This is a genomic window from Pseudoalteromonas sp. SIMBA_162, assembly GCF_046535955.1.
Taxonomy (GTDB): domain Bacteria; phylum Pseudomonadota; class Gammaproteobacteria; order Enterobacterales; family Alteromonadaceae; genus Pseudoalteromonas; species Pseudoalteromonas marina.
Map to the genome: position 1 here is coordinate 1 of NZ_JAWJBQ010000005.1, position 212,743 is coordinate 212,743.

At 39.2% G+C, this 212,743-nt stretch carries 168 protein-coding genes and 2 pseudogenes; 56 read left to right on the forward strand and 114 right to left on the reverse strand.

Going from position 1 to position 212,743, the window contains the following annotated elements; all coding sequences use genetic code 11:
* Positions 1 to 255: 255 nt before the first annotated feature.
* Both R0J88_RS04940 and R0J88_RS04945 read right to left on the reverse strand, forming a co-directional pair.
* Positions 256 to 1,857 carry a glycoside hydrolase family 9 protein gene (locus R0J88_RS04940; RefSeq protein WP_410899371.1) on the reverse strand — a complete coding sequence of 534 codons (1,602 nt, stop codon included), beginning with the start codon at positions 1,855 to 1,857 and terminating at the stop codon, positions 256 to 258.
* Between the two features lie 192 nt (positions 1,858 to 2,049).
* A complete protein-coding gene (locus tag R0J88_RS04945; protein WP_410899273.1) occupies positions 2,050 to 4,563 on the reverse strand; it encodes a glycoside hydrolase family 3 N-terminal domain-containing protein in 2,514 nt (837 codons plus the stop codon).
* Between the two features lie 217 nt (positions 4,564 to 4,780).
* Between R0J88_RS04945 and R0J88_RS04950 the strand changes: the two genes are divergently transcribed.
* The gene (locus tag R0J88_RS04950) at positions 4,781 to 5,962 is read left to right on the forward strand and encodes a helix-turn-helix domain-containing protein (RefSeq protein WP_410899274.1); all 1,182 of its coding nucleotides are present in this window, start codon (positions 4,781 to 4,783) and stop codon (positions 5,960 to 5,962) included.
* A 10-nt stretch (positions 5,963 to 5,972) separates the two neighbouring features.
* Here R0J88_RS04950 and R0J88_RS04955 read toward each other — a convergent pair whose 3' ends face one another.
* Together R0J88_RS04955 and R0J88_RS04960 are read right to left on the reverse strand one after the other, a co-directional pair.
* Positions 5,973 to 7,478: a tryptophan halogenase family protein gene (locus R0J88_RS04955; RefSeq protein WP_410899275.1), complete on the reverse strand. Its 1,506-nt coding sequence runs from the start codon at positions 7,476 to 7,478 to the stop codon at positions 5,973 to 5,975.
* 64 nt (positions 7,479 to 7,542) lie between these two features.
* Positions 7,543 to 10,548 (reverse strand): TonB-dependent receptor, encoded by a 3,006-nt coding sequence (locus tag R0J88_RS04960; protein WP_410899276.1) that lies wholly within the window; start codon positions 10,546 to 10,548, stop codon positions 7,543 to 7,545.
* A 416-nt stretch (positions 10,549 to 10,964) separates the two neighbouring features.
* On the opposite strand from R0J88_RS04960, the gene R0J88_RS04965 reads away from it, so the two are divergent.
* Together R0J88_RS04965 and R0J88_RS04970 are read left to right on the forward strand one after the other, a co-directional pair.
* Positions 10,965 to 13,577 (forward strand): glycoside hydrolase family 3 C-terminal domain-containing protein, encoded by a 2,613-nt coding sequence (locus R0J88_RS04965; RefSeq protein ID WP_410899277.1) that lies wholly within the window; start codon positions 10,965 to 10,967, stop codon positions 13,575 to 13,577.
* A gap of 27 nt (positions 13,578 to 13,604) precedes the next feature.
* Positions 13,605 to 15,047 carry a sugar porter family MFS transporter gene (locus tag R0J88_RS04970; RefSeq protein ID WP_410899278.1) on the forward strand — a complete coding sequence of 481 codons (1,443 nt, stop codon included), beginning with the start codon at positions 13,605 to 13,607 and terminating at the stop codon, positions 15,045 to 15,047.
* A gap of 166 nt (positions 15,048 to 15,213) precedes the next feature.
* Here R0J88_RS04970 and R0J88_RS04975 read toward each other — a convergent pair whose 3' ends face one another.
* Positions 15,214 to 16,254, reverse strand: coding sequence for a LacI family DNA-binding transcriptional regulator (locus R0J88_RS04975; RefSeq protein WP_410899279.1), 1,041 nt, complete (start codon positions 16,252 to 16,254; stop codon positions 15,214 to 15,216).
* Between the two features lie 470 nt (positions 16,255 to 16,724).
* On the opposite strand from R0J88_RS04975, the gene xylB reads away from it, so the two are divergent.
* Entirely contained in the window at positions 16,725 to 18,182 is a 1,458-nt protein-coding gene (xylB, locus tag R0J88_RS04980; protein ID WP_410899372.1) for a xylulokinase, read from the forward strand.
* A 30-nt stretch (positions 18,183 to 18,212) separates the two neighbouring features.
* Positions 18,213 to 19,532 (forward strand): xylose isomerase, encoded by a 1,320-nt coding sequence (xylA, locus tag R0J88_RS04985; RefSeq protein WP_410899280.1) that lies wholly within the window; start codon positions 18,213 to 18,215, stop codon positions 19,530 to 19,532.
* A 474-nt stretch (positions 19,533 to 20,006) separates the two neighbouring features.
* Here xylA and R0J88_RS04990 read toward each other — a convergent pair whose 3' ends face one another.
* Together R0J88_RS04990 and R0J88_RS04995 are read right to left on the reverse strand one after the other, a co-directional pair.
* Positions 20,007 to 20,819 (reverse strand): ThuA domain-containing protein, encoded by an 813-nt coding sequence (locus R0J88_RS04990; protein ID WP_410899281.1) that lies wholly within the window; start codon positions 20,817 to 20,819, stop codon positions 20,007 to 20,009.
* 150 nt (positions 20,820 to 20,969) lie between these two features.
* On the reverse strand, positions 20,970 to 22,985 hold the full coding sequence (locus R0J88_RS04995) for a response regulator (protein WP_410899283.1): 2,016 nt from the start codon (positions 22,983 to 22,985) through the stop codon (positions 20,970 to 20,972).
* Between the two features lie 176 nt (positions 22,986 to 23,161).
* Between R0J88_RS04995 and R0J88_RS05000 the strand changes: the two genes are divergently transcribed.
* Positions 23,162 to 24,034, forward strand: a complete 873-nt coding sequence (locus tag R0J88_RS05000; RefSeq protein WP_305472841.1) for a uridine diphosphate-N-acetylglucosamine-binding protein YvcK — start codon at positions 23,162 to 23,164, stop codon at positions 24,032 to 24,034.
* On the opposite strand, the gene R0J88_RS05005 is transcribed toward R0J88_RS05000, so the two are convergent.
* A complete protein-coding gene (locus R0J88_RS05005) occupies positions 24,031 to 24,363 on the reverse strand; it encodes an Hpt domain-containing protein (protein WP_010556352.1) in 333 nt (110 codons plus the stop codon). The genes R0J88_RS05000 and R0J88_RS05005 overlap by 4 nt on opposite strands.
* A gap of 21 nt (positions 24,364 to 24,384) precedes the next feature.
* Between R0J88_RS05005 and R0J88_RS05010 the strand changes: the two genes are divergently transcribed.
* A complete protein-coding gene (locus R0J88_RS05010; protein WP_410899284.1) occupies positions 24,385 to 25,401 on the forward strand; it encodes a glycosyltransferase family 4 protein in 1,017 nt (338 codons plus the stop codon).
* A gap of 2 nt (positions 25,402 to 25,403) precedes the next feature.
* On the opposite strand, the gene R0J88_RS05015 is transcribed toward R0J88_RS05010, so the two are convergent.
* The 14 genes from R0J88_RS05015 to R0J88_RS05080 form a co-directional block, all read right to left on the reverse strand.
* A complete protein-coding gene (locus R0J88_RS05015) occupies positions 25,404 to 26,807 on the reverse strand; it encodes a sigma-54-dependent transcriptional regulator (protein ID WP_305472839.1) in 1,404 nt (467 codons plus the stop codon).
* 89 nt (positions 26,808 to 26,896) lie between these two features.
* Entirely contained in the window at positions 26,897 to 28,357 is a 1,461-nt protein-coding gene (locus tag R0J88_RS05020) for a SpoIIE family protein phosphatase (RefSeq protein ID WP_410899373.1), read from the reverse strand.
* Positions 28,358 to 28,364: 7 nt separating this feature from the next.
* Positions 28,365 to 29,069, reverse strand: a complete 705-nt coding sequence (locus tag R0J88_RS05025) for an AAA family ATPase (protein WP_058428779.1) — start codon at positions 29,067 to 29,069, stop codon at positions 28,365 to 28,367.
* Positions 29,066 to 31,147, reverse strand: a complete 2,082-nt coding sequence (locus tag R0J88_RS05030) for an SLBB domain-containing protein (RefSeq protein WP_410899285.1) — start codon at positions 31,145 to 31,147, stop codon at positions 29,066 to 29,068. The genes R0J88_RS05025 and R0J88_RS05030 overlap by 4 nt, the downstream gene beginning before the upstream one ends.
* A 3-nt stretch (positions 31,148 to 31,150) precedes the next feature.
* The gene (locus R0J88_RS05035; RefSeq protein WP_410899286.1) at positions 31,151 to 32,005 is read right to left on the reverse strand and encodes an OmpA family protein; all 855 of its coding nucleotides are present in this window, start codon (positions 32,003 to 32,005) and stop codon (positions 31,151 to 31,153) included.
* An 18-nt stretch (positions 32,006 to 32,023) separates the two neighbouring features.
* Positions 32,024 to 32,332 carry an STAS domain-containing protein gene (locus tag R0J88_RS05040; RefSeq protein ID WP_006792900.1) on the reverse strand — a complete coding sequence of 103 codons (309 nt, stop codon included), beginning with the start codon at positions 32,330 to 32,332 and terminating at the stop codon, positions 32,024 to 32,026.
* Positions 32,333 to 32,500: 168 nt separating this feature from the next.
* Positions 32,501 to 34,306 (reverse strand): sugar transferase, encoded by a 1,806-nt coding sequence (locus tag R0J88_RS05045; RefSeq protein ID WP_410899287.1) that lies wholly within the window; start codon positions 34,304 to 34,306, stop codon positions 32,501 to 32,503.
* 10 nt (positions 34,307 to 34,316) lie between these two features.
* Entirely contained in the window at positions 34,317 to 35,393 is a 1,077-nt protein-coding gene (locus tag R0J88_RS05050) for a glycosyltransferase (protein WP_410899288.1), read from the reverse strand.
* 1 nt (position 35,394) lies between these two features.
* On the reverse strand, positions 35,395 to 36,888 hold the full coding sequence (locus R0J88_RS05055; protein WP_410899289.1) for a GumC family protein: 1,494 nt from the start codon (positions 36,886 to 36,888) through the stop codon (positions 35,395 to 35,397).
* 231 nt (positions 36,889 to 37,119) lie between these two features.
* Entirely contained in the window at positions 37,120 to 38,253 is a 1,134-nt protein-coding gene (locus R0J88_RS05060; RefSeq protein ID WP_410899290.1) for a glycosyltransferase, read from the reverse strand.
* Between the two features lies 1 nt (position 38,254).
* Positions 38,255 to 38,962: an acyltransferase gene (locus tag R0J88_RS05065; RefSeq protein WP_410899291.1), complete on the reverse strand. Its 708-nt coding sequence runs from the start codon at positions 38,960 to 38,962 to the stop codon at positions 38,255 to 38,257.
* 4 nt (positions 38,963 to 38,966) lie between these two features.
* Positions 38,967 to 40,319, reverse strand: coding sequence for an O-antigen ligase family protein (locus tag R0J88_RS05070; protein ID WP_248519716.1), 1,353 nt, complete (start codon positions 40,317 to 40,319; stop codon positions 38,967 to 38,969).
* The gene (locus R0J88_RS05075; RefSeq protein WP_410899292.1) at positions 40,312 to 41,724 is read right to left on the reverse strand and encodes a lipopolysaccharide biosynthesis protein; all 1,413 of its coding nucleotides are present in this window, start codon (positions 41,722 to 41,724) and stop codon (positions 40,312 to 40,314) included. The genes R0J88_RS05070 and R0J88_RS05075 overlap by 8 nt, the downstream gene beginning before the upstream one ends.
* Positions 41,725 to 41,732: 8 nt before the next feature.
* Complete coding sequence (locus R0J88_RS05080; protein WP_410899293.1) at positions 41,733 to 42,884, reverse strand: glycosyltransferase; 1,152 nt, start codon at positions 42,882 to 42,884, stop codon at positions 41,733 to 41,735.
* A 206-nt stretch (positions 42,885 to 43,090) separates the two neighbouring features.
* Here R0J88_RS05080 and R0J88_RS05085 point away from each other — a divergent pair, with 206 nt between their 5' ends.
* Positions 43,091 to 44,005 (forward strand): glycosyltransferase family 2 protein, encoded by a 915-nt coding sequence (locus R0J88_RS05085; RefSeq protein ID WP_410899294.1) that lies wholly within the window; start codon positions 43,091 to 43,093, stop codon positions 44,003 to 44,005.
* Positions 44,006 to 44,063: 58 nt separating this feature from the next.
* Here R0J88_RS05085 and R0J88_RS05090 read toward each other — a convergent pair whose 3' ends face one another.
* The 3 genes from R0J88_RS05090 to R0J88_RS05100 all read right to left on the reverse strand — a co-directional run bounded on the left by R0J88_RS05090 (position 44,064) and on the right by R0J88_RS05100 (position 47,693).
* On the reverse strand, positions 44,064 to 44,759 hold the full coding sequence (locus tag R0J88_RS05090; RefSeq protein ID WP_410899295.1) for an endonuclease/exonuclease/phosphatase family protein: 696 nt from the start codon (positions 44,757 to 44,759) through the stop codon (positions 44,064 to 44,066).
* Positions 44,760 to 45,042: 283 nt separating this feature from the next.
* The gene (locus R0J88_RS05095; RefSeq protein WP_410899296.1) at positions 45,043 to 45,498 is read right to left on the reverse strand and encodes a hypothetical protein; all 456 of its coding nucleotides are present in this window, start codon (positions 45,496 to 45,498) and stop codon (positions 45,043 to 45,045) included.
* Positions 45,498 to 47,693: an LruC domain-containing protein gene (locus R0J88_RS05100; RefSeq protein WP_410899297.1), complete on the reverse strand. Its 2,196-nt coding sequence runs from the start codon at positions 47,691 to 47,693 to the stop codon at positions 45,498 to 45,500. Before R0J88_RS05100 ends, R0J88_RS05095 begins: the two co-directional genes overlap by 1 nt.
* A 258-nt stretch (positions 47,694 to 47,951) precedes the next feature.
* Here R0J88_RS05100 and R0J88_RS05105 point away from each other — a divergent pair, with 258 nt between their 5' ends.
* The 5 genes from R0J88_RS05105 (at position 47,952) to R0J88_RS05125 (ending at position 53,904) form a co-directional block, all read left to right on the forward strand.
* Positions 47,952 to 48,188 carry a hypothetical protein gene (locus R0J88_RS05105; RefSeq protein ID WP_410899298.1) on the forward strand — a complete coding sequence of 79 codons (237 nt, stop codon included), beginning with the start codon at positions 47,952 to 47,954 and terminating at the stop codon, positions 48,186 to 48,188.
* 410 nt (positions 48,189 to 48,598) lie between these two features.
* Positions 48,599 to 51,172: a nitrite reductase large subunit NirB gene (gene nirB / locus R0J88_RS05110; protein ID WP_410899299.1), complete on the forward strand. Its 2,574-nt coding sequence runs from the start codon at positions 48,599 to 48,601 to the stop codon at positions 51,170 to 51,172.
* Positions 51,159 to 51,512, forward strand: coding sequence for a nitrite reductase small subunit NirD (gene nirD / locus R0J88_RS05115; RefSeq protein WP_305398424.1), 354 nt, complete (start codon positions 51,159 to 51,161; stop codon positions 51,510 to 51,512). Before nirB ends, nirD begins: the two co-directional genes overlap by 14 nt.
* A 10-nt stretch (positions 51,513 to 51,522) precedes the next feature.
* Positions 51,523 to 52,392, forward strand: coding sequence for a uroporphyrinogen-III C-methyltransferase (gene cobA / locus R0J88_RS05120; RefSeq protein ID WP_276755261.1), 870 nt, complete (start codon positions 51,523 to 51,525; stop codon positions 52,390 to 52,392).
* A 252-nt stretch (positions 52,393 to 52,644) separates the two neighbouring features.
* A complete protein-coding gene (locus tag R0J88_RS05125; RefSeq protein ID WP_006792920.1) occupies positions 52,645 to 53,904 on the forward strand; it encodes a nitrate- and nitrite sensing domain-containing protein in 1,260 nt (419 codons plus the stop codon).
* A 68-nt stretch (positions 53,905 to 53,972) separates the two neighbouring features.
* Here the strand turns inward: R0J88_RS05125 and R0J88_RS05130 are convergent, their stop codons facing one another.
* From R0J88_RS05130 to R0J88_RS05185, 12 genes are all read right to left on the reverse strand, one after another.
* Positions 53,973 to 54,617 carry an MOSC domain-containing protein gene (locus R0J88_RS05130; protein ID WP_410899300.1) on the reverse strand — a complete coding sequence of 215 codons (645 nt, stop codon included), beginning with the start codon at positions 54,615 to 54,617 and terminating at the stop codon, positions 53,973 to 53,975.
* 3 nt (positions 54,618 to 54,620) lie between these two features.
* On the reverse strand, positions 54,621 to 55,097 hold the full coding sequence (moaE, locus tag R0J88_RS05135) for a molybdopterin synthase catalytic subunit MoaE (RefSeq protein ID WP_410899301.1): 477 nt from the start codon (positions 55,095 to 55,097) through the stop codon (positions 54,621 to 54,623).
* Entirely contained in the window at positions 55,097 to 55,396 is a 300-nt protein-coding gene (locus R0J88_RS05140) for a MoaD/ThiS family protein (RefSeq protein WP_006794370.1), read from the reverse strand. Before R0J88_RS05140 ends, moaE begins: the two co-directional genes overlap by 1 nt.
* On the reverse strand, positions 55,374 to 55,844 hold the full coding sequence (moaC, locus tag R0J88_RS05145; protein WP_006794371.1) for a cyclic pyranopterin monophosphate synthase MoaC: 471 nt from the start codon (positions 55,842 to 55,844) through the stop codon (positions 55,374 to 55,376). Before moaC ends, R0J88_RS05140 begins: the two co-directional genes overlap by 23 nt.
* 1 nt (position 55,845) lies before the next feature.
* Complete coding sequence (gene moaB, locus R0J88_RS05150) at positions 55,846 to 56,385, reverse strand: molybdenum cofactor biosynthesis protein B (RefSeq protein ID WP_004587753.1); 540 nt, start codon at positions 56,383 to 56,385, stop codon at positions 55,846 to 55,848.
* Positions 56,382 to 57,008, reverse strand: a complete 627-nt coding sequence (locus R0J88_RS05155) for a molybdenum cofactor guanylyltransferase (protein WP_410899302.1) — start codon at positions 57,006 to 57,008, stop codon at positions 56,382 to 56,384. Before R0J88_RS05155 ends, moaB begins: the two co-directional genes overlap by 4 nt.
* Before the next feature lies 1 nt (position 57,009).
* Positions 57,010 to 57,981 carry a GTP 3',8-cyclase MoaA gene (gene moaA, locus R0J88_RS05160; RefSeq protein WP_410899303.1) on the reverse strand — a complete coding sequence of 324 codons (972 nt, stop codon included), beginning with the start codon at positions 57,979 to 57,981 and terminating at the stop codon, positions 57,010 to 57,012.
* Positions 57,982 to 57,997: 16 nt separating this feature from the next.
* Positions 57,998 to 60,688: a molybdopterin-dependent oxidoreductase gene (locus tag R0J88_RS05165; RefSeq protein WP_410899304.1), complete on the reverse strand. Its 2,691-nt coding sequence runs from the start codon at positions 60,686 to 60,688 to the stop codon at positions 57,998 to 58,000.
* Between the two features lie 21 nt (positions 60,689 to 60,709).
* Positions 60,710 to 62,236 carry an FAD-dependent oxidoreductase gene (locus R0J88_RS05170; RefSeq protein WP_410899305.1) on the reverse strand — a complete coding sequence of 509 codons (1,527 nt, stop codon included), beginning with the start codon at positions 62,234 to 62,236 and terminating at the stop codon, positions 60,710 to 60,712.
* 227 nt (positions 62,237 to 62,463) lie between these two features.
* Positions 62,464 to 63,657 (reverse strand): alginate export family protein, encoded by a 1,194-nt coding sequence (locus R0J88_RS05175; RefSeq protein WP_410899306.1) that lies wholly within the window; start codon positions 63,655 to 63,657, stop codon positions 62,464 to 62,466.
* 9 nt (positions 63,658 to 63,666) lie between these two features.
* A complete protein-coding gene (locus R0J88_RS05180) occupies positions 63,667 to 65,406 on the reverse strand; it encodes a protein kinase domain-containing protein (RefSeq protein ID WP_410899307.1) in 1,740 nt (579 codons plus the stop codon).
* A gap of 9 nt (positions 65,407 to 65,415) precedes the next feature.
* Positions 65,416 to 66,885, reverse strand: coding sequence for a NarK family nitrate/nitrite MFS transporter (locus tag R0J88_RS05185; RefSeq protein ID WP_010556319.1), 1,470 nt, complete (start codon positions 66,883 to 66,885; stop codon positions 65,416 to 65,418).
* A 288-nt stretch (positions 66,886 to 67,173) separates the two neighbouring features.
* Between R0J88_RS05185 and R0J88_RS05190 the strand changes: the two genes are divergently transcribed.
* Entirely contained in the window at positions 67,174 to 67,929 is a 756-nt protein-coding gene (locus R0J88_RS05190; RefSeq protein ID WP_410899308.1) for a HesA/MoeB/ThiF family protein, read from the forward strand.
* A gap of 13 nt (positions 67,930 to 67,942) precedes the next feature.
* Here the strand turns inward: R0J88_RS05190 and R0J88_RS05195 are convergent, their stop codons facing one another.
* The 3 genes from R0J88_RS05195 to modA are packed head-to-tail and all read right to left on the reverse strand — an operon-like array spanning position 67,943 to position 70,389.
* Positions 67,943 to 68,971: an ATP-binding cassette domain-containing protein gene (locus R0J88_RS05195; RefSeq protein ID WP_410899309.1), complete on the reverse strand. Its 1,029-nt coding sequence runs from the start codon at positions 68,969 to 68,971 to the stop codon at positions 67,943 to 67,945.
* A 1-nt stretch (position 68,972) separates the two neighbouring features.
* Entirely contained in the window at positions 68,973 to 69,650 is a 678-nt protein-coding gene (modB, locus tag R0J88_RS05200) for a molybdate ABC transporter permease subunit (RefSeq protein ID WP_410899310.1), read from the reverse strand.
* Positions 69,637 to 70,389 (reverse strand): molybdate ABC transporter substrate-binding protein, encoded by a 753-nt coding sequence (gene modA, locus R0J88_RS05205; RefSeq protein ID WP_410899311.1) that lies wholly within the window; start codon positions 70,387 to 70,389, stop codon positions 69,637 to 69,639. Before modA ends, modB begins: the two co-directional genes overlap by 14 nt.
* Before the next feature lie 42 nt (positions 70,390 to 70,431).
* On the opposite strand from modA, the gene glp reads away from it, so the two are divergent.
* Positions 70,432 to 71,646 carry a gephyrin-like molybdotransferase Glp gene (glp, locus tag R0J88_RS05210; protein ID WP_410899312.1) on the forward strand — a complete coding sequence of 405 codons (1,215 nt, stop codon included), beginning with the start codon at positions 70,432 to 70,434 and terminating at the stop codon, positions 71,644 to 71,646.
* Positions 71,647 to 71,729: 83 nt separating this feature from the next.
* Here glp and R0J88_RS05215 read toward each other — a convergent pair whose 3' ends face one another.
* The 8 genes from R0J88_RS05215 to R0J88_RS05250 form a co-directional block, all read right to left on the reverse strand.
* Positions 71,730 to 73,613, reverse strand: a complete 1,884-nt coding sequence (locus tag R0J88_RS05215; protein ID WP_410899313.1) for a hypothetical protein — start codon at positions 73,611 to 73,613, stop codon at positions 71,730 to 71,732.
* A gap of 9 nt (positions 73,614 to 73,622) precedes the next feature.
* The gene (locus R0J88_RS05220) at positions 73,623 to 74,714 is read right to left on the reverse strand and encodes a hypothetical protein (RefSeq protein ID WP_410899314.1); all 1,092 of its coding nucleotides are present in this window, start codon (positions 74,712 to 74,714) and stop codon (positions 73,623 to 73,625) included.
* 64 nt (positions 74,715 to 74,778) lie between these two features.
* On the reverse strand, positions 74,779 to 77,832 hold the full coding sequence (locus R0J88_RS05225; RefSeq protein WP_410899315.1) for a hypothetical protein: 3,054 nt from the start codon (positions 77,830 to 77,832) through the stop codon (positions 74,779 to 74,781).
* 567 nt (positions 77,833 to 78,399) lie between these two features.
* Positions 78,400 to 79,566, reverse strand: a complete 1,167-nt coding sequence (gene prpF / locus R0J88_RS05230) for a 2-methylaconitate cis-trans isomerase PrpF (RefSeq protein ID WP_410899316.1) — start codon at positions 79,564 to 79,566, stop codon at positions 78,400 to 78,402.
* A gap of 15 nt (positions 79,567 to 79,581) precedes the next feature.
* Positions 79,582 to 82,188, reverse strand: coding sequence for a Fe/S-dependent 2-methylisocitrate dehydratase AcnD (gene acnD / locus R0J88_RS05235; protein WP_039037182.1), 2,607 nt, complete (start codon positions 82,186 to 82,188; stop codon positions 79,582 to 79,584).
* 76 nt (positions 82,189 to 82,264) lie between these two features.
* Positions 82,265 to 83,392, reverse strand: coding sequence for a 2-methylcitrate synthase (gene prpC / locus R0J88_RS05240; protein ID WP_410899317.1), 1,128 nt, complete (start codon positions 83,390 to 83,392; stop codon positions 82,265 to 82,267).
* A 46-nt stretch (positions 83,393 to 83,438) separates the two neighbouring features.
* Positions 83,439 to 84,317 carry a methylisocitrate lyase gene (gene prpB, locus R0J88_RS05245; protein ID WP_006794390.1) on the reverse strand — a complete coding sequence of 293 codons (879 nt, stop codon included), beginning with the start codon at positions 84,315 to 84,317 and terminating at the stop codon, positions 83,439 to 83,441.
* A 129-nt stretch (positions 84,318 to 84,446) separates the two neighbouring features.
* Positions 84,447 to 85,133, reverse strand: a complete 687-nt coding sequence (locus tag R0J88_RS05250; protein ID WP_010556308.1) for a GntR family transcriptional regulator — start codon at positions 85,131 to 85,133, stop codon at positions 84,447 to 84,449.
* A gap of 265 nt (positions 85,134 to 85,398) precedes the next feature.
* On the opposite strand from R0J88_RS05250, the gene rsmF reads away from it, so the two are divergent.
* A complete protein-coding gene (gene rsmF, locus R0J88_RS05255) occupies positions 85,399 to 86,838 on the forward strand; it encodes a 16S rRNA (cytosine(1407)-C(5))-methyltransferase RsmF (protein ID WP_410899318.1) in 1,440 nt (479 codons plus the stop codon).
* Positions 86,839 to 88,192: 1,354 nt separating this feature from the next.
* On the opposite strand, the gene R0J88_RS05260 is transcribed toward rsmF, so the two are convergent.
* From R0J88_RS05260 to galU, 13 genes are all read right to left on the reverse strand, one after another.
* A complete protein-coding gene (locus R0J88_RS05260) occupies positions 88,193 to 88,900 on the reverse strand; it encodes a VpsP family polysaccharide biosynthesis protein (RefSeq protein ID WP_410899319.1) in 708 nt (235 codons plus the stop codon).
* Positions 88,893 to 89,621 carry a tyrosine-protein phosphatase gene (locus tag R0J88_RS05265; protein ID WP_410899320.1) on the reverse strand — a complete coding sequence of 243 codons (729 nt, stop codon included), beginning with the start codon at positions 89,619 to 89,621 and terminating at the stop codon, positions 88,893 to 88,895. The genes R0J88_RS05260 and R0J88_RS05265 overlap by 8 nt, the downstream gene beginning before the upstream one ends.
* 12 nt (positions 89,622 to 89,633) lie before the next feature.
* Entirely contained in the window at positions 89,634 to 91,832 is a 2,199-nt protein-coding gene (locus R0J88_RS05270; protein ID WP_410899321.1) for a GumC family protein, read from the reverse strand.
* A 22-nt stretch (positions 91,833 to 91,854) separates the two neighbouring features.
* Positions 91,855 to 92,379 carry a polysaccharide biosynthesis/export family protein gene (locus tag R0J88_RS05275; RefSeq protein ID WP_410899322.1) on the reverse strand — a complete coding sequence of 175 codons (525 nt, stop codon included), beginning with the start codon at positions 92,377 to 92,379 and terminating at the stop codon, positions 91,855 to 91,857.
* A complete protein-coding gene (locus tag R0J88_RS05280) occupies positions 92,379 to 93,593 on the reverse strand; it encodes an outer membrane beta-barrel protein (RefSeq protein WP_410899323.1) in 1,215 nt (404 codons plus the stop codon). The genes R0J88_RS05275 and R0J88_RS05280 overlap by 1 nt, the downstream gene beginning before the upstream one ends.
* The gene (locus R0J88_RS05285) at positions 93,577 to 94,980 is read right to left on the reverse strand and encodes an undecaprenyl-phosphate glucose phosphotransferase (RefSeq protein ID WP_410899324.1); all 1,404 of its coding nucleotides are present in this window, start codon (positions 94,978 to 94,980) and stop codon (positions 93,577 to 93,579) included. Before R0J88_RS05285 ends, R0J88_RS05280 begins: the two co-directional genes overlap by 17 nt.
* Before the next feature lie 144 nt (positions 94,981 to 95,124).
* Positions 95,125 to 95,880 carry a WecB/TagA/CpsF family glycosyltransferase gene (locus R0J88_RS05290; RefSeq protein WP_410899325.1) on the reverse strand — a complete coding sequence of 252 codons (756 nt, stop codon included), beginning with the start codon at positions 95,878 to 95,880 and terminating at the stop codon, positions 95,125 to 95,127.
* The gene (locus tag R0J88_RS05295; RefSeq protein WP_410899326.1) at positions 95,880 to 97,073 is read right to left on the reverse strand and encodes a glycosyltransferase family 4 protein; all 1,194 of its coding nucleotides are present in this window, start codon (positions 97,071 to 97,073) and stop codon (positions 95,880 to 95,882) included. The genes R0J88_RS05290 and R0J88_RS05295 overlap by 1 nt, the downstream gene beginning before the upstream one ends.
* Before the next feature lie 8 nt (positions 97,074 to 97,081).
* Positions 97,082 to 98,218 carry a DUF6369 family protein gene (locus tag R0J88_RS05300; protein WP_410899327.1) on the reverse strand — a complete coding sequence of 379 codons (1,137 nt, stop codon included), beginning with the start codon at positions 98,216 to 98,218 and terminating at the stop codon, positions 97,082 to 97,084.
* Between the two features lie 134 nt (positions 98,219 to 98,352).
* A complete protein-coding gene (locus tag R0J88_RS05305; protein WP_410899328.1) occupies positions 98,353 to 99,570 on the reverse strand; it encodes a hypothetical protein in 1,218 nt (405 codons plus the stop codon).
* A gap of 7 nt (positions 99,571 to 99,577) precedes the next feature.
* Entirely contained in the window at positions 99,578 to 100,828 is a 1,251-nt protein-coding gene (gene wecC, locus R0J88_RS05310) for a UDP-N-acetyl-D-mannosamine dehydrogenase (protein ID WP_410899329.1), read from the reverse strand.
* A gap of 33 nt (positions 100,829 to 100,861) precedes the next feature.
* Entirely contained in the window at positions 100,862 to 101,995 is a 1,134-nt protein-coding gene (wecB, locus tag R0J88_RS05315; protein WP_410899330.1) for a non-hydrolyzing UDP-N-acetylglucosamine 2-epimerase, read from the reverse strand.
* 46 nt (positions 101,996 to 102,041) lie between these two features.
* Positions 102,042 to 102,932 (reverse strand): UTP--glucose-1-phosphate uridylyltransferase GalU, encoded by an 891-nt coding sequence (gene galU / locus R0J88_RS05320; protein WP_410899331.1) that lies wholly within the window; start codon positions 102,930 to 102,932, stop codon positions 102,042 to 102,044.
* Positions 102,933 to 103,241: 309 nt separating this feature from the next.
* Here galU and R0J88_RS05325 point away from each other — a divergent pair, with 309 nt between their 5' ends.
* The 4 genes from R0J88_RS05325 to R0J88_RS05340 all read left to right on the forward strand — a co-directional run bounded on the left by R0J88_RS05325 (position 103,242) and on the right by R0J88_RS05340 (position 108,058).
* Positions 103,242 to 103,940 carry a transglutaminase-like cysteine peptidase gene (locus R0J88_RS05325; RefSeq protein ID WP_010557323.1) on the forward strand — a complete coding sequence of 233 codons (699 nt, stop codon included), beginning with the start codon at positions 103,242 to 103,244 and terminating at the stop codon, positions 103,938 to 103,940.
* The gene (locus R0J88_RS05330; protein ID WP_410899332.1) at positions 103,924 to 105,930 is read left to right on the forward strand and encodes an EAL domain-containing protein; all 2,007 of its coding nucleotides are present in this window, start codon (positions 103,924 to 103,926) and stop codon (positions 105,928 to 105,930) included. The genes R0J88_RS05325 and R0J88_RS05330 overlap by 17 nt, the downstream gene beginning before the upstream one ends.
* 22 nt (positions 105,931 to 105,952) lie before the next feature.
* A complete protein-coding gene (locus tag R0J88_RS05335; protein WP_039037195.1) occupies positions 105,953 to 106,501 on the forward strand; it encodes a hypothetical protein in 549 nt (182 codons plus the stop codon).
* Between the two features lie 246 nt (positions 106,502 to 106,747).
* The gene (locus R0J88_RS05340; RefSeq protein WP_410899333.1) at positions 106,748 to 108,058 is read left to right on the forward strand and encodes an O-antigen ligase family protein; all 1,311 of its coding nucleotides are present in this window, start codon (positions 106,748 to 106,750) and stop codon (positions 108,056 to 108,058) included.
* Positions 108,059 to 108,557: 499 nt separating this feature from the next.
* Here the strand turns inward: R0J88_RS05340 and R0J88_RS05345 are convergent.
* The 4 genes and pseudogenes from R0J88_RS05345 to R0J88_RS05360 form a co-directional block, all read right to left on the reverse strand.
* Positions 108,558 to 108,923 (reverse strand): annotated as a pseudogene (locus tag R0J88_RS05345) (integrase core domain-containing protein); the annotation flags it as partial.
* A gap of 117 nt (positions 108,924 to 109,040) precedes the next feature.
* A pseudogene (locus R0J88_RS05350) lies at positions 109,041 to 109,369 on the reverse strand (transposase).
* A gap of 363 nt (positions 109,370 to 109,732) precedes the next feature.
* The gene (locus R0J88_RS05355) at positions 109,733 to 109,957 is read right to left on the reverse strand and encodes a transposase (RefSeq protein WP_052242877.1); all 225 of its coding nucleotides are present in this window, start codon (positions 109,955 to 109,957) and stop codon (positions 109,733 to 109,735) included.
* Between the two features lie 645 nt (positions 109,958 to 110,602).
* Positions 110,603 to 110,866 carry a YkgJ family cysteine cluster protein gene (locus R0J88_RS05360; RefSeq protein WP_033035838.1) on the reverse strand — a complete coding sequence of 88 codons (264 nt, stop codon included), beginning with the start codon at positions 110,864 to 110,866 and terminating at the stop codon, positions 110,603 to 110,605.
* Between the two features lie 168 nt (positions 110,867 to 111,034).
* Between R0J88_RS05360 and R0J88_RS05365 the strand changes: the two genes are divergently transcribed.
* From R0J88_RS05365 to R0J88_RS05380, 4 genes are all read left to right on the forward strand, one after another.
* On the forward strand, positions 111,035 to 112,216 hold the full coding sequence (locus R0J88_RS05365) for an efflux RND transporter periplasmic adaptor subunit (RefSeq protein ID WP_410899334.1): 1,182 nt from the start codon (positions 111,035 to 111,037) through the stop codon (positions 112,214 to 112,216).
* Positions 112,213 to 115,362 carry an efflux RND transporter permease subunit gene (locus tag R0J88_RS05370; RefSeq protein WP_410899335.1) on the forward strand — a complete coding sequence of 1,050 codons (3,150 nt, stop codon included), beginning with the start codon at positions 112,213 to 112,215 and terminating at the stop codon, positions 115,360 to 115,362. The genes R0J88_RS05365 and R0J88_RS05370 overlap by 4 nt, the downstream gene beginning before the upstream one ends.
* A gap of 139 nt (positions 115,363 to 115,501) precedes the next feature.
* A complete protein-coding gene (locus R0J88_RS05375) occupies positions 115,502 to 115,669 on the forward strand; it encodes a hypothetical protein (RefSeq protein ID WP_006792439.1) in 168 nt (55 codons plus the stop codon).
* Positions 115,670 to 115,773: 104 nt separating this feature from the next.
* Positions 115,774 to 116,664 carry a dienelactone hydrolase family protein gene (locus tag R0J88_RS05380; protein ID WP_410899336.1) on the forward strand — a complete coding sequence of 297 codons (891 nt, stop codon included), beginning with the start codon at positions 115,774 to 115,776 and terminating at the stop codon, positions 116,662 to 116,664.
* Between the two features lie 80 nt (positions 116,665 to 116,744).
* Here the strand turns inward: R0J88_RS05380 and rhlP are convergent, their stop codons facing one another.
* Both rhlP and R0J88_RS05390 read right to left on the reverse strand, forming a co-directional pair.
* On the reverse strand, positions 116,745 to 117,575 hold the full coding sequence (gene rhlP, locus R0J88_RS05385; protein ID WP_410899337.1) for a rhombotarget lipoprotein: 831 nt from the start codon (positions 117,573 to 117,575) through the stop codon (positions 116,745 to 116,747).
* 12 nt (positions 117,576 to 117,587) lie between these two features.
* The gene (locus R0J88_RS05390; RefSeq protein ID WP_006792436.1) at positions 117,588 to 117,932 is read right to left on the reverse strand and encodes a hypothetical protein; all 345 of its coding nucleotides are present in this window, start codon (positions 117,930 to 117,932) and stop codon (positions 117,588 to 117,590) included.
* A gap of 267 nt (positions 117,933 to 118,199) precedes the next feature.
* Between R0J88_RS05390 and R0J88_RS05395 the strand changes: the two genes are divergently transcribed.
* The gene (locus tag R0J88_RS05395; protein WP_410899338.1) at positions 118,200 to 119,708 is read left to right on the forward strand and encodes an OmpA family protein; all 1,509 of its coding nucleotides are present in this window, start codon (positions 118,200 to 118,202) and stop codon (positions 119,706 to 119,708) included.
* A 61-nt stretch (positions 119,709 to 119,769) separates the two neighbouring features.
* Here the strand turns inward: R0J88_RS05395 and R0J88_RS05400 are convergent, their stop codons facing one another.
* The 6 genes from R0J88_RS05400 to dapB all read right to left on the reverse strand — a co-directional run bounded on the left by R0J88_RS05400 (position 119,770) and on the right by dapB (position 127,902).
* Positions 119,770 to 120,354 carry a class I SAM-dependent methyltransferase gene (locus tag R0J88_RS05400; protein ID WP_410899339.1) on the reverse strand — a complete coding sequence of 195 codons (585 nt, stop codon included), beginning with the start codon at positions 120,352 to 120,354 and terminating at the stop codon, positions 119,770 to 119,772.
* Between the two features lie 316 nt (positions 120,355 to 120,670).
* Positions 120,671 to 121,714 carry a S66 peptidase family protein gene (locus tag R0J88_RS05405; RefSeq protein ID WP_410899340.1) on the reverse strand — a complete coding sequence of 348 codons (1,044 nt, stop codon included), beginning with the start codon at positions 121,712 to 121,714 and terminating at the stop codon, positions 120,671 to 120,673.
* Positions 121,715 to 121,846: 132 nt separating this feature from the next.
* Entirely contained in the window at positions 121,847 to 122,323 is a 477-nt protein-coding gene (gene greA, locus R0J88_RS05410; protein ID WP_006792433.1) for a transcription elongation factor GreA, read from the reverse strand.
* Positions 122,324 to 122,370: 47 nt separating this feature from the next.
* Positions 122,371 to 125,589, reverse strand: a complete 3,219-nt coding sequence (gene carB / locus R0J88_RS05415) for a carbamoyl-phosphate synthase large subunit (protein ID WP_410899341.1) — start codon at positions 125,587 to 125,589, stop codon at positions 122,371 to 122,373.
* Positions 125,590 to 125,605: 16 nt separating this feature from the next.
* Positions 125,606 to 126,742, reverse strand: coding sequence for a glutamine-hydrolyzing carbamoyl-phosphate synthase small subunit (gene carA, locus R0J88_RS05420; protein WP_006792431.1), 1,137 nt, complete (start codon positions 126,740 to 126,742; stop codon positions 125,606 to 125,608).
* A 362-nt stretch (positions 126,743 to 127,104) separates the two neighbouring features.
* Positions 127,105 to 127,902: a 4-hydroxy-tetrahydrodipicolinate reductase gene (gene dapB, locus R0J88_RS05425; RefSeq protein WP_271480301.1), complete on the reverse strand. Its 798-nt coding sequence runs from the start codon at positions 127,900 to 127,902 to the stop codon at positions 127,105 to 127,107.
* 348 nt (positions 127,903 to 128,250) lie between these two features.
* Here dapB and R0J88_RS05430 point away from each other — a divergent pair, with 348 nt between their 5' ends.
* The 3 genes from R0J88_RS05430 (at position 128,251) to R0J88_RS05440 (ending at position 131,641) form a co-directional block, all read left to right on the forward strand.
* A complete protein-coding gene (locus R0J88_RS05430; protein WP_021032455.1) occupies positions 128,251 to 129,564 on the forward strand; it encodes a Na+/H+ antiporter NhaC family protein in 1,314 nt (437 codons plus the stop codon).
* 119 nt (positions 129,565 to 129,683) lie between these two features.
* Complete coding sequence (locus R0J88_RS05435) at positions 129,684 to 130,472, forward strand: nucleoside-binding protein (protein ID WP_410899342.1); 789 nt, start codon at positions 129,684 to 129,686, stop codon at positions 130,470 to 130,472.
* Positions 130,473 to 130,624: 152 nt separating this feature from the next.
* Positions 130,625 to 131,641 (forward strand): alpha/beta fold hydrolase, encoded by a 1,017-nt coding sequence (locus R0J88_RS05440; RefSeq protein WP_410899343.1) that lies wholly within the window; start codon positions 130,625 to 130,627, stop codon positions 131,639 to 131,641.
* Between the two features lie 118 nt (positions 131,642 to 131,759).
* Here the strand turns inward: R0J88_RS05440 and R0J88_RS05445 are convergent, their stop codons facing one another.
* A complete protein-coding gene (locus tag R0J88_RS05445; RefSeq protein WP_277054313.1) occupies positions 131,760 to 132,557 on the reverse strand; it encodes a M48 family metallopeptidase in 798 nt (265 codons plus the stop codon).
* 180 nt (positions 132,558 to 132,737) lie between these two features.
* Here R0J88_RS05445 and R0J88_RS05450 point away from each other — a divergent pair, with 180 nt between their 5' ends.
* Positions 132,738 to 133,940, forward strand: a complete 1,203-nt coding sequence (locus R0J88_RS05450) for a Bcr/CflA family efflux MFS transporter (protein ID WP_410899344.1) — start codon at positions 132,738 to 132,740, stop codon at positions 133,938 to 133,940.
* 28 nt (positions 133,941 to 133,968) lie between these two features.
* Here the strand turns inward: R0J88_RS05450 and grpE are convergent, their stop codons facing one another.
* Together grpE and R0J88_RS05460 are read right to left on the reverse strand one after the other, a co-directional pair.
* On the reverse strand, positions 133,969 to 134,577 hold the full coding sequence (grpE, locus tag R0J88_RS05455; protein ID WP_008132071.1) for a nucleotide exchange factor GrpE: 609 nt from the start codon (positions 134,575 to 134,577) through the stop codon (positions 133,969 to 133,971).
* A 58-nt stretch (positions 134,578 to 134,635) separates the two neighbouring features.
* A complete protein-coding gene (locus R0J88_RS05460; RefSeq protein ID WP_410899345.1) occupies positions 134,636 to 135,601 on the reverse strand; it encodes an HrcA family transcriptional regulator in 966 nt (321 codons plus the stop codon).
* Positions 135,602 to 135,776: 175 nt separating this feature from the next.
* On the opposite strand from R0J88_RS05460, the gene nadK reads away from it, so the two are divergent.
* The 3 genes from nadK (at position 135,777) to recN (ending at position 139,052) form a co-directional block, all read left to right on the forward strand.
* Positions 135,777 to 136,661, forward strand: coding sequence for an NAD(+) kinase (gene nadK, locus R0J88_RS05465; RefSeq protein ID WP_010557611.1), 885 nt, complete (start codon positions 135,777 to 135,779; stop codon positions 136,659 to 136,661).
* Between the two features lie 78 nt (positions 136,662 to 136,739).
* Entirely contained in the window at positions 136,740 to 137,297 is a 558-nt protein-coding gene (locus tag R0J88_RS05470; RefSeq protein WP_375276849.1) for a hypothetical protein, read from the forward strand.
* 75 nt (positions 137,298 to 137,372) lie between these two features.
* Entirely contained in the window at positions 137,373 to 139,052 is a 1,680-nt protein-coding gene (recN, locus tag R0J88_RS05475; RefSeq protein ID WP_410899346.1) for a DNA repair protein RecN, read from the forward strand.
* 377 nt (positions 139,053 to 139,429) lie between these two features.
* On the opposite strand, the gene R0J88_RS05480 is transcribed toward recN, so the two are convergent.
* From R0J88_RS05480 to gltB, 3 genes are all read right to left on the reverse strand, one after another.
* Complete coding sequence (locus R0J88_RS05480) at positions 139,430 to 140,452, reverse strand: GGDEF domain-containing protein (RefSeq protein WP_410899347.1); 1,023 nt, start codon at positions 140,450 to 140,452, stop codon at positions 139,430 to 139,432.
* A gap of 322 nt (positions 140,453 to 140,774) precedes the next feature.
* Positions 140,775 to 142,190: an FAD-dependent oxidoreductase gene (locus tag R0J88_RS05485; protein ID WP_006792417.1), complete on the reverse strand. Its 1,416-nt coding sequence runs from the start codon at positions 142,188 to 142,190 to the stop codon at positions 140,775 to 140,777.
* 9 nt (positions 142,191 to 142,199) lie between these two features.
* Positions 142,200 to 146,657, reverse strand: a complete 4,458-nt coding sequence (gene gltB / locus R0J88_RS05490; RefSeq protein ID WP_039036759.1) for a glutamate synthase large subunit — start codon at positions 146,655 to 146,657, stop codon at positions 142,200 to 142,202.
* An 875-nt stretch (positions 146,658 to 147,532) separates the two neighbouring features.
* Here gltB and R0J88_RS05495 point away from each other — a divergent pair.
* The 6 genes from R0J88_RS05495 to R0J88_RS05520 all read left to right on the forward strand — a co-directional run bounded on the left by R0J88_RS05495 (position 147,533) and on the right by R0J88_RS05520 (position 154,797).
* Positions 147,533 to 148,789: an efflux RND transporter periplasmic adaptor subunit gene (locus R0J88_RS05495; RefSeq protein WP_410899348.1), complete on the forward strand. Its 1,257-nt coding sequence runs from the start codon at positions 147,533 to 147,535 to the stop codon at positions 148,787 to 148,789.
* 36 nt (positions 148,790 to 148,825) lie between these two features.
* Positions 148,826 to 149,536: an ABC transporter ATP-binding protein gene (locus R0J88_RS05500; RefSeq protein ID WP_006792414.1), complete on the forward strand. Its 711-nt coding sequence runs from the start codon at positions 148,826 to 148,828 to the stop codon at positions 149,534 to 149,536.
* Positions 149,537 to 149,539: 3 nt separating this feature from the next.
* Complete coding sequence (locus R0J88_RS05505) at positions 149,540 to 150,853, forward strand: ABC transporter permease (protein ID WP_058428711.1); 1,314 nt, start codon at positions 149,540 to 149,542, stop codon at positions 150,851 to 150,853.
* An 11-nt stretch (positions 150,854 to 150,864) separates the two neighbouring features.
* Positions 150,865 to 152,073 (forward strand): ABC transporter permease, encoded by a 1,209-nt coding sequence (locus tag R0J88_RS05510; RefSeq protein ID WP_410899349.1) that lies wholly within the window; start codon positions 150,865 to 150,867, stop codon positions 152,071 to 152,073.
* Between the two features lie 79 nt (positions 152,074 to 152,152).
* Positions 152,153 to 153,484, forward strand: coding sequence for a sigma-54-dependent transcriptional regulator (locus tag R0J88_RS05515; protein WP_410899350.1), 1,332 nt, complete (start codon positions 152,153 to 152,155; stop codon positions 153,482 to 153,484).
* Complete coding sequence (locus tag R0J88_RS05520; RefSeq protein ID WP_410899351.1) at positions 153,484 to 154,797, forward strand: sensor histidine kinase; 1,314 nt, start codon at positions 153,484 to 153,486, stop codon at positions 154,795 to 154,797. Before R0J88_RS05515 ends, R0J88_RS05520 begins: the two co-directional genes overlap by 1 nt.
* Before the next feature lie 90 nt (positions 154,798 to 154,887).
* Here the strand turns inward: R0J88_RS05520 and R0J88_RS05525 are convergent, their stop codons facing one another.
* Positions 154,888 to 155,226: a Grx4 family monothiol glutaredoxin gene (locus R0J88_RS05525; RefSeq protein WP_006792409.1), complete on the reverse strand. Its 339-nt coding sequence runs from the start codon at positions 155,224 to 155,226 to the stop codon at positions 154,888 to 154,890.
* 265 nt (positions 155,227 to 155,491) lie between these two features.
* Here R0J88_RS05525 and R0J88_RS05530 point away from each other — a divergent pair, with 265 nt between their 5' ends.
* From R0J88_RS05530 to R0J88_RS05545, 4 genes are all read left to right on the forward strand, one after another.
* On the forward strand, positions 155,492 to 156,073 hold the full coding sequence (locus R0J88_RS05530) for a superoxide dismutase (RefSeq protein ID WP_006792408.1): 582 nt from the start codon (positions 155,492 to 155,494) through the stop codon (positions 156,071 to 156,073).
* 208 nt (positions 156,074 to 156,281) lie between these two features.
* On the forward strand, positions 156,282 to 158,204 hold the full coding sequence (locus R0J88_RS05535; RefSeq protein ID WP_006792407.1) for a PrkA family serine protein kinase: 1,923 nt from the start codon (positions 156,282 to 156,284) through the stop codon (positions 158,202 to 158,204).
* A gap of 30 nt (positions 158,205 to 158,234) precedes the next feature.
* Positions 158,235 to 159,512 carry a YeaH/YhbH family protein gene (locus R0J88_RS05540; protein ID WP_410899352.1) on the forward strand — a complete coding sequence of 426 codons (1,278 nt, stop codon included), beginning with the start codon at positions 158,235 to 158,237 and terminating at the stop codon, positions 159,510 to 159,512.
* Positions 159,513 to 159,529: 17 nt separating this feature from the next.
* On the forward strand, positions 159,530 to 161,044 hold the full coding sequence (locus tag R0J88_RS05545) for a SpoVR family protein (protein WP_375276865.1): 1,515 nt from the start codon (positions 159,530 to 159,532) through the stop codon (positions 161,042 to 161,044).
* A 46-nt stretch (positions 161,045 to 161,090) separates the two neighbouring features.
* On the opposite strand, the gene R0J88_RS05550 is transcribed toward R0J88_RS05545, so the two are convergent.
* Both R0J88_RS05550 and R0J88_RS05555 read right to left on the reverse strand, forming a co-directional pair.
* Positions 161,091 to 162,062: a diguanylate cyclase gene (locus tag R0J88_RS05550; protein ID WP_006792404.1), complete on the reverse strand. Its 972-nt coding sequence runs from the start codon at positions 162,060 to 162,062 to the stop codon at positions 161,091 to 161,093.
* 3 nt (positions 162,063 to 162,065) lie between these two features.
* Complete coding sequence (locus R0J88_RS05555) at positions 162,066 to 163,070, reverse strand: response regulator (protein WP_138740614.1); 1,005 nt, start codon at positions 163,068 to 163,070, stop codon at positions 162,066 to 162,068.
* 229 nt (positions 163,071 to 163,299) lie between these two features.
* Here R0J88_RS05555 and tpx point away from each other — a divergent pair, with 229 nt between their 5' ends.
* Positions 163,300 to 163,881: a thiol peroxidase gene (gene tpx, locus R0J88_RS05560; protein WP_039036751.1), complete on the forward strand. Its 582-nt coding sequence runs from the start codon at positions 163,300 to 163,302 to the stop codon at positions 163,879 to 163,881.
* Positions 163,882 to 163,936: 55 nt separating this feature from the next.
* Here the strand turns inward: tpx and adk are convergent, their stop codons facing one another.
* The 12 genes from adk to R0J88_RS05620 all read right to left on the reverse strand — a co-directional run bounded on the left by adk (position 163,937) and on the right by R0J88_RS05620 (position 176,219).
* Positions 163,937 to 164,581 (reverse strand): adenylate kinase, encoded by a 645-nt coding sequence (gene adk, locus R0J88_RS05565; RefSeq protein WP_006792401.1) that lies wholly within the window; start codon positions 164,579 to 164,581, stop codon positions 163,937 to 163,939.
* Between the two features lie 174 nt (positions 164,582 to 164,755).
* Complete coding sequence (htpG, locus tag R0J88_RS05570; protein ID WP_410899353.1) at positions 164,756 to 166,669, reverse strand: molecular chaperone HtpG; 1,914 nt, start codon at positions 166,667 to 166,669, stop codon at positions 164,756 to 164,758.
* 103 nt (positions 166,670 to 166,772) lie between these two features.
* Entirely contained in the window at positions 166,773 to 167,480 is a 708-nt protein-coding gene (locus R0J88_RS05575; protein WP_410899354.1) for an RluA family pseudouridine synthase, read from the reverse strand.
* A gap of 5 nt (positions 167,481 to 167,485) precedes the next feature.
* Positions 167,486 to 169,387 carry an MFS transporter gene (locus R0J88_RS05580; protein WP_410899355.1) on the reverse strand — a complete coding sequence of 634 codons (1,902 nt, stop codon included), beginning with the start codon at positions 169,385 to 169,387 and terminating at the stop codon, positions 167,486 to 167,488.
* Positions 169,388 to 169,560: 173 nt separating this feature from the next.
* Positions 169,561 to 170,169 (reverse strand): recombination mediator RecR, encoded by a 609-nt coding sequence (recR, locus tag R0J88_RS05585; RefSeq protein ID WP_008132248.1) that lies wholly within the window; start codon positions 170,167 to 170,169, stop codon positions 169,561 to 169,563.
* A gap of 6 nt (positions 170,170 to 170,175) precedes the next feature.
* Entirely contained in the window at positions 170,176 to 170,502 is a 327-nt protein-coding gene (locus R0J88_RS05590; protein WP_006792396.1) for a YbaB/EbfC family nucleoid-associated protein, read from the reverse strand.
* Positions 170,503 to 170,561: 59 nt separating this feature from the next.
* On the reverse strand, positions 170,562 to 173,057 hold the full coding sequence (dnaX, locus tag R0J88_RS05595; protein ID WP_410899356.1) for a DNA polymerase III subunit gamma/tau: 2,496 nt from the start codon (positions 173,055 to 173,057) through the stop codon (positions 170,562 to 170,564).
* 3 nt (positions 173,058 to 173,060) lie between these two features.
* Complete coding sequence (gene apt, locus R0J88_RS05600; protein WP_006792394.1) at positions 173,061 to 173,606, reverse strand: adenine phosphoribosyltransferase; 546 nt, start codon at positions 173,604 to 173,606, stop codon at positions 173,061 to 173,063.
* A gap of 169 nt (positions 173,607 to 173,775) precedes the next feature.
* Positions 173,776 to 173,898 (reverse strand): hypothetical protein, encoded by a 123-nt coding sequence (locus R0J88_RS05605; protein ID WP_008132255.1) that lies wholly within the window; start codon positions 173,896 to 173,898, stop codon positions 173,776 to 173,778.
* A 71-nt stretch (positions 173,899 to 173,969) separates the two neighbouring features.
* Positions 173,970 to 174,722 (reverse strand): DUF2063 domain-containing protein, encoded by a 753-nt coding sequence (locus R0J88_RS05610; RefSeq protein ID WP_410899357.1) that lies wholly within the window; start codon positions 174,720 to 174,722, stop codon positions 173,970 to 173,972.
* Positions 174,723 to 174,758: 36 nt separating this feature from the next.
* Positions 174,759 to 175,586 carry a DUF692 domain-containing protein gene (locus R0J88_RS05615; protein ID WP_410899374.1) on the reverse strand — a complete coding sequence of 276 codons (828 nt, stop codon included), beginning with the start codon at positions 175,584 to 175,586 and terminating at the stop codon, positions 174,759 to 174,761.
* Between the two features lie 96 nt (positions 175,587 to 175,682).
* Entirely contained in the window at positions 175,683 to 176,219 is a 537-nt protein-coding gene (locus R0J88_RS05620; protein ID WP_410899358.1) for a hypothetical protein, read from the reverse strand.
* 232 nt (positions 176,220 to 176,451) lie between these two features.
* Between R0J88_RS05620 and R0J88_RS05625 the strand changes: the two genes are divergently transcribed.
* Together R0J88_RS05625 and R0J88_RS05630 are read left to right on the forward strand one after the other, a co-directional pair.
* On the forward strand, positions 176,452 to 177,432 hold the full coding sequence (locus tag R0J88_RS05625) for a tRNA-dihydrouridine synthase (RefSeq protein ID WP_410899359.1): 981 nt from the start codon (positions 176,452 to 176,454) through the stop codon (positions 177,430 to 177,432).
* A gap of 61 nt (positions 177,433 to 177,493) precedes the next feature.
* On the forward strand, positions 177,494 to 177,835 hold the full coding sequence (locus R0J88_RS05630) for a TraR/DksA C4-type zinc finger protein (RefSeq protein ID WP_008131363.1): 342 nt from the start codon (positions 177,494 to 177,496) through the stop codon (positions 177,833 to 177,835).
* 317 nt (positions 177,836 to 178,152) lie between these two features.
* Here R0J88_RS05630 and R0J88_RS05635 read toward each other — a convergent pair whose 3' ends face one another.
* From R0J88_RS05635 to pyrC, 9 genes are all read right to left on the reverse strand, one after another.
* A complete protein-coding gene (locus R0J88_RS05635) occupies positions 178,153 to 179,199 on the reverse strand; it encodes a hypothetical protein (protein WP_410899360.1) in 1,047 nt (348 codons plus the stop codon).
* A 61-nt stretch (positions 179,200 to 179,260) separates the two neighbouring features.
* Positions 179,261 to 180,520, reverse strand: a complete 1,260-nt coding sequence (locus R0J88_RS05640; protein WP_138740345.1) for a tetratricopeptide repeat protein — start codon at positions 180,518 to 180,520, stop codon at positions 179,261 to 179,263.
* 11 nt (positions 180,521 to 180,531) lie between these two features.
* Positions 180,532 to 181,143, reverse strand: a complete 612-nt coding sequence (locus R0J88_RS05645; RefSeq protein WP_010557583.1) for an energy transducer TonB — start codon at positions 181,141 to 181,143, stop codon at positions 180,532 to 180,534.
* Positions 181,143 to 181,547 carry an ExbD/TolR family protein gene (locus R0J88_RS05650; RefSeq protein WP_006792384.1) on the reverse strand — a complete coding sequence of 135 codons (405 nt, stop codon included), beginning with the start codon at positions 181,545 to 181,547 and terminating at the stop codon, positions 181,143 to 181,145. Before R0J88_RS05650 ends, R0J88_RS05645 begins: the two co-directional genes overlap by 1 nt.
* A gap of 14 nt (positions 181,548 to 181,561) precedes the next feature.
* Positions 181,562 to 182,086, reverse strand: a complete 525-nt coding sequence (locus R0J88_RS05655) for a MotA/TolQ/ExbB proton channel family protein (protein ID WP_004588135.1) — start codon at positions 182,084 to 182,086, stop codon at positions 181,562 to 181,564.
* Positions 182,086 to 183,450 (reverse strand): MotA/TolQ/ExbB proton channel family protein, encoded by a 1,365-nt coding sequence (locus R0J88_RS05660; protein WP_006792382.1) that lies wholly within the window; start codon positions 183,448 to 183,450, stop codon positions 182,086 to 182,088. Before R0J88_RS05660 ends, R0J88_RS05655 begins: the two co-directional genes overlap by 1 nt.
* Before the next feature lie 6 nt (positions 183,451 to 183,456).
* Positions 183,457 to 184,227: a DUF3450 domain-containing protein gene (locus tag R0J88_RS05665; RefSeq protein WP_010557582.1), complete on the reverse strand. Its 771-nt coding sequence runs from the start codon at positions 184,225 to 184,227 to the stop codon at positions 183,457 to 183,459.
* 1,022 nt (positions 184,228 to 185,249) lie between these two features.
* Complete coding sequence (locus R0J88_RS05670) at positions 185,250 to 185,453, reverse strand: cold-shock protein (protein ID WP_410899361.1); 204 nt, start codon at positions 185,451 to 185,453, stop codon at positions 185,250 to 185,252.
* Between the two features lie 498 nt (positions 185,454 to 185,951).
* Entirely contained in the window at positions 185,952 to 187,007 is a 1,056-nt protein-coding gene (pyrC, locus tag R0J88_RS05675; RefSeq protein ID WP_039036737.1) for a dihydroorotase, read from the reverse strand.
* 200 nt (positions 187,008 to 187,207) lie between these two features.
* Here pyrC and R0J88_RS05680 point away from each other — a divergent pair, with 200 nt between their 5' ends.
* From R0J88_RS05680 to R0J88_RS05690, 3 genes are all read left to right on the forward strand, one after another.
* The gene (locus R0J88_RS05680; protein ID WP_010557579.1) at positions 187,208 to 189,577 is read left to right on the forward strand and encodes an EAL domain-containing protein; all 2,370 of its coding nucleotides are present in this window, start codon (positions 187,208 to 187,210) and stop codon (positions 189,575 to 189,577) included.
* 549 nt (positions 189,578 to 190,126) lie between these two features.
* Positions 190,127 to 191,014, forward strand: coding sequence for a LysR family transcriptional regulator (locus tag R0J88_RS05685; RefSeq protein ID WP_006792376.1), 888 nt, complete (start codon positions 190,127 to 190,129; stop codon positions 191,012 to 191,014).
* 41 nt (positions 191,015 to 191,055) lie between these two features.
* Positions 191,056 to 191,832 (forward strand): YdcF family protein, encoded by a 777-nt coding sequence (locus R0J88_RS05690; protein ID WP_008127994.1) that lies wholly within the window; start codon positions 191,056 to 191,058, stop codon positions 191,830 to 191,832.
* Between the two features lie 144 nt (positions 191,833 to 191,976).
* Here the strand turns inward: R0J88_RS05690 and R0J88_RS05695 are convergent, their stop codons facing one another.
* Positions 191,977 to 192,549: a DedA family protein gene (locus tag R0J88_RS05695; RefSeq protein WP_410899362.1), complete on the reverse strand. Its 573-nt coding sequence runs from the start codon at positions 192,547 to 192,549 to the stop codon at positions 191,977 to 191,979.
* A gap of 371 nt (positions 192,550 to 192,920) precedes the next feature.
* Positions 192,921 to 193,673, reverse strand: a complete 753-nt coding sequence (locus tag R0J88_RS05700; RefSeq protein ID WP_410899363.1) for a Nif3-like dinuclear metal center hexameric protein — start codon at positions 193,671 to 193,673, stop codon at positions 192,921 to 192,923.
* 150 nt (positions 193,674 to 193,823) lie between these two features.
* Here R0J88_RS05700 and R0J88_RS05705 point away from each other — a divergent pair, with 150 nt between their 5' ends.
* Complete coding sequence (locus tag R0J88_RS05705) at positions 193,824 to 194,192, forward strand: hypothetical protein (RefSeq protein ID WP_008127699.1); 369 nt, start codon at positions 193,824 to 193,826, stop codon at positions 194,190 to 194,192.
* A gap of 119 nt (positions 194,193 to 194,311) precedes the next feature.
* Here R0J88_RS05705 and R0J88_RS05710 read toward each other — a convergent pair whose 3' ends face one another.
* The 5 genes from R0J88_RS05710 to R0J88_RS05730 all read right to left on the reverse strand — a co-directional run bounded on the left by R0J88_RS05710 (position 194,312) and on the right by R0J88_RS05730 (position 202,288).
* Complete coding sequence (locus R0J88_RS05710; RefSeq protein ID WP_410899364.1) at positions 194,312 to 197,497, reverse strand: amidohydrolase family protein; 3,186 nt, start codon at positions 197,495 to 197,497, stop codon at positions 194,312 to 194,314.
* A 99-nt stretch (positions 197,498 to 197,596) separates the two neighbouring features.
* Positions 197,597 to 198,421 carry a M90 family metallopeptidase gene (locus tag R0J88_RS05715; protein ID WP_410899365.1) on the reverse strand — a complete coding sequence of 275 codons (825 nt, stop codon included), beginning with the start codon at positions 198,419 to 198,421 and terminating at the stop codon, positions 197,597 to 197,599.
* Between the two features lie 104 nt (positions 198,422 to 198,525).
* Complete coding sequence (locus R0J88_RS05720; RefSeq protein WP_410899375.1) at positions 198,526 to 199,164, reverse strand: chloramphenicol acetyltransferase; 639 nt, start codon at positions 199,162 to 199,164, stop codon at positions 198,526 to 198,528.
* A gap of 132 nt (positions 199,165 to 199,296) precedes the next feature.
* The gene (locus R0J88_RS05725) at positions 199,297 to 200,337 is read right to left on the reverse strand and encodes a Leu/Phe/Val dehydrogenase (protein ID WP_410899366.1); all 1,041 of its coding nucleotides are present in this window, start codon (positions 200,335 to 200,337) and stop codon (positions 199,297 to 199,299) included.
* Between the two features lie 424 nt (positions 200,338 to 200,761).
* Complete coding sequence (locus R0J88_RS05730) at positions 200,762 to 202,288, reverse strand: fumarate hydratase (RefSeq protein WP_039036729.1); 1,527 nt, start codon at positions 202,286 to 202,288, stop codon at positions 200,762 to 200,764.
* Positions 202,289 to 202,457: 169 nt separating this feature from the next.
* Here R0J88_RS05730 and pabB point away from each other — a divergent pair, with 169 nt between their 5' ends.
* The 3 genes from pabB to R0J88_RS05745 all read left to right on the forward strand — a co-directional run bounded on the left by pabB (position 202,458) and on the right by R0J88_RS05745 (position 205,863).
* Positions 202,458 to 203,807 carry an aminodeoxychorismate synthase component I gene (gene pabB / locus R0J88_RS05735; RefSeq protein WP_410899367.1) on the forward strand — a complete coding sequence of 450 codons (1,350 nt, stop codon included), beginning with the start codon at positions 202,458 to 202,460 and terminating at the stop codon, positions 203,805 to 203,807.
* Between the two features lie 2 nt (positions 203,808 to 203,809).
* A complete protein-coding gene (locus tag R0J88_RS05740) occupies positions 203,810 to 204,385 on the forward strand; it encodes an NUDIX hydrolase (protein WP_243533273.1) in 576 nt (191 codons plus the stop codon).
* A 101-nt stretch (positions 204,386 to 204,486) separates the two neighbouring features.
* On the forward strand, positions 204,487 to 205,863 hold the full coding sequence (locus tag R0J88_RS05745) for an L-serine ammonia-lyase (RefSeq protein ID WP_010557570.1): 1,377 nt from the start codon (positions 204,487 to 204,489) through the stop codon (positions 205,861 to 205,863).
* A gap of 65 nt (positions 205,864 to 205,928) precedes the next feature.
* On the opposite strand, the gene cysB is transcribed toward R0J88_RS05745, so the two are convergent.
* Complete coding sequence (gene cysB / locus R0J88_RS05750; RefSeq protein WP_006792362.1) at positions 205,929 to 206,906, reverse strand: HTH-type transcriptional regulator CysB; 978 nt, start codon at positions 206,904 to 206,906, stop codon at positions 205,929 to 205,931.
* A gap of 291 nt (positions 206,907 to 207,197) precedes the next feature.
* On the opposite strand from cysB, the gene R0J88_RS05755 reads away from it, so the two are divergent.
* Positions 207,198 to 207,956, forward strand: a complete 759-nt coding sequence (locus tag R0J88_RS05755) for a hypothetical protein (protein WP_006792361.1) — start codon at positions 207,198 to 207,200, stop codon at positions 207,954 to 207,956.
* Between the two features lie 149 nt (positions 207,957 to 208,105).
* On the opposite strand, the gene R0J88_RS05760 is transcribed toward R0J88_RS05755, so the two are convergent.
* The gene (locus R0J88_RS05760; RefSeq protein ID WP_410899368.1) at positions 208,106 to 209,398 is read right to left on the reverse strand and encodes an NCS2 family permease; all 1,293 of its coding nucleotides are present in this window, start codon (positions 209,396 to 209,398) and stop codon (positions 208,106 to 208,108) included.
* A gap of 119 nt (positions 209,399 to 209,517) precedes the next feature.
* Here R0J88_RS05760 and R0J88_RS05765 point away from each other — a divergent pair, with 119 nt between their 5' ends.
* From R0J88_RS05765 to R0J88_RS05775, 3 genes are all read left to right on the forward strand, one after another.
* Positions 209,518 to 209,973, forward strand: coding sequence for a tetratricopeptide repeat protein (locus R0J88_RS05765; protein ID WP_410899369.1), 456 nt, complete (start codon positions 209,518 to 209,520; stop codon positions 209,971 to 209,973).
* 288 nt (positions 209,974 to 210,261) lie between these two features.
* A complete protein-coding gene (locus R0J88_RS05770; protein ID WP_006792358.1) occupies positions 210,262 to 210,705 on the forward strand; it encodes a SulA-like leucine-rich domain-containing protein in 444 nt (147 codons plus the stop codon).
* Between the two features lie 29 nt (positions 210,706 to 210,734).
* Positions 210,735 to 211,214: a YchJ family protein gene (locus tag R0J88_RS05775; RefSeq protein WP_410899370.1), complete on the forward strand. Its 480-nt coding sequence runs from the start codon at positions 210,735 to 210,737 to the stop codon at positions 211,212 to 211,214.
* 315 nt (positions 211,215 to 211,529) lie between these two features.
* On the opposite strand, the gene R0J88_RS05780 is transcribed toward R0J88_RS05775, so the two are convergent.
* Entirely contained in the window at positions 211,530 to 211,832 is a 303-nt protein-coding gene (locus tag R0J88_RS05780) for a DUF6172 family protein (protein WP_006792356.1), read from the reverse strand.
* 195 nt (positions 211,833 to 212,027) lie between these two features.
* Complete coding sequence (locus R0J88_RS05785) at positions 212,028 to 212,555, reverse strand: VC2046/SO_2500 family protein (protein ID WP_039036723.1); 528 nt, start codon at positions 212,553 to 212,555, stop codon at positions 212,028 to 212,030.
* Between the last annotated feature and the right edge of the window lie 188 nt (positions 212,556 to 212,743).

The following is a 212,743-nucleotide window of genomic DNA, read 5'->3' on the forward strand; positions in this document are numbered from 1 at the left end:
ACTACCCACTCTTAATAACCCGGTCCAAGGGTCGGTGGTTCGAATCCACTCAGTCGTACCAATTCAAAAAATATAAACTCAAAAAAAGCACTACCCACTCTGAATAACCCGGCCCAAGGGTCGGTGGTTCGAATCCACTCAGTCGTACCAATTCAAAAATATAAATGCAAAAAACTTCTCCCTACTTTTATAACGCTTTACTTGGGTGAATAAATAGAATCAATTGAGTTGTGCAAATTAAAACTTATAAAGTTGCTATTCAGAGAGCGAACCAAGTACATAGACAAGTGGCGCATTCCAATTAATTGCAACCTCGTTTGTTGAAAAACTGCACCAATCGTCAATATATGATTTTGCGGGCTCATTGGATGAGTAGTTACAGCTATCTTGCTGGCCTGAATGAGGACCACCTACAAGCATTCCTGGAATAGGAGCAACCACACCATCACTGTGTGAAATTCGGTGATGTGGATACAAAGGTGTTTTAGTGCCAAACCCAGTAACAAAAGAGTAACCCGTAGGGTTTCGCCCTAATACATAATCGACAAGTCCATGAGCTGCATTTTTATAATCGTTATTTTTATTTATCTGAGCGGCTTGTAGCAAAACCATCGCTTTATTTAACGCGACTGAGTTGCTTCCCCATACAAAGTCAGATTTTTGCATAGCAACATTGTAGGGACTACTTTTATGTTGGTTTAAATATTTATCAGCTAAGTGCTTTTGCTTTATTTGTAGGGCTGCGTATTCTTTTTCAGATAATAAATCCTTTGCTTTAAACAGCAAACTACTTAAAGAAAGGTACGATACATTTCGCCATGCTGGAGCCGTGTAATTGATGTTTATCTCTTTATAGATAGTGTAAAAGTGTTTATTTTTAGTTGTTATAAATAACTCTGCAGCGGCCCAAGCAAACTCATCCTTTAAGTACTGATCTCCATACTCACCGCTTTTAATATCAATTGGTTGCACATAATATTGCGTTTGGTTTAAAAGCGCCCAACGCCATGCTTTTATAGCTGCCTTTAAATATTGCTTACTCTTATTGGGGTAGTAAGGTTCAATCACCCGGCTGGCCATGGAAAGCGTAGCTGCAAAGTTCAAACTTGCTGCTGTTGATTTGCCTATCATTAAGCGTAGGCGTTTATCCTCATGTGGCATTTCATAACCAGGCCAATCGCGTGTTGTTAATTTGTGGTATACACCGCCATCATTGCTTTGCATAGAGATTAGCCATTCAAGATTCCATAGGGCTTCATTTATAATATCAGGAACGCTATCTTCAGATTCAGGTATGTTTAAATTTTGTTTTTTATAAATATCAGGGTAATGTTCAAACGCTGCAAGTAATGTGTAAGTGCTAATGCCTGAGTTAACAACATACTTGCCATAGTCACCTGCATCATACCAACCTTTTTGTGAGTCTATTCGTTTGCCTTTGTACCTTGGCTCAGCAGAAGGATGATAACCAATAATGTCATCTTTATGACCCATTGGTCTTGCATAAATTCCCGCGAACTTCTCTTCAATAGGAGTACTAGAGCGATTCAAATAATAATATCTTAAAGCGGCTTTACTAAGTGAATCATAAACATCATCACTAATTCGAAATAATGAAGAATCTGCAACACCCTTTACACGCAAAAAATAGTGACCCGAAGTGACAACTTCAGAAAAATCGGCAAGCTTGTGACCATCATTGCCAGAAAGAGTCCATATTTTAGCTGCGCTCAACTGAGCGGTATAAACCACCTTGTTCGTTTTCGCATTAATTACATTAAATTGCGAAGCTGTTACGTTCGGTATTGCAGCAATTTTTTCACTTTTATTTAAGTAGCCTAATTGATTAATTGCAATTTGCTGATTTGAGGATAACTTACTTAATTTACTAGGATTTTTTTTTTACTAATACCGAGCAAGAGGTCAGAGCAAGCACATTCAGTAGCAGTAACGATAAAATAATATGTTTCATATGACCCTTTCGTATAAATAATGTCGAAGCAAAAAATAGAGCACTTGCTATTGAGTTATAATAAGTGCTCTTGTTTATTATTCACTGCACTTTAAAGTGGCCATTTTTTGCGCATTGGGTTCAAATTGAACATTAGCAATTCGTATTTTAGCTGCGCCTTCGCTTGTTAACACAAAGGGGGCACTCGAGCGTTCAAACTCCACTCCACTTTTAGCAAAGCATAATAAATCTATAGAAACGGTATTCCAGGTGTTCAATTTAAACTCTTTTAGCATGGGCGAAATATTCAGCTCTGCGCATTTACCTTTTGCGCATCCCATTTGAACATAAAGTTCATTTCTAGGAGGGGTTTCGACTCTCACATCAAACGTTAGCGCGCTTTTATTGATCAAATATTGAGATAGATCTTCTCGGTACCAGGATGAGCTAATCAGTACAGAAGCATTATTAGCACCACTCCACGTAAATTCTTTTGCATCACCTTGAATATTTTTATCGGCTTCAATCATCGTTAAGCCTTTAATATTTCCTGATGGCGTGTGGATGTCTTTTGTTTGTCCACCCGACTGCAATTGATAATTCCAGTCCCCTTTCGCTCTTCCTTGCATTATTTGATAAGGGGTGTTGACAGGTGTTTCAAAAATAAAGTCATTCTTTGTACTTAATTTATTAAGCATCACATTATCTTTATAGGTTAACCCAAATCCATATGCAAAAAGTGGATCATAGTTTTCATCGTAACGATTTAATACAACTTGTGATGCATATTTAGGCCATGAAAAGGAAAGCTTACCTTTAAAATCAAATTGAATATTGCCCTCATTATCTTTAAACAAAACATCAGCTACACCAACACCTTCACTACCAGGTAGCCAAGCTGCTACAAACGAATCTGATGCATTGATTTCTCTGTTTACCCATAAAGGTCTGCCCGATAAAAACACCGATACAACTTTTATACCTTGTGATTTTAATGACTCGATTAATTTGGCGTCACGGTGAGAATGAGCCTGATAAGCAATTGATTTTAGATCGCCAATCCACTCTGCATACGGATTTTCACCAAACACAACAATGGCAACATCTGGTTTTACATCAAAACTACCATCAGGGCTTAGCACTGCATTGCCGCCCGCTTTGTTTACCGCTTGCTTTATACCATCAAAAATTGACGTTCCCCCTGGAAAATCAGATTTAACATTACCTTCGCCTGTCCAGTTAATTGTCCAACCACCCGTTTGCTTACTCATATTTTCAGCACCATCACCCGCAATTAATACCTCACTATTTGGGTTAAGTGGTAAAAGGTTATTATTATTTTTCAACAACACTAACGATTCTCTAACTGCTTGCCTAGCAATTGCTTTGTGCTCAGGAGCACCTAATAACTGTTTTTGGTTAGCATATTTACGTGTTGATGGAAGCCCTTTATCGAATAGCCCCGAACGTATTTTAACGCGTAAAATACGCCTAACTGCATCGTCTATACGTTCAACAGGGATAATTCCATCTTTAACCTGCTCTACTGTATTACCTATAAAAGCCTTCCAATCTTCTACAACCATAAACATGTCTAGTCCGGCATTAACAGCCTGCGGACAGCTATCATTGCTACATCCGGGTATTTTACTGTGCGAATTCCAATCACCCACTATAAAACCATCAAAACCAAGTCGCGTTTTCAAAACATCGGTAAGGAGATATTTGCTGCCGTGTAAGCGCAAGCCATTCCACATATTATGAGAGGCCATTATACTTTGCACACCTGCTTTAAGAGCTGGCAAATATGCCGCCGCATGATTTTTAATTAAATCACTTTCACTTTCTTGGTTGTCACCTTGATCAATGCCTTGATAAGTGCCTCCGTCACCGACCCAATGCTTTGCGGTAGAGTAAATATGATCGTCATCTAAAAAGTTAGCTGTGTTTACTTTCCCCTGAAGGCCTTCAATCATCTCTTTTGCATAGCTGGCAACTATTTCAGGGTCTTCAGAATAACTTTCGTAGGTTCTCCCCCATCGATCATCCCTTGCAACGGCAAGTGTTGGGGCAAATGTCCAGTCTATACCTGCAAGTAATACTTCTTTCGCTGTTGCTTCTCCAATTTTATAAATTAAATCTGGGTTACGTGTTGCACCTAAACCAATGTTATGTGGATATAAAGTAGCACCAATAAATTTGTTATTGCCGTGTACTGCATCAATGCCATATGTAACGGGAATAGCTAAACCGCCTTGTGATGTATCCATTGAGGCTAAATAAAGCTCGTCCATAAAAGACACCCAATCAGATACACTCGCATTACGGTTATTGTGTAAAAATGTTCCACCACCATTCAAAACCGATCCTAAATGATATTTTTTTACATCTTGAGGCGTTACCCAGGTTATTTCTGCTTGTACCATTTGTCCCACTTTTTGTTCTAGTGACATTTGGCTTATTAAATGAGTAATACGTGTTTCCAACTCTGCATTTTTTTTTATTGCTGGTTCAAGAGTTGGCCAAAGTGTTATATCGTTTTTAGCAACTGTGTTAACAGACGCAAAGCTCATAAAAGAGCCAAGTAAAAATGAAGAATAAGTTAATTTCATTAATCTAATAACCTGATACTTTGTTAGTGTGGCAAACAGTTTTATAACAAATGCAGCATAATGTCGTTCAAATAGAGGTTTTAAGCGTATAAATGCACGCAATTTACTCTATTTGAACGCCCGGCTATTTCAAATATTAAAGATTATTAGATAACATACAACGACAATGAGAACACACGTGTACCAAACAAAAATTTTAATAAAGGTGTATTAAATTGTGAAAGAAGTACTTTTTAACACTCACGATCTCGCTTTAATTTTTACCATTTTTATATGCTTATCATTTAGTGTATTTTTAGTAACATTAAAAAAGGGTAATAAACTTAGTAACTATTTACTTGCCTGCTTTTTATTAACTCAAGCTGCAATTCCTACGGATAACCTTATTAACTTTGGTGAGGCATTTCGAGCGTTTGCGTTGAGTCTATCCCCAAATCTATTTTACACATTTGGATTAGCTTTTTGGTTGGAAGTCCCTTTGCTTCTGCTTTATATCAAATCGTTAGTTAACAAAAATTATCAGCTAAAAAAACACGATTCGCTATTATTCATACCATTCATTTTTTATGCCGCTTATTTCACTGTTGATTGGCTTATGATAGAAAATAGCATCAAATTAAATGTACTTAAAAATGACACAATTGAAACCACAGCATTTATTGACCGAGCTATTTATTTTTTTCGGGAGTGCTTTCGATTTTCAATTAGCGTTTTATGTTTTTTAGAGTTACAAAAATACCAAAAAAACATTAAAAATGAGTTTGCAGAGCTTGAGAGTGTCGACCTAACTTGGCTTAAATTCCTTGTGATTGGTTTTTTAGTTGTGCACCTAAATTCAATATTTGTCTCTTTGGGTATTATTATGTCTTACGAGATAGGTATTCTAGTTGACCATGAATTACTTGGGCTTACAGCTAATTATGCAATTCTTTTATTAATCACAAGTTTAATCTACTTTAGTGCAGGTCATTCAAGAATATTTCAGGGTATTGACGATGAACTAACAGCTGAACAACATAAAGCTCCAGATTCCTTTGAACCCGAAAAAATACAAAAAATTGAAACCTATTTGCTGCAAAATAAGCCTTATTTAAACCATTTACTCACACTTGATAACCTAGCAAGTCAGTTAAGTATGGGATCGAGAAATCTGTCATCTATAATTAATAGGCACTTTGGTAAAAACTTTTTTGAGTTTATAAATTATTACAGAGTTGAAGAAAGTAAACGGCTGTTACTTTTAGAAGAAAATAAAACAGTGACCATGTTAGACATTATGGATAAAGCAGGATTTAACAGCAAAGCAACTTTCAATACATTTTTTAAAAAACTTGTGGGCGTAACACCCACTCAATTTAGAAAAGAATACTGGGAAAGCCAAAACAAAAATTCGAGTTAAACCCCTAAAGCTAGCGCGTGTAGTTTTTTAAAATATACGCCTCATGATCAGGCATAACATCAGCAGAGCGGCTAATAACCGACTCTATATTTTTAAGCCTACGCTTTATTTCATCTCGGGATAGCCTATCAACCAATGGATGATAGCTTTTAGGTTTAATCCCTTGACCATGCATGACTGCAAGCCAAGATGTTTCGTTAAACAGCTCATTATCATGTCTAAAAATACGCCCGTTTTCACTAAACATCTCTATTTTTTGCTTCAACGAATCAGGCATTTCTATGTTTTTGCAATAACGCCAAAACTCACTGTCATCTCTATTTGTTAGTTTATAATGTAAAATAATAAAATCACGTATACGATGATATTCCGTCTCAGTTTGCTGATTAAATAAATCAATATCACACTGTGTAAAGTCTTTACTAGGGAATAATGTCATTAATTTTGCTATCGCCGATTGAATCAAATGCAGACCGGTTGATTCTAACGGTTCTACAAAACCTGCTGATAAACCAATAGCGATACAGTTTTTATTCCAACTCTTTTTGCGCATACCCGTTACCCATTGCAGCTGGTTAATATCTGCTAAAGCTTCAGATTCAATTGTATTTAAAAGTAAAGCGTGTGCTTTATCATCGCTCATAAATTCACTTGAATATACATACCCATTACCTACTCGGTTTTGCAGTGGTATTCGCCACGTCCAACCTGCACTTTGTGCTGTAGACTGAGTATAAGGGTTAAGTGCCTTTTTTGATAAACACGGCGTTGCAATAGCTTTATTACACGGTAATAAATGAGTCCAATCCTCGTATCCAGTTTTCAGAGCCTGCTCAATTAATAAGCCCTTGAAACCAGAGCAATCGATAAATAAATCACCATCTAATACCGTATTATCATTAAGAACTAACGATTCAATTTCCCCTGAAACTGGGTTTAGGTTTACCTCGTCAACCTTGCCCTCAATACGACACACTCCTCTGCTTGTGGCATAATTTCTTAAAAATTTAGCATAAAGAGTTGCGTCAAAATGGTAGGCATAATTAATACCTGCCAATGGGCTATTTTGCTGAGTTGACGGATGCATAAATTTATTTGCGTACGCACCAACCGATGCAAGTGAGTAGTTAGATAAGTTTGAAAACGCTGGCTCATTTTGCATTTTCAACCAAAAATGATGAAAAGGCAGTGCCTCCATATTAGTGCCATAATTTCCAAATGGGTGAAAATAACGGTGTCCTTTTTCTTTCCAATCTATAAATTCTATACCTAATTTAAACGTCGCATTAGTAAAACGTATAAACTCAGATTCATCTATATCAAGTATGGTATTAAATAATTGAATTTGTGGAATTGTAGCCTCACCTACTGACACGGTACCTATGTCTGCAGACTCCACTAAAGTGATTTGACAATTATCGCAGCCAATTACCTTCGCTAACGCAGAGGCGGTCATCCAACCTGCTGAACCACCACCTACAATAACAATCGATTTTATATTATTTGCATCATTCATAATGTTTACCTAAAAAAAATAAAGCACGCGAAATAAAAAATAACGCGTGCTTTTATTAAGAGGGTTAAAAATTACCTTTCAAAATAATGCTAAACCTTCGCTCATTGGCAAACCAAGAGCGAGAAGCTCGATTGCCATCATTGTCTATTTGCATTGAAGTTCTGGCAACCTCGTTAGTTAAATTAGTGGCTTGCAGACCTAATTGAAACGATTCAGTGATATTATAAAAGACAGACCCATCAAGTTGGCCTCCAGCCTCATTATAAATGGGAAGCTGCGTTATAACGTCTTTACTTGTTAATAAATATTCAGAACGCCAATTGTATGCCAAACGCGCATTAACACCGTACTTTTCATACATAGCGACTAAATTGATATTATCCTTAGAAAGCCCTTCAAGAGGTAATCCTTCAAATGCCACATTATCGCCTTCTGTTGAGTCAGGTTTATCTGGCGATAGCCCTGCATTTGGCGATCCTTCTTCCTCGATATAGGTATAGTTAAATTGCATACCAATGCCACTAAAGGCACCAGGTAAAAAGTCGTAAAACTGCTGGTAAGCCAGTTCAAACCCTTGCACAGAACCTTCATCACCATTGGTAGCACCGTTTACTTGTACCACCTGTGTTGCGCCATTATTAGTAAATTCTCTATCCACTGAACCATTGATAAAGTAGTTACTCATGTCTTTATAGAAAAATGATGTTGTAAGTGACCCCACTCCCTCAGAAAAATACCATTCAAGCGCTAAGTCGTAGTTATACGACTCCATTGGTTTTAAGAATGGATTGCCTGAATTTGCCGTATAACGAGAATAACGAGCGTCTGTAATTTGTCTATCACTTGAGCTTTCATCATAAGTAATCACCAAATCTTCCGGTGTTATGCTTACAAAGTTTCTTAAGTTTCCTAAATCAGGTAATGCAATGGCTTCTGAAAAACCAAATCGCAAAATTAAATCGTCTTTTAAATTAAGTTTAACGTTTAAGCTTGGCAAAATATTAGTATATTCACTGCTTGCTGTTTGCTCAGTAAATCCAGCATTACCAAAGGCGGCTTGTTCAGATGGTAAAAAGTTATCGGGGTCTGATGGGTCATTAACGTCACCCACTGTATCTGGAAATGTTAAAAAACCATCAGTTTCATTTTTAATTTTTACATAACGAAGTCCTACATTACCGCTGTAAAACATGCTGCCTAATTCACCTTCAAAATTACCCTTGATGTAAAAAGCATTATTTATTTCAGAGGTTTCATTAATCTCGTTATTTAAGAAGTTACCTATTGCGTCCCCACGACTTGATAAACGCTGCCAATTTGGCGACAGAGATGCAAACGCTGATTCAGCATTAGCGTAATCTCTAACTAATGATTCGCTAGGAAATAAAAAAGCGCCCTCAGATGCAACATTGAGTACCCCCCCTCTAGCAAAATTATCAAATGTAAATTGCTCATAGCTATTGTTTAAGCTTGCACCTAGCTCATCACCTTCTGCATCAAACCATGCATTACCATTGCCAGCCCATGCTTCAGATAACCAACCCCAATTATAAGTAGATTGGCGTGTTGTTTGGTCGCGTTTAGCATACCGAGCGCCTACTTTAACACTGGTAAAAAAGCCACTATCAAATGTATATTGTGTGTCAGCAGCAAAAGCAACTTCATCACCTTCATTATCAGAGATATGATCCATAGCACTGCGCCAAAAATAATTATTTGGATCAGTGAAAAAACCAGTGTCGCCGCTATTGGCTGGGTCTAATAATGTAATATCGGGTAAATCATCACCGTTTTGCTCTATACCGACTACAGCTCTTGTTGCTCCCATAATCGAAAAATCAAAAATTTCAGAGGTAGATTCAACGTATTGGGCGTCAAAATTGAACGACCATGAATCGTTTGGTCGATATTTAAGATTAAAGCCATAATCGTCAACTAAATTATCTTGCTCTCTAAAGCGAGTAACCATGGCATGCTGTGCACCAAACTCTCCAGATGGTTGTCGCTGCGCATCGTTTCCGCGCCAACCCGCATTTGATGTAATGAAACCTGATTCAAATAAGCCTTGATCTGTTACTTCAAACTCAGTGCCTTCTAAGGCAACTAAGTCATTAATTACAGCATCATCCGCCATCTCAATCGCATGCTCAGTCCATGCTAATGACGAATCAGAACGTATAAATTGAGCAGTGGCCAAAAGGGTTTTGCTTTCGTTTTCAAACTGAAGCGCACCAGCAAAACCTTCCCTTTTTCTATCATCTTCTTTTCGTGTCAAACGCGTTGTACGAGGAGCAAAAATTGCTTGCCCATTAACTAACTCGTTTTGTGGCTCGTACCGACCTATTTGGGCGCCATCCGATCGCGCTTTTAACTCGGAGTTCGAGTAATTAACGAGTACACCGAATCTGCCAGCATCTAAATCAAATATATCGCTGTATAAGCCAGAAAATGACGGCGTTGTTTCGTCTGCAAATTCGCTGTAACTAGCATCTAGTGTAAAAGCAACTACACGCCCTTCTGCATCAAAAGGTTTTCGCGTCACTAGATTCACCGTGCCTGCAATGCCGCCCTCTATCATATCTGCCGACTGATTTTTAAACAGCTCAACAGAACCCATTAATTCAGGTGGAACATCCTGGAAACTTAACCCTCGCCCTGAATCGGCAGTAAACGTATCACGACCGTTAAACTCGCTTCGTGTGTGCGTTAATCCTCTAACAACAACACCGCTTCCCTCAACGCCGTAGTGATCAGGATCGTTTGCAGCAGCAAATCGTTCAATAGAAACACCCGGTAAACGGGTTATTGCCTCAAGGACGCTTCTATCCGGTAGAGACCCAATATCTTTTGCAGATATAGCATCAAGAACGGTTTCAGCTTCACGTTTCATATTCTGTGCATTGATTAAATTTGAACGTGTTCCTTGAACTATTACTACTTCAATATCTTCGTCTTGTTGTTTTTTTTTGTCATCTTCTTGAGCTGCATATAGGTTGCCGGATAAAGACGTTGCAATAATCGCAGATGCAATTACGGACAGCTTAAATGTACTGTTCTGTTTTTTTATCATTCTAATTTCCCTCATTGAAGTTCAAAAAGTACTGATCGTATTTTTTAAATTTCAACCCTTTTAGTGTGTGTGGTTATCATGCAAAGCTAGAATCAGATAAATAGCGGGTAAAATCGCCTAACTAACCACAAATACATCTATTTGAACGCCAAAATTAGTTTTTATTTGAACATGACGCTGAGTTTAAATACTGTCATCTTGATATATTAACCATGAGAATCAAAAGCTTATAAAATAAAACTTAAAATAAACAATATATTAACAAAATTAACTATTTTTATCTTTAAGAGATGTATAAATTTACGTTAATACGTGTATCTATACGTTCAAATTCATATTTAACTTACACTTAGACGACGTTAATAATTTCCTTTGTTAATTTATTTTTATCACACACAAATAAAGAGTTGATAACAATGGTTAATAAAAATATAAAAAGTCTTTTTGTACTTACAGCATTTGCTGTATTAGTAGGCTGCGCTAAAGATGAACAATCAACACAGACCCCTCCACTGTATTTAAACGAATCAGCCTCTATTGATGAGCGCGTAAACGATTTAGTAACAAGGCTTACATTAGAGGAGAAAGTTGCTCAACTATTTGATAAATCCCCAGCAATTGAGCGATTAAACATACCAGAATACAATTGGTGGAACGAGGCGCTGCATGGTGTTGCAAGAGCGGGGAAAGCAACAGTTTTCCCGCAAGCAATTGGTCTTGCTGCTACATTTGATGAAGACTTGATGTTAAGAGTTGGTACCGCAATTTCTGATGAAGGCAGAGCTAAACATCATGCTTTTTTAGAAGAAAATAACCGTTCTATGTACACAGGCCTTACCTATTGGTCGCCAAATATTAATATATTTAGAGATCCACGATGGGGACGCGGACAAGAAACTTACGGTGAAGATCCATACTTAACAACGCGAATTGCAGTTAATTTTATAAATGGTTTGCAAGGCGACAATGCTGAATATTTAAAATCAGTTGCAACACTTAAGCACTATGCAGTACATAGTGGCCCAGAAGTTTCAAGGCATAGCGACGACTATACAGCATCCGAGAAAGACTTAGCTGAAACCTACCTCCCTGCATTCAAAGATGTCATTGCACAAACAAAAGTTGCATCTGTAATGTGTGCTTACAATAGCGTAAATGGCACGCCGGCTTGTGGAAACGACGAACTTATTCAAAATAAACTAAGGGATGAATTTAATTTTGATGGCTATATTGTATCGGACTGTGGTGCTATTGCAGATTTTTACGATGTAAAGTCACATAACATCGTAAATACTGAGGCAAAAGCAGCGGCGATGGCGCTTAAAACCGGTACTGACTTAAATTGCGGTGACCACCATGGCAATACATACAGTTATTTAACGCAAGCAGTAAAAGAAGGTTTAGTAGAAGAAAAAGATGTTGATAAAGCCTTAAAACGGTTGATGTATGCCCGCTTTAAACTTGGCATGTTTGATAACCCCGAAAATGTACCATATTCAGACACTTCTATAGATGTTGTAGGCTCTAATAAACATTTAGCTTTAACACAAGAAGCAGCTCAAAAATCATTAGTACTTTTAAAAAATGAGCAAGTACTACCATTAAAGGGAAATGAAAAAATAGCCCTTATAGGTCCAAATGCTGATAACGAAGCTATTTTGTTAGGCAACTACAATGGCATGCCAATAGTTCCAATAACACCTAAACTAGCACTTGAACAACGTTTAGGCAAAAATAACCTTACGTATACTGCAGGCTCAAGTATTACCGGTGAAGTTTATACACATTACCAGCCTATTGAAGCAAAGCACTTTTTTCATCTAGATCATAATAATCAAATGCAACCAGGATTAATTGCACAATACTATCCTTCAAGTAATTTTGACCGCCAACCTGTAAAGCGTCAAATAGAAAAAAACCTAGATTTTAGCTGGGAGCGCTCTCCTATTGACAACTCTATAGAACAAGAATTTGCCGTAAAATGGACAGGAATCATTAAACCCCAAGAAACTGCTGAGTATCATTTTAAATCAAACAACGTTGATTTCACACTTAATGGCCAGAGCGTAAATGGCGCTATAACACTTGAAAAAAATCAAAGTTACGAGCTAAACGCTGAATCTAAATTTAACCACTATTGGCATAGTAACGTTATTAATCCAACGGCTAGTCTTACTTGGTTGAAAAACCCTCAAGGGCTTACACAACAAGCACTCAGTAATGCTAATGAAGCGGATGTAATTGTATTTGTAGGAGGCATTAGTGCTAATCTTGAAGGTGAAGAAATGCCACTGCAAATAGACGGGTTCTCTCATGGTGATCGCACCAATATTAATTTACCTAAAAGCCAACTTAATTTGCTCAAAAAGCTAAAGCAGACAGGAAAACCTATCGTACTTGTAAATATGAGCGGTAGTGCAATGGCATTAAATTGGGAAAACGAAAATATTGACGCAATTATCCAAGGTTTCTATCCAGGTGAAGCGGCCGGAAGTGCCCTAGTAAACCTACTTTACGGCGACTATAGCCCATCAGGTAAATTACCCATTACATTTTACAAGTCTGTATCTGATCTACCTGACTTCAAAGATTATTCAATGAAAAACCGTACCTATAAGTACTATGAAGGTGAGGTACTTTACCCGTTTGGTTTTGGCTTAAGTTATGCTGACTTGAAATACAAAAACACACGTCATTCAATAAGCGCAGACTCAGGAGATTTAAACCTAACAACAACAATTACTAACCAAAGTAGTTTTTCAGCTGACGATGTTGTTCAAGTTTATGTCTCTATGCCTGATGCGCCGATAAAAACACCAAATAAGCAATTAGTGGGCTTTAAACACATTACCCTAAAAAACGAATCGAAAAACGATATTAAATTTACTATTCCTAAAAATAAACTCTCTTATATTAATGAGCAAGGCATTGCCGTTGCCTACAAAGGACGCTTAATTATAACAGTAGGCTCTGGACAGGGTATTAAAATACCAAAAGATAAATTTACAGTGACTAACATTGTTTTATAAAAATAATAAAAATTTAGGAAATATAAAATGGAAAATACAGCAACAGATCCCACACTCAGTGGTGCATCTATTAAATTAGCAAATAATGAAAATGAGAATTTGCTACGTATATTTTTTATTGCGTGCGTAGCTGCGATTGGTGGTTTTTTATTTGGCTTTGATAGCGGTGTAATTAATGGCACAGTTGATGGGCTTATAGGTGCTTTTAACTCAGACAATGTAGTAACAGGATTTAATGTAGCAAGTATGCTTTTAGGCTGTGCTATTGGTGCATTAATAGCAGGTAAAAGTGCCGACCATTTTGGTCGTAAAAAGGTATTACTTGCGACCGCTGTTCTTTTTATTATCAGTGCATGGGGTTCAGGCATTGCAGGGGCGTCGGGAGAGTTTATAATTTATCGCTTAATTGGTGGGTTAGCAGTAGGTGCAGCCTCTATAATAACACCTGCTTATATAAGCGAAATTGCCCCAGCACGTTTACGTGGCACGCTTACTTCTATTCAGCAAATTGCTATTATTCTAGGACTATTTTTCTCTTTTTTAAGTAACTATTCATTAGTACAAATATCTGGTAACTCCACCGACGTACTTTGGTTTGGCTTTGATACGTGGCGATGGATGTTTTGGATAGAGCTAGTTCCTGCAACTATGTTCTTAGTCACTTTACTTTTTATTCCAGAAAGCCCGCGTTTTTTAGCAATGAAAAACAAACAACAAGCAGGCTTGAAAACTTTATCACAGTTATTTGGTGCTAAAAACGCCAAGTCAATGTGGGAAGAAATTAGGCAGTCATTAGGTAACAGCGAAAGAACAAAAATAACTAACTTATTTCAGACAGGTACTTTTAGCCTAAAACCTGTAGTTTATATTTCAATTGGGCTTGCCATACTACAGCAACTAGTCGGTATTAATGTGGTGTTTTATTACGGAGCAGTACTCTGGCAAGCAGTTGGCTTTTCAGAATCAGATGCGCTTTTTATCAATATTATTAGTGGCGTAATCAGCTTGGTAGCCTGTTTCATTACCTTATCGCTTATAGATAAAATAGGCAGAAAGCCATTTTTACTAATTGGATCAATAGGCATGACCTTCTCACTTGTCGGTTTAGTCCTTGCATTTTCTAACGGCACTATAGACCCTCAAGGACAATTACAACTTGGCGACTGGGGCTTTACCGCACTTGTACAGGCCAACTTATATGTATTCTTTTTTAATCTTTCATGGGGTCCAGTAATGTGGGTAATGCTCGGCGAGATATTTCCAAATAACATAAGGGGATTAGGCTTAGGGGTTGCAGGACTTGCTCAATGGCTCGCTAACTTTTTAGTCACCATGACCTTTCCGATACTGCTAGCTGGCGGAGGGCTTGCACTTGCGTATTCGCTCTATGCTTTTTTTGCTTTTATATCAGTACTTTTTGTTATTTATTTAGTAACTGAAACCAAAGGAACGAAACTAGAAAACGTATAATTTTACCGTCATGAATTATTTAACTTAGAACTACAACCCTTTGCGTCTATTCTGTTAATTGATTAGACGCATTGCCTTCTTTTTGATTGAACCTCATAAAAAAGTATTAACACTAACTTTAAGCAAATTTTCTAAATCGTCTACATAATACTAAATAATCGCTTATTTAGTTGTTTTTATTGGCTGAGCTTGATTCTCTTTCTATTAGTTCAAAATCTAAAATATGCCTTAAGTCTACGCTTTTTACATTGCTTAAATCGTTATACTGACCCGATGCAAGTAAAGTAATCGCAAGCTCAGCCATTTCATTAATGGGCTGTTTTACCGTAGAAATATTTGGCCACACTATGGTTGCAAGTTGCGTGTCATCAAAACCAACAACCGACAGTTCGCTTGGAATATTAATGCCTTGTTTTTGAGCTATTGAGATCACGGCGGCTGCCATATCATCGTTTGCAGCAAAAATAGCTGTAGGTTTATCATCAAGCGAAAGTAAATTCATTGCCGCTTCCATACCCGATTGATAGGTAAAACTGCCCTGCTCTATATACTCAGGTGGCGTTATTATTTTATTAGAGCGCAATGCATCTAAATAGCCCTGGTAACGTAAACGGCTTACACCTTGTTTAGTGTCACCAATAATATGTGCAATTTTGCTATGCCCTTGATTTATTAAATGCTCTGTAACATCAAACGCCGCTTGGTAATCGTCCATGCATATATAAGGGGAGCGATTTAATTTTGTATCTGGCGTTATTCTTACAAATGGAACATTTGCTTTAGTTAGTACATCTAAAACCTGTTCGTTGTCACACATTGGAGGCAGTAAAATCATGCCATCAACCTGTGTAACATCAATAAGTTGCTTTACCGATTCAATTGTTTTGTCAATATCGGTATGCGCTTCGTCAACAACAAGGTGATAGCCCAATGCGCGGCATTTTTTAAGTGCTGCCAATAAAAACTGGCTTATGTAAGAGTCACTTGGATTATCGTACAGCAGTCCTAGAAAGAATGACTTAGTACTAGCTAGGCGCCTAGCTGACACATTAGGTCTGTAGTTTAATTGCTCGACAATCGTCATTACTTTTTCGCGGGTTTTGTCGCTTACTTTTTTGTCTTGGTTGAGCACGCGCGAAACCGTCATCATTGATACGCCCGCCTTTTCGGCTACATCTTGTATTCTTGCTCTTTTAAGGTCGGCCATTTCTTATTACCTACTCACAATCAATCGGTTATTATAATTAACTTTAATTTTTTATTATACATAATGGCGAAGTCTAATATTGTTTGCATTGTGTTTTAAATAATTACTATTAATACAGAATCAAAATAATAATATCAGATGTTAGCGACAACAAAGTCAGTAAAAATACAACAAATACCTTTTCATTAACACACTTAAAAATAAACCCGAACAGCATATTACATTTAATTTTGAATAAATTAATGGCCTTTTGCTCTAGCCCTTGAAAATATAATGAATTTAGATTGTCTTTCGCCAATAATTTAAAATTTATTCCCTTAATTTATTTTTTGACTTCTGAAATTCATCACTAACTATGTAACAAACTTAAATGTTAATTATAAAGCATACTTTAAAAACTAGCTTGACTTAACAATATTAAATCAATTATGTTAGCGCTAACACTAAAGCAACATTTAAGTACATCAATTATGTATCTTGGTATAGATTTAGGCACTTCAGGTGTAAAAGTAATTATTTTAGACGAGCAAGATCAATTGCTTGCTCAAGCAAGTCGATCTTTAAGCGTTTCACGCCCTGCACCACTTTTTTCTGAGCAAAACCCTACAGATTGGTGGCTTGCAACATGTAGTGCAATTGAGGAGCTTAAAAATACTCACTCTGCATTACTAAAATCAGTAAAGGCAGTAGGCCTTTCTGGGCAAATGCATGGCGCTACGCTGCTTGATAAAAACAATAATATTATTCGCCCCGCCATTTTATGGAACGACGGGCGCAGCGCAGCGCAATGTGTAGAGCTTGAGAAACGCGAACCAAATTCTCGTAATATTACCGGCAACATAGCAATGCCTGGTTTTACTGCACCTAAATTGGTGTGGTTAAAAGAGTTTGAGCCAGAAAACTTTGCAAAAGTAGCCAAAGTATTATTACCAAAAGACTACCTACGCTTTTTAATGACCGGTGATTTTGCATCAGATATGTCTGACTCTGCAGGCACATTATGGCTAGACGTAGAAAAAAGAGCATGGTCTCAAAAAATGCTTAGTGCTTGCGACTTAACAGCGCAACACATGCCTACCCTATATGAAGGCACACAGATTACAGGCAAATTAACAGCCCAAGTTGCTGAAGAATGGGGAATGGAGCAAGTCCCCGTTGTTGCAGGGGGTGGCGATAATGCCGCAGGCGCTGCCGGTGTTGGCGTAGTAAAACCTAAACAAGCATTTTTATCGTTAGGCACGTCGGGCGTTTACTTTGTTGCCAACGAAAAATACCTCCCTAACCCTGAAGGTGCTGTACATACTTTTTGTCATTGTATTGAAAACACCTGGCACCAAATGTCAGTGGTATTAAGCGCAGCAAGCTGTTTAACCTGGGTTACTCAATTAACCGGTTTTGAAAACGAAGGCGCACTTCTTGAACAAGTGAGTAAATGCGACTTTAGCAAACCAAGTTCAGTGATATTTTTACCCTATTTAACTGGCGAACGTACACCGCATAATAACCCCGATGCCAAAGGCGTGTTTTTTGGTTTAGACAGTGATACCGATGCAGCTGCCCTTGGACGTGCAGTACTGGAGGGCGTTGCTTTTGCCTTTGCCGATGGCCAACAAGTACTGCTTGATGCCGGCGCACAAATTGACGATGTAACCGTTATTGGTGGTGGCGCTAAAAGCCCACTGTGGGGAAAAATCATCGCAAGCGTACTTAACCGCCCCCTAATTTACCGAGAAGGCTCAGAAGTTGGTCCCGCATTTGGCGCAGCAAGACTTGCCCGAATAGCAGTAACACAACTCTCTGCACAACAAGTGTGTGTTAACGGCAAAGTAACGCAAACCATTGAGCCAGACCCAATCATGCAAGACTTTTACGCACAGCAATACACCGCATACAAAGCACTTTACCAGAGTCTAAAAAAACACTTTTAATACACGATTATAAAATTAATGGAGCACATCATGAATGAGCAATTTTTTAAAAACGTAGAAAAAATTAAATTTGAGGGTGAAAACTCTAAAAACCCATTTGCATTTCGTTACTACGACGAAAATAAAGTCGTTCTTGGTAAAACAATGAAAGAGCACCTTCGTTTTGCAGCGTGTTACTGGCATAACTTTTGTTCTACAGGGTTTGATATTTTTGGTGAAGGTACATTCGACCGTCCTTGGATCCAACCTGTCGGCAACCAATTAGAACTTGCGGAACAAAAAGTAAAAGTAGCTTTTGAGTTTTTCGAAAAGCTAGGCGTTCCTTACTTTTGTTTTCATGATGTTGATATTGCCCCTGAAGGTAAAACACTTCAAGAAAGTCACGATAACGTAACGCACATAGCAAACATTATCGAAAAAGAAATGCAGCGTACAGGTGTAAAATTACTTTGGGGTACTGCTAACTTATTCTCAAACAAACGTTTTTGTGCAGGGGGTGCAACAAACCCTAATCCTAATACGTATGCATATGCAGCAGCGCAAGTTAAACATGCAATGGAAATTACACATCGTTTAGGCGGTGAAAACTACGTACTTTGGGGCGGCCGTGAAGGTTACGATACACTACTAAATACAGACCTTGCACAAGAAAGCGAACAGTACGCACGCTTTTTAAAAATGGTGGTAGAGCATAAGAAAAAAATTGGCTTTAAAGGCACATTATTAATTGAGCCAAAACCACAAGAGCCAACTAAACACCAGTACGATTACGATACAGCAACAGTGGCAGGCTTTTTACATAAGCATGGCTTACAAAACGAAATTAAAGTAAACATTGAAGCGAACCACGCAACACTTGCGGGTCATAGCTTTCATCACGAAATTGCGGTTGCTTGTGCAGAAGGCATTATGGGTAGTATTGATGCTAACCGTGGCGATATGCAAAACGGATGGGATACAGACCAATTCCCTAACGATGTAGCCGAGTGCACACTTATCGTTTATGAAATCTTAAAGAACGGTGGTTTTACAACAGGTGGCTTTAACTTTGATACTAAGCTTCGTCGTCAATCATGTGAACGCGATGACTTATTCATTGGTCACATTGGCGGTATGGATACAATGGCTAAAGCATTACTCAATGCAGCAGCAATGATTGAAGGTGGCGAGCTGTCTGACTTTGTTGAAAAACGTTACGCTGGCTGGAAAGAAGAGCTAGGTCAAAGCATTCTAAATGGTGAGCAATCACTTGAGAGCCTTTCAGCCTTAGTACATGGACAAAATATAAACCCAGAGCAGGTATCAGGACGCCAAGAACTGCTTGAGAATATTGTTAACCGTTACCTATAATGACATAGCCTCGGTTTTAAAACCGAGGCAAACTTTATTAAGAACCAATCACACAGATCAGAAATGTTCACAATAGTTATTGAGACGGGCGTTTTTCAGCCTCAAAAAACCCTAACCTGTTGATAAAAATTAAATTTTGGTTGTTCATATAATCTAAAAAATTACGTTATTATAAATGCACAATTACAAAATCACCAAAATACACACAGTAACGTTGAGGTTTTTTGCTATAGATTACTTTAGATTTTAACAAGGAGCTTTGGTTATAAAATACTGAAAATAGCCCATGAACAGATATGTACGTTATCAGGCGGCAGCAAAGCATTGAGTGAGAGCATAAATCATCGTTTAATGTTTATAAGCTAATAAATAAAAACCGCATAGACATTTAACTTCACCAAACTAAAGCAATAATCAAACTGCTGTAAGGATAAACAGCCAAAGAAGCTCATCAAACTTTCAAACGTGAGATAATTACTTCTTATTTAAGCCTTTCCCAGTTGCAGCCCAGTATATGCCACCAAAAATATGTTCGGTCAAAAACTCACTGTTATAAACCGCGCTTGTATGCCCAAGAGCCGTATAAAATGAGCGGCCACCGTCATAGTTTTGGTACCACGAAATTGGATGAAACGCCCCCATACCTTTACCTATTTTATTATTGCCCCAGTCAACATGTGGATTATAACTTTGCTCATCTACCGTTAGTAAATAGTTTAATTTACTCAGCTCTGGACCAAATTCGTACCATTCGTCAGTCCATAACATTTGCTGTGGCATATGATTTAAACCAATAAAGCTAGTATTAGCCACTTTACTTAAAACTGCAGTTTGAATAACTGGGTGAATACTAAAAGAGCGCCCTACTAACCTTTGATACCACGGCCAATCGTACTCAGTATCAGACGCACTATGAACTCCAACAAACCCCTTTCCAGATTTTATAAATCGCTCAAATGCTTTTTGCTCTTGAGTGTTTAAAATATCTCCCGTGGTTAGTAAAAAGATCACGACATCAACATTAGCTAAATATTTGTCATTAAAATAATGACTTTCTTCGTGCCAAACTAAATTAAAATGATGTTTGTTAGCTAAACCTTCAATTGCTTTAACGGCGTTAGTTTTAGACTTATGATGCCACCCTTCGTTTTTGGTGAATAAAAGGACATTAAATTGTTTTTTAGGCAACGTTTCAAATCCTACCCCATAGCTTTTGGTTGTAGTTAAGATGAGTATAACTGGTATAACAAGGGCTGAAATAAAAACTCTGAAAAAGGCAAAAAACATAATATTCCTTATAAATTTATTAGCAAACAGCAAGTTAATAATTAAATAGTGGGTTGGGCTAAAGCTAAAAATACAAATCATCTTAAACTATAAAATTTAACTTATCCTAAGTTCTATTTTTTATAGTGTCTACACATCAATTACGTTATTTCAACGTGGAAAGACCCCTTTTAAAGCAGCTTCGAGTTCTTGAAATTTAATTGGTTTAGTAAGCACCTTATTCATTCCCACCTTAAAACAGGATGCTTTATTATCTTTTTCTGCATTAGCGGTTAATGCGTAAATTGGTACATCGCTGACTAATTCATCTCTTATATATTCTGCTGCTGTTAAACCATCCATTTCAGGCATCATGATATCCATTAATACTAAATCAAACTTTTTACGCGAAAATAAGTCAATCGCTTCACGCCCATGATTAGCAAGCGTAACTTTATGATTTAGCTTTTCTAAATACGCCTTAATAAGGACTTGATTTGTTTTGTTATCCTCAGCGACTAAAATAACCAGTGCCGATTGTGTATAAATTACATTATCAACAATATCGCTTGTGTGGGCCTCTTCAAATGGAATAGAAATAGTAAACGTACTACCTAAGCCAAGCTGGGTATCTACTGTTATTTCTCCTCCCATTATGCCCAATAAATTTTTTGAAATACTTAACCCTAAGCCAACCCCTTCACTTTTGCGGTTTATACTGTCATTCACTTGGCTAAATGGCTTAAAAATTAAATCTAAATGCTTTTTAGCTATACCAATACCCGAGTCTTTCACTTCAAAAACGAGCTGCTCATTTTGTAAAACTACATTTAAATTTATTTGACCATGTGTTGTGTACTTAAACGCGTTACTCATTATGTTAAATAATACTTGTCCTAATCGGTACTGATCTCCAACAACGTATTGTGGGATGCTTTCGTCAATGTGCGTTGTAAAAAGAATATCATCTGACTTTTCAATAATATTAAACTGCCCTACTATATTTTCAGTTAGTAGCTTTATATCAAATGGTTTTTTTAGACATGAAACCGTGCCTGATTCGATTTTTGAAAAATCGAGCACATCAGTTATCAGACCGTATAAGATCTCAGTGCTAGAGTTAGCATAATTAACAAGTTGCTGTTGCTCGGGGCTAAGCTCTGTATCAAGTAGTAACTCAATCATACCCATAACGGCATGAATAGGTGTTCTAATTTCATGAGACATCACACTCAAAAATTTAGATTTTGTTTGGCTTGCTTCTTCTGCCCTTAAGGTTTGTGCCTGAAGTTCAAACTCGCGCTGTTTAGAAATATTAATATTTTTTGCAAGCCCCATGTAACCCAAAAAGTGTCCTAACTTATTATAAAGAGGTTTACCGCTTAATATGACCCAAAAATTTTTATCGGCTTCAATCTCAAATTCAAAATTATGAAAATCGTTACGGTCATCAATTAGCTGGTTAAATTGCTGCCATTTTTCTGTATTTTGCTTTTCATTATCTGTAATGATGTGTTCAATTTTATGACCAATAAAAAGCTGATCGTACACATTCCCTATAGTTTCAATATTATTAATACTTTCAAATACCATTAGCGGGTTTAATCGCCAAAACCACTCTGACCCATACTCTTTAAATAGGCTAGAGAGTGTCGTAAATTTATGTATAAGCGATAAAGCTTTGTTCGTTTGTTTAGCTAACTTAATTTGACTTATTGACGTAAAAAACGCCTGCTGCAACAATATTTTTATTGTGTCTGAATTAACAAGTTGTTCGCACTGCTGTGCATCTACATTTGTAAAAATAAATATGCCTTTATCAAATTGTGTGTTCACACTAAACAATAAAGAATTTTTTAGTTTTAATGTTTGAATTGAATATAAAATCGAAAATTCAAGCTCTTCAATTTGTTGAGGGTATTGGCATATAACATAACCGTGCTCAGCTGTTTGTGTAAACAAAGAACACTCAGACCACATTTTATTACTAAACTGGTCATTAGTGGTCGCTATTGTCTCGTAATACCTATATTTGTACCTATTGATGATTATACAGTCAGTATATTTAAGCCTTGACTCAAATACCGATCTCAACAGATTCAACAAATCAGCGCCGTACTCACAATTAGCTAAATCTATTAAATGTTTTTGTAATTCAGATACACACAGATGTTCTGTTTTATTCACACTCATTTTCCTCATCAATATGCATCGCGTTTTGCAAAAGAGAAATTTTAAACGGGCTTTGCTCAATTAAATATAGATTAAAAAACAATATAAATCATCATGTTAATTGCTATAAAACTTTTGGAATAATAAATGCAGCTTACATTTGAAATAAATAAAAATACAAAGGCTCAAAAATGAAAATAGTGTGTATTGGTGGCGGACACGGATTAGCTCAGGTTTTAAGCGCAATTAAGCCAATGAGTAGTAATATAACCGCTATTGTCGCAACCACAGACAATGGTGGTAGCACAGGTAAAATTAGAGCTTCACAAGAAACCATTGCGCTTGGAGATATACGCCGTTGCTGTTTGCAGCTTGCAGGTAAAAAATCTACGTTCAACGCAATTTATGAACATAGATTTACACAAGGGCAACTTGCTGATCATTGTTTAGGTAATTTAACACTACTTGGTTTAATGGAGCTGACCGGATCTGCAACCAAAGCCATTGCGCATTTTAATATTATGCTTGGCAATACAGAAACCGTTTTACCCATGACAGAAGTACCCACTGACCTTGTTGCTGAATTAAATAACAATGAAAAAATAATGGGCGAATGTGAAATTGATTCACTGACTTCTTTACCTAAAAGTGTATCACTATCAAAAAATGTTCCTGCAGGTCCGGGCTGTGTAAACGCCATTTTAGAAGCCGACTTAATTATTATTGGCCCAGGCAGCATTATCACAAGTATTTTACCCGCATTTTTAGTTAATGATATAGCAGCAGCTATTCAAAAAACATCGGCGTGTCGTATTTTTATTGAAAACTCAATAGAAGAAAAAAGCGTAATGAAAAACACCCAAATCGCTGGTGTGGATTGGCTTGCAGAGCAACTAGGATTTAAGTTGTACGACTTGAGCATTCCGCCTTCTGCAATTGAAGAAATATTACAGGGCAGCAAAAACATCATTAAGAACAGAGCTCATTTGCATGACACAGATGAGCTAAACAATGTGTTTTCTGGATTACTAAAAATGCCCATTCAATTGAGTAATCATTTTTAAATATTTTGGATAATGGATTCTAGCTGTTTAAACGTCTCTGCGCTTTGCTCATCAGCTATTTTTAACAAACTGTTGAGCTCCTCAGCGCTATGCTCAATTTTTACAATGGACTCGATTGAATTACACGTGTCTCCAAGACCCGAAGCGCCAAAACTGTACGCGCTGCTTTTAAGACTATGCGCGCTAATTTCAATTTCACTGAGGTTTTGTGTATTGATCAAAATATCAATTGTTTTTTTAGATTCGTTTATAAACGTTTTTAGCAGCTCTACTGCTAACTCGTTGCCTACATCACTTTTGAGCTGTTCAATTGTTGAGTAATTAATCATATATATCTTTTGGGGTCAGTTATGGATTACAACGTTGTTTTATTTGTCGACTCTTCGATGCTCGGTGGTATAGAAACACACCTCGTTGAACTGTCAAAGCTTCTTACTCAAAACCGCATTAGTAATAACATTATGTTTTATGAGGATCATAAAAATCAAGCATTTTATGCTCTGCTTAATAAAGAAAATATAAGGTATGAATTTTTAAAAGGAAACTTAAGCAGCTTACTTAAAAAGTTAAAAACGTTTGACTCAAAAACGGTTGTTCACACCCACGGCTACAAAGCAGGAATATTTGGCCGTTTAGCATGTATAGTAACAAAGCATCGCTGCATTAGTACCTATCATGCTGGCGAAGCGGGTACCGGTAAGTTAAAAATTTACAATAAGCTAGATAAATTACTTTCTCCATTATCGACCAATTTTGCCGTATCAGAGCAAATAAAAGCATCATTAAAAAACGCCACTTTGCTCGAAAACTTCATCGCAATAAACTCTTCTAGCATTCACTTTAATCGGTGTGATAATAAAACCTTAAATATTGGTTTTGTGGGGCGACTATCTTTTGAAAAAGGACCAGATATATTTTGTAGATTAGCTGAAAACATGCAGCAAGATTTAGACATTAAGTTTCATATTTTTGGAGATGGCCCACTAAAAGGTGAGGTACCGAACTTACACAATCTGCAGTATCATGGCCTTGTTGAACGTAATGATATATGGAGCAAAATTGATGTGTTGCTCATTTGCTCTAGGGAAGAAGGACTTCCCATGGCATTGCTTGAGGCTATTTCTGAGCAAAAGTTTATAATTAGCAGTGCTGTTGGTGCCATTCCTAGCATTATCAAACACGATGAAACAGGTTTTTTAATGTTGGAGGCAAATGCACAGCACTGCCAATATCAGGTCGAAAAGCTGCTTTTACTTCCTGAAGAACAGACTAAAAACATTATCAATAACGCGTATAAAATCCTTGAGGAGCGATTTTCGGGAAAACAACAATTTTTGATCTTGCAAAAAGCTTACACAGGTACATAAAGTTACTCGAGCTCTTCCCAGCTTTTAATTTTTCTGTAAAGTGTCGATGGGCTTACATCGAGCAGTGATGCGGCTTTAGGCACATTCGAAACACATATTTTTATAACGTGCTCAATGTATTCTTTTTCTGCAAGCCATAGGGGTTTAACTTCGCTTTGTGATGTTGCCATATCAAAGGCGGGGGTTTCAGTACTTACTGGCTGCTCAGTAATAATTGGCGTGTGTTGCGCCTGCGTTTTTGTACTGACCGGTAATGCGGGGATCATATCCGTATCAATATATTGTTCAGGATGAAGTACCAATACATTACGGATCACATTTTCGAGCTGCCTTACATTGCCTGGCCAACTGTACTGCATAAGCAACTGTTTTACGCCTTCTGAAATACTTTTATAAGGATGATTTTCTTCTAAAGCTAATTTTACAAATAAGGCTTCGGCAATTTCAATAATATCTGTTCCGCGCGCTCTTAGAGGTGGCAGCTCGATAGGAATAACATGGAGTCGGTAATATAAATCTTCTCTAAAACGGCCGTTTTCAACTTCAATAAGCGGGTCTTTATTAGTTGCACAAACAAATCTAACATCAACTTTTACTTCTTTTTCACTACCCACTTGCTGGTAGCTCCCTGTTTGAATAAATCGCAGAAGTTTACTTTGCAAATTTATGTCCATCTCACACAATTCATCTAAAAACAGCGTCCCGCCGTTAGCCTGCCCTGCAGCACCGACTCTATTAGCAATGGCGCCAGTAAACGCCCCTTTTAAATGCCCAAAAATTTCACTTTCAATTAAATCCTTTGGTATTGCTGCACAATTTAAGGCGACAAAGGGCTTATTCGCTCTATTAGACGCTTGATGCACAGCCCGTGCGCACAACTCTTTACCCGTGCCACTTTCACCTGTTATAAAAACAGTGGCCTTACTGGCAGACGCCGAACTTATAATTTGATAAACAGACTGCATTTGCTTTGAGCTGCCAATCAAATCAAAGTATTTTCCGTTTTCGTATTTATTTTTATATTGTGTAACGGTTTGCTTTAAATTTTTAATTTTAAGCGCGTTGTTAACCGTTATTCTGAAGCGGTCTGCTTCTATTGGCTTTTCTAAAAAGTCACTTGCACCTAGCTTTATTGCCTGAATAGCCATTTCTTTTGTTGCATGACCAGTTAATACAACCACTTGAGGCGAGTTATCGGGTTCTAATGTCGCTAAAATATCAAGCCCATTCATATCAGGCAGCATAACATCAAGTACAATTAAATCGGGGTGAACCTTATTTATTATATCCATGGCCGTTTGGCCATCACTTGCCACAAGTGTATTAACACCCGTTGGTAATAAGTAGGATTGGTACATCATTGCTAAAGACTGCGTATCTTCAACGATTAGAACTGTAGGTGGCATAAAGTCGTCTCAGTTGGCAAGTTGCCATGAATTCAAACAGATAGAATATATGCCTTTAATATAGCTATAAAGTGTCAAGTAATGCAAACTCAGTTAATTATAATTAATGAGGCGTCGTCAATTTCTTTAGAAAGGGTAACTTGTGAGTTTTTCCACAAGCAATGTGCAAACTCTTCAGACGTTTTACAATCTTGAGGAATAATTTTAGTTAGTTCACCTATCTCATCTTTATCGGTGAAACGATTTTCAGTCCAGCCATCGGTGTACAACAAAATATGTTCAACATCGTCAAGCCCTGCTTCGTATAGTGTGTAGTTATGCTCTTTTGACAGGCCCAACAGTGGTCCTGTGCCTGTTAATTGGTGTACTTTGCCATTATTGAGTATTACAACTGGCGGCGGGTGCCCGGCATTTAACCAAAATAATTTATTGTCTTCAATAAAACAAATAACAAGCGTGACTAAACTAGACTTACAAAGTTGCTGCTTATACAAAGCGTTATTAAGCGCCGCTAACATATTTTGATAAGGCAAACCGGTGGCCAAAAAACCACTTATGAACCCTTTAATTGCAAAACTTTCTTTAAGCGCTTGCAAACCATGCCCCATCATATCGCCAAGCACAAATGCACTGCACTCATCGTTAATGGGCATAAAAAAGTCACCACCGTTTCCCAAGCTAATAGACCCAAAAAGGTGCGCGCTTTTATCATTTTGTAAATGAATTTTAGACGGTGTAGATTCAAATGTTGTTTGATACGATAAGTAAGCAAAACGGTGTGTTACTCGTTCAATGCTTTGCAGCAATTTATTTTTTTTAACTGGCTTAATTAAATAGTCATCTACACCTAACCGATTAATTTTACTTATTACTTCTTCGCTATCGTCACCTGTTAGCATAACAACCGATAACTGTGACTTTAAATTTGACTGGTTGAGCTTTTCTAAAAGTGGCTCACACGTTCCATTTTTTAGCTTGTGGTCAAGCAGCAATATTCGTGCATCGGCAGTTAAAATTGCTTGCCAGCCGGCTTCAATACTTTCGCAAGGAACAACTTGAAAGTGATCTTTTAAATAGGCGCTCATAAGTGCGAGCTGGGTAACATCATCGTCAACGTATATAACGGTGGGTCGTTTATCTATGTGCTCTAGTGGGAAAGTAAAATAGTTTTTACCTTTATCTGATACGTACTCTGCCTCTTTGAAGTAGTGGCGAATTAGTTCAACTCCCATACCACCTTCAACCAGAGTACCTGAGCCTAGATTCCACTGAGAGTTATTTTTTTCAAATAAATTGTAAGGCGTAAGCTCATCAATAAATGTGAGTGTATAACCATCGTTATCCGCTTGGCTTATGCGCAAAAAAATATGCTGTTCTGATCCCTCGTTGTGCCTTATCAAATTAGTTAAATATTCAGTTGCAACTAAACCCGCAGCATCTACTTCATCTTTTTTTACGTTAAGTGCTCTTAAAACATGTTTAAGAACCAATCTGATCTCGCTAAGCGTTGGCCAAAGCAATTCAAAACGTCTTTCAAATAAAATATCCATATTGCCCTTAGTGGTGCTCAAACAACCACCTTTGTTTATTAATTTTCGACTTAAGGTTGTTACATAATTTAGGCCATTTGTTTTTATGCTTATTTAAAACACTAATAATACGTTCCCCCAGCGGAGCAAAGTTATGTTGGCTTATTAGTAATTTAATATTGCTATGACCAGCTTGCTTTAGCTCTTTTATACCTTTGCATAATGACTCCTCGTCATTTACACCAAGTGCCACGGCTACAAAGGTTAATTCACTGCACAAACTTAGTGAATGAAGCGGTACATTGTTTCTGTTTAGTTTTAATGCCGGCGACATATCTATTAAAATATAGTCATACTCTTGTTTTAAGCGAGCAATCGCGTCATTTAATACATGCTTGTTTTTAGCAGGCTCAATAGCCGCTAAATGCTTAATTGTAAGCAAATTTACCTCTTGGTAATTTGTAACACCTAATTGGCACGAAATATCATCAAAGCGCCACGGGCTGCACGTATCGGGTAACTTATCGTCTGAGTTAAATGTATTAATTGGGTTTAAATCAATGATAAGCACCGACTTATTTTGGCTTTGTAAGCGTTTTGCAACGCTCACACATGCGGTAGATGCCCCCTCAGCCCCACATAAAGATATAAATGTAACGCATCGCGCATCGTTATCAATCATGGTATTACATATCACTTCTAACTCATGATATTGACTTGGTATTAATTTCATAAGCCCACCACTAACGCAAGTATGGTAATTACATCCAGGAAATTTTCTTTAAACTGGCTTAGTAAATCTTGCCCTTTATCAGGAACATATAAGGTATCCCCTGCTCTTAGGACTGGAATATTTGCTGAGTTTGGCGATTTAATAAAGGCTTCTAAATCAAACACTCTTGATTGCTCTTTACAACAAGAATGATTAACCACAACTATTTTATCAATGAGTGCAGAGTTTGAAGGGCCGCCGGCCTCAGCTAATACATCTAAAATGCTCATTGTGTCGTCAAAGTTATATCTACCGGGCTTTTGCACCGCCCCCATAATGCGTACTACGCGTTCTTTAGGTGTGCGTAGCCAGTCTTTATTTTTTTCTGGAACAAAAATAGTGTCTCCTGGTAATACATCAGGAAATAATGTTTCGTCACCGGTTTCAAAGTACATCGCTAAATCTAACTTACTCACTTTAGCTCTATTACCGTTTCTGTGAGTTACTCTAATATTACGAATATCTGCAGTCCCTGTTGGGCCATCAGCAGCCGCTAAAATATCGATAAAATGCATGTTTTCGTTGAACGAATAGCGACCAGGTGAACCAACCTGCCCCATAATATAAATAGACTTACTTGACTCTTGGCGTATCCACTGCGACTTATTATCAGCAGGGTCAACTGGGAGTTCCTCTACAATGACAGTGTCTCCGGCCACTAGGTTTGGCAATGGTGTTTCACCGTCTGTTATGGTGTATTTTTCAAGGTCGAAACGCTGGGTTACATCACCGTTTCTAAGTATTTTTATATCGTTGATATTAGCGCCTTTGGTAGGTCCGCCTGCGTGTGCTAATAAATCGGTAAAGTCCATTTCATTACTCCACTCATACCTGCCCGGAGAAGTAATGGCACCAATTATTTTAATGGCGCGTTTGGTCGGAATTTTAAGCCAGCTTTTTTCATTGACGTCTGTTTTTTCTGGAACAAAAATAACATCGCCCGGGTTTAAGTCGGGCACTTTTGTGGTTACCATGCCTTCACTGTAGCCTTGTAAATCAAATAAAATGCTTTCCCCTTCTGGTGTTAATATTTTTATATGGCGGGTTTCAGCAAATCGAGTTGGGCCACCAGCATTCGCTAAAATATCCAAAAAGTTGGTACTGTCTGCCGCTTCATAAGCACCTGGTTTTTGAACCTCACCCATAATATAAACGGTACGAGAAGTCGTGTTTACATCATCAACCATAATAGGCACATATACTGTCGAACCCGGCTGCAATAACTGCATAGTGCTACCTGATGGTTTATCTAAATACGCTTTTAAATCAAAAATAACCGGCGATTTATCTACAATCACCCTAATTTTAGTAACATCTGCATAACGCGTAACCCCTTCAGCGCGCATAAGCGCATCTAAAATAGTCATTTCTTCTTTGTATGAAAAACTTCCCGGGTTATGTACTTCGCCTAAAATAGTGACCGCATTACCGTCGTTGGCATCTCCAGTTGCACTGAGTGTTTGGGCATCAAAGTCTATTTGTACATTACCCAGTAACGGTGAAACGGGCACAAATACGGTATCTTGGCTTTTAAGCGCAGGTAATAAGCTAATATTGCCAGAATCTAGATACGCTTTGTAATCAAACTCAATAATTTCTTCGCCACGTCTTATTTGCAATCTATCTAACTGAGCACCTGGCCTTAAACCGTCTGCTTTCGAAATCACCATTTGGATATTACCATCTGCAGGAATACTCACTTGCGATGGCGTATTAACGTACCCCATAACATTAATAAAAATATCTCTGCTACGTATCTCTACATAAAAGTCATCCATTGCTACAAATAAGCCACCTAACACTGGAGTAAGCTCTAGCTCAACTTGTGATATAGTTTTGTTAGCTACAACAAATTGCCCAACCTCGGGCAAATTAATTTGCCCTTTATTGTCAACTTCAAAGGTTTTATCAAAATCGACTTCTCCAGGAATATACAAAAATAATTTATTGCCTACCTGCACCGTATCGTCATCAGCGTTAGTAGCTGAGAAAGCATGAAACGAAAAAAGTAATAATGCGATTGTTAATAAATATCTCATAACTTACTCCTGCTTACTTTTAATAATTTTGGTCCAACTCACTAACGATTTAGCTTTATTGTCCTGTAAATTATTGGTGTTAGCGTCAAGTACTATGGCCTCTACACGGCGGTCTGAATGACGCACTGAGTCGGTTTGTGGCTCATCGCTGTAAGGTTTTAAGCTGCCCTGAGTAAGCGTTGTAATACTTTGCACTGGCACACCATAAACCACTAACCAATGCTTAACCGTTTCAGCGCGTTTTAAAGCAAGTTCATAGTTGCTGGCCATTTCTCCCATCGAGTCGGTATGACCGACTAGCAATATAGAAATACTTTCAAGCTCTTTTACTAAATCAGCTGCTTGTGCAAGCCTGACTGCGTATTTAGGTGTGATCTCAAACGCCTTGAACGCAAATTGATTATCACTATTGAGTAAATCGGTAATTTGCTTTTTAACGCTAAATAAAGCAGGTTTATCTTCTTTAACCACCGCACATTGAGTTAACTGCTGTACAGTATCAAAATGCTGCGTTAACTGGTTAAGCCCATGATAATGAATAAGTAAGTCGTGTTCTGCATCTTCCCACATTTGAGCTGCAATAAGTCTGCGAATACGGTTTTCGTATATTTGTGCTTTTAACAATTGTGCAGGCATACAGGCTTTAATGTCTTGAGACTTTAACAGCTCAAGCTTTAGCACTAAATGCTCAAATTCACTACGAACCACCTCTTCGGGCTGTGTATAATTTAAATCTTTTTGCTCATCATCTAACGGGTAGCTTTGGTACTTTTCTGCCCAACCTCCTTGTCCTTCATCAGGCCAAGAAGCACACCCACTTAAAAATAAAGTAATGATAATAAAAATGTGTGCTTTCATATCCCTCTCCTTAAACTGTTAGATTGAATCAATAAATGGAATTGTTTTATCTACTCTTAACAAGTTCATTAACTTGAAAGGCTGACCCGTCACATTAAGTAAAGAAAGTTGATGGTTTTTCTTTTCAATTCGTTTGTATAAAAATACAATTGCGCCAATACCAGACGAATCTATAAACTCTGTTTTTGAAAAGTCTAAAATAATAAAATTAGTGTCTGTTCCCACCAACCCTTCAAATTCATCTTTAAATCCGTCAACGGTAAAGCCTGAAAAATCAGCAGGAAGCGAAATTACGGTTTGTTCTTGTGAATTGGCTAAATTAGTCATGGTAGTTACCTATTAATGAGTAAAGTTCTCTATTACTAATACAAGAAACGAACCAACTTTAAGCTACTGATAATTAATAGGTTTTAATGAAGGGTACATAGTTGAAAGGGAAGTTAGAGCATAATGCAATTAAGACTGAAACATCCTATTGCATTATGCAATGCATGATTACTGGCCTTTACCAGTAAAAATAACAACAAGGGTTTTAAATAGTATGGTCAATTCCATGTAACACCAGCTGCGAGGTGATGACGTACTTAGCATATAGGCATAATCCCAGCCTATTTTGTTTCTTGCATCATCAATGCTTTCATCGTAACCATTCATTACTTGTGCAAGCCCTGAAATGCCGGGTTTTATGCCATAAGTGCGTTGTGAAAAATAAGGAATATCTTTTTCTAGTTTTGAATAAAATACGGGGCGTTCTGGGCGCGGCCCAATCAGTGACATATCCCCTACTAACACATTCCACAGCTGCGGTAATTCATCTAGCCGTGTTTTACGAATAAACCTACCCACTGGCGTTATTCTAGGATCGTCCTTTGATGCCCATACTGCACCGCTTTTTACTTCAGCATCGACAACCATAGATCGAAATTTAAGCACATTAAACAGTGCAACAAAACTGTCGCTGCTCTCACCCACTCTTAGCTGATTAAATAACACCGGCCCGCGTGAAGTTAGTTTTATTGTTAGTGCAACCAATAACATAACAGGCGACAACACAATTAAACCTAAAGCGGAACCAATTATATCAATACCGCGTTTAACACACTTAATGGTACCGTTTTGTTGGCTCTTGCCTGTATGCACCCGCTGCCAGTGGCTTTTGTAATCGCCTTTTTCATATTTAATAATGCCCCATAACGCTAAAAAATAGGCATTAAGAATATAGTTAACCTTATCTACAACGGGTATTTTCGTCGTGATATTAAAAACCTTTTTAGTCAGTTCAATACCATGAAGTAACACAATAGCCCCACAGCCTAACTTTGCCAGCATAACATTTGAAAACAGCGCCATTGAAAAAACCAAAACATAAATTAAAGCCAGCAACAACGGCATAATACCCCGTAGTACTTTGTGCGAAATAAAGTTAAAACTCACCCAGCCCAACTTAGGGTTAAAAAGCGTTAACAGCACCTTTATTTGCTGCCAATTACCCGCGCCTAACCTTACGCGTCTTGCATAGTCGTGACTTTGTTCATCACACTCTCTTTCAACAATATTAATGTTTTTATCTACAATTGCTTTACCGCCATTTTTTAATGCGTTCATTGATAAAATAAAGTCATCGTTAATGGCACTTTCATCCAGCAAATCTGTGTACTGTGAACGAATAGCAAACATCGCACCTGGCACACCAATTACCGCCCCTAAAGATGACTCCATACTTTTAACGTTGTTTTGATATTGCCAGTAGTGCTTTTGCTCTTGTGTGGCTTGCTCGTCTAAAACATACACCCCGGTAATAACATTAATTTTTTTATCTTTAAAATCAGCATCAATATTAGTCAGTACATCAATACTTAATAACGCGCTTACATCAGTAAACAATAAAACATCGTAATTCGTTTTGGTTAGCTTAATTAATTCGTTAATACCATGTGCTTTGCCACAATTATGCTTATTAAAGTGCAAATGGCACTCAACGTGTTGTGTTGCTAAATGAGCCTGGGCAAGCATCGCCTCTTCGTATGTTTTGTCTGTACAACCATCAAGGTATACATGAATCGCATACATATCTGTGCTGTAAAGCATGGCGCCCAAATTATGTAACTTTTCTTTAATGTGATCTTGCTCATTGTAGGCACAAATCAAAATACCAAAATGGGTGGTTGCTTTGGTATTCTTTGCACTAATTAATCGCTTACGCTTACCATGACTAAATAACTTTAAAAGTGCTACATAGCCCACGTGGTGGTATATAACTAACGCAATTAACACCGCTAATATTATTAATAAATAAGTCATTATATTTTCCTCACGATGTAATACCTTTGTAAAAGTGGTCGTACTCTGCACTCATTTTTGTAGCACTTGCGATTGAAAATACGTGCTGACGAATACACTCTCCATGTTTTATATAAATGGCTTCAATCAGCGCTTTTTTGAGCCCAACCTCATCGCCAGGCTTTACGAGTACACCTTGCTCGCTGGTTAGTACCTCCTTAATTCCGCCTACATCGGTGGCAACAATGCTTTTTCCGCACGCCATTGATTCCAAAATAGATAGCGGTAACCCTTCACGCTGCGAATACAGACACATCACATTAATTGCTGAATAAAATAGCGGCATATTTTTTACATTACCTAAAAAATGAACGCGATCTTTAATGCCAAGCTTAGTGGCATAATCCAGCAATTCAGTATGTAAACTACCGCTACCAGCAAATACAAGTTCTGTATAAATGGGCAATGAATTAAGAATTCTTAATAATGCAAAGTGCCCTTTACCTGGCTCTAGCCGTGCTGAACAGCCAATTAAGTTAATATCTTGCGGTAAGTGCAGTTCTTTACGGGCGTTTGGTTCATCCCCGCAAACAAATTGTTTAAAATCGATACCATTGAGTATTGTTTTATCGGTTTTAATAGCTGTTTCGTTATAAAAATCGTTAGCGACTACCTGTGCATCAGCAACCCAACTAATTTTTGTCAATTTGTTAAGCACTTTAGTAATTAAACGCTGCTTAAAACTTTTTAAATACCAGGCGTCATGAATAGTCGATACATGCTTAACTCGTCTATTGCGTATACATGCCATACTTGCATAAAGCATTGGCCCTATGTGATGGCTGTGTATTACATCAATATTGAACTTTTTAATAACCTCGGTAAGTTTGCTTACCGTATTCATATCAAACTTTGCAGGCTTATTTAGACAAATTATCCGCCCTTCAAACGATGCTAATTGTGGCCAACCTTCAACAGCCTCGCCCAACGTTCCTTCAAGTGATACAACCACACTTGAGTCTGCAAATTGGCTTTTTTGCATTAGCGTGACGGCCATTTTTTCAAGGCCACCTATTTTAAAGTGCTGAACTAGATGTAAAACGTTCATATTATTTCCCCTGTTCAATAGAGTTAATCGCTGAGCTAAACACCAAATCTACAGGTGTATTTTTAACAATTGGTAAAATGGTAACTACCTCTAAAGAAGATAGTTTTTCTATGGTTTGAATATCTTTTAAGTGGCTGTCAAATAAGGTCGCTACAAACACAATTGTGCTACTTGTAAACACACCTAAAACAAGACCCACAATAATGGATGCGACTAACGACGTGTTAATTGGCTGCGTTGGACTGTATGCGCGTTCAATGGTTTTTACTTTATCTGGCCCTTCGTACTTAACCAATTTGCCTGTCACTTTTGCCATTTCATAACGGCTTAACATATCTTTATAAAGCGATTGTTTAACATCGTAATCTCGCTCTAGTTTTCTTAACTGCTTTTCTACATCACTGGTTACTAATAGCCTTTCACCAACGAGTTTTACTTGTTGCTCTAGCATGTCGTACTCTTGTTGGTGTTGAGCTACTTCATTTTTGGCCTCTTCTAATTTTAGAATTTGCGAAACCAAAACACTGCTTTCATTGTCTTTACCACTAGGCAGTGTGTTTGCCATTTGCCATAGCTGTTCAATATTGGTGGGGTCTAAGTCTTCTGCGCTCTCTAATAGTGATTGCTGGCGATTACGTATACTTTGTAGCTCTCGTTTTTTTGAAATAACCTTACTGTGTTTTTCGGTATATCGTGTTTTTAAAAAGCTTAACTCTGACTCCGCAACAATAATTTTTTCTTCAATGCGCCCTAAAATTGGGTTTGCTTGGCCCATTTTAGTAGCCAGTGCTTTTAATTTTGCTTGCGTACCCGACAGTACAATTGTTTTTTGTTGTTGATCGCTCAGTAATTTATCAAACGTTTGACGGTTACTGTGCAGCACAGCCGGCAAGGTATTGCTGTTTGTTGATTTAAAGGCAGCAAGTGCCTCTTCAGATAATTCAAGCTCATCACGAATGCTGTTCAGCTGCTGATAAAAAAACTGCTCAGAGCTATCAAGCGATGCTCGGGTGGGCGCAAGTAAACGTTCTATAAACTTCTCGACTACTTTTTCAAGCACCAGTTTCATTTTACTTTGCTCATGCCATATAAAATTAACCCGTACCAGCTCATCCCCTACCAACGACAAAGACAATGCCTGAGATAACTCTTGGTGAATTTTTTCTATTTGCGCAGGCGTCGCATTTTCTGGCACTAATTGCGTTTCTTTTGCTACTGCAATAAGTACCTTCCTGCTTATAACGAGTGTACGAAGTGCTGCCATCCGATTAGATAAATCAAATGAAAAAGATAAATCATCAAGATACGGGTTAAGTAATGCTGACTCCTCTATTAAAATAGTGGCATGATTTATATATTTTTTTTGTGCAGTCACTGTGAGCAATATAATGACAAAAGGCACCACTAAAAGTGGGATCACAAATAATTTTGCACGTGTGTATACAGCGTACAAGGTTAAGTAAAGTAATCGTTTTATTTGCTCTCTAACTAACATAATCCCTACCTATCAATTTGCATATTGCTATGCGAAATGTGGCGTTTGTTTGCAAATTAATAATTTAAACTGCAAATATCGCGCTATACATAAGGTGTTGCACAGGGTGCGCCAACTGTTGTGAATTTAATAAAAATAATCAGTTTATTAGCGGGGATCACGCTTTTGAGACTCAGCTCTCAAAGACCTAATTAAATGACATGTTAGAGGGTTTTGGTTTAAAAAATCACGCTACACAGCGTGATTTAAAATAGATAAGTCTTGTTGCACTTTTAGCGCTTTTGACTCCCAACTGTGGCTCTTTGCTAATTGTTGTTGCGATAATTTTAGGGTGTTGCGCTCAATGGTGTTTAAACTAACGGCTTCATCAATTTTATTAATAAATTGATCATGCGTTTTGCCAATAAAAATTTCAGTTTTATATTGTTTTACTGCGGGAAAATCGGTAGCAACAATAGGCTTACCTGCCGCTAAATATTCTTTAAGCTTTAATGGGTCACATGCTCTAATTTGCTCGTTATTAACAAACGGTAAAACAGACACGTTCCAATGTGTGGAAAAACTCGCTAACCGAGCATGCTCAATTGCAGGAATGTGCGTTACATTTTTAAATTGCAGCAACTGCGCTGTAGGCCCCACAATATCGCCAACAAGCACTAACTGATAACTGGGTCGCTGCGCGACTAACGCAGTGAGTAATGCAATATCTAACCAGGCATTAATACTGCCATAGAAACCAATAATCGGACCATTTAAGTGGCTTATCTCTGGTGCAATTTCACTTTTTGAGGTGAACAAATCGTAACTAACACCATGGCTTAACATTTTTGTTTTGTGGTTAGGCATTTTGTTCATTAAAAACGCGCTAATGACATAAATTAAATCGGCGTTTCGTATCAAGCTATTTTCACAAGGGGCAACAAGTGACGCATCAACGCCGGCCAATGCACTAAAATCGTCACCGCAGTAATAAATTAACCTATCGCGTTTTTGTTTTGTAATTAAATATTCGGCTGTGGGCACGCTTAACCAGTAAGTAACAGGCTCATCATCAATATTTTTAAAGTATTGAGAATACACCCACTTATTGAAACGTTTTACTAATGCGTTGTCATGCCAAGGCAATACGGGGAGCTTGTAAACATGCAATGCTTCTGGCGTTTCAATCGTTGCGCTAGTTGATTCGCTAAATAATTGTTTTAATTTATTAAACACACGTTTTAAATCGTTTAATTTAAGGCTTGGCTTTCGCATACCAATTGAATTAACCCAATGTACTTCATGATTTTTAGCCAGTTCAGCAAATAAGTGCTGTGTGCTGCTCGGGTGGCTTGCCCAATCCTCTGCAAAAACAACAAATCTCATATTATGATTCCTTTATGTATTTAACTACTTTTGCTGGATTGCCCGCAGCAATACTAAAGGCGGGTATGTTTTTAGTCACAACACTACCTGCGCCAATAATCGCCCCTTCACCTATGGTAACGCCACCAAGCACGGTTACTCCGGTGCCAAGCCATGCCCCGCGCTTTATAATAATATCGCCAATTTGGTTTTCATCATCACTTTGACCCTGGGCTCTGCGCTCAGAATCAATCGGGTGCCCTGGAAAACCCGCTAAAAATACACGCCCTGCTAACCTAACGTCGTCTTCAAGGGTTATAGTACGTCCTACCGAAAACGCATTTTGCCAACCAATATCAACATTGTTACCAATGGTTAAAGTGGGTGTTGTTTGCCCTCCTACCCGCCCGCAAAAGGTAGAAATACCCGACATTCTCACGTTGTCTTTACACACAACATTAAGCTCACCCAGCACTTGCGGCATACCTGAATATAAATAAAGCTGCTTTTTACTGCCTTTAATTTGGCTTTTGAAAAGGGGCGTAAAATAAGTGATACGTAAAAATTCGTGTATAAATTGTTTTAAAAATTGATGAACAAAATAAAGCGATGAATGAAAAAACGGGATAACAATCATTTGTGGATTGCGAATCGTTTTTGCAAATTGAAAAAGTGATTTTGCAAAAGGATGAGGGCTACATTTAAGCCAATGTTTAACGTGTATGATCATAGTTTTATTCCTTATTGCTCTCAACAGTGATTTTTTCGAGTGCGATTGTTAGCGCTAAAATAATGTAAAGCGGCCAAGTAAAAGCTTGTGTTAGGAAAGTACCTGCAACCATAAAGCCTATTAAACCTGCTTTTAATGCATTTGCATTAACTGCAACTTGGTCGTTATGGTTAAGCGCATTGATGCAATACACGCGTGATAAGCTGCGATATATACTGGCAATTAATAATACAAATATACCTATACCTACAAAGCCTGTTTCGCCTAATACCTGAAACCATGTACTGTGTACTGCATGATTCTTGCCATCCCAATGCGGACTGTAAAAATAATAATTTACGTAAAAGTTATCGACTCCCACACCCGTTAGCGGATTAGAAAGCGCCATATTAATTGCCGCTTGCCATGCATATATTCGACCCATTGCAGACGCATCAACCCCGTCTTCTGCTGCGCCTCCACTTTGCCTATCACCAATGCCTGCAAACACCATCATTGCAAGCATGGCAACAGCTGCACACAGCCCGACTACTAAAGGATTTTTTACTTTTTGATATAAAAAGAAACTTAAAATAGCAGCAATACCCAATAAGCCGCCTCGGCTTTGTGTGGCTATCACACCAGAAATAGCTAACAACAACCCTACGGCTGCAAATAAACGACGATATTTATTCGCACCTTTATCAAACAGCTCTGCTGCCAAAAAAGACACCGGAAACATCAACACTAACGATAGATCGTTAGGGTCTCCTAATTGCGAGCGGTACTCTCGAGAAATAGTGACTCGCGTGCCCTCAACCAAGCCAATACCATTCATTTTGTTACTTAGTGCAACCAACGCCACCGAAATACCCGAAATCATTATGCCCATTCGTACTAAACTAAAATGCGAAAATCGGGTTAACCACCAGCTAATGGCAAATACCATAATGAAAACCTTCACTAGCACACCAGTCCAATACTCTATGGCCATACCTTTATTGGAGGCACTAAATACGCAAACGGTGAGCCAAACAAACCAAATTACAAACACTAAGTGTGTTGAGCTCCAGTGAGGTTTTAACGATTTTGAAATGAATAAATGCCATGCAATAGCCAGTAATGAAGCTAAGGCCAACATTTTAGGAATTTTAAGGGGCATTAATACAACAAAGACTTCATGTAGCCTAAAGTAGCTAAACAGTATAAAAAGAATAATAAATACCGTGCTTATTTTAACGGCTAAAAACCCTGCAAAAGGTAATAATAATAAAGCAAAGGCTGCAATGGGACCAAAGCGCATGTAAAGCATTAATGTTAATGTCATTACAAATAACCCGTTGATCATCAAACAATATTTTTTATACCAACTAATCATACACTTTACCCCGCATTGTTTGCTGGGTCAGTGCTAAAATTGCGGGTTTGTATTTATAAAACAAAGCAATTAAAAAGCAGATAAAAACAATGCATTGAATAAGCTCAAAATAGGCAGTTTGTGTAATGCTTAAAAAGTATATTAAAGAAAAACACACCCAGCTGGGCAGCAAACGCGTAACACTAAACGTTAAACTTTCTAATTGTTGGCTAATAACAATAAGTAAACTGGTTTTAATTAACTGCGCAATGCAAAGTGCAACCACTACGCCGTATACGTTATACCGAGGAACTAAAACGGCTAACAAAGCCAGCACAGCGAATGCGCTAACTGCATTAACCACAGTAACAAACGCACCATTGTAATGGATGTAACACCCTATATTGAGTAAATCACTATGGTGCTTAATAACCACAATAAAAATAAGGCTTGGTAACAACCAAGTATGCAACTGATAATTTTGTGGTAACACTAAACTAAAAATAGACGGGGTGATGATAAGCATAAACGCGCATAGTAAAATGGCCGAATCTAAACACAGCGTGCACAGCTCGACATAACGTTCTCGGTTTTTAGCCAATTCATCAAAACGACGTGAGAACCACCACATTCTAATAGGTTCAAAAGCGAACGAGGTCATAACGGCAAACTGTAAAGCGACATAATATTGAGCCAGTTTTTCTTTGCCCTCAGTGGCAACTATAAACCAGTTTTCGGCCCCATTATTTGCATACACAAATAAAGACGAGGTAACAATACTGATTAAAAAAAGTCCGTTTTTATAACTTATTTTCCATGAAACACGTTTAAAGCTGATACCCAGCGGCTTCAATACCAAAACGATAGCAATACATAATACTAAAGCGCTCGACACCACACCCGATGCCATTACCCCAGTAACACCATGGCCTGAGTAAAGTAAAACAACGGTTAGAAGTGTTTGCCCCATACCTTGAAGCACAGCCAAAATACAAAATTGTTTTGCCATTTCGTAATATCTAAAATAACAAAATAAAATAGAAAGTAGAGATGAAAGCGCTAAGTTAATAGCTAACAGTTTAATATCTAGTGCATTTAGCGTTACCGGTAATAACGCGCTTAAATAATCAATACAGTAAAAAACCAAGCACACAAATACACTACTAACAATGGCACACACTAATAATGCATCTCTGAATAATGCACGTTTATGTTGTGGGTTGTTCATTTGTTGCTTAAACAATAAATCGGGTAAACCTAAGCACAATAACAACGACATAACCGCCGAAATAGACACCAAAAAATTTAGCTCACCAAATTCTGCCTGGCTTAAAATACGCGTAGTTATAGGTAATAAAGCAAACCCTAATACTTTAAGAAATAAAGTGGATATACCAAAGTATGCAATTTGCTTAATCCCATTCATAGCAACACCTATATCCCTTGAACCCAATGAGATAACTTTTTGGCTTGCGAATTTGCATTAAAGCGTTTTGTCGCTAACCTTTTTGCATTTAGCCCTTTTTCGTAGCGCTGGTAAGGCGTTAGTGCACAAAAGTCATTAAGCATTTGCTCAATACCAGTAATGCTTGAAGGCGCACATTTAGCGCCAACATCGTCATTTACAATTTCTTTTGCACCCATTAGCTCAGTAGTTAAAACAGGGATACCGCTAGCCATGGCTTCTTTAAGTACAACCGGCCCCGTGTCGCGATCGCCATTTTTAGACACGCAAAACGGCGCAATTAAAGCCGAATAATTGCTGGTGTTTATTGCTAACCACTGTGGACTTTTTGAGCCTAAAAAGTTGACCTCATTCATAATTCCTAGCTGTTCGCAAAAATATTTTAGGTCATTTAGTAGAGGACCATCGCCTACTATATCCAATGTAATTGAATGTTTTTTGCTAATTTTTTTGATTGCCGGAAGTAAAAATTGCAATCCCTTTTTTTCAATTAACCGACCAACAAAAATAAGGTTAACCGATTCTGTTAATCGACTTGGTTTATTATTAAACAAGCTCAAATCAATACCACAATGCAGTAGCTGTATTTTTCCTTCGCTGTATTTACTCAGTTTTACAGCCATGTCTTTACATACAGCAACCGAAAAATCGCACAGCGATAATTTAAGCTTTAAATCATCATCGTTCACATAAACATCGTGACCGTGGCCAATAGATGACACACTCACGCCTGCTATTTTGCTAGCAATAATGGAGTAAGCCAGTGGTGCATGCATAAAATGACAATGAATATGAGAGATTTTTTTTGTACGAATAATTTCAGCAATATTTAACCCATAGCCCATTAAAGACATGACCGAAATAGACTTAAAACGACTTGCAATAACACCGCCTTTTACTGCCATTAGTGGGCTTTTGAGTAGTGTGTTAACTGCCGATGGTGTTGATTTTTTAATAACAATCACCTGCACATTTTTATTTAAATGAACACAGTAATTTAAATTTTCAAACGTCAGTACGGTCACTCTATGCCCTGCATTCACCAGCGCGTTAATTTCAGTTACAACAAACGTTTCTGAAGGTATGTGAAAGCTAGGTACAACGATACCAATATGTTTCATAGTTAAAACTCCTAATAAACTTACTGGTTACATCGCAAAATCTGTGCCCGACAAAAAACGCTAAAAACCCCCTATAAAAAGTCAATTTGCGAAGGCTTATCGCAATTTGCAAATCATAAAACAAAAAACAGCCCGCAAATGCCTATTAATGGTTGGCGCTTATCTTGCGTAGTTAACGTTAATGAAAAACACAAAAGGTGAGTACTATGAGTATTCAGGTAAGCGTTATTATTCCTAACTTTAACTGTAAGCAGTATTTGGCTAAGGCTATTTCAAGTGTTGTTAGGCAGCATAATATTGAGTGTGAAATACTTATTATTGATGATGGGTCAACTGATGGAAGCGTTGAATGGTTAAATAAATTACAACAATCACTTCCTAATATGCGTGTTATAAAGCAGCAAAACTGCGGGGTTGTTAGTGTCAGAAATAAAGCCATTGAACTTGCCAAAGGCGACTACATTGCTTTTTTAGATGCTGACGATTACTGGACTGAAGATAAATTATTTAACCAGGTTACCTACATGCAAAATAATCGTGATTGTGTGCTGAGCTTTACCAATTACATGCATGTTAATGAGCAGTACGAACCCATTATTGATTGTTTTTCCTATTGGCCTGAGTTTACAAAATTTATTAATTGGAACACTGAGGGTTACCAAAACCTTAAATCACCAATGGATTTACTGCTGTTTGCAAACGTTATAGGTACCTCGTCTGTTGTGGTGAAAAAATCAGCCATTTGTTATGTAGGTAAGTTTGATAAATCACTCAATAGCGCAAGCGATTGGGATTGTTGGCTTAAGCTTGCACGTATTGGTAATGTGGCTTTTTCTAACCAGGTATCAATGGGCTATTTAATGAGAGCAGGCTCTATTACTGCCAACAGACAAAACCGTTTAACTGCGATGCAAATAATAATAGATCGCTGTAAAAACGATATTGGCGTGGTTTCTCGGTTTAAAGCCAAAGCCAGAATGCTCGAATGTTATAGCGAATACTACCGAGAAATAGGTTATAAGTTTAAAGCTTTTTGCTTAGCCACTGCTGCATTTTTATTGTTTCCCCATAGGCGAAATCTTCAACACTTAATGCACGATATAAAACAATCTATTAAATAAATTTAAAATACATGTAAAACACTAAGGTTAAAAAGGCGCTTATTATATTGAGCGCCTTTTATTTTAGACTTATTTTATAGCTTAACATTTTGTGATCACTGCCTTTAAAGTCCGTGACCACTAGGCTTTGTAATAAAACTTGTTCGCTCATTACACAGTGATCTATAGGTAAGCCAGTCAAAATAGAGTGCCCTTTTTTAAAAGGCATAAAGCTTGAGTATCGATGTTGCCCAAAGCAGGTTTGAGCTTGCTGCCACTCAAAATATGAAGACCAAGGTACTACATTTAAATCCCCTGCGACGAGCCATGCGCCCTTTTCATTTTGTGTTGAAAGCTTTAATGCCGCCAATAGCGTATTTCTATTTTGCCAATGACGTTTAGAGCGTGGTGAAGGCGGGTGCGCAATAAACGTAGTCAACACCGTATTACCCACCATAAACTTAAGTTTTAAATACCCTAACTTGTCGCCATCTAATTTAACTTGTTGCTTATAAACCATAGGTATTCGCGATAAAACAACCATACCATAGGGTATTCCTTCAACCTCCTCATAGCCAAACATGTCGGTAGTGGTTATAAATTGAGTTAACAGGTGGCGATTTTTGTCACTAAACTCTTGTAAAATCAGTACATCCCAACTTTCATCACGCAAACTTAGTAAATGTGTTGAAAGGTATTTATTACTATAATTAACATTAATTTGCTTGATTGATAAAGCCTCTGAATTAACAGACGATGTTACGGGAAAAGACACCAAAATAGGGCCTAGCCCCAGCGCGCAAAGTATGATTATCACTGCAGCTAATTTGTACAGTTTTAACAACACAAGTGCGCACCCACATATCAACGCCGCAATTAACATCTGTATTCGTAAAGATGAAAACACATCGGCATAAAAGCTAGTGAAGGGATTAAACGCGAGTAAGATAAATACGGCTGCTGCACATATAAAAATAATCCGCAAAACTAAATAGTGCGGATTATTACTTTCTGGGATATTTGACATTACTTTTTAAACCTAACCTTTTTAATAACTATTATCGGATAACAAACTGTTGTTGCGCTTGAGCAGGTTCGTACTGCCAAGTGAATAAAAGCGGTTCGGTCGACTCATCGTAAAACCAAATTTCAGCAATCAGTTCAATATCTTGATTGCTTAACACTAATTGCGTATCGAGAGCGGTATTACTAAGAGGCCCTCTGTAAATACAGTTGTTATAATCTGCTCGTTGAGATGCCACCTTTTTTTGGCACACATTTAAGTAGGCTCTTACATCGCCCATCCCTAGGTCAACATCAACATCAAGTGAATATTTAGTAGATAAATTAAATTCGTTATCAACAGTGATTGCGTTAATCCCTGTTGGATTATTTGCTGGTGTAGAGGTAGAAGATACCGTCGCGACTGCTGGTGCTTTTGTCTCTTCTGAACCACCGCCGCCACATGCTGTTAACCCTATTGATAGTGATAAAATTAATAGTGATTTTTTCATTACTGTTCCCCTCTTACAACAACATTACTAATACTGTAATCGTTAAACCACGTTGGCTTTTGTTTACCCGATGATTGAGCAAAGTCAGCAAAACTACCGTAAGCGTCGGTTATGTCTACCCCTTCAAGGGGATGCAGCCATTGCATACCGACCTCCATTGCCCACGGTAAACCGTTTTCGTTAAGAAAATACAAACCATTACTTTGTACGCTGGCATCATCTGCGTTTGTAACGCTGTAGAGTGATGTATCAAACGCTTCAGTTGGTGCCTGGTTTTTAATGTGTACTTCCCATCCTCGGGCGTTTTTACCGACTAAAAAATCACCGTGGTAAAAGCCATTAGTTGCAAAAATAAACGGGTCAAGTAGCGTACCGGGAGATGCACTTTTCGCTTTTGGTTCTTTTAGAGGAATGCTCATGCTAAAGGTAACTTTAACGTTTTCATCGCAATTATCTTCTGTTCTAAAGTAACTACAGCCCGACTCTTTTGAAACGTGAGCCCAGGTATCTTGCATGAAAATGAGGATAGCTTCGTTTCTACCTGCCTCCAAAGGACTCGCTGTTTGCGGTTGCCCGTCAATAATAAAGCTAATTGCATCTTCATCGACTTCGTCTCGTAAAATAGTGTGAGTGGTATTATTGACAGTTTCTTTTAATCTCACAGCAAAGCCATTATGGTATGTGGCTCCAATACCAATTAGTTGACCATCAATTTTATAGCCAACCACATTACTGCCTTCCATAAGCTGTGTGGTTCTGTAATTGAGTACTAAATCATTAAAGTCGTAATCACCCGCAAACGGCCATCTATCCTCAAATGCAAGGGTTACCCAATCATTTTCGCCAGGGTATACGGCACTTGCATAAGTGGTAATTTCGTAATCTTCTACTTCGCCGCCCAGCACACCGCCTGTTGCCGTGATCAGCGACGCCTCTGTGCCATCGGTGACTCTGAATCGAGCCCATGTTTGGCCCGCTTTAGTGTTACTTGGCACCGTGATTAAAATGCTGTTATCGCCTTCATTTATGGCACGTTTAGTTACCATTCTTTCGTCTTCAGTAAAACGGCCATTTTGGTCCCAATCAAACCACGCATATAAAAAGCCAGAAGCAGACGCGTTAACAATAATTTGCGAGTCTTGCCCTGCCGAAATCGCCGTTACAAAACTTACGCCATCGTCTGAATCGTCAATAGGAGACAATAGTAAATCGGCATTGGTATTAACGTTTTCACCATCCACCGAGCTTCCTAAATAAATTAAATCTGAACCGGTACTATCAGGGTCAAATAAATGCCTTGCGCCACTTTGCTCAAGGCTTGTGTTGTATGGCGCTGGCGCGTCACCAAAATCAATTGAGCTGTCAGTGACTTTTACTTCCGCAATGGCACAGCGCGCACCGTCGTTTTGACTTGATTTAGGCCCCGATGTAAACACATTTGCCACCGGGGTGTAGCCAACGACTGGGCTAACACTTAAATCAACTTTATGGATTTTACCGCTTTTATTGTTACTAAAATAAAATTGCCCCTTCACATCAAAATAAGCCGCGCCAAATGCACCAGTATCATCGCCTACATCAACTTGAGTAATTAACGTATGGGTATTTCCTGCAATATCTATTTCGTATAAATTACCATTTGGCTCAACCGCATATAAAAGGTTACTAGCTGGGTGAAAAGCAAAGTCATAAATAGACAATTTCCAAGTGTTTGTATTGGGTAACAAACTTGCCGTAATAGATGCATTTAAATCACCATCTAAATTAATACCATACAGGCCAAAGTTAGGATGATAAACATAATAGGTAGCCCGTTGGTCATTGCCCTCACCTACAACTTGTATATCACCGACGTAAAAATTAGTGGCGGGTAAACCTTGTACATTTAGTCGGTTCATTTGAAAGTCACTACCAAGTTGAACCACACTGCCTGGTGATTGCTTACTGTAACCGTACATGTATTGATCTTTATAATTAAAACCGACTGCATTAACGCTGTTAGTATTTAATTCGTTAGCGAACGTTAGCTGCGATGCTAAAACGGTAGGTTTAGCTGAAACTAAATCTATTCCGTATAGTTGCGCGTTAGCATCTTGCATTAAAAATGCCTGGCTAGGGCAGGACTCGAATGGTTGACTGAGCACAGCGCATGGAAATATAACTAAGCATGCTGTTGCAAGTTTATTTAGTTTCATAATTTAGCCCTTAAAAAGTTAAGTAATTAAACTGTTGCAGGGTCTATTCCAAAACTTAACCATATGAATTTATTAAAAATAAAATCAATTCAGCATAATCCTAATGCAGTTTGCAATTGACAAGTTTGCATTTTGCAAAATGTGAGAGAATACACTCGCACGTTTACTTACAATTTAAGTACTATTTTTTACCAATAACTATGCTTTACTATTATTGGTTTACGCTAATTAGCTGAGCTTTTTGATTAAGGGGGAAAAATGAGCATTGTTACAGATATATTTTTATGGCTTTTAATTGAAACAGCCTTCGGTTTCTTGTTTTATACAACAGGTTGTATGCTGTTAAAAGTTATAACGTTTGGAAGCTATAGAATGGAATTTAAAGATTATGCTAGTTTTAAACAAGGAAAATCCAAAAAAGTAGTGCCGGTTATTGCGCTAGGCGTTGGCTTCTATATAACTATGATTACCCTGCTCGCTTTCATTAATAGTTAACTACATAGCTAAAAAACACGTTAGCGCTTATCACTGGTTAAATGGATGTTGCACGCAACATACCCATATGAGTATCTCCCACAATTTAACAAAACAATGGGGATAACTCTCACTCATTTTAAAACCATTAAATATATTTTTTACTGCACTAATTAGTACTAACCTTGCACCTAAAGTGTTCGTTTTTAAATCTCTAAACCCTAAAAGAACATTAATATCACTATTAATCAACAACTTAAACTTATGGCTAGGTTATTGCTTTATTGAACACTAAGCACGTTAATTAACGGCATACATATTGGTTGAAAAAGCAACCAGAGGCAAAGAGGCCCGTACACAATTGTATTTAATTACAATCGTGACGGGCTTTTTTGTGTGTAAAATTTAAACCGTCACTGAAGGAATGCCTAATGCAAACCGCGCAAAAAATACTAATAATTGGCAATGGTATGGTCGGACATCATTTTGTAGAAAAAATGCGCCAAAGCGATGCTAACGCAAACATCACCGTTTTGTGTGGTGAAGCAAATCTAGCTTACGACCGTGTTTATTTATCAAGCGTATTTGATGGTAAAACAGCAAACGATTTAGCGCTAACAACTTTAGAAAATTATCAACAACTCAATATTAATGTATTCACTAACCAATGGGTTGAAGGCATAGATAGAGTAAACAAAGTTGTTAATACTCAAACAGGCGATCAATACCCGTACGATAAGCTTGTACTTGCTACGGGCTCGTTCCCGTTTGTCCCGCCGATTAAGGGAAACGATCAACCACATTGTTTAGTTTATCGCACCCTAGAAGATTTAGAGCAAATAAAAGCCAGTGCCGCAGCCAGTAAAAGTGGTGTAGTTATTGGTGGTGGTTTATTAGGACTTGAAGCCGCGAACGCCATTAAACAATTAGGACTTGATACACATGTTGTTGAATTTGCGCCGCAGCTTATGGCTGTCCAGCTAGACGAGCAAGGCGGCACGCTATTAAAAAATAAAATAGAAAAACTGGGTGTGACTGTTCATACATCAAAAGCGACCAGCGAAATAGTTAAAGGTGAAACTAGCCGCTTTAGATTAAACTTTTCAGACGACACTTATTTAGAAACCGACTTAATTTTATTCTCTGCCGGTATTCGTCCTTATGATCAGCTAGGTAAAGTGGCTGATCTAGAGCTTGGGGAGCGTGGCGGTATAGTCATCAATAACCAGTGCCAAACATCAGACCCTGATATTTTGGCTATTGGCGAATGTGCCCTATGGGACAAAAAGTTATTTGGCTTAGTGGCTCCGGGTTACAACATGGCTCGCGTTGCAGCAAGCCAGCTAAGTGGCGGCGAGCTTGAGTTTTTAGGTGCAGATATGAGCACTAAATTAAAACTACTAGGTGTAGAAGTCGGATCTATTGGTGATGCACATGCAAAAACGCCCAACTGCAAAGAGCTCATTTATCAAGATCCAATTAGAGATTGCTACAAAAAAATTATATTAAATGAAACTGGCGATAAGCTTTTAGGCGCTGTCCTTGTTGGCGATACCAGTGATTACGATACGCTACTTCAATACATGTTAAACGACATGGACTTACCAGAGCACCCTGAATGTTTAATTTTACCAGATAGCACCGGCGCCCCTTCTCTTGCGGGCAGCGCCCTACCCGATACAGCCACTATTTGTTCGTGTCATAACGTGAGTAAAGGCGACATTGTGGGAGCTATTGATGGTGGCTCTTGCGATTTAGCCTCAGTTAAATCATGCACCAAAGCTGCCAGCGGTTGCGGTGGTTGTGCAGCGTTACTTAAATCGGTAGTTGACGACGAACTAGCGAGTCGAGGCGTTGAAGTAAATAATCACCTCTGTGAGCACTTCGCGTATTCGCGTCAAGAATTACTCCATGTGGTTAAAGTAGAAAGCATCAAAACCTTTGATGATTTAATAGCTAAACATGGCAGCGGCCATGGCTGTGAAATATGTAAACCCGCAGTGGCCTCTATTTTAGCCTCAACATGGAACGATTTTATCCTAGAGCCAACACATGTAGGTCTTCAAGATACAAACGACACCTTCCTTGCCAATATGCAAAAAGACGGCTCTTACTCTGTTGTACCGCGTATTGCTGGTGGTGAAATTACACCCGACAAACTCATTGTCATCGGTCAAGTAGCTAAAGACTTTAATCTTTATTGTAAAGTGACTGGCGGACAACGCATCGATTTATTTGGTGCACGATTAGAAGAGCTGCCTGTTATTTGGGAAAGACTGATTGAAGCTGGCTTTGAGACAGGTCACGCTTATGGTAAGTCTCTGAGAACGGTTAAGTCGTGCGTAGGAAGTACATGGTGTCGTTATGGCGTACAAGACAGTGTAGGTCATGCCATCGATATCGAAAACCGCTATAAAGGATTGCGCTCTCCTCATAAAATTAAAATGGCAGTGTCAGGTTGTACCCGCGAATGTGCTGAAGCACAAAGTAAAGACATTGGTATCATAGCAACTGAAAATGGCTGGAACTTATACGTGTGTGGTAACGGTGGTATGCGCCCTCGCCATGCAGACTTATTTGCTACCGACTTAGATACAACCACGCTTATAAAATACATTGACCGTGTATTGATGTTTTACATAAAAACCGCCGACAAGTTACAGCGTACTTCAGTATGGATGGAGAACTTAGAGGGCGGCCTTGATTACCTCAAAAGTGTAGTGATTGACGACAGTTTAGGTATTTGTCGAGAGCTTGAAGAACAAATGGATTTGGTAGCGAATACATACGCATGTGAGTGGAAAAAAACAGTAGACAATCCAGAAGCAACAAAACGCTTTCGCCAATTTGTTAATAGCCCACAAACCGATGACAACATTTTGTTTGTGCAAGAACGTAATCAAATTCGCCCAGCTACAGACGCTGAAAAACGCGAACAACAGATAAATCAAAACCGTATTGCGGTAACAGAAATACAAGAGGAGCAAGCTGATGTCTTGGCATAATATTGGAACAACCGATTGCCTTGTTGCTAACAGCGGCGTATGCGCACTAGTTAAAAACCAACAAGTGGCTATTTTTTACCTACCACAAAATGAATGCCCTTTATTCGCAGTCGGTAACTATGATCCTATCGGTAAAGCGAATGTGTTATCGCGCGGAATTATAGGCTCTTTCAGTAATAAATTTGTTGTGGCTTCACCTTTATATAAACAGCATTTCTGTTTAGAAACAGGCCAATGTTTTGAAGATGAGTCAATTCAAGTCCCCGTGTTTGATATTAAAATTGAAGACGGCAACGTATTTATAAACGCTGAGCCTAAAGCAATAGCAGCTGTAGCTTAGAGGAATAATTATGAGTGTGCTCTCTTATTTTTCAGGTGTTGAAAACATCTGGTTAAACAAAGTAATTAACAAGCTAACCAATGGGGTTAAGTTTACCGACAAAAAAGCTAAAAATGGCCATGTTTATATTATTGGTGCAGGCCCAGGCGATGCCGAGCTAATTACAGTTAAAGCTCAGCGATTAATTCAATCTGCCGATATTATTTTGTATGACTGGCTAGTAAGTGAAGATTTACTAAACACACTACCTAAAAAAGCACAGCGAGTATTCGTAGGCAAACGCGCTGGTAAACACTCTATGTCGCAAGCGAATATTTGTGATCTTTTAGTTAAGTATGCTCAACAAGGGTTAAATGTAGTGCGCTTAAAAGGCGGCGACCCGAGCATTTTTGCTCGTATAAATGAAGAAGCTGACGCGCTAACACAAAATAATATTAGTTTTGCAATTGTTCCTGGTGTGACAACCGCTTGCGCTGCATCGGCATATACGGGTATTCCCTTAACTGCTCGTGATGTAGCTCGCAGTGTAACTTTTTTAACCGCTCAATTTGCCGATCCTAAAAAGTTACCTAATTGGCAAAATTACACATTTATGCAAGGTAAAAACAACCCAACACTTGTTGTTTACATGGGGCTGAGTAGGCTTAACGAATTATGTGAAGGCTTAAAATCAGTAGGTTGGCCCGACAACACTTCTATTGCCTTAATAGAAAATGCAACAACAACTAACCAAAAAATAATAACAGGGTCTATTAACGATATATCGAATAATGAATCAGTAGCTACGTTAATGGGGCCAACGCTCATTATCATTGGTGAAGTAGTTAATCATACAATGAATATTGACCCAGCGCTTTTAGTGCAACATGTTAACGCTTAACGCACTATCCGTGCTTATTCTTCCCCAGGAATAAGCGCGTTTTTTAATACCGGTACACCGTGTGGCAAAACTCTTTTTTAATGCACCAAAAAGGGGCTTTTCGTGTTACTAAAATAAATCTGTTTTTACTTTATTAGTTTAAAGTAATACACAAGCAGCTGTTTTAAATTGATTTTAATTTGAATAATAAAATCTTTACATATATGGAATAGAGGTTGCACTTCATAAACAAAAAAGTGCGGAAATAACTCCATGCAAACAGCAAACCCTCTCACAAAACAATTTTTACTTGCGGCTAAATATCAAGAAATAGACGCGCTAAAACAATTACAAAATAGCTGTGCGTCGTTAACAAAATTAGGCGACTTTGTTCATCAATTGCAGAAAGAACGTGCTATGAGCAATATATTTTTAGCGTCTAAAAGCCTACAATTTAATTGCGAACTTAAAGAGCAAATAACGGTAACTCAAACGACTCAACGTTATTTTTATAATTCTTTAAAAACAACTTTTATTACCGACACCTCCTTAAATGGTCATTCGCGGCTGTATAATTTAATTTCTCATAGCTTGCAATCACTCGACGCATTACCCTCGCTTCGTTATCAAATAGCGAATCAAAACATTACACCCGTTCATGCTACCCAGTCATTTACAAACCTAATTGCCGGCTTGTTAAATATAATTTTAGAAGCAGCCGATGGTGCAAACGATCCGCAAGTTATTCGCCTTTTAGTGGCTTATTTTAACTTTATGCAAGGCAAAGAGTATGCTGGACAAGAGCGTGCCTGTGGCGCTCAAGCCTTTGCCGAAAGTAAGTTTTCATGCGAACAAAAACAGCAACTTGCTCATTTTATGCAAGAACAAGAAAACCGTTTTTCCTTCTTTAGTGAATACGCCGACAATCATTTATTAAAATGTTACTCATCACTTATAGAGCACCCGGTTAATAAACAAGTTGATCAACTAAGAAGCCTGCTACAAAAACTAGACGACCAAAATGCACAACCTTTATCTCAGTTAAGTGAAGTGTGGTATGAGGTAACGACTACTCGCATCGATATAATGCATAAAATTGAGCAAAATATTAGCGACCATTTAATTGATAGCGCAGCGATGCGGATTGCTGGCGCTCAACGAAAGCTTAACTCAAACAAGCAAATATTAAGCTCACTAGAACAAGAGTATATTCCAGTTTCAGATGGACAACTCGCTCTTAAAATAGGTGAGCCTTCAAATTCGGCGGTAAGTAAGCTGAGTAGTAATAAAACAATGTACGATTTAATACTTGAACAAGCACAACATATAAAACAAATAAACCAAGCTTTATTAGATGCCAAACAGCTAATAAGCGAACAAAAAGTCATTCATCAAGCTAAATATATTTTAATCGAGCAGTTAAAAATAAGTGAAGAGCACGCTCATAAACAGCTTCAAAAACAGGCTATGGAATCGCATAGCTCGCTGTATGCAGTGGCTAAAAAAATAATTGAACTGAGTGAGTGTGAATAAAAATAAAAGGCTAATGAGCCCAAACACGCATAGTCACCTTTTAATTTTAAAATAAATTATTTGTGAAGTTATAATAAAAGCTTCTTTTTAATTTTAGTTTGCCACTCAAGTGCAAGCTCGGGGAGTTCAAGTGCTGCTAATAATACGCTTTCATAATCTGGGTATTGTTTATCAAAAAACGCCTGAAACAACGTTTTAACCGAAATGTTGTGTTTGGCTTTATGTTCAATAGTCACGGCATCGCCCGTTTTAGCCATCCCTTGCTCAAGCACTCTAAAATAAACACCCGTGTGGTAATACTGAGTAAACAGTTTTAGGCTTTGTTTATTATTAAGTGCAATGGCAAGCTTAAAGCACGGCACTCGCGGCTGGCTTACTTCAAGTAGTGCTGTACCTACACGAATACGATCGCCTATATGAATATTTTTCTCATCAAGCTCTAAAATTGTAAAGTTTTCCCCAAAGGAACCGACTGCTAAATCATCATTTTTAAGGGTGCGTTTCCAGTAATCATAATGATTGTGCGAAAACGCATAAACCGCTTTATCAATACCGCCGTGATTAACTATATCGGCTTGTTCATCACCTATTATATTTAGTTTTTCAATAATAACCGGCTCATTGGTTGGCGTTTTAAATATACCGGTTTTGACCTCTTTGCCGTTATGCACGACCGTTTTTATTTTAGAGATATTGGTAGAGATTATATGCATTTACTAAATTGCATCCTGTTCGATACTTTGCCATTTATTTAGTGCTTGCTTGTCGCTTTGTTTAAACTCGACCCAGTTTGAGGAGTCTTTAAAATGCTCTTTTTTCCAAAATGTGGCGTGGTTTTTTAAGTAATCCATTATAAATTGTGCGCCTTCAAACGCGGCTTGGCGGTGGCGGCTGGTTACGCCAACAAATACAATTTGCTCACCAAGGGCTAAATAACCTACTCGATGAATAATACTTATGCGAGCAAGTTGCCAGCGTGTTTGTGCTTGTTCGGCTATCGATTGCAGTAGTTGCTCCGTCATCCCTGGGTAGTGTTCAAGTTCAAGGGCGATTACGTTATCGCCGCTGCTAAATTCTCGCACCAGCCCTGTAAAAGTAACTACGGCACCATCACTTTTGTTATTACTACAAAGTGCGCCATGTTGCTCGCCTACTGAAAAATCGTGCGTTTGTACGTTAATACTTATACTCATTAGCCACCTGTCACTGGTGGGAAAAAAGCAAGTTCATCCCCTGCTTTTACAAGCTCATCGCTTGATGACATAGTTTGATTAAGCGCACACAATACATCACGCTCTTCAAGCCATGCCTGCCAATGTGGGTTTTGCTCAACCAGCATGTGTTTAAACGCTTTAATGCTAAGGGTATGCGCTATATCAACGGTTAACTTGTCGCACTTTAGCCGCTCTTTTAGTTGGCCAAAAAACAGTACGATAACATGCCCTGCAGCTGCATTCGTATTATTTAAATTAGTCTCGCTGCCAGCTGCCATGCTTGCCTCCTGCTTTTTGCGTTACACGCATACCGTGTATTTCCATAAGCGGATCGGCGGCTTTACACATATCAAATAGTGTAAGGGTCGCCACAGACACAGCGGTGAGTGCTTCCATTTCAACGCCCGTTTTGCCCGCCAATTTACAGTAGCTGGTGACTTTAATTTGGCTATGAGCTTCATCAAGCTCAAAATCAACGGCTACTTTACTCAGTGCAAGCGGATGACAAAGCGGAATTAAATCGGCGCACTTTTTAGCGCCCTGAATACCCGCGATTCGGGCTACGCCTAGCACGTCACCTTTTTTATTTTGATTAAGCAACACTTGCTCAAAAGCCTGTTTGCTCATTTTAATGTAGGCCTCGGCAGATGCATCGCGTAGAGTGACCTCTTTTAGCGATACATCAACCATGTTTGCTTGGCCGTTTTCATCTACGTGGCTCAGCATATTATTGCTCTCGCGATTCGCACTTCTTACCAATAGTAATATGCGGGGCAAAGTTACATGGCTTGTGCATTGAGTCTAATTGATCTTTTATAATACCTGTCCAGGCTGTTTTACATGCACCCGTAGAGCCTGGCATACAAAAAATAACGGTGTTATTGGCAAGGCCCGCCAACGCACGTGATTGAATAGTTGAGTTACCAATTTCGCCGTACGAAATATGTCTAAATAGCTCTCCAAATCCATCTACGCTTTTATCAAACAACGGGGCAAATGCCTCTGGTGTTGAGTCGCGCTCGGTAAAGCCCGTACCACCGGTTACTAAAATAGCGTGAATGGTGTCATCGGCAATCCATTGCGATGCAACTGCTCGCATTTGGTAAACATCATCTTTAACTATGTCTTTATCCGCTAAGTGATGGCCTGCTTCAGTAAGGGCTTTAATTAAATAATGGCCTGAAGTATCCGTAATTTCATCGCGTGTATCGCTTACTGTCATAACGGCAATGTTTAATGCGATTTGTGACTCAGTTGTGTGGCTCATAGGGTTCTTCTCAATAGATTAGGTTTGTGTTGGTCAAATTGTTCGTTAACAGCATTAAATTGCGCCGGTGTGTTGGTATTAATAAGTGCGTGCGCTTTATTACATTTTAGCGTTTGCACACCAATACTACGGGTAAACTGTTTAATTGATTTATGACTATTTGCGTTTATGAGTAATTGTTTTAAATGACGTTTAACGCTTTGGGTGTTACGAATATACAGGGGTAACGGTTCATTTTCAAAGTGCCACGCATGTATTTGTGGCTGATTTGTTTGAAAATGGGGGTTATCGCTTGCTGCAGATACAATTTGCGATAATAACGTGCAAGTAAGTAATGGCATATCAACAGCGGTTACAAGTATATCCTGCTCTGTTGCCATTAAGGTTGAATAAATCCCGCCAAGCGGGCCAGAACTTGGGTATATATCTGCTATGTATTGCGCAGTAGCACTTTGTACATTACGGCTTATAAGTACATCACTTGCTCCTGCTGCTGTTAATAACTCACGTGCATTTTGCAGTAATGTTTTATTTTTTAAAATGAGGTTTGCTTTATCGCTGCCCATTCTGGATGATTGCCCACCAGCGAGTACAACGCCCATGAATACAGCCTTATCACTCATTTTAGCCGCCTAACATTGCTAAATGGGTTGTGGCGCCCGTTAAGCGCTTATCAAGCTCATGGCTAATGGTTTTATTGCCCATTGCTGCTTGAATTGCATTTACAGTGGCTGGCATATCTTGCGCATTTAAATGCGGGCGTAAATCTATCCCTTGCTCGGCAAACAAGCACAAATGCAATTTGCCTAATGACGATACTCTTAATCGGTTACAGCTTTTACAAAAGTCTTTACTGTAGGGCATAATTAAGCCAATGCGCCCCTCAAAATCGGGGTGACAAAACTCCTCTGCAGGGCCGTTTAATTTACCTCTTACTACCTGTAACCAACCTTGTGCTAAAAGCTGCGTTTTAACACTTTGCCCGCTTAAATGGTTTTGTTCAAAGAAGGTGGCACCATTGCCTGTTTCCATTAATTCAATAAAGCGTACCGTTACTTTTTTATGTTTTACCCAGTCTAAAAAATCATTCAATTGGTTTTTATTAAATTGCTTAGCCAGCACTGCATTTATTTTTATATCTTTTATGCCCAGCTCAATTGCCCGGTCTATCCCTTTTAAAATATGGGTTAGCTTGTCGTGTCCTGTAATTAATTTAAACATACTCGGGTTTAAGCTATCTATACTAATGTTTAGCGCATCTAAGCCAGCGCTGTAAAACTCATCAATTTTATTAAATAAGTTAAATCCATTGGTTGTTATGGCGACTTTTTCTATGCCTGGGGTGTTTTTACACTGCTTTATAATGTCGGTTACGTCACTGCGTAAACACGGCTCACCGCCCGTAATACGCACTTTTTTTGTGCCTAATTGCGCAAACGCATTCACTAAGGTGTATATTTCGTTTTTATTTAAAAAGTTACGCGGGGTATCGCACTGATACCCGTTAGGTAAACAATAGGTGCAACTAAAATTGCACACATCGGTAATTGAGAGGCGCAAATAGTTAAACTGCCGACCAAATTGATCATTAAGCATATGCTTCCTTGTTAATTTACATTTCAACTGCAACATCAATACTGTTAGCGTTTTGCGTAGTATGCTGCTTTATTAATTGGCTTAACTGGGTTTTACACGACCCACAGTTAGTGCCGCATTTTAATTTAGACCCCAATTGTTCCACTGTATTTGCACCATTTTTAATGGCATTTATAATGGGCTGCTCACGTACTTTAAAGCAACTACATACTTGCGCGCCTTGGGTAAATTCTTCATCGGGCGTGGCATACAGCAATGACTGTAATTGGCTAAAGGTTATTAAAGGCTCTGCAAATAAATGATTTATCCACTCAAGTGATATGTCTTTTTGAGCTAACGAAACAACCGCAACAAACACTAACTGCTCGTTTTGAATACATTGAATATGCATGGCTTTTGCACTGCCCATTGCCGACCACTGCCCTTGTAACTCTGTCAGTGCTTGGCAATAATAAAGCAAATCATTTTGCGGCTCATTGAGCGCTAACTGGTAGTTAACACAATTACTTGCGTTAACTTTAAGCCAAAAATCACTGGTTATTTTAAGCTCTGTTTTGCTAAAAATTTGCATGTACTGAGCAAACTGCGCTTTAGATAAATCAACAGCACCATGCTTACACTCAGGCTGGCCCGATATAGGGTCAACAACCGATTGATAAAGCCCACTTACCGTAGCGGATGAGGCAAATTGCTTGTTCCAGTGAATAGGCATAAAACATTCGCCTTTACGCACAGCATCCGTCACTTTTGCATGAGCTGTAACCTGCCCAGTTTTAGCATTGGCAGTTATTAAATCGTTTGCTTTTATGTTTAATTTGCTGGCATCTATGGGGTTTATTTCAATATATGGGCGCGTTATATGAGTAGAAAGGGCTGTACTTTTTCCGGTGCGACTCATTGTATGCCACTGATCGCGTATTCGCCCTGAGTTCATTACAAACGGGTAATCGCTTGACGTTTGTTGCACAGGAAGTTTGGGCGTTATAGGAATAAAGCGGGCTTTTTTATCTGCGGTGCTAAATTGATTATTAACAAAAACCTGCCCGTTTTTATATGGCTCATTTTTTAGTACCGGCCACATAACTGGTTTTAAGTTATCGTACTGCTGCTGCGAAAGCCCTACCAAGGCTGATAAATTTAATAGCCTATCACCATTATTTTCGAAATCAGTAAGTTGTGCCCATTCTTCAAAAATGCCACTGGGGTCTGTAAAATCAAATCCTTCAAAGCCCATTTTTTTGGCAACTAAGCACATTATTTGCCAATCGTTTTTAGCTCCTGAGAAAGGCTCAACTAGCGGGCGTTGCCTTGATATTCTGCGCTCTGAGTTAGTTACTGTGCCGTTTTTTTCGCCCCATCCTGTTGAGGGAAACGCCACATTAGCAAATTTTAGCGTATCACTTTTGGCAATACAGTCAGACACAACCACCAGCTCACATTGCTCAAGTGCATGTTGTATTGCTGCGTTATTAGGTAAGCTTACCATTGGATTGGTTGCCATTACCCAAATAGCTTTTATTTTCCCTTTGGCCATTTCATCAAACATATCAATCGCATTACACCCTGCTTTTTTAGCTATTGTTGGTGATTGCCAAAAACGCTGCACTAACTGTTGGTGCGCGTCGTTTTCAATGTCTAAATGTGCTGCTAATTGATTTGCCAAGCCACCTACTTCACGCCCACCCATTGCATTAGGTTGCCCAGTTATTGAAAACGGGCCACAGCCAGGTTTTAACAATTTACCCGACGCTAAATGCGCATTTATAATGGCATTACACTTATCAACCCCTGAGCTTGATTGGTTAATACCCATTGAATAAAAACTAATGGCGGTTGGACTTTTTGCAAATAAGGCGTAAAAGTCACTGACTAGCTGCGCATCGATATCACAAAAGTCACTTACCGCTTTTACACTCCACTTTTTCGCCTCTACAAGCGCTGTTTCAAAGCCGTTTGTATGCGCGTTAATAAATTGCGTATCTAAATAGTTATGTTCACTTAAATAAGTAAGTAAGCCGTTATAAAGAGCCCCGTCGCTGCCTGGTTTTATATTTAAAAAGGTATCGGCAAGTTCGGCTGTATCAGTTTTTCGCGGGTCGATAACCACTACTTTCATGTTTGGATTAAGCTTTTTTGCGCGCTCCATACGCTGGTATAGTACCGGGTGAGTCCAAGCTGCATTTGAGCCAATTAAAATAAGTAGCTCAGTTTGCTCTAAATCGTCATAGGTACATGGTACTACGTCCTCACCAAATGCACGTTTATAACCGGCAACCGCCGATGACATACACAGCCTTGAGTTTGTATCTATATTGCCTGAACCTATGTAGCCTTTCATTAATTTATTGGCAACGTAGTAATCTTCAGTAAGTAACTGCCCCGATACATAAAACGCAACCGATTCAGGCCCATGCTCTTTAATAATGGCGTTAAATTTATTTGCAACGTAATCAGTTGCCATATCCCAGCTAGCGGGTTCGTTATCAATAAGGGGCGATGTTAAGCGGTTATCACCGCCGGTGGTGTCAAGCAAATGCGTGCCTTTAACACATAAACGGCCAAAATTAGCGGGGTGCTCGCGCGTGCCTTCAAGTTTGGTTGGGGTATTATTTAATAATGAAATATCAACCCCACAGCCTACACCACAATAAGCGCAGGTAGTTTGTTTAAGCAAAGGCGTGTTTGAACAAGTGTTTAAAGTTTCCATACTGCTCTCTTATTGTGAGTGTTAAGCGCTCTGTGATACAGGTTCATCTACTGGGGTTAGCGTGGCTACTTTATTATTAAGTGCACTGCTAATAACGCTTTGCACTAGTTTTTCACAGCCTCCACACCCCGTACTTGCTTTAGTGGCTTGCTGCACTTTATTTAAATCGCTACAACCTTGTATAACCGCTTGTTCAATAGTGTGTTTTGTAACCTTGTGACACGCACAAATAATGGCATCTTGTGGCAAATCATCAGCGTTTAGCTCGCCCGCGTCACCTGCAAGCGGCATTATTAAAGACTCTGCGGGCACACTAAGCTCTATACTATTTAAGTGATACTGCAATAAGTTATCGTAATCACTTGTATCGCCAACCAGTACAGCACCTATGAGCTTATTGCCTTGCTCATTAGTGACTACTTTTTTGTAAATACCGTTTGGCTGATCTTCAAAGTAATAGCTAATTGCGCCTTCACTGCGTGCATGGGCATCACCAATTGAGCCCACTTCAACACCCATTAATTTAAGCTTGGTGCTCATATCGGCGCCGCTAAATTCATCAGTATTGTTTGAATAGTTGCTTAAAGGTGTGTTTGAAGCTGTACTTGAAGAAAGCTGCTTTAAAACATGCCCCGCCGCTACTTTTGCCATAGCGTAGCCCGGTGCTACAAGGCCAAAAATAAAGTTATTCCAAAGGGCGCATTCGCCTATTGCGTATATGTTTTTATCACTCGTTTGGCAATGGTTGTTTATTACAATGCCGCCGCGCTCACCTAATTCTAAATTAAACTCGCGAGCTAAATTGTCGTATGGGCGAATACCGGCCGAAAATACTATCATGTCGGTTTCTAGGGTTTGACCACCTTTAAAGCACATTTTATAACGGCTGTTTTCACCCTCAATAATTTGCTCTGTAGCCACTGAGGTATGCACTTTAACGCCAAGTTCAGTAATTTTATTTTTTAGTAACCGCCCACCAGCACCATCTATTTGTACACCCATAAGTTGTGGCGCAAATTCTATTACATGGGTTTGCAAGCCAAGCTGCTTTAACGCGTTGGCTGCTTCTAGTCCTAATAAACCGCCACCAATAACAACGCCGACTTTACTATCTTGTGCTGATTTTTTTATAGCATGTAAATCGTTAATGGTTCTGTAAACTAGGCAATGATCACGATCTTTACCTGGAATGGGTGGCACAAATGCAAACGAACCCGTTGCCAGTATTAGCTTGTCGTATTCAAATGTTTTGCCTTTTGCAGTAGTAACCTTTTTTGCATCTCGGTTTATATCAACCACTTTAGAATGAGTATGAAAACACACTTGCCAATCTTGATAGGTTTTACTGCAGGTAAGTGCTAAATCGTCTTCGGTTTTGCCGTTAAAAAATGACGAGAGCTGAACGCGGTCATAAGCGAGGCGGTCTTCACCACTGAGCACGGTAATATCAACATTTTTGTTATCACCTTGCTGCGATACTAGCTGCTGTACAAAATGATGCCCAACCATCCCGTTTCCTACGACGACAACACGCTGCTTGCTTGGCATTAAAATCACCTATTTTGTTCAAAGTACTCAATGCATAAATGAGTACTTTAAACGTATAATTTGTTATGTAGTTGTTATAGCAATATGCAAGCCAGATATATAATCAATATATTACAGTGACTTAACCAAATTAGTGCAGTAAAAAAGAAGTGGAAGCACCACAAGCTGGCGCTACTGCACCAACTTGTAACGCTTTAAATTAAATAACCAGAGTTCTGGTTAAATACTTAAAATTTAGCGCTCACCCACACCCATAGTTTTTGGGTATCAACTTTGCCTGCAGCGCTATCGCCTGCTGAATAATCGGCATATTTAGCGCCAACGGCATAGGTTTTATTAATAGGCTTAACGTATTGCACGTTTAGCTCTGAGCCTAAATCATCAACGCTATTGGCGCTATCGTTGGCATCAAAGCTGTGATAAGCCACTAACCATTTACCGTCAAAGGCTTTACCATTTAAGCTTACATAAGTGTCATCAAGCCCTTGTGCAGGCGTTGCTAAAAACGTATCAGCCCAGCCATTAAATTTATGCATAGTGGCAAGCGGCGTGGCAAAACCATAATCACCATCATCAGAGCCCAGTGACTCAATACCGGCTTTTAGTGTCACGTTTTTAATACCTAAACCGGCTAAATCAACGCCGCCTTCAAATGCATAATAATCAGCATCAAAATCACTCATGCTCGTTGATGCAGATTGCGTGGCGTACTCTGCTTTATAGTAAACCTTAGTATTGCTGAGTGTTTTATTCCCACTAAAAGAAACGCCATAAGTATCTAAGCTGTCATCATCTACTGCGTCGTTACTCAATAAATAACTGTATAAAACCACTTTACCCAAGCTTGTTTTAAAACTTGCATTGATAAGGTGATCGGATGAATCAATATCTTTGCTTTCGGCAAATATACGGTTGCGCTTGCTTATGTAGCTATAGTGTAAATTAATATCATTAAACGTGTAATTGACTGTTGCCGCATCAAAAGTTTGCCTGTCTTGTCTAAAGCCAACGTGGCCCACAAACCGCTGTCCATCAAGCGCTATTATTTGCCTACCCACTTTAATTGATAACGAATCTTTCGCGTATTTTATAAAACCTTGATCTACTTCTGTAATTTCTGGGTCGGCTATTACTGAGTAATTAGTATTTTTACCCAGTGTATTGTTGTAATCGTCTACACCTAACAGGCTTCGGCTGTCTTCAACTTCAATAAGTGCAGAAAAACCATTCACTTCATCTGTTTTATGGGTAAGGCGTGTGCGCAGCGTTAAGCTACTTGCATCTTTTAACGCGTTATCTTGCTCTGCGCTTTCAAAGCGCAGTCTAAAGTTAAGATCGGTCTGCGCTGCAACACTAATTGAAGGCGCAGTTAAGCTACCCAGTATAAAAATAATAGGTAAGTTTTTTTTATGATTTAACATGTTTATCTCTTAGTTTTTAATTATGAGTACACACACCAAGGCTATAAATAAACACAACGAAATACTTTTCCAGACTAAAACCGGATCGCGTTTCATTATTGAGTCTTTCGGGGCGGTACTTTTTAAATGTGGATTAGGTTTATTGATATCGCTTATAAATTCAGAAAATGCGTGGTATCTAAATTCGGGTTTGGGAGCCAATGCTTTCATTAAAGCCTGATCTAACCAAAACGGGATATCTGCTCTGTGTTTACGAATACTAGTGTATTGCCAGTGACTATAATCTTTTGGTACATGATTATGCGCGAGTGGCTGATACGGCAATTTTGAACATAATAATTCGTACGCAACAACGCCTAGCGAAAATAAATCACTCTTAAAATCGGCGTGCATAGTGATAAGCGTCTCTGGTGCGGTGTAATCTACCGTACCTTGCGGGCAATCATCAGCAATTTGCTTTACCGACTCATCCATAGCCGCAACACTTACCGTGCCGTAATCGATTAATGTTACTTTACCGTGAGCGTCTATCATCACGTTATCGAGTTTTAAATCGCGATGCACCATATCCAAACGCTGAAACGCTCTAAGTGCTTGTACTATTTGTTCAATAATACTGCGCACTTGGGTAATTTCTGGATGCGGCACATCATGCTTCCAATCACTCAGTGTTTGCCCGTCCATGTATTCGCAAATATGATATAAAAACAGGCTTTGAGATTGCGTATTTAAAACCTTCATTACATTGGGATGATTAATACGTTGCCCTACCCAACCTTCTCTTATAAAGCCTTGAAGGTAGTGCACATCGTCTTCAAAATTTACCGAAGGCGCTTTTAATACAACCGGCGGCGTATCGGGTGTTTGTTGCACTAAATAAATGTGCGAGCGGCTACTAGCGTGTAATTCACGGATAACAGTAAAGTCATCAATTTTTTGGCCAACTTTTAACGGTGGCGGAATCTTCCGCCTTGTTAAAGAGTGATATAACTCGTCTAAATTTTGTTTTGCAATACTATTCACTTTTACAAATAAGCAGCTTACGTTGTCGTCACTGCCTCTTGCTATGGCAAGCTCTGTCACTGCTTTTGCTGCGTGCTCTAAATTAGTATGCTCATCAATTAGCTTTTGTATATCACTGTTTGGCAACACATCGTGTACACCATCGCAGGTAAGTATATAAATATCATCAGCTTTTAAATCAACTTCGTATACATCAATTTCTTGATGAAGCTGCGCGCCTAAAGCTCGCGTTAGGGTATCGTTTACTTTATGGTCGCGTGTTATCGCCTCCATACTTTTTCCACGTAAACGCGTAATTCGGGTATCACCTAAATGAAAAATATAACCCGTGGCCGATTTTAAAATAAGCGCTGTAAACGTGGTCATCCAATCTGCTTGGCGTTGGCCGAGGTGATTATAGTTAACCGATTGCGAATACAGCCACTGATTTAAACTGGCCAATACCTTAGATACCGACTTTTTAACGGCCCAACTTGGCGGTGTATTTAAATACTCATTTATAAAGTGCGTTACCGATAACTGTGACGCTTGTTTAGCATTTTTTGCTGATGAACACCCATCGGCCAAGCAGGCAATAACCCCTTTTGACTCTTTTTCTTGCGCTTGAGTATTAAGAGCAGCAAACGCATCTTGGTTTTCGGTTTTTATACCTTTGCTACTGTGTCCACCAAACTCAACGTTAAGTTCGTTTGTAAGTGCGCTGGCTTTTTGGGTTTCATCAAACATATGTATGCCTTAAGTCACAGAAATAAGTTCAACGGTGCCATCTTCGTTTACTTCTGTGATGTGGCCATCGGGTTCTTTCATGAAAAATAATGCACCTAAGCCTAATAATGCGCTTGCCGCAATAATCATAAAGAATGTTTGGTAATCAACTAATGAGAGCGCCGTTAAATACACAACAGCTCCTACATTGCCGTAGGCGCCCGTCATACCCGCAATTTGACCCGTTAAACGGCGTTTAATAAGTGGCACAGCGGCAAATACAGCGCCTTCCCCCGCTTGCACAAAAAACGAACACGCCATGGCAGCAGCAACTGCAAGCCAAAGCGGCCAACTAGCGTCAACTAAGCCCATAACAAAATAACCTACAGCTAAGCCTGTGGTAAGTACAATAAGTGTTTTACGACGACCCATTCTATCTGAGATCCAACCACCACCGGGGCGAGAAGCTAAATTCATAAACGCATACGCTGATGCAAGCAAACCTGCGTATACCATATCAAGGCCAAACACCTCACTAAAAAATAATGGCAACATAGATACAACGGCAAGCTCTGAGCCAAACGTTGTAAAATAAAGAATATTTAAAACTGCAACTTGTTTAAATTCGTAACGATGTGATTCAGGCACAGGTTGCTTAAAAATATGGCCATTTATGTCGTACGTTTTATAAACTTCGTAAAGATAAAGCAGCACCAAAAATACATATGTACCAATAACAAAATTTTCAGAAAGTAAATTTGCACCAGTAGGAGAAAGCTTCCAAGTAAGTAGTGCTAAAGCACCGTACATAGGTAGCTTCATTATAAGAAGTAGTACAAAGTCGCCTTTGCTGGTTACTTCCATTGCTCCTACTTTTTTTGGTTTAAAGTAAGTGCCACCTTTTGGCGTGTCAGTTACGCTGATGTACCAAATAACACCAAAAATGACACTTAATACACCGGTTAGGCCTATCGCATAACGCCAGCCATCGTCACCACCAAACATAAGCGCTAATACAGGTAATAGCATTGCAGCAGCTGCCGAACCAAAGTTACCCCAGCCACCGTAAATACCTTCTGCTGTACCCAACTCGTTTGCCGGGAACCACTCGCTCACCATACGAATGCCCACAACAAAACCCGCACCAATAAAGCCAAGTGCAAAACGCGCGATAGCGGCTTGCTCAAACGTGGTGGCCATCGCAAACATAAAACATGGGATGCTACATAAAATCAGTAATGATGCATAAACGATGCGAGGCCCAAATTTATCAGTTAACATGCCCACAACCACGCGAGCAGGAATGGTTAGTGCCACATTTAAAATAAGCAGCGTTTTTACTTGTGCCATAGTAATACCTAGCGAACCCGCTATAGCGCCTAATAATGGCGCATGGTTAAACCAGACAAAAAATGAGATAAAAAACACCATCCAGCTTAAATGCAGTATTTTCATTTTTCCGCTAAACGATATGAGATTAAACCCAGTACTCGGTTGCATGTTATTTTTCCTTAGTTACGTTTGTAGTTATTTATAGCAGTTACTACTTTGTTATTAATTACACCGCTACATTTGTTAATTTCACGTTAACCATGCTGAGCAATTAGTGAGCCAATAATTTATTTCATTAAAAATCATTGATTTATGTTTTTTCTAATTCGTTATAATTTTCATTTGCACTGTTAAGGTAATCAATGTGAGCACTAACAGTGCAATTACTTTTAACCCTGTTCTTGCCCACATATTCTAAAAATTGCTATTGTGTATAAAAATAATGAGAAGCCGCTAATGACTAAACCAGCCCTGACTTACCAACAACAACTACGCTACTCGCGCCACATAATGCTTCCTAAATTAGATATAGAGGGGCAAGAAAAAATATGGCAATCTCATGCGCTTATAGTCGGTTTAGGTGGTTTGGGCTGCCCCGTTGCTCAGTACTTAGTTGCCTCAGGTGTGGGAACATTAACGCTTGTAGATAACGACGTGGTTGATGCTACTAACTTGCAAAGGCAGGTGCTTTATAAACAAACGGATGTAGGGTGCTTAAAAACTCACGCCGCCAAAGCGCAGTTAACTAGCTTAAATGATGAAATAGATATACATACAATCGATGCATTTTTAGATGAAAAGTCAAAGCTTGACGAGCTATTAAAAAATATTGATATAGTCATTGATTGCTCTGATAACTTAACTACACGTAATGTATTAAACACAGCCTGTTATAAAACAAAAACCCCACTAGTATCGGGCGCTGCAATTAGAATGGAAGGCCAAGTTGCCTGTTTTACAATGCAAGAAAATAGCCACTGTTATGAGTGTCTATCGCAGTTTATGTCTGATCAAACACAAAGCTGCTCAGAATCAGGCGTGCTATCGCCCATTGTAGGATTAATTGGCAGTATTCAAGCCACTGAAGCCTTAAAAATGCTTGCTGGATTACCAAGCGGGTTAAGCGAACATTTACTGCTGATTGATGGATTAAGCATGGAGTTTAATCGCTTTAAAATCACAAAAAACAGTCATTGTGCTACGTGCAGCTAAAACCCACTTCAAACTACTCTAGATTATGAATAGTCGCATAAAGTGTATCGCCTACTTTGTAGTTATTTTGATCCCATACTCTTGGTGAAAGTAAGCAATACAAGCTTTGTCCGTCTACATCTAGCGTAAGTTGCCATGTTTTATCTATAAGTTCTGCACTGTGCAGCGTACATATTAAAACATTGCTGTTATTTGTGTTTAATGGCATTTCTGCACTTACCGATATTTGCTCACACTCTAATATAAGTTTATTTCCTTGCTCTACAGCGCTGGGTAATGCAAATAGCTGCTGCTCGCTTTTGTGGAGTTTAAGCAAATACACACCGTATTTTTCATCAAATGTAATGATTTTAAAGTTAATTAAGCTCAGCGGTGCTTGTTTATTATTAGCGTAAATAGCTTTAGCCACCTGCGCACTCGGGCCATGGTTAATTACTTTACCGTTATTGAGCTGCACCAGGGTATCGCAACAAAACAATAGTTCTTTTAACGAGTGGCTCACTATAATAAATTTAATAGTAAACGTTGCCGCCAATTCACTTAATGTTGAGAGTGTTTTAAAGCGCAGCGGCCAATCAAGAGCGCTAAATGGCTCATCTAAAATAATTAATTTTTGACCTGCCAACAACGTACGTGCAAACACCACCCGTTGGCGCTCCCCGCCAGACAAGCTTTGAACGTTGCGTTTAAGTAAGGGGTGTAACTCAAGTGCATCAATAACTTTTTGTTCAGTTAAGTCAGTTTGCCTATTAAAACAATGCTTTTGTGTAAACGCTAAATTACCTGCTACATCCAAATGCGGAAATAATGGGCAAGATTGAACTTGCAACGTAACACCGCGTTGCTCAGTTGGTAAATGATGTACCGATTTATCATTTATATAAACACTCTGCTCACCTTCAAGGCCACTAATACAACGTAGCAAGGTGGACTTACCCGAGCCGGACGGGCCAAAAATTCCCGCAATAGTAAAAGATTCAAGATGAAGGTTTATGTCTAAATCAAAGCTATTTAGCGATTTATAAAGGGCTAACTTAATCATATTATTGCTTAACCCCCACTATGCTTTTATTAAATTTAAATAACAACACTAAACACGCAAATGAAATAGCCAGTAAAATAAGTGAAAGCTGATGCGCCGCTGCATAGTTTAACGACTCTACATGGTCGTACAAAGCAATAGAAACAACCTGTGTTTCTCCTTGTATATTGCCACCAATCATCAGCACTAAGCCAAATTCCCCGAGTGTATGCGCAAACCCCAGTGCAAATGCACTACCAATACTAGGTTTTAACAACGGCAATATTAAGTAAAAAAAACGCTTAAAGTGGCTCAAACCCAAGGCAATTGCAGCCTCGTTATAGGTGTGGTTAATCTGCTTAAACCCTGCCACTAAGGGTTGCATTACAAACGGCAAAGAATAAAAAAGCGAACCAATAACAACACCCTGAAAACTAAACGCAAGCTGGGTGCCTGTTAGCCAAAACCAAAATTGCCCAAAAGCATGGGTGGGCGAAAATAAAACCAGTAGATAAAAACCTAGCAAGGTCGGCGGCAATACTAACGGCATTGCAATAAGCGCTTCTAAAAACGGTTTAAATTTACCTTTGTACCCCGCTAGTTTGTATGCAACAGGAATACAAAAAAATAGCAGCAGCACAGCCGTTATAAAAGCTAACTTTACCGTCAGCCACAGTGCTGTTAAATCACTTTGAAGCATTGCTATCCTTTGTTCTATATCCTAATTCAACAAGCTTAAGTTGAGTGCCGCTGGTCATTAAAAAGTCCATAAGCTTTTGAGCGGTTGCCAGTTTTTTACTCGATTTAATAATAACCCCCTGTTGAATAATTTCGGGATACTCGCTAGGTGGTATTAACCTGTACGACAAATACTGTGGGTCCTGGCTATTATTAAACGCCATTTTTAATGTAGAGACAGCCACGACCCCTACGGATGCATTCCCACTTTGAACAAACTGAAAGGCTTGCGTAATATTATTACCATACACATAATTTATTGGCTTTTTAAAATTGGCATTCGCGTAAAACTCAGACGCCTGCCCATAAGGTGAAAAACGCGGATTAGCGATTGCCACTTTATTATTTACTCTATTAGCATTGGGCTGCCACACAGCAAGTTCACCAAGTGCATAGGTAATTAAGCTACTTTGACTAGCAAATCCTTCTTTTATTAAAGCTTGCGGGCGTACATCGTCAGCTGATAAAAACACATCAAATGGCGCTCCATGTACAATTTGAGAATATAAAACACCGCTAGAAGCCGCTGATATTTTTACTTGTATACCCGGTATTGGGGAGTCTTGCAGTAAAGTTTGTAACACGGTTTTAAAATTACTTGCCACCGCAACATGTATTGTTTCTTTTGCGTTTAACGAGCTTGAAAACACGCAAATACCAAACAAAAAATAACCCAGCCATGTATTGTAAAGCTTTGACATTGTAAGTATTGTTTTAAAAAATGATTTAAGTAAGCAATATATATGAACGATGTTTGCAATGCACCCGGTTTATTACCAATAGAAACCGCAATCAGTAATATGTTAGATGCAATTAGCTTTAATAAGCATGCCGAAACAATACCTGTAATGAGTAGTGTTGGCCGAATTTTGGCTACTGATGTTCAATCAACAATTAATGTGCCCGCACATGACAACTCTGCGATGGACGGCTATGCATTGTGTATTAGCGACGGTCTAACCACCTACACGCAAATAGGCAGTGTATTTGCGGGTCAAACCTTCGACAAAACGCTAACGCCCGGTCAATGCGTAAGAATTATGACCGGTGCAGCACTTCCACCAGGTGCTAACGCCGTTGTTATGCAAGAAAACGCCACAGTAAATAATGATGAAATTACGTTTACAGGCACTATTGAGCACAATAACAATGTCCGTTTTGCAGGTGAAGATATTGCAAAAAACAGTGTGGTATTAAAAGCAGGCAGAAAGCTTAAAGGCGTAGACGTTGGATTATTAGCCTCTATTGGTATTAACGAAGTAAACGTTTACCAAACACTCAAAGTAGCCGTGTTCTCAACTGGAGACGAACTAATAGAGCCGGGTAATGCACTTCCTGCAGGCGCTATTTATGAAAGTAATCGCGCTGTGATTATTAGCGAGCTTAATAATCCAAATATAGAGGTGATTGATTTTGGTATTATTCCCGATGACAAAACACTTATTCAAAAAACCTTTTTAAAAGCGGACGAGCAAGCCGATGCCGTTATTAGCTCTGGTGGTGTATCGGTTGGTGAAGCCGACTTCACAAAAGAAGTACTAAACGACATTGGCGATATACACTTTTGGAAAATAGCCATGAAACCAGGCAAACCATTTGCTTTTGGTAAATTGCCTAACAGCTACTTTTTTGGTTTACCTGGCAATCCAGTTTCTGCAGCCGTTACGCTTGAGCGACTTGTAAAACCAGCATTGACTAAACTATCTGGCAATGAGTCTAAACCCACCCTTCGTTTAAAAGCAGTTACAACTCAACAAATTAAAAAGCGCCCAGGCCGAACAGACTTTCAACGTGGTATTGCCAGTAACGACGAAAACAATAACCTTGTTGTCACACCTGTTGAAAAACAAGGCTCAGGCGTTCTGTCGTCTCTTAGTAAAGCGAACTGTTTAATTGTAGTCCCTGCGCAAAGTGGAAACATTGCACAAGGCGAAACTGTTGAAATAGAACTCTTATAACGGCAGTTACAAAATACAAAAAGCCCAACTAGGTGTTCACCTTGTCGGGCTTTTTAATATTAGTTTATAAAATTAACAGTGGTTTAAAACACCGATTCAAAATCACCATTTGGAAATAAAACACCTGGGATCCCACGAACGGCTGTAACCTCAGCAATTTTTGTATCACCAAAGTATAAGCCGCCACTGTAATTACGACCCGCTTGTTTTACATCTAACCAGCGACCGTTTTCACCTTTTGCAACTAGGCTAATATTACCATTAACATCGCGAATACGAAGATCCAACGCCTGTCCTTGAGCACTCACATATATATCCGTTGATGTTAGCTCTGTTAAATTATCTACAGCACCCACATAAGCAAATTTAAAATCGTTAGCGGCACTTAGTGGAAAATCTAATTCAAAGGTAAAGGCTAAATCATCATTTTCCTCACCAATAAAAGGTGACGATTCAATTGCAGTTATATGAAACGCAGTACTTTGAACATCGCTTTCAAAGTCACCTTGAAAATCGAAAGACGATAACGTAGTGGATACCTCGCCAAATGAGTCCACAAAACGGTTTAGGTTTAACGATAAATCGCCTGCTAATTCACCATTAGCTTTATTAATAACAACATTAGTAGTGAGTTGTGCAATACCTGTATCAGCATCAGGGTTTGTTTCGTTTACAACGTCAATACCATCAAACTGAATCAGCAACTCGCTAACATCAACACTCAGTAAAGTTGAGCCATTGGTTACCGTAGCACTCATTACACCCTCAATTTTATTACCTAGCACGCCACTTACTCTAAAAGTAGGAATAGATAAGTCTATGCTAATCGGTAAGTTATCGTAGGTACCCGTTATAGCCCAAGTATAAGGCGATTTACTGTAATCAATGTCTAAATCTCTCAGCGAATATTGCCCAGCAGGCACTGAATCATCAGCCAATGGTGAATAATTAGTTATAACCTCGTTAAGCGCATTAGTCAGTGCAGTAAGCGTTGCTTGAGTATCTTCGTCAAACGCACCCTCTAGTTCAGCAAATTTAGCGTCGAGTTCATTTGAGTAGCTTTTTTCTTGAAGCCTTGCAACACCAATAATATTTCTAACATCAACAAGCAGCTCTCTTGAATCTATGCTCTGTGCTTCACTCACACGTGGCTCCCACTGCTGATAGGTAGTAACACTCGCAATGGTTTGGTTTACTTGGCCAGCTACATTAGGAAGTAAGCCATTACCCTGTTCACTAAACAGGTTATCAGGAATATATTGAGCAGCTAATTGGCTGTAATCTTGCCATGCTTGTTGTTCGCTATCATTACTAGAAAAGGCATTAAATGCAGTATCAACGTTAAAGGTACTGTCGGCTACACCCGCAATAATAGCAGCATAAGTAAAGGCATTTGTGACCATTTCAGCTTCAACACTGGCTGTAAGGTTACTGTGCGTTAAATGATAAAACGGCGTGGCAGATAAACTTGCTTGCACTGCACTTAAGCCTGCATCAGTAATCGCTGTACTTAAAGGAGAAAAATACACCGCGTTAACGCCAGGGGCAATAAATGCATCTGCTTTATAATTTAATGTAACAGACGTTGGTTCTTGAAAATCAACTAAACGGTTGCCGTTTAAATCATTAGGGTCATCTCGTACTGTTCTGCCACACCCTGTAAATCGTGGACAAGATAACAACGTATCATCAGGTATAAATTCAAAGCGGCTGTATGTAAGCGGCGTTACACTTATGCTAAACGTATTAATGTTATCTACTTCAATCGACTCTTGAATAACACCTTCGCTATTTAAAATATTGAGTGTACCCTTCGGCGACTGCCAGTTGGCGACATAAAAACGGGCTGTTGAATTAGTTGTAATTTGAGTTACAGCCACGCTTTCGTTGTTATCAGAACTAGAAGATGATCCACCACAACCCGCTAATGCTACTGCAACCCCTAAAGGTATAATTTGTTTTAACATCTTCATTCCTTAAAACTTAATGTTCATGTACCAATTTATATTTGCATAATACGCTTTATCCAAATCTAAACTATCGGTTTGCAGATTAAGACCAAAATACTCGCTTTCAATACCCACTAAGTAAGCTTTGCTTTTAGTTTCATAGCCAGCTTGTACTTTCCAATGATCCCAAAAATGAACTCGCCCTTTTAACTGGCTAAATGTATCTTGATCGTAGCGTTTAAGAGTTAATTGAGTCGAAAATCGATCATTTATTCTATAATCAGCAAACGCTTGCATGCGCATTTTCATATCAAAATCAAGAGATTGCGTATTTCCAAACGACGATGTTTTTAACGATACAGTTGGCTGCGTAATTATATCGCCATCATCGTTTTGGCTAAATGGGATCTCGGTTGTTTGCCCATTTACAAACCCACTGTCTTCATAATCTGTTTTGTACAGCAAATCTTTAACGCTAAAGCCTACGTGTAACTCGTCATTTACTTGCCAATCAGCAAAAATATCTAGGCTGTAACCTAGCCCTTCTGGGTTTTCAGATGGCGTAAATTTTTTAAATAAAATATCTTTTGAATAGTTATAATCTACAGAAATATCGCCTTCTACTTCATCGCTGTAAATACGTCCGTCAACAATCCCGTCTTGAAAATGCGTACTAGCAAAAATAGAAAGTTTTGGTGTAATGGTTAATGCGTTTTTATCTAAAAATTTAAAATCGTAAGACGCAAATATACCATTAGAAGTTGCTTGTTTGGCGTCTAAATAATAGGTGTAGTATCTATCTTCAAAAGCCAAATCATTTTTTTCAATGTGAGTGTATTTTGCCGTATCAGGGTCAAAGTTTAGTACGTAGTCAAAGCGACTTTGTAAACCAACTTTAAAATTACCGTACCCAACACCAACTTCAAAAATATTGTAAGTAAATGCACTGTCACCCGAGGTTAGCGGCGCATCAAAGTCATCAACAAATGCTTGAACTGGTTGCGCTTCGGTATAGATTTCTGCGTCAAAATGAGTAAAAACTTGAAACTGATTATTAGCGGATGCAAGTGGAGAAAGTAGAGCTGATGAAAATCCTAGCAAAAGAATTTTTTTTTTCATAATTTAATCGCTTTCAATAAAAAAAGGGAAAAGCACAATGCTTTTCCCTTTAATAGTTTAAAAATTACTTGCTTGAGTCAATTAAATCAACATCAGTGTAATCCATTGTTACACCATCAATGTAAGAGATTGAAAGCCCATTAGTAACTTTAGTAGCAGTACCAAACGACATCATCATGCCGTTGTACATCGCTTCAACGTCGCCAGTGTAACCTGTAGACTCAGCACCCATAAGAGATAATGTGTAACCCATTGCTGCGTCACCTTTAACCATTACTTCTAGCATGCTTTGATCTTCATCACCGCTTGCGTTAACCGTACCCATAACTTTAAAGTCTAGGTCGCCAGACATACCTTCAAGAGTAACAGTACCTATGTCAGTCGCGTCATCAGCAGTTACATTTAACATACCAGTAAACCCAGAATCACCGTCCATAATTGTAACGTGGTTCCAAGTTTCAGTATTAACGATTTCAGCATCATCTACTGTGTCAGCATCTACTTCGCCGTCAAATGTAAATATTAAACAAGAATCAATTTGAGTCTCGTCAATAGTACCTGCTGCAAAATCAACACAATCTGCAAGAGCATTAGTTTGCGTGTCTGCAGTCATTAGCTCAACCGTAGCATCACCACCAACTAACGTAGCGCCCCAAGCAACAACTAACTGCTCACCTTGGTAAGATGCAGCAGCGCTGATCATTTCACCTGTGGTTGCATTGTTAAGCATAAGCGTTAGGTCGTCTAAGCTGTAAGCATAAGTCCAGTTAGGTTGACGAGTAGACGTACCTTCACCAGAGTTGCCCATATCAGCAAGTTCGTTAATTACATCACCTAATACGTCAGCTGCATCAAGAACCGCTTCACCACCAGTGCTTGTAAGTACAGTCATTGTGCTTAGTGACTCTGATGTTGCTTTAACAGATACAAGTACTTCAAACTTAGCAACCGCTTCTTGCGCCGTTAATTGTAGAGCATACGCTGTAGCAAACTGCTCTGATGCAAGTTCAGCTTTAGCAGCAGCTGTAACAGCCATTGCCTCTGCAGCATCAATTAAATCTTGTGCATCGGCACTGTCAGCATCTAAAACTAAGTAAGCTTCTGCAGCAGCTAATGCTTGTGCAATAGCAACTTCTAATGCGTCAACACTTGCAGCAAAGTCAGAAGCCGCAACAATAGCAGCATCAGCTAGTACTAACGCAGCGGCTGCATTATCAGCGTTGTCTACCATTGCATTTTCAGCATCAGTAAGCGCAGTTGTTGATGCTGTTTCAGCAGTCATTGCAGCCGTTTCAGCCGCTTGCGCTAGTTCGTTAGTTTCTGTAGCAAGGGCAGCTGCTGCTGCAACTTCTGCATCAAAGTCAATAAGTGCTTGCGCTGCAGCAGCTTCAAGTGCTTCAAGTTCTGTATTAAAAGTAGATACTTTATCAATTTCAGCAGAAGAACCGACAACTAACGCGTCTGCATCGTCTAAAATTTGTTGGTAATCAGAACTATTAGCCACAAGTAAAGTAGCTACAGACACTAAACCTTGAGACTGTACAAACAATGCATTCGATTCACCGGCTAAATCAGCAACTGCAGCTTCATTTACAAGTAACTCAACCGCATTTGCAAATGCTACTGCTGTGTCTGCGTCAACTACAGTGTCACCACCTAGTGCTTGTACTGCAACTAAATCAGCTTGCGCAGCAGTAACTGATGCCTGAATTGACACTAGCTCAGCTTCTGCAACAGTTACCGCAGCAGTTGTTTTAGCTGCAAGTTGCATGTAAAAACCGTTGCCCACTGTACAATCGTCAGTACAACCAATTTTCTCAAGCGCTTTTTTAGATTTTTCAGCAGCCTTAGCTAAACCAGCATCACTTGCTGCGCCATTTTTAACAGCTTTGTCTTTTGCAGCTTTTGCTTTTTTAGCAATACCTGTTGATTGTGCAGCAAATGCCGCCTTTTCAGCGTCAGTTGCATCTGGGTTGTTTAAAGCAAATGCAGCAGCAAGTGCAGCTTCAATATCGCTTTCTTCACCAGTAGCAATTGCAAAGAAAATATTAGCCGTATTTGTAGCAGCTTGTTGAAGTGCAGTAGCTAGTGCAGCTATGTCTGCATCGTCACTACCTGTTACTTTACCTGCTTTAATACCAGCAATAAGCTTTGTCATGTTGCCGTTAATATCAGCAAGACCCTGAATAGATGAAGCAACTTGAGTTAACGATAAAATACCATCGTCTAGCATTTCTTCGCCGTCAACGTCAGTTAAATCGACTGCACCGCCGTTAGAAACATCACCTAGTAAAGAAGCTAGTAAAAGTGCTGTATCTGGGCCTAAAACTTGAACAAGCACATCAACACTAGAATTAGCAATACCAGCAGCATCAACACCTTCGCCAGCATCAATTAAAAGTTGTGAAACAAGCGTTGTTAAGAAAGTCGCGTTTGCTCTAAGTGAACGCGCTACGTTTGCGTCGCCTAAAACGCCACTTGCGCCAGATGCATCAGCTTCTACCGCTGGGATAAATTTAACAACAGAAAGCTCTAAGTCTGTTTTGTACCATTCGCCAAACTCAATCGCTGTATCGCCATCGTTAACATCGTCTTCTGCAGCTGGTGCTTCGTCGTAAGTGCCACAACCTAAGTATGCATCACAACGTAGGTAGCTATCGTCGCCTTCAGCTGATGTTTTAACAGTAATATACACAGGACCTGTAAAGTCATCTTCTAAGTAAACGCTGTAACGGCCACTCTCATTTGTTAAAACAGCGTCTGGGTTTGCTGCTAAAATACTTGCAGCAACTGCTGCATCTGCAGCTGCTTGAGTTGACTCTTCAGCAGAGAATGTTTCAGCTTCCGCAGATGCTGCTAAACGAAATGGTACTGCAACCATTTCACCAGTTGCATCTAATGTTGAAACGCTAACCACCGCGTTCATCATCGCACCTTTAACCGCTTTACCTGTAACTTCTACGTTAAATAAAGCTGTGTCTTCTGAGCTAAAAGACTCAACAGGTGGTGGTGGTGCAACATAGTTATTGCCATCGTTGTCAGAACCACACGCCGTTAAGCCGAGTGTGAGTGCAACTGATGCCGCTATTGGTGTAAATTTGATCATACGCTTCGCCATTTATTTCTCCTTGATAGCCATGAAATAAGTATCTGAAAAAGTTTGGTTAAACTTGGGAAAGTTTATTCGCTGTTTACAAAAAATGTAAACAAGCACAATAATCTAACCTTTGTTACTAGAACTTTAAAAGTACCATTAAGCTATGAGTTGTTGCTACATATTTATACATATAAAATGATGTAATTTTAGTTTAACGCCATGTTTTAATTTTTATAGGCCTTAATTAAATTCAATAACCTAGGTTACAGCCACAAAAAACCAACATGTTGGTTTATAATATATCGTGTTTATTGATTGATTATTACATTAAATTTAGTTTGTTAAATTTTTTCTTCAAGTATTTGCGACAGAACATTAAAAATAAATGCAGAACGGAGATAAAGCAACCCAAAAGAACTGAGCTCTTAATTGAAAGCAAACCTTTAGAACTAGAAAAGCCAATCCCTTGTTTTTTATTTATTTTAAAATCCTGCTTAATTGTTACTGCATTATTAATATCGTTACGTTAACCCTAACTGACTATAAGGGTCTTTTAATTTCACAAAGTTAATAATGCAGTAAAAATTATTAAAAGGGAACTCTTACAACCCCTTCCATCAATACTCTGGCGCTTCGGCTCATACTCGCTTTAGTAACTTGCCAGTCTCCATTAATCTTTTTAGCTTCAGCGCCTACTTTTAACGTGCCCGAGGGGTGACCAAAATTCACTTCACTCAATGCGCCACCACCAGCAGCCATATTTACTAACGTACCGTCAATTGCTGCTGCGGTGCCAATTGCAACGGCGGCTGTTCCCATCATGGCATGATGTAATTTACCCATCGACATAGCACGTACTAATAAATTAATACTGCCAGCATCAATGTGTTTACCGCTTGATGCGTTATACGCCACAGGCTTAGCAACAAACGCAACTTTAGGTGTATGCTGGCGTGCTTGTGCTTCATTTATATTAGTAATTAAGCCCATTTTAACAGCGCCATAAGCACGAATTGTTTCAAGCTTTTTAAGCGCAGCGTCATCGTTATTAATGTCGTCTTGCAGCTCAGTGCCGGTATAACAAATATCTTCAGCATTAATAAAAATAGTTGGAATACCCGCATTAATCATCGTCGCCTTTAACGTACCAACATCTGGCACCTCTAAATCGTCAACAACATTACCCGTTGGAAATAAAGCCCCATCCCCATCAGCAGGGTCTACAAACTCAAGCTTTACTTCTGCTGCAGGGAACGTCACGCCGTCAAGCTCAAAGTCACCGGTTTCTTGCACTTCGCCATTAGTCATAGGTACATGCACTAAAATGCTTTTTTTAATATTAGCCTGCCAAACACGCACAATAGCTATGCCATTATCGGGCACACGGTTTTTATCAACTAAACCATTACTAATAGCAAAAGCCCCCACGGCTGAAGTTAAATTACCGCAGTTACCGCTCCAATCAACAAACGCTTTATCAATAGCTACTTGCCCAAACAAGTAATCAACATCTTGATCGGCTTGCTCACTTTTACTTAAAATAACCGTTTTGCTGGTGCTTGATGTTGCACCGCCCATGCCGTCGGTTTGTTTACCATAAGGATCGGGGCTACCAATAACACGAAGCAATAAATTATCGCGCGCCTCACCTGCCACTTGGGCAGGCTTTGGCAAATCGGTTAAATTAAAAAACACACCTTTACTCGTGCCGCCACGCATGTAGGTCGCAGGCACTTTAATTTGTGGTTTAAACATATTTTTAAATCCTTATTACGCGTTTGTCGCTTCTAAAAAGTCTTGAGCAAAACGCTGTAATACACCACCAGCAGCATAAATAGAAAGCTCTTCTTGCGTATCTAATCGGCATTTCATTGCTGCAGTCAGCACTTCACCATTTTTACGGGTGATCACAAGCTCTAAAGTGGCGCCCGGTGCTGGTGCGCCTTTTACATCGTAGCTTTCACTACCATCAAGGTTTAATGTTTTACGTGTCGTGCCTGGTGCAAACTCAAGTGGTAAAACGCCCATACCAATTAAATTAGTACGGTGAATACGCTCAAAGCCTTCAGCAGCTATAACTTCAACACCGGCAAGCCTTACGCCTTTTGCCGCCCAATCGCGCGACGATCCTTGCCCGTAATCAGCACCGGCCACAATAATAAGTGGTTGTTTCCGTTGCATGTAAGTTTCGATTGCTTCCCACATGCGCGTGTTTTCACCCTCTGGCTCTATACGCGCGTAAGACCCCTGCTTAACGTCACCGTTTTCATCAAGTACCATTTCGTTAAGTAATTTAGGGTTAGCAAACGTGGCACGCTGGGCCGTTAAATGGTCGCCACGGTGCGTTGCATACGAGTTAAAGTCTTCTTCAGGCACATTCATTTTAGTGAGGTATTCGCCCGCTGCACTGCTTGCCATAATTGCGTTAGAAGGTGATAAATGATCCGTTGTAATGTTATCGCCCAATACCGCCAAAGCACGCATACCACTCATGGTACGCTCACCAGCAAGTGCTCCTTCCCAATAAGGCGGGCGGCGGATATAGGTACTTTGCGCTCGCCAATCGTAAAGTGGGTCGTTGTCTTCACCGTAATCTACGGTTAAGTCAAACATAGGCTCGTACACTTTTTTAAATTGCTCAGGCTTAACGCTTTGTTGAATTACTGCATCTATTTCTTCATCGGTTGGCCATAAATCTTTAAGGGTTACATCATTACCTTGTTGATCTTGTCCTAAAATATCTTTTTCAATATCAAAACGAATCGTACCCGCAATAGCATAAGCTACAACCAAAGGCGGTGATGCCAAAAAGGCTTGTTTTGCATAAGGGTGAATACGCCCGTCAAAGTTACGATTACCCGAAAGCACAGCCGTTGTGTATAAATCGCGATCTATCACTTCTTTTTGAATAACAGGGTCAAGCGCCCCACTCATACCGTTACAGGTAGTACACGCAAAGCCAACAATACCAAAACCAAGCTGCTCAAGCTCTGGCAATAGGTTTGCGTCTTCAAGGTACGATTGCACGGCTTTAGAGCCCGGCGCTAACGAAGTTTTAACCCAAGGTTTGCGCATTAACCCTTTTGCATTGGCATTACGCGCTAACAAACCTGCAGCTATTACATTGCGCGGGTTGCTAGTATTAGTACAACTGGTAATTGCCGCAATAATACACGCACCGTCTGGCATTAAGCCTTCTTCGTTTTCAACAACGCCCGAAATACCTTCTTTCGCTAAATCGCTGGTTGAAACACGACGATGTGGATTAGAAGGCCCCGCAATATTGCGGCCAACGCTTGATAAATCAAAGGTCAAAACACGCTCGTATTTTGCGGTTTTTAAGCTATCGCTCCAAAGGCCAGCCGTTTTAGCGTAGTTTTCTACAAGGGCTATTTGCTCTTCATCGCGCCCTGTTAAACGTAAATAGTCTATTGTTTTATCGTCGATATAAAACATCGCCGCAGTCGCACCAAATTCTGGCGTCATGTTTGAAATAGTTGCTCTGTCGCCAAGCGTTAGCGCATCGGCGCCTTCGCCGTAAAACTCTAAATAGGTCGATACAACACGCTGCTCGCGTAAAAACTCAGTAATCGCCAACACAATATCGGTAGCGGTAATACCAGGCTGGCGAGTACCCGTAAGCTCTACGCCTACAATATCGGGTAAACGAATGTAAGACGCGCGGCCAAGCATAACGCTTTCAGCTTCAAGCCCGCCTACACCCACTGCAATAACACCTAATGCATCAACATGCGGGGTATGGCTGTCGGTCCCTACAAGCGTATCTGGGAATGCAATGCCATCGCGGTTTTGAATAACAGGCGACATTTTTTCAAGGTTAATTTGATGCATAATGCCGTTACCTGGCGGGATCACATCAATATTTTTAAACGCGGTTTTAGTCCAGTTTATAAAATGAAAACGGTCATCGTTTCGGCGGTCTTCAATGGCACGGTTTTTTTCAAACGCCTCAGGATCAAAGCCTGCATGTTCAACCGCTAACGAATGGTCAACAATTAACTGCGTTGGTACCACAGGATTAACTTTAGAGGGATCGCCACCTTTAGCGGCAATTGCATCGCGCAAGCCTGCTAAATCAACAAGGGCCGTTTGGCCTAAAATATCGTGGCACACCACACGCGCCGGATACCACGGAAAATCTAAATCTTGTTTACGCTCAATTATTTGGCTGAGTGCATCGGTAAGCATGGCAGGGTCGCAGCGGCGTACTAAGTTTTCTGCAAATACACGCGAGCTATAAGGAAGTGTGGCATAAGCGCCTGGTTTAATGGCATCAACAGCGGCTTGGGTATCGTAGTAATCTACATTTGAGCCCGCAAGCGGTTTGCGGTACTGAGTGTTATTAATTATGGTCATAATAAAAATTCGCTAATAAGTGACGGGAAATAAAAAGGCAAAAAGGTGAGCTAGGCTCACCTTAAATGCTAACTAATTAGCCTCTTGATTCAATTGGCGTATAGCTGCGTGCGTCTGGCCCTGTGTAATCTGCACTTGGGCGAATAATACGGTTATTAGCACGTTGTTCTTTTACGTGAGCTGTCCAACCTGTAACGCGGCTCATCACAAATATTGGCGTAAACAACTTAGTGGGAATATCCATAAAGTGATAAGCCGATGCATGGAAAAAATCAGCATTACAAAATAACTTTTTCTCGCGCCACATTACTTCTTCACAACGAACAGAAACCGGGTAAAGCACATCATCGCCCACCTCAGCCGCTAATTTTTCAGACCACTTTTTAATAATTACATTACGCGGGTCCGACTCACGGTAAATAGCATGGCCAAAGCCCATAATTTTATCTTTACGCTCAAGCATACCCATTACTTCTTGCTCAGCATGCTCTGCGCTAGTAAAGCCTTCAATCATGTCCATTGCAGCTTCGTTTGCACCACCATGTAATGGCCCGCGTAACGTACCAATCGCACCCGTTACACACGAATGAATATCAGACAAAGTAGAAGCACACACGCGCCCTGTAAACGTAGAGGCATTAAATTCGTGCTCTGCGTATAAAATAAGCGACACATTCATTACTTGCGCAAACAACTCGCTTGGTGCTTTGTCGTGTAATAACGTTAAAAAGTGTGCGCCTACTGAATCGTCGTCTGTTTGTGGTTCAATACGAACACCATCGTGTGAAAAGCGGTACCAGTAACAAATAATACTTGGGAACACTGCAACCATGCGGTCAATCGCATCGTTTGCTTGGCTGAAATCAAGTTCCATTTCAAGGTTACCCAACATAGAGCAACCTGTACGCATTACATCCATTGGGTGCGCGTCTTTAGGAATATTTTCAAGCACGGTTTTAAGTGCATCTGGCAAGCCACGTAAGCTTTTTAGTTTTGCTTTGTACTCAGCCAACTCGCTAGATGTAGGTAACTCACCGCGTGAAAGTAAAAACGACACTTCTTCAAACTGCGCTTTTTCAGCCAGCTCGCTAATATCGTAACCACAATACGTTAAGCCCGAGCCACTCTGGCCAACTGTACATAATGCCGTTTGGCCTGCTACTTGTCCGCGTAAACCTGCGCCACCTAATGCTTTATCTACCATGATCTTCTCCTATCTTAAATTTGTGTGTTGTCTAATTTAATAATTATTATTTGTCAGATTTTGATGAAAAAAGGTTATCGAGTGTGTTTTCGTATGTGTGGTAATCTAAAAAGTCGTAAAGCTCAGCTCGGGTTTGCATGTTTTCAATTTCGCTTTGTTGCGAGCCTTCATTTAAAATAGCAGAGTAAACGTTTAGTGCCGCTTTATTCATCGCTCTAAACGCACTGAGTGGGTAAAGCACCATTTCAACGCCCACATCACTTAATTGCTCTTTGGTATAAATTGGCGTTTGGCCAAACTCAGTAATGTTAGCCAAAATAGGCACATTTAACGCATTGGCAAATGCTTGGTAATCGGCAAGGTCGTGTACAGCTTCAGCAAAAATAGCATCGGCGCCAGCTTCAACACAGGCTGCTGCGCGGTCAATGGCCGCATTTAAGCCTTCTTTTTGAAACGCATCGGTACGCGCCATAATGTAAAAATCGCTATCGGTTTTGGCATCTACCGCGGCTTTAATACGGTCAACCATTTCGCCTTGGCTTACAATTTCTTTATTTGGGCGATGGCCACAACGCTTTTGCGCCACTTGATCTTCTATATGAAAACCCGCCGCGCCTGCTTTGGTCATTTCTTTAACGGTACGTGCAATGTTAAACGCCCCGCCCCAACCGGTATCTGCATCAACAAGTAAAGGTAAATCGCTTGCACCGGTAATACGGCGAATATCTTCAAGCACGTTGTCTAGGCTAGTCATACCTAAATCAGGCATACCGAAAGAGGCATTAGCAACACCCGCACCCGAAAGGTAAATAGCTTGGTGGCCCATTTTTTCAGCCATCATTGCTGTGTAGGCATTAATAGTGCCCACTACTTGTAAAGGGCGATTATTAGCAATAGCTTGTTTAAATTTATATCCTGCTGACATGTCATTTCCTCTCTTTGAACGGTGGCTACATGGAGTAACTTATATTTTTAATCTTTGTATATGACGCTTTAACTATTTTGCTTAACTTTTAGCTTTTAGCGGCTCATACCAATCTGTATGAGTAAACAGTTATTCAGATTGGTATAAATCAAATTTGGTTTGAATATTCGCTTGCGACGCACTTATATGGCGCTTCATTAGCATTTCGGCCAGTTCGCCGTCGTGGTTTTCAATCGCGTTAATAATGGCTAAGTGTTCGTCAAACGCTTTTGATACACGCGGCCCCACCATGCCCATTTGCACGCGGTACATGCGTATTAATTGATACAGGTCGTTACAAAGCAAATGAATCAAATGCGCGTTTTTACTGCCTTTAATAATGCGATAATGAAAATCTAAATCGCCTGCTTCTTGGTAGTACGACTCGCCTTCTTTAACGCGCTGCGTTTGTAAATGTTGATTAAGCAATTGCTTTAAGCCTTTAATCTCATCAGGCTCCATATTGTCGGCAGCTAAGCGGCACGCCAAGCCCTCGAGCGAGCTGCGTACTTGGTAAACCTCAATTAAACGCTCAGCGGTAAGCGCTACAACACGACAACCTACATTGGCTTTGCGCTCAACTAAATAACAGCTTTCAAGGCGGTTTAGCGCCTCACGCAATGTTGCGCGGCTTACGCCGTAACGCTTTGCAAGCTCAGGCTCCGAAATTTTACTACCTTGGGCAATAGTGCCCTCAACAATCTCACGGCGCATATTTACAAATACCTGATCGGATGCTGTGGTAACGGGCGCTTCGTTTGAAAATGAGTCTGTCATAAGTTATTTTATAGATTGTCGACAATTTGTATCGCCATAATGGGCGCATTAAAAAAACATGTCAACCCTAAAACCCAACATAAAAGCTAAAAAACAGCCTCATTGTCGACACTATTAGTCTAAAGTATGATCAAAATAGTTTATAAATACCTAAAAACCACAAAGTGTCGACAACACCATTTAATTAGGGGGCGCGTTTTTAACACTGAAATTTAGTTATTTAAGTGCTAAAATCGCGCTTTATTTTTAATGTACGAGCTAGCGCGTGAACGCCAATACTTTTATTCCTGAGCACTTTATCGACGACGTAAAAACCTACCTGCCTAATCATTTAAAGTTAGATGACTTTATAAATGCGTGTCGTCGCCCACTCAGAAAATCTATCCGCGTTAATACATTAAAAATAACCGTTGAAGACTTTATTAAAAAAGCGGAGCAAAAAAATTGGCAACTTACGCCAATTCCTTGGTGCAGCGAAGGCTTTTGGCTAGAACGCCCAAGTAATGAAGAACAAAATCTAGCCCTGGGTAATACCGACTTGCATTTAAGCGGCGCCATGTACGTGCAAGAGGCAAGCTCAATGCTGCCGCCTATCGCGCTTAAGCAAAGCATACAAACAAGCAACACAGTGCTTGATATGGCGTCGGCGCCGGGTTCTAAAACATCGCAGCTAGCAGCACTAATGAACAACCAAGGCGTGCTAGTAGCAAACGAGCTCTCGTCGTCGCGTTTAAAAGTATTGAGTGCCACCTTAAAACGTATGGGTGTGGGTAACTGTGCGCTTTCACACTTTGATGGCGTTATATTTGGTAACTACATGTATGAATGTTTCGATAGCATATTGCTAGACGCGCCCTGCTCTGGCGAAGGCACCGTACGTAAAGATGCAGACGCATTAAAAAATTGGTCAATCGAATCAAACATTCAAATAGCCCAAGTACAAAAAGACTTAATAAAAAGCGCATTTTACGCGTTAAAACCCGGCGGCACGCTTGTTTATTCAACCTGTACGCTCACCCCGCTCGAAAACCAGCAAGTATGCGAATATTTGCTTGCTGAATTTGGCGAGTTTATAGCACCCGAGTCGCTTAGCGATTTATTTCCGGGGGCCGATAAAGCAACAACTGCCGAAGGTTATTTGCATGTATGGCCGCAAACCTACGACAGCGAAGGCTTTTTTATTGCTAAGTTTAAAAAGCACGCAAGTTGTAACAACCCAAACCAAACAGTTAAAAAAGGTGCATTCCCGTTTGTTGAGTTTGATAAAAAACCAACAACTGCATTTATGAGCGAGCTTAAAAAACACTTTGGTTTAACAAACTTACCCGGCACATTAATGCAGCGCGACAAAGAACTGTGGTTATTCCCGCAGGGGTTTGATGCAATTCAAAACAAAATTAAATACGCCCGCTTAGGTATTCAAATAGGCATTATTCATAAAAACGGCGTAAGGCTAACCCACGAGTTTGCTACAGTTTTAGGCAATGCGTGTAAAACCAACACGTATGCGTTAAATAGCGAACAAGCAAACGACTACTTTAATGGTAAAGATGTTCGATTAGCCGAGCCTACAAAAGAGCTAGGCGAAGTGGTATTAACTTTATGCGGCTGCCCAATTGGGCTAGGTAAATGGCAAAAAAATAAGATCAAAAACTCACTACCGCGCGATTTAGTGCAAAATACCCAGTTAATAAACTGGGAGTAAACACACGCAAATCACGTATAAAATGTGCACAACAAAGTTAAGTGTTTGTATTAACTGCAGTATAAAAAATGCACTAAAAATATGTAATTTTAAGAGCTTTAGCTATACTTAAAACACTTTCAACTTCTCCCTATGAATTAGAAAGTTTTTAGTTAGCGCAAGGCTCAAAAGAGCCCGTTATAGCCCAGAGTTTCCCTAAATCACTCTGGGCATTTTTTTGTCTACTTAAATACACCAGTGAAATGAAATAGAAATTCACAAAGAGGTTAAGAGACGCTGCGCTTTTACATTTAATTGATTAAAAAAATGATTATGTCACCACCGAGAAGTAAAGGAGAAAACAAGGAGAAGTGACTTAAAGGCTGGTAAATATTTATGGGCTTAACTTTGTTTTTCTCTGTGAAGCGCGCAGCGCCTCAGTGTTCTCGGTGGTCATATTGTTATAAATAACAAGAAGCTGCGCTTCAACGTGAGCAAGCTCAACGTCTACAAAACTAACTTAAACTTTACACCGTAGACGCGCAGCTTGCTGGCGTATAAAAGCAACGCTTTTACATAACTATAAATAAAGCGCCAGCAAGCAAGGCGCCTACAATACATCAGCACCGTACATTACTAAGTGATTATGTCACCACCGAGCAGTGAAGGAGAAAACAAGGAGAAGTGATTAACCATTACTTAAATCTTCTCTGTGTAGCGCGAAGCGACTCGGTGTTCTCGGTGGTAGCAATTCATTTATAAATAACAAGAAGCTTGCTCACGCAAGTTATTAAAAATTAATTAAATATTGCACAAAGAGGCTGAGAGACGCTGCGCTTTAGAGCAGTGATTTAGTGATTAAATAAAAAACAGCATTAATGTCTTAATGTTTTCTCATTTACTTCTCATTCGCTTCTCTTTGTGCAAATGATCTTTTAAAAGAAGCTTCGCTTCTAACGTGAGCAAGCTCAACGTCTACAAAACTAACTTAAACTTTACACCGTAGACGCGCAGCTTGCTGGCGTATAAAAGCAACGCTTTTACATATCTATAAATAAAGCGCCAGCAAGCAAGGCGCCTACAATACATCAGCACCGTACATTACTAAGTGATTATGTCACCACCGAGCAGTGAAGGAGAAAACAAGGAGAAGTGATTAATCATTACTTATGTCTTCTCTGTGTAGCGCGCAGCGCCTCGGTGTTCTCGGTGGTAGCAATTCATTTATAAATAACAAGAAGCTGCGCTTCTAACGTGAGCGAGCTTTACCTCTACAAGTAAATGCAAGCAAATTTCTTTGGGACTCACTAAAGGCTCTAGGTAGTGGGGTTTAAGAGCTAATATCTGACATCTAAAATCCCTTCCCTAACAAAACCTATTTACACTGTTTTTTAAACATCCAGCTGTTTCTGACCGGCTCAAAATGAGCGCCAAATTTAAGAGACAAACATAAAATAGGTAACGCATCTACCTGCTTAGCAATATCGAACGCACGAGAAAACTTATGCCCGTGCTTAGCCGCAAGTTTTAGCTCGTTTACATACAAGGCTTTATATTTTGGAGGGAGTTGTTGCCAGTTCATTAGCGCTATTTCTATAGCGCCTAAATGCACCTCAATTTTATACGGGCCAACAAGCTTAGCTTGTTGAATATAATCGTACACCCGATCGGTTGGGCCATTTTGGTAACTCACTACCTTTGCCAACGCAATCCAGGTTTCGGACCACGTTTCACGAAGGGCTACCGACTTTAATAATAACTGCTCTATTTGTTTGTAACTTGCAGCTATATCATCTGGCTGGTTTGTACTAACCGCTAACTTAAGCAATTTTACATGCGCCATTAACTGCAAATAATGAGGGTGGGTTGGGTCGAGCGAGCTTGCCAAACTTATAGCGTCGTCTGCTAAGTTAAGCTGCTGTATATCAATATTATTACCCGTAATTTCCTGCAGAGTATTTTTTGCATTAAAGTACCACGCATTCGCGCGCATACTTTGTAAACTGGTATAACAAATAGCCAGTGTAATAAGTGTCAACACTAAAACGTTAACGTATTTAAACACCTTACTAGTGCTACTCATTAAATAAAGACGCCGTTAAATTTAGCGGGTTAGTTACAAATAGCGCATGAGCGCTTTCCGCCCCTACTAACTCGGTAACAATACGTTTTGCTTTACTTAAAATAGGCGGCCTGCGCTTAACCGAATGGGCATCGCTTGCAACGTAAGTTACTAAGCCGTTTTTAAGCATATCAACGCTAATAGTTTGTGCTTGTTCGCCCCACTCGCCTTCAATGCTAGAGGCTGTTAACTGAAATTCACAGCCCAATTGCTTTAAGCGCTCTATGTAAAACGGTTTAGCTTGAATATCGCGATTACGTTCAGGGTGCGGAATAATGGTTTTAATATTTTGCTTAGCCAACCAATTAATAAACTTGTCAAACCCTTGCGGCACATGGGAATGCGGTAGCTCAAGTAACACATAATTTGCGCCATTTACATTGCCAATAAACGGTAGCTTTTTGCTCATTACTAACGTCATAAGCTCTACATCGAGCCTAACTTCTGCAGCTACGGCTAGCTGTATATTAATATTGGCATCATGCGCAGCTTGTTTTAATTTAGCTAGGTCGTCGTAAATGTGCGAAGCCGCATTATTAAAGCGGCCTAAATGAATGTGCGGTGTGGCAACCATGTGGGTTATACCATCGGCTTGCGCTATGGTTAAAAGCGCTAAAGACTCAGTTAAGTCTTTAGCACCATCATCAAGCCCAGGTAATATGTGGGAATGTATATCTATCATAATAACCGTTATTTACGACTGTTCAGATTTTTGAGAGTAATCGTAATAGTCGTAGTAGCCATAATTATGCTCTTCTTTCGACTTAGTTATATCTACTTGGTTAACAACAACCCCAGCAATATGCGCCTTAGACTCAAACAAACGCTCAATACCTGCTTTAATCGGTTTAATGCGTGTTAAATCGGCTTTAACTACATAAATAACCGAGTCGGTATTTTGCGAAATAACAAGTGCATCACTCACCGCTTGAGTTGGCGGTGTATCAATAATTATATGGTCGTAAGTCTCTTTTAAGCTTACCAATAACTCATTAAAACGATTGCTCGAAAGCAGCTCTAACGGGTTACCCGGTATTTGCCCACTTGGCATAATAGTCACGCCCGACTGCTCGTCAATATGCGTACATTCGCTTAATTGCTCAGTACCTACAATTAGGTTACTTAATCCTGGATGAAATACCGGTATATCAAAGCGTTTTGCAATACTGGGTTTACGCAAATCAGCGTCAATAAGTAACACTTTGCCCATTTGTGCAAGCGACATAGCTAAATTGGTAGAGGTAGTCGTTTTACCCTCACCTGGCGAGCTTGAGGTAACCGCAATTACTTTGTGCTCGCGGTCTAGCTGGGTTAACAACAAACTGGTACGGAATGTTCGTACCGACTCAGCAAAACGCCTGTAATGTTCGTCAAAATAGGCATGTATACCAAATGTGCTATTTTTAGGCACTTTAACAAATGGCAGTATACCCAACATACGCTGCGCTAGTTTGCTTTCAACGTCGTTTTTATTTTTAACCGTGTCGTTAAGTGCATCAAACACAAAGCTCATAACTACTGCAAAACCAAAGCTTGCTACAAACGCCAAAACTACAATAAGTTTTTTGTTAGGTTTACTTGGATCTTTTGGTGCGTATGCGCGGTCGGTAAAACGTGCTGCTGCCGAGCTAAAGTCGCTAGTTACTTCGGTTTCGCGCGAGCGAGATAAAAACGTATTAAAAATATTACGGTTAGTTTCAACTTCGCGTTTAAGCTGATTGTAGGCGGTTTCTTTACGGGTGATCTCTTGGTATTCGGCACGTATTTTAACTAGATCGGCCTCAAGGGCGCTAACGGTGCGGGTAATACGGTTAAGCTCTTTTTCTATGCCAGTAATAAGGCCTTTAATTTGCTTATTTAAGTTGCTTTTAACGGTAGCAAGCTCTGCCTTTGCCGATATTATTTTAGGGTGCTTAGGGCCATAAACCTCACTAAGCTCACTTACTTTACGCTCTACTAAAATAACTTCTCGTTTTACATCTTGCACAACTTTGTGCGACGTAATTTCAGGCATGCTACCTAAAAGCTCTAAGTTATTATTACCGTATTCGCTTATTACACGGTTAATACTTTGTAGGTTGTTTTTTTCGGTGCGGGCAGTGACTAATTGCTGCGATGTTTGCTCAAGCTCTTGAGTCACTAAACCTGCAATACCTTCAATATCTACTAGCTTTTGCGCTTCACGGTAGGCTTGTAGTTTTTCTTCAGAGTCGTCAAGTTGCACACGCAACTGAAATAAACGCGTATTTAACCAGCTAGACGCTTGCTGAGTAATGCCCATTTTGGCGCGCATTTGGCTTTCTATGTATACTTCGCCCACGGTATTAGCCACTAAAGCGGCAAGCTTTGGGTCGCTCGACTCAAAACTGACTTTCACTAGTTGTGTTTTACGAATCGGCGAAACAGTTAATCTACTTTTAAATGCCTCAAGCAAGCCAAGCATTTGTAAATCTTGTTGCTCTTGCTCAGTAAGTTGTAGCTTTTCGGCTTTATTTAAAAAGGGAAATAACCCTTTTACAAAACCAGTGGCCTCACCAATAAAAGAGGGCTTAGGGATAAAATCGGTATGGGCTTTTAAATCAAGCTTAGTAATTACCTCTCGTGCAATACTGTCAGACTTAATAACCTCAAACTGGGTAAGGTAGTATTCTTTTTTAGATGAGTCGAGCCCGTAAACTTCATCAAAGCTTACTGCTTTGCTTTGCTCGGCCTCTATAAGTAATGTAGCGGTTGCGGTATAACGCGGTATTAGCGTTAACGTTACCATAATAGTTAGCAGCGTAACTACTAATGCAAAGCTTAAAATACGCCATTTATTACGTTTAATAACATTTAAATAAGCGCTTAAATCTATTACTTCTTCGCTTTGTGGGTTTTCGTGTATTTGGTTCATTTATTACTGCCCTAACAATTGCTTAAAACAAGCGCTGTTCTATTTTTATTGTATCGCCCGCTGCAATCTGGCTGTTTAAGCTACCTTTTTGTTGCTGCTGCTTAGTTTGCTCTTTAAATATGTATATTTTATCAAGGGATGCACGCTCGGTTAAACCACCGGCAAGTGCCACGGCTTGGTTTACTGTCATTGCGGGTTGGTACGGGTATGCGCCAGGGCTTTTCACTTCGCCATGTATATAAAATGGACGGTATTCAATAACTTGTGCGTATACGTTTGGGTTTACTAGGTAGTTGGGCTTTAAACCTTGGGTAATTAGGTTTTCAACTTGCGTGGTACTTAAACCAGCCAATTTAATTTTACCTAAAAACGGGTAACTTACTTCTCCGCTGTTACCTAAAAGTGCAGTAACCTCTAGTTCGGGCTGGCCAAATACTTTTATTTCAACCTTGTCGCCCGCACCTAAAACATAATCTTGCGCGGCATGCGCAAGATTACCCATTACTAAATTTATAAATAAACCAGTAATAAAAATACCAAATTTCATTAATTAGCCTTTAGTGCAAATGTAAAGTTAATACCTACAACCATACGGTCAAACTTTAGCGCGTCTTGCGTAGAATCTTTATCTATAAAGTCAACATAAGTCGAAACCATACCAAAACTATTTGTGGTATAACTTACAGCAAAGTTAGCATTACTTGTTTTGTCTTTACGGCCAATTTCGCCTACGTATTTTTCGTCGGTGTACGACAAGCCAGCACTGGTGCTAAGTTGGTCGTTCCAATCGTGTGTCCAGGTTGCACGGTATACACTTTCACGAATGTAATCGCCTTCAACTAGCGGGTCTTTTGCGGCGCGGCTAGTGCTAAAGTCAACAAACGAGTAGCTCAATGGTTGCCACGTAACACCCGCCTCCCAGCTAAGTCCGCTAAAGTTTTCACGCTGCTCTGCGGCAAAATCCTTTTTTTGGTAACCTAATTTAACAGAGCCCGATGTAAGTGCAGTTGCATCCCACTCCATACCAAACAATACTTTTACGTCGTCTGAGTCACGGCTTAAACCATTTGCGTCAATTACATCGTAACGGTAGTCTTCTTGCTTTAACTCTAAAAAGGTACGCGTAGCTGCTTGGGTATTGTAGTAACCAACAATACCTAGGGTGGTTCTGTCGTAATCACGAAATTGCGATATAGCCCTAAAGTTTTGGTATTTTTTATTAAAAAAGCCACCCATTAAAGCCACTTGAGCTTTTGAGCTTTCGGCGCCAAATTCGTAGCGGCCATTTAAGCTTTGTTGTTGGTATTCAACTAATTCGTTTACTGCATCGCCTAGGCCTTCGGTTAAACCGCTACCACGTGGTTCAAACAACCAATCGGCTGTGGCATTAAAGTCAAGCCTGTGTTTACTTGTAAACTCGTTATGGGTTGCAGCGCTTAAATTAACTTGGGTAAAGTTATCGGCGCTGTCTTTATTATGCAAGCTTGTGCTGGTTGCAACATTAAAGTTGTAGTAGTTAACGCCGTCTTCTATTAGTGCGTCAACATTTGGCGCTATAGTCCAAATTAAACGCGACTCTTCGTCGGTTGGGGTACTAAAAAAGTTATCGTTACTGCTAATACCAGTTGTTAAAGTTGGCGTAATTTGTGCGCCATCTTTGGTCATAACACTGCCAGGGTTTAGCTCTGCCATTGCGGGAGTTGCTACTCCCATACCTGCAACTAATAGTAAACCTTTAACGGGGTTAGTAAGCGTTTGCATTTTTAAATCCCTTAAATATTGTTAAAAAAATAATTTTTATGTCAAACCATAACGACCAGTGCTTAATGTAATGTAAATCGTACTCTACACGTTTGGTCATTTTGTTTAAGGTGTCGGTTTCGCCCCGCCACCCATTAATTTGTGCCCAGCCTGTAATACCTGGTTTTGCTTTATGCCTAAACATATAAAAGTCGACCTTTTTACGGTATTCCTCGTTGTGGGCTACCGCATGCGGGCGCGGCCCAACAATCGACATATCGCCTTTTAATACATTTATAAACTGGGGTAACTCGTCTAAACTGGTACGGCGTAAAAAACCACCTAAAGGTGTTACACGCGCATCATTTTTTGTAGCTTGTGTAACAATATTGCTATTTTCGGTCACGCTCATAGAGCGGAATTTCCATACCTTAATTTTTTTACCATCAAGCCCGTAGCGGTCCTGTTTAAATATAACAGGCCCTTTTGACGTTATTTTTACAGCCGCAGCAATAACCACTAAAAGGGGTGAAATAAGTAATAAAATAAGGCTGGCTACTATTATGTCTTCGGTGCGTTTAATAAATTCGTGCGCACCTATAAATGGCGACTCAAACACACTTAATGTGTCTACCTCGCCTACATGCTCTATACGCGCGTGTATTAAGTTAGACAGTAAAAAATCAGGTATTATGTGTACATCTACCGTGGTATCGCCCAATTGCTTTAAAATATCGGCAATGCGCTTTTCGGCTTTTAATGGCAGTGCAATATACAGTATATCGATCTCACCCGCTTTAGCTGCGTCAACAGCCGTTTGTATGCTGCCTTCAACACTATCAATAGCCAATTTATCGCTTAAACGCTCTGGTTTTCGGTCGTCATAAAAACCTTTAAATTTAAAGCCTAGCTCGTCGTTATTATCTATTTCGGTAAATAAATAAGCGCCGCTTTCGGTGGCTCCTACAATTGCAACGTTGCGCAAATTCATACCTAGCTTGCGGCGGTTACGTTTGTATAAAAACACGGTTAAGCGCCACGCATACAAAAACAACGCACTGCATAAAAACCATACACCTAAACCAATGCGCGAATAGGTTTCGGTAAATTTAAACATAAACGAAATTACAAACAGGCATAAAAATGCAATGGTTAACGAACCCCATGCACATAAAACCATGTTTCTAAACTTACCTGCTCGCCACGAGCGATAAGCCGAAAACATTTCGGCGCAATACATGTAAGCTACAGCAACAAAAAGCACCGCAACCAAGTAGGCAGTATTAAAGGTAAATGAATAAATAAGGGAAGAAAGCTGAAACGCTAAAAATAAGCATAACAAATCGAACAAACGATAAAAGTTTGCATCAGAAGAGCCCGAAGGCTTAAACGTCCTTGAAGTAACCACACTAAAGTCCCTCTAGTTTTGTATAAATTTGTAAACATTAAGCAAGCGTTAATATAGAGCATTAATCAGTTATATACAATAAAAAACAATCCAAAAGTTGTATTTTTGAGACTTTTCATTGCAATCAAACAGCCTACCATTTCCTTATCTTAAAACTTTTCTAAGTTTTTCTTTAATTAACAACCAAGCAAATGTTGAGTTTGTAACTAAATAGCGTTTCCACATCCGCCCGGGCTCTTGCAGCACACGGTAAAACCACTCTAAGCCGTATTTTTGCATCCACTGCGGGGCACGGTTAACTTTACCTGCCACCACATCAAAGGTACCGCCGACGCCCATCACAAAATCAACGCCGAGCTTATCTTGCCATTTATTTATAAAGTTCTCTTTTTTAGGAGAAGTAATTGCTACAAACAGCAGTTTTGCACCCGATTCACGAATTTTATTCACTACCGCTTCTTCATCTTCCCCCTCTTTATTGCCAAAGAAGTAGCCATCGTTATAGCCCGCAATCGTCAGGTTAGGATATAACCCTTGAACCTTTTCGGCCGTTGTCGTAACCACCTCTTCGGTTGCACCAAGTAAAAATACTGGAAACTCGCGCTTGGCACTCATTTTTAGTAATTCATGGAACAAATCGACACCGGCTACACGCTCTGGCACATCGTGGCCTAACAAGCGCGCACCAAATACCACACCCATGCCATCAATATTAATCACCTCACAGGCGTTAACAGACTCAGCAAGCAATGGGTCTTTTTGCATGTTGACAATTTTGGCAACATTGACGACTACATGCTGCAAAAACTGCCCTTGTTCAACACGCTGCTCAATAAAAGAGACCGTTTCTCCCATAGTTGCGATATCCATGGGCGACTTTAAAAATTCAATACGTTTCATTATTTATCACTACTTTTAACTAGATCTGAGTAAATAGCCTTATAAAGTTTAGCATTGCTATTCCAGCTTTTATCCTTACGAACCATGCTAGCACCGTTAATCATAACTTTTTGATAAACTGAAAAGTCCAAGTGAATTTTCTCTAATTTATCTCTTAGTAAGAAGGGAGAATCTGCAGGTATTACAACACCTGTTTCATTATCTGTTACGATTTCTGTCATACCAAGCACATCACTGGTAATAACAAGTTTTTTGTAAGCCATAGCTTCTAAGGGTTTAAGTGGTGTAACTGAGTGTGCTACAGGTTCATTACGCCTGTAATTTATAATTATATCTATTTTTTTATATAGGTTCGGGATTGAATCAGGAGATATTTTTCCTAAAAATTCAACATTAGATAAGTCATAGGACTTAGCCATAAATTTTAATTTTTCTAATGACTTACCATCACCTACAACAAGAAAGTTAAATTTATCTTTGTCAATTTCTTTAAGAGACTCTAATACAAACTCAATACCTTCCAACTCAATAACAGACCCTATATAGGCCATTGTTAACGTATCCTTTTTCGAAGGCACTTCATACATATCCCCAACATTAAGAACATCATCGTCAACAGCATTCGGTACTATAGTTATCAACTGATTAAAAGTAGAATACTTTTCTTCGAGGCCTCTACTTATCACAACTAGATGATCTGCTAATTTACTTGCTAATTGCTCCAACTTTCCAAGTATAAATTTTGTGAATTTATTAGCAGTAAAATTTGAATTTACACTCCAATCACTTCGAATTTCATAGACATGTTTAACTCCTAATAATCTACTGACCAGATAAGCAGGAAAAGCACAGAAAAACATAGCATGTGAGTGTATTAAAGAAATATTCTCTGCCTTTGCGACATCATATAATTGCTTCGTAAATCTAAAAATGCTAAAAAACTTTCTTAATCTAGTATAGAAACCTTTTGTTTTTGCCAGTGTAAATGAGTCATCATTTATGTAAGTTCGGTAATATTTAACTTCATCTATTACTTCTGTTTGATTTAACTGATCGCACCCCACCTGAAATGGGCTTGTTATCACTATAGGAGTTAAACCAATGTTTTTCTGTGACTTAATTATTGCACGACTCCTCGTGCTTGAACCTGATACATTTGGGTGTGATTGGTATAGAACGTGTAATACTTTCATAATTGAACCTATTTTTTTACAGCTAAGCAGTTAATAAAATACAAACCTAATAGTAATCCAATAGAGCTCGCTTGATATGGAATTGAATATACTAGCATAAGCAATGTAATAAAAATTATAAGTACCATTTTTAAAATGTTAGGACTGTGATAGTTAGCCATTTTAAATGCTCTAATAAAGTATAAGTAATACACGAATACTAACGGAATAGAAAAAAAACCTAACTTTGCATATAAAGTTAAAAAAGTTATATCTATAAAGTTATTGACAGGATCGATTGTAACATCTCTGTATTCAAACCAAGGAATTTCAAAAACTGTTCCAAACCCCCCTCCTATTAAATAATTTTTGAGTGAAAAAGAATCTAATAAAAGAAAAAATGGTTCATAACGAATATATAAATGATCGAAAATTATACTTGGCGAAATATTCAACAATCTATCTATCAGTTGATATTCACTTGCTGAAAAATATGTTATTAGAACAAAGCTTAATGTGGTAATTGTAAAAATATGCCTAATAATAAACCGATAATTTAGCACAAGAAGCACAATCAAACTCGCTAATATCAAAACTCTTGAGCCTGCAAATACGACACAAAAGAATGTTAAAATCAATGTCAAATAATAAAGTTTGCATTTTTCTGAAACAAACAACGAGCTAAATGAAAAGTACACTAATGATATGTACGTTGAAATATCAAAATAACGAAAAGAGTTATTCAAATAATACTGGTCTTCAAATGTAAAAAAGCCTAAATAAAGCAATGTAAAGTAAACAATATTTGATAAACTTGAAATAATAATAAAGAAAAACACTTTGTTTTTGGTTAAACCTCCAAAATAATAAAAAAAATAAAACAAGATGTAACATTCTACAGTGAATATAATCAACCTGAAATCTCTTATATAATATTTATCCACTTCAAAGTAAGAGCCAACCAATGAATATAAGACAAGTAGTGCAATCAAATATAAAAAAGGCGACCGATAAAAATTGGCACCATGTAAAAAGTTATTTTTAATTAAAACCAAAAAAGCCATTAAAAAGAAAAAATCATATACATACAAGCCATACTGATAAAATAAGGAAGCAAATGCATTTGAAAATGGGAAACATAAAATAATAACGAAAAAAGGAACCATGAACAGTCTGTATAAGAAACGATTAACCCCTAAACAACAAAAAAAGCTACTCAATATATAGTACATCAACTTACCAAAACCCCACAATTAATTGAAATTAACAATCCTCAGTTGAAATAATAGTTAGAATTATATTAACTAAGGGCTGTAAACCTCTGCCTCTTTATTGCTATATAAATGGAAGCACTTCTAAAAACCCAAATAAAAGATAGCAAATAAATTATCAAATTCACTGAAACTACATCTTTGATTAAAAGATAATAACTACATAAAACCATAAGAAAGAGAGTAACAACATTTAGTTTGATAATATTTCTTGAACTAACAAGAGCCCCTGAAAGCGCGGAAAAATAGCTATACAATAATTTAGTTATACCAAGAAAAAAATATGGTAATGAATCAGTAATATCAACATTTAATGCTCCTAACCATACACTGTACAAGCCTAGAATATTAAAAAACAAAACAAAAAGACAAACAGTAAACACTAAGGAAATAGATAATTTAATTGCAAAAAAAATATCGCGTTTAAAAATTTCACTTGTGCATTTCACTTTATAGGAAACTAGTTTTTTAAAACCAATATAATTTGCTAAAAGAACAAATGGAAAAACAAAAACAGTTAGGTTGTAAAAGTAGGTGCCTAGCTGTTCAAGACCTATCATTGATTCTATAAGAAACCTATCACCATAACCAAGCAGTGTCATTAATCCAATATTGATAAGCGAACCAACCGAAAATAACACAACAGCTTTTTTGTCCTCCCATTTAATGAATTTGATATTACTGAACTTTGTAAATAATAATAAAGTCATACAGGTTAAAGTAAAAAGAAGAGAAAAAAGCTTAAGAAATTCATCTATAGCTAAATCAATAAAAAGCGTACATAATGTTAATATGAAAAAAATTACTTTCCATAAATTTGTATATAAAAGAGAAAGTGAAAAATCACCTCTTAGTCTTAGGTAGTTATACATCACCATTGAATATATCGAACAAATAGTAACAAGGTATACAATATAAGTATCAACCACTAGGCCAACCCAAGCTAAACCCTGATAAATTGATAAAACAAAACCGCAGAATAATGACCCCGCAAGAAATATAACAGAGTACGTATCAAATGATACTGAATCAGATATACGAGCAAATCGATTTAAAACCTGCTCTGCTCCCATAGCACCAAATGAAAATACAACTGAGACAAAAGTTACCAAAATAGCATATACACCATAATCAGTTGGTGTAAAAACTCCTTTAAGAACAATATTTGCTCCAAAAAGAGATAAGGCACCGAGGATATTTATCCCTAGTACCTTATTCTTTAGGAAAATATGAAAATAATTTTTCATATTGATTTTAAACAATCCCACGCGTATCAATTACAACTTTTGACGCGAACTGTGTTTTATCGGCCGCTTTAAACTGTTTGTGGTCAACTAACACCACAATTACATTGGCTTTTTCAAGCGCGGTGTCGAGTGTCACTAACTCAACGTTACTGTCTTGCATTTTGGCTGGAAGTGCTTGAATGTTTGGCTCGACCGCTAAAATCTCACCAATGTTGGCACTGGCCAACTCTTGCACTATTTGTAAGGCTGGGCTTTCGCGTAAGTCGTCGATGTCGGCTTTAAACGCAAGGCCTAAACACGCAATCACTGGCTTTTTAAATTGGTCAGCCGCTTGGGTGATTTGGTCAATGACGTAGTACGGTTTTGCATCGTTAGTTAAACGGGCTTGTTTAATTATTTTTGCCTCAGAAGGGCAGCTATCAACAATAAACCATGGGTCAACCGCAATACAGTGGCCGCCTACTCCTGGGCCTGGGTTTAAAATGTTAACCCGTGGGTGGCGGTTCGCCAGTTTAACCAGTTCCCAGACGTTGATTTTTAGTTTGTCACAAATCACTGATAGTTCATTGGCAAAGGCAATGTTTACATCGCGAAATGAGTTTTCAGTCAATTTGGCCATTTCGGCGGTGCGGGCATTGGTAATAATACACTCGCCGCGCACGAAAGTTTCGTATAACTTAACGGCTTTTTCGCTACAAGCTTTGCTCATGCCACCTATAACACGGTCGTTTGATACTAGCTCTTGTAATACATAACCTGGCAATACGCGTTCTGGGCAATGGGCAACATTTATGTCGGCGTTATCGCCTTGATCTTGCGGGAAACTCAAATCTGGGCGTGCTTCACTTAACCAAGCGGCTAGTTGCTCCGTTGCACCTACAGGTGAGGTGCTTTCTAAAATAACCAAGTTACCTTTTTCAAGCACTGGGGCAATGGTTTTAGCGGCCGCTTCTATATAGCTTAAGTCAGCTTTATGATCACCGCTTTCGCTATGAATAAATGGTGTTGGTACTGCCACCATAAACGCATCAGCTTTTTCTGGGGTTGTAGTGGCTCTTAAATTGCCGGTAGATACTACACCGCGAACTATTATGTCGAGATCGGGTTCTACTATGTGGATTTCGCCTGCATTTATTGTATCTACTGCTTTTTGATTTACATCTAAACCAATTACTTGCATACCGCGCGATGCAATAACGGCCGCAGTTGGTAAACCTATATAGCCTAAACCAACAACTGAAACTGTTTTAATTGTCATTACTAAATCCTTGAAAAAGTTTTAAACTTTATTTTAATCTTTAAAGTGTTGCTTAATTTTAGCCACAATGCGCTCACACGCTTTACCATCGCCATATGGGTTATGTGCTCGGCTCATAGTGTTGTAATCGGCTTGATTGGTCAGTAAGTTATTGACCTCACTCACAATGCGGTTTTTGTCTGTACCCACTAGTTTAACTGTGCCAGCTTCTACTGCTTCAGGGCGCTCTGTTGTGTCTCGCATTACTAGTACAGGTTTGCCTAGGCTTGGTGCTTCTTCTTGTACACCACCTGAATCGGTTACGATTATGTGTGCTTGATTCATTAGGTACACAAATGGTAAATAGTCCTGAGGCTCTATTAAATGCACGTTATCAACATTTTTTAATATTCGATTTACCGGCTCGCGTACATTAGGGTTTAAATGCATTGGGTAAAGTACTTGCGCCTCTGGGTGCGTGGTTGCAATTTCTGCTAGTGCTTCACAAATGCGCTCAAACCCACCACCAAAGCTCTCTCGGCGGTGCCCTGTGACTAAAATAAGCTTTTTAGTTTCGTCGAGTTCTGGAAATTTAGCTTTTAGAGTTGAAATTAAAGCCCTGTCGGTTTTTACCTTATCAACTACCTGTAACAATGCATCAATAACTGTGTTACCGGTAATTACAATATCGTCAGCGTTTATAGATTCGTTTAGTAAGTTTTCCTGCGATGTTTGCGTGGGTGCAAAATGCAGCTTTGTAATCGCACCAGTAAGTTTACGGTTACCCTCTTCAGGCCACGGTGAACTTAAATTACCTGTGCGTAAACCCGCTTCTACGTGGCCTACGGGAATTTGCTGATAAAACGCCGCTAAACTAGCTGATAACGTTGTACTGGTATCGCCATGAACAAGCACTAAGTCTGGTTTAAACTCTTCAAGTATAGGTTTTAGCCCTAACAAAATATTTGTTGTTACATCGTAAAGGTTTTGCCCTGGCTTCATAATGTTTAAATCGTACTCTGGTACAATTTCAAACAACTCTAAAACTTGATCAAGCATTTCACGATGCTGAGCAGTAACGCATACTTTTGCTTCAATACCTTCTGCATTACTAAGTGCTTTAACTAGTGGTGCCATTTTTATCGCTTCTGGTCGTGTACCAAAAATACTTAATACCTTAATAGCCATGATTTTCCTTAAATTTTTAATAACCAAATCTGTAAAGCTTTGTGCATTACGCTAATAATTTTTTTAATTGCTTTGTAAATTCTTCACCCATATCGCTTGATTGCATTGCATATTCAACATTAGCCAACATATAACCGAACTTTGAGCCACAGTCGTGCGATTTACCTGTTAGGTGGTAGGCTTCAAGCGTTTCGAGGTGGCGTAATTGTAGTAATGCATCGGTAAGTTGTATTTCGCCGCCGGCGCCGGGTGGCGTGTATTCGAGCAAGTCCCAAATAGTAGGTGATACAACGTAACGCCCTGTTATGGCTAGGTTGCTTGGGGCTTCGTCGTTATCTGGTTTTTCAACCATGTTTTTAATGGTGGCGTTTTCGCCTGCGTTTATGTTTTTACCGGCTAGGTCTACCACGCCGTATTGGTGTACTTGCGCTTGCGGTACGGGCTCTACCATCACTTGGTTGTGGCCTGTTTGGTCAAACCGGTTAATCATTTGGCTTAGGTTATCGGTTTTTGGGTTTGACTTGTATTTGTCGATTATTACGTCGGGTAACATAACGGCAAACGGGTTATTGCCTACGATGGGTTTAGCAGCAAGTACAGCGTGGCCTAAACCTAACGGCGCCGATTGGCGAACCGAAATTACCGTTACATCTTTTGGTACTATTGAGCGTACCTCGTCTAGTAGGCTGCGTTTTACGCGTGCCTCTAGTGTGGCTTCTAGCTCAAAGCTGGTATCAAAATGGTTTTCGATAGAATTTTTAGAGGCGTGAGTAACAAGTACAATTTCTTTTATGCCTGCGGCTACGGCTTCGTTAACTACGTATTGAATTAGGGGTTTGTCTACCAGGGGGAGCATTTCTTTTGGTATGGCTTTTGTAGCCGGTAACATACGTGTACCAAGGCCAGCAACAGGGAGTACTGCTTTTAAAACTTTCACTTTAATTCCTTTTTTATTTTTTGATTATTTATAAAAACACAAAAAAGGACAAGCAAAGTTAGGCTTAAGTCCTTTTAACGTACCTCACATACCGTGTGAAGTTATTATTATACACATCACAATAATGTACTCAACTATAAACGCATCCTTTTATATTGTTTTTTTGTTAAATTTATGTTGCACCAAAATAACTACCAAACGCCCTACTTTAGTGCTGTGTAGCACTTTTTACTTATCTACCTTTTTTGTTGTAATAATACTATACTTGGCTGTGCTGTTTATTAGGGATTATTAACTAAAGGAACGTATGTGCGCTTAAGTGTTTGCATTTTAATTGTTATGTCGTTTTTTGTGTACGCGCAAGATGCACTTATGCATTTGCGTAACAGCGATATACTAAACCGTGCACAACAACATTACGGCGACGAGGGCTACACCCGTATTAAAAATTGGCTTAGTTTTATAGATAGCAGCCAAGGTAAAAGCGAGTGGCAACAAATACACCTAGTTAACGACTTTTTTAATAAACACATACAATACCAAACCGACGACGACCTATGGCAAAAAAAAGATTACTGGGCCACCCCGCTCGAAAGCTTAGGCGTTGGTATGGGCGACTGTGAAGACTACGTAATAGCCAAATACTTTACGCTAATTGCACTGGGCATACCGGAAGATAAAATACGGTTAATGTATGTAAGGCAAAAAACAGTAAACCAGCCGCATATGGTATTAATTTATTTTGAAGAGCCTAACCAAATACCGCTTGTGTTAGGTAATTTTAATACTAAACTTTTACCCGCTAATAAACGGCCCGATTTAAAACCTATATACAGCTTTAACGGCCAAGGTTTATGGCTAGCTAAGGCTAAAGGGTTGGGTAATAAAGTAAAAAATAGCCGTGGTGTATCGGCCTGGAACACCATGCTGCAACGCATAGAACACGGTGAGCTTGCGCCCACCAACAGTAACATTAAAGGAACTAGTAGTTATGTATCGACTTTTTAAAAATGGACTTAGTTTAAAAACCCAAGTGTATGGGTTAATTATTTTAATTTCGGTTATTTCGTTTTTTGTACGTGTAGTTACCGACGTACAAACCACCCGCCACTATTTGCAAACCCAAATGGGCAGCCACGCGCAAGACACCGCCACAAGTTTGGGGCTTTCTATTTCGCCCTACCTTGACGACGAAAGCTTAATGATTGCCCAAACCATGGCCACGGCTATTTTTGATAGTGGCTATTATAAGCAAATTAAATTTACCGACATGCAAAGTAATGTGGTGTTTGAGCTTACTAACCCTAAACGGGTTGAGTCGGTACCTGGCTGGTTTATTAATGCGGTAGAGCTTAACGCCCCCACTATGAGCAGCGAGCTTAATAATGGCTGGGTTATGGCAGGCACACTTAATGTAACTAGCCATGCTGGGCAGTCGTACTTAACGCTTTGGGAGCACACAAAACGTAGCTTTTACGGATCGTTTTTATTACTTGCGGGGTCGCTTGCGGTTGCATTTTTAATTTTAGGCACGGTGTTTAGGCCGCTAAAAGCCGTAGAACACCAAGCGCAATTGGTTACGCGTAAACGCTTTACATTAAACGATCAAATACCGGTTGCACGCGAGCTACGTACAGTAACTAAAGCCATAAACAATATGGTTATTAATTTACAAAGCACGTTTGACTCGTTAACTAAACAAACCCAAACCCTTACAGAAGAAGTATACATAGACCCACTTACTGGGCTTGGGAACCGTCGGTCGTTTGAAAACCATTTTAGCTCGGTGGTTGATACAATAACTGAAGACGCGCCAATAACCGCAATGATGATCACTCTGCCTTCGCTTACTAATATTAACCAAACCGTTAGCTACCAAGACGGTGACGAACACGTTTACGATGTAAGCACTACTTTGCAATCTATATTAAGTGAGTTAACCAACACTAAACTGTTTAAGCTTAATGGCAGTACGTTTATAGCGCTAGCCCCATTTGACGTACCTTTTTTAAATAAAACCAAACTAGACATTAACGATGCTTTTAGCCAAAAGAAAAACAGCTTACATGTAAATGGGTTTGCTAACTTGTCGCTTGTAAGTGTTGAAAAAGGCTCTAGCTTAGGGAGTGTGCTTTCGGCGCTTGATACCGGTTGTACCATTGGCGACACCGCAGCTACCAATAAAGTAGATAAAGACACCCTATTTAGTGTTAAACAATGGCGTGCGCTAATTCAGTCTATTATTGATTCGGGCGAGGTGAGTTTTTCGGTGCAGGCTGTTAAGCAAGCCAACTCAGAGCACCAGCAGTGCTATTTTGAGGTGTTTGCACACTTTATACACGAAGGTGAAAAAGTAAATAACGGCCATTTATTTGCTATGGCCGAAAAACTTAATTTAACCGAAGAGCTCGACAAAAAAATAATACGTAACTTTGTAAACGTTAAAGAGCAGTACCCTAAAGATGTGTTTGCCCTTAATTTAAGTAAAGCCGCGTTATATTCTACCGATTTTATAGAATGGCTTACGCTTTACGCGACTACTAAACCTATTTTAAAAACTAACTTATTGTTTGAGCTACACGAAATAAGCTTACTTTATAATGTACATGTGGCCAGTTTACATATAGATGCCATTAAAGATATTGGTATTAATGTGTGTGTAGAGCATTTTGGTACCAGTTTAACGTCGTTTAGGTACTTACAAGGCCTAGACATTGAGTTTGTAAAAATTGACGGCAGCTACATACAAGACCTGCTAGATAACACCCAAAGCCAATTTTTTATTCAAACCGTTAATAATATTTGCCACGGTTTTGGTATTAAAGTTTTAGCCTGTTTAATTGAAAAACCTGAGACTTTAAAGGCACTTGAAAAACTGGGCTGCGATGGCGTACAAGGCAATTTAATAATGCCACCTTCGCAAATAGTAAAAACTAATAATAATGGCGTAAATAAAGAGTTTACTTTTTGCCCTAATACGCTAAAATTTTGTAATTAGACACTCAACCATGGGACGAGACATGAAAAAACTAATTTTAGCTGGCTTAATTGCTGGTGCCACTGCAGTGGTTACATTACCTGTATATGCACAAGCAGACAGCGCCGGCCTTGTTAGCGTATTAAATAATGCGACTGCAGATACTTCGCCAGAGCAACTTCAAGCAGACTTACTTGCTGCTATTGAAGCTGCTTGTAGTGATTGTTCTGCTGAAGACGTAGAAGCGTTAATTAACGATGCAGTTGCTGCTGTGGGCGCAGATAGCCCGTTAGTTGCTGATGTACTGGGCGCAATGAGTGCTGCTGGTATTGATAGCGATACGCTTACATTAGCTGCTGTAACTGCTGGTGTTGATGCAACGACTGCTTCTGAAGCAACGGCTGCTGGCCCTAATGGTAATAATGCAAATCCAAATGCACCAGGCCAAACTCCTGGTGATAATGCTGCACCAAATAATAATGCTAACCCAAATGCACGTTCACGTGTGCCTGGTTTTGTTAGCTTACCAACACCTCCGGGTGCTGGCGGTAATGGTGGCGACGACGGCATTTCTGAAGAAACTGGTAACTAAAACTAGTTTGTAATTTAAAAACGCAGCCAATTGGCTGCGTTTTTTGTTATGTGTACTACACAAATATGCAATAATGCGAAACATACAAGTTTTGAGTTGTTAAAAAACAGATATCAGTTAAGTAAATATGTGTTAAACATTAGTGGTTAGATGATATTTTTCAGAAGTTAGTTAAAAAACAAAAGTTAGAAGTTAGAAATCAGTTTTTAGGTTAAGTATTAGTAACAAGCGTTTATAGGGAAATTAGTGAATCGTTTAATTTTTGTATTGTTGTGTGGCATTTTATTTTTACTCCCTTTACCTTTAGGCAGTTACCGACCTTGGGCCATACTTGCTATGGGCCTTTTAATTAGCGCTACGTTTATAACGCACTTAATTTACGGTGCTATAAATAACAACCAATCTTTGTACCCTCCTTTGTATTCGTGGCCTGTGTTTGCGGCACTTGGTGTTGTTGTTGCGGTGTGCGCCGCGCAAATGTTTACGGTAAGCGTTGATCCTTTTCAAACCAAACAAATGTTATTAAAAACCAGCTTTATGGTTTTGTTTTGCTGGCTTATTTTTATTTACTGTAACAGTGCTGCGCGCATTAAAAAGCTAATTTATGCGGTTATATGTGCTGGGGTTTTTCAGGCTTTGTATGCCAGTTACTTAAATTTATCGCCCGATGTAGTTAGCCCTATTTTTGGCTATAAACATACCGACCGGGCCATTGGTACATTTACGTATTCTAACTTTTTAGCTAACTATTTAGCGCTGTGTTTATGTTTGGGTATAGGTGTATTGGTAAGCGAGTTAAAACGCAATAATGGTAAAGGTAAAAACACGTTAAAACAAACTCTTAGGGCTTGGGCCGAAATACTTTTAAGCTCTAAAATTGTGTTACGTATTTCGTTAATAATTATTATTGTGGCGCTTATTTTAACGCGCAGCCGTATGGGTAACTCGGCCTTTTTTATTGCGTTAATGGTGGTGAGCTTTTTGGCGCTGTTTGTTTATAACAATAAGCCTAAGGCGTTTAAGTTATTAATAGTGAGCTTTTTTATTATTGATTTGATTATTATTGGCGCTATTTTTGATGTTGAAAAAGTAAAGCAGCGTATTAGCGAAACAAGTATTGCGTCTGAAACCCGCGACGAGGTGGTACGCGACTCCATACCGCTTATTTTAGATAAGCCTTTACTGGGCTCGGGCGGCGGTACGTTTTACACGGCGTTCCCTGCGTATCAGTCGGAGCCTTATTCAGGCTATTACGACAACGCCCATAACGATTATATTCAATTTGCTGTAGAGCTGGGTATACCTGCTACAGCGGCACTTGGTTTGTTGGTTTTGTATTGTTTGTGGTTGTGTGTGGCAACTATGCGCAAGCGCAAAACGGCGTTGTTTCAGGGTGTGGCTTTTGGCTGTGCTATTGCGATTATTGATATGTTATTGCATTCGTCGGTAGATTATTCGCTCCAAGCTGGTGCAAACTCTATGCTGTTTATGGTTATTTTATGTTTGGCGATTTTGAGTAATAAAATAGTTGTTAAACGTGTACGTAGTTTTAAATAGACATTTTTAGTTTTTAAAAATATTTAATAAGGTAAGTAGCCATATATCTAAATAATTACACCAACACTGTGTATTTGCTAAGTGATTATGTCACCACCGAGAAGTAAAGGAGAAGTGACTAACCATTACTTATGTTTTCTCTGTGTAGCGCCAGCGACTCTGTGTCCTCGGTGGTCATATTTTTTATAAGTAACAAGAAGCTACGCTTCTAACGTGAGCAAGCTCTACGTCTACAAAATAAAGTCAAACTTTATACCGTAGACGCGCAGCTTGCTGGCGTATAAAAGCAACGCTTTTACATATTTATAATTAAAGCGCCAGGAAGCAAGGCGCCTACAGTAAAATCAACACCGTACATTGCTAAGTGATTTTGTCACCACCGAGAAGTGAAGGAGAAGACAAGGAGAAGTAATTTAAGGCTGGTAAATATTTATGGGTTTAACTTTGTTTTTCTCTGTGTAGCGCCAGCGGAATTTTTCAAGTTAGTTGTCGCATCAAGCTAAATTTTATGCCGCCCGCACTTCTCTTTTTTCTCTGGATTCAAATTTACTTCATTGATGATTGTCAAATTTCGAGACTTTCCTGACCAACGACTTGGATTCTGTAATTTCGCAATTTCATTAACCCGATGACGCTTCGCCAGGATCACTTTGTCTAAGCCTAAATGACGCTGATTTGGCGTGACAATCCTAATACCGGTGTGCAAGTGCTCATCGTTGTACCAATCTACAAATCCGTTAACCCAGTTCCTTGCGCTAGCGATGTCTTCGAAGGCTTTTTCTGGATATTCCGGACGATACTTTGATGTTTTAAATCATGACTCAAAATACGGATTATCGTTACTCACAGATGGTCGGCTAAATGAATGGACATCCCAGCTTTCACTAGACAGTTTTTAACTCAGAATAATAAGCTTCTTCAAACTTAGCGGGTGAAACACCGCCTGTATGTGAGTGGCGCTTTTTTGGATCGTAAAACATTTCTATAAATTGAATATCTCAGTTTTCGCATCTTCGCGTGTCGAGTATATCTTACGCTTAACTATTCGCTTTTTAATTGTCGCAAAAAAGCTTTCAGCAACCGCATTAGAATAACAGTTCCCAGCGCGGCTCATTGAAGGCACAAGATTATGTTCTTTCATAAATACGAAATAGTCAGCGCTACCGTATTGACTGCTTTGATCACTTAACACCATTACCTCAGCCTCCGGTTGATGTTGATATAAAGCCATCAACAGTGCGTTTTTAACAAGCTGCTTATTCATATTTTTATTCATCGACAACCCACAATACGTCGAGAGAATAAATCCATCACTGTTGCCACATATAAAAAACCTTCTTTGGTTCTTATGTAAGTTATGTCGCTTACCCACTATTAATTCGGCGCTGGCGGGTTATATTGACGTGCTAATAAGTTATCTGCAATCCGCGATGTCTCACCACCTTTAATATGGCGACACTTATACCCTATTTGCGCTTTAAGCTGATGTTGTCGCATGATCTTAGGAACACAGTTTACGCTGCATAGCTTAAGGCTTCACGCAAGTCTGAATGTATCCAAGGGCTACCATACGTGCCGCCCTGGCCACATAAAAACCACTGCGATGCAGCTTAAAAAGGCGGCACATCATCGTAATGGAAAACTCATTTTGATGATCACGAATGAAGCCTTACTTTACTCGGGGTTGCTGGCAAAGTACCTTGCAGCCTTTTTTAAAATATCCCATTCCTCCGTGACACGTTTCAATTGCGCTTCTAAATTAGCGATATTCAATTTTTCATCAGATGATTGAACGGACTTAGATTTATCTGATAACTGGATCCGACAGTGATATAACGTTTTGGTATAAATATCTAATCGTTCAGCGACTTCCGCAACTGAATATCCATGCTGTGTCATTTGTTTAACAGCCGCTTATTTAAACTCTTGGGTATAACGCTTGCCTTTGCTCATAAAACACCTCTTATTAGAAGTTACAATGTAACTTATTGGGTGTCTAGCAAACTATGGGGAGTCCATTCATGCCAAATCTTCGATTATTGAAATTTGTTATGCATTCTTTACTCTTCGAAAGAAATATAGATAGCGTTTGTAAGGCAAACCCTGAGTATTCGTTTTGTGTAAAGTAACTCATTACTTCGAAAGAAAAGCGGTGATCATTAAATGATGCTGGCCCAATATTCGTAAGTAATGAGCTCAAAACCTCAACAATTCAAAGTATAGATTATTAAGGTACAAAGACTATAAATGCCACATATGCGAATATCCAATTTGAGCAAAATCTAAAAATTAAATTTGAAATAATAATTATGATTTATTCAATTAATCTTTGCTCTAAAAGCGCAGCGCCTCTTACCCTCTTTGTGAATAAATCACTTTTACGTCTTTGCCAATAACGTAAGCATGCTTTACGTCTATAAAATAGCCGTATAACTGCACATTTGTAGTAGACGTAGAGCTCGCGTGAAAAGCGCAGCTTTTAATAACTTAAAAAAGTTACTCGGTAGTAGTTAAATGTAACTATGTGTGTATTGAACACACCAACTAAGTTAATTGTTCAAGCTCCGTGATAAGCGCAAGAGCCTCTGCATTAGTTGACCCACACACATCAACTGTGGCACTAAAGTCACTGCATACTTTTGGTCGAGACTCATCACCAAATAACTTACATAAATTGCGCTCATCTAGCTGAATACAACGTTCTCCGGCCTTTTTGCCATTTGGCATACCCGGTATTGGCGAGCTAATACTTGGCGCAATACAACATGCACCGCAGCCCAATCGACACGCCATTGGCTCTGTTTTCATAACATCCTCAGTTTAAATTAACCACATATTTAACAATACAGACTCCTTTTTAGAGCCAAATATTTATTTGTAATACACATATGTAATGCTTTGTTACATCTTCAAACGCCTTGTAAACACTTTATTGCGTATTATTGCCCTATCACCACTTTTATGAAGGAATGCCTTGTGGCTACTAAAAAACAAATTGTTCTTCCAATCGCAGTTTTAGCTGCCGGAATTGCACTGGCAATTGGCTTTTCTAATATGAAAACCCCGCCTGAAGAAAAACCAGCGCAAGATACTCGTCCACTGGTTGCTGCGCAAACAGTCAACATTGATGCAATAACACTCGACGTAAAATCGTACGGGGTTGTAAAACCTAAAGACCGTACTGAGCTAATTGCACAAGTCAGTGGCCAAGTTATTTCCGTAGCAGATGAATTTGTTGAAGGTGCATTTGTAAAACAAGGCGACATATTAGCACGAATTGATCCAAATGATTACGAAGCCGATTTTATTGAAGCACAAGCAGGCCTTGCTCAAGCAAGTTCAGCCCTTGAAATAGAACGTGCCCAAGCGCATGTAGCAAAAGCTGAATGGGAACGTATTAAATCAGACTCAAGTGACTCAACTGCATCAGAGCTTTATTTACGTAAACCGCAATTAGCCGAAAAGCTAGCGCGTTACCGCTCTGCTCAAGCCAGTGTTAAACGTGCAAAGCGTAACCTTGAACGCACTTATATAAAAGCCCCATACGACGCTATTATTAACTCACGCACAATAAGCTTAGGCTCTGTAGTAAACCCGGGCAGTAGCTTTGGCGCACTAAGTGCCACATCGGTGGCAGAAGTACGTTTACCTGTAGCAGATAGCGAAATGCAATACCTAGCCAATGGAGGCATTGGTGCTACTGTTACCCTTAATGCTGAATTTGCCGGCAAGCAAACGTCATGGCAAGCCAAAGTTGTACGCAGCGAAGGGGTAATTGATCAAGTAAGCCGTATGAGTTATTTAGTTGCGCAACTGCCAACGCCATACGCCGATAACACTAAGCCACTACGTTTTGGTTCATACATTAATGCAACCATTGAGGGCAGATCCCTTGATAACGCAATTATTGTCCCGCATCACCTTGTTAAAGATAAACAAATTGCCATTTTAAACGCGAACAATACTCTAAGCTTTAAAACACTGAATATTGTACGTGAACAAGATGGCATGGTAATAGCCGATCAAGGGTTACAACTTGGCGAACAGTTAATTACCTCAGCACTAGAATACCCAAGCGAAGGAATGGCTGTTAAAACGGATGAAGATGACAAACAAGGTGAAGTAACACAGCTTGCTCTTACAGAGGACACCCTATGATTACCTCTGAAAAGGGCCTAATTGCCTGGTTTGCTCGTAACCCTGTTGCAGCAAATTTAATCATGATTTTTATTCTTGTTGGCGGTTTATTAACAGCCTTAACGATTCGTAAGCAAGCATTTCCGCAATTTGAAAGTAACTGGGTGAGTGTTCAAGCCGTTTACCCTGGCGCCGCACCGCAAGAGGTTGAAGAAGGCATTACAATAAAAATTGAAGAAAACCTAGAGGGATTAGAGGGCATTAAACGCTTTATAACTTACTCTAATCGCGGCTACGCACAAGCATGGATTGAAATTGAAGAAAAATACGACCTTCAAGAAGCTTTAGACGAGATAAAAGCCCAAGTAGATTCTATAAACTCGTTTCCTGCGGGTATGGAAAGGCCAATAATTCAGCGCGATAAGTTTCAACAAGAAGTGATGTTTATCGCGCTATATGGGGATATGACCTATGCCCAACTAAAAGAACTAGGTACCGATTTAGAAGATGAATTACTCGCTTTACCTGGTGTTAATTTAGTCAGTTTTTTTAGCGGCTTAAATTATGAAATAGGCATTGAGATTAGCCCCGACAAACTGCGTGAATACGGCCTTACTTTTAGAGATGTATCAAACGCTGTAAGAAACTTTTCAACTAATATGTCGGCTGGCCAAATCCGTTCAGATAACGGGTATATTTCTATGCGTGTTGAAAAACAAGCTTATAAAGGCAATGAGTTTGAGCAGCTGCCTTTAATTACCCTCGCTGATGGCGCACAAATATATTTAGGCGATGTAGCCACCATTAACGATGGTTTTGAAGAAGGCTTATTATATTCAAAATACAATGGTAAAAATTCGTTAATGTTTGATATTGCAGCATCTAAAGATCAAGACATTACCGACGTTGCCAAAGTACTTAAAAATTACATGGCCGAAAAAGAATCTAAATTACCACAAGGCGTAAAACTAACCCCTATGGTTGATTTAACCTACTACCTGCAAGGTCGTCTCGATATGATGATCGATAATATGGTATGGGGTGGTGTTTTAGTTATGTTGGTATTGGCATTATTTTTACCGCTTAGATTAGCATTTTGGGTAATGATGGGTTTACCGGTTTCTTTTTTGGGTGCCTTTTTGTTCATGCCGATAGGCTTTTTAGATATCACCATTAATATGGTGTCGCTGTTTGCCTTTATTATTGTACTCGGTATTGTGGTGGACGATGCTATTGTCGTGGGCGAATCGGCCAGTGCCGAAATAGAAAAACACGGCCACTCACTCGATAACGTAATCCGTGGTGTTAAACGTGTTGCAATGCCCGCTACATTTGGCGTACTCACCACCATTGCTGCTTTTTTACCGCAAGCTATGGCATCAGGCCCAGGCGCAGCATTTTCTAAAGCAATTGGTGTCGTTATTATCCTGTGTTTGATTTTTTCGTTAATTGAATCAAAACTTATTTTACCGGCTCATATTGCCGCAATGAACCCACGTAAACCTAGTCCTAAAAACCCATTGCACAAGGTGCGTATGGTTGTTGATAAAGGCCTTAAATCGTTTGTTCAAAATTACTACACGCCTTTCATAGGGCACTGTATTCATTATCGTTATACCGTAATTATTGGGTTTATATGTATTTTAATTATGAGCGCAGGCATGTTTGCAGGCGGTTTAGTTAAATTTGTACCAAACCCTAAAATACAACATGACTTTCCGCGTGTGGTTGTAGAAATGAATCTTGAATCATCAGAGCAAGCAACACTTGAAACAGCTAAAAAAATTGAAGCGGTGCTTCTTAGTGTAGATGAAGAGCTTGAAGCACAATACGGTCAAAAAATGATTCGTGACCTCTCGGTAAGCCTTCGTGGCCGTACCAATGCGCAATTAATGGCTGTACTCATTGAACCTGATAAACGCCCTATTGATACCTTCACTCTTAGCTCATTATGGCGTGAAAAAATGCCACCATTGCCAGGCGTTAAAACGTTGACCATTGAGGATAACTTATTTGGCGGCGGACGAGATGACGGCGACGTAAGTTTTAGACTGCAAGGTAAAGATACCAACAAACTAAAAGAAGTTGCTTCGTTATTAAAAGCTAAATTACAAAGCATGGAAGGCGTAGGCGATGTTAACGACTCACTACAAAGTGCTACCGACGAAGTACAACTTGATTTAAAACCACTTGCATACAGCATGGGATTGACCCTTGCAGACGTTGCATCGCAAGTTAGCTTTAGTTATTACGGATTAGAAGCACAACGTATTTTACGCGAAGGAGAAGAGATCAGAGTGATGATCCGCTACCCTGAAAACGATCGTAACTCTATTAGTAACATACACAGCACACGTATCATCACGCCATCAGGTGTTGAGGTGCCGTTAAGTGAAGTTGCACAAATCAACATTGTAGATGGTGTAAACAGAATCCGCCGTGAAAACGCAAACAGAACAGTTAATGTATGGGCAGCCATTAATACTGATAAAGTTGAACCTTTTGCCATTGTAAAAGAAATCACTGACGAGTATTTACCAACCCTTTTACAAAATTACCCAGGTGTTACCAGTAATGTCGCTGGTCGAGTGCAAGAGGAAATGGAAAGCGCTGATGAGCAATTACGTGATTTTGCAATTTCACTAATGATTATATTTGCATTATTAGCCATTCCGCTTCGCTCATACTCACAACCATTGATCATTATGTCGGTTATTCCATTTGGTGTGGTCGGTGCAATGTTTGGGCATATGGTATTAGGAATGACCATGAGCGGCCTTTCAATGTTTGGCATCATTGCAGTAGCCGGTATTGTAGTTAACGACTCTCTCGTTATGGTTGATTTTGTAAATAAAGCGCGTGCAGAAGGTGTACCTATAAAAGAAGCGGTTATGCAAGCGGGAGCTCGTCGTTTTAGAGCTATATTGCTAACCTCAGTGACCACCTTTATTGGCGTGTTACCTATTATTATGGAAACGAGTTTACAGGCACAAATTGTAATACCTATGGCCGTATCACTCGCCTTTGGTGTGCTATTTGCCACCGTAATTACGCTTATTCTTATACCGTGTCAGTATGTCGCACTTGAAGATACAAAACGAATGATTCGTAAGTGGCGTGGTAAACACCCTATTGTCGATGGCCAACCAACAACGACCAATAGCTAATTAAGTAAAACCCCAACCAAAAAAGCTCGGCAACATGCCGAGCTTTTTATTTATAGTTAAAAATAACCTTCAATTATTTGCTAACTTCCCCTTTTCACTGGTATTTTGACTCTCAGTTTACTTTCTTAAAGGATTAACCATGGGTACATTTCAACTTATTTTATTTATCATATTTGCAGTACTAACCATTGTTGGATACAGAAAAAATAACCGTAATTTAATGTTATTGGGTGCCATTGTTGTAGCGTTTGCCTTTGCAGGATTAGATTTTATGATGGGGGTTGATCATAGCCTGTCAGCTTATTAATAGTTAACGGCAAAAATACACTAAATAGTAAAATTAGTGCTCGTTTTTTATACCCGATACGTTTAGGTACTTAATATTAAAAAGCATAACAATTAAGGAAAACCATGAATTCACCTCAAATAGATCACATTCCTCAAGAAGCGTTTGATTGGTACGACGAATATGCCCATGGTTTAATGGACCGTCGCACTTTCATGAAAAAACTAGGTGGCCTTGCAGCACTAGGGATTTCAATGAGTGTGCTCACCAGCGCGCTTTTACCTAACTATGCACTTGCAGAGCAAGTCTCGTTTAACGATGACGATATTAAAGCTACCTACGAGGAATTTGATTCGCCAAACGGGCATGGTAAGGGTAAAGGTTATTTAGCGGTGCCTAGCAAAATTGAAAGTAAACTGCCGGTTGTATTAGTTATTCACGAAAACCGTGGTTTAAACCCTTACATAAAAGATGTTGCAAGGCGCTTAGCCAAAAAAGGCTTTATTGCTTTTGCCCCCGACGCACTTTTCCCGCTTGGTGGCTATCCGGGTAATGATGATGAGGGGCGTGCAATGCAACGCACGATGGACAGAGCTAAAATTCAAAACGACTTTGTAGCCGCCGCTCACTTTTTAAAAGCCCACCCTAGCAGCAACGGCAAATTAGGCGCCGTAGGCTTTTGTTTTGGGGGTTATATTGTTAACTACTTAGCCGCAGTTGATAGTGACTTACTCAGCGCGGGCGTGCCCTTTTATGGCACACCTGCAAGTGAAAGCTTACACAAAAATATTAAAGCCCCTTTAATGATTCAATTAGGTGAACTTGATAAACGCGTTAACGCCACATGGCCTGAGTATGAAAAAAGCTTAAAAGCTAACAATGTTGAGTACACTATGCACATGTACGAAGGTGCTAATCATGGTTTTCATAACGACTCTACTGGGCGTTATGATGAGCAAAAAGCAGAGCTTGCTTGGCAGCGTACCTTAGCGTTTTTTAATGAAAAATTAAGCTAAACACCATAAAAAAACGCCGCATAAGTTGAATAATGTGGCGTTTTAAATTTAAGTATTTAGCGACTTAACTATGTAGATGTTTAGTTATTTACATATCTGCGCTTTAAAACAAGTAGCGATATAAAAACCAGAATAAACACACTAAACGCCCCAGCACTGCTTGAGCCATCTTTATTCTCTATTTTTGCTATTTTTTCTTCTTTAACCCGCGTTTTAAAGCGTGCCAATTCCGCATCTAAATTTAGGCTCATATCGGTAACCGCTAAATTAAACCCCTCAAGTGACTTTTCATTGAGCGTTTCGTCAATACCAATAGCGGTGGTTCTTTTTTCAAGCTTGCTGATGCCTGGTGCTCTAAAAAGCATTTTTTTACTTTTTATATCAAAAACAGCAGTGTCGACGAAGGTTTGAATCGTATTTTCGTTACCGGGAATAACGTACATACCTACAATGGTCCAATACAATAATGCGGCGTTATTTTCATAGGTTTGCGTTACTTGATCGTAAGAAACCAATGCCATTACGTCTACATCGTATAGTCGCCCTACTTGTTCAAGCGCTGAAAACCCTTCTCCACCTTTAAGATACGTACTTGGAATTACTTCTATGCGGGCAATGTAATCGTACTGCAAAAACGATTTTTTAACTTTTTCGAGCAACTCTACCTCATTTTGACTTTCAATACCGTTTGCTTGCCACTCTTTAGACGGCACAAATGAAATACCCACTGTAACGGGTAATTTCAACACCGGAATTTCTGGTTTATACGTAGCACGGCTATCTTCGTTTGGATAAAGAAAGTCAACCAAACTGCTAGAGCGCGTATTTTTACCTGCATTATTACTCACAAGCGCACTACATGAGGTCAGTAAAAAAACCATCAACATGACAAAAAACGTATTTTTTTTCATTATTATTCCTTTTTAATTAAATTCAGTTATGTGTAAAAGCTCGCCTGATGGTCCCCATAAATAAATCACTTTACCCCACGGCTCTTGTTTTATTCCTTCAAAGCGAATATCAAAGTTAGTGAGCTTACTAATAATGTCAAAGGCTTCATTTATATTTAATACGCACACTTGCAGCATTAAATTTTCAGCAAATTCTTGGTTGTAGTAACGCTGTAAAAAGAGGCTGCATTCACCTGATGTTGCAATACTTAAATCAGCTGATGCCTGCTCAACATTAAAGCCCAGCGCCTGATAAAATGCACACGATTGTTGATAGTTTTTACATGGCACAAACACTCTGATGTCATCTATTTTCATTGTTTTCCTTTTATTATTTAGGTGCGGAAGGCTTAATAACTTATTTATGTAAGTGACTTTAATTAGGTTCTCATTTTTCTGAGCAATCGTCATCAAATAAACGTAAACCAAAACAGCTTATTAATGCTTTAGTTTTCAAACCGCCGTTCTCTGTATTTTGTGTTGATAAAAAAATAAATGAAGCAAAACTATAAGTTAAGTAGGATGACTTTAAAAATCAGCTGTTTTATAGTCGCGGAATACTTTCAATATAAAAAGGACATTTTAATGAAAAATATAAATAAATTAGTCATCATTTTCACTTGTTGCTTAAGTGCATTTTATATTCACGCTAAGCCGTTTCTTTCACCTTATCCTGGTGCAAAATTACAAAATAAAGTGGTACTAGAAGGTGAACAAACTCGCCTTGTTACACAGTTTAATCGCAATGAAACAAAGGCCAAACAATTTACTTTTGACTCATTTATTGGCTTTGCGAGCCATTACTCTTACGATATAAAAAATGTGGCTTCTTTAAAGGTCACCAAAAACTATCAAGAAGCACTTAATAAAGCCGGCTTTACTATTAACTATATGTGTTCGCTAGATGAATGTTACTCAGGTGATAGATACAAAGATGAGAAGCGATTAGGCGAAAAATCTAGCTATTTTAACATCGGTTCTTCATTTCGAAATCCGTATTATATATTCGCAACCAAAGGCACTGACAAACTTGAGGCTGCTGTTGCTCTTTATGTAGGGCAATATAAAAATGAAACGGGTGTGCAGTTAACCACTATAGATATAAAAGAGATTGAAACCGGCTTAATAACCGCCGATCTCAGTGCACTTAAAACAACAACACATAAAAATAGTAATAAAGCCCCAAAAAAAGATAAAAAAGGGACTCAAGATCACCCTTTGCTGAGTCGTTATCCAGGTAGTTATATTGAGGATTTTAAGCAAGTAGACTACGAAGAATTTAACATTCCTGTGGGTGTTGTAGATAAAAAAACAAAACAGATCCCAACACTTGATGTGATTGGCGACATAACTCAGATTACTTATGTGGTAAATAACGTATCCTCTCTTAAAATTTATCATAACTATGTTGCCGCATTAGTCAAAGAGGGGTTTGAAACTGTATTTTCGTGCCAAAAGAGCTCATGTAGTAAAAATACTAATAAAAGAAAAATCAGAGAAGATATAAATCAGTTAGGTGATGTTTTAGCGGTTAAATTAATTTATAACTACTCAGGGCAACCTCGCTATCAGGTTATGAAAAAAACGCTTAATGAACAAACGACTTACGCTGCATTTTTTATAGGGAATTATCAAGGCCATTCACGTATTCAACTCGTGGTTATGCAAACCACTCCATTGCAAACTGGTTTAATCGAAACTAATAGCGACAAAGTACTAGAGCAGTTAGCGCAAAAAGGAAAAGCATCAATATACGGTGTGCAATTTGATTATGATAAAGCCAGTATTAAACCAGAGTCTAAGCAGGCTTTAGATACCATTGCACAAGTATTAGATAAAAATAAACAGCTGAGCTTATATGTAGTTGGGCACACAGACGATAAAGGGTCAGCTGAATATAATTTAAACCTTTCTAAGCGCCGGGCTGATGCTGTTGTTAAGGCGCTAATAACTAATTATGGCGTGTCAAAATCAAGACTGCTTGCTCATGGCGCAGGCCCATATTCACCGGTTGCCACAAACAATAACGAATTAGGGCGTGAGCTTAATCGCCGAGTTGAATTGGTTGAGAAATTATCAAATAATAAAAATTAGCCTCTATTTAAACCATAAAAATAAAGGGCGCTATAACAAGCGCCCTAAACTTATATAACATTTATTTTTTAGCTATAGCCTGCAAGACCGATGCTAAACCGGTGTGATACGAGCCCTCAAACACTTCTCGTTTTAATTCTTCTAAATGTACAAAACTAAGCCCTATTAAGTCATCCTCTAAATCGCTTTTTGAGGTTTTAGTATCTGCATCTGGGCCGCCGCCGGTATTATAGTTTACTTGCTCTGGTGTATAGGCCTCGAGTAAAAATACTCCAGCTGGCTTTAAACCTTTTACAGCACGTTTATATACCGCAGAGCGAACTGCGCTCGGTAAAGGGCAATAAATAGAGACGACTGCATCCCATGTTTCTTTTCCAAAATCAAATTCTGCTAAATCAGCATGTATTAGTTCAATTTTTACGCAATGCTCTTTTGCAAGTTTTGCTGCTTTTTCAAGGCCTACTTTCGAGCCATCAACCGCAGTAACCTCATAACCCATTTTTGCTAAAAATACCGTATTTCTCCCCTCGCCTTCGGCCAAGCTTATAACCCTGCCTTTAGGTAATTGTTTGTATTGCTGGGCTAAAAAATCGTTTGGCTCTTTGCCATAAGCGTATTGCTGAGTGTTATACCTTTCATCCCACATAACTACTCCTTAGCTAAAATTGTTTACACGTTCTGCATAAGTTGCATTTTAGTTGCTTAATAATTCCACGAATAACGCGGGCAGTAAATAGGAAATCGTTCCTCTAAGATCAAGGTTTATCTTAGAGGCACATTTAGCCATAGTAGGGTATATTAAATTATAGTGATCGCATCAGTTTAACCTAACTAGCGATGTGAAAAGTGAAACAAATAGCTTAGTGACGGAGTCTTTTGCCTAAAAAGTATGAGTAATGAGCGTCCGTAATGTTCAATTAAAGATTCCTTTTCAACTATACATTAGATATAAAACTTAATAATTAACACAGCTTAGTGCTTAGCGATGCCTTAATCACTTTGCCTTCATTTATGTCTGCGTTAATCGTACAGCTTGCACCATTAATTAAGTTTAAATTAGGTGCAACATGCCCAATATCAGCATCAAACAGTACGGGGAATATACATTTACCAAGTGCCAATTCTATTGCTTGGTAATAATCAATCTGCTTATGGGGGCTAGCAATAACGGCACTGCGACCAAGTATAATACCGTTTACATCAGTAAGTACGCCATTTAGTTTTAATGCAATGAGACTACGTGCTACGGCTGTTGGGCTTAGCTCTGCATTTTCAAGGAAGAGCACAAGGCCCTCTGGTGCATACTCTTGTTTGAAGCGATGTAAATCGAGGTAAGGCGAGCCAAGCAACAAGTTAAGCGTGTCTAAACAACCGCCAAAAAGCCGGCCTGTTATTTCTAATTTACGCGCATCGTTGTAATTTAAACATTGCCATTGCGTTGGCTCAGTAAGTTCAAACAACGCATCAGGGTCGCTCTCGTAATTAATTAATTTAGTTTGGTATGATGCTGAAGGTACTTGTTCAAATTGCTCGCCTTTGGTGAGCGCTAAAACGTGAAAAACATTTACACAATTATGATCTGTTTCATTTGGATGTAGCTGCATTAAATTAGCAGTATGAAGGGTTGCCCAACCACATCGAGAAGTGAGCACACATGCTAATGTACTAACATCAGAGAACCCCACTAACCACTTAGGTTTAGCCGTTTTCACTATGTTAAAGTCAATATATTGCAAAACGTCTAGGGCAAGCTCTCCACCCCATGGGGGCATAATTGCCGCTATATTATCGTCGGTAAGAAAGTGCATTAGCTCTAAAGCTCGATCTTTAGCGCTGATATTTTGCCTTACACTGTCACCTTCAATTACTTTAAACCCTTGCGACTTTAAACCATTTAGCACAGTGTCTAATCGTGTTTGAAAGTGATTATCAACACCTGAAGAAAACGCACAAATTGCAATATTATCATTAGGTTTAAGTGGCTCAGGAAAATTAATTAAGGACATCAGTACTCTCAATCATTAGGATATAGTCAACCTAACGTACCCAATAAAGTAAACAAAGTCGAGATTATTAAAGGCATAAAAAAACCGATGTAATCACATCGGCTTTTATGTAAACGCTAAAGTGAGGATATATTAAAGGTACTCAACTTCAATGATTTCGTATTCAACGTCGCCCTTTGGTGTTTTAATGGTGACTGCATCATCCATTTGCTTACCAATCAAACCACGAGCTATGGGTGAGTTAACAGAAATTAAGTTATTTTTAATATCTGCCTCATCATCGCCAACTATTTGGTATTTAACTTCGGCATCAGTTTCTACATTAACAATAGTTACTGTGGTACCAAAAATAACCTTACCTGTGTTAGGCATTTTAGTTACGTCGATTATTTGAACATTTGAAAGTTTAGCTTCAATTTCTTGAATACGACCTTCACAAAAACCCTGTTGCTCACGCGCAGCGTGGTACTCAGCGTTTTCTTTTAAGTCACCGTGTTCACGCGCATCAGCAATATCAGCGATGATTTTAGGACGGGTAACTGTTTTTAATTCGTTAAGCTCTTTACGCAGTAAATCTGCGCCACGAACTGTCATCGGAATTGTTTGCATATTTTCTCACTTAACACCAAGGCCTAATTAGGCCTTGGTACATTTCCTTAGTTCAATCGCAGGTGTAGCTCTTGAACTGACGCCACTTTACTGCGGTCATCTGCTTTGTTAGCAGTACAGTTAGCGAATGCCGCGTTCAAGGTAGTCGTATAGTTGGTTTTATTTTGCAATGCACCACGACGTAACACCTTCGAATCTTCGATCGCTTGGCGACCTTCGGTGGTATTAACGATATAGCTGTATTCTTTATTCTTAATGTAATCAAGAATATGTGGACGACCTTCGTAAACTTTATTTACGCGACGAACGTTAATACCCGCTTCTTCAAGCGCTTTGGCTGTGCCACCTGTTGCGTCTAATTCAAAACCTAACTCGGTCATGATTTTAGCTAATTCAACAATACGTGACTTATCGCTATTACGAACAGATAATAACGCGCGACCACCGCGTGGTAAAGTATTGCTTGCACCTAATTGTGCTTTTGCGAATGCTTCGGCGAAAGTATCACCAACACCCATTACTTCACCTGTTGAGCGCATTTCAGGGCCACGGATAGGGTCTACACCTTGGAACTTAGCAAACGGTAAAACCACTTCTTTAACGCTGTAGTAAGGAGGGATAATTTCTTTAGTAATGCCTTGGCTCGCTAAAGATTGGCCCGCCATACAACGTGCAGCTACTTTTGCAAGTGCAACGCCGGTGGCTTTAGATACAAATGGAACCGTACGCGCAGCACGTGGGTTAACTTCAATCAAATACACTTTGCCATCTTTTACTGCAAACTGTGTATTCATTAAACCTACAACACCCAGTTCAAGAGCCATATCGGTTACTTGCTTGCGCATTACATCTTGCACTTCTTGCGATAAAGAATGTGCTGGTAATGAACAGGCAGAGTCACCAGAGTGAACACCAGCTTGCTCAATGTGTTCCATAATACCGCCAATGATTACTTGCTCGCCGTCACATATTGCGTCAACGTCAACTTCAATTGCGTTATCTAGGAAGTGGTCTAATAAAACAGGTGCTTCATTTGAAGCTTGAACCGCTTCGGTCATGTAACGGCGTAAATCGTCTTCGTCGTATACAATTTCCATTGCACGGCCACCTAATACATATGATGGGCGAACAACCAGCGGGAAACCAATTTCAGCTGATTTTAAAATAGCTTCTTCAGTTGATGTAACCGTTGCGTTTTCTGGCTGCAGTAGGTCTAAACGCTCTACTAACTGTTGGAAACGCTCACGGTCTTCTGCACGGTCAATTGCATCTGGTGAAGTACCAATTACTGGCACTCCATTGGCTTCTAGCTCACGTGCTAGTTTAAGTGGTGTTTGACCACCGTACTGCACGATAACACCTTTTGGCTTTTCAACACGTACAATTTCTAATACGTCTTCAAGGGTAATTGGCTCAAAGTAAAGTCGGTCAGATGTATCGTAATCGGTAGATACGGTTTCAGGGTTACAGTTAACCATGATGGTTTCGTAACCGTCGTCACGAAGTGCAAGCGCAGCATGTACACAACAGTAATCAAATTCAATACCTTGGCCGATACGGTTAGGACCACCACCAATAACCATGATTTTATCTTTGTCTGTTGGATTTGCTTCACACTCTTCATCATACGATGAGTACATGTAAGCGGTGTCTGAACTAAATTCTGCAGCACACGTATCTACACGTTTGTACACTGGCACAATATTTAGCTGATGACGTTTTTTACGAATTTCAGCTTCTGACACGCCGGCAATTTCAGCAATACGCGGGTCGGCAAAGCCTTTACGCTTAAGCTTGCGTAAAAAATCTGCATTAAGGCCAGCCATTCCGCCTTCAGCGATTTTAGCTTCGTCTTTTAAAATGTCTTCAATTTGAACCAAGAACCAGCGGTTAACTTTAGTCAGCTCGTAAACATCTTCAACGCTCATACCGTGTCGCATTGCATCTGCAATGTACCAAATACGCTCAGCGCCTGGCTCACGTAATTCACGGATGATTTTTTCTTTTGCCTTAGGGTCATCAAGTGCAACAATTGGGTTAAAACCCGTTGCGCCAACTTCAAGACCACGTAATGCTTTGTGTAATGACTCTTGTTGGTTACGACCAATTGCCATTACTTCGCCTACTGATTTCATTTGCGTGGTTAAACGGTCGTTAGCACCGGCAAATTTCTCAAAGTTAAAGCGAGGTATTTTAGTTACAACGTAATCAATTGAAGGCTCAAAAGAGGCTGGTGTTTTACCACCAGTGATATCGTTTTGAAGTTCGTCAAGCGTGTAGCCTACTGCAAGTTTTGCTGCAATTTTAGCAATTGGGAAACCCGTTGCTTTAGAGGCTAGTGCCGATGAGCGCGATACACGTGGGTTCATCTCAATGATAACCATACGGCCATCTTTAGGGTTAATACCAAATTGTACGTTAGAGCCACCGGTTTCAACACCAATCTCACGCAGTACTGCCATAGAGGCATTACGCATAATTTGGTATTCTTTGTCGGTTAACGTTTGCGCTGGTGCAACAGTGATTGAATCACCTGTGTGCACGCCCATTGGGTCAAAGTTTTCAATAGTACAAACAATAATACAGTTGTCTTTTTTGTCACGAACAACTTCTGTTTCGTACTCTTTCCAACCAATCAGTGATTCATCAATTAGTAATTCGTTAGTAGGTGACAGGTCTAAACCACGCTCACAAATTTCTTCAAACTCTTCCATGTTGTAAGCAACACCGCCACCGGTGCCACCCATGGTGAAAGAAGGACGAATGATACACGGTAAGCCTATGCGGCTCATTGTATCTTTAGCTTCTTCCATTGAGTGTGCGATCTCTGCACGAGGACACTCAAGACCAATGTTTTTCATTGCAGTGTCAAAGCGTTCACGGTTTTCGGCTTTGTCTATTGCATCAGCTGTTGCGCCAATTAACTCTACGCCATGCTTAGCCAATACACCGTGTTTGTCTAAATCAAGTGCACAGTTTAATGCTGTTTGGCCGCCCATTGTAGGCAGGACTGCATCTGGCTTTTCTTTTTCGATGATTTTTTCTACTACTTCCCAGTGAATTGGTTCGATATATGTTGCATCAGCCATTTCTGGGTCGGTCATAATCGTTGCTGGGTTTGAGTTAACAAGGATAACTCTATAGCCTTCTTCTCTAAGTGCTTTACACGCTTGTGCACCAGAGTAGTCAAATTCACAAGCTTGACCAATAACAATTGGGCCTGCGCCTAAGATAAGAATGCTTTTTATGTCGGTACGTTTTGGCATTATTACTCCAGTTAAATTAGTGTTTACGCGCTTGCATCAAATCGATGAAGTGGTCAAATAATGGGGCTGCATCATGCGGGCCTGGACTTGCCTCAGGGTGACCCTGAAAACTAAATGCTGGCTTATCTGTACGATGAATACCCTGAAGCGTACCGTCAAACAGTGATTTGTGTGTTGCACGAAGCGTGCTTGGTAGGCTTGATTCTTGGGCTGCAAAACCATGGTTTTGCGCTGTGATCATCACTACATCGCGGTCTAGATCTTTAACTGGGTGATTACCACCATGATGGCCAAATTTCATTTTTTCTGTTTTAGCACCTGAAGCAAGCGCTAATAACTGGTGACCTAAACAAATACCAAAAATGGGTGTGTCGGTTTCTAAAAATGATTTTATCGCGTCAATTGCGTATGTACATGGCTCAGGATCACCAGGGCCATTAGATAAGAAAATACCATCGGGGTTTAATGCGAGTACGTCAGCAGCACTAGTTTGTGCAGGTACTACGGTAAGTTTACAACCACGGTCAACAAGCATACGTAATATATTACGCTTAACACCGAAGTCATAGGCTACAACATGAAACTTTTCATCGGCGGTATCTAAAGTTTTAAACCCCTCGCCTAATGTCCAGCTTGATTCGCGCCACTCAAAATTTTCCTTGGTTGAGACAACTTTTGCTAAATCCATACCTTTTAAGCCTGGGAAGGCTTGCGCGGCTTGTAGCGCTTTTTGTTCGTCTAGTTCGTCACCAGCAATAATACAACCATTTTGAGCGCCTTTGTCGCGCAAAATACGTGTTAGCTTTCTGGTGTCGATGTCCGCAATACCTAAAATATTACGTTCTTTCAAGTAATCATCTAACGATTGCTCGTTACGAAAGTTACTTGCTAGCAGTGGCAAATCACGGATCACTAGGCCTTTAGCCCATATTTGATTCGCTTCTTCGTCTTCGCTGTTGGTACCCGTATTACCGATATGTGGGTACGTCAAAGTTACGATTTGTTCCGCGTACGAAGGGTCAGTCAAAATTTCTTGATAACCAGTCATAGACGTATTGAATACCACTTCACCGACTGACATGCCGTCAGCGCCGATTGCAGTACCGCGAAACACTGTGCCGTCTTCTAGGACTAACAGAGCGGATTTAGTCAAGTTAAACCTCCTAACAGTAAAAAACGGGAGTAAGCAAATTGCTTATCACCCCGCCAATACCCAGAGGGATCGTCAAAACCAGATTTTGTATGAGATTAAATTGTTTTACGCAGTCTTAAATGAGGCCGATATAACCGCTAAATCTTCAACATTTTTTCTTGCCTAAAACTCTTATCATTCCCACTGAACCCCTGATTTTACTAGCCACTTGGGTATAATTGGAAACACGCATTTAGTAATTTTTGGCAAATTGGCTGTATACTACATGATGTTGAGTTTTAGGTCTAACATTATTTGGTAAATCATAACAAATAAGTGCTTTTAGCTAAAATTAGACCCAAACACCCAAAATAGATACTAAACTACTTTAAATCGAGCACATCTTGCATGTCATAAAGTCCTACCGGTTTATTTTGCAACCAGCTTGCAGCTCTTATAGCGCCTAGCGCAAAGGTCATTCTCGAACTTGCTTTGTGCGTTAATTCAAGCCTTTCCCCCATTGTGGCAAAATAGGCGGTATGTTCACCTACTATGTCACCTCCTCTTAGGACTGAATAACCAATTTCGTTTTGAGATTTTTCAGTTTCAATTTGGCTTCGATCGTATACAGCAACCTCTTCGTGGTTCCATCCTTTTGCATCTGCAATTGACTCACCAATTGCCAGAGCCGTGCCCGATGGCGCATCGATTTTATGACGGTGATGCGCTTCAAATATCTCAATATCTAAATCGTCACCGAACTTAGTAGCAGCCGTTTGAACTAAATTTAGTAACACATTTACGCCAACACTATAGTTACGAGCAAATACAATAGGTATATGTTTAGCAGCATTTTCTAATAATGCCATGTCATCGGCCGTTAAACCTGTTGTGCCAATAACTAAAGGGAGAGATTGTTCAACAGCACGCTTTAAGTGGCTACGCATACCGTCTGGCAGGGTGAAATCAATTAAAACATCGACACTTTCGAGTGTGTTTTCGTCGCTAAAACATACGTTTTTATCAGCAGCGCTATTGACTTGGTTTACATTAACTCCAATTAACGATGACCCACTGCGAACATAGGCTCCTGTTAGTTGTGTTTGCTCTTTTATTGTTGCGGCTTCCAATAAAGCTAAACCCATTCTGCCATTAGCACCAAAAACACCAATTCGAATCATCACTATGCCTTAATTTATTTTTGTTTAAACCGTAAACCGATCGTTTTGTATATATTGAGTGTATATACCGCTCAGTTAACATCAATCACTGAAAGTAACGTACTTAGTAGATTTTATCTAAAAGTCATGTAATAGTCAGTCAACCCTTTAATAAAAGAATAATAACAATACCAGTTTACTTTAGCCATCTATACATTTAAACTTCTTCTTCGCGTCGATTTGGTCTTTGGCTTGCGGGCGCTGCATTGTTCTACTATTTGTTAGCTTTTAACAACTTAGATAGACTTGCTAAATTCAGCTAAAAGAGGAATTTTTGGTTGTGGTAATTAATTGGTTCCGAGGATTATGATGCAGCCATCATTTAATAAAAACAAAGCAATACTTTCTTTACTACCCCTACTAACATTTGTAGCCCTATTTTTAGGTTCTGGTTTATACCTGCAATCTCAAGGGGTTGATTACGCTTTTTATCAACTGCCAGCACCGGTGGCAATATTACCCGCCATTATGCTTGCCTTTATACTTAATAAAGGCACTGTTAATCAATGTGTTGAAACCTTTATAAAAGGCGCTGGGCATAACAACATTATTACGATGTGTTTAATTTACCTGCTTGCCGGTGCTTTTTCTGCAGTGGCCAGTGCAACAGGGGGTGTTGACGCCGTAGTTAATGCGGGTTTATCACTGATACCGCCCGCTTTATTACTTCCTGGTTTATTTTTAATTGCCGCGGTTGTATCTACAGCAATGGGCACATCAATGGGCACTATTGGGGCGATTGGCCCAATTGCTTATGCGGTGTCGATCAAAACAGGTATAGACCCAGCCCTTATGGCGGGTACTATTGTGTCTGGCGCTATGTTTGGCGATAACTTATCAATTATTTCAGATACCACGATTGCGGCTACACGAACGCAAGGTTGTGAAATGAAAGATAAGTTTAAAGAAAACCTTAAAATTGCAGTACCAGCCGCAATTTTAACAATCGGTTTATTATTTTACCTTACGCCTGCAGCGCAAGTGGTCGAAACCCAAGATTACGATATTTGGTTAGTGCTACCTTATGCCTTTATTTTAGTTCTCGCCGTAGCAGGCCTAAATGTATTTGTTGTGTTATTTAGCGGTATTATATTTGCTGCATTAATGGGCTTTACCGGTAGCTACGAAGGGTCTAGCTTTGTTAAAGATATTTATCAAGGCTTTACCGATATGCAGGAAATATTTTTACTTTCTATGTTTATTGGTGGTCTTTCTGAATTTATTCGCATTAACGGTGGCCTTGATTACATTGCCCAAAAAATTCAAGCCATTACTAAAGTAATTGCTAAATGGCACCGAAAAGTAGCTGACCAACTTGGTATTGCAGCCCTAGTCATGACAAGTAACATTTGTATTGCTAATAATACCGTTTCAATTATTGTGGCGGGTCCTATTGCTAAAAAACTCGCTGACGATGGTGAAATTAGTGGCAAACGCTCTGCAAGCTTACTTGATATTTTTGCTTGTGTAACTCAGGGCTCTTTACCTTATGGAGCGCAAGCTCTTTTACTTGGCGCTACGTTTAAAATTAGCCCTTGGGAAGTCTCAACATCGTCTTATTATTGTTTCATTTTAGCATTTACCGCTATAGCAATAATTTGTTTGCGTCGTAATAAAGCTTAAAACCTTTGCCCCACTGTTGCAGCTTAAAAACAAGCTGCAACATATTTCTCTACATATTAATCACTTTTGCTATAATGCGCGCTTTCGCGTGTCACTCAAGTTATAGTTAAATACAAATTATGAAATTAAATAAAACACTCTCCTTTTTTACCCTTACATCCATTGCTTTATCGTCTTCTGCTTTTGCCGCTAATTGGAGCAGCACAGCATTACACATTAACAATGGCGACCAAAAAAACCCTTTTACTGAGCAAGAGTCAGATACCACGGTTTACTCAGTTCAACATGCATCGGGTTACGATTACGGCGACAACTTCTTTTTCATTGATTACAGTAAAGACGATAAAACTGACAGCTATCAAGATAGCGATTTTTACGGCGAATGGTATTCAACTGTTAGCTTATCGGCGCTCAGCGGTGAAAAAATTGGCACCGGTGCGTTATTAGATGTTGGCCTTACTGGCGGTATAAATATTGCTGGCGATGCTAAAATGGTGAAATACCTGCCAGGTGTTAAATTAAACTGGGATGTACCAGGTTTTAACTTCTTTCAAACAATAGTAACAGCCTATATTGACGACAGCGAAGGTGTTGCTAAAGGCGGCGCCCCCATAGAAACAAATAGCTGGATGTTTGATGTAGCTTTTGAATACCCTTTTACTATTGGCTCACAAAAGTTCAGCTTTAAAGGGCACGCAGAATACATTGCAGAACGTGAAGACGAATTTGGAAACGATGTAGAGGCATGGATACTCGCACAACCTATTTTAGTATGGGACATGGGTCATGCCTTTGAAATGAAAGAAAATACGTTGCTACTCGGCATGGAGCTTCAATACTGGCATAACAAGCTAGGAACTGAAGTGACAGAGTCAGTTCCGCAAATACATGTAGAGTGGACCTTTTAAGCAATTACACTGCGTTAAAATCACATAAATTGGAGCCCTATTAAGCGCTCCTTTTTTTATGCCATAAAAGTATTTAATTGAATGGCTGTAAATACTTAGTTATTGCCGTATTTCTTTTAAGCCTCATGCTTTACCTTTGAAGGAATAATGAAATGATGTCAATTAAAGTGATGTGTTTTGCTGCCCTGTTAGCTTTCACTAATAATGCTTTAGCAAGTAGTGAAGTAAATACAGAGTCCCTATCTTACGATGCCCTTTTAAGCAGTTATCAATATGACTTTAAAGTAAATTACTTTAGCGTTGAATCACAAAAGCAGTCTTTAAAGATGGCGTATATTTACCTAAAGCCTACCAAAGAAAAGATGCCTACCGTGACACTAATGCACGGCAAAAATTTTAATGCTGATTATTGGACGACTACAGCGCAGTACTTACAATCGCTTGGCTTTGGTGTATTAATTCCTGATCAAATTGGCTTTGGTAAATCATCCAAACCCACTAACTATCAATATTCGTTTGCATCGCTTGCCCACCATACACATGCGTTAATGGACTCCCTTAACTTAAAACAAACAATTGTAGTTGGCCATTCTATGGGCGGCATGTTGGCAAGTCGCTTTGCTTTAATGTATCCCAATACAACAATTAAATTGGTTTTGCTTAACCCTATAGGGCTTGAAAACTACTTACATTATGTTGAATACAAAGACACCAACTTCTTTTATAAAAATGAGCTTGCTAAAACGCCCAAGGGCGTAAAAAAATATCAGCAAAAAAACTATTACGATGGTAAATGGAACGCTACGTATTCAGCATTAACAAACTTTATTACTGGGCAAATACAAGGGCCGGATAAAGCTCACATGGCGTGGGTTAATGCTAAAACATACGATATGATTTTCACTCAACCCGTTATTACTGAATTTAAAGACTTTGCCGTGCCAGTTGAGTTAATTATTGGTACACGTGATAGAACAGGACCAGGCCGAAACTGGAAAAAAACCGGTATAGATTATGAGCTTGGTCGATACGATAAGTTAGGCAAAAATGCCGTATCGCTTATCCCCAATGCTAAATTATATGAACTCGATAATTTAGGCCACTTACCACATATAGAAGACTTTGAGCGCTTTAAAACTGTATTTAAAGAAGCACTCGCTGCTGAATAACCCACATAAATACACATAACCGATAAAATAAAACCCCTGAAAGTATTTACATTCAGGGGTTTTATTTTATTAGCGCATCAACACTATACGCCACTGCTTTATACTGTTAAGAGCTCAACTAAAGTGAGCACTGTGGCCTTTTTCCTTGTGAGTTTGCAGTACTTTGCTCACTTAGTGCTTTTGTCATTTGCGACTGCAAATTATTAATACGACTCGTTGGTGCTGGGTGGGTAGACAAAAATTCAGGCGTTGCACCGCTTCCCGCTTTACTCATGTTTTCCCAAAGCGTAACCGACTCTTTTGGGTTAAAACCCGCTTTTGCCATTAAATCAAGACCAATGGTGTCGGCCTCAGATTCATGAGAACGGCTAAACGGTAAAACCACACCATATTGAGCGCCTAATCCGAGTCCTTGCATAATTTCATTACGGTACTGCACGTTACCCATTTCAAGCGCAACACTACCCAATTGCATTCCCGTACTTAACAACGAGCTTTGTGATACACGTTCATTAGAGTGTTCTGCAATTACGTGTCCTACTTCATGCCCTAAAACGGTGGCGACTTGATCTTGGTTAGTCGCTATTTTTAGTAACCCGGTATGAACACCAATATAACCGCCAGGCAAAGCAAATGCATTTGCTGAATCATCTTCAAATACCACCACTTCCCAGTTTTGAGACGCATACTCATTAGGTAAAACGGCAATTACTTTTTCAGCAATACAATTTACATATGTATTGATTTTTGGATTTTTATTAATTGGCTGATTTTTTTTCATGTCAGCAAAGCTAGCTGTACCCATTTCGCTCATTTGCTGATCCGAATAAAGCGCTATTTGAGTACGCCCTGTTGGCGATGTTTTACACCCTGCTAAAACAGCCGTTGCTACTAGTGCCAATACCAATTTTTTCATTGTATTACCTTAAGTCATTTATACTGCAAGTAGGATAGCAAACACAGTGCCAGTTTAAAATCATTGGTTTAAGGTAAGTACTTTGCGGTGAAGTAAGTAACGTTCCGGCTAAACTACGTTTATACATATACAATGCCCTGCTACACTATAGCCCTTGTTTTAGTTACCTTGAGTTTATGTATGGGCGCCTCGTCTACGTCTTTCAATACCCGTATTTTATTACCTTTATTGGCAAGTATTGTCGCTATTACCCCCCTTGCAATTGATATGTATTTGCCCGCAATGTTGGTTATTGCGAACAATTTACAAACTAGTATGCCAAATGTACAAATATCGCTAAGTATATATTTAGCAGGTTACTCATTGGGCATGTTATTTTTTGGCCCTATAGCGGATCAAATTGGCCGCCGGAAACTGGCTAAAATTGGTTTAACATTATTTGGTTTAACCTCTACTGCGTTAGCATTCACAACAGAAATTCATACTTTTTGGGCACTAAGGGCAATACAAGCGTTCACTGGTGCTGCTGCTACGGTAGTCGTGCCAGGAATCATTAGGCATATTTATCAGCAAAATACGGCAAAAGGTATGTCGTATGTATCGATGATCATGATGGTTGCACCATTAATAGCGCCGTCTGTAGGCTCTTTTATTTTAGGGTTTTCTGTTTGGTCTACCATATTTTTAGTATTAGCAGCTTACAGTTTTATAATACTTGTGTTTGTGCAAGTATATTTAATTGATATACCTATTCATACCAGTGAAAAAAAAGGGTTAGCCTTATTTTTTGACAGTTATAAAACTGTGTTGAGTAACACCGATGCACGCGCCGATATTTTAAGCTCAATGTTTGTATCGTTTGGCTTTTTTTGCTTTTTAACCTCAGTGCCTTTTATTTATTTAGACTTATACAAAGTGTCGGAGCAACTGTTTGGGATATTATTTGCCTTTAATGTGATGGCATTAATGTTTGGTAACTTTTTAAATACGCGTATTGTGCCGCGTATTGGTTCACGCAAAATGTTATATGTTGGATTGGTATGCGGTTTTATATCAGGGTTGTGCCTTTTAACTTTTAGTATTTTACATTTATCGCTTTATTATATAGTGGCAGCAATTGCACCATTAATGATGAGTTTAGGGGTCACTGCCAGTAATGCAGATTCGTTAATACTCATGAAGTTTGAAAAAAACACCGGCACGGCTACTGCCGTTATTGGTACGCTTAGGTTTGGCAGCGGTGCCTTGGTAGGCCCCATTCTTGCTGTTATGCATGCTCAAAGCTCTGTGCCGTTTTCGAGCCTCATGTTTAGCGCTGTACTAATGACGATATTAGTGCAAATAATTCATTTTAAAAAAGACAAAAAAAATGCCTCAATCTGAGGCATTTTTAAAGTGTTAAACGGCTAAATTAAGCATCAGCCGCTTTTGAAACCATAACCATTGCCGGGCGTAATAAACGTCCATTTAATGTGTAGCCTTTTTGCATAACAGCAAGCACAGTGTTTGGTGTTACATCGTTGCTTGGCTGAATTGACATAGCTTGATGGAACTCTGGGTTAAATTGCTCGCCTTGTGGGTTAACAATTTCAACACCGAATTTAGCAACAGCATCGTTAAAGCTTTTAACCGTCATATCAATACCTTCAAGCAACGGCTTTAACGTTTCGTTTTCTTTATCAGAAAACTCAATAGCGCGTTCAAGATTATCAATCACAGGAAGTAATTCGTTAGCAAACTTTTCAAGTGCAAATTTGTGTGCTTTTTCTACATCTTGTGCAGCACGACGGCGAATGTTGTCAACGTCAGCAGCGGCACGGATCACACCGTCTTTTTGGTCTGCAATAGTTTGCTTAGCAGCTTCTAGCTCTGCGTAAAGCATCGCAATTTCAGCTTCAGGACTTTGTTCTTCTGCATGTTGTTCAGCGGCATCCACGGCTGCTTCTACATCTGCTTGCATTTGTTCAATTTCTTCGTTTAGTTCTACTTCTTGCTCTGGGTTTTGTGTCTGCTCAGACATAAAATACATGCTCCAATTCTTTTCAATTGCGGTAATTATGGGGATTGAATAAAAAGATTCAAGAGTTCGATGACTCAATTAATTTAAATTCTTGGATTATTTGTTCTATTTGCGCTGATTTTGGGCAGATTATACAAAAGCGGCTTTGGTATTCTTGGTTTTGAAAGTAAGGAACGCTGATGGTTATTAGATCGTTACATTCACTAAACGGAAGTTTTTTACCGCTGATCACCGAAACACCATTTTTAAATGCCAGTGCATCTTCAACAAAATTTAGAAATGACACGCCTATATTTAGGCTTTGCTCACAATTTATTTTTTTATAAAGGTAGTTTTCACCCACAACAATACTATTGTCTGAACCTAACTTTTGACTTAGCTGCCGTGTCCATTGAGTAAGTGAATCATGACAGTTTTTAGGCGCTGTGTTTGCCATTGCTTGCATTCTATACAAGCCTTCCATCAATGTTTGTTGACTAAATACTGTATTTAACCACGTTGCAAACTGGTAACGAACCGTATCTGAAGCATCATGTGGTTTATCAATGCAAATGTTATGGCTTTGGCCTGCTCGATCGAGCAATAAAATAAGCCAATCGGTAGAATCAAAATCAAGTACTTCAACCCTAAATACATGCTGTGAGCTCACTTGCGGTAAACCAACACAACAGCATACCTGATACTTTTGACTCAAGCCATGTGCCAATTCAACTAGTTGTGCTTGCTCTGGCTCCCAGTAACTAGCAATATCTGATAATGGAAAAAACTCATCAAACCAATAATTAAACCCTTCATCTGTAGGTACTCGTCCAGCAGAAGTGTGGGGGGAATACAATAAACCTACTTTTTCAAGACGGGCCATTGCATTACGAACGGTTGCTGAACACACAGCCATGCTTTTTAGCTTGGCAATTTTTGTTGATGGAACGGGCAATCCCTCACCGTTACAGTACATGTTCATTACAGCTGAAAATATTTGCTGATCGCGCGGATTTAATTTCATGATATCTACATCTTGTTGCATGAAAGGTATATCGGGGCATTTGCTGCTATTTCAAGTCACTTCCCCTTTGTTGAACAATATAAAACAAATTTATTTTAAACTAAATTGAATCATACTCATTTAGGTAAAATCTGTATTTTCAAACACTTTGCTTTTGAGTTACTCTACAAACATCAAAATTTTTAGTGTGCAGATTATGAACTCTCCTTTCAATACTATTGGCCTTATTGGCAAACCAAACCACCCAAAAGCGGCTGCCACTTTGCAGCGTTTGCATACATTTCTACTGGCACTTGGTTTTGAAGTGATTGTTGAAAAGCGCACTGGCGGACAGTTAGTCGATGTACCCAAAGAAAACCTTGTTAAACTGGTTGATTTAGGAGAGCAAGCCGACCTTGCAATTGTGGTTGGCGGTGACGGAAACATGTTAGGAGCTGCGCGCGTGCTTGCTCGTTTTAACATTGCTGTAATTGGGGTTAACCGAGGTAACCTTGGTTTTTTAACCGACTTAAACCCTGAAGGTTTTGAAGCTAGCCTAGAGCATGTTTTAAGTGGTGAGTATATTGAAGAAAATCGCTTTTTATTGGAAGTAGAAGTTTATCGTCACAATGAATTAAAAAGTGCCAACTTAGCGGTAAACGAAGCCGTATTACATGCAGATAAAGTGGCTCATATGATTGAGTTTGAGGCCTTTATAAATAGCGACTTTGTATTCTCTCAGCGCTCCGATGGGCTAATTGTATCTACGCCAACAGGGTCAACTGCTTACTCACTTTCTGGTGGCGGTCCAATATTAACGCCTGAACTAAATGCAATATCTTTGGTGCCTATGTTTCCGCACACGTTATCAAGCAGGCCATTAGTGGTAGATGCCGATAACGAAGTGAGACTAAAACTTAGTTTAGACAATACAGACAGCTTGCAAGTCAGCTGCGACAGCCACGTTGTGCTTGCCGTTTTACCTGGTGATGAAGTCGTCATTAAAAAAGCAGATAAAAAATTGCGGTTAATTCATCCAAAAAACTACTCTTACTACAACGTTTTACGTACGAAATTAAATTGGGGCAGTCGTTTATACTAATTTTATTGCTAAAGCGTTGTCTTTAGCGCAAAATGCAGATTACAACAATAATACACCAATTTTTAGGAACAAATAGCAATGACATATGTCGTTTTTTTTGCCTTGCTACTGTTAATTACACTTCTAGCAACCTACTTAAAAATAGAAAGCAATCGTCGCAAAGCAATTGAAGCTCAAAAAAAGCAATTTAACGAACGTGTATCACAAGTTGGCGCCCGTCTAAAGTCAAAATTAAATGAGCTAGTAGAAGCGAAAATTCTTCGCCCTAAATACGCACCTCGAATTCAAGCAATCGTTTCCAACTTTTTTGTAGTTCAAAAGCATACTGACGAGAATTTACAAACCCTTGAAGATGTATCTGATCTATTAATCAATACTTTATCTAACGAATTGACTAAAGCGAACCAAATAGGCAGTGGCCAAAGCTTGGAAGAAAATATCCAGTATTTTGTGTCTGAACTTCCACAGCAAGGTATCTCGTATAACAAAACGTTTTACTCAGAGGCGTTACCAAACCTTATCGAATTAATTAAAACCAACGACTTGCTACAACCCCTTGATAATGAAGAAAATGAATACATCCCAGAAAATCAAGACCCAAACAACCAACTCAATCAACATGTTAATATTGCCTAAATAATAAAAATTTAATTTGCAAAAAAGCTAAACACTGTATAAATTACCAGTTAATTAACTGGATGGATAAACAGTATGTTAGTTGGTTTAGAAATTAAAAACTTTGCAATTGTAAGTAACTTAAGCACTGAATGGCATAACGGCATGACGGCGATCACGGGTGAAACCGGCGCGGGTAAATCGATTGCCATTGATGCACTTTCATTGTGTTTAGGCGAGCGCGCTGAAGCCTCTGCTGTAAGACCTTCTGCAGACAAAGCTGAAGTATGTGCTCAATTTGATATAAGCGCACTCCCGCTCGCTCAGGCTTTTTTAGAGCAACATTTTCTGACCAGTACTGATAATGATTGCTTACTTAGACGCGTTGTTTGCAAAAATGGTCGCAGTAAAAGCTACATTAATGGCAGCTCAGTAACTGCATCTCAGCTCAAAGAACTTGGCCAGTATTTAATTTCTATACATGGACAACACGCTCATCAACACCTTTTAAAAGCTGAACATCAATTACAACTACTTGATGCATATGCTGGCCATCAAGACTTGGTTGTAAAAGTAACTGAAAGTTATAAACAATTCGCCAACCTTCAAAAAGAATTTAAACAGCTTGAGCAACAGCAATTACAACAAGCCGCTCAAAAACAGCTACTAGAATACCAAGTGGCAGAACTTGACGAGTTTGCGTTACAAGACGGTGAGTTTGAACAAATTGAAGTCGAACATTACAAGCTAAGTAATAGCCAAACCATTTTAGAGTCATGTCAAAAAGAGCTGCAATACCTATATGAAGGTGAAGAACAAAGCGCGTGTTCTGTTTTACAGCACAGCGCACAGCAATTTGCAGATTTAGCACAATATGATGAAAGCTTAGCAAGTGTGGCAGCAATGCTAGAAGAAGCTGCTGTTCAAGTAGAAGAAGCTAGCCGAGAAATTCGCAATTATACGGAACAAGTTGATTTAGACCCAGCCCGTTTAACAGAGATAGAAAATAGGTTAAGTGGCGCAATGGACTTAGCTCGTAAGCACCATATAAAACCGCAATCATTAGTTGAATTTCATCAGTCAATTTCAAAAGAACTCGAGTCAATTAGTAATAATAGTTCGCGTTTGGAGCAACTTGACTCTGAAATAAACGATGCATTGCTTGACTACAAGCAAGCAAGTGAAGCGCTAAGTATTAGCCGCAGAAGTTATGCTAATACCTTAAACACCTTAATAAGCGAAAGTATGGCAAATTTATCCATGGAAAATGGTGTATTTGAAATATCGCTTACTGAAGATCCTGAGCGCGCCCCCAATCTTTTAGGGCATGATAGCGTTTCGTTTTTAGTATCGACCAACCCAGGGCAGCCCCTTCAGCCTTTGGCTAAGGTGGCGTCTGGTGGTGAGCTTTCGCGTATTAGCTTAGCTATTCAGGTTATTATTGCCCAAAAAGTAACAACACCAACATTGATATTTGATGAAGTAGACGTAGGTATTTCTGGACCTACAGCCTCTGCTGTTGGAAAGTTATTAAGGCAACTTGGTAAATCGACTCAGGTGATCTGTGTTACCCATTTGCCGCAGGTTGCAAGTAGTGCGCATCAGCAATTTTTTGTAGCAAAAGAAATTGCTAAAGGTGAAACCTTTACCAATATGCTGGCACTAACAAAAGATGGTAGAGTAGACGAAATAGCAAGGTTGCTTGGCGGCGACAATGTTAGTAAAACAGCAAAAGCAAACGCAAAAGAGTTAATAAAAAGCGCATGTGTAATTTAGGTTTAATTAATAACCAACTAGGGTTTCAATTTTCAGCAAGGCCTTTATATGATTACTAATACTGCTTTAATTCTTATTATTGTAAGCTGGCTACTGGTTTTAATTAGTATATTGTTAACTTTATTTAGCCGATATAAACACACACAATTTAAGAAACACTTAATGAGCTTTTTAAATGTAACGTTATTCGTTCAGCTGATTCTTAGTGTTTACAATTTAATGAGTTACCAGGATGGTAATTCGAATAATTTAATTTTTAGTTATACATGTGTTTTGCTCACCCAAATACTGTGTAATGTATTTTGTTACATGAGTTTAAAAAGACGTATTGCTAAAGTTAAATCAACACTTGATTCGTTCTCAATGGAATAATAAAACTACTCTGAGCAAGTCTTATTTTTACCTTGCTCTTTAGCTTTATAAAGCAATTCATCTGCGCGCTTGATATCAATGTCTATAGAATCGCTTTCATGGGATTGAACAACCCCCATACTAATCGTTAAGCTTAAGCTCGCAAAAGATGTATTAACCGGAAATTGTTTTAGCGCGGCATGTATTTTATTTGAAATCTCTACGCCCTTTGCGTTAAATACATTAGGAATTGCAATCAAAAACTCTTCCCCGCCCCAGCGTGATGCAACGGCATTATTAGGAATATGTTGCTTTAAAATATTAGCTAAGTGTATGAGCGCTTCATCACCAAAACTATGCCCGTACTCGTCGTTAACTTTTTTAAAGTTGTCTACATCGCACAAAATAAGTACAAACGGTGTTTGCTCCTTCGTGAGCGCTAATTTAAATTCACTAAGCTTATTCATTGTAAAGCGTCTGTTTGGTAACCCCGTTAAAGGGTCAATAGTCGCCAACAGTTCATTTTTTTTACTCAGTGCTAATATTTTTTGATTGTATTTTTCCCTTGAGTTTTCATAAAAGCCACTCAACATTGCGACAATAATAAATGAAAATATAACTCGATAGGGAAATTGATCCGGTTGATAGTTATAAATACTAAAGGTATGCGCACAATAAAAAGCTAATATAACCGCTAATAAAAACAAAACAATATCAACGATACCGCGCTTTAAGCCTCTAATTGAAAATGTGACTGGCGAAACTATGAATATCCAAATCGGACCTGTTCCCTGCGCGCCGCCAGTTAAAACAAGGTAAATCATCAATGCATAGAGGTTATAAAGGATAGCACTGGCTGACTTTTCAACGTTCTTATAAGCACTAAGCGCCCATGCGTAAATTAGCGAAGAACATATTAAAGTAAAAAATAAAAAATAATCGCTGCTAGTCAATGCAATGCAGCCCATCACCAAGGTTGCTATAAAGCCTATTGATGAGAAGAACCTAACTATCAGTTTTCTTTCTGGATTATTTAAATGTTCATGCATAATAAGCGCGATTTTTCTTATATTATTGAGTTAATTTTCAGCAAAGTTATCACCAATTTTTCTGAGTAACACTCAATACTCCCCTTTTTCAGCAGTTAAATCAAGATTAAAGTATGACTGATGTAAAATTAATACTAGTACCTTTTTTAGAAAGTTTTAACTTTATGAATCCTAAAACTATTCATGACTGTAGCTTGGTAATACGACCAAATTATCATCGAAATTAAAATGGTTAAAAATAAATGGAAGCTAATTCTTTTCAAACACAAAAAAGCAAGCCACTTGGCTTGCTTTTAAATTGTCGATTTCTGAAAATATTAAATTAAACTTTTAAATAATCCATAATACCTTCAGCTGCGTTACGGCCTTCAAAAATAGCGGTTACTACTAAATCCGAACCACGCACTATATCGCCACCAGCAAATATTTTAGGGTTAGTTGTTTGATGTGTAAATTCACCTTGCTCTGGTGCGTTAATACCGCCCCAGTGGTTTATTTCTACGTCATACTTTTCTAACCAGTCCATTTTGTGTGGCTTGAAACCAAACGCCATTATTACTTGTGTTGCTTCAATAACATGCTCTGAACCGGCGACCTCTTCTGCGCGGCTACGACCATTCGCATCTGGCTCACCCAGCTTAGTTTTAACCATTTTTACGCCTGCAACATGGCCGTTAGCGTCTAGCACAATGCCTTTAGGTTGAACGTTATATGTAAATATAACCCCTTCTTCTTTGGCATTTTTTACTTCACGCTTAGAGCCTGGCATATTTTCTTCATCACGGCGGTACGCACACGTTACTTTTGCAGCACCCTGTCGTATAGACGTTCGTACACAGTCCATCGCAGTATCACCACCACCTAATACAACGACCTTCTGATTCGCCATATCAATATAAGCTTGATTCGCTTCGTCATAACCCATAACTCGGTTAGTGTTACCGATTAAAAACGGCAGCGCATCGTGAACACCCGGTGCATCTTCATTTTCAAGCCCAGCACGCATACTCTGATACGTACCCACGCCCAAAAATACTGCATCATAGTCGGCTAAAATATCATCCATAGTGATATCTACACCTACTTCAACATTCAGCTTAAATTCTACGCCCATTTCAGTGAAAATCTCACGGCGTTTTTGCATCACTTCTTTCTCTAGTTTGAAAGAAGGAATACCAAATGTGAGTAATCCACCAATTTCTGGGTGACGGTCAAACACAACAGGCTTAACACCATTTCGAACTAAAATATCCGCACAACCCAAGCCCGCGGGCCCTGCACCAATGATAGCTACTTTTTTGTCAGTCCATGTTACGTAAGACATGTCTGGCTTCCAGCCCATTTTAAACGCGGTATCGGTAATATATTTTTCAATGTTACCTATCGTTACCGCGCCAAACTCTTCATCGAGCGTACATGAGCCTTCACACAACCGATCTTGAGGACAAACACGGCCACATACTTCAGGCAAACTGTTTGTTCGATGAGAAAGCTCCGCAGCTTCTAATATACGCCCTGTGCGAATTAGTTTAAGCCACTGTGGAATGTAATTATGTACCGGACATTTCCATTCACAGTATGGGTTACCACAATCCAAGCAACGATCCGCTTGAGAGTTAACCTGATTTTCTGAAAAGGGTTCGTAAATTTCTACAAATGATTTTTTACGTGACGAAATTGGCTTTTTGCGTGGATCTACACGCTGCACGTCTATAAATTGATATACATTTTCGCTCATACTGCCCCCTTATTGCGCCTGAACACGTAGTTCGGCACTACTACGGGCGCGGTGCCCGAGTAAACTTTTTACGTCACTTGATTTAGGTTTTACTAATTTAAACATAGGTAAGTAGAGCTCAAAATTAGCTAAAATACTTTCTGCTCTGCATGAGCCTGTTAGCTCTAAATGCTCAGCAATTAATCCACGTAGGTGCTCTTGGTGTGACGTTAACGCTTCTAATGTCACAACTTCAACAAGCTCTGGATTTATGCGTTTTTCAAAGTCGTTTCGCTCATCTAAAACGTAGGCAAAACCACCGGTCATACCCGCCCCAAAGTTAACACCTACATTACCAAGCACACACACAACACCACCGGTCATGTATTCACAGCCATTATCGCCAACGCCTTCAACAACTGCTTGCACGCCTGAATTACGAACTGCAAAGCGCTCACCTGCGCACCCTGCAGCAAACAATTTACCGCCCGTTGCACCGTATAAACAGGTATTACCAATAATCGTTGCTTTATGACTTTCAAATGATGAACCCACTGGCGGACGAATAACTAACTTGCCACCAGCCATGCCTTTACCAACGTAGTCATTAGCGTCACCAACGAGGGTCATTTCAAGGCCACCTGCGTTCCAAACACCAAACGATTGACCAGCCGTGCCATGGAGCTCGATTGCTACCGGGTCAGCCGCCATACCCTGATTTCCATGTTTATCAGCGATGTAGCCAGATAACATTGCACCAACTGAACGGTCTGTATTACAAATTCGGCTAACAAGTGAAATACCACTTGAAGCATCTATCGCTTCTTGCGCTTTTCCTAATAGGCTTTCGTTAAGCTTGCCTAAATAATGTGAGCTATTTGGCGCGCTACAAAATAACGTTTCGCCTGTTGGATTGTTTGGCTGCGCAATAACAGAAGATAAATCTATCTTTTTCTGTTTGGCTGTTTTGCCCTCAATTGCTTCAAGTAAATCAAGACGACCAATTAAATCTGTTAAGTTTGCAACACCTAGGCTTGCCATGATTTCACGCGCTTCTTGTGCAATAAACTTAAAGTAGTTCATCGCCATTTCAGGTAAGCCATGGTAATGCTTTTGACGAAGTGTTTCGTCTTGCGTTGCAACACCGGTTGCACAGTTATTTAGATGACAAATACGTAGATATTTACACCCTAATGCCACCATAGGGCCTGTACCAAAACCAAAGCTCTCAGCACCTAAAATAGCAGCTTTAATAATATCTAAACCTGTTTTTAAACCACCATCTGTTTGCAAACGAATACGATGACGAAGGCCATTTTCTACAAGGGCTTGTTGTGTTTCAGCTAGACCTAGTTCCCATGGACTGCCTGCATATTTTACAGACGTAAGCGGGCTTGCGCCTGTGCCGCCGTCGTAACCCGATATAGTAATTAAATCAGCATATGCTTTAGCTACACCCGTTGCTATCGTGCCAACACCTGGTTCAGACACTAGTTTTACTGATACAAGTGCTTTTGGATTTACTTGCTTTAAGTCGAAAATTAGCTGAGCAAGATCCTCAATAGAATAAATATCATGATGTGGTGGCGGTGAAATTAACGTCACGCCAGGTACCGAATAGCGAAGTTTAGCAATGTAAGGTGTTACTTTTTCACCCGGAAGTTGCCCGCCTTCACCTGGTTTTGCACCCTGCGCTACTTTAATTTGAATTACATCTGCGCTACGTAAATAATGCGGTGTAACACCAAATCGACCTGAAGCTACTTGCTTAATACGTGAGTTTTTCTCTGTGCCGTAACGAAGTTTATCTTCACCACCTTCACCTGAATTTGAACAACCACCTAGGCGGTTCATCGCAATTGCGAGTGCTTCATGAGCCTCTGGCGATAAAGCACCAATACTCATTGCAGCTGAGTCAAAACGTTTGTAAAGCGCTTCTGCAGGCTCTACATCATCAATACTAATTCCATTTTCTGGTAATTTAAGTGCCAGCATATCGCGTAATGTTGAAATAGGTCGATTATTAACAAGCTTTGCATACTCGTTGTAATCTCTATATTCACCAGAGCGAACTGCTACCTGCAGTGTTTGGATCACATCTGGGTTGTATGCATGGTACTCACCACCATGTACATATTTAAATAAACCGCCATGGCTAAGTAACTTACGTTTACTTAAAGCAAGCTTGTGTAAGCTTTGTTGATCGTCATCAAAGTCTGTAAAACATGCGCCTTTAATGCGGCTAGCCACACCTTTAAAACACATATCAACAACAGCATCTGATAAACCCACCGCCTCAAATAACATTGAGCAGCGGTAAGAAGCGACTGTACTAATGCCCATTTTCGACATTATTTTGTATAAACCTTTGTTTACCGCTTTACGATAAGCAAGGGTTACCTCGCAGTAAGATTTATCGATGATTTTACTGTCACTCATCGCGACTAACGATTCATACGCTAGGTATGGGTAAATAGCTGTTGCGCCAAAACCAAGTAACACTGCAAATTGATGAGGGTCTCTTACGCTACCCGTTTCGATAATGATGTTTGATTCACAACGTAAATTGTTATCAACCAAACACTTTTGCACTGCACCTACAGCCATAGCCGCAGGGATAGGTAGGTTTACATCGTCAAAATTACGGTCAGTTAAAATAAGCATGATAGAGCCAGCAGCTGCTTTCTCTTTTGCTTTATCGCAAATGCGTTTAACTGCGTTTTCTAAACCTTCTTCAACAGTGTAAGTAATATCAATCTTACAATAGCTGTAATGCGCTTCATCTGCATTTAGTAGCTGCTGCATGTCTGCATACATTAAAATAGGTGTATCGAATTGCAAGCGCTTAGCGTGGCCTGTAGTTTCGTTAAACACATTTTGTTCGCTACCAATACACGTAGCCAAAGACATAACATGATTTTCGCGAAGAGGATCAATTGGCGGGTTAGTGACTTGTGCAAACTTTTGACGGAAATAATCGTATAGTGAACGATGTCCTTCGCTTAACACAGCAAACGGAGTGTCATCACCCATTGAGCCTGTTGCTTCTTGCCCGTTTTCACCCATTACACGAATAACGCTATCCAACTCTTCATTGGTATAACCAAACATTTTTTGATATTTAGCTAACGTTTCATCGTCAAATGAACGATTGCCTGCATCTTGCTCTTTTAATTCTTCAAAGGGAGTCAAGCGCTTAACATTTTCTTCGAGCCACGACTTATAAGGATGGCGAGATTTTAAATCTTGATCTATTTCATCTGAATGCCAAATTTTCCCCAATTTGGTATCAATTACTAAAAGCTCACCCGGGCCCACTCGGCCTTTTTCAACCACTTCATCGGCGGTGTAATCCCAAATACCGACTTCAGAAGCAAGGGTTATAAAACCATCTTGTGTGATTACATAACGCGCAGGACGAAGACCATTTCGGTCTAAATTACAGGCTGCAAAACGGCCATCTGACATAACAATCCCCGCAGGACCGTCCCATGGTTCCATATGCATGGAGTTAAAGTCATAAAATGCACGTAAATCGTCATCCATAGCGCGGTTTTTTTGCCATGCAGGCGGTACCAGCATGCGCATAGCACGGAATAAATCCATGCCACCGGCTAAAAATAGTTCTAGCATGTTATCAAGGCTTGACGAATCTGAGCCTGTTTCATTAACAAACGGCGCTGCGCTTTGTAAGTCTGGAATAAGTGGAGACGAAAATTTATACGAGCGAGCACGAGCCCACTGACGGTTACCCTCAATGGTGTTAATTTCACCATTGTGCGCTAAATAGCGGAAAGGTTGAGCAAGTGGCCAACGAGGCTGTGTGTTTGTTGAAAAGCGCTGATGAAAAACACAAATTGCGCTGGTCATACGAATGTCAGCTAAGTCTAAATAAAAATTAGGCAAATCTGCAGGCATCATAAGGCCTTTATAGATAGTCACTAATCCAGATAAACTTGCAATGTAAAATGATTCATCGTCTGCTAAACGTTTTTCAGCACGACGGCGCGCTACGTATAAGCGACGTTCTAAATCTTTTGAACGCCAACCTTCAGGTGCGCTTACAAAAATTTGCTCAAAGCCCGGTAATTGCTGCACAGCAATTGGACCTAGCATTGATGGGTCGGTAGGCACTTCGCGCCAGCCTAAAATATTTAGCGTTTCTTTTTCTAATTCTTCGCTAAGAATTTCCTTTGCAGCTTGTGCTAAAACAGGATCTGAATTTAAAAAGATCATGCCTACTGCATAGTTTTTACCAAGGTGCCAGTTATGCTCACTTGCAATAGCACGGAAAAAACTATCAGGTTTTTGCAAAAGCAAACCACAGCCATCGCCTGTTTTACCATCAGCAGAAATACCGCCACGGTGTTGCATACGATCCAACCCAGTAATAGCAGTACGAATAAGCCGGTGACTAGCCTGACCATTAACTTGGGCAATTAAGCCAAAGCCACAATTTTCTTTCTCTAATTTCGAGTCGTATAACATAGACCCCTCCCCTTGCTTCACTGTTAGCGTTAATGAACTGCTCGACGATTTGCTAACAGCCGGTCAAAACTAGCCTCTATATCAAATAGAGTCAACAGTAATTTGAATACATATTCACATTCTTGAATATTTCTCACTTCATAGCAAGATTTCTTTTTTATCATTTTTATTAACATTTAGCGGTGTTTTCATCGTTATTTTTTCATGACACTGGTGTCAAGTTTAACATTTTGTAAAAATAGCTCTAAATCAAAACACAGTTTACGTAAACGTAAGCCTAAATATTAGTGAATAAATATTCAATTAAAGGAATTTATAAAATGTGGGGATTATGCAAATAATATTACCCCTTTTCATTAACGAATTATAAAAGGGATAAATAAAGGTAGAATTATGTTCCTTATGCTTCATTCAGCTTAAAAACTGTCATTTAACCACTCATTACTTTGATTAATTATTCGTAAATAGAAAAATAAAACCAATCAAAGCTTAAATGTCATCCCGCTATTTAATCGCCTGAGTAGCTTAGCTTTAAAATACACTTACACTTTGAGTTCACTGTGGTGCCGACGTTATTGGTTTTCTTATACCCGCAACGCAGTATTTACTCTTTATATATTGCTTTTTATGTGTCCGAAGCGGACACATAAAGTGTCCGCGGACATATTGCTTTAAAAAAATAATTACTAAGTTATTTAATATCAACAAGTTAAATTCTGGCATGCTAATCGTATAGTGTAATTTAGTAATTATTATTTGGAAGAATTATGTTCACTTTAAGCTTATTTTTACTCTCGCCACTAGCCGCTATTTTTGCAGCACTACTTTATGTCATGTTTGAAAAAAATATAAATTCATTTAGTTAGGGTTGAATAATGATTAAAGATACCAGTGCTCAAGACATACAAGTTAAAACACCCGCAAACCGTAAAAAGCGTTTTCTTTTAATTATCGCTGTGTTGTTACTTATTATTATTGCTGCTACTTATGGAGTTATGTCAGGCTCGGATGCAACTAAATCATTTAGCCAAGAAAAGGTGCAAATAGCAAAAGTAGAAATTAAAACGCTTATTCGCGATGTAGCCGCAAGTGGAAAAATTGTTGCCGCCAATGCACCACATATCTACAGCCCAGAGAAAGGCTTTGTAAGCTTGCACGTTAAAGCTGGCGATACAGTTACCAAAGGCGACGAGCTTGCTGTTCTTCATAGCCCTGAACTTACCAATGAATTAAAACAACAACAATCCGTATTACAACGCTTAGAGGGTGAACTTAAAAGGCAAAACCTGCAATCAAGAAGAGACACTTTAACCCTTACAAAAACACTCGATATGGCAAGTGTAGAATTAAACGCAGCACAAAGAGAAGATCGCCGCGCAAAACTATCAATTAAAAAGCATTTAATAAGCCAAATAGACCTTGAAAAAGCAATAGACGACTTATCACGTGCACAGCTTACCTATAAACACGCACAGCAAGAGGTAGCACTTGCTAAAGATACACTCGCATTTGAATTGCAAGCAGCTAAAAGTGATGTAGAGCGTCAGCAGCTGATCGTTGATGAATTACATAGAAAAGTAAATGAGCTGTCAATTCGGGCCACAGTGACAGGCATTGTTGGTAATCTGCTTGTGCAACAAAAAGCAGCCGTCACGCAAAGTCAGCCTCTAATGACACTCGTTGATTTAAGTCATTTTGAAGCACAGTTGCAGGTGCCAGAAAGTTACGCAAACGAACTCGGGTTAGGTATGGACGTAGAGCTTAAATTAGGGAACGAAACAATAATGGGGGTGCTATCGGCTATATCACCCGAAGTTAATAATCGCGAAGTAACCACACGTGTTCGCTTTACAAGCAACAGCAATAACATTCGCCAAAATCAACGTTTAACCGCGCGTATTTTACTCGACAATCGCCAAAATGTGCTGCAGGTAAAGCGAGGCGCTTTTATGCAACAAGGCGGCATTGTTGCATATAAAATAGACGGAAATTTTGCAAGACGTATACCTATATCCGTAGGTGCCACCAGCATTAACGCGGTAGAAATTTTAAGCGGCTTAAATGAAAACGACGAAATAATAATTTCTAGCTACAACCAATTTAACCAAGTAGACACGCTTTTATTAAATTAGAAGCGCTCTCAACCAGCGCCAATTTAAGGAAAAACCATGTTACAAATGAAAAACATAAGTAAAGTATACCAAACTGAAATGGTTCAAACTCACGCATTAAGAGACTTTAATTTAAATGTAAATGAAGGCGAATTTATAGCTGTCACAGGCCCTAGCGGCTCTGGGAAAACTACCTTTTTAAATATTGCCGGAATGTTAGAACCCTTTAGTGAAGGTGATTATATTTTAGATGGTGTAAATGTGGGTAGCCTAAACGACAACCAACGTGCCGATTGCCGAAATCAAAAAATTGGTTTTATCTTTCAAGGTTTTAATTTAATACCAGATTTAAACCTCTATGAAAATATTGAAGTACCTCTTCGTTATAGAGGTATTAAAGCAAAAGAACGTAAACGTAGAATAGAGCAATGTTTAGAACAAGTAGGCTTAGCCTCTCGCGCTAAGCATTTACCTCAACAACTTTCTGGCGGCCAGCAACAACGCGTCGCTATAGCCCGCGCACTTGCTGGCGAACCACGCTTTTTACTTGCCGATGAGCCCACCGGTAACTTAGACAGCCTAATGGCTCGCCAAGTGATGGAATTACTTGAGCAAATAAATCGCGATGGCGCCACTATTATAATGGTGACACATGACAGCGAATTAGCCCGCCGTGCACCGCGCAACATTCAAGTAGTTGATGGACAACTTGCTGACTTTACTTTGTACCAAGGTACACAGCCAATAAAAGTCGCACAAGGAGTATAATTCATGCTGGTTCATTATATTGATCTGAGTTGGCGTAGCTTTAAGCGCACACCACTCGTAAGCTTTTTAATGGTACTTGCCATAGCAATTGGTATTGGCATCACCATGACTAGTTTGAGTGTGTATCACATGATGTCGGCCGATCCAATCCCGCACAAGAGCAGTCAGCTTTTTAGTGTGCAATTACAGATAATGGACGATGGAAGCACATGGTGGACGTCAGATAACCAGCCTCTTCAACTAACTTATCAAGATGCTGCAAATCTTTATCAATCCCAAGTAGGTGCTCAACGTTTAAAAATGGTACGAAGTGGCTTTTCTGTTTACATAGACTCTGACAAAGTAAAACCGTTTAGTCAAAGTGCAAGACTTACCACTCCTGAATTTTTTAATATGTTTGACCTCGAATTTTTACATGGTAGCAAGTGGTCACAGCAACAAGAAGACAATGCAGCGCCCGTTGTTGTCATTAGCGAGGAGTTAAACAATAAGTTATTTGCTGGCAAAAATTCAGTGGGTCAGGTTATTTACCTTGACGATGCTAGTTACGAAGTGATTGGCGTTACAAAAAACTGGCCACTAACCATCAAATATTACGACTTAAACAATGGTGCATTTAACCAACCCGAACAACTTTTTATGCCATTTAGCCTTCTTGAGGCAAAGCAACTTGGTAATTGGGGAAATACTAATGGTTGGAAGCATGAAGATGTTCGAAGTTTTACTGCCAAATTACAGTCAGAAATGGTTTGGATTCAATTCTGGGTTGAGTTAACGACCGAGCAACAAAAAAATGATTATGAGAATTACTTATTAGCTTATATGCAAGAGCAGCAAAAGCTCGGTCGATTTAATCGTAAAGAGCTCGCTTTTGGGCTTCGAGATGTTAATCAATGGATGGCTTACAATAATGTGGTTAGTGAAGATAACAAAATTTTAGTGGCTCTAAGTTTTATGTTTTTGGCTGTGTGTTTGGCTAATATACTTGGCTTATTACTTGCAAAATTTTTACGTCGAGCGCCAGAGGTTGGAGTACGCCGTGCACTTGGTGCTAATAAACGACAAATTTTTATGCAACATATCATTGAAGTCGCTATGTTAGGTCTTTTGGGCGGGCTACTTGGGATTGTATTTGCGCAGTTTGGCCTATTAGGTGTTCGTCAGAGCTACAGTTATTACGAAAGCTTAGCGACTATGGATTTAAGTATGTTACTAAGCGCCCCACTTATTGCAATCAGTACTTGTGTAATTGCCGGGCTTTATCCTGCTTGGCTGGTATGTAAAACCAACCCTGCCATTTATCTAAAAAGCCAATAAGGACGAACACAATGATATTAGAAATTAAACCTATTTTTCATGCGCTGTGTCGATCTAAAGTGGGTGCAATTTTGCTACTTATACAAATAGCAATTACCACTGCAATTGTTAGTAACGCAGCATTTATAATTCAAGACAGAGTAACCTACCTTAACCAAGAAACTGGCTACCCGGAAGATGAAATACTTGCTTTTCATGTCATGCATTTTGGTAAAGATGTTCAAAGCCATCAGCAATTTGAACTTGATGAAGCCATGCTTCGAGCTTTACCCGGCGTTAAAGACGCCATATATATTAACAACATACCGTTATCAGGTAGTGGCAGCTCATCTGACTTCAGTATTAACTCTGCACCAGAGCCAGGGCTTTCAGCAAGAACGGCTTACTTTTTTACGGATGATCATGCAATTAATACACTTGGCATTGAGCTTGTTGCAGGACGAAACTTTACTCAAGATGAGATTGTTGTTACCAACGATAATGATCAACGAGCCAATGTGACAATTGTCACTCAAGCATTACTCAATGAGCTTTTTCCTGATGAAGAGGGCTTAGGAAAAACGATTTTTCTTGGTGATATTGCACTGAAAGTTGTTGGTGTAATTAAGCATGCAAAAGGGCCTTGGTTAAAAGACAGCCGCCCAAATAATATCGCATTAATTCCTTACATTAATCCCAATATATCTGGCAACTTTTTAGTTCGTACTGCGTCCAATGAGCGTGCAGACATAGCTAAACAGATTGAAGACGCAATGCTTAAAAATTATAACAAGCGTGTGATTATTCGAATTCGTGGTTTAGATCAAGACAAAGCGCAATATATGGCTGAAGACACATTGATGATGCGTATGCTCATTGTACTCATCACTATCTTAGTTCTGGTTACAACGGTGGGCATTTTTGGTTTAACGCTATTCAATATAAGTAAGCGCACCAAACAAATTGGAACCCGTCGCGCTTTGGGCGCTCGTAAATCTTCAATTATCAATTACTTTTTAGTTGAAAATGCATTGATTTGCATTGCTGGATTAGTTTTAGGCGTCATTGCGGCCCTCATACTTGGGCAATTGCTAATGCAACACTTTTCAATTGCTGCGTTACCCTTGGGCTATGTTGTAGCGACTGCCGTTATGGTTTTTATCATGAGCCTTCTAGCTGTATTTGGCCCTGCTAAGCGTGCAGCAAATATTTCGCCAAGTATCGCAACCCGAACCATATAACGCTGCTCCCAACCTATGCTACACTGGCAAAATACGGTGTAGCATTTTCTAAATAATAATAAACAGCGATTAAATTCACATGGAAAAAATACTTATCGTTGATGATAACCCGGCTGTTTTAGAGGCATTATCATTACTACTGGAAATACATAACTTTAATGTAGTTACCGCAACAACGCCCTTTGAAGCTATTCAAATTGTGCAGTACCAACGCATCTCTCTCGTTATTCAAGATATGAATTTTACCAGCGATACCACCTCAGGCGAAGAAGGTAAAACTTTGTTTTATGCGCTGCGTGATGAGAACCCACACCTCCCTATTATATTAATAACCGCTTGGACTGAATTGTCAACGGCTATTGAACTCGTTAAAGCAGGTGCAGCCGATTACCTTCCAAAACCATGGGATGACCACAAGCTTCTTACGTGCATTAATAATTTAATAGAGCTGGGGTGCACTAAGCAACTTGTAGCCACGCACAACCGCCAACAAAAAGAGCGAGATGATAAATATAGCACTGCTAACTTAGCAGGCCTTATTTTTAAAAGTACCGCAATGGATCGATTAGTCACAATGGCATTGCAAGTGGCTAAATCTGATATTTCTGCACTCATAACAGGTCCTAATGGCAGTGGTAAAGAGTGTATTGCCACTATTATTCAAAAAAACTCTTCACTAATAAATCAGCCCTTCATAAAGGTCAATGCCCGCGCCCTACCCCAAGAGCTTTTGGAGGCTGAATTGTTTGGTGCTGAAGCAGGTGCTTATACTGGTATAAGCAAGCAACGTATAGGTCGTTTTGAGGCAGCCGATGGTGGAACATTATTTTTAGATGAAATTGGCAACTTGCCACTTTCTGGGCAAATGAAGTTGCTAAGAGTGTTGCAAACAGGTGAATTTGAACGGTTAGGGTCCACACAAACGCGCAAAGTAACTGTACGTGTTATATCAGCCACAAACGAAAATTTATTACAAGCAATAACCGAAGGTCGTTTTAGAGAAGATTTGTACTATCGCCTTAACGTTATTGAGTTAAACGTACCTGCGCTTTGTGAACGCGTTGATGATATTGCGCCACTCATTAATCACTTTTTACCACATAGAGAGCTAAGTATTGATGCAGAGCAAGCCCTTAATCGATACCAATGGCCAGGTAATGTAAGAGAACTTGAAAACGCCTGTAAACGTGTTGGTGTAATCAAGCCTAATGGTTTGCTTAGTGCTGAAGATTTTGACCTAACCCCGTCGTCGCCAATAAAAAATAACGACGTAAAAAAAGAACCTACAAAATTCGAAATTGAACAATCAATACGCGCTAATCAGGGGGTTATAGCCAAAGTAGCACGAGAATTTGGTTTAAGCCGCCAAGCACTGTATAGGCGTTTACAAAAAATGGGTATTGATTACTAATGTTTAATTTTATTAGTGGCTTATCGTTAACTCAAAAAATAATGGCTATATGTGTTTTATGCAGCGTTTTACCTGTTGTTAGCATTACAATAATTGCACAACATCCGCTGTATTACTCTGTGTTGTTGGTCATAGCAGCTATGCTAATAAGCATTTTGCTAGCTAGAGCCTTAACAAAGCCTATTAAGCTAGGGTTGCAATCGCTAGAAACTGGCTTACTTAATTTTAAAGATGGTGAGCTTTCTAGTTTATTAGCCTATAAAAACAACGATGAGTTAGGAAAGCTATGTCTGCTTTATAATCAAACGGCAAAACAACTTCGTCAAGAAAAACAGTGGATTTATCAACGAGAGTTAATGTTAGATAAAGTATTACAAAGCTCTCCACAAGCACTTTTACTTGTTAACGATAATAAAATTGTTGTATTTAGTAACTTAGTCAGCCGCACTTTATTTAATAGCAAAACACAACTAGAAGGCACGCAACTTCACGAATTATTGTCTGATGCACCTATTCAACTTACTAATGCTATTGAGCAAGGCGTGGATGGCTTGTTTAATATTGAAATAGATAGTCACGATTCTCAAACTTGGCATTTATCGACTGGCGAATTTTTGCTTAATAATCAAAAACATCACTTGTACATATTTAAACAACTTACCCGTGAACTCAGCCGCCAAGAAGTAGCAGTATGGAAAAAAGTTATTCGAATAATAAGCCACGAGCTTAATAACTCTCTTGGCCCTATGTCATCAATGCTGCACAGCGCTCAGCTTTTAGCTAGCCGCGTAGATGAGCCTCGCCTTGCAAGAGTGTTTTCAACAATCGATGAAAGAATAAGTCACTTGACTGAGTTTGTTCAAGGCTACGGCAAATTTGCAAAGCTCCCTACACCACAAAAATCAGCGATAAATTGGCAAAACACATTAAATGATCTGAATAGCCAATGGCAGTTTAGCTACAAAATAAGCAGCGCCAAAAGCATATTATATGCAGATCAGGCACAACTTGAGCAGTTGCTTATCAACTTACTCAAAAATGCACACGAGTCAGGCTCAAATCCGTCTAAAATAAACATAGATGTAACGTTCTTTAGTAATACTTGCATAGTAGATGTGAGCGATGGCGGAAAAGGCATGAGTGAGCAGGTTATGGCTAATGCCCTTGTACCTTTTTACTCTACAAAAAGTACAGGAAGTGGTTTGGGGTTAGCTTTGTGCAGAGAGATTGCTGAAGCACATAAAGGACAAATAAGCTTACATAATAAATTAAGTGGTGGTCTAAACGTGCAAGTTACCCTGCCGTGCAGATGAGTGATGTTGTAAAAATACTAAAAACAATAAAGCCACTTAACGTGGCTTTTATTATCACAGCACTATAGAAATAGCGCTCACAAAATAAGATTACTCAGCGTCAGCTTCTTTGTACTTAGCCGCTGTTTCTGTGATTAACGGTTGTAATTCACCACGTTGGAACATTTCAATGATGATATCACAACCACCAATTAGCTCACCCTCAACCCAAAGTTGTGGGAATGTAGGCCAATTTGCGTACGCAGGAAGCTCAGCACGAATGTCTGGGTTTAGTAAAATATCAACGTATGCAAACGGTTCGCCACACGACATAAGTGCTTGTGAAGCTTGTGAAGAAAAACCACAGTTTGGTAACTTAGGTGACCCTTTCATGAAAAGGATAATTGGGTTTTCTGAAATTTGCTGTTTAATTTTATCAATGGTTTCCATCTACAACCTCAAAGTAACGATAGCTAAATATACTTAGGTCTTGAAAATAACTCATCGTGACCATAAATATATAACTTAAAATGGGCAAATAAAGCCACAATTGAAATAGTCTTTCGCAATAGCATTGCTGTTTGCTTAAACTTGAGTAAAATACTCAACAATTATAGTAACACTATATTCCCACTTGGTATAGGTAAGTGGTCTGTTTCAACAGGCATTACGTATTACCAAATGGACTATCAACTAAAAAAGATGGAGATAAAAAATGGCATTTGAACTACCGTCACTACCATATGCAATCGACGCACTTGAGCCACATATTTCAAAAGAAACATTAGAGTTTCACCACGGTAAGCACCACAACACGTATGTTGTTAAGCTTAACGGTTTGATCCCTGGTACAGAGTTTGAAAACAAATCTCTAGAAGAAATCGTATGTTCATCAGAAGGCGGTGTATTTAACAACGCAGCGCAAATCTGGAATCACACGTTTTACTGGAACAGCCTATCTCCAAATGGCGGCGGCGAGCCTACTGGCGCAATTGCAGATGCAATTAACGCTAAATGGGGTTCTTTTGATGCGTTTAAAGATGCATTAAACGACAAAGCAGTAAATAACTTCGGTTCAAGCTGGACTTGGTTAGTAAAACTTGCCGATGGCTCTTTAGACATCGTTAACACGTCTAACGCTGCTACACCACTTACTGACGAAGGCGTTACACCTGTTCTTACTGTAGATTTATGGGAACACGCATACTACATTGATTACCGTAACGTGCGTCCAGATTACCTTAAAGGTTTTTGGTCACTTGTTAACTGGGAATTTGCAAACGCAAACTTCGCTTAATTAGCACTTATCGCTAATTTAAAAAAGACGCTAAAGCGTCTTTTTTTATGCCTATTATTTATACTTTTAAACTCTGTCATTTGACAAAATAGCCTTCTTCAACATGATCTTTTTTCACTTAAATTTTTAATTTTATTCCACAAACATAGACTTTCGCGACTAAACTTTAAAATGTAAGCACCTTTTACAGCGGGTTTCGGAGGTTATTATGACGATTTTTGAGCATTACCAAGCACGTTACGAAGCGGCACAAGAAGAAGAGTACAGTATCGCCGAGTTTCTTGAGATATGTAAAACCGACAAATCTGCCTACGCGAGTGCACCAGAACGCCTTTTAATGGCCATAGGTGAACCCACAATGGTAGATACCGCAACGGATGCACGCCTCAGTCGGTTATTTTCAAATAGAGTAGTTGCACGCTACCCTGCCTTTACCGATTTTTATGGTATGGAGGATGCCATTGAACAAATTGTTTCTTATTTAAAACACGCCGCTCAAGGGCTTGAAGAGTGTAAACAGGTTCTCTACCTATTAGGTCCAGTCGGCGGTGGCAAATCATCTATTGCTGAAAAGCTAAAGTACCTCATGCAACAAGTACCCATCTATTCAATTAAAGGGTCACCGGTAAACGATCACCCATTATCTCTGTTTGATCCCATTGAAGACGCTAATGTGCTAGAGCAAGAGTACGGTATTAAGCCACGTTATTTAAAAACAATTATGTCACCGTGGGCAGGCAAACGACTGAAAGAGTTTAATGGCGATATAAGTAAGTTTAGAGTGGTAAAACGTTATCCATCTATTCTGAATCAAATAGGCATCGCTAAAACAGAGCCTGGCGATGAAAACAACCAAGATATATCTGCATTAGTAGGTAAAGTAGATATACGTCAGCTTGAACATTTTGCGCAAAATGACCCCGATGCTTATGCTTACTCGGGTTCACTTTGTATGGCAAATCAAGGCTTGATGGAATTTGTAGAGATGTTTAAAGCCCCTATCAAAGTACTCCATCCACTACTAACGGCCACGCAAGAAGGTAATTACAATGGGACTGAAGGTATTAGCGCTCTTCCCTTTAATGGCATGATCCTCGCTCATTCAAACGAATCTGAATGGCAAACCTTTAAGAATAACAAAAATAATGAAGCCTTTTTAGACCGTGTATACATAGTCAAGGTACCTTATTGTTTGCGTGTCACTGAAGAAATTAAAATTTACGACAAACTTCTTCAGCATAGTGAACTTCATAGCGCTCCTTGCGCGCCTGGCACCTTAAAAGCTTTGGCACAATTTACAACTCTTTCACGATTAAAAGAGCCTGAAAACTCAAGCCTATATTCTAAAATGCGAGTGTACGATGGTGAAACACTCAAAGACACTGATCCAAAAGCAAAGTCGTATCAAGAGTATCGCGATTACGCAGGGGTGGATGAAGGCATGACGGGCCTTTCTACTCGCTTTGCATTTAAAATTTTATCTCGGGTGTTTAATTTTGATAACACAGAAGTGGCCGCAAACCCTGTTCACTTATTTTATGTACTTGAACAACAAATAGAGCGTGAACAATTCAGCAGCGATGTTGAAGAACGCTACTTGAGCTTTTTAAAAGGCTATTTAATCCCTCAGTATGTTGAATTTATTGGTAAGGAACTTCAAACTGCGTATTTGGAATCATACTCAGAATATGGGCAAAACATATTTGATCGCTATGTTATTTATGCCGATTTTTGGATTCAAGATCAAGAATATCGTGACCCTGATACAGGCCAATTATTTGACCGAGCTGCACTCAATGCAGAGCTTGAGAAAATTGAAAAACCAGCGGGCATTTCTAACCCTAAAGATTTTCGTAACGAAATAGTCAATTTTGTACTACGCGCACGGGCTCATAACAATGGCAAAAACCCGCTGTGGACGAGTTATGAAAAATTACGCACTGTCATTGAGAAAAAAATGTTTTCAAACACAGAAGATCTGTTGCCTGTTATTTCGTTTAATACTAAAACCTCAGCTGAAGATCAGCAAAAACACGAAGACTTTGTTAATCGCATGGTCGAGAAAGGCTATACACAAAAGCAAGTCAGATTGTTATCTGAGTGGTACCTACGTGTTAGAAAATCACAATAACCTTCATGGTTGTGGTTTTAGGAGGTCATTATGGCGCATTTCATAGACAGACGTTTAAACGGTAAAAATAAAAGCACCGTAAATCGTCAACGCTTCATTAGGCGTTATAAAAAACAGATAAAAGAAGCGGTGTCAGATGCAATAAATAAACGCAGTGTAACCGACTCTACATCGGGGGAAAGTATATCTATTCCGCAACGTGATATCAGCGAGCCTACCTTTCATCAAGGTAAAGGTGGGAATAAGAAACAAATACACCCAGGTAACGATCAGTTTGCAACAGGTGATAAAATAGAGCGACCAAAAGGTGGTGATGGTTCTGGACAAGGAGAGGCTAGCGACTCTGGCGAAGGGCAAGATGAATTTGTGTTCTCTATCTCAAAAGATGAGTACCTCGATTTACTTTTTGAAGATTTAGAACTTCCTAATCTTCAAGAAAATCAACTTGATAAACTTGTACAAATGAAAACCCAGCGAGCCGGTTTTTGCAGTGAAGGTATGCCAAGTAATATTGATATTGTTCGTTCGTTACAAGGATCACTTGCTCGACGTGTTGCGATGAGCGCTGGAAAAAAGCGCCGTTTAGCCGATTTAGAAGCTCAGCTAAAAATATTAATACACGAACCTCATAGCGATAAAGCCGCTGTTGCACTTTTACAAAAAGAAATAAACCTACTCAAACAGCAAATTAAAGCTGTGCCTTTTATTGATAACTACGACTTGCGTTTTAGAAATTACGAGAAGCGCCCCCACCCCACCAGCAAAGCGGTTATGTTTTGTATTATGGATGTGTCAGGCTCTATGGACCAAGCCACAAAAGATATGGCAAAACGGTTTTATATTTTACTATATCAATTTTTAACGCGCAGTTATAAAGACATTGAAGTGGTCTATATCCGTCATCATACGCAAGCGACTGAAGTAGACGAACAAACATTTTTTTACTCTCAAGAAACTGGGGGAACTATCGTATCGAGCGCACTTAAACTGATGGATAAAATAATTAAAGAGCGTTACAACGCAGACGAATGGAATGTATATGCAGCACAAGCATCTGACGGTGATAACTGGGCTGACGATACTCCTCATTGCGGGCAAATATTACGTAATAGCCTTTTAGATGCTGTTCGCTATTTTGCCTACATTGAAATCACAACACGTGCTCATCAAAGCCTATGGCGAGAATATTTAAATATTACGCAAACACATTCCAACTTTGCCATACAGCACATTCAAAGTGTTGAAGACATTTACCCTATATTTAGGGAGCTATTTAAAAAAGGTCGGCAACAACAAGGGGCTGCATAACCAAGCGAGGTATTAATATGAATACTAAACGAATGAGTGACGGCCCTGACTGGACTTTTGATTTGTTAACTGAGTATCAAACAGAAATAGCCCGCGTTGCAGACTTTTACCGGTTAGACATTTACCCTAATCAGATAGAGGTGATCACCGCCGAACAAATGATGGATGCTTACTCAAGTGTTGGGATGCCTATTGGTTACAACCATTGGTCTTACGGGAAAAAATTCATTCAAACTGAGCAAAACTATAAACGCGGACAAATGGGCCTCGCGTATGAAATAGTGATTAATTCAGACCCCTGTATTGCATATTTAATGGAAGAAAATACGTTACCGATGCAAGCACTAGTTATGGCGCACGCATGTTATGGCCACAACTCTTTTTTTAAAGGTAATTATTTATTTAAAACATGGACTGATGCCAGCTCTATCATTGATTACCTGGTATTTTCTAAAAATTATATACGTCGCTGCGAAGAAAAATACGGTGTAACAGCAGTAGAAACCTTACTAGACTCATGCCACGCACTCATGAACTATGGCGTTGATCGTTATAAACGCCCGCAACAAATTTCGTTATTCGAAGAGCAAAAGCGCCAAGAAGAACGCGAGGCTTATTTGCAATCTCAAGTGAACGAATTATGGCGAACAATCCCCGAACATCACCAAGAAGCAAAAAAGAAAGAACGCCACTTTCCTCAAGAGCCGCAAGAAAATATCTTGTATTTTATAGAAAAAAACGCACCACTTTTAGAACCTTGGCAACGTGAAGTTATTCGTATAGTGCGTAAAATATCACAATATTTTTACCCACAAAAACAAACACAAGTAATGAATGAAGGCTGGGCCACCTTTTGGCATTACACCATTTTAAATCACCTATATGATGAAGGTAAACTTACCGACTCATTTATGCTGGAATTTTTACAAAGCCATACAAATGTTGTTTATCAACCACCTTACAATAGTCAGTATTATTCAGGTATCAACCCATATGCTTTAGGCTTCAATATGATGGTTGATATTAGGCGACTATGCGAACACCCAACGGAAGAAGATAAAAAGTGGTTTCCTGAATATGCCGGAAGTAATTGGCTTGATACCCTTCATTTTGCTATGCAAAACTTTAAAGATGAAAGCTTTATAAGCCAGTTTTTATCCCCTAAATTAATTCGCGACTTTAAGCTTTTTACACTTATTGATAACGCAAGCGCTCCGCATTTAGAAATAGGCGCAATTCATAACGACAATGGATATAAAGCGGTAAGGGAAGCGCTTTCGGCTCAATATAACTTAAGTAATCATGAACCTAACATTCAAGTGTACGATGTTGATATCAGAGGGGATAGAGCGCTTACGCTTAGGTATGTGCCGCACAATAATATACCTTTAGCAAATACACATGAGGAAGTACTTAAGCACCTTTATAGATTATGGGGGTTTAAAGTAAAACTTGAACAAGTAGATAATAATGAAAAAATAACGACTATCGGACAATGCCCTAAAGATGACTCTCGACATACAACCGAGTGATTAAACTCAGAGCGGCAGACTAAAAATAATTAATAAAAAATGACGCTTAAGCGTCATTTTTTATATCGGCATAGGCAGTTACTTTATTTCGTCCATTCTTTTTAGATTGATACATAGCTTTATCTGCAGCTTCTATCCAGCGCTCATGGTCTTTAAACTCATTACTAAAACAGGCAAAACCAATACTCACTGTTACTTTCACTTCAAGTTGTTTATACATAACAGGACTTTGCTCAATTAATACCCTTAAGCGTTCAGCAAAAATTTCAGCCCCCTTTTCATCGGTATCTAATAAAGTAACTACAAACTCCTCACCACCGTACCTTCCTGCGATGTCCGTTTCGCGTAGTGTCGTTTTTAAAAGTTTTGACAAGTGGCGTAGTGCTTCATCACCACACGTGTGGCCATATTCATCATTTACGACTTTAAATCGATCGATATCAAACATCAGCAATGCACTAGAACCGCCATTGCGCTTAGTACGCAAAAACTCTTGCTTGAGCGTACTCTCCCAATGACCACGGTTATACAATTGAGTGAGGCTATCTGTTTGGCTTACTTGCTCTAGGCGGGCATTTAAATCCTCTAATTCTTTTTTATTTACCGCAATATCAGTTACATCATATAAAATAATACATATATGACTGACTTCTGCACGAATATTAGTTAAAGGTATAAAGGTTGCATTTTGATACATATACTCGGCTTTACCAGTGATAGGACGGTAATTTTTAAACCTAAATATATAAGGTTGCTGTTCCCATATTGTGAATGAGCGATTTTTTAAAACAAATACTGATTCAGATTTACTTCTAAACCATTTTTCGTCTATTGCAGGAAACAAATCAAATAAATCTTTATGCTTTACCGCACTTGGTAATAAGCCGGAATGGTTTTCCATGAACCCATTCCAAACACACACTCGGTAATCTCTATCAAGAACAACAAGACCCACATCAACGGTATTAAACATATCCATTAACCAATGGATCTCATTCATATCTAAATCAGCAGCCATAACTTAATCTTCTAATAGGTAAGCAACTTTGTATTTCAAAGTTTTTAGTGAGTCTTCGGTAAATAACAACATTAAATCACAGTTTATGTTGTGATTTTCAATGCCATAGCTAATTTCAATTGCAAGAGTGCGTTGCCAACGAGACTTGTTTGCTTTTACCAGTTCAGAAACATCCCTATGCTGACCTAACACAATTGGGTGTCCTTGGCTGAATGACATGTCGAGCTGCTTAGAAAGACCCGTAAGAATTGCACCAATAAGGATATTACTAATATCCATTAGTAGCTCAAGCTCAACATTATCGGTGAGTACACCGTCATAATTCATTAAAGACGCAATTTCTTTAAAACTAGAATCGTTGAGTAATAATAATGCTTCGCCAGATACACCACCACCTATAAAGCCCTGGCACACACCAGAAGTAGACGCATTATTATCTATGGAGCGAAGTGCCATATCTAGCTCACTCACCTCGAGAATATTTACATTAGGGATTGGTAATTCGACAAATACATTGAGTAACCTTGCTAGTAAGTCACCAGCCTGCCCCATTGCGACATTAGTCAGTTCTTGGTAGATGTCTCGAACGTCAGGGTCAACTTGCTCACCTAATGCATGGGACAAGCGTTCACGCATAGCTTTGTCTTTAATTCCATGATGCTCTATTATTTCGGCAAGCTTTTCTGGTGAGCAGGGTTTTTGAATAAAATCGATAGCGCCTAAATCAAGCACTCGTTGGTGGGCATTAGGTTGTATGTCGCCAGATACCACAACAGTAAGCACATTTAAGCCTAACTCTTTCATTGCCATCAACACTTCATACCCGTCCATTTCAGGCATGTTTAAATCAAGGAATAGAATTTCTGGTTCAACCGCTTTTATTTGCTTTATGCAATCAACACCGTTAATTGCAAACTCAACCTTTATGTCCCAGTCTTCCGGCAATGAGCGGGCTAACTGGCGCCTCGCTAATTTGGAATCATCACATACTAATACTGATGTTGGCATACTATCTCTCTATTTTTAAACCAAGTATTAACATCACAAAATGATAGTGGCTTTTATTTTTATTATTTAAGATATTTTTTGTAACTATATGTTAATCAAAGTTTCAGCGGTTTACAATTTATAAATCTCATAACTAATTCTTATCAAGCAAGAACGCATAATCGCTTGGTTACTCATACGCAGTATAATACACTGTCGCTTATTGCGTTAATTTAAAAGGAAATACCTTATGTATCGTACGTTCGCGTTTGTGCTGAGTGCATTTTGCTCCGTTGCTATGGCAGCAGATTACCCAGAAAATACACTAGATGCAGGAAAAGTGTCAGTACAGGGCAAACCAATTACTTTAATGGGTGAAGGTGTCTCAGTAGGTGAAAGTGCACCTGACTTTAAAGTAGTTGATGGTAACTTTACGCCTGTAACGCTCAAAAACTACAAAGGGCAAGCATTACTAATTAGCGTAGTACCAAGTTTAGATACCGGTGTGTGTAGTTTACAAACTAAGCACTTTAACGAAAAAGTGGCGCTGCAATTTCCAAGTATTGAAATATTGACTGTAAGCGCTGATTTACCGTTTGCCCAAAAACGATTTTGTAAAGCAGAAGGTATAGATAAAGTCATCACATTATCTGATTCGGTATGGCGTGATTTTGGCCAAAAATATGGTGTGATTATAAAAGATATGGGGCTTCTAACGCGCTCTATTTTTATACTCGATAAGAGCCACAAAGTGATTTATAAGCAATTAGTGAGTAACCTCTCTACCGAGCCAGAATATGACAGCGTAATAGAAAAGCTTAAAACCTTATAGGTCTTTCTGTAAAACAAAAAAACCGCCAGCTGGCGGTTTTTTTGTGCGCTTTAAATTAACCTAAAAGCTCACCTAACTGCGCACTTACAACTTCTACGGCTTGTGTACCGTCAAGTTTATGGTACTGCGTGTTGCCTGCAGCTGCTTCAGCTTGGTAGTAATCAACCAACGGCATAGTTTGCTCATGGTAAATACCTAGACGTTTACGCACAGTCTCTTCTGTGTCGTCAGCGCGCACAATTAACTCTTCACCTGTTTCATCGTCTTTACCTTCCACTTTTGGTGGATTGTAAACAACATGGTAAACACGACCCGAGCCAGGATGAACACGACGTCCGCCCATACGCTCTACAATTACTTCATCAGCAACATCAAATTCAATAACGTGATCAACTACTACGCCATTTTCTTTCATTGCATCTGCTTGTGGAATGGTACGTGGAAAGCCATCTAGTAAAAAACCTTTTTCGCAATCAGCTTTAGCAATACGCTCTTTAACTAAACCAATAATGATATCGTCAGAAATTAGCTGACCTGCGTCCATTACTTTTTTTGCTTCTAAGCCAAGTGGAGTGCCTTCTTTAATTGCAGCACGTAGCATATCGCCAGTCGAAATTTGTGGAATACCGTACTTGTCCATTAAAAACTGAGCTTGAGTACCTTTACCTGCACCCGGCGCGCCCAAAAGAATAATGCGCATATCATTGTCCCCTAGTATGAGAGTTTATTTTTAAAGCGTGAATTCTTCCATAAGCGCCGCTGATACTCAAGCAACTTATACTAATTGCCTAGTTTATAGCGCATAAAAAAAGGAAGCCTCGGCTTCCTTTTTTAATATGTACAATATTTATACTTTTAATAACTTAATATAAATTTATTTGCTTAGCTCTAACATTAATTTATTTAGGCGTGTAACAAACCCTGTTGGGTCTTTTAATGTTCCGCGCTCTGCAAGTAATGCTTGGTCTAATAGTACATGTGACCATTGTGAAAATTTATCTTCATCTTGTTCGTCATTTAAATGTTTCACAAGTTGATGCTCTGGGTTTAGCTCAAACACAGGCTTAGCCTCTGGCACCGCTTGACCAACAGACTCCATTAGCTTTTGCATTTGCGAACTCATGTCGTTGTCATCACTTACAACACATGCTGGAGAGTCAGTTAAACGGTGTGTGAAACGCACTTCTTTAACATCATCTCCTAAGGCTGTTTTAATGCGCTCGACTAAGCCGGCCATCTCTTTTTCAGACTCTTCTTGCGCTTTCTTTGTCTCTTCATCATCAAGCTTGCCTAGGTCTAAGTCACCACGTGTGATTGACTGAAGTGGCTTATCTGCAAACTCAGTTAGGTGGCTCATCATCCACTCGTCAACACGGTCGCTTAGTAATAATACCTCAATGCCTTTTTTGCGGAAAATCTCTAAATGCGGCGAGTTTTTAGCAGCGGTAAAGGTATCGGCTACCACGTAATATATTTTATCTTGCCCTTCGTTCATGCGCTCAACATATTGCTCAAGCGACACATCTTGCGTCTGTGAATCTGTATGAGTAGAAGAAAAACGAAGTAACTTGCAAATCGCTTCTTTATTTGCAGCGTCTTCCGCTGGGCCTTCTTTCATCACCTGACCAAACTCATTCCAAAATACTTGGTAATCGTCAGCTTTGTTTTTAGCCATACGCTCAAGCATTTTAATGATACGCGAGGTACACCCTTTACGAATCGCTTGGGTTACTTTGTTATCTTGTAAAATTTCACGCGATACATTTAATGGTAAATCGTTTGAATCTAATAAACCCTTAACAAAACGTAAGTAGCTTGGCATAAACTGCTCAGCATCATCCATAACAAACACACGTTGAACGTATAGTTTTAAACCACTTTGACGCTCACGGTTCCATAAATCGAAAGGTGCCTTTTTAGGGATATATAAAAGGCTAGTGTACTCAGTTTTACCTTCAACTTTATTATGTGCCCAGCTTAGCGGATCTTCCCAGTCATGGCTCACATGCTTGTAAAACTCTTTGTATTCTTCATCAGAAAGCTCTGATTTATCACGCGTCCACAATGCCGTGGCGCGGTTAATGCTTTCCCACTCACCCGGTACTGCTGGAATCTTTTCGCCATCTTCGCCTTCAGATTCTGGTACTTCTGCTTTGTACATTTGAACAGGCGTAGAAATATGATCTGAGTATTTAGTCACAATGCTACGTAAACGGAATTCGTCTGCAAATTCTTTTTCGTCTTCGCGAAGGTGTAAAGTAATTTCGGTACCACGGCCTTCTTTTTCAATTTCTTGCAGCGTGTACTCGCCTTCACCTTTAGACTCCCACTCATAAGCAGTTGTTTCACCCGCTTTACGTGTGCGAACAGTCACTAAATCAGCAACAATAAATGCAGAGTAAAAACCAACACCAAACTGACCAATAAGTTGTGAATCTTTGCTCTGATCGCCCGTTAAGTTTTTGAAAAACTCAGCAGTGCCCGATTTTGCAATAGTGCCTAAAGAGTTAATCACTTCTTCACGCGTCATACCGATGCCGTTATCTGAAATAGTAACGGTATTGGCCTCTTTATCTGCGCTGATACGAACGCGAAGGTCTGCATCACCTTGGTAAAGATCACCATTTGAAAGCGCTAAAAAACGTAGCTTGTCGGCTGCATCTGATGCGTTTGATACAAGCTCACGTAAAAAAATCTCTTTGTTTGAATAAAGAGAATGAATCATTAAGTTTAATAGTTGTTTTACTTCTGTTTGAAAGCCTAATGTTTCTTTTTGTGCTGCAGTCATTTATATATCTCCAATTAGCAAAGTGTCTGCGTTATGCACTTAATATGGGGGGAGCTAATAGAACTTCAAGGGAAAAAATTAAAAAATGTAATGTTAATTCACACTAAAATGGGCTTGGGCAATGGATGTGAATTGCTTGATTTGTAGTGGGATGTTCAAAAAACAGATCGCTTGCATGCAACTGTAGACGTTTTGATAGCTTTTCACTGTGTGCACTCTTATACATGTCGCACCCTAAAATAGGGTGGCCTATAAAATGACTATGAATGCGTAGCTGATGAGTACGCCCAGTCAAAGGAGAAAAGCGTACATAAGTTCTAACAGGGCTAGCAAGGCGCTTTATAACGTTAAACTCGGTAAGAGCTGGCTTCCCCTCTAGTTTACAAATTTTTACTCGCGGAAATAACTGTGTGTCTTTAGCTATGGGCGCATCAATTTGCCCTCTATTTTCGCTAACATACCCCTGCAGCACTGCTACATAATGCTTTTTTACACTACGTAATTGAAACTGCTTATTTAAACGTTTTGAGCTCAAATCGTTTAGGCTTACAAGCATTATCCCCGATGTGCCTAAATCTAATCGATGAACTAATTTAGCGTTTAAAAAGGGCGGCGTTAACCCTTTTTGCCCATTTACTAGACGATAATGTACTGAGTCCCAGTTTTCTGGATTTTTCCCTGATAAACTCAGCAAGCCACTGGGTTTATTAATGACTAAAATATCGTTATCTTGATACAAAATACTAAACGTATCTATGCATTTTGGCGCTATAAAATTATCGACAATAGGGTTTGATTGGCTGCTTTTCATGCCTATTAGTCATTATCTTTAGAGTAAAGTAGTTTTAAATCTAACACTCGTTCACGCAGATTATCCGCTTTTGCTTTATTTGCCGCAACAGGCTCACCAACAGATACAGAGACTAGCGACCATTTTAAACGAGGTAATTGCCACTTTGTTTTTCGGCTAAACATACTGCCCCAAAGCCCACCTAAATGCACAGGCACAACAGCAACAGGCGTTCGCTCAATTATTCTCTCTATACCTCTTCTAAACATATCAACACAGCCATCACCTGTTAATTTACCCTCAGGGAAAATACCCACAAGCTCGCCGCGTTCAAGTGCCTCTGCAACATCGTCAAACGCCTTTTTAAAAGCTTCAGGGTTTGCTTTTTCGCTATCAATCGGTATTGCTTTAGCCATTTTAAATAACCAGTGCAGAGCAGGAGAATAATAAATTGGCGCAAAAACCATGAAACGAATTGGTCTTGGTGACGCTGCTAAAATAAACATCCAATCAACAAAGCTGACATGATTGGCAACGATAACCGCTGCACCTTCCTCTGGTATATTTATTTCGCCTCTGGTTTTCACGCGATACATGCAAATAGCTAAAATATAGATAATAAAACGCAAGAAAAACTCAGGTACTTTGGTATAAATATACAATGAAATCAGTAAGTTTAACCCTGCAAGTAAAAGCAATAATTCTGAGATACTCCACTCTAAAATAGACAATGTCACAATACTTAAAATGGCACTGCACACCATAAACAGTGCATTAAGTACGTTGTTAGCGGCAATAACACGAGACCGACACGCCTCTTCTGTTCTTTGTTGTATCAAAGCATACAAAGGAACAGTATAAAAACCTGATGCTATACCAATACCGGCCATCCACACAAAGTGCCAGCGCATATCGCCAGTATTTAATACCTGCTTTAAGGTTAATAATTCATCGATTTGCACACCATAACTTAAAATAGCGGGCTCTGTACTGAGCAAGTATAAAAATAGGGTAATTAAGATGGCACCAAAGGGCACAATGCCTAACTCAATACGCGAACGCGAAAGCTTTTCACATAATAAAGAACCAATAGCAATACTTAACGAAAATACCACCAGCGCACTGGTTACTACTAATTCGTTACCGCCCATTACGTGCTTAACATAGTTTGGTAATGTAGTTAGCACAATGGCGCCTATTAACCAAAACCAGCTTATACCTAAGACTGATTTTCCAACAGACTCTGTTTGCGAATTAAGTGCTGAAAACACATTTTTTGTAGAGGTATAAATATTGTAGGTAAACGCTAAGTTAGGTTCATTCGCTGCACTTATTGGTATAAAGCGGCTACTCACATAACCTAATACTGCGAGCACGAGTACAGCAATGCTAATAATTTCGGGGCCTACGTTTTGCGTAATGTAATAAGTCCCAAAAATAGTCCCTAGTAAAATGGCAACAAAGGTACCCGATTCAACTAACCCATTCGCTTTTGTTAATTCGTTCGGGGCAACGTGCTGCGGTAAAATAGAATATTTTAACGGACCAAAAAATGTACTTTGAAACCCCATGAAAAATATAGTGGTGAGCATAAGCCAAATAGACTGGGTATAAATAGATAGTGCCCCTACAACCATAATAGGAATTTCGCAAAGTTTTACAAACCTGATTAATTTTGATTTTTCTGTTTTCTCAGCAAGCTGCCCTGCCATACCCGAAAATAAAAAAAACGGTAAAATAAATAAGCCTGCTGCTATGTTTGAATAGAGCGCACCATCGGCCAATGTTGCAGCTTGAAAAACCAGTAAAATAAGCACCGACTGCTTATAGACATTATCGTTAACGGCAGAAAAAAACTGGGTAATAAACAAAGGTAAAAATCGCTTACTATTAAGTAAGCCGCTTTGATTTGTTGAATGCGTTTTCATTGTGATCCTTACGTTTTAACTCTAAATAAACCTATATCAAAAAGGGCTTTGATTACTTAGCCGTCAAATTAACTGCATACTATTTTTAGCTAGCTTACCTTAAAAACAAAAAAGCCTACATAAATTAATTACGTAGGCTTTTACATATCTTTTCAAACAGTCGCTTTAATGAACTATTCTTGTGTAACCACGCGGCGACCACTAAATGCATGCATTAGGGTTCTACCATCAACTAAATCAAGTTCGCCTCCAACCGGAATACCGTGCGCTATTCGCGAGGCGCCCACATTATTTTTGTGGCAAAGCTGGGCAATATAATGCGCAGTCGTCTCACCCTCAACACTAGGATTAGTTGCTAGTATTACTTCGTTAATGCCGCCTTGAGAAAGTTTTTGCTCTAAAACATCTAAGCCTATTTCTTTAGGGCCAATACCATCAATGGGTGATAAATGCCCCATAAGGACAAAATATAAACCTAAATACTGACCCGTTTGCTCAATGGCAAGTACATCAGTAGGCGACTCAACAACACATAACGTACCGCTGTCTTGGCGTTTTGTGCTCAAGCAAATGTCACACTGAGGTTGCTCACAAAAAGTTCGGCACGTTTGGCAATGACCTATTGCTGTCATTGCCTTAGTAAGCGCGCTACCTAGTTGTGTACCACCTTTGCGATCACGTTCAAGCAAATGGAATGCAATACGCTGTGCAGACTTTGGGCCAATACCCGGTTGACACCGCAATGCTTCAATAAGCTGATTTAAACTATCTGAAAGTTGCATTGTTTGTTAAAACGGCATTTTCATACCTGGTGGTAATTGCATACCGCCAGTTACTTTGCTCATTCGTTCTTGCGTTTCTTCAGCTACACGGCGCACAGCATCGTTACATGCCGCTGCAAGTAAGTCTTCAATCATGTCTTTGTCGTCTTCCATAAGGCTTTCATCAAGCTCTACGCGACGAACATTGTGGTTACCAAGCATGGTTACTTTAACTAAGCCTGCACCCGCTTCACCAACAACTTCCATTGTTGCAATTTCGTCTTGGGCTTTTTGCATGCGCTCTTGCATTTGCTGCGCTTGCTTCATCATGTTACCCATTCCACCTTTAAACATAATTTTCTCTCTTTCTTTTAATCTTTAATTGTCATGAAGATAAGGGCGATTGTATGTAATTACAATGCCTGAATACTGTTTTCGTCAATTTCGGCGCTAAATAACTGTTGAAATTGTACTATGTTTTCGTCACTTGTGATCACATCTATTGCTTGCTGATGGCGCCCTGCATCTATTTTTTGTTGAATTAAATAAGGCGAATCGATAACCCCTTGAGCAAATTTTATACTCAGCGACACATTGTGATCGTAAATACTCGATAATGCGGCATCAAGTTTTTGACGAAGCATAGGCGTATCTAGGTGTTTTTGCGATTCATCAACATCTATATGTAAGTTACTTCCCTGCTTCGTAAAAATTGAATGCAGCGCAAATTGGCGCATTCGTCCACCCAGCCCCATACGTTTTATCAAATAAGCCCACTCGTCTTGCTGATGAGCAAACTTTATTTCACTTATTGGGCTTTGAAAATCATCTGGAACCGGAATACTTTCCTCTTGTGGAGCTGGAGCAGGCACACTTTGAGGATTAATTTGTTCTAGTAACTCAGGCGCTAAATTTTCAGTGATTGTTTGATGCTTAGCTTTAAAATCAACTTTTTGTGCTTTTGTAGCGACTACACTGGGGCGTTTTGCTTGGCTCCCGCTAACAGGGAGCTCAGACTTTTTTTCATGCTCGCCTGTATTATAGTCATCCCACGGCGGTGGGTTAGTAGATTGCACAGAAGCCGCTTGAGGGTGTTCTGCGTTTTCAGAATGAGTGTGTATATCTGTATTAGTGGATTCACTTTGCTCTACAATTGGCGAACCAACCAGCCTGTTACTTTGCTCATTATTATCAGCTTCAGGTTTTTCAGACACTGGCGGCTGAGCTATATTATTACCTGATAACCTGCCTGAACCTGATATATTTCTGTCACGTAAGATGCGTGCAATGGCCGATTGTGCCTGAGACTCTTTATCATGCAGTGAAGCTGCATCCAAAGAGACTGGAGCGCTTGGAGATTCAGCCTGTTGCGATGTGCTTTGAGTTTGAGGATTAAAACCTTGATCTAGCGCGCTACTCATTACATCATCGAATTGTGCAGCTAATGTTTGCTCTACATCATTGTGCTGCATGTATGCTTCATTTTCGCTGTTACGCTGTGCTTGCTCATCACTTATTTGCTTCGCAGGTGTATTTTGGCTCGTTTCAGTTTGAGCCTCTTCGTTTTTAACCTGTAAATGGGCTACGTGATCAGAATCAAGAGGCGTATCAGTAACAGTGGGGGTTACTTGCTCATGCTGTTCTGCACTTATAATCGATTTTTCAGCTGGTTGCTGTACAGCGCTTATGTCGCTGTGTTTAGCTGCGTTATTAGTACTTTCAGGCTTATTTTTACTTAAAATATCACGCAGTGCATTGGCTCGGCTTTCAGTGTTACCTGCCGCCAATTGAGGCGTGCTTATCTCGTCCTGCTGGTTTTCGTTTCCTGCAGGCTGAAATGCAAGTAACCTCAGCAAAATCATTTCGAACCCTAAACGTGGCTCAGGGGCCCATTGTAAATCTTTTTTACCGTTTAAAAGTAACTGGTAATAAACCTGCACTTGCTGTGCACTTGTGTGCTCTGCAACGTGCTTTATGTAATCAGCATTGGTCTCATCAAGCCCAGCAGCTTGAGGCACTAATTGGGTAAGCTGGGTTAAGTGCGTTAATGAAATTAAATCATCAAGTAACGCTATATAATTTGGGTTTTTGCTCGCTACATTTGCTATTTCACTCATGAGCGCAGCGCCATCTTGACTTAGTAATGCTGCTAATAAACTTTGGCTGTAGTGTGTATCCATTAAACCAAGCATAGCTTGAACCGCTTGATTATTAATATCACCATTAGTTTGTGCTATAGCTTGATCGGTTAAGCTAAGCGCATCGCGCATACTGCCATCTGCAGCTTTTGCAATAACGCTAAGTGCATCGTTATCAAAGCGCAGTTGTTCTTGAGTCAAAACGTGTTGAAGCTGTGTTTTAATTTCACTTTGCGATAAGGCGTTTAAATTAAACTGTAAACATCGCGATAAAATAGTAACGGGTAACTTTTGAGGATCGGTGGTTGCGAGTAAAAATTTCACATGCTCTGGCGGTTCTTCAAGCGTTTTTAAAAGCGCATTAAAGCTATGCTTTGAAAGCATGTGAACTTCATCTATTAGGTATACTTTGTAACGCCCGCGCGTAGGTGCGTATTGAACGTTATCAAGTATTTCACGCGTATCTTCTACTTTAGTACGAGAGGCAGCATCAATTTCTAGCAAGTCAATGTAGCGCCCTGCTTCAATATCTGTACAGCTACTACATTGCCCACAAGGAGATGCCGAAATACCTTCGTCGCAATTTAAGCTTTTTGCAAAAATACGCGCAATAGTTGTTTTACCAACACCTCGGGTTCCAGTGAATAAATACGCGTGGTGCAGTCTATTTTGTGTAAGCGCATTAACAAGCGCTTGTTTAACATGAGACTGCCCAACCAATTCATGAAAGGTTTGTGGACGCCATTTTCTCGCTAGAACCTGATAACTCATCGATTATTCGCCTTCGAATTCAACCAACTTTAAGATTTTGATACCCATTTTTTCTATGCGTTGTTCGCCACCTAATTCAGGCAATGATACAACAAATGCTGCATCAGTAGCCTCACCGCCTAACTTATTAACTAGTTTAGCAGTCGCTTCGATAGTACCGCCAGTTGCTAGAAGGTCATCAACAAGAAGTACTTTGTCACCGGGTACAATTGCATCAACATGAAGTTCTAGCGTGTCTTCACCGTATTCTAGTAGGTAATCTTGGCGAATAACTTCGCGCGGTAATTTGCCAGGCTTACGCACTGGAATAAAAGGAATACCTAAAGCATAAGATAAAGGCGCACCAAAAATAAAGCCACGTGATTCTGTGCCAATAATTTTTGTAAAACCTTGGTCTTTATATTCGGTTATAAACGCATCAATAGTAGCCTTGAACGCTTCAGGGTTGGCCATTAATGTAGTTACATCGCGAAACATAATGCCCGCTTTAGGATAATCAGCAATTGTTGCAATGCTGTTTTTAATAATTGCTGGTGTTACTTGAGTCATAAGTTTTACTGCTCAATGGTTGATATTACAAAGCAGGTGATTATAACCTTAAGTGAACTTTAATTGCGAGTTTGCTGTGACTTTAACGAAAATATTGAACAGTTATAGAGGATAAAAAAGCAAAGCGTTAAGGCTGATGCTGACAACAGCCTTAAACTATAAATACGTTTTAGGTTAAGCTAGTGATCCAACCTAAAATTGCATTTAAACAACCAATACCTGCAAATACCGCTAGAAAAGCAATAAAATAAGTAGCGTTAAACGGATCTTTAAAATCTTTATCATCTGACATGGTACAACCTTTTATTAAGCACGATAAATAAGGCTGCCATGATAGACGATGTAAAAACATCAATAAAGGCCTTAATCTTGATTTTTTGTCACGATTACACCGCGTTCAATCAGCGCATTGAGTGTCACAAGCGCCCCTTGTGTTATTTGCTCTTCGTTAAACTGAGGAGCCTGCATAATCACCTGTTGGCAGAGGTTATCAAATGTAATGCCCTCAACGCTTTCAATGATAGAGAGTAATAAAGCCGTCATTGCATTAGTTGCTAAAAACTGTACTTCATCTTCTTCATCTCTATAAACAATAAAATAGTTAGGTACAGTCGATGGTTCTTTTGGCCGGACTTGGTCACTTATAGTTTGCACTGGATATTGGTAACTCAAATTTCTCGCTACGCTTGATAGAAATAATGGACTTTTAGTTAACGCTGTTTGTTGTAGTTTTCTCTCATTGGGGTCTTCGTTTGCTATTGAAACGTCAAGCTCTACCCATTCATAATGCGCAAGCTCTAACATAAAAGCAGGATCATAGTTTTTCATTTTATAACTACTGGACAAGTAATTAATAAACTCCCCTGCTATATCTAAAAAGTATGGTGATTGACAATTATATTCACTAAAAAACTGCCTAATCAATTTGTTCCATTGTTTGTCACTATAAAGCGTTTTTAACACTGGATAACCAGAAGAAATGAATCCCTCTATGTTATTAAAGAATAAGTCGCGATATATAGCCATGCGTCTATCTTCAATATCAGTTGGCTTTTTATTTTTTTTTGGTTCACGTATGTGCGCCATAAATTCATTTTGAACATCTATAAAGCTCATAGCTGGATACTCATTACTGTCTGATTCGCGTTAACTTCAAGCTCGTTGTTTTGAAAGCTCAGGATTTAGATACTTTTGTTGCAACTGAATAATAATATCAAGCTCTTTAGTGAGTACATTTATCTCTGGAATATTAAAATCTCGCTCAAGAAGCGTTGGAAATACACCATGTAACTTATAAGCTTTATCAAGCAACTCCCAGACTGGATCAATAACATCGGCGCCATGAGTATCGACTATTAAATCATTAGCCTCATTATAATGTCCCGCAACATGCCCATAAGCGATACGTTTTGTAGGTAAGCCAGCTAAAAAGGTATTTGCGTCATAACCATGGTTTATCGAATTAACATAAATATTATTTACATCAAGCAACAATTTACAATCTGCTTGCTCTAAAATTTCAGTTGTAAATTCAAGTTCAGATAACTCTTGGCCTGGCGCACCGTAGTAAGATACATTTTCCATCGCAATAGGTCGTTCAAGAATGTCTTGCACTTGCTTAATTCGGGGGACAACATGCGCTATTGCCTCTTCGGTAAAAGGGATGGGCATTAAATCATACATATGGCCTTGACCAGAGCAATAACTCAAATGCTCACTAAACATTTTAATGTTGTGCTGATCAAAAAAGACTTTTAGCGATTTAATAAATTCAATATCAAGCGGCTCTGGCGAACCTATTGATAAAGACAAGCCATGACATACAAAATTATTAGCATCGGTTAATGTTTTAAACTGCTTTTTAAATCGGCCGCCCAGTTTTAACCAATTCTCAGGCGCAACTTCTAAAAAATCAATTTGCTTTGGAACGTGTTCTAATAACTCATCTAGCATTTCACGGCGCAAACCTAAGCCAACCATTCCAAATTCCGAACTGTGCATTTGTGTCATAACTGCCTCTACTATTAACAAAAAAGGGCCCGTGGCCCTTTAGCATAACTTAATTAAATTAAGAAATTAACGGCCACCACATTTACCTTCGCCGCACTTGCCTTCTTTTTTACCTTTTGCATCGCCGCCACATTTGCCTTCGCCGCACTTGCCTTCTTTTTTACCTTTTGCATCGCCGCCACATTTACCTTCGCCGCACTTGCCTTCTTTTTTACCTTTTGCGTCACCGCCACATTTACCTTCGCCGCACTTGCCTTCTTTTTTACCTTTTGCGTCGCCGCCACATTTACCTTCGCCACACTTGCCTTCTTTTTTACCTTTTGCGTCACCGCCACATTTACCTTCGCCGCACTTGCCTTCTTTTTTACCTTTTGCGTCACCGCCACATTTACCTTCGCCACACTTGCCTTCTTTTTTACCTTTTGCGTCACCGCCACATTTGCCTTCACCGCACTTGCCTTCGGCAGCATCTAATTGATAACCTGAAACAAGCTGCTGAAATTCAAACGGGTTTGCTTGTACATCAGCAGATACTAAACTCGCAGAACCCACAACGACTGCACCTAACGTTAATGCGATTGTATTATTTTTTACTGTATTCATAATTTTTACTCTCTATACTCAATGTGTAAATCATTGCAATGTAAATATCGTTTTAAATTGCGTGTATGTTTAAGTAGACCTGTGATGAAATAAAAACTTTCATTTTATTTTTATTTATTCGAAAAATTTGCCCCCTGCATTCTCACTTTAACTATGAGTAACAATTACAGATTTATCAATATGCAATTTACAGGTAAACTAGCGCCCTTATTTTTAATAATATAATCGTTTTATGAAACTTGTTTTAGCACCTATGGAAGGTGTTGTAGATTTTAAAATGCGCCAACTGCTAACTGACCTTGGCGGGTTTGATTTATGCGTGACCGAATTTGTAAGAGTTGTTCAAGCACGTTTACCTGAAAAAGTATTTTATCGATACTGCCCTGAACTAAATAATAATGGCTATACCCGAGCAGGCACGCCGGTGCGTATACAATTGCTTGGACAAGAAGCTAATCCATTAGCTGAAAACGCAGTGAGAGCGATTGATTTGGGTTCCCATGGTGTTGACCTTAATTTTGGATGTCCTGCGAAAACGGTTAACCGTAGCCGCGGTGGTGCCGTTTTGCTTAAAGATCCCGAGCATATGTATACCATAATTAAAGCGGTTAGAGATGCGGTAGATTCAAAACATGAAGTCAGTGCAAAAATACGTTTAGGCTTTGATGACGACAGTAACAGCCAAGAAATTATGGATGCGGTTGTAAGTGCTGGCGCTAATAGCGTAGCAATTCATGCAAGAACAAAACGCGATGGATACAACCCACCAGCATATTGGGAAAAGATACCCCCTATAATAAAAGGTAAAAATATTGCCGTAGTTGCTAATGGTGAAATATGGCAAGTTGAAGACGCAATACTGTGCCAAAAAAGAAGCGGTTGTAACGACTTAATGCTTGGCAGAGGCGCCCTATCTCATCCTGATTTAGCTAAAAAAATAAAAGCACATGTCAACAATGAGTACTATGAGGGTTTAGAATGGGAGCATGTTCTTTATCACTTAATACACTCAGCTATTCATCATGACCCAGCTAAAGATGAAAAATATTTTGCATCTAGAACTAAACAATGGCTAGGTTATTTAAAGCGTCAATATCCGCAAGCAATAACATTGTTTGATGAAATTCGTAGGTTAAAAACCAAAGAAGACGTATCTGCCGTTTTAAAAAAATATGCAAAAGCACCACAACTTGATTCAAATCATGACAGATAATTAAAAGCAATTAGATAATATCAGTATAACGAGCAGTTAATGTAAAAGGGTTATACTGATAATGAACCACCAAAAGCGCTTACATGATGAACTAACACAAGTTAAATCAAACATACTTGTTATGCTTTCTAAATCGCCCCACCCCGCCCATCAAGGCTTGATCACCACATTAAAGCATACAGCAAATAATGAGTGGTTAGATCTTGCTGCAAAAAGGCTTGGCCCTGAGTATGCTAACTTAATTAACCGTATGACGATGTTAGAGGCCGCAGTGAGTCAAATTGATATAGGTCAATACGGCTATTGTTGTGATTGTGAAGAAAAAATTGCAACCGCATTACTTCAAAAAGACCCTGCAACACAGCGCTGTACAAAATGCGCAATTAAACGAACATCTAACTAATGTTTAAAGTCTTAGTTATAAGTTTCTATAGCTAATGCCTGCAGGCATATTAGTTTTGAAATTGATTTAACCGGGGTGCAAAGTTTTTGAGCCAGTAGACAAGTAAAAACAGAGCAAAACCCCTGCACCCTACTCATTACTCATGCCCATTACCTATATTGACTATAGGCAGCTAAACATAAACTGCCCCGGCCGGAACTCAAAAAAATAACAGGGTATGTTAGAATATACTCTGCGTAATTACGTATTAAAAAACATGTATCTACACATCGAGGCTTTGCCTTCCCATAAGCCTCGGCAAATAAACAACCCCTAGGTTAATAACAAATCTGACCACAAAAACTAAACGATTGACCTGGATAAAGAATAATATCTTCAACTAAATATTGCGCGGTTTGTTCTGACACTTTAAGACGCTTTGATAAATTAACTTTAGCCTGATCAATTGTCCATGCGTGGTAATGAATACCTATATCTGTTTCCATCATTGTAAGCATGAGCAACTTGTCATTATTAGACAATTTTGTATTGCTGGCCATAGCAGGCAAGTCTAAGTAATGTGTTTGCCAGTCAAGTCCATTAATCAATGGCTCTTTAGATAAATACTGCACAGCAAACGATTTAGTGTGATTTTGTTTAAATTTGACATTAATAACTGCACTTTCAAGCGCTTTAATTTTTTCGTTAATAATAACAACCCACTCTAAAGGCGAGTTAACTGCGTTGCCATAATAATTGAGTTTACTCTGATACCACTCTGAACCATTAGAAAGCCCTCTTAAACCAACACTCCCTCTGGGCTTATAATTATCCAAATAATTAGAAAAAGCTCTGATATGGCTTTTAATTGCACCTTGTGTAGCCTTGTTTTCGATAGCTTGCGCTACATATCCCTGTAGTAAAGAATACTCTAACTTATTTAGTTTTAGATTACTTTGCTTTGCAATGTCTAACTTAGCTTGTGTAAATTTAAGCCAACTAATAGTTTGCTCAACGGTGCTAGTTGAACGGTTAAATAAACTCATATTATGTAGAACGTCTACTTGGGCTGGCCAAGGAAAAAAACGCTCAGGAAATCGTTCTGCAATAACCAAATAATTAACTTGGGTAATTTGATTAGGTGTTAACTTCATCGTCATCAATTGCTGATAAATAGCATGACGTTTATCAAGATATTCGTTCGAGTAAACAATGTTTTCTTCTGTAACTTTTATATTGTTTGATTCTTGACCTAATATCAACACAGTATTTAAAGACTTTAAAGCGCTGCGTGCCTCATCAAAAGAACTAAAACTATCACTCTTATCAGTACAACCAACAAGATTTAAACACAATAACAATGATAAAAAAAACGTTTTATACATAGTGATCCTAATAAAAAAAGCCCCAGAGGGGCTTTTTAGAAATTGCTAATGTTAGCTAATATTAAATTTTAACACCGTTGCGAGCGGCTTTATCTTTAATGTAGGTAGACCAACCTTTTGCAAACTTACGTGTGCGTGGGTCGTCCATAGCTTTAACAATAGCAGCATAAGCTTGCTTGTACTTACCTTGGTAGTAATACGCCTCAGCTAAATCTGAATAAATTGTACCTTTTTTGTCAGAGCCAAGCTCTAACGCCTTGTTCAAGCGAACAACGGCAGCACTGAATTTCTCAGATTGTAAAAGTAATGAACCTGCTTTGCGGTAAAGCTCAGCGTCGTCATCAAATTTAGCAGCTTCTTCATAATACTTAGCAGCTTTCTCTATATCTTTAGAGCGATGATAGTTACTTGCAACAGCGTTGACATTTTGCTTAGTACGTTTAACTTTTTCTTCTTTAATTGCCTTTTCAAGCGTTACTGCTGCTTTGTAAGGAATTTCATTTAAAGAGTAAAAGTTAGCAAGTACTTTGTATTCAACTTCGTTTTCAAAGTAACCGTTTTTGAAAGCCACTTCCATTGTTGCAAGACCTTTCTGATATTCTTCGGTTTGTAGGTAATATTTACCTAAACCAACCCAAGCTTTTTTATCATCAGGCCAAACTCTAACAATTTCTTCACCCACTTTAACCATGTTTGCATAATCTTTAGTTTCAAAGTATGCGCCAAGTTTAAGCTGGTAAGGGCCTTTATTAGGCTCTTTTTGAAGAGCTATTGCTTTGTTAGCAGGCTCAAAAACATCACTGAATTGCTCTAGCTGAAAGTTAGCTTGCGCAATACGAGTATATACAGTTGGATCTTCCTCACCTGTGAAGTCCATCCAAGCTGTGTATGCTTTTTTTGCTTCTTTGTATTTCTCAGTACCCGCGTACAAATCACCTAATAACTTAAGTGTTTGTTCATGGTCTGCAAAGTTCAAAATATCAGGCGCTACTGCTAGCTTGCTGTATTTGATTGCATCAGCGTAGTTTTCTTTCTGCGCGTACATGCTACCTAAGTAACGATTTACAGTCGCTTTATCAAACTCATCTGAAGGGTCAATCTCTCTCAGCAATACAATTGCTTCGTCAACTTTTTCTTCGTTATACAAGTCAAATGCTTTAATTACTTTTTTACCAGTACGCTCGCCCATGATCTTAGTTTTTGCTTTCTTACGCTCTTCAATTTTTGCGTAATCTGGCGCCGCTAATACAGATGAACTTAAAGTTGCACCTGACACAGACATAAGAATTGCAAGAGCAGTTACTTTAGATAAATTTCTCATTACTCGCCTCCTTAGCCTTGGTTAAGTTTAAAGTCTAGTTGAACTTGTAAACCAACTTGTTTTTGTGGCTTACCGTCAATAATTTTCGGACGGTATTTCCACTTACGAAGTGCACGTTTAGCTTCACGGTCAAAGATACGTTTAGGTTCAGCGTCGATTACATCAACGTCAATAACCCCACCTAACTCATCAATTGTGAACGAAAGTTGTACCCAACCTTCTTTACCATCACGTGCTGCTTGCGTTGGATATTTTGGTTCAATACGAACGATAGGTGTCGCATCACCATCTCGTCCAAATGCACCCGGACCACTTAGTCCACCAGCAGAACTCCCTACGTCGATGCTTGGCATATTAAATGACATTGCACCTGGGTTAGGATTAGTATCCGGCTGTGGCGGCTGCGGTTTAGGCGGCTGCTTTGGCGGTGGCGGAGGCGGAGGCGGTACACGCTTCCTCTCCTGCACCTTAGATTCAGGCGGATTCGTCATAATTTCGACTATGATCTGCTCTTTTTGTTCCGTATTACGGTCAGCCCCACCAGAGATGAGGTAAGCCATGAAGTAGAACAAGCCGAAAGTAACTGCCCCACCTGCAATCAGTGAAAACAGAAAACGAATCATTACTGATCTCCAGCTATTGAAATTCTTAGGTTATCGCCCGTTGCTTTAATCTGGTCCATAACTTTAACCACTGTGCCGTGTTTTGCTTCTTTATCAGCCTGCAAAATTACAACGTCAGTAGGTTGTTCTGCTAATAAGCTTTCAATTTTCGCTGAAACACGTTCAACGTCAACTTGCTGCTTATCAATCCAGATTGCGCCATCACTGCGTATAGCAATAAAAATGTTTGCATTTTTTTGCTTCGTAGCTTGGGCAGCTTTAGGTTTATTGACCTCGATACCAGCCTCTTTAACGAACGATGTAGTTACGATAAAGAAAATAAGCATGATAAATACGATGTCAAGCATTGGTGTCATATCTACCGCTGCTTCTTCTTCTTCACGAAAACGTTGTTTACGTGCCATATTTAATTCTCTCTCTAGTGATGAGGCATGCTATCTACAAGTTTGGCTTTCACCATTCTCGCTCTTGCCTCAAGGCGTGAGCTAAAGAAAACTCCAGATAGTGCCGCAACCATTCCAGCCATTGTTGGGATTGTTGCCATTGAAATACCTGATGCCATTAAACGTGCATTACCAGTACCTTGAGTTGCCATGGTTTCAAAAACCGCGATCATACCCGTTACAGTTCCAAGTAAGCCTATTAAAGGACAAACAGCTACTAATGTTTTAATCAACAACATACGCTGATCTAATTTTTCAGACGCTTCAGAAATCCATGCTTCACGGATTCTGTGTGCGTACCAAGACGTAGTGTCTTGGCGGGCATCCCACTTAGCAACAATATCCTTCGTTAAACGAGGAAACTCTGCAAGTAAGAACCAATAGCGCTCAATCATTAAAACCCACATCAGAAAGAGTGCTATCGCGACCACGTATAAAACCTGGCCGCCTGTGCCAACAAAATCCCTGATAGATTCCCATATCTCCATCAGGACTAGCATTAGGCTTTCTCCTTCTCCGCGTGAGTAGCGATGATACCAGCGCTTTGCTCATCAAGGATATGTAATACCGACTTACTACGACCTGCAACAATAGAGTGAAGTAGAATAAGTGGTAGTGCTGCAATTAGACCTAGCGCTGTAGTTACAAGTGCTAGAGAGATGTTACCAGCCATGATCTTCGGATCGCCCGTACCGAACAATGTGATTGTTTGGAACGTTAAAATCATACCGATTACTGTACCTAGTAGACCTAGTAATGGTGCGATAGCAGCAAGGATCTTGATGATGTTGATACCAGCTTCAACACGTGGAGTTTCACGTAAAATAGCTTCATCAAGTTTAAGTTCAAGGTTTTCAACATCTTGAGATTTGTTGTCATGGTACACTTTAAGAATACGACCCAGTGGGTTGTTTGTATTCGGTGTAGACAAGTTCTTAAGTTGTGATTTGATCTTAGAAGTAGTAAGCGCTAAGTCAATGAAACGAACTAAGAAGATTAATAGACCTACAGCAAGTAGTACAGTGATGATATAACCAACTTCAGCACCTTGCTCGTAGTATTCCATTAGCGTTTTCTTCTGCGTATTAATACGTAAGATTGCGCCGCGTGTAGGGTCAATGTAAACGCCCGCGTAGCTATCAGAAGATGTTGCTTCTAGGTTTGAAATGCCATCTAAAATGTAGCTATCAGGTTGTTTACCTAAAGGCTGGATAGACTTTGTTTCTGGCGAGTAGATTAAGTAACCTTCGTCAGCAACTAAGTTAAAGTTACCAATACGAGTGATTTTCTTAACCGCAGTGTTTCCGTCAAGGCCAGCAACTTCAGATTCAAAAGTAGATACTTTTGCTGATTCTGTCATTTCTGTTTGAAGTGAAATCCAAAGCTCTTCTAACTCACGAACTGTTGGAAGTTCTTTAGCTGCTGCTAATGAACGAAGTACTTCAGCACGACCTGGCTTTTCAGCACTTACTAAAGATGCTTCGATAGAACCGATAGCGTCTTGCGCTGCACGGCGTACAACACCAAACATCTCACCTAGAGTACCTTGAGCATTTTGAAGAGCTTGCTCTTTTTCCGCTAAAGTGTTTTCGTTTTGTGCGTATTGCTTAGCTAAAGAGTCACCACGTGCTTTTTCAGCAGCTAGCTGGCTTTTAGCTTTATTAAGTAAAGATTGCTTGTCAGCACGTTCTGATAAGAACTCTTGCTCACGTTGCTTATTGATCTTACCTTCTGAGATACGCTCTTGCTTAACTTGCTCAAGAATTTTGTCTAAAGCGTCAGTGTTTGCGTGTGCGTTAAGCGCGGTACCTGCAGAAACAGATAGTACTGCTGCAACAGCAAAACCTTTAAATAGTTTCTTCATTATTGATTACTCCGCGCCAAAGATTGGTAGTTTAACAAGTTCTAGTGTCGCTTGCTTACGTGCCATGCGGATCACTTCTTTAACAGGTTTTAGGTATTCTTCACCTAATTCTTTCCACTGTTTAGTGTTGTTATCCCACACCCAAGCATGTTTCAAGTCAAAAGACTGAGCAACATAAGTAATACGACCTAAACGACCGATATCTACGTTGATATTTTTGCCATCAATTTCAAGCGTACCTTGAGAAGCAGTTACTGCAGAGCTGTAAGCTGTTTCAACTGTGTATGCTTCAAGAACTTGACGGAATTTTTCAGACGTAGTAACAGAGGCAGATGCCATGATGTCACGAAGTCTTTCAACACGGCCTAGACGCGTTTCAAGATTAAATGGAACGTCCGCTTTGATGAATTGCTCAAGCGTATCGATCATGCGATACATCAAAGGCACAACGTTTTGTTTAGTGTTATCGATAGTCGCAATTTGACGATCGAACGACTCAATCGATGCATTTTGGTCAGCGACCAAACGTGCAACGTGATCGTTATACACTTTCATAAGTTCAGTCTCATCAACGATGCTACGGTACTCAGCGATTAGCTCTTGAGTTTGACCATATACATTGTCAATTTTAGTTTGAGACTTAACAGCAGCCTTTTGAATTTGTTGACCTGCTTTTTGCACGTCATTCAAAGGATCTGCAATCACATTGCTGCTTGCAAATGCAAAAGCGCCAACCAACGCTGTTGCTACAAGACTCTTTCTGATTTTAACAGACATAGTTCCCAACCAATTAAGTAATGTTACTTTTATAATTTAATTATCCTCCGAGGAGAACAACCCTGATATCTTTTAATAGATATCAACCTTTCAATAATGCTAAATGCAATAAGCGCTGTCAACTTGATGTTAGGTGTAATTAGCAAATAAATCACCTGCCGATGGACTACATTAAAGTAGCACCAATAAAATGTTAACATTATTGCAACCAACTGTATTATCAACAATCCTAGCAAACCCCAATAAGGTTGATGTTTAACTGGATAGACCTCTAAACAAACAACATAAATGCAACATTTAGTTCAAACTTGATGTATATAAAAAAAAAATAAAAACATTTAAAAAAAAACTCTTTTAGGGGCTCTATTTGACGGTTTTTTATCATTTTTAAGCACTTTAACTCAAAAAAGGAACGGTTTAACGCACAAAAATCAAACGTTACACATATTGAAAGTTGTAAAGCTAATAGAAGGGTTTCAATATCAAATTTGTGAAGGCTTTCTGACACTCAATTACAATCAAGCAACGCTCTAAACTGATAGACGAAATAAGGCCTCATTAATGGCTTGGGCACAATCAAAATCAAAAAAAGCTTACTTTAGTTAATTATTCTTATGATGTTCAAACCGAGTCTTGCCTAAGTTCACTGTATGTTACTTCTTAGCTCACTATCCAAACTCTAGGCTTTGTCGTTTATCCATATAATCCAGTTTGAGGCTGAGTTTTGTAAATATTAATACTTCTAAAACTTGCAAGTTAATCTAGGAAGGTAATAAAAATATTAGAACTTTATAGGAGGCACAAAATTAATAATACATAGAATTCTGTTTAGCATATTTAATTGGAATTAGGTTTCTAGAAAAATTAAACCATATTATGGTCTTTTGGAGTTTAGATATAATAAATGAGCGCTATTAATGATTGGAGGTATTAAGCTTTCTGTGTATATGAGTAGTTTCAGGGGATAATGGTGAAACAGAGGCCTGCTTCACCAAGATGAACATGAGTTCACATAATTAAAATTATGCTGCTTCAACGTTCTCAGCTTCAGGGCCTTTTTGACCTTGTTTGATGCTGAATGTCACTGCTTGACCTTCGCTAAGAGTGCGAAAACCAGAACCAGAGATTGCGCTGAAATGTACAAACACGTCAGGACCGTTTTCTTGTTCAATGAAACCAAAGCCTTTAGCTTCGTTGAAAAATTTTACTTTACCGTTAACCGACATACTAAATTTTCCTGTAAGTCAATAATTAAAATTCTGCCACGTTATTGTGGCAATAGCCTCCTTGAGTCAATGCTCATAAAAATAGAGGTATAGTACAGGAACAAGTAATAACCTAACTGGTAACCTTAAACGCAGCACAATATCCGTAAATTCAATTCATAAAAACTCAAAGCAAAGTAAGATTAACACATTCTATTTTTTTTCGCTCTATTAATTGAAAATAATTTCTAAAAAAACTTACTCCGTGACTAAAAATAGATAAGACATTGATTAAAGTAAATAAAAATAAAATATTATTGTAATATTTATTATGAAATCCTAATAAAAATACAGCGATTGTTAACCCTTCACAGGCTAATCTCTGTTCATACTAAAACAAACAAGAAATAATGATTAAGTAACAAGCCAATTTACACCTTTTCATACAAGCCTTGAGCCTAAATATTTACATACAAAAAAGCCGCTCAAGTAAGCGGCTTTGATTTTAAATACTTAATTTTACTTTAAAACAGCCCAATCAATTACGGATTCTGCTTTTATTGGTACCACTTCAGAATCACCAAGCGTATAACTTGCAGGCACAGTCCAAGGCGACTTTTGCAGTGTAATTGTATCGCTATTTCGCGCTAAACCATAAAAGTCTGGCCCAAAGTGGCTTGCAAAGCCCTCTAGCTTATCTAATGCACCAGCTTCTTCAAATGCTTCTGCGTAAAGCTCAATAGCAGCATGAGCCGTGTAAGCCCCTGCGCAACCGCACGCAGCTTCTTTCTTATCTTTATAATGAGGCGCTGAGTCAGTACCTAAAAAGAACTTTTTACTGCCACTCGTAGCTGCAGCCATAAGTGCTTGCTGGTGAATATTACGTTTAAGTATAGGCAGACAGTAATAATGGGGGCGAATCCCGCCTGCTAACATGTGGTTTCGATTATATAGTAAATGGTGGGCAGTAATCGTTGCCGCAACATTACTTGGCGCATTATTGACAAAATCAACCGCATCTTTTGTCGTTATATGCTCAAGTACTATTTTAAGCTCTGGAAAGTCGTTAACGACATCACCTAGAATCGTATCTAAAAATACTTTTTCTCTGTCAAAAATATCAATTGAAGAATCCGTCACTTCACCATGTACAAGCAAAAGCATACCAACATCTTGCATAGCGCTAAGCACTGAATATATATTTTTGACGGACGTTACACCAGAATCAGAGTTGGTTGTCGCGCCAGCAGGGTATAGTTTAGCAGCAAATACTTTACCTGATGCCTTAGCCTTAATTATTTCTTCAGGTGTTGTCTTATCAGTAAGGTATAGCACCATCAAGGGCTCAAAGTTACCTTGTGGCTTAGCAGCCATTATACGCTCTCTGTAAGCTAAAGCGGTATCAGTGCAGGTCGCTGGAGGAACCAAATTTGGCATTATAATAGCACGCCCCATATAGCGGCTAATATCGCGCACAGTGTCTTTAAGCTGATCACCATCGCGTAAATGCACATGCCAATCGTCAGGTCGGGTAATTGTTAACGTTTTTACAGAGTTTGTATTATTACTGGTCATCACTTCATTCCACAGCTGAATTTATGTGATCATAGGCATATGATGTTTTCGAGTAAAGATTTTATTAAAATAATCGGTTACTAATTTGCCCTATTTTATTTACAGCTTTGTTTAAACGTTTATCGTTTTATTTTGTAGAACAGTTGATATTAGGTTAACTTAATGTGGTGTTTATAAAAAAAGAATAATAAATTTTGCCTATGTCGAACAGTATCGATACCTCTAAAGCGCTTGAAGTAAAAACAGATCAGCTAAGTATCATAAATCAGTTTTCATCAAGCCTATTACAACTAGACACCTTAGATGAGCTATTTGAATATGTAACAACTCAAGTTGTAAATCGTCTTGGATTTGTTGACTGTGTTATTTATCTCGCTGATGAATCAGCCTCTAAACTCAATCTTGTTGCTTCTATGGGAATCGATCGCCAAAGATATAAGTACAAAGCCCAAAGAAAAGTAATTGATTTTAATGAAGGTATATCAGGTTTTGTTGCAACAACAAAAAAGGCAATAATTTTAGGCGATGTCACAAAAGATAGCCGCTATATTGCAGACGAACGCCCTGCTCAATCAGAGCTTTGCGTGCCTCTTGTATACAAAGACCGTATTCTAGGTGTTATTGATTGTGAACACCCCGCCATGAATTACTTTACTAATGCACACCTTGAAATATTAACAACAGTGGCACACCTTTTAAGCGCTAAAATAAACCAAGTTAACATGGTAAATAGCCTGCAATCGACTGTTGAGCAGTTAAATGACGCGCAAAAGCTTGAAAATAGTCTTCTTCAAATAGCCAACTTAACCTATAAAGCCAGTGACTTAGATACATTTTTCGAATCTTTACACACTATTATTAATAGTTTATTAAGGGCTGATAACTTCTTTATTGGCCTTTACGATAAACAAATCGACATTCTAGATATTGTTTACATTGTTGAAGCTGGAATTCAAACAAACACGCATCAAAAAATCTCTAAAGAACAACTTAAAGACACCGCGTCTTACTTTTTATTGCAAACTGACCAAGCGATGTTATTAACAAAACAAGACTACATTGATCATATAGAGCAAGGTCATTTTAAATTAATTGGTCGTCAAGCCGAATCTTGGCTAGGTGTACCATTTAAAGCCAATGAACGTATGAGTGGTGTCATTGTTGTGCAAAGTTATCATGAGGCACATCATTATAATGAGCACGATAGTGCTTTGCTTACCTATGTAAGCAGGCAAATAAGTATGGCAATAGATAGGCAGTTAGCTAGGCAGGAGCTTGAACACAAAGCTTTACATGATGGATTAACTGGGCTTGCTAATCGTTCATTACTTATTGAACGAATAAAGCATGCAATTTTACGCTTAACGCGTGTAAAAAAAGGCACTGTTCATGCCCTACTTTATTTAGATTTTGACCGCTTTAAAAGTATCAATGATGCGCTCGGCCACGAAGTTGGCGATCACTTTTTAATTAAGATTTGTGAGTTGATCAAAGGTACAGTTCGTAACACTGACACTTTTTCACGCTTGGGTGGCGACGAGTTTGCTATTTTAATGGAAAACATTACTCATCGTAATCAAGTTAAAGAGGCACTAGGGCGTATAAAAGAAGCACTTTCTAAACCAATAAATGTTGATGGCCATTTATTGCAAGCCTCTACCAGCATAGGTATTGCTTATACTGATAATGTTGACGATAAAGCATACCTGTTACTGCAACAAGCAGACGCCGCTATGTACGAGGCTAAATCAACAGGCCGCGGACAAGTTAAGTTTTTTAACAACACAATGAGAAAAAAGCTTAAAACACACGCTGACATAGAAAACGACCTACAGCACGGTATTGAACACAACGAATTTGAACTCTACTTTCAGCCAATTTTTACTATTTTAGATAACCACGTTATTGGCTTTGAAGCACTTGTGCGTTGGCACCACCCTAAAAAAGGGTTTGTTTCACCTAATGACTTTATTCCTATTGCTGAAAAAACAGGCCAAATAATCAACCTGGATTTACATCTACTCGACTTAGCTGCACAGCATATTTCAAAGTGGCACCAACAAGGTCATCGTTTCTTAAAAGTGACAGTAAATGTATCATCGCGCCATTTTGCAAGCCTAGATTTTGTAGCTCAGGTCCACGCTATCTATAACAAATACCAATTGCCTTTAGGTTCTTTGTGCTTAGAAATAACCGAATCTGGATTAATAGAAAACTTAGAGCTCGCCACACAAATTATCGAAGGGCTCTCACCTCTAAAAGTAAAACTATGTCTTGATGATTTTGGAACAGGTTACTCTGCACTAGGCTACTTACACCAGCTGCCCATTCATATTCTGAAGATCGATAAAAGCTTCATCGATCATGTACAAGATTCAACAAATCCCTTGGTTGAGGCTATTTTGTCACTTGCTAAGTCGTTAAAACTTGAAGTTGTTGCTGAAGGAATTGAAACCACCGGACAGCTAGAGACTTTGCAAACTACGCATTGTGAATACGGACAAGGTTATTTAATGTCAAAACCAGTTCCAGCAAAAGAAGCTATATTACTAATTAATCAACCACTTTAGCCCCACATCTGTAAAGTTAAGGCTTGGGGCACTTAGAGCGCGGCGCGAGGTATATAACCTAGTGGGGTAAATAAATACCCAGCAACAAAGAGCAAATAGCCCCAAAAATAACCCAAAAGGCAGCATACTTTTGGGTTTGTTCTTCGTTATTGGTTATTTATTAGGAATGACCACAATACATAAATTATGTTTGCCTGAATAAAAAACTGACAGCTGTAAAGTCAATCACCAAAGATCAACCTTCCTATACTCAAAAGTATTTTTATTTTCTACAAAGGTCACTACTTTTTTATCTATTAGCGTTAGTTAACTAAGCGAGTTAAAAATTTTTTATACCAGCCCCTTTACCTTTAAACATGAAGTAAATTAATACAAGCAGTAAAAAATCGGCTTTAATCTAGTTACTTACGCTAAACTATAAAAATATTAATCAGTAAAACTATATTTATTAGCTTAATTTAGACGTCTAGACGTTGAAACGTTTTTTATATAAGCGTAGTATTGAAAAATAATGAGCACTACTCAAATTTTCCATGAGAATTATTAAAGATGATTGGTATAAAACACTTAAAAACTATTGCAACCCTTAAAGAAACTGGTTCATTAGTGAATACTGCCCGCGAATTATTCTTAACTCAGTCGGCTTTATCACATCAAATTAAAGACTTGGAAAACAAGTTAGACTGCCAGCTGTTTGAACGCAAAACGCAGCCTGTGCGTTTTACCCCGCAAGGCATGTTATTGCTTGAGTTAGCCCACGAAATACTGCCGAAAATTGAAGCAACTAAATGTCGTTTAAAAGAGAGCCTTAATCAGCCAATTTCACAATTACGCCTAAGTGTTGAATGCCATGCTTGTTTTCACTGGCTACTTCCAACAATTAAAGATTTTAATAACTTTTGGCCAGATATAAAAATTGATTATGAACGTGGTTTTAGTTATGACGCAATTCCAGACTTACTTAACGATGAATTAGACTTAGTACTCACATCAGACATTCGTGAACCCGACAAGCTAGAGTATGCCCATTTATTCGACTTTAAATTAAAATTAATTGTTGCACCTGATCACGATCTTGCCAAAAAAGCATACGTTACAGCGTTAGACTTAAAGAATGAAACCATTATTTCTTACCCTATTCCGCGCGAACGCCAAGATATATTTAAACATTTCATTCAAAATGCACGTTTTGACGGGACGTTAAAAAACGTAGATCAAGGACTACTAATTTTTCAGCTAGTCAGTGCTGGAATGGGTGTAGCTGCATTACCTGATTGGTTGGTTACACCATATGAAAGCCAAGGACTCATCAAATCGATTCCACTAGGTGCGCTAGGTTTAACTCGACCAATGTACTTAGCGATGAAAAAAGATATGAAAGATAACCCTGTATATCGCCACTTTTTAAATACGTGTAAGTTAAATAACGGTCGATAAACTACTGATTAATGAGTAACATAACTTAAATTATAGCTTTTATGTTGCTCATTATGTTCGCTTTGAAAAAGTTACTTGGCGGCTTGCTTATGCCGCTCCCTTTAATTGGTCTTTTTACACTTATAGCTTTGTTTTTGGCATTCAAGGGTCGCAAGTTTTCTTTAGTAATTGCATTTTTTGGACTTTCAACATTGTTGGCAATCAGTACACCATTTGTTGCTAACCAAATTTTAAAAAACAACGAGCCAACAAGCCTTTCTTTTCACCCTTCAAAACACCCAGAATTAGACAAAATAGTTGTGCTTGGGTGCGATATAAATCCTAACTCTGTCTTAAGTGCTAATAACCAATTAGGTAATTGCGCGCTAACCCGACTAGTTGAAGGAGTCAAACTCGCTAAGTACTACCCAAAATCACAGCTTATTGTTTCTGGCGGCGGTTATGAGAATATTACTAACAGCAGCTTGATGTATCAAACTGCCATTGAGTTAGGCATTAATAAAAATAGGCTTTTGCAAAACCCAAAGGCAATGGATACAGCGCAAGAAGCTGCGCTACTAGCGCCTAAGCTAGTTGATTTTAAGGTAGCGTTAGTAACTTCGGTACTGCATATGCCCAGAGCCCAGGACTTGTTTTCGGCCCAAGGTGTAACAAGCATTCCTGCAGCAACTGACTTTCACAATTTTGCAGCGCTTCCTTTTCATAAACAGCTCGTTCCAAATGCGCAAGCACTACTAGCCGTAACGCAATACAGCCATGAAGTTATAGGAACAACGTGGATAAAAGTCCGTCGATGGCTAGACCCTGAGGCACTTTAAACAACTTGCAAAAAGCCACCTGCTAACTCGTAAATTTGATTTGTTTACAATGAATGTTTGTCGAGCAAGAAAATAAAATATCAATACTTTAAGATATGTGGGTAAGGCTCTTCACTAGATTTTTTGTTAAACAATAACGTCACTTTACTGTCGTTGTTTTGTAGGTGGGTGTTTTGTCCAAAGCCGATAGAGTATAACTAAAAATATCCCTAACAATAATATACTCAGTGCGGTTAAGCTCTCTACACCTATAGACTCAAATGTAGCTCCAAAAGTATAGCCTCCGCCAACTAAAATAATGACCCATAAAGCAGCTGAACAGGCATTTAAGGTGCTAAATAGGGGCCAAGATATATCGGTTAGCCCTACAGGGAGCGCTCCAATTGTGCGCATACCTTTGGGGTATCGATATAAAAAAATGTAAGCCATGCCGTAACGCTTAGCAAGCGCACTCGCTGTTTGAAATAGTTGACCAATTTTATTAGGTTTTTCAAGCCATGAAGTGCCATAAGCTCTTGCAAGAGCAAACCGTATCTCATCGCCAATATACCCTCCCATAAAAGTAGCTAAAATAACTAATTTAATATCAAGCGCGCCGATTTGAGCAGCATAACCTGCAAATAAAGGTAACCAGCCGCTTTTCAATGCACAATAGCCAAATAGCAATAGGTAAACAAATAAGCCGTACTGCTCAAGTAGAGCTAAAACACCTTCCATTGCGGTCCTTATAAGGTCATTTTAATAAAACTAGAAATACATAACGAATTAAGTAAATTAAAAGATCTTTATGAGAGACCAAACCACTTACCTTACTTTTACAACCGGTTTATTTTATTCGCTTTCATTTAAGCAGTGTATATAAAGAAAGCGTGTCTACTTCCCACGCTCTGAACACTCTCAATTTATACTCAACTCACTAGACAACAAATTTAAACACGCCCTCACTTCAATATAAGTAAATAAAGTCTATTAGAGCAGAGCTTGTACACTATCCGTTGTCGCCCCTATTTAACTGGCGTTAAATTCAAGGCTTTAAATTTTAAAATATAACGAGTACTAAAATTAATAATCTTAAATATCACAGTAGCTTAAACAGGATTATCAATATCAATAAAGCTAACCTCAAAACCGTACTCCAGGGCAAGTAGCTCGCCCAGAGCTTTTATACCGTAGCGTTCGGTTGCATGATGCCCTGCTGCAAAAAAATCAATATTTTGTTCTCGTGAACTATGAATAGTTTGCTCAGACGCTTCACCTGTTAAATAAGCGTCAATACCTTGCTCCGCAGCTAAATCAATATAACCTTGACCTCCACCAGTACACAGCGCAATAGTTTGTATTTTACTTGAACGAACTAAGCTTGTGAGAGGGGCTCGATTAAGTACCTTAGCTATTTTTGATGCAAATTCATCTCCACTTAGCGCTGTTTTAAGGCGCCCTTTCACTGCTACACTGTTAGCAACAGGCTCAAGGCCTTCTTGAATTTCAATATCTAATAATTTTGCAAGCTGCGCGTTATTACCAATCTCTGGGTGAATATCTAAAGGGAGGTGATAAGCAAATAAATTAATATCGTGAGCCAATAAGGCGCCTATTCTCCGCTTTTTCATCCCAGTAATAGGTTGAGACTCGCCTTTCCAAAAATAACCATGATGGACCAAGATAGCGTCTGCTTGCTCATCAATTGCAGCGTCAATTAAAGCTTGGCTCGCTGTTACTCCGGTAACAATTTTTTTTATTTCATTTTTACCCTCAACTTGTAATCCATTTGGGCAAAAATCCTTAATATTGTGAGGCTTTAAAATATCATTTAATAATTGGTTAAATTCTTGACGTTGCATACGCGTAACCTTACTTTGCACTGAATTTTGTGCAAATTTTGGCGTTTATTGCTTTAAAATGGAAGGAAAATCGCAAAAAATTGAAAAACTGATTCAAAATAGGTATAAATAGCTTCTCTTTATCTGTGTTCACAACGTATAGGGTCTCTGATGAGCAAACTAGACAAAACAGAAGTACTATCTGCCTTTGAAGCAGCGTATGAAGCTGCTAATGGTAAAAAACCTGAAATTACAACTAAACCAGGCTGGTACAGCATCGATGGCGGAAAAAACTTACGCCTAGCTGACGTAGCTGAGCTAACTAAAGAATTAAGCAGTGGTAAAGCAACACCGGCACCTGCTGAAAAAGCGCCAGCTAAAAAAACTAAAACCAAAAAAGCTGCGCCTGTTACTGCTCAGAAAAAAGCGCCATTCACTGTGGTTACACAAAGTGAAGATGGTTACACCGCAGAAGAATTGTGGATTGTAATCCTAGCGCGTAAAGATCATGACTGTCGCCTACCGCGCGGTGTTGTTTAATCAACATTAATGATTTTAAAAGAAACCGCGTTAAGCGGTTTTTTTATGCCTGCTGTTTATAATTTGTAAAATAAAAAAGCGGCATAAAAGCCGCTTTTTAAAGACGTTAATTAAAATTGTTACTTTTCAAAATAAAGCGGCTGGCGTGCTTTTTTGCCAACCTCATTCATCGTTTCTGCATTAAATAAACGACCATTAATCATTGTATAATCAACCTTATCAGAGCTGCGAATATCAATTAACGGATCGCCATCAATCACCATTAAATCAGCCAGTTTACCCACTTCAAGCGAGCCTACGTTTTTATCAAGCCCTAAGTACTTAGCTGGATCGAGTGTTGATGCGCGTATGGCTTCTAGTGGCGTCATGCCACCTTGGGCAAACATCCACATTTCCCAATGTGCACCTAACCCCTCACGTTGACCATGCGCTCCTAAGTTAACTAAAACACCTAAGTCTTGTAGCTCAGCCGACACACGTGCGTTGTTAAAATGATTATAGTGATGATCGGGTGCTTTAACACGACGCATAGAACGCGGCAGCAACTGATTTTGAGGCACAAACTTACTTAAACGAGGGTGATTCCACACGTCAGTTTTATCATACCAATAGTTTTCACCCCATATACCACCATAGGCAACAACAAGCGTTGGTGTGTAACCCACATCACTTTGTGACCATAATTGTTTTATATCATCGTATATGTTTTCTACAGGAATGGAATGCTCAATACCTGTATGTCCATCAACCACCATGCTCAAATTATGTTGCAGTAGCGAACCGCCTTCTGGCACAACCATCATTTCAAGTTCGCGACCTGCTTCAACGACTTGTTGGCGCTGCTCACGACGGGGTTGATTGTATGATTTAACACTAAAAGCACCGACTTTCTTTAAGCGTTCTAAGTGAAATTTAGCATCTTCTAACGAATCAATATGCGAGGTATAACCCGGCATATTAGCCCCATACAAAATAGTTCCTGTAGAGAAAATACGCGGACCAACAATCATGCCTGCTTTTTGCATTTCGCTTGCAGTGAATATTTCGGTGGTGTCGTTAGAGGGATCATGAATAGTCGTAACACCTAAAGCTAAACCTGCAAAGTTTTTCCAATTTTGCTGAGGAATTATTTCATTGCTCCCTTGAGAACCATGAGCATGGGCGTCAACAATACCTGGCATGATGGTTTTACCTGTAACGTCTATAACGTCTGCATCTTTTGGTATGCTTAATTCAGAAGCTGGGCCTACAGCTTTTATATGCTTGCCATCAGTAATTATTACTCCGTTTTCAATGACTTTATCACCATTCATCGTAATAATTTTACCGCCAGTTAAAGCAATCATGCCTTTTGGCTCATTCACCTTCTTACTAAATCCGATGTTTTCGCCATTTTTAACTTTAAAATCAGCGTCGCTTTTACTGTTAATCGCAAATACACCGTTTAAATTTGCATGGTAAAGCTCAGGCCCTAGTGTCCAATAAAGTTTGCTGCTATCGGCACTCCAGCTAATACTTTCACCAGCACGCACAGATAGCTGCTCTATAGGGAATTTACTGTCTTTAGGTCCAATACTTATGGCCTTCCCACTTTCAACTAATGGCGTTACATACACTTTAAATCGCTCAGCAAAAGCAAGATACTCCCCATCTGGAGATACTCTAAATTCAGTAGCATGCTCAGATTCATAAAGTTTATATACTTTTTTGCTTTCTAGCTCTACAACACTCAGCGATGGCTTTGGCCATGGGCTCATTACAAATACACGGTCGTTGTCAGCCCCAAACTGTGGTTGATATCCACTTTTAGAAATCAGCTCACTTTTACCGCCTTTTGCGCTAACGCTATAAATACCTGGATTCAATGACCATTTAGGATTTAAAATACTGCCACCGCTGGCTTTACGATAAACAACCGTTTTACCATTTGGGCTAAACGTTGGTTCTACATACTTGCCTGGTTCTTGTGTAATTGTGTCGCCTCGACCACTGCGAGAAGATACAACGCGCACTTGGCCTTGCTTGTTATCGTTCCACGTGGTGTAAACTATTTTTTTACCATCACGAGAATACTGCGGAAATAATTCAAAATGATCTGTTTGTTTTGTTAAACGCTTAATTTTTCCAGATTCTAAATCGCGTTTATAAATATAGCCTAACGCTTCAAAAATAGCGGTTTCACCGTCGGGGCTTACTTGTACATTACGCAGCATTTTTACGTCAAATTCATCAGTGTCTAAATTTTGAGTAAAACGAAGCGCTGGTTGAATCTTTTTAGTGGTTTCTACTTTAAATGCAATCGGGCTAACTGATTTGTCAGTCACGTCAACAGATTGAATTTTACCACCCGCCCAAAAAACCAATTCTTTATTATCGGGTGTCCAGGCAATTGTAGGATATACGCCGTGAATAGCCCACGTTTCTTGCATGTCACGCTCTAACTTATCGTACACCTGAGTGTGCTCACCCGTGCTTAAATCATAAAGATACAAACTAGTTTGAAAGTCGTCTCGCTTAATGTAAGCAAGCGTTTTTCCATCTGGCGATGGAGTTGGTCTAATTGCGCCACCCATACCATCAATAATTGTTTCTATTTCACCTGTTTCACGATCGTAGCGCTTAATTTTATATATACCCGCTACAGAATCCTTTGAATAGTGAAACGTTTTACCTGGTGTAGCATCATGAGAAAAATACACATAACGCCCATCAGGTGAAAACATTGGCTCACCTAAATCTTTTTGGTCGTTCTCGCGTTTAGTCAGCTGAACCCCTTTACCACCTGCTTTATGGTATAGCCATACTTCACCAGCACCAAGTGAACGACTAGCCGTAAAGTGTTTACGCGCCACTAAAAAATCGCCATCAGGGCTCCACGCTGGACTATTTAACAGTCTAAACGTTTCGTTGGTTACTGCACTTTGGTTTTCACCGTTTAAATCCATAACCCAAATATTGTCGCCGCCACCTTGATCAGAAGTAAACGCAATGTGTTCACCATCGGGGCTAAAACGAGGTTGCATTTGCCATGCTATATCAGAGGTTAATTGTGTTGCAGTACCGCCACTCATTGGCATTGTGTAAATGTCGCCTAGTAAGTCAAATACAATGGTTTTGCCATCTGGGCTAATATCAATGTTCATCCATGTGCCTTGTTCTACGCTAATTTTAGCGTCAACAAATTGCCCTTTAGGAGAATCTACTTGCCATTTTTGTTCATCTTTTTTATCGGTTGATTCAGCATGTGCTTGCCCAAGAGCTAATGACACTGACAAAGCCAACGCCGTATGCAGCAATTTCTTCATAACTTTCTCGCTTATTATTGTTGCTGTGTGTTTTAACCGATTGCAACAAAAACAACCAAAAGTTACCAGCGTTATTTGATAAAGCGCAGTTTATTACGTTTAATGCCAAGAAATGGGGTCAAATTGATAGTAGTTAACCAGCATTCTATATATTTCTGGATCGTAGCGTCGTAACTCTGCTGGTTTTTCAATAAAGGTTTCGGTGATCACCGCAAAAAACTCGGCCTCGTTTGTTGCACCATAACTATGAATAACGTGAGGCATACTATACGCCACATGACTTTTAAGCTGCGTAAAGGCACGACTAAATACCCTTGCCCACTCTTTATAATCAGCCGAGCTTTTTAAAAGTGGCGTACCTGTTGTTTTACCTGTTTCCTGATCTAACTGATGAGCAAATTCGTGAAACACCAAGTTATGACCATCACTGGGTAAGCGGCTTCCTTCTAATACATCATGCCAACTGAGTACCAGTGTTCCCCCAGGCCACGATTCACCTTGCCTCACCGTATTATGATAACTGACTAAGCCAGCGCTATCTCGCGTGGTTTGTGGGGCATAGTAAGCGCTTGGGTACAATAGTATTTCTTTTACATTAGTATAAAGAGGCCACGGTTTGTTAAGCACGAGTACGCAGGCATCAGCAGCAACAATAAGTTTCATGGCAGGTGTGAGTTTTAATCCATCGCAACCAATAAAGCGCTTTTCATTTAAAAACCAAACAATATGTCTCTCAAGTTTGGCTCTATCAGCATCCGTCATCTTTCGGTAAATAGGCATACAGCGCAGTAAGATATCTTTTTGCTGAGAGCTTAAACCCATACGTTGATACTTATTGCGCCAAAGGAAGGCTTGAATAGAAGGCCATTGCCAAAGTATCGCCACAAATAACACTAAAACACCAATTAACAGTCCATTTATCATGGCAATACCCTAAACATATATGTGCCTTTATAAATATGTTCACCGGGATGAATTTTCAACTGCTGTGGTTATTATAGATTTTTAAAATACTTTTTTTACTACCGTCATTTACATTTAAAATGATCACACTCAGCTTGTAACACCTTTACAAAGCGCGCAACGTGTAGACCATCCATTAAAGAGTGATGTACGTCAACAGACAGTGGCATCGTGCCAGCTTGTTTGTCGTATTGACCAAATACAAATTTAGGGATCCCTAAACTTTGCCCTTCGCTAAATGCATGTGAAAAAGCGCTAAAATTAAGCCATGGTAAAACAGATATATGAATTAAATCAGCTTGCCCCTCTGTATTGGCAAATGCGTCGCTAAATAGTGAGTTTGACTTAGATTGTTTACTTACTTTCTCGCTATTGGCTGAGAACTCTTTGAAAGAGCCCAAATAATCAAAATAACTAAATACAAAGCACTCGTCTTCATCAAGTTCAACAACACTTGCACGGATGCTTGTAAGTAACCAGGGCTTGGATTCTATAATTCGTAACATAATTGGTTCATAAGCGAAGCAAGCTTTTAGTGTGCAATAAACATAGGCTTGAAAAAACGATATATTTTGAGCCTTACAGTAATCAAACAGTGTTTGTGCGTTTAGCTGAACACACACATTAAAGTATGGCTGGGTAAAATTTTTAAATAGTTCAAAATGTTGTTTACGAGGCCAGCTATCAAAGTCGATAGGCTGCATATTCGAAGTTGACGTCATTATACATACCACACTTAATTAAAAATAAAGTGTAACGTTGTTTCATAAAAATAGCATTAATAACAAAAAAGGGGACGCAAATGCATCCCCTTTCTTCAAGACCTAAATATAAATCTAAAGGCCATTTTGTATTATTTCTTGAGCAAGCTCATCTGCAATTAAGTGCGTCGATTTTTGCTCTTTTTCGCTGCGAGCAAAAATTTCTGTTAGCGTATTAAAAATACCCTCAACGTGTTTATTAGAGGCCTCAACGGTATAACCTTCTGGCGCAGTTTCGTAATAAACATTAATAATACCCCCTGCGTTTATAACGTAATCTGGCGCATACAAAATGCCTTTTTCACGAATAATTTCACCATGGCGTGATTGTGCTAACTGATTATTAGCACAACCAGCAATAATGGTTGCTTTAATACGAGGTATAGTGTCATCGTTTATGGTTGCGCCTAATGCACAGGGTGCATACACATCTACATCTAAGTCATAAATGTCATCAATACCAACAGCTGTTGCACCAAAATCGTTAACAACACGATCAATTGCAACCTGGTTTATATCTGTCACAAACAACTTAGCACCTGCATCAACTAAGTGCTGACACAAGCCGTAAGCAACAGCCCCTAAACCTTGTACAGCTACTTTTATGCCCGAGAAGTCTTGGTGGCCGCGTTGGTGCTGCAGTGCAGCTTTAATGCCTAAAAAAGTACCGTATGCAGTAAAAGGAGATGGGTTTCCACTTTTGCCTTCAAGGCCTAGAACGTAATTTGTTTCTTTGTTCATTAAAGCAACGTCGGCACAGGTAATATTGACGTCTTCTGCTGAGTAATAGCTACCATTCAAACGCTCTAATTGGCGACCAAATGCACGAAAAAGGTGTTCTGATTTAATGTCTTTGGCGTTACCAATAATGACAGATTTTCCACCACCAAAAGGAAGGCGCGCAACCGCATTTTTGTAAGTCATCCCTTTTGATAAACGCAAAACATCATACACTGCGTCTTCATCTTTAGCGTAATCCCACATTCTACACCCACCAACAGCAGGCCCCAACTTGGTACTATGCACAGCAATAATTGCTTTTAAACCTGACTCTTTGTCAGAACAAAAGACTACTTGTTCATGGTTATCAAATTCAACTTGATTAAACACAGCCACTTAAAATACTCCGAAAAATTGACCCGTGAGAGGGTGTACGCGCTGGAAATTGTCGAGACTTTACCACTTCAAGATAGTGTTCGCCACACATCAAGATGATAAAGCTAACAAACACCAAGTGATTAAATTAAATAATCAACTTATAACTTATTAACAAATAAAAAATTTAAAATGAATTACAAAAATAGACATTAAATTTAAAATAACACAAGGGCAAACTTCTTTACGTTTACGTTAGCGTAACCATTGATTTTTCCGTAAAGTTTTTAATACACCCACCATTTACACGCAAGCAATTGTTATTTAATGATTTATATTTATATAAACAATTACCACACAACTGGTAAGATCAGTTTTACTCAATATTGATGATTTTAAAATAAAAAAGCGAGCACATGGCTCGCTTCATAAACAAAGATAACAATTACTTTAATTTGCTATCAAGCTCAGCAATTTTTGCCTTCCAAATCGCAGGACCTTGCGTATGTGCATTGGCACCTTCGCTATCTACTGCAACCGTTACAGGCATGTCTTCAACTTCAAACTCGTAAATCGCTTCCATACCTAGATCTTCAAACGCAACTACACGCGCTTTTTTAATCGCTTTAGATACTAAATATGCAGCACCACCTACAGCCATCAAGTAAACAGATTTATGCTCTTTGATTGAATCAACCGTTGCAGGGCCGCGCTCTGCTTTACCAATCATGCCTACAATGCCAGTTTTTTCTAGCATCATATCGGTAAACTTATCCATACGTGTTGCTGTAGTTGGGCCTGCAGGGCCTACTGCTTCATCACCAACAGCGTCTACAGGGCCAACGTAGTATATAAATTTATTATCAAAATCAACGCCTTCAGGTAAGCCTTCGCCAGAGTTGATCATGTCTTGCAAACGTTTATGCGCTGCATCACGGCCAGTTAAAATGGTGCCTGAAAGTAAAACGGTTTCACCCATTTTCCATTCTTGAACATCATCTTTCGTCAGCGTGTCTAAATTTACACGACGTGTCCCCTCACCTACTTCAAAGGTTACTTCAGGCCAATCCTCAAGCTTTGGCGCTTTTAAATCAGCAGGACCTGAACCATCCAAAGTAAAGTGCACGTGACGAGTTGCTGCACAGTTAGGGATCATCACCACTGGTTTTGATGCTGCATGGGTAGGAGCGGTTTTAATTTTAATATCAACAACCGTTGTTAACCCGCCCAGGCCTTGTGCACCAATACCTAGTTTGTTTGCACGTTCGAATATTTCTAGGCGAAGCTTTTCTTCTGTAGTTTCCGCCCCACGCTCCATAAGCTCATGGATATCAACCGGATCCATCAATGACTCTTTAGCCATTACTGCAGCTTTTTCTGCAGTACCACCAATACCTATACCCAGCATGCCTGGCGGACACCAGCCAGCACCCATTGTAGGCAGTGTTTTTTCTACCCAGGCAGCAACATCGTCTGAAGGGTTTAACATAACCATTTTACTTTTGTTTTCAGAGCCGCCACCTTTTGCTGCAACCATGACTTCTACTTCGCCACCAGCTACCAAATCGATGTGAACAACCGAAGGTGTATTATCTTTTGTGTTTTTACGAGTACCAGCAGGGTCTGCAACAATAGAAGCACGAAGCGGGTTATCTGGATTCAAATACGCACGGCGAGTACCTTCATCAACCATTTGTTGAACTGTTAAGTCTGTTTTATCCCACTTAACATCCATACCCACTTTTACAAAACACGTAATAATACCTGTATCTTGACAAAGCGGACGCTTGCCTTCAGCCGACATACGCGAGTTAATTAAAATTTGCGCAATAGCATCTTTAGCAGCTTTACTTTGTTCTTTGTTATAAGCTTTTTCTAATGCTTGAACAAAATCAAGTGGATGGTAGAACGAAATATATTGCAATGCATCTTCAATGCTATCAATAAAGTCTTGCTGACGGATTGTACTCATAATGGTTCCTTAAGTTAGCTTTACGCTTAAGCGTAATCTATACCAAACCGGTGACGGTGGTTTGTACTGTTTTAATTACAACGTTGATTTTATACTAAACGCTGCCAAAAAAATTTGACTTATGATACCCTCCCAGCCCGTTTGGAGCCAGTTCTTATAGGGGTAGTAAATGCTAAACAATAAAAATAATTGTATAAAATTATCAATAACACAAAATTGTATTGATGTATTTTCGCATTTTTCTCATCTGCCTCATGCCATACTGCTCGACTCTGCTAATAGCGACCATGTAAATAGTCGCTACGACATAATTTCCATAGAACCTGAACACTTGCTTGAAGTGAGCGATAACAAAACATTATTCAATGGCGAGCCAAGTGAGCTAACCTGTTTTGAAATAATGAATACCCATTTGCGCAAACTCAGTAACACAAAAGCACCTTTTGACTTGCCCTTTAATGGAGGTTGGTTAGGTTATTTCGGCTATGACTTGGGTCGTATAATTGAAAAAATGCCAACCATAGCAGAGCAAGATATACACTTACCGCAAATGGCTGTAGGCCTTTATTTAGATGCACTTATTTTTGATAGACAGCAAAATGCGTGGTTTTATGTTTCACAGCCACATGTTGAAAGACGCTCGCTTTACGAGAAATATCTAGCATCAACTCCAATTGACGCAAAGTTTGAGTTAACGTCTGAGTGGTTTTCTAATATGAGCCAAACCCAATACGCCAAAAAGTTTGCTGTAATTGAAGACTATTTAAAAAGCGGTGATTGTTATCAAATTAATCTAGCGCAGCGCTTTAAAGCCCAATATAGCGGTGACCCTTGGTCAGCGTATGTTAAATTACGCGAAGCTAATAAAGCGCCTTTTTCAAGTTTTATTAATCATCCTGCAGGCGCTATTTTGTCAATTTCGCCTGAGCGCTTTATATCGATCCAAAACAATATTGTAGAAACTAAACCAATAAAAGGGACACTTGCACGTAAAGCTGACGCCTACGAAGATAGTGCACAAGCGTTAAAACTTGCAAACTCATCCAAAGATCGCGCAGAAAACGTGATGATTGTAGATTTACTTCGTAACGACTTAGGTAAAGTAGCCAAACCCGGCAGTGTTAAAGTGCCTTCTTTATTCGCAATTGAAAGTTTTCCGGCCGTACACCATTTAGTAAGTACAGTGACCGCCGAACTCGATATCAATAAAACAGCCGTTGATCAACTCGAGGCCGCTTTTCCTGGTGGCTCTATTACTGGAGCACCTAAAATACGCGCGATGGAAATTATAGAGGAGCTAGAACCTCATCAGCGCAGTGTTTACTGTGGCTCTATAGGTTATTTAAGTGCCTGCGGTAATATGGATACCAGTATTACTATTCGAACTTTAGTTTGTTATGAGCAGCATATTTACTGTTGGGCCGGAGGCGGAATTGTCGCTGATTCTAAAGTCGAATTGGAATACCAAGAGACTTACGATAAGGTAAATAAAATTTTACCTTTATTAAAGAGTAGGTGATCTTGAATAGTGACTTTATTAAAACGCGCTTTCAATTAAGCCCAACCGCTGCGCCAAATCAAATAAAAGACTCTCGAAATAAACGCGCCAGTGCCGTTATGTTGCCCATTATAGATGTAGCCGGACAGGCACATATTTTACTGTGTAAGCGCCCTACTTATTTGCATCATCACCCAGGTGAAATTTGCTTACCCGGTGGTAAATTTGAGGCAAGCGACAAAACGCTTCGTACAACGGCACTACGTGAATTGAAAGAAGAGTTAAACATTGCGCACAAAGATGTAAATATCCTTGGCAATTTACCAGAGTACTCCACCTTAACTGGGTTTAGTATTCGTCCCTACGTATGTGTTTTAAATAAAAATACGCAGTGGGTAAACGATCACAATGAAGTACAGGCTAGCTTTTTACTCTCCTTAGATGAATTAAGTACTGAAGCTAACTGGCAACCTTTGCCATTTCAACGTTTTGGTAAAGAAATCACTCTGCAGGGGTTTGTTACCCCCCATGGGTTACTTTGGGGAGCAACTGCTAGCATTATAAAAAACTTTACAAAACAACTAGCCTTACCAGTTTAAATCTTCGTTAATAATAGTTACATGCTAACAATTCCGCGTTATTATGCTCGACCGTTCAAAGAGCAGCCTCGGGCTGAGTAAATTAATAAGAGACACACACTATGATCAGTGCATTTGATATGTTTAGCATTGGTATTGGCCCTTCGTCATCACACACCGTTGGCCCAATGCGCGCATCACGCTTATTTGTTAATGAACTCCATGAAAAACAGCTATTAAAAAGTGTTACCGATATAAAAGTAGAGCTATATGGATCGTTAGGTCAAACAGGTATAGGTCATGGTTCTGGCAAAGCTGTTGTACTTGGCTTAGCAGGCTATGACCCAGAAACAATCGATGCCGATTTAGTCGATGATATTTTATTAACTATCGAGCAAGAACAAGTTATTTATTTAAACCAAACACACAAAGCCAACTTTCCTAAGCAAGGTGCTATTGTTTTTCATCGTCGTAAAACGCTCCCAAAGCACTCTAATGCAATGGAGATTATTGCTTCAAATAATGGTGAAAAGCTTTATAGCAAAGTGTACTACTCTATCGGCGGCGGCTTTATTGTTACCGACGAAGAATTTGAAAACGAAAAGCAAGCAGCGCTCGATATTAGAGAAGAAAACCCAGCGCCATACCCTTTTAGTAGCGCAAAAGAGCTACTTGAAATGTGTAAAGACTCAGGCCTGAGTGTATCTAGCTTGATGATGAAAAACGAACGCACACTTCGAACCGAAGACGCTATAAAAGATGAGTTATTTCATATTTGGCAAGTAATGAAAGCCTGTATTGAGCGCGGAATGCGTACTGAAGGAATTTTACCTGGCGGTTTAAAAGTAAAACGACGTGCCCCCAGCCTATTCTTAAAACTGAATATCGAAGTGAGCAACGATCCACTCAGAGCAATGGATTGGGTCGACCTATTTGCACTTGCCGTTAATGAAGAAAATGCGGCCGGTGGACGAGTGGTAACAGCCCCCACTAATGGTGCTGCAGGCATTCTACCCGCTGTGCTTATGTACTATCATACATTTGTAAAAGAAGTAGACCGCGACATTGCCACGCGTTATTTACTAACAGCCGCTGCAATTGGTATTTTATATAAAAAAAATGCGTCTATTTCTGGTGCCGAAGTGGGCTGCCAAGGCGAAGTGGGTGTAGCGTGTTCAATGGCCGCCGGAGCATTAACTGAAATTGTGGGTGGTAATGTTGTACAAGTTGAAAACGCAGCTGAAATAGGCATGGAGCATAATTTAGGTTTAACGTGCGACCCTGTTGGCGGCTTAGTGCAAGTTCCTTGTATTGAACGTAATGCGATGGGGGCTATAAAAGCCATCAATGCTTCTCGATTGGCAATTCGTGGTAGTGGCGAGCAAAAAGTATCACTTGATAAAGTAATAAAAACCATGCTTGAAACAGGTAATGATATGAAAACAAAATACAAAGAAACCGCGCGCGGTGGTTTAGCCGTTAACATTATTGAGTGTTAGGCTAACCTTAAACAAAAAAACCGACTATTAATAAATAGTCGGTTTTTTTGTTATCAGACCCAGTGCTACTTTACAGGTAACTCTATATCTTCAAATAACTTATCTACATCATCTTGATTACGTAATAAACTCGCGCGCTCCACACGCTCTTTAGTTAAATGCGGCGCAAATCGTTCTATAAAGTCATACATATAAGTACGTAAAAAGCTGCCTTTTCTAAAGCCAATTTTTGTTGTGCTAGCTTCAAATAAGTGACTTGCATCAATGCAGACTAAATCAGTATCAGTGATTTCATCAATCGCCATTGAAGCCACTACCCCTACGCCAAGCCCTAAACGAACATAGGTTTTAATTACATCGGCATCAGTCGCCGTAAATACAATATGCGGCTCTAACCCATGGGCGCTAAATGCTTTGTCTAATTCAGAGCGACCCGTAAAACCAAATACATAAGTAATTAGCGGGTATTCGGCAATATCTGCTACCGTTAAACTATTGGCTTTTTTAGCAAGTGGATGATCCTTTGCAACAACAATACTGCGATTCCAATGATAACAAGGCAACATAACTAAATCAGAGTATAAATGAAGCGCTTCAGTTGCAATGGCAAAATCGGCATCGCCCCTTGCTGCGGCATCAGATATTTGTTGCGGTGTACCTTGGTGCATATGCAATGATACTGCAGGGTATTTTTTCATAAACCCCTGAATCACACTAGGTAAAGCATAACGTGCTTGAGTGTGCGTTGTTGCTATATTGAGCTTACCTTGGTCCGGTAATGTGTGTTCGTTAGCCACCGCTTTTATACCTTCTACCTTTGAAAGTATCTCACGCGAGATATTTATAATATCTTCACCGGCACTAGTTACATGCGTTAAATGCTTGCCACTTCGCCCAAAAATTTGAACACCTAACTCATCTTCTAACATACGTACTTGTTTAGAAATACCAGGCTGTGAGGTGAATAAACTCTCAGCCGTTGCTGAAACATTTAATTTATGATTTTGTACTTCTACTATGTATCTGAGTTGTTGTAATTTCATGGTTGCATTTTTACGTTGTAATTTATTATAAATAAAGGCAATTCTATAAAGCTAGATCAGTTTTACCGGTAGCGTTGATTAAGCTTATAGCGTGCATTTATCGAAGTGGTGCTCAAGGCTAGCATAATAAATATACTTGAGGTAGCCATGATTAGACGAATTAATCTCATAGTCCTTATATTTAACGACAGTTAATTTACCTAATTTGAAGTTAATTCGCGCAAAACTACCCCGATGGCTTATATTTAATGTAATATTAAAAAATTAGGTTATGAATCCGAGAATTACACCATGATCGTGTCTATTATAATTGTCCTTATAGTTGCTTTGGTTGTGATTGCACTTTGGGTAAGTGCTGTTCAGCAACACAAAGAAAAACAAGAAAATGAGCGCCGAAAAGAACTCACAAAACAAAAGGCGATCATTGAAGAAACTGAAGAAGCATTAATGAACCAGGCTAATATTCCGCTATCTGAAAACGTTATTAGGGTTCTACAAAGCCGAATTGCCGAAGCACTCAAAACAATGGTTACGCATTCGCCAACCTCAAAAGCGCTAAAGAGCCGTTTAGAAGAAATGAAACAGCATCTCTCTAACCCGGTGCAAGGAACCAGTAGTGAGTCATTAGCATTACCAAGTAACGACAAACAGCTTGTTGCGCTAATTCAAGGGATTAAAAAATTACGTGTGATCCTACGTTCTGAACACACTAAGGGCCGTGTTAATAGCCAAGTATTTACAGGCGAAGACAAACTACTTGAGAAATTACAGCTTAAAATAAATATAGAAAGCCAAATTAAACGCGGTATTTCGGCACGTTCTGCGAGTATGGTTGGCTCTGCTAGACAATATTTTGAAAAAGCCTACGCAACGCTTAGTGCAGTGCCTTATTCAGACGAATATGTAAATGCTAAACGTCAAGAAGTGGAACGTTACTTAGAGGAAATTAGCGTCGAGCTAAAAGCATCTAACGCAAGCGCCCTAAAAAAGAAAAACGAGCAAGAACAAGACGATTTAGATGTGCTGTTTGCTCCAAAAAAGAAATGGTAACAGCAGCTTTCCACTGAATAATAAAAAAAGCCCATACTGTGTATGGGCTTTTTTAGCATTAAATTTTATAACCTAGAGTTTAGCTTCCCCAACAGGGATAAATCACATAACGTCGCTGGTAGTTATATATCAAAACAAAACTTTGTTATTTATGATAAAAACGCGAATTTAACAATAAATAACACGGTTAATATCCATACACTAATTGTTATTTCACTGCGTTTACCACAAAGCAACTTAACCGCCGTATATGAAATAAAACCAAGCGCAATACCATGCGCAATTGAAAACGTAAGCGGCGTCATTAACAGCACAACGGCTACTGGAATAGCGTCAGTCATATCGTCCCAGTCCACAAACTTTAGGTTTTGTAACATAAGTACAGCAACATATAAGATTGCGCCCGCTGTTGCATAAGCTGGTACCATATTAGCTAACGGTGCAAAGAACATCATTAGCAAAAAGCAGCAACCAACTACCACTGCAGTTAAGCCTGTACGCCCACCAACAGATACACCCGCCACCGACTCTATATAAGATGTGGTTGTTGAGGTACCTAACATTGCACCTGCAATGGTGGCTGAGCTATCGGCACTGAGTGCACGTCCTAAGCGTGGCATGTTTCCTTTTTCATCTGCAAGACCAGCCTTTTGCGTTACAGCTACAAGAGTACCTGACGTGTCAAACAAATCGACAAACAAAAATGCAAAAATAACACTAAGCATTGAAAGTTCTAAAGCAGCAGCAAAATCCAACTGCATAAAAGTAGGTAAAATTGAAGGCGGTGCAGCAATAATTCCCTGGTATTCAACTAAACCTAAACCAAGTGAGATAGCAGTAACCAATAAAATACTGATCAACACTCCACTTTTAAAATCACGATATAACAATGCCGCAATAATAAAAAAGCTAAATATAGCCAGTAACGGTCCCGCAGATGTTATTTCACCCAACTGCACAAATGTAGCTGGGCTTGCCACAATAATGCCTGCATTTTTAAGTGCTATTAAGGCTAAAAATGCGCCAATGCCTGTCGCAATAGCCCGTTTTAAAACTAATGGAATGGCATTTATTATCCATTCTCTAACCTTAAATAAACTTAGTAATAAAAATATACAACCCGACATAAATACTGCGCCCAACGCAGCTTCCCAGGTGTATCCCATACCTAATACAACGCCATACGTAAAGAAGGCGTTTAACCCCATGCCAGGTGCTAAAGCTAATGGGTAATTGGCCCATAACCCCATAATAAAACAACCTATTGCAGCAGCAATACAAGTAGCAACAAAAGCAGCACCTTGATCCATTCCCGCTTCTGCTAACATCGCAGGGTTCACGAATACAATGTAAACCATTGTGATAAAAGTAGTCATTCCGGCGATGCATTCTCGTCGAACCGTGGACCCATTTTCGTTAATTTTAAATAAAGCTTCTAACATAATGAACTTACAACAATAAAAAGTAGCGAGATTTTATCATAAAAAGTATATTTTTCAGGACATTTTACCTTGCGATATACTAAACTATTGAAGTAGTTAACTATACCGAATGACAGCATATGATAAAAACCACACCAACAGGTTATGATTTAGAACAACAATTAGACAATATTTTGTCTTTTGTGACACAACCAGGCGATACTAATTCGTCACCTGAAAATGATAGCTCTCAACAAAGTACGCTGAATAAGGCGCTATATTATTTAAAAAATAACCAGCCTGCTTTAGCTGCAAAGTGGATGCGCTTATCGGCAATGTCTGGTGATCACCGAGGGCAATTTTATTTAGGCTTGTTTTTTGTAAAAGGCCAAGGTGTTCCACAAAGTGTATTTCATGGAGTTGCTTGGCTTAGCTTATCGAGTAGCCAGGGCCATGAGCCAGCTACAGTTGCGCTTGCTGATTTAAGAAAATATATAGAAACAAAGCGTTTTAAGGATGCCCAATGTTATGCAGCCAGTTTATATGAACAAATTCATCAATTACAATATGCCCATTTAATCCCCCCTGTCCCTTAGTAAAAGCCCGAAACTTAGCTCGTAAAAGTACTGTATACAGTACAGAGCTATAATTTAAATTTATAAAAAACGTAAGCAAACCTTTTCAACCTGTATAAAAAAAACTCACCCACTAACATTCCAGTTTAAATAAAAGCGATAAATATCAACAGTATAAACATTAAAATACACATTCTTAAAAATAGAATATAAATTTGTATAAAAAAATAGCAAAAAAACACTTGCGCCATAACACTGTATAAACTACTGTATACATGTACTGTATATAAACCCAGTGAGCGAGATGATATGTTACAGCCAATAACCGTAAGAACAGTAAAAAGCTATCAACAAGACGAACTATCTGATTGTGTTAACGTGATTCAAATCGAAGATGATATATCGGCAACGTTTGAGCTGTTAAAGGTGCTACACCAGTATAATAGTTTAAATGCTTGGACTTTATTAATCGCACCAGATCATGTTCCTAGTAAAGCTTTGCTTGATTCATGTTCAATAGACACAAGTAAACTATTAGTCATTAGGCAAAAACATTTAGTAAATTTAGAATATGTACTGCGTAGCGCACTGCATAATGGTAACTTTGCAGCGGTCATTACATGGACTGATATGTTAAACAATCAGTTATTGAGCAACTTATCGCTTAACTTAAGTAACACAAAAACAAAGTTATACTGTTTTACTAAAAATTCTGACGTACTTGATATACCTTACATACAGCAAGCTTGCTAAAATGATGTTTTAAATCTTATGTAACAATTATGAATTATTTAAATAACAACACTTGCTTTTGTGGAAACCAAAAAAATTACGAAGATTGCTGTGAACCACTGCTATTAGGTGATAAACAAGCAGAAACACCCGAGCAGTTAATGCGCTCTAGGTATACAGCTTACGTACAAAAAAATGCTAAATACGTATACCAAACATATGCAAGTGAAAAGCAAGCTGAAAACCCTGTAAATGAAATTAAAGAATTTGCGACCAGTTGTCGATTTGTAAGCTTATCTGTTATTGAAACAAACAGCGATGAAAATAAAGGGGTCGTTGAGTTTAAAGCTACCTATTTTTATCAAAACCTATATTGTGTGTTACATGAGCGCTCTCAATTTATAAAAGAGCAACACCAGTGGCGATATCTCGATGGTATTATATTTCCGGTCGCTGATATAAAAGTTGGCAGGAATGATGATTGCCCTTGTGGCAGCGCAATAAAATACAAAAAATGCCATAGCGCGTAATCCCCTCTTTTTAAGTGAAGTACATTATTTACTTCACTCCGTTGCTAATTAAATACTCACATTTAATGCATAGCTTCGTAAATTTATTAAACACAACTCCCTTTATAACCTTTTAGATTTAGTACTAACTCTATTAATGAAGTGGTTAATATTGAGGGAAAAGGTAGTGTTAATAACAATTCAACAGTTAAAGCCCTAAAACGATGTAAAATACTTTGAGCTAGCTCAAAAGAAAAAAGCTTGAAGGTAATCTATAGGCATAAAAAATGGGCCAATGGCCCATTTAAATAATTTGATATGCACAAACGCTAATTATTACTCGTCGTTATCAAGGTCTAGCTGTTGACGCTGTGCAGGTTTTGCCAATATTTCTAAGTAAAAAGACATCAATTCTTGCTTTTCAATATCACTAATACAGTTGCTGATTTCAGCTACATGAACCACTTGCGCATCTTCAACCGTTTTACCAAACTTACAGTCAAATGCCCAATAATCTGCATCTTCTGGTAGAGTTTTGTTGCGCTCTCTTTTCAAATATTTTTTCACTTCATGCTTTGCAGCATCAACCATACGAGGGTATTTGATTTTCTCGTGATTTAGCGTGAATGTTTTCTTCATTACGTTCCTAATTACCTTGGTTTAATGATAACGGCATTCATGTCATACCATTTGTAGCCATTATAGCAATTGCATTTAATTTTTGGATGCTTTTTTTACATTAAATCAATTTTTAGTCAATTCGGATTTGGTGCAGTCGTAAAATTTAATCAGGGATGGGTAGTGTAACTAGACACTATTTGATGAAATCATAAATTATGCCATCGTCAAATGTAATGGTTCACGCTGATTTACGTCTGTTAGAACGTCATAAAAGCCTGCGACATCCATTTTTGGATTATCTATTTCTATTTCGTCTTTTTGTAAACGTCTTCGCACAGCAAGTTCACAATTATCTATAATGGGTAGGGGTATGTGGTTTACATCATCTCTAATCGAAAAGGGCTCAGGGTTTAAACACTGATTTAGCTTTATATCGGCCATGCCTTTATTTTCACCAACCGAAGACAAACGCTGTGCATTAAACTGCCCAATTAGCATATTAAATTCACTGGGTGCTAATGGCTGCTTTGGTCCTGCTCCTAATTGCTCTCTTAACTGCGCTTCTTGAGTTGTGTTATCTTCAATTTCACTTTTAGGTAAATGAAATTGACTAAAATCTAAAGCATCTTGTGAAAGCATTGCTAACAGCAATGAAAATTCACCACGGCGGTCTGCATGTACACTTTGGTTTAACCGAGTACTTAATTGCTGCTCTGTGATTAACAAATCATCGATTTGCATAGACTTTAGCCGATTGGAATGAGTAATGAATATTTATCGGCTTTATTTAAATTTTCTTTAGCTTTTTTCTTTACTTAAAGGCACATTTTGCTATTATCAGCGCCGTTGCATTGGAGGGGTTCCCGAGCGGCCAAAGGGATCAGACTGTAAATCTGACGGCTCAGCCTTCGCTGGTTCGAATCCAGCTC

What these genes read in the sequence shown, in the direction of transcription:
- R0J88_RS04945 (WP_410899273.1), bottom strand. Translation starts at nt 4,563, where the DNA reads ATGAAATTAACTTATTCTTCATTTTTACTTGGCTCTTTTATGAGCTTT.
- R0J88_RS04955 (WP_410899275.1), bottom strand. Translation starts at nt 7,478, where the DNA reads ATGAATGATGCAAATAATATAAAATCGATTGTTATTGTAGGTGGTGGT.
- R0J88_RS04960 (WP_410899276.1), bottom strand. Translation starts at nt 10,548, where the DNA reads ATGATAAAAAAACAGAACAGTACATTTAAGCTGTCCGTAATTGCATCT.
- R0J88_RS04965 (WP_410899277.1), top strand. Translation starts at nt 10,965, where the DNA reads ATGGTTAATAAAAATATAAAAAGTCTTTTTGTACTTACAGCATTTGCT.
- R0J88_RS04970 (WP_410899278.1), top strand. Translation starts at nt 13,605, where the DNA reads ATGGAAAATACAGCAACAGATCCCACACTCAGTGGTGCATCTATTAAA.
- R0J88_RS04975 (WP_410899279.1), bottom strand. Translation starts at nt 16,254, where the DNA reads ATGGCCGACCTTAAAAGAGCAAGAATACAAGATGTAGCCGAAAAGGCG.
- xylB (WP_410899372.1), top strand. Translation starts at nt 16,725, where the DNA reads ATGTATCTTGGTATAGATTTAGGCACTTCAGGTGTAAAAGTAATTATT.
- xylA (WP_410899280.1), top strand. Translation starts at nt 18,213, where the DNA reads ATGAATGAGCAATTTTTTAAAAACGTAGAAAAAATTAAATTTGAGGGT.
- R0J88_RS04990 (WP_410899281.1), bottom strand. Translation starts at nt 20,819, where the DNA reads ATGTTTTTTGCCTTTTTCAGAGTTTTTATTTCAGCCCTTGTTATACCA.
- R0J88_RS05000 (WP_305472841.1), top strand. Translation starts at nt 23,162, where the DNA reads ATGAAAATAGTGTGTATTGGTGGCGGACACGGATTAGCTCAGGTTTTA.
- R0J88_RS05005 (WP_010556352.1), bottom strand. Translation starts at nt 24,363, where the DNA reads ATGATTAATTACTCAACAATTGAACAGCTCAAAAGTGATGTAGGCAAC.
- R0J88_RS05010 (WP_410899284.1), top strand. Translation starts at nt 24,385, where the DNA reads ATGGATTACAACGTTGTTTTATTTGTCGACTCTTCGATGCTCGGTGGT.
- R0J88_RS05015 (WP_305472839.1), bottom strand. Translation starts at nt 26,807, where the DNA reads ATGCCACCTACAGTTCTAATCGTTGAAGATACGCAGTCTTTAGCAATG.
- R0J88_RS05020 (WP_410899373.1), bottom strand. Translation starts at nt 28,357, where the DNA reads ATGGATATTTTATTTGAAAGACGTTTTGAATTGCTTTGGCCAACGCTT.
- R0J88_RS05025 (WP_058428779.1), bottom strand. Translation starts at nt 29,069, where the DNA reads ATGAAATTAATACCAAGTCAATATCATGAGTTAGAAGTGATATGTAAT.
- R0J88_RS05030 (WP_410899285.1), bottom strand. Translation starts at nt 31,147, where the DNA reads ATGAGATATTTATTAACAATCGCATTATTACTTTTTTCGTTTCATGCT.
- R0J88_RS05035 (WP_410899286.1), bottom strand. Translation starts at nt 32,005, where the DNA reads ATGAAAGCACACATTTTTATTATCATTACTTTATTTTTAAGTGGGTGT.
- R0J88_RS05040 (WP_006792900.1), bottom strand. Translation starts at nt 32,332, where the DNA reads ATGACTAATTTAGCCAATTCACAAGAACAAACCGTAATTTCGCTTCCT.
- R0J88_RS05045 (WP_410899287.1), bottom strand. Translation starts at nt 34,306, where the DNA reads ATGACTTATTTATTAATAATATTAGCGGTGTTAATTGCGTTAGTTATA.
- R0J88_RS05050 (WP_410899288.1), bottom strand. Translation starts at nt 35,393, where the DNA reads ATGAACGTTTTACATCTAGTTCAGCACTTTAAAATAGGTGGCCTTGAA.
- R0J88_RS05055 (WP_410899289.1), bottom strand. Translation starts at nt 36,888, where the DNA reads ATGTTAGTTAGAGAGCAAATAAAACGATTACTTTACTTAACCTTGTAC.
- R0J88_RS05060 (WP_410899290.1), bottom strand. Translation starts at nt 38,253, where the DNA reads ATGAGATTTGTTGTTTTTGCAGAGGATTGGGCAAGCCACCCGAGCAGC.
- R0J88_RS05065 (WP_410899291.1), bottom strand. Translation starts at nt 38,962, where the DNA reads ATGATCATACACGTTAAACATTGGCTTAAATGTAGCCCTCATCCTTTT.
- R0J88_RS05070 (WP_248519716.1), bottom strand. Translation starts at nt 40,319, where the DNA reads ATGATTAGTTGGTATAAAAAATATTGTTTGATGATCAACGGGTTATTT.
- R0J88_RS05075 (WP_410899292.1), bottom strand. Translation starts at nt 41,724, where the DNA reads ATGAATGGGATTAAGCAAATTGCATACTTTGGTATATCCACTTTATTT.
- R0J88_RS05080 (WP_410899293.1), bottom strand. Translation starts at nt 42,884, where the DNA reads ATGAAACATATTGGTATCGTTGTACCTAGCTTTCACATACCTTCAGAA.
- R0J88_RS05085 (WP_410899294.1), top strand. Translation starts at nt 43,091, where the DNA reads ATGAGTATTCAGGTAAGCGTTATTATTCCTAACTTTAACTGTAAGCAG.
- R0J88_RS05095 (WP_410899296.1), bottom strand. Translation starts at nt 45,498, where the DNA reads ATGAAAAAATCACTATTAATTTTATCACTATCAATAGGGTTAACAGCA.
- R0J88_RS05100 (WP_410899297.1), bottom strand. Translation starts at nt 47,693, where the DNA reads ATGAAACTAAATAAACTTGCAACAGCATGCTTAGTTATATTTCCATGC.
- R0J88_RS05105 (WP_410899298.1), top strand. Translation starts at nt 47,952, where the DNA reads ATGAGCATTGTTACAGATATATTTTTATGGCTTTTAATTGAAACAGCC.
- nirB (WP_410899299.1), top strand. Translation starts at nt 48,599, where the DNA reads ATGCAAACCGCGCAAAAAATACTAATAATTGGCAATGGTATGGTCGGA.
- nirD (WP_305398424.1), top strand. Translation starts at nt 51,159, where the DNA reads ATGTCTTGGCATAATATTGGAACAACCGATTGCCTTGTTGCTAACAGC.
- cobA (WP_276755261.1), top strand. Translation starts at nt 51,523, where the DNA reads ATGAGTGTGCTCTCTTATTTTTCAGGTGTTGAAAACATCTGGTTAAAC.
- R0J88_RS05125 (WP_006792920.1), top strand. Translation starts at nt 52,645, where the DNA reads ATGCAAACAGCAAACCCTCTCACAAAACAATTTTTACTTGCGGCTAAA.
- R0J88_RS05130 (WP_410899300.1), bottom strand. Translation starts at nt 54,617, where the DNA reads ATGCATATAATCTCTACCAATATCTCTAAAATAAAAACGGTCGTGCAT.
- moaE (WP_410899301.1), bottom strand. Translation starts at nt 55,097, where the DNA reads ATGAGTATAAGTATTAACGTACAAACGCACGATTTTTCAGTAGGCGAG.
- R0J88_RS05140 (WP_006794370.1), bottom strand. Translation starts at nt 55,396, where the DNA reads ATGGCAGCTGGCAGCGAGACTAATTTAAATAATACGAATGCAGCTGCA.
- moaC (WP_006794371.1), bottom strand. Translation starts at nt 55,844, where the DNA reads ATGCTGAGCCACGTAGATGAAAACGGCCAAGCAAACATGGTTGATGTA.
- moaB (WP_004587753.1), bottom strand. Translation starts at nt 56,385, where the DNA reads ATGAGCCACACAACTGAGTCACAAATCGCATTAAACATTGCCGTTATG.
- R0J88_RS05155 (WP_410899302.1), bottom strand. Translation starts at nt 57,008, where the DNA reads ATGAGTGATAAGGCTGTATTCATGGGCGTTGTACTCGCTGGTGGGCAA.
- moaA (WP_410899303.1), bottom strand. Translation starts at nt 57,981, where the DNA reads ATGCTTAATGATCAATTTGGTCGGCAGTTTAACTATTTGCGCCTCTCA.
- R0J88_RS05165 (WP_410899304.1), bottom strand. Translation starts at nt 60,688, where the DNA reads ATGGAAACTTTAAACACTTGTTCAAACACGCCTTTGCTTAAACAAACT.
- R0J88_RS05170 (WP_410899305.1), bottom strand. Translation starts at nt 62,236, where the DNA reads ATGCCAAGCAAGCAGCGTGTTGTCGTCGTAGGAAACGGGATGGTTGGG.
- R0J88_RS05175 (WP_410899306.1), bottom strand. Translation starts at nt 63,657, where the DNA reads ATGTTAAATCATAAAAAAAACTTACCTATTATTTTTATACTGGGTAGC.
- R0J88_RS05180 (WP_410899307.1), bottom strand. Translation starts at nt 65,406, where the DNA reads ATGTTTGATGAAACCCAAAAAGCCAGCGCACTTACAAACGAACTTAAC.
- R0J88_RS05185 (WP_010556319.1), bottom strand. Translation starts at nt 66,885, where the DNA reads ATGCAACCGAGTACTGGGTTTAATCTCATATCGTTTAGCGGAAAAATG.
- R0J88_RS05190 (WP_410899308.1), top strand. Translation starts at nt 67,174, where the DNA reads ATGACTAAACCAGCCCTGACTTACCAACAACAACTACGCTACTCGCGC.
- R0J88_RS05195 (WP_410899309.1), bottom strand. Translation starts at nt 68,971, where the DNA reads ATGATTAAGTTAGCCCTTTATAAATCGCTAAATAGCTTTGATTTAGAC.
- modB (WP_410899310.1), bottom strand. Translation starts at nt 69,650, where the DNA reads ATGCTTCAAAGTGATTTAACAGCACTGTGGCTGACGGTAAAGTTAGCT.
- modA (WP_410899311.1), bottom strand. Translation starts at nt 70,389, where the DNA reads ATGTCAAAGCTTTACAATACATGGCTGGGTTATTTTTTGTTTGGTATT.
- glp (WP_410899312.1), top strand. Translation starts at nt 70,432, where the DNA reads ATGAACGATGTTTGCAATGCACCCGGTTTATTACCAATAGAAACCGCA.
- R0J88_RS05215 (WP_410899313.1), bottom strand. Translation starts at nt 73,613, where the DNA reads ATGTTAAAACAAATTATACCTTTAGGGGTTGCAGTAGCATTAGCGGGT.
- R0J88_RS05220 (WP_410899314.1), bottom strand. Translation starts at nt 74,714, where the DNA reads ATGAAAAAAAAAATTCTTTTGCTAGGATTTTCATCAGCTCTACTTTCT.
- R0J88_RS05225 (WP_410899315.1), bottom strand. Translation starts at nt 77,832, where the DNA reads ATGGCGAAGCGTATGATCAAATTTACACCAATAGCGGCATCAGTTGCA.
- prpF (WP_410899316.1), bottom strand. Translation starts at nt 79,566, where the DNA reads ATGTTTAAACCACAAATTAAAGTGCCTGCGACCTACATGCGTGGCGGC.
- acnD (WP_039037182.1), bottom strand. Translation starts at nt 82,188, where the DNA reads ATGACCATAATTAATAACACTCAGTACCGCAAACCGCTTGCGGGCTCA.
- prpC (WP_410899317.1), bottom strand. Translation starts at nt 83,392, where the DNA reads ATGGTAGATAAAGCATTAGGTGGCGCAGGTTTACGCGGACAAGTAGCA.
- prpB (WP_006794390.1), bottom strand. Translation starts at nt 84,317, where the DNA reads ATGTCAGCAGGATATAAATTTAAACAAGCTATTGCTAATAATCGCCCT.
- R0J88_RS05250 (WP_010556308.1), bottom strand. Translation starts at nt 85,133, where the DNA reads ATGACAGACTCATTTTCAAACGAAGCGCCCGTTACCACAGCATCCGAT.
- R0J88_RS05260 (WP_410899319.1), bottom strand. Translation starts at nt 88,900, where the DNA reads ATGAGTAGCACTAGTAAGGTGTTTAAATACGTTAACGTTTTAGTGTTG.
- R0J88_RS05265 (WP_410899320.1), bottom strand. Translation starts at nt 89,621, where the DNA reads ATGATAGATATACATTCCCACATATTACCTGGGCTTGATGATGGTGCT.
- R0J88_RS05270 (WP_410899321.1), bottom strand. Translation starts at nt 91,832, where the DNA reads ATGAACCAAATACACGAAAACCCACAAAGCGAAGAAGTAATAGATTTA.
- R0J88_RS05275 (WP_410899322.1), bottom strand. Translation starts at nt 92,379, where the DNA reads ATGAAATTTGGTATTTTTATTACTGGTTTATTTATAAATTTAGTAATG.
- R0J88_RS05280 (WP_410899323.1), bottom strand. Translation starts at nt 93,593, where the DNA reads ATGCAAACGCTTACTAACCCCGTTAAAGGTTTACTATTAGTTGCAGGT.
- R0J88_RS05290 (WP_410899325.1), bottom strand. Translation starts at nt 95,880, where the DNA reads ATGAAACGTATTGAATTTTTAAAGTCGCCCATGGATATCGCAACTATG.
- R0J88_RS05295 (WP_410899326.1), bottom strand. Translation starts at nt 97,073, where the DNA reads ATGAAAGTATTACACGTTCTATACCAATCACACCCAAATGTATCAGGT.
- R0J88_RS05300 (WP_410899327.1), bottom strand. Translation starts at nt 98,218, where the DNA reads ATGGTTCCTTTTTTCGTTATTATTTTATGTTTCCCATTTTCAAATGCA.
- R0J88_RS05305 (WP_410899328.1), bottom strand. Translation starts at nt 99,570, where the DNA reads ATGAAAAATTATTTTCATATTTTCCTAAAGAATAAGGTACTAGGGATA.
- wecC (WP_410899329.1), bottom strand. Translation starts at nt 100,828, where the DNA reads ATGACAATTAAAACAGTTTCAGTTGTTGGTTTAGGCTATATAGGTTTA.
- wecB (WP_410899330.1), bottom strand. Translation starts at nt 101,995, where the DNA reads ATGGCTATTAAGGTATTAAGTATTTTTGGTACACGACCAGAAGCGATA.
- R0J88_RS05330 (WP_410899332.1), top strand. Translation starts at nt 103,924, where the DNA reads ATGTATCGACTTTTTAAAAATGGACTTAGTTTAAAAACCCAAGTGTAT.
- R0J88_RS05335 (WP_039037195.1), top strand. Translation starts at nt 105,953, where the DNA reads ATGAAAAAACTAATTTTAGCTGGCTTAATTGCTGGTGCCACTGCAGTG.
- R0J88_RS05355 (WP_052242877.1), bottom strand. Translation starts at nt 109,957, where the DNA reads ATGACACAGCATGGATATTCAGTTGCGGAAGTCGCTGAACGATTAGAT.
- R0J88_RS05360 (WP_033035838.1), bottom strand. Translation starts at nt 110,866, where the DNA reads ATGAAAACAGAGCCAATGGCGTGTCGATTGGGCTGCGGTGCATGTTGT.
- R0J88_RS05370 (WP_410899335.1), top strand. Translation starts at nt 112,213, where the DNA reads ATGATTACCTCTGAAAAGGGCCTAATTGCCTGGTTTGCTCGTAACCCT.
- R0J88_RS05375 (WP_006792439.1), top strand. Translation starts at nt 115,502, where the DNA reads ATGGGTACATTTCAACTTATTTTATTTATCATATTTGCAGTACTAACC.
- R0J88_RS05380 (WP_410899336.1), top strand. Translation starts at nt 115,774, where the DNA reads ATGAATTCACCTCAAATAGATCACATTCCTCAAGAAGCGTTTGATTGG.
- rhlP (WP_410899337.1), bottom strand. Translation starts at nt 117,575, where the DNA reads ATGAAAAAAAATACGTTTTTTGTCATGTTGATGGTTTTTTTACTGACC.
- R0J88_RS05390 (WP_006792436.1), bottom strand. Translation starts at nt 117,932, where the DNA reads ATGAAAATAGATGACATCAGAGTGTTTGTGCCATGTAAAAACTATCAA.
- R0J88_RS05395 (WP_410899338.1), top strand. Translation starts at nt 118,200, where the DNA reads ATGAAAAATATAAATAAATTAGTCATCATTTTCACTTGTTGCTTAAGT.
- R0J88_RS05400 (WP_410899339.1), bottom strand. Translation starts at nt 120,354, where the DNA reads ATGTGGGATGAAAGGTATAACACTCAGCAATACGCTTATGGCAAAGAG.
- R0J88_RS05405 (WP_410899340.1), bottom strand. Translation starts at nt 121,714, where the DNA reads ATGTCCTTAATTAATTTTCCTGAGCCACTTAAACCTAATGATAATATT.
- greA (WP_006792433.1), bottom strand. Translation starts at nt 122,323, where the DNA reads ATGCAAACAATTCCGATGACAGTTCGTGGCGCAGATTTACTGCGTAAA.
- carB (WP_410899341.1), bottom strand. Translation starts at nt 125,589, where the DNA reads ATGCCAAAACGTACCGACATAAAAAGCATTCTTATCTTAGGCGCAGGC.
- dapB (WP_271480301.1), bottom strand. Translation starts at nt 127,902, where the DNA reads ATGATTCGAATTGGTGTTTTTGGTGCTAATGGCAGAATGGGTTTAGCT.
- R0J88_RS05430 (WP_021032455.1), top strand. Translation starts at nt 128,251, where the DNA reads ATGCAGCCATCATTTAATAAAAACAAAGCAATACTTTCTTTACTACCC.
- R0J88_RS05435 (WP_410899342.1), top strand. Translation starts at nt 129,684, where the DNA reads ATGAAATTAAATAAAACACTCTCCTTTTTTACCCTTACATCCATTGCT.
- R0J88_RS05440 (WP_410899343.1), top strand. Translation starts at nt 130,625, where the DNA reads ATGATGTCAATTAAAGTGATGTGTTTTGCTGCCCTGTTAGCTTTCACT.
- R0J88_RS05445 (WP_277054313.1), bottom strand. Translation starts at nt 132,557, where the DNA reads ATGAAAAAATTGGTATTGGCACTAGTAGCAACGGCTGTTTTAGCAGGG.
- R0J88_RS05450 (WP_410899344.1), top strand. Translation starts at nt 132,738, where the DNA reads ATGGGCGCCTCGTCTACGTCTTTCAATACCCGTATTTTATTACCTTTA.
- grpE (WP_008132071.1), bottom strand. Translation starts at nt 134,577, where the DNA reads ATGTCTGAGCAGACACAAAACCCAGAGCAAGAAGTAGAACTAAACGAA.
- R0J88_RS05460 (WP_410899345.1), bottom strand. Translation starts at nt 135,601, where the DNA reads ATGCAACAAGATGTAGATATCATGAAATTAAATCCGCGCGATCAGCAA.
- nadK (WP_010557611.1), top strand. Translation starts at nt 135,777, where the DNA reads ATGAACTCTCCTTTCAATACTATTGGCCTTATTGGCAAACCAAACCAC.
- R0J88_RS05470 (WP_375276849.1), top strand. Translation starts at nt 136,740, where the DNA reads ATGACATATGTCGTTTTTTTTGCCTTGCTACTGTTAATTACACTTCTA.
- recN (WP_410899346.1), top strand. Translation starts at nt 137,373, where the DNA reads ATGTTAGTTGGTTTAGAAATTAAAAACTTTGCAATTGTAAGTAACTTA.
- R0J88_RS05480 (WP_410899347.1), bottom strand. Translation starts at nt 140,452, where the DNA reads ATGCATGAACATTTAAATAATCCAGAAAGAAAACTGATAGTTAGGTTC.
- R0J88_RS05485 (WP_006792417.1), bottom strand. Translation starts at nt 142,190, where the DNA reads ATGAGCGAAAATGTATATCAATTTATAGACGTGCAGCGTGTAGATCCA.
- gltB (WP_039036759.1), bottom strand. Translation starts at nt 146,657, where the DNA reads ATGTTATACGACTCGAAATTAGAGAAAGAAAATTGTGGCTTTGGCTTA.
- R0J88_RS05495 (WP_410899348.1), top strand. Translation starts at nt 147,533, where the DNA reads ATGATTAAAGATACCAGTGCTCAAGACATACAAGTTAAAACACCCGCA.
- R0J88_RS05500 (WP_006792414.1), top strand. Translation starts at nt 148,826, where the DNA reads ATGTTACAAATGAAAAACATAAGTAAAGTATACCAAACTGAAATGGTT.
- R0J88_RS05505 (WP_058428711.1), top strand. Translation starts at nt 149,540, where the DNA reads ATGCTGGTTCATTATATTGATCTGAGTTGGCGTAGCTTTAAGCGCACA.
- R0J88_RS05510 (WP_410899349.1), top strand. Translation starts at nt 150,865, where the DNA reads ATGATATTAGAAATTAAACCTATTTTTCATGCGCTGTGTCGATCTAAA.
- R0J88_RS05515 (WP_410899350.1), top strand. Translation starts at nt 152,153, where the DNA reads ATGGAAAAAATACTTATCGTTGATGATAACCCGGCTGTTTTAGAGGCA.
- R0J88_RS05520 (WP_410899351.1), top strand. Translation starts at nt 153,484, where the DNA reads ATGTTTAATTTTATTAGTGGCTTATCGTTAACTCAAAAAATAATGGCT.
- R0J88_RS05525 (WP_006792409.1), bottom strand. Translation starts at nt 155,226, where the DNA reads ATGGAAACCATTGATAAAATTAAACAGCAAATTTCAGAAAACCCAATT.
- R0J88_RS05530 (WP_006792408.1), top strand. Translation starts at nt 155,492, where the DNA reads ATGGCATTTGAACTACCGTCACTACCATATGCAATCGACGCACTTGAG.
- R0J88_RS05535 (WP_006792407.1), top strand. Translation starts at nt 156,282, where the DNA reads ATGACGATTTTTGAGCATTACCAAGCACGTTACGAAGCGGCACAAGAA.
- R0J88_RS05540 (WP_410899352.1), top strand. Translation starts at nt 158,235, where the DNA reads ATGGCGCATTTCATAGACAGACGTTTAAACGGTAAAAATAAAAGCACC.
- R0J88_RS05545 (WP_375276865.1), top strand. Translation starts at nt 159,530, where the DNA reads ATGAATACTAAACGAATGAGTGACGGCCCTGACTGGACTTTTGATTTG.
- R0J88_RS05550 (WP_006792404.1), bottom strand. Translation starts at nt 162,062, where the DNA reads ATGGCTGCTGATTTAGATATGAATGAGATCCATTGGTTAATGGATATG.
- R0J88_RS05555 (WP_138740614.1), bottom strand. Translation starts at nt 163,070, where the DNA reads ATGCCAACATCAGTATTAGTATGTGATGATTCCAAATTAGCGAGGCGC.
- tpx (WP_039036751.1), top strand. Translation starts at nt 163,300, where the DNA reads ATGTATCGTACGTTCGCGTTTGTGCTGAGTGCATTTTGCTCCGTTGCT.
- adk (WP_006792401.1), bottom strand. Translation starts at nt 164,581, where the DNA reads ATGCGCATTATTCTTTTGGGCGCGCCGGGTGCAGGTAAAGGTACTCAA.
- htpG (WP_410899353.1), bottom strand. Translation starts at nt 166,669, where the DNA reads ATGACTGCAGCACAAAAAGAAACATTAGGCTTTCAAACAGAAGTAAAA.
- R0J88_RS05575 (WP_410899354.1), bottom strand. Translation starts at nt 167,480, where the DNA reads ATGAAAAGCAGCCAATCAAACCCTATTGTCGATAATTTTATAGCGCCA.
- R0J88_RS05580 (WP_410899355.1), bottom strand. Translation starts at nt 169,387, where the DNA reads ATGAAAACGCATTCAACAAATCAAAGCGGCTTACTTAATAGTAAGCGA.
- recR (WP_008132248.1), bottom strand. Translation starts at nt 170,169, where the DNA reads ATGCAACTTTCAGATAGTTTAAATCAGCTTATTGAAGCATTGCGGTGT.
- R0J88_RS05590 (WP_006792396.1), bottom strand. Translation starts at nt 170,502, where the DNA reads ATGTTTAAAGGTGGAATGGGTAACATGATGAAGCAAGCGCAGCAAATG.
- dnaX (WP_410899356.1), bottom strand. Translation starts at nt 173,057, where the DNA reads ATGAGTTATCAGGTTCTAGCGAGAAAATGGCGTCCACAAACCTTTCAT.
- apt (WP_006792394.1), bottom strand. Translation starts at nt 173,606, where the DNA reads ATGACTCAAGTAACACCAGCAATTATTAAAAACAGCATTGCAACAATT.
- R0J88_RS05605 (WP_008132255.1), bottom strand. Translation starts at nt 173,898, where the DNA reads ATGTCAGATGATAAAGATTTTAAAGATCCGTTTAACGCTACTTATTTT.
- R0J88_RS05610 (WP_410899357.1), bottom strand. Translation starts at nt 174,722, where the DNA reads ATGAGCTTTATAGATGTTCAAAATGAATTTATGGCGCACATACGTGAA.
- R0J88_RS05615 (WP_410899374.1), bottom strand. Translation starts at nt 175,586, where the DNA reads ATGGTTGGCTTAGGTTTGCGCCGTGAAATGCTAGATGAGTTATTAGAA.
- R0J88_RS05620 (WP_410899358.1), bottom strand. Translation starts at nt 176,219, where the DNA reads ATGAATACAGTAAAAAATAATACAATCGCATTAACGTTAGGTGCAGTC.
- R0J88_RS05625 (WP_410899359.1), top strand. Translation starts at nt 176,452, where the DNA reads ATGAAACTTGTTTTAGCACCTATGGAAGGTGTTGTAGATTTTAAAATG.
- R0J88_RS05630 (WP_008131363.1), top strand. Translation starts at nt 177,494, where the DNA reads ATGAACCACCAAAAGCGCTTACATGATGAACTAACACAAGTTAAATCA.
- R0J88_RS05635 (WP_410899360.1), bottom strand. Translation starts at nt 179,199, where the DNA reads ATGTATAAAACGTTTTTTTTATCATTGTTATTGTGTTTAAATCTTGTT.
- R0J88_RS05640 (WP_138740345.1), bottom strand. Translation starts at nt 180,520, where the DNA reads ATGAGAAATTTATCTAAAGTAACTGCTCTTGCAATTCTTATGTCTGTG.
- R0J88_RS05645 (WP_010557583.1), bottom strand. Translation starts at nt 181,143, where the DNA reads ATGATTCGTTTTCTGTTTTCACTGATTGCAGGTGGGGCAGTTACTTTC.
- R0J88_RS05650 (WP_006792384.1), bottom strand. Translation starts at nt 181,547, where the DNA reads ATGGCACGTAAACAACGTTTTCGTGAAGAAGAAGAAGCAGCGGTAGAT.
- R0J88_RS05655 (WP_004588135.1), bottom strand. Translation starts at nt 182,086, where the DNA reads ATGCTAGTCCTGATGGAGATATGGGAATCTATCAGGGATTTTGTTGGC.
- R0J88_RS05660 (WP_006792382.1), bottom strand. Translation starts at nt 183,450, where the DNA reads ATGAAGAAACTATTTAAAGGTTTTGCTGTTGCAGCAGTACTATCTGTT.
- R0J88_RS05665 (WP_010557582.1), bottom strand. Translation starts at nt 184,227, where the DNA reads ATGTCTGTTAAAATCAGAAAGAGTCTTGTAGCAACAGCGTTGGTTGGC.
- R0J88_RS05670 (WP_410899361.1), bottom strand. Translation starts at nt 185,453, where the DNA reads ATGTCGGTTAACGGTAAAGTAAAATTTTTCAACGAAGCTAAAGGCTTT.
- pyrC (WP_039036737.1), bottom strand. Translation starts at nt 187,007, where the DNA reads ATGACCAGTAATAATACAAACTCTGTAAAAACGTTAACAATTACCCGA.
- R0J88_RS05680 (WP_010557579.1), top strand. Translation starts at nt 187,208, where the DNA reads ATGTCGAACAGTATCGATACCTCTAAAGCGCTTGAAGTAAAAACAGAT.
- R0J88_RS05685 (WP_006792376.1), top strand. Translation starts at nt 190,127, where the DNA reads ATGATTGGTATAAAACACTTAAAAACTATTGCAACCCTTAAAGAAACT.
- R0J88_RS05690 (WP_008127994.1), top strand. Translation starts at nt 191,056, where the DNA reads ATGTTGCTCATTATGTTCGCTTTGAAAAAGTTACTTGGCGGCTTGCTT.
- R0J88_RS05695 (WP_410899362.1), bottom strand. Translation starts at nt 192,549, where the DNA reads ATGGAAGGTGTTTTAGCTCTACTTGAGCAGTACGGCTTATTTGTTTAC.
- R0J88_RS05700 (WP_410899363.1), bottom strand. Translation starts at nt 193,673, where the DNA reads ATGCAACGTCAAGAATTTAACCAATTATTAAATGATATTTTAAAGCCT.
- R0J88_RS05705 (WP_008127699.1), top strand. Translation starts at nt 193,824, where the DNA reads ATGAGCAAACTAGACAAAACAGAAGTACTATCTGCCTTTGAAGCAGCG.
- R0J88_RS05710 (WP_410899364.1), bottom strand. Translation starts at nt 197,497, where the DNA reads ATGAAGAAATTGCTGCATACGGCGTTGGCTTTGTCAGTGTCATTAGCT.
- R0J88_RS05715 (WP_410899365.1), bottom strand. Translation starts at nt 198,421, where the DNA reads ATGATAAATGGACTGTTAATTGGTGTTTTAGTGTTATTTGTGGCGATA.
- R0J88_RS05720 (WP_410899375.1), bottom strand. Translation starts at nt 199,164, where the DNA reads ATGCAGCCTATCGACTTTGATAGCTGGCCTCGTAAACAACATTTTGAA.
- R0J88_RS05730 (WP_039036729.1), bottom strand. Translation starts at nt 202,288, where the DNA reads ATGAGTACAATCCGTCAGCAAGACTTTATTGATAGCATTGAAGATGCA.
- pabB (WP_410899367.1), top strand. Translation starts at nt 202,458, where the DNA reads ATGCTAAACAATAAAAATAATTGTATAAAATTATCAATAACACAAAAT.
- R0J88_RS05745 (WP_010557570.1), top strand. Translation starts at nt 204,487, where the DNA reads ATGATCAGTGCATTTGATATGTTTAGCATTGGTATTGGCCCTTCGTCA.
- cysB (WP_006792362.1), bottom strand. Translation starts at nt 206,906, where the DNA reads ATGAAATTACAACAACTCAGATACATAGTAGAAGTACAAAATCATAAA.
- R0J88_RS05755 (WP_006792361.1), top strand. Translation starts at nt 207,198, where the DNA reads ATGATCGTGTCTATTATAATTGTCCTTATAGTTGCTTTGGTTGTGATT.
- R0J88_RS05760 (WP_410899368.1), bottom strand. Translation starts at nt 209,398, where the DNA reads ATGTTAGAAGCTTTATTTAAAATTAACGAAAATGGGTCCACGGTTCGA.
- R0J88_RS05765 (WP_410899369.1), top strand. Translation starts at nt 209,518, where the DNA reads ATGATAAAAACCACACCAACAGGTTATGATTTAGAACAACAATTAGAC.
- R0J88_RS05770 (WP_006792358.1), top strand. Translation starts at nt 210,262, where the DNA reads ATGTTACAGCCAATAACCGTAAGAACAGTAAAAAGCTATCAACAAGAC.
- R0J88_RS05775 (WP_410899370.1), top strand. Translation starts at nt 210,735, where the DNA reads ATGAATTATTTAAATAACAACACTTGCTTTTGTGGAAACCAAAAAAAT.
- R0J88_RS05780 (WP_006792356.1), bottom strand. Translation starts at nt 211,832, where the DNA reads ATGAAGAAAACATTCACGCTAAATCACGAGAAAATCAAATACCCTCGT.
- R0J88_RS05785 (WP_039036723.1), bottom strand. Translation starts at nt 212,555, where the DNA reads ATGCAAATCGATGATTTGTTAATCACAGAGCAGCAATTAAGTACTCGG.